Origin of the sequence: Gimesia sp., assembly GCF_048260065.1 — a bacterium.
Lineage (GTDB): Bacteria > Planctomycetota > Planctomycetia > Planctomycetales > Planctomycetaceae > Gimesia.
Window position 1 is genome coordinate 519,042 of the sequence record NZ_JBLXHC010000002.1, and the last position, 230,686, is coordinate 749,727.

The 230,686-nt window shown below is 51.4% G+C and carries 179 protein-coding genes and 2 tRNA genes (2 of these 181 only partly in view); 118 read left to right on the top strand and 63 right to left on the bottom strand.

The genetic code is table 11. From position 1 onward, the window contains the following. The 5 genes from ACN0YN_RS05090 to ACN0YN_RS05110 form a co-directional block, all read left to right on the top strand. On the top strand, positions 1–545 hold the 3' end of the coding sequence (locus ACN0YN_RS05090; RefSeq protein WP_417383907.1) for a sialidase family protein. Its footprint begins 601 nt before the window's first position; the window shows 545 of its 1,146 coding nt (coding positions 602–1,146); the start codon falls outside the window, past its left edge; the stop codon is at positions 543–545. 54 nt (positions 546–599) lie between these two features. Then, positions 600–1,832, top strand: coding sequence for a peptidase T (gene pepT, locus ACN0YN_RS05095; protein WP_417383908.1), 1,233 nt, complete (start codon positions 600–602; stop codon positions 1,830–1,832). 435 nt (positions 1,833–2,267) lie between these two features. Continuing rightward, positions 2,268–3,938: a S41 family peptidase gene (locus ACN0YN_RS05100; RefSeq protein ID WP_417383909.1), complete on the top strand. Its 1,671-nt coding sequence runs from the start codon at positions 2,268–2,270 to the stop codon at positions 3,936–3,938. After that, positions 3,935–4,834 carry a hypothetical protein gene (locus tag ACN0YN_RS05105; protein ID WP_417383910.1) on the top strand — a complete coding sequence of 300 codons (900 nt, stop codon included), beginning with the start codon at positions 3,935–3,937 and terminating at the stop codon, positions 4,832–4,834. Before ACN0YN_RS05100 ends, ACN0YN_RS05105 begins: the two co-directional genes overlap by 4 nt. 331 nt (positions 4,835–5,165) lie before the next feature. Beyond that, complete coding sequence (locus ACN0YN_RS05110) at positions 5,166–9,524, top strand: serine/threonine protein kinase (protein WP_417383911.1); 4,359 nt, start codon at positions 5,166–5,168, stop codon at positions 9,522–9,524. Positions 9,525–9,547: 23 nt separating this feature from the next. Here the strand turns inward: ACN0YN_RS05110 and ACN0YN_RS05115 are convergent, their stop codons facing one another. The 4 genes from ACN0YN_RS05115 to ACN0YN_RS05130 form a co-directional block, all read right to left on the bottom strand. Further along, positions 9,548–11,263, bottom strand: a complete 1,716-nt coding sequence (locus tag ACN0YN_RS05115; protein WP_417383912.1) for an ATP-binding protein — start codon at positions 11,261–11,263, stop codon at positions 9,548–9,550. A 389-nt stretch (positions 11,264–11,652) separates the two neighbouring features. After that, positions 11,653–12,012: a hypothetical protein gene (locus tag ACN0YN_RS05120; RefSeq protein WP_417383913.1), complete on the bottom strand. Its 360-nt coding sequence runs from the start codon at positions 12,010–12,012 to the stop codon at positions 11,653–11,655. Positions 12,013–12,295: 283 nt separating this feature from the next. Then, the gene (locus tag ACN0YN_RS05125; RefSeq protein ID WP_417383914.1) at positions 12,296–12,682 is read right to left on the bottom strand and encodes a hypothetical protein; all 387 of its coding nucleotides are present in this window, start codon (positions 12,680–12,682) and stop codon (positions 12,296–12,298) included. A gap of 116 nt (positions 12,683–12,798) precedes the next feature. Continuing rightward, complete coding sequence (locus ACN0YN_RS05130) at positions 12,799–13,410, bottom strand: superoxide dismutase (protein ID WP_417383915.1); 612 nt, start codon at positions 13,408–13,410, stop codon at positions 12,799–12,801. A 304-nt stretch (positions 13,411–13,714) separates the two neighbouring features. Between ACN0YN_RS05130 and ACN0YN_RS05135 the strand changes: the two genes are divergently transcribed. Next, positions 13,715–14,491: a glycosyltransferase family 2 protein gene (locus tag ACN0YN_RS05135; RefSeq protein WP_417383916.1), complete on the top strand. Its 777-nt coding sequence runs from the start codon at positions 13,715–13,717 to the stop codon at positions 14,489–14,491. A gap of 374 nt (positions 14,492–14,865) precedes the next feature. Continuing rightward, positions 14,866–16,488, top strand: a complete 1,623-nt coding sequence (locus tag ACN0YN_RS05140) for a hypothetical protein (RefSeq protein ID WP_417383917.1) — start codon at positions 14,866–14,868, stop codon at positions 16,486–16,488. A gap of 30 nt (positions 16,489–16,518) precedes the next feature. Here ACN0YN_RS05140 and ACN0YN_RS05145 read toward each other — a convergent pair whose 3' ends face one another. Then, the gene (locus ACN0YN_RS05145) at positions 16,519–17,316 is read right to left on the bottom strand and encodes an ABC transporter permease (RefSeq protein WP_417383918.1); all 798 of its coding nucleotides are present in this window, start codon (positions 17,314–17,316) and stop codon (positions 16,519–16,521) included. A gap of 307 nt (positions 17,317–17,623) precedes the next feature. Between ACN0YN_RS05145 and ACN0YN_RS05150 the strand changes: the two genes are divergently transcribed. The 4 genes from ACN0YN_RS05150 (at position 17,624) to ACN0YN_RS05165 (ending at position 22,223) form a co-directional block, all read left to right on the top strand. Next, positions 17,624–18,526 carry a UDP-2,3-diacylglucosamine diphosphatase gene (locus tag ACN0YN_RS05150; protein WP_417383919.1) on the top strand — a complete coding sequence of 301 codons (903 nt, stop codon included), beginning with the start codon at positions 17,624–17,626 and terminating at the stop codon, positions 18,524–18,526. Positions 18,527–18,559: 33 nt separating this feature from the next. Further along, a complete protein-coding gene (locus ACN0YN_RS05155; RefSeq protein WP_417383920.1) occupies positions 18,560–19,756 on the top strand; it encodes a DUF3419 family protein in 1,197 nt (398 codons plus the stop codon). Between the two features lie 51 nt (positions 19,757–19,807). Further along, positions 19,808–20,551, top strand: a complete 744-nt coding sequence (locus ACN0YN_RS05160) for a class I SAM-dependent methyltransferase (protein WP_417383921.1) — start codon at positions 19,808–19,810, stop codon at positions 20,549–20,551. A gap of 136 nt (positions 20,552–20,687) precedes the next feature. Then, positions 20,688–22,223, top strand: coding sequence for an AAA family ATPase (locus ACN0YN_RS05165; RefSeq protein WP_417383922.1), 1,536 nt, complete (start codon positions 20,688–20,690; stop codon positions 22,221–22,223). Positions 22,224–22,254: 31 nt separating this feature from the next. Here ACN0YN_RS05165 and ACN0YN_RS05170 read toward each other — a convergent pair whose 3' ends face one another. From ACN0YN_RS05170 to ACN0YN_RS05200, 7 genes are all read right to left on the bottom strand, one after another. Then, positions 22,255–22,620 carry an STAS/SEC14 domain-containing protein gene (locus ACN0YN_RS05170; protein WP_417383923.1) on the bottom strand — a complete coding sequence of 122 codons (366 nt, stop codon included), beginning with the start codon at positions 22,618–22,620 and terminating at the stop codon, positions 22,255–22,257. Between the two features lie 190 nt (positions 22,621–22,810). Further along, complete coding sequence (locus ACN0YN_RS05175; RefSeq protein WP_417383924.1) at positions 22,811–23,509, bottom strand: ABC transporter ATP-binding protein; 699 nt, start codon at positions 23,507–23,509, stop codon at positions 22,811–22,813. Further along, the gene (locus ACN0YN_RS05180) at positions 23,509–24,432 is read right to left on the bottom strand and encodes a 1-phosphofructokinase family hexose kinase (protein ID WP_417383925.1); all 924 of its coding nucleotides are present in this window, start codon (positions 24,430–24,432) and stop codon (positions 23,509–23,511) included. Before ACN0YN_RS05180 ends, ACN0YN_RS05175 begins: the two co-directional genes overlap by 1 nt. Positions 24,433–24,484: 52 nt before the next feature. Further along, positions 24,485–25,777 carry an SGNH/GDSL hydrolase family protein gene (locus tag ACN0YN_RS05185; RefSeq protein ID WP_417383926.1) on the bottom strand — a complete coding sequence of 431 codons (1,293 nt, stop codon included), beginning with the start codon at positions 25,775–25,777 and terminating at the stop codon, positions 24,485–24,487. A gap of 104 nt (positions 25,778–25,881) precedes the next feature. After that, positions 25,882–27,051: an iron-containing alcohol dehydrogenase gene (locus ACN0YN_RS05190; protein ID WP_417383927.1), complete on the bottom strand. Its 1,170-nt coding sequence runs from the start codon at positions 27,049–27,051 to the stop codon at positions 25,882–25,884. Positions 27,052–27,124: 73 nt separating this feature from the next. After that, positions 27,125–27,709, bottom strand: a complete 585-nt coding sequence (locus tag ACN0YN_RS05195) for a glutathione peroxidase (RefSeq protein WP_417383928.1) — start codon at positions 27,707–27,709, stop codon at positions 27,125–27,127. A 240-nt stretch (positions 27,710–27,949) separates the two neighbouring features. Beyond that, entirely contained in the window at positions 27,950–28,405 is a 456-nt protein-coding gene (locus ACN0YN_RS05200; protein WP_417383929.1) for a hypothetical protein, read from the bottom strand. A gap of 424 nt (positions 28,406–28,829) precedes the next feature. On the opposite strand from ACN0YN_RS05200, the gene ACN0YN_RS05205 reads away from it, so the two are divergent. Beyond that, positions 28,830–29,174, top strand: a complete 345-nt coding sequence (locus tag ACN0YN_RS05205; RefSeq protein ID WP_417383930.1) for an FHA domain-containing protein — start codon at positions 28,830–28,832, stop codon at positions 29,172–29,174. A gap of 146 nt (positions 29,175–29,320) precedes the next feature. Further along, a complete protein-coding gene (locus ACN0YN_RS05210; RefSeq protein ID WP_417383931.1) occupies positions 29,321–29,827 on the top strand; it encodes an NUDIX hydrolase in 507 nt (168 codons plus the stop codon). 21 nt (positions 29,828–29,848) lie between these two features. On the opposite strand, the gene ACN0YN_RS05215 is transcribed toward ACN0YN_RS05210, so the two are convergent. Continuing rightward, entirely contained in the window at positions 29,849–31,282 is a 1,434-nt protein-coding gene (locus ACN0YN_RS05215; RefSeq protein ID WP_417383932.1) for a hypothetical protein, read from the bottom strand. Continuing rightward, the gene (locus ACN0YN_RS05220) at positions 31,279–32,160 is read right to left on the bottom strand and encodes a hypothetical protein (RefSeq protein WP_417383933.1); all 882 of its coding nucleotides are present in this window, start codon (positions 32,158–32,160) and stop codon (positions 31,279–31,281) included. The genes ACN0YN_RS05215 and ACN0YN_RS05220 overlap by 4 nt, the downstream gene beginning before the upstream one ends. Before the next feature lie 334 nt (positions 32,161–32,494). Between ACN0YN_RS05220 and ACN0YN_RS05225 the strand changes: the two genes are divergently transcribed. The 6 genes from ACN0YN_RS05225 to ACN0YN_RS05250 all read left to right on the top strand — a co-directional run bounded on the left by ACN0YN_RS05225 (position 32,495) and on the right by ACN0YN_RS05250 (position 40,412). Further along, positions 32,495–34,333 carry an ArnT family glycosyltransferase gene (locus ACN0YN_RS05225; protein WP_417383934.1) on the top strand — a complete coding sequence of 613 codons (1,839 nt, stop codon included), beginning with the start codon at positions 32,495–32,497 and terminating at the stop codon, positions 34,331–34,333. Between the two features lie 137 nt (positions 34,334–34,470). Beyond that, positions 34,471–37,665 carry a DUF1553 domain-containing protein gene (locus tag ACN0YN_RS05230; protein WP_417383935.1) on the top strand — a complete coding sequence of 1,065 codons (3,195 nt, stop codon included), beginning with the start codon at positions 34,471–34,473 and terminating at the stop codon, positions 37,663–37,665. Between the two features lie 3 nt (positions 37,666–37,668). Beyond that, positions 37,669–39,105 (top strand): DUF1501 domain-containing protein, encoded by a 1,437-nt coding sequence (locus ACN0YN_RS05235; RefSeq protein ID WP_417383936.1) that lies wholly within the window; start codon positions 37,669–37,671, stop codon positions 39,103–39,105. A 225-nt stretch (positions 39,106–39,330) separates the two neighbouring features. Further along, complete coding sequence (locus ACN0YN_RS05240; RefSeq protein WP_417383937.1) at positions 39,331–39,705, top strand: hypothetical protein; 375 nt, start codon at positions 39,331–39,333, stop codon at positions 39,703–39,705. Between the two features lie 27 nt (positions 39,706–39,732). Then, positions 39,733–39,981, top strand: a complete 249-nt coding sequence (locus ACN0YN_RS05245; protein ID WP_417383938.1) for a hypothetical protein — start codon at positions 39,733–39,735, stop codon at positions 39,979–39,981. 98 nt (positions 39,982–40,079) lie between these two features. Then, entirely contained in the window at positions 40,080–40,412 is a 333-nt protein-coding gene (locus ACN0YN_RS05250) for a gamma-butyrobetaine hydroxylase-like domain-containing protein (protein WP_417383939.1), read from the top strand. A 2-nt stretch (positions 40,413–40,414) separates the two neighbouring features. On the opposite strand, the gene ACN0YN_RS05255 is transcribed toward ACN0YN_RS05250, so the two are convergent. Further along, entirely contained in the window at positions 40,415–41,809 is a 1,395-nt protein-coding gene (locus tag ACN0YN_RS05255; protein WP_417383940.1) for an ankyrin repeat domain-containing protein, read from the bottom strand. 824 nt (positions 41,810–42,633) lie between these two features. Here ACN0YN_RS05255 and ACN0YN_RS05260 point away from each other — a divergent pair. Then, positions 42,634–42,993, top strand: a complete 360-nt coding sequence (locus ACN0YN_RS05260; RefSeq protein ID WP_417383941.1) for a hypothetical protein — start codon at positions 42,634–42,636, stop codon at positions 42,991–42,993. A 43-nt stretch (positions 42,994–43,036) separates the two neighbouring features. On the opposite strand, the gene ACN0YN_RS05265 is transcribed toward ACN0YN_RS05260, so the two are convergent. Next, entirely contained in the window at positions 43,037–43,633 is a 597-nt protein-coding gene (locus ACN0YN_RS05265) for a hypothetical protein (RefSeq protein WP_417383942.1), read from the bottom strand. A gap of 335 nt (positions 43,634–43,968) precedes the next feature. Between ACN0YN_RS05265 and ACN0YN_RS05270 the strand changes: the two genes are divergently transcribed. Continuing rightward, a complete protein-coding gene (locus ACN0YN_RS05270) occupies positions 43,969–44,607 on the top strand; it encodes a hypothetical protein (protein WP_417383943.1) in 639 nt (212 codons plus the stop codon). A gap of 49 nt (positions 44,608–44,656) precedes the next feature. Here ACN0YN_RS05270 and ACN0YN_RS05275 read toward each other — a convergent pair whose 3' ends face one another. Then, the gene (locus ACN0YN_RS05275) at positions 44,657–46,486 is read right to left on the bottom strand and encodes a tetratricopeptide repeat protein (protein WP_417383944.1); all 1,830 of its coding nucleotides are present in this window, start codon (positions 46,484–46,486) and stop codon (positions 44,657–44,659) included. 383 nt (positions 46,487–46,869) lie between these two features. On the opposite strand from ACN0YN_RS05275, the gene ACN0YN_RS05280 reads away from it, so the two are divergent. Then, entirely contained in the window at positions 46,870–47,700 is an 831-nt protein-coding gene (locus tag ACN0YN_RS05280; protein WP_417383945.1) for a hypothetical protein, read from the top strand. Between the two features lie 520 nt (positions 47,701–48,220). Here ACN0YN_RS05280 and ACN0YN_RS05285 read toward each other — a convergent pair. The 3 genes from ACN0YN_RS05285 to ACN0YN_RS05295 form a co-directional block, all read right to left on the bottom strand. After that, a complete protein-coding gene (locus tag ACN0YN_RS05285) occupies positions 48,221–50,119 on the bottom strand; it encodes a pentapeptide repeat-containing protein (protein WP_417383946.1) in 1,899 nt (632 codons plus the stop codon). A gap of 179 nt (positions 50,120–50,298) precedes the next feature. Further along, positions 50,299–51,531 carry a M16 family metallopeptidase gene (locus ACN0YN_RS05290; RefSeq protein WP_417383947.1) on the bottom strand — a complete coding sequence of 411 codons (1,233 nt, stop codon included), beginning with the start codon at positions 51,529–51,531 and terminating at the stop codon, positions 50,299–50,301. Further along, positions 51,518–52,768, bottom strand: a complete 1,251-nt coding sequence (locus ACN0YN_RS05295; protein WP_417383948.1) for a M16 family metallopeptidase — start codon at positions 52,766–52,768, stop codon at positions 51,518–51,520. The genes ACN0YN_RS05290 and ACN0YN_RS05295 overlap by 14 nt, the downstream gene beginning before the upstream one ends. A gap of 466 nt (positions 52,769–53,234) precedes the next feature. On the opposite strand from ACN0YN_RS05295, the gene ACN0YN_RS05300 reads away from it, so the two are divergent. Beyond that, entirely contained in the window at positions 53,235–54,542 is a 1,308-nt protein-coding gene (locus ACN0YN_RS05300) for a mandelate racemase/muconate lactonizing enzyme family protein (protein WP_417383949.1), read from the top strand. Positions 54,543–54,595: 53 nt separating this feature from the next. Here ACN0YN_RS05300 and ACN0YN_RS05305 read toward each other — a convergent pair whose 3' ends face one another. Next, positions 54,596–55,135 carry a GNAT family N-acetyltransferase gene (locus ACN0YN_RS05305; RefSeq protein WP_417383950.1) on the bottom strand — a complete coding sequence of 180 codons (540 nt, stop codon included), beginning with the start codon at positions 55,133–55,135 and terminating at the stop codon, positions 54,596–54,598. Between the two features lie 471 nt (positions 55,136–55,606). Here ACN0YN_RS05305 and ACN0YN_RS05310 point away from each other — a divergent pair, with 471 nt between their 5' ends. Both ACN0YN_RS05310 and ACN0YN_RS05315 read left to right on the top strand, forming a co-directional pair. Next, positions 55,607–56,710, top strand: coding sequence for a hypothetical protein (locus ACN0YN_RS05310; RefSeq protein ID WP_417383951.1), 1,104 nt, complete (start codon positions 55,607–55,609; stop codon positions 56,708–56,710). Between the two features lie 141 nt (positions 56,711–56,851). Next, positions 56,852–58,288 carry an aldehyde dehydrogenase family protein gene (locus ACN0YN_RS05315; protein WP_417383952.1) on the top strand — a complete coding sequence of 479 codons (1,437 nt, stop codon included), beginning with the start codon at positions 56,852–56,854 and terminating at the stop codon, positions 58,286–58,288. A gap of 28 nt (positions 58,289–58,316) precedes the next feature. On the opposite strand, the gene ACN0YN_RS05320 is transcribed toward ACN0YN_RS05315, so the two are convergent. From ACN0YN_RS05320 to ACN0YN_RS05330, 3 genes are all read right to left on the bottom strand, one after another. After that, the gene (locus ACN0YN_RS05320) at positions 58,317–59,372 is read right to left on the bottom strand and encodes a YheT family hydrolase (protein WP_417383953.1); all 1,056 of its coding nucleotides are present in this window, start codon (positions 59,370–59,372) and stop codon (positions 58,317–58,319) included. 35 nt (positions 59,373–59,407) lie between these two features. After that, complete coding sequence (locus ACN0YN_RS05325) at positions 59,408–60,136, bottom strand: SDR family oxidoreductase (protein ID WP_417383954.1); 729 nt, start codon at positions 60,134–60,136, stop codon at positions 59,408–59,410. 137 nt (positions 60,137–60,273) lie between these two features. Further along, positions 60,274–60,708, bottom strand: a complete 435-nt coding sequence (locus tag ACN0YN_RS05330) for a DUF2784 domain-containing protein (protein ID WP_417383955.1) — start codon at positions 60,706–60,708, stop codon at positions 60,274–60,276. A gap of 313 nt (positions 60,709–61,021) precedes the next feature. Between ACN0YN_RS05330 and ACN0YN_RS05335 the strand changes: the two genes are divergently transcribed. The 3 genes from ACN0YN_RS05335 (at position 61,022) to ACN0YN_RS05345 (ending at position 63,987) form a co-directional block, all read left to right on the top strand. Continuing rightward, positions 61,022–62,026, top strand: coding sequence for an ATP-binding protein (locus tag ACN0YN_RS05335; RefSeq protein WP_417383956.1), 1,005 nt, complete (start codon positions 61,022–61,024; stop codon positions 62,024–62,026). Beyond that, complete coding sequence (locus ACN0YN_RS05340) at positions 62,023–62,757, top strand: response regulator transcription factor (protein ID WP_417383957.1); 735 nt, start codon at positions 62,023–62,025, stop codon at positions 62,755–62,757. Before ACN0YN_RS05335 ends, ACN0YN_RS05340 begins: the two co-directional genes overlap by 4 nt. A 222-nt stretch (positions 62,758–62,979) precedes the next feature. After that, positions 62,980–63,987, top strand: a complete 1,008-nt coding sequence (locus ACN0YN_RS05345; protein ID WP_417383958.1) for an acyl-CoA desaturase — start codon at positions 62,980–62,982, stop codon at positions 63,985–63,987. 108 nt (positions 63,988–64,095) lie between these two features. Here the strand turns inward: ACN0YN_RS05345 and ACN0YN_RS05350 are convergent, their stop codons facing one another. Then, the gene (locus ACN0YN_RS05350) at positions 64,096–65,421 is read right to left on the bottom strand and encodes an amidase (protein WP_417383959.1); all 1,326 of its coding nucleotides are present in this window, start codon (positions 65,419–65,421) and stop codon (positions 64,096–64,098) included. 422 nt (positions 65,422–65,843) lie between these two features. Here ACN0YN_RS05350 and dnaX point away from each other — a divergent pair, with 422 nt between their 5' ends. The 4 genes from dnaX to rpoN all read left to right on the top strand — a co-directional run bounded on the left by dnaX (position 65,844) and on the right by rpoN (position 70,310). After that, entirely contained in the window at positions 65,844–67,694 is a 1,851-nt protein-coding gene (dnaX, locus tag ACN0YN_RS05355) for a DNA polymerase III subunit gamma/tau (protein WP_417383960.1), read from the top strand. Positions 67,695–67,696: 2 nt separating this feature from the next. After that, positions 67,697–68,050, top strand: a complete 354-nt coding sequence (locus ACN0YN_RS05360) for a YbaB/EbfC family nucleoid-associated protein (RefSeq protein ID WP_417383961.1) — start codon at positions 67,697–67,699, stop codon at positions 68,048–68,050. A gap of 78 nt (positions 68,051–68,128) precedes the next feature. Continuing rightward, entirely contained in the window at positions 68,129–68,755 is a 627-nt protein-coding gene (gene recR / locus ACN0YN_RS05365; protein WP_417383962.1) for a recombination mediator RecR, read from the top strand. Positions 68,756–68,819: 64 nt separating this feature from the next. Continuing rightward, a complete protein-coding gene (gene rpoN / locus ACN0YN_RS05370; RefSeq protein ID WP_417383963.1) occupies positions 68,820–70,310 on the top strand; it encodes an RNA polymerase factor sigma-54 in 1,491 nt (496 codons plus the stop codon). 22 nt (positions 70,311–70,332) lie between these two features. Here rpoN and thiL read toward each other — a convergent pair whose 3' ends face one another. The 3 genes from thiL to ACN0YN_RS05385 all read right to left on the bottom strand — a co-directional run bounded on the left by thiL (position 70,333) and on the right by ACN0YN_RS05385 (position 74,206). After that, a complete protein-coding gene (thiL, locus tag ACN0YN_RS05375) occupies positions 70,333–71,256 on the bottom strand; it encodes a thiamine-phosphate kinase (protein ID WP_417383964.1) in 924 nt (307 codons plus the stop codon). Between the two features lie 226 nt (positions 71,257–71,482). Continuing rightward, a complete protein-coding gene (locus ACN0YN_RS05380) occupies positions 71,483–72,742 on the bottom strand; it encodes a trypsin-like peptidase domain-containing protein (RefSeq protein ID WP_417383965.1) in 1,260 nt (419 codons plus the stop codon). A 483-nt stretch (positions 72,743–73,225) separates the two neighbouring features. After that, entirely contained in the window at positions 73,226–74,206 is a 981-nt protein-coding gene (locus ACN0YN_RS05385; RefSeq protein ID WP_417383966.1) for a tetratricopeptide repeat protein, read from the bottom strand. A 322-nt stretch (positions 74,207–74,528) separates the two neighbouring features. Between ACN0YN_RS05385 and ACN0YN_RS05390 the strand changes: the two genes are divergently transcribed. Next, positions 74,529–75,851, top strand: coding sequence for a hypothetical protein (locus ACN0YN_RS05390; RefSeq protein WP_417383967.1), 1,323 nt, complete (start codon positions 74,529–74,531; stop codon positions 75,849–75,851). A gap of 128 nt (positions 75,852–75,979) precedes the next feature. Then, the gene (locus ACN0YN_RS05395) at positions 75,980–77,080 is read left to right on the top strand and encodes an acyl-CoA dehydrogenase family protein (RefSeq protein WP_417383968.1); all 1,101 of its coding nucleotides are present in this window, start codon (positions 75,980–75,982) and stop codon (positions 77,078–77,080) included. 32 nt (positions 77,081–77,112) lie between these two features. On the opposite strand, the gene ACN0YN_RS05400 is transcribed toward ACN0YN_RS05395, so the two are convergent. Then, on the bottom strand, positions 77,113–78,768 hold the full coding sequence (locus tag ACN0YN_RS05400; protein WP_417383969.1) for a Na/Pi cotransporter family protein: 1,656 nt from the start codon (positions 78,766–78,768) through the stop codon (positions 77,113–77,115). A gap of 301 nt (positions 78,769–79,069) precedes the next feature. On the opposite strand from ACN0YN_RS05400, the gene ACN0YN_RS05405 reads away from it, so the two are divergent. The 3 genes from ACN0YN_RS05405 to ACN0YN_RS05415 all read left to right on the top strand — a co-directional run bounded on the left by ACN0YN_RS05405 (position 79,070) and on the right by ACN0YN_RS05415 (position 80,457). Next, positions 79,070–79,143: transfer RNA gene (locus tag ACN0YN_RS05405), tRNA-Arg, on the top strand. Positions 79,144–79,402: 259 nt separating this feature from the next. Then, positions 79,403–79,834: a hypothetical protein gene (locus ACN0YN_RS05410; protein WP_417383970.1), complete on the top strand. Its 432-nt coding sequence runs from the start codon at positions 79,403–79,405 to the stop codon at positions 79,832–79,834. A 122-nt stretch (positions 79,835–79,956) separates the two neighbouring features. Then, the gene (locus ACN0YN_RS05415; RefSeq protein WP_417383971.1) at positions 79,957–80,457 is read left to right on the top strand and encodes a hypothetical protein; all 501 of its coding nucleotides are present in this window, start codon (positions 79,957–79,959) and stop codon (positions 80,455–80,457) included. Positions 80,458–80,565: 108 nt separating this feature from the next. Here the strand turns inward: ACN0YN_RS05415 and ACN0YN_RS05420 are convergent, their stop codons facing one another. Continuing rightward, positions 80,566–81,966, bottom strand: coding sequence for a DUF1501 domain-containing protein (locus tag ACN0YN_RS05420; RefSeq protein WP_417383972.1), 1,401 nt, complete (start codon positions 81,964–81,966; stop codon positions 80,566–80,568). A gap of 364 nt (positions 81,967–82,330) precedes the next feature. After that, on the bottom strand, positions 82,331–82,564 hold the full coding sequence (gene csrA, locus ACN0YN_RS05425) for a carbon storage regulator CsrA (protein ID WP_417383973.1): 234 nt from the start codon (positions 82,562–82,564) through the stop codon (positions 82,331–82,333). Between the two features lie 625 nt (positions 82,565–83,189). Between csrA and ACN0YN_RS05430 the strand changes: the two genes are divergently transcribed. From ACN0YN_RS05430 to ACN0YN_RS05450, 5 genes are all read left to right on the top strand, one after another. Continuing rightward, positions 83,190–85,502, top strand: a complete 2,313-nt coding sequence (locus tag ACN0YN_RS05430; RefSeq protein ID WP_417383974.1) for a transglutaminase family protein — start codon at positions 83,190–83,192, stop codon at positions 85,500–85,502. A gap of 52 nt (positions 85,503–85,554) precedes the next feature. Then, positions 85,555–86,562, top strand: coding sequence for a hypothetical protein (locus ACN0YN_RS05435; protein ID WP_417383975.1), 1,008 nt, complete (start codon positions 85,555–85,557; stop codon positions 86,560–86,562). A gap of 79 nt (positions 86,563–86,641) precedes the next feature. Further along, a complete protein-coding gene (locus ACN0YN_RS05440) occupies positions 86,642–87,568 on the top strand; it encodes a rhomboid family intramembrane serine protease (protein ID WP_417383976.1) in 927 nt (308 codons plus the stop codon). A 181-nt stretch (positions 87,569–87,749) separates the two neighbouring features. After that, positions 87,750–90,440, top strand: a complete 2,691-nt coding sequence (locus tag ACN0YN_RS05445) for a M16 family metallopeptidase (RefSeq protein WP_417383977.1) — start codon at positions 87,750–87,752, stop codon at positions 90,438–90,440. Positions 90,441–90,717: 277 nt separating this feature from the next. Next, a complete protein-coding gene (locus tag ACN0YN_RS05450) occupies positions 90,718–92,460 on the top strand; it encodes a divalent metal cation transporter (RefSeq protein WP_417383978.1) in 1,743 nt (580 codons plus the stop codon). 38 nt (positions 92,461–92,498) lie between these two features. Here the strand turns inward: ACN0YN_RS05450 and ACN0YN_RS05455 are convergent, their stop codons facing one another. Next, positions 92,499–93,413 carry a glycosyltransferase family 2 protein gene (locus ACN0YN_RS05455; protein ID WP_417383979.1) on the bottom strand — a complete coding sequence of 305 codons (915 nt, stop codon included), beginning with the start codon at positions 93,411–93,413 and terminating at the stop codon, positions 92,499–92,501. A 308-nt stretch (positions 93,414–93,721) separates the two neighbouring features. On the opposite strand from ACN0YN_RS05455, the gene ACN0YN_RS05460 reads away from it, so the two are divergent. The 6 genes from ACN0YN_RS05460 (at position 93,722) to ACN0YN_RS05485 (ending at position 102,108) form a co-directional block, all read left to right on the top strand. Continuing rightward, positions 93,722–95,179, top strand: coding sequence for a hypothetical protein (locus ACN0YN_RS05460; protein WP_417383980.1), 1,458 nt, complete (start codon positions 93,722–93,724; stop codon positions 95,177–95,179). A 625-nt stretch (positions 95,180–95,804) separates the two neighbouring features. Continuing rightward, positions 95,805–95,978: a Flp family type IVb pilin gene (locus tag ACN0YN_RS05465; protein WP_002649391.1), complete on the top strand. Its 174-nt coding sequence runs from the start codon at positions 95,805–95,807 to the stop codon at positions 95,976–95,978. Between the two features lie 917 nt (positions 95,979–96,895). Then, positions 96,896–97,447 carry an A24 family peptidase gene (locus ACN0YN_RS05470; RefSeq protein WP_417383981.1) on the top strand — a complete coding sequence of 184 codons (552 nt, stop codon included), beginning with the start codon at positions 96,896–96,898 and terminating at the stop codon, positions 97,445–97,447. 302 nt (positions 97,448–97,749) lie between these two features. Next, positions 97,750–98,799 (top strand): Flp pilus assembly protein CpaB, encoded by a 1,050-nt coding sequence (gene cpaB / locus ACN0YN_RS05475; RefSeq protein WP_417383982.1) that lies wholly within the window; start codon positions 97,750–97,752, stop codon positions 98,797–98,799. Positions 98,800–98,950: 151 nt separating this feature from the next. Then, positions 98,951–100,723, top strand: a complete 1,773-nt coding sequence (locus tag ACN0YN_RS05480; RefSeq protein ID WP_417383983.1) for a type II and III secretion system protein family protein — start codon at positions 98,951–98,953, stop codon at positions 100,721–100,723. A gap of 173 nt (positions 100,724–100,896) precedes the next feature. Further along, a complete protein-coding gene (locus ACN0YN_RS05485; protein ID WP_417383984.1) occupies positions 100,897–102,108 on the top strand; it encodes an AAA family ATPase in 1,212 nt (403 codons plus the stop codon). Between the two features lie 19 nt (positions 102,109–102,127). Here the strand turns inward: ACN0YN_RS05485 and ACN0YN_RS05490 are convergent, their stop codons facing one another. Beyond that, the gene (locus tag ACN0YN_RS05490; protein ID WP_417383985.1) at positions 102,128–102,454 is read right to left on the bottom strand and encodes a hypothetical protein; all 327 of its coding nucleotides are present in this window, start codon (positions 102,452–102,454) and stop codon (positions 102,128–102,130) included. A 163-nt stretch (positions 102,455–102,617) separates the two neighbouring features. After that, complete coding sequence (locus ACN0YN_RS05495) at positions 102,618–103,106, bottom strand: DinB family protein (RefSeq protein ID WP_417383986.1); 489 nt, start codon at positions 103,104–103,106, stop codon at positions 102,618–102,620. A 208-nt stretch (positions 103,107–103,314) separates the two neighbouring features. On the opposite strand from ACN0YN_RS05495, the gene ACN0YN_RS05500 reads away from it, so the two are divergent. After that, positions 103,315–104,748: a bifunctional folylpolyglutamate synthase/dihydrofolate synthase gene (locus tag ACN0YN_RS05500; protein WP_417383987.1), complete on the top strand. Its 1,434-nt coding sequence runs from the start codon at positions 103,315–103,317 to the stop codon at positions 104,746–104,748. A 106-nt stretch (positions 104,749–104,854) separates the two neighbouring features. Here ACN0YN_RS05500 and ACN0YN_RS05505 read toward each other — a convergent pair whose 3' ends face one another. The 3 genes from ACN0YN_RS05505 to pilM all read right to left on the bottom strand — a co-directional run bounded on the left by ACN0YN_RS05505 (position 104,855) and on the right by pilM (position 111,043). Then, complete coding sequence (locus ACN0YN_RS05505) at positions 104,855–107,035, bottom strand: hypothetical protein (RefSeq protein WP_417383988.1); 2,181 nt, start codon at positions 107,033–107,035, stop codon at positions 104,855–104,857. A gap of 78 nt (positions 107,036–107,113) precedes the next feature. Then, positions 107,114–108,814: a hypothetical protein gene (locus ACN0YN_RS05510; RefSeq protein WP_417383989.1), complete on the bottom strand. Its 1,701-nt coding sequence runs from the start codon at positions 108,812–108,814 to the stop codon at positions 107,114–107,116. A gap of 96 nt (positions 108,815–108,910) precedes the next feature. Continuing rightward, complete coding sequence (pilM, locus tag ACN0YN_RS05515; RefSeq protein ID WP_417383990.1) at positions 108,911–111,043, bottom strand: type IV pilus assembly protein PilM; 2,133 nt, start codon at positions 111,041–111,043, stop codon at positions 108,911–108,913. Positions 111,044–111,807: 764 nt separating this feature from the next. Here pilM and ACN0YN_RS05520 point away from each other — a divergent pair. Both ACN0YN_RS05520 and cmk read left to right on the top strand, forming a co-directional pair. Then, a complete protein-coding gene (locus ACN0YN_RS05520) occupies positions 111,808–114,714 on the top strand; it encodes a hypothetical protein (protein WP_417383991.1) in 2,907 nt (968 codons plus the stop codon). A gap of 3 nt (positions 114,715–114,717) precedes the next feature. Further along, positions 114,718–115,380, top strand: coding sequence for a (d)CMP kinase (cmk, locus tag ACN0YN_RS05525; protein ID WP_417383992.1), 663 nt, complete (start codon positions 114,718–114,720; stop codon positions 115,378–115,380). A 27-nt stretch (positions 115,381–115,407) separates the two neighbouring features. Here cmk and ACN0YN_RS05530 read toward each other — a convergent pair whose 3' ends face one another. Beyond that, positions 115,408–116,589, bottom strand: a complete 1,182-nt coding sequence (locus ACN0YN_RS05530) for a hypothetical protein (protein WP_417383993.1) — start codon at positions 116,587–116,589, stop codon at positions 115,408–115,410. A gap of 246 nt (positions 116,590–116,835) precedes the next feature. Continuing rightward, positions 116,836–118,230, bottom strand: a complete 1,395-nt coding sequence (locus tag ACN0YN_RS05535; RefSeq protein WP_417383994.1) for a sigma-54-dependent transcriptional regulator — start codon at positions 118,228–118,230, stop codon at positions 116,836–116,838. A 1,073-nt stretch (positions 118,231–119,303) separates the two neighbouring features. Here ACN0YN_RS05535 and ACN0YN_RS05540 point away from each other — a divergent pair. The 3 genes from ACN0YN_RS05540 (at position 119,304) to ACN0YN_RS05550 (ending at position 123,643) form a co-directional block, all read left to right on the top strand. Then, on the top strand, positions 119,304–120,050 hold the full coding sequence (locus ACN0YN_RS05540) for a metallophosphoesterase family protein (protein ID WP_417383995.1): 747 nt from the start codon (positions 119,304–119,306) through the stop codon (positions 120,048–120,050). Between the two features lie 2 nt (positions 120,051–120,052). Beyond that, entirely contained in the window at positions 120,053–122,170 is a 2,118-nt protein-coding gene (yidC, locus tag ACN0YN_RS05545; RefSeq protein ID WP_417383996.1) for a membrane protein insertase YidC, read from the top strand. A 99-nt stretch (positions 122,171–122,269) separates the two neighbouring features. Beyond that, positions 122,270–123,643, top strand: a complete 1,374-nt coding sequence (locus ACN0YN_RS05550; RefSeq protein ID WP_417383997.1) for a tRNA modification GTPase — start codon at positions 122,270–122,272, stop codon at positions 123,641–123,643. On the opposite strand, the gene ACN0YN_RS05555 is transcribed toward ACN0YN_RS05550, so the two are convergent. Then, a complete protein-coding gene (locus ACN0YN_RS05555) occupies positions 123,644–125,269 on the bottom strand; it encodes an SLC13 family permease (RefSeq protein WP_417383998.1) in 1,626 nt (541 codons plus the stop codon). Between the two features lie 82 nt (positions 125,270–125,351). Then, entirely contained in the window at positions 125,352–125,825 is a 474-nt protein-coding gene (locus ACN0YN_RS05560; protein WP_417383999.1) for a universal stress protein, read from the bottom strand. 280 nt (positions 125,826–126,105) lie between these two features. Between ACN0YN_RS05560 and ACN0YN_RS05565 the strand changes: the two genes are divergently transcribed. From ACN0YN_RS05565 to ACN0YN_RS05580, 4 genes are all read left to right on the top strand, one after another. Next, positions 126,106–126,954, top strand: a complete 849-nt coding sequence (locus tag ACN0YN_RS05565; protein WP_417384000.1) for a sugar phosphate isomerase/epimerase family protein — start codon at positions 126,106–126,108, stop codon at positions 126,952–126,954. Positions 126,955–127,008: 54 nt separating this feature from the next. After that, positions 127,009–128,241, top strand: a complete 1,233-nt coding sequence (locus ACN0YN_RS05570; protein ID WP_417384001.1) for a hypothetical protein — start codon at positions 127,009–127,011, stop codon at positions 128,239–128,241. Positions 128,242–128,492: 251 nt separating this feature from the next. Then, positions 128,493–129,854, top strand: coding sequence for an HD-GYP domain-containing protein (locus ACN0YN_RS05575; RefSeq protein WP_417384002.1), 1,362 nt, complete (start codon positions 128,493–128,495; stop codon positions 129,852–129,854). A 223-nt stretch (positions 129,855–130,077) separates the two neighbouring features. Continuing rightward, a tRNA-Phe gene (locus ACN0YN_RS05580) sits at positions 130,078–130,150 on the top strand. A gap of 174 nt (positions 130,151–130,324) precedes the next feature. On the opposite strand, the gene ACN0YN_RS05585 is transcribed toward ACN0YN_RS05580, so the two are convergent. Next, on the bottom strand, positions 130,325–130,606 hold the full coding sequence (locus ACN0YN_RS05585) for a hypothetical protein (RefSeq protein WP_417384003.1): 282 nt from the start codon (positions 130,604–130,606) through the stop codon (positions 130,325–130,327). Positions 130,607–130,856: 250 nt separating this feature from the next. Here ACN0YN_RS05585 and ACN0YN_RS05590 point away from each other — a divergent pair, with 250 nt between their 5' ends. The 3 genes from ACN0YN_RS05590 to ACN0YN_RS05600 are packed head-to-tail and all read left to right on the top strand — an operon-like array spanning position 130,857 to position 132,062. Next, positions 130,857–131,105 (top strand): histidine kinase, encoded by a 249-nt coding sequence (locus ACN0YN_RS05590; RefSeq protein WP_417384004.1) that lies wholly within the window; start codon positions 130,857–130,859, stop codon positions 131,103–131,105. A gap of 17 nt (positions 131,106–131,122) precedes the next feature. Then, positions 131,123–131,650: a hypothetical protein gene (locus ACN0YN_RS05595; RefSeq protein ID WP_417384005.1), complete on the top strand. Its 528-nt coding sequence runs from the start codon at positions 131,123–131,125 to the stop codon at positions 131,648–131,650. 43 nt (positions 131,651–131,693) lie between these two features. After that, entirely contained in the window at positions 131,694–132,062 is a 369-nt protein-coding gene (locus tag ACN0YN_RS05600) for a VOC family protein (RefSeq protein WP_417384006.1), read from the top strand. A 27-nt stretch (positions 132,063–132,089) separates the two neighbouring features. On the opposite strand, the gene ACN0YN_RS05605 is transcribed toward ACN0YN_RS05600, so the two are convergent. Then, positions 132,090–132,734, bottom strand: a complete 645-nt coding sequence (locus ACN0YN_RS05605; RefSeq protein WP_417384123.1) for a DUF4184 family protein — start codon at positions 132,732–132,734, stop codon at positions 132,090–132,092. On the opposite strand from ACN0YN_RS05605, the gene ACN0YN_RS05610 reads away from it, so the two are divergent. The 3 genes from ACN0YN_RS05610 to ACN0YN_RS05620 all read left to right on the top strand — a co-directional run bounded on the left by ACN0YN_RS05610 (position 132,728) and on the right by ACN0YN_RS05620 (position 136,820). Continuing rightward, entirely contained in the window at positions 132,728–132,922 is a 195-nt protein-coding gene (locus ACN0YN_RS05610) for a hypothetical protein (RefSeq protein ID WP_417384007.1), read from the top strand. The two genes, ACN0YN_RS05605 and ACN0YN_RS05610, sit on opposite strands and share 7 nt — an antisense overlap. Positions 132,923–133,050: 128 nt before the next feature. Further along, entirely contained in the window at positions 133,051–134,967 is a 1,917-nt protein-coding gene (locus ACN0YN_RS05615) for a pyruvate kinase (RefSeq protein WP_417384008.1), read from the top strand. 194 nt (positions 134,968–135,161) lie between these two features. Then, the gene (locus ACN0YN_RS05620; RefSeq protein ID WP_417384009.1) at positions 135,162–136,820 is read left to right on the top strand and encodes a hypothetical protein; all 1,659 of its coding nucleotides are present in this window, start codon (positions 135,162–135,164) and stop codon (positions 136,818–136,820) included. Between the two features lie 61 nt (positions 136,821–136,881). Here ACN0YN_RS05620 and ACN0YN_RS05625 read toward each other — a convergent pair whose 3' ends face one another. Both ACN0YN_RS05625 and ACN0YN_RS05630 read right to left on the bottom strand, forming a co-directional pair. After that, positions 136,882–137,571, bottom strand: a complete 690-nt coding sequence (locus tag ACN0YN_RS05625; protein WP_417384010.1) for an HAD family hydrolase — start codon at positions 137,569–137,571, stop codon at positions 136,882–136,884. A gap of 31 nt (positions 137,572–137,602) precedes the next feature. Further along, positions 137,603–138,532, bottom strand: a complete 930-nt coding sequence (locus ACN0YN_RS05630) for a pentapeptide repeat-containing protein (RefSeq protein ID WP_417384011.1) — start codon at positions 138,530–138,532, stop codon at positions 137,603–137,605. 263 nt (positions 138,533–138,795) lie between these two features. Between ACN0YN_RS05630 and ACN0YN_RS05635 the strand changes: the two genes are divergently transcribed. The 3 genes from ACN0YN_RS05635 to ACN0YN_RS05645 all read left to right on the top strand — a co-directional run bounded on the left by ACN0YN_RS05635 (position 138,796) and on the right by ACN0YN_RS05645 (position 141,104). Next, complete coding sequence (locus tag ACN0YN_RS05635) at positions 138,796–139,416, top strand: DUF5673 domain-containing protein (RefSeq protein WP_417384012.1); 621 nt, start codon at positions 138,796–138,798, stop codon at positions 139,414–139,416. Between the two features lie 24 nt (positions 139,417–139,440). Then, complete coding sequence (locus tag ACN0YN_RS05640; protein ID WP_417384013.1) at positions 139,441–139,965, top strand: hypothetical protein; 525 nt, start codon at positions 139,441–139,443, stop codon at positions 139,963–139,965. A gap of 254 nt (positions 139,966–140,219) precedes the next feature. Beyond that, the gene (locus ACN0YN_RS05645; RefSeq protein ID WP_417384014.1) at positions 140,220–141,104 is read left to right on the top strand and encodes a DUF3592 domain-containing protein; all 885 of its coding nucleotides are present in this window, start codon (positions 140,220–140,222) and stop codon (positions 141,102–141,104) included. A gap of 161 nt (positions 141,105–141,265) precedes the next feature. On the opposite strand, the gene ACN0YN_RS05650 is transcribed toward ACN0YN_RS05645, so the two are convergent. Further along, entirely contained in the window at positions 141,266–141,973 is a 708-nt protein-coding gene (locus ACN0YN_RS05650) for an HAD family hydrolase (RefSeq protein WP_417384015.1), read from the bottom strand. A 216-nt stretch (positions 141,974–142,189) separates the two neighbouring features. Between ACN0YN_RS05650 and ACN0YN_RS05655 the strand changes: the two genes are divergently transcribed. Further along, entirely contained in the window at positions 142,190–142,540 is a 351-nt protein-coding gene (locus tag ACN0YN_RS05655) for a DUF6122 family protein (RefSeq protein ID WP_417384016.1), read from the top strand. 145 nt (positions 142,541–142,685) lie between these two features. Beyond that, positions 142,686–144,656: an FAD-dependent oxidoreductase gene (locus tag ACN0YN_RS05660; protein ID WP_417384017.1), complete on the top strand. Its 1,971-nt coding sequence runs from the start codon at positions 142,686–142,688 to the stop codon at positions 144,654–144,656. 31 nt (positions 144,657–144,687) lie between these two features. Here the strand turns inward: ACN0YN_RS05660 and ACN0YN_RS05665 are convergent, their stop codons facing one another. From ACN0YN_RS05665 to ACN0YN_RS05675, 3 genes are read right to left on the bottom strand one after another with little or no spacing between them, the layout of a single operon-like run. Next, a complete protein-coding gene (locus tag ACN0YN_RS05665) occupies positions 144,688–145,935 on the bottom strand; it encodes an exo-alpha-sialidase (protein ID WP_417384018.1) in 1,248 nt (415 codons plus the stop codon). Beyond that, positions 145,932–147,536, bottom strand: coding sequence for an FAD-dependent oxidoreductase (locus ACN0YN_RS05670; protein ID WP_417384019.1), 1,605 nt, complete (start codon positions 147,534–147,536; stop codon positions 145,932–145,934). The genes ACN0YN_RS05665 and ACN0YN_RS05670 overlap by 4 nt, the downstream gene beginning before the upstream one ends. Then, complete coding sequence (locus ACN0YN_RS05675) at positions 147,533–149,077, bottom strand: sodium:solute symporter (protein ID WP_417384020.1); 1,545 nt, start codon at positions 149,075–149,077, stop codon at positions 147,533–147,535. The genes ACN0YN_RS05670 and ACN0YN_RS05675 overlap by 4 nt, the downstream gene beginning before the upstream one ends. An 88-nt stretch (positions 149,078–149,165) precedes the next feature. Here ACN0YN_RS05675 and ACN0YN_RS05680 point away from each other — a divergent pair, with 88 nt between their 5' ends. From ACN0YN_RS05680 to ACN0YN_RS05760, 17 genes are all read left to right on the top strand, one after another. Then, complete coding sequence (locus tag ACN0YN_RS05680; protein WP_417384021.1) at positions 149,166–149,906, top strand: helix-turn-helix domain-containing protein; 741 nt, start codon at positions 149,166–149,168, stop codon at positions 149,904–149,906. A gap of 135 nt (positions 149,907–150,041) precedes the next feature. After that, positions 150,042–150,464 carry a hypothetical protein gene (locus ACN0YN_RS05685; RefSeq protein ID WP_417384022.1) on the top strand — a complete coding sequence of 141 codons (423 nt, stop codon included), beginning with the start codon at positions 150,042–150,044 and terminating at the stop codon, positions 150,462–150,464. 106 nt (positions 150,465–150,570) lie between these two features. Then, entirely contained in the window at positions 150,571–150,951 is a 381-nt protein-coding gene (locus ACN0YN_RS05690; protein WP_417384023.1) for a hypothetical protein, read from the top strand. Positions 150,952–151,107: 156 nt separating this feature from the next. Further along, positions 151,108–151,473 carry a phosphopantetheine-binding protein gene (locus ACN0YN_RS05695; RefSeq protein WP_417384024.1) on the top strand — a complete coding sequence of 122 codons (366 nt, stop codon included), beginning with the start codon at positions 151,108–151,110 and terminating at the stop codon, positions 151,471–151,473. Positions 151,474–151,742: 269 nt separating this feature from the next. Beyond that, positions 151,743–152,105 (top strand): hypothetical protein, encoded by a 363-nt coding sequence (locus ACN0YN_RS05700; protein WP_417384025.1) that lies wholly within the window; start codon positions 151,743–151,745, stop codon positions 152,103–152,105. 55 nt (positions 152,106–152,160) lie between these two features. Then, entirely contained in the window at positions 152,161–153,303 is a 1,143-nt protein-coding gene (locus tag ACN0YN_RS05705) for a hypothetical protein (RefSeq protein ID WP_417384026.1), read from the top strand. 2 nt (positions 153,304–153,305) lie between these two features. Beyond that, complete coding sequence (locus ACN0YN_RS05710) at positions 153,306–154,073, top strand: hypothetical protein (RefSeq protein WP_417384027.1); 768 nt, start codon at positions 153,306–153,308, stop codon at positions 154,071–154,073. A gap of 30 nt (positions 154,074–154,103) precedes the next feature. Then, a complete protein-coding gene (locus tag ACN0YN_RS05715; protein ID WP_417384028.1) occupies positions 154,104–154,883 on the top strand; it encodes a hypothetical protein in 780 nt (259 codons plus the stop codon). A gap of 150 nt (positions 154,884–155,033) precedes the next feature. Then, positions 155,034–155,567, top strand: a complete 534-nt coding sequence (locus ACN0YN_RS05720) for a hypothetical protein (protein ID WP_417384029.1) — start codon at positions 155,034–155,036, stop codon at positions 155,565–155,567. Positions 155,568–155,595: 28 nt separating this feature from the next. Continuing rightward, positions 155,596–156,558 carry a hypothetical protein gene (locus ACN0YN_RS05725; RefSeq protein WP_417384030.1) on the top strand — a complete coding sequence of 321 codons (963 nt, stop codon included), beginning with the start codon at positions 155,596–155,598 and terminating at the stop codon, positions 156,556–156,558. Positions 156,559–156,561: 3 nt separating this feature from the next. Continuing rightward, positions 156,562–157,452 carry a hypothetical protein gene (locus ACN0YN_RS05730; protein WP_417384031.1) on the top strand — a complete coding sequence of 297 codons (891 nt, stop codon included), beginning with the start codon at positions 156,562–156,564 and terminating at the stop codon, positions 157,450–157,452. Between the two features lie 343 nt (positions 157,453–157,795). Continuing rightward, on the top strand, positions 157,796–160,468 hold the full coding sequence (locus tag ACN0YN_RS05735) for a GAF domain-containing protein (RefSeq protein ID WP_417384032.1): 2,673 nt from the start codon (positions 157,796–157,798) through the stop codon (positions 160,466–160,468). A gap of 104 nt (positions 160,469–160,572) precedes the next feature. Next, on the top strand, positions 160,573–161,388 hold the full coding sequence (locus ACN0YN_RS05740; protein ID WP_417384033.1) for a methyltransferase domain-containing protein: 816 nt from the start codon (positions 160,573–160,575) through the stop codon (positions 161,386–161,388). A 50-nt stretch (positions 161,389–161,438) separates the two neighbouring features. Next, a complete protein-coding gene (locus ACN0YN_RS05745) occupies positions 161,439–161,762 on the top strand; it encodes a hypothetical protein (protein ID WP_417384034.1) in 324 nt (107 codons plus the stop codon). Between the two features lie 107 nt (positions 161,763–161,869). Next, on the top strand, positions 161,870–162,562 hold the full coding sequence (locus ACN0YN_RS05750; RefSeq protein ID WP_417384035.1) for a phytanoyl-CoA dioxygenase family protein: 693 nt from the start codon (positions 161,870–161,872) through the stop codon (positions 162,560–162,562). A gap of 155 nt (positions 162,563–162,717) precedes the next feature. Next, positions 162,718–163,647, top strand: a complete 930-nt coding sequence (locus ACN0YN_RS05755; RefSeq protein WP_417384036.1) for a hypothetical protein — start codon at positions 162,718–162,720, stop codon at positions 163,645–163,647. A 141-nt stretch (positions 163,648–163,788) separates the two neighbouring features. Beyond that, positions 163,789–164,487 (top strand): O-methyltransferase, encoded by a 699-nt coding sequence (locus tag ACN0YN_RS05760; protein WP_417384037.1) that lies wholly within the window; start codon positions 163,789–163,791, stop codon positions 164,485–164,487. 68 nt (positions 164,488–164,555) lie between these two features. Here ACN0YN_RS05760 and ACN0YN_RS05765 read toward each other — a convergent pair whose 3' ends face one another. Then, positions 164,556–166,739 (bottom strand): FdhF/YdeP family oxidoreductase, encoded by a 2,184-nt coding sequence (locus tag ACN0YN_RS05765; RefSeq protein WP_417384038.1) that lies wholly within the window; start codon positions 166,737–166,739, stop codon positions 164,556–164,558. A 247-nt stretch (positions 166,740–166,986) separates the two neighbouring features. Between ACN0YN_RS05765 and ACN0YN_RS05770 the strand changes: the two genes are divergently transcribed. The 6 genes from ACN0YN_RS05770 to ACN0YN_RS05795 all read left to right on the top strand — a co-directional run bounded on the left by ACN0YN_RS05770 (position 166,987) and on the right by ACN0YN_RS05795 (position 178,716). Continuing rightward, a complete protein-coding gene (locus tag ACN0YN_RS05770; RefSeq protein ID WP_417384039.1) occupies positions 166,987–168,975 on the top strand; it encodes a redoxin domain-containing protein in 1,989 nt (662 codons plus the stop codon). A gap of 81 nt (positions 168,976–169,056) precedes the next feature. Beyond that, complete coding sequence (locus ACN0YN_RS05775; RefSeq protein ID WP_417384040.1) at positions 169,057–171,402, top strand: efflux RND transporter permease subunit; 2,346 nt, start codon at positions 169,057–169,059, stop codon at positions 171,400–171,402. 236 nt (positions 171,403–171,638) lie between these two features. Further along, positions 171,639–174,284 (top strand): PSD1 and planctomycete cytochrome C domain-containing protein, encoded by a 2,646-nt coding sequence (locus ACN0YN_RS05780; RefSeq protein ID WP_417384041.1) that lies wholly within the window; start codon positions 171,639–171,641, stop codon positions 174,282–174,284. Between the two features lie 66 nt (positions 174,285–174,350). After that, entirely contained in the window at positions 174,351–175,805 is a 1,455-nt protein-coding gene (locus ACN0YN_RS05785; protein ID WP_417384042.1) for a DUF1501 domain-containing protein, read from the top strand. A gap of 18 nt (positions 175,806–175,823) precedes the next feature. Then, positions 175,824–177,083 (top strand): M14-type cytosolic carboxypeptidase, encoded by a 1,260-nt coding sequence (locus ACN0YN_RS05790; protein ID WP_417384043.1) that lies wholly within the window; start codon positions 175,824–175,826, stop codon positions 177,081–177,083. A 262-nt stretch (positions 177,084–177,345) separates the two neighbouring features. Beyond that, on the top strand, positions 177,346–178,716 hold the full coding sequence (locus ACN0YN_RS05795; protein ID WP_417384044.1) for a BPL-N domain-containing protein: 1,371 nt from the start codon (positions 177,346–177,348) through the stop codon (positions 178,714–178,716). Positions 178,717–178,804: 88 nt separating this feature from the next. On the opposite strand, the gene ACN0YN_RS05800 is transcribed toward ACN0YN_RS05795, so the two are convergent. From ACN0YN_RS05800 to ACN0YN_RS05820, 5 genes are all read right to left on the bottom strand, one after another. Beyond that, a complete protein-coding gene (locus tag ACN0YN_RS05800) occupies positions 178,805–179,893 on the bottom strand; it encodes a deoxyhypusine synthase family protein (RefSeq protein WP_417384045.1) in 1,089 nt (362 codons plus the stop codon). A gap of 217 nt (positions 179,894–180,110) precedes the next feature. After that, positions 180,111–180,530 carry an adenosylmethionine decarboxylase gene (speD, locus tag ACN0YN_RS05805; protein WP_417384046.1) on the bottom strand — a complete coding sequence of 140 codons (420 nt, stop codon included), beginning with the start codon at positions 180,528–180,530 and terminating at the stop codon, positions 180,111–180,113. A 478-nt stretch (positions 180,531–181,008) separates the two neighbouring features. After that, positions 181,009–181,977, bottom strand: a complete 969-nt coding sequence (locus ACN0YN_RS05810; protein WP_417384047.1) for a DUF1559 domain-containing protein — start codon at positions 181,975–181,977, stop codon at positions 181,009–181,011. Between the two features lie 149 nt (positions 181,978–182,126). After that, positions 182,127–182,561, bottom strand: a complete 435-nt coding sequence (locus tag ACN0YN_RS05815; RefSeq protein WP_417384048.1) for a hypothetical protein — start codon at positions 182,559–182,561, stop codon at positions 182,127–182,129. A 227-nt stretch (positions 182,562–182,788) separates the two neighbouring features. Continuing rightward, a complete protein-coding gene (locus ACN0YN_RS05820; RefSeq protein WP_417384049.1) occupies positions 182,789–183,682 on the bottom strand; it encodes an alpha/beta fold hydrolase in 894 nt (297 codons plus the stop codon). A gap of 343 nt (positions 183,683–184,025) precedes the next feature. On the opposite strand from ACN0YN_RS05820, the gene ACN0YN_RS05825 reads away from it, so the two are divergent. Both ACN0YN_RS05825 and ACN0YN_RS05830 read left to right on the top strand, forming a co-directional pair. Continuing rightward, the gene (locus ACN0YN_RS05825; RefSeq protein ID WP_417384050.1) at positions 184,026–184,955 is read left to right on the top strand and encodes a response regulator; all 930 of its coding nucleotides are present in this window, start codon (positions 184,026–184,028) and stop codon (positions 184,953–184,955) included. A gap of 40 nt (positions 184,956–184,995) precedes the next feature. Further along, positions 184,996–185,787 (top strand): SDR family oxidoreductase, encoded by a 792-nt coding sequence (locus ACN0YN_RS05830; protein WP_417384051.1) that lies wholly within the window; start codon positions 184,996–184,998, stop codon positions 185,785–185,787. Between the two features lie 21 nt (positions 185,788–185,808). Here ACN0YN_RS05830 and ACN0YN_RS05835 read toward each other — a convergent pair whose 3' ends face one another. Further along, complete coding sequence (locus tag ACN0YN_RS05835; RefSeq protein WP_417384052.1) at positions 185,809–187,122, bottom strand: polysaccharide pyruvyl transferase family protein; 1,314 nt, start codon at positions 187,120–187,122, stop codon at positions 185,809–185,811. A gap of 178 nt (positions 187,123–187,300) precedes the next feature. Here ACN0YN_RS05835 and folB point away from each other — a divergent pair, with 178 nt between their 5' ends. Together folB and folK are read left to right on the top strand one after the other, a co-directional pair. Further along, positions 187,301–187,672 carry a dihydroneopterin aldolase gene (folB, locus tag ACN0YN_RS05840; RefSeq protein WP_417384053.1) on the top strand — a complete coding sequence of 124 codons (372 nt, stop codon included), beginning with the start codon at positions 187,301–187,303 and terminating at the stop codon, positions 187,670–187,672. Between the two features lies 1 nt (position 187,673). Then, positions 187,674–188,177 (top strand): 2-amino-4-hydroxy-6-hydroxymethyldihydropteridine diphosphokinase, encoded by a 504-nt coding sequence (gene folK, locus ACN0YN_RS05845; RefSeq protein ID WP_417384054.1) that lies wholly within the window; start codon positions 187,674–187,676, stop codon positions 188,175–188,177. Here folK and ACN0YN_RS05850 read toward each other — a convergent pair. Continuing rightward, entirely contained in the window at positions 188,174–188,455 is a 282-nt protein-coding gene (locus tag ACN0YN_RS05850) for a hypothetical protein (protein WP_417384055.1), read from the bottom strand. The two genes, folK and ACN0YN_RS05850, sit on opposite strands and share 4 nt — an antisense overlap. A 414-nt stretch (positions 188,456–188,869) precedes the next feature. Here ACN0YN_RS05850 and ACN0YN_RS05855 point away from each other — a divergent pair, with 414 nt between their 5' ends. The 18 genes from ACN0YN_RS05855 to ACN0YN_RS05940 all read left to right on the top strand — a co-directional run bounded on the left by ACN0YN_RS05855 (position 188,870) and on the right by ACN0YN_RS05940 (position 219,141). Then, complete coding sequence (locus ACN0YN_RS05855) at positions 188,870–189,397, top strand: TadE/TadG family type IV pilus assembly protein (RefSeq protein ID WP_417384056.1); 528 nt, start codon at positions 188,870–188,872, stop codon at positions 189,395–189,397. A 57-nt stretch (positions 189,398–189,454) separates the two neighbouring features. After that, on the top strand, positions 189,455–190,027 hold the full coding sequence (locus tag ACN0YN_RS05860) for a TadE/TadG family type IV pilus assembly protein (RefSeq protein WP_417384057.1): 573 nt from the start codon (positions 189,455–189,457) through the stop codon (positions 190,025–190,027). Positions 190,028–190,088: 61 nt separating this feature from the next. Then, entirely contained in the window at positions 190,089–191,885 is a 1,797-nt protein-coding gene (locus ACN0YN_RS05865) for a pilus assembly protein TadG-related protein (RefSeq protein WP_417384058.1), read from the top strand. Positions 191,886–192,307: 422 nt separating this feature from the next. Then, positions 192,308–197,476, top strand: a complete 5,169-nt coding sequence (locus tag ACN0YN_RS05870) for a DUF1549 domain-containing protein (protein WP_417384059.1) — start codon at positions 192,308–192,310, stop codon at positions 197,474–197,476. 75 nt (positions 197,477–197,551) lie between these two features. Continuing rightward, positions 197,552–199,021 carry a DUF1501 domain-containing protein gene (locus ACN0YN_RS05875; RefSeq protein WP_417384060.1) on the top strand — a complete coding sequence of 490 codons (1,470 nt, stop codon included), beginning with the start codon at positions 197,552–197,554 and terminating at the stop codon, positions 199,019–199,021. Positions 199,022–199,181: 160 nt separating this feature from the next. Beyond that, a complete protein-coding gene (locus tag ACN0YN_RS05880; protein WP_417384061.1) occupies positions 199,182–200,267 on the top strand; it encodes a DNA alkylation repair protein in 1,086 nt (361 codons plus the stop codon). Positions 200,268–200,565: 298 nt separating this feature from the next. Then, entirely contained in the window at positions 200,566–202,728 is a 2,163-nt protein-coding gene (locus tag ACN0YN_RS05885; RefSeq protein WP_417384062.1) for a PQQ-binding-like beta-propeller repeat protein, read from the top strand. Between the two features lie 42 nt (positions 202,729–202,770). Then, positions 202,771–203,625, top strand: coding sequence for an SIMPL domain-containing protein (locus ACN0YN_RS05890; protein ID WP_417384063.1), 855 nt, complete (start codon positions 202,771–202,773; stop codon positions 203,623–203,625). Between the two features lie 51 nt (positions 203,626–203,676). Continuing rightward, positions 203,677–204,720: a prenyltransferase/squalene oxidase repeat-containing protein gene (locus tag ACN0YN_RS05895; RefSeq protein ID WP_417384064.1), complete on the top strand. Its 1,044-nt coding sequence runs from the start codon at positions 203,677–203,679 to the stop codon at positions 204,718–204,720. A gap of 61 nt (positions 204,721–204,781) precedes the next feature. After that, complete coding sequence (locus ACN0YN_RS05900; RefSeq protein WP_417384124.1) at positions 204,782–205,807, top strand: AAA family ATPase; 1,026 nt, start codon at positions 204,782–204,784, stop codon at positions 205,805–205,807. Continuing rightward, positions 205,785–206,759: a DUF58 domain-containing protein gene (locus tag ACN0YN_RS05905; RefSeq protein WP_417384065.1), complete on the top strand. Its 975-nt coding sequence runs from the start codon at positions 205,785–205,787 to the stop codon at positions 206,757–206,759. Before ACN0YN_RS05900 ends, ACN0YN_RS05905 begins: the two co-directional genes overlap by 23 nt. A gap of 44 nt (positions 206,760–206,803) precedes the next feature. Beyond that, positions 206,804–208,945: a BatA domain-containing protein gene (locus ACN0YN_RS05910; RefSeq protein WP_417384066.1), complete on the top strand. Its 2,142-nt coding sequence runs from the start codon at positions 206,804–206,806 to the stop codon at positions 208,943–208,945. Positions 208,946–208,961: 16 nt separating this feature from the next. Further along, positions 208,962–211,376, top strand: a complete 2,415-nt coding sequence (locus ACN0YN_RS05915) for a hypothetical protein (RefSeq protein ID WP_417384067.1) — start codon at positions 208,962–208,964, stop codon at positions 211,374–211,376. A gap of 127 nt (positions 211,377–211,503) precedes the next feature. Further along, the gene (locus tag ACN0YN_RS05920; RefSeq protein ID WP_417384068.1) at positions 211,504–213,690 is read left to right on the top strand and encodes a hypothetical protein; all 2,187 of its coding nucleotides are present in this window, start codon (positions 211,504–211,506) and stop codon (positions 213,688–213,690) included. A gap of 45 nt (positions 213,691–213,735) precedes the next feature. After that, positions 213,736–215,196, top strand: coding sequence for a hypothetical protein (locus ACN0YN_RS05925; RefSeq protein WP_417384069.1), 1,461 nt, complete (start codon positions 213,736–213,738; stop codon positions 215,194–215,196). Beyond that, a complete protein-coding gene (locus tag ACN0YN_RS05930) occupies positions 215,196–215,834 on the top strand; it encodes a hypothetical protein (protein WP_417384070.1) in 639 nt (212 codons plus the stop codon). Before ACN0YN_RS05925 ends, ACN0YN_RS05930 begins: the two co-directional genes overlap by 1 nt. Before the next feature lie 26 nt (positions 215,835–215,860). Then, positions 215,861–217,675 carry an NPCBM/NEW2 domain-containing protein gene (locus ACN0YN_RS05935; RefSeq protein ID WP_417384071.1) on the top strand — a complete coding sequence of 605 codons (1,815 nt, stop codon included), beginning with the start codon at positions 215,861–215,863 and terminating at the stop codon, positions 217,673–217,675. 32 nt (positions 217,676–217,707) lie between these two features. Beyond that, positions 217,708–219,141 carry a hypothetical protein gene (locus tag ACN0YN_RS05940; RefSeq protein WP_417384072.1) on the top strand — a complete coding sequence of 478 codons (1,434 nt, stop codon included), beginning with the start codon at positions 217,708–217,710 and terminating at the stop codon, positions 219,139–219,141. Between the two features lie 47 nt (positions 219,142–219,188). Here the strand turns inward: ACN0YN_RS05940 and ACN0YN_RS05945 are convergent, their stop codons facing one another. From ACN0YN_RS05945 to ACN0YN_RS05965, 5 genes are all read right to left on the bottom strand, one after another. Next, entirely contained in the window at positions 219,189–220,193 is a 1,005-nt protein-coding gene (locus ACN0YN_RS05945; protein WP_417384073.1) for a site-2 protease family protein, read from the bottom strand. Between the two features lie 148 nt (positions 220,194–220,341). Beyond that, positions 220,342–220,974 (bottom strand): CDP-diacylglycerol--glycerol-3-phosphate 3-phosphatidyltransferase, encoded by a 633-nt coding sequence (gene pgsA / locus ACN0YN_RS05950; protein ID WP_417384074.1) that lies wholly within the window; start codon positions 220,972–220,974, stop codon positions 220,342–220,344. Positions 220,975–221,140: 166 nt separating this feature from the next. Beyond that, entirely contained in the window at positions 221,141–222,505 is a 1,365-nt protein-coding gene (locus tag ACN0YN_RS05955) for a PQQ-binding-like beta-propeller repeat protein (RefSeq protein WP_417384075.1), read from the bottom strand. A gap of 114 nt (positions 222,506–222,619) precedes the next feature. Then, a complete protein-coding gene (asnB, locus tag ACN0YN_RS05960) occupies positions 222,620–224,632 on the bottom strand; it encodes an asparagine synthase (glutamine-hydrolyzing) (RefSeq protein WP_417384076.1) in 2,013 nt (670 codons plus the stop codon). Between the two features lie 57 nt (positions 224,633–224,689). Then, entirely contained in the window at positions 224,690–225,829 is a 1,140-nt protein-coding gene (locus ACN0YN_RS05965) for a glycosyltransferase (protein WP_417384077.1), read from the bottom strand. A 117-nt stretch (positions 225,830–225,946) separates the two neighbouring features. On the opposite strand from ACN0YN_RS05965, the gene ACN0YN_RS05970 reads away from it, so the two are divergent. The 3 genes from ACN0YN_RS05970 (at position 225,947) to ACN0YN_RS05980 (ending at position 228,409) form a co-directional block, all read left to right on the top strand. Next, a complete protein-coding gene (locus tag ACN0YN_RS05970; RefSeq protein WP_417384078.1) occupies positions 225,947–226,486 on the top strand; it encodes an O-acetyl-ADP-ribose deacetylase in 540 nt (179 codons plus the stop codon). Between the two features lie 4 nt (positions 226,487–226,490). Then, on the top strand, positions 226,491–227,366 hold the full coding sequence (locus ACN0YN_RS05975) for an alpha/beta fold hydrolase (protein ID WP_417384079.1): 876 nt from the start codon (positions 226,491–226,493) through the stop codon (positions 227,364–227,366). A 98-nt stretch (positions 227,367–227,464) separates the two neighbouring features. Beyond that, a complete protein-coding gene (locus ACN0YN_RS05980) occupies positions 227,465–228,409 on the top strand; it encodes a YdjY domain-containing protein (RefSeq protein WP_417384080.1) in 945 nt (314 codons plus the stop codon). Between the two features lie 11 nt (positions 228,410–228,420). Here the strand turns inward: ACN0YN_RS05980 and ACN0YN_RS05985 are convergent, their stop codons facing one another. Next, on the bottom strand, positions 228,421–229,305 hold the full coding sequence (locus ACN0YN_RS05985) for a sugar phosphate isomerase/epimerase family protein (RefSeq protein WP_417384081.1): 885 nt from the start codon (positions 229,303–229,305) through the stop codon (positions 228,421–228,423). A 717-nt stretch (positions 229,306–230,022) separates the two neighbouring features. Between ACN0YN_RS05985 and ACN0YN_RS05990 the strand changes: the two genes are divergently transcribed. Continuing rightward, a protein-coding gene (locus ACN0YN_RS05990) for a DUF1571 domain-containing protein (RefSeq protein WP_417384082.1) crosses the window boundary here: on the top strand, positions 230,023–230,686 show its 5' portion. It continues 326 nt past the right edge of the window; the window shows 664 of its 990 coding nt (coding positions 1–664); the start codon lies at positions 230,023–230,025; its stop codon lies off the right edge, out of view.

Here is a 230,686-nt window from a genome sequence, read left to right on the forward strand (position 1 = left end):
TCATTCCCTGCGATCATAACGTCACGCAACAGGGAAAAGTGATACGCCGAGCGCATGCTATTTTTTCAGACGATCATGGAAAAACCTGGGAGTTTAGTAAGCCGATCGGAGAAAAAACAAATGAATGTGCTGTCGTGGAACTGGCTGATGGCCGGTTACTAATGAATATGCGAAGCTATCACGGTAAAAATCGCCGTGCGATCGCCTTTTCCGATGATGGTGGTATGACATGGTCTGATGTGACACTGGACCAGGCATTGATCGAACCGGTCTGCCAGGCGAGTCTGATTCGCGCCCGGTTCCCCGATTCCGATAAGAAAGGGCAGATTCTATTCAGCAATCCAGCCAGTAAAAAACGTGAGAAGATGGTTGTGCGACTGAGTGAGGATGAAGGAAAATCCTGGACTGCAGCACGACTGGTGACCCCCGGTTCTGCCGCTTATTCGAGCCTGGCTGTTGTCGAGGAGGGAGTCATAGGTCTGCTCTATGAGCGGGATGGCTACAAGTCTATCGAATTTGTCTCCTTTAAACTTGCTGATTTTTAATCATTTATACGGGTGGAGCTTCCCGTTTACTTTAAGAATAGAAAACCAATTCCCATGGATACATTGCTAGACCGTTTTTTACGTTATGTCAGAATCGATACCCAGTCAGATGAGACCAGTCCTACTTTTCCGAGTACAAAAAAACAACTGGTTCTGAGCCGGATGCTGTTTGAAGAGTGCGAGCAACTGGGACTGGAAGATGTCACCATCAGTGAATACGGAATTGTGATGGCCACAATTCCCTCCACCGTGGAAGCAGATGTTCCCGCGATCGGTTGGGTGGCACACGTAGATACCTCCCCTGAATTTTCCGGCACGAACGTCAAACCAATCGTGCATGAAAATTATAACGGCGAAGACCTGGTCCTGCCCGGTGATCCGTCACGAGTGTTGCGGGTCAGCGAAGAACCTCGTCTGAAGCAGATGCAGGGGAAAACGGTGATTACCACCGATGGGACAACGCTCCTGGGTGCAGACGACAAGTCAGGCGTGGCTGTGATGATGTCTGCCGCAGCGCAACTAATGGACGATTCTTCCATCAAACACGGCCCCATTCGACTCTGTTTTACCTGCGATGAAGAAATCGGTCGCGGTATCGAAAAGCTGGATCTGAATGCATTTGGGGTCTGTTGTGCATACACGCTCGACAGTGATGGCAGTGGACGTATTGATTCCGAAACATTTTCCGCAGATCAGGCCGTGATTACCGTCAAAGGCGTGAATACTCATCCTTCTGTCGGGAAAGGGGTGATGGTCAATGCCAATCGCATTTTGTGCGAATTAATCGCCCAGTTACCGACAGAAACGTTAAGTCCCGAGACCACTGAGGGGCGAGAGGGATTTATTCATCCCTATCATATTGAAGGCAGCGTTTCCGAGGCATCAGCCCGATTGATCTTACGTGATTTTGAAACAGAAAAACTGGCGGAATATGCCAGTCTTCTGGAATCACTGGCTGAACCACTTCGTCAGAAATATCCCAGATCAGAGATCAACATAAACATTCATAAACAATATCGAAACATGCGTGATGGACTGCCCAAAGAACCGCGTGCTCTGGAGAAGGCGATTGAAGCAACGCGGGCTGCCGGTCTTGAACCTAATCTGAATGTAATCCGCGGTGGGACGGACGGCAGTCTGCTGACCGAAAAAGGATTGCCTACCCCGAATCTCTCCAGTGGGCAGCATAATCCGCATTCACCGCTGGAGTGGACCACGGTAGAGGAAATGCAGCAGGCCGTGGATGTCCTCGTGCAACTGGCAATTCTCTGGGGGGAAGAGGGTTGAGTTTCCAACTGACGAGTTGAATGAATCCGGGATCCTCTTCACATTTTTCCTGATGTTGCTTCCTCTGGTTCGGGTTATGCTGGTTGTCGGAGTTGGCGAAACTGGATAAACCTTCTGGTTCCAGCTGCGCGTGTTGTAATAACGAGTTAAGACAACGGCTCTTCCTCCTGCCGTATTTTGTCTGATCCTGTTTTCAAACGGTCATTTAAAAATGAATCGGTTGCGCAGGTCGTAGTGCATCTTCACGAAAACGATTGTTTGACCATCGAATTTTTGTGGCTTATGTTAAACATATCGGCAAGATACTTGTTTAAATAAACGCTGTGCATTCTTTGTGCAGCGCGAACCGGCGACTTTTACCTGCCTGCTTTCGATGAGCCCTGCTTGTGGCGGCCTTCAGCAACAGGATAAAACGTCGGTTATAGAGGGGGAACCATGTTTTCTACTACCAAGACGCGACTTCTTAAGAGATTACAATCGAGTCATTTGTGGGTTTATTTACTGGGTTGTCTGCTGGCTGCAGGAGCTGATTTTGCTGCCGCTGATCCTGGTGAACTTCCTATTGTAATTCCCGTCACTCAAACCCAGGCGATTGCCAAAGGGGAAGAGTTTGAACGGAATCGTCAATGGATCAAGGCGATTGAACATTATGAAGAGGCCTTGAAGGAGTGGCCTGAGAACGACAACATCAAATACGGTTTGCGTCGAGCAAAAATTCACTTTGGCATCGACCGTCGTTACGCAGATGACAGCTTTTCAAAAGTGCTGCTGAATCAATCACGAAGAGAAGCATTTATACTGTTCGATGAAATTCTATCTAAAATTCAGTCGCACTTCGTCGACCCGCTGAGTACGACTTCCTTCGTGGCTCATGGTACAGAAAGTCTGTATCTGGCTTTAGCCAATGATCAGTTCATTAAAGCTCATCTGAAGGGAGTGCCGCCAGAGAAGGTTCGCACGGTCCGCCGGATTCTGAGAGAAAATTACTGGAATAAATCTGTTTCCAGTCATCACGGGGCACACCAGTTGATTATTGAAGTCTGCACGATGTCTTATCAGCACCTGGGGCTGCGGGATACTGCTGTGATTTCAGAATACATGTTCGGAGGCTGCAATGCCCTGGATGACTACAGTAGCTTTCTGACCCCGGAACGTCTGGGTGACCTCTACGATAATATTGAAGGTGAATTTGTCGGCATCGGGATCGAAATGAAAGCCGAAGTCGGTGAAGGCATGCTGCTGATCAATGTTTTGCCAGACAGTCCTGCTGAAGCAGCCGGGGTCCTGTCTGGAGATCATATCGTAGCCATCGATCAGAATGACTGTCGAAACATGACAACCGATCAGGCTGCGAATCTGCTGCGGGGAACTTCAGGCAGCCAGGTTATTCTGGAACTGGAAAGCCCCGGCAGTGACCGGACGCGTACCGCACGGGTCACACGTAAAGCAGTCCAGGTGAAAAGCTTTCCGATCGTCAAAATGCTCGATCAGGAAAATGGAATTGCCTACATCAAAATGACCGGTTTTCAGAAGACCTCTGCAGCTGAACTGGATGCTGCCCTGCATAAACTTCACGGCGAAGGGATGCGGGCACTGATCTGGGATGTGCGTGGTAATCCCGGTGGATTACTGTCTGCCGCCGTTGAAGTGCTGGATCGTTTCCTGGAAGAAGGAAAGCTTGTCTCCACGAAAGGTCGTGTATCTGATCAGAACTGGAGTTACACCGCGCATCGTCCCGGTACCTGGAAAATTCCGATGGTATTACTGGTCGATGAAAACAGTGCCAGTGCCAGTGAAATTGTAGCGGGAGCGTTGACCGATCATCGTCGTGCGACCGTTGTGGGACGAAAAACCTATGGAAAATGGTCTGTGCAGAGTATTTTCCCGATCCGTGGTTCGACTGGTTTACGTCTGACAACTGCCAAATTCTATTCGCCTCAAGGTAACACTTATGGTAAGATCGGGATCAAACCGACGATCACGGTTGAAAAAGATGAACTGCAGACAGCCATGTATGGCGCGTCGAGAGAACAGAAGCTCGCTGCAGATTCTGATATCAAACGTGGCTTACAAATCCTGCAAAGGCAATATGCAGTAACACCATGATGGATGAACGTGCCGCCTGGCTCACACAGGGAAAAGGAACAACCCCCGAACTGCGGTGGTCATTCTCAACAGAAGCTCCTTTACTTGCGCTGGATCTGGCACGGGAAACCGGAGAAATACTGGCCGCCGATATTTCGGGCGGCCTTTATTTATTGGATCGGCAGGGACAGTTTCTGCACTTGAACCGTGGTATCAGGGATGTACAACTGGTCCACTGGAGTGATCGTGGCAAACTGGGGGCTGCCATCTACTCAGACAATAATATCTGCTGTTTTGATCGCGATCTGAATGTCTTATGGGCGATCTCTTTTTCAGTGGAATGTCTGGCGATTACCATGGATGCCTACGGAGACTATCTGGCCGTCAGTCTGGCCAGTGGTAAAACCATCCTGATCGACTCTCAGAAAAAGAAAGTCGCCAGTTTTGAAACGATGCGTCCGTTGAGTTATCTCGAGTTTCAGGTGACTGAGCCCAGGTTGATCGGGGCTGCGGAAAATGGCTTCCTCTGTTGTCATGATCTCGAGGGAAATTGTCTCTGGACCGAGAAGCACTGGTCCAATTGTGGGGGGATTTCCATTTCAGGAGATGGACAGCGGCTCTATCTGGCTGGATTCAACTATGGAATCTTAATTTTTGATCATGATGGTGAATCAGCGGGGACGCTGGTTTTTGAAGGGACGCCTAAAGTCCTGGCCTGTGATTTCTCGGGGAATCGGATCGTTGCCGCCACGATTGAACAGGAGCTGTACTGGTTAAATCAGGAGGGAAAGCTGATTTGGGGAGGGCTCATCCCGGATGAGGCGATTGAAGTGGCCTGTGATCCGTTTGGTCAATGGTGTGTTTGTGGTTTGAAATCGGGGCTCGTACAGTGCCTGGACTGGAGTGATTCGATTTAAGCAGATTTCCGCTTCCCGGGCACCTGCTGTTGTGATGTGCAGTCCCCATTTTATTGTAGAGTTCGGTTGAAAAGAACGAGGGTCTATTTTGACTCTCCCCCGCCAGGAGCTTATGATATATGTTCTTCTGTCATTCGGGTTTAGACTGTGTCCAGTTTTACTGTAGCGTCACTTTGTCCATTTGGACCGGGTATCATGTTTTGAGCGACTCTATGGTAAAAAGTGATGTGCTCTAGGTGGTTCCAAATCAATTCTTAACTATTTCTAAAAGCGTTCGACTTACGTAAGGCGTTTTTTGAATCCGTCGATTCAGACATTTCTGGGGCAGGCAATGGCCAAGCAGAATGAAAATACACCTGAGAAAAAAAAACGCCAGTCCGCGCGCGTACCCAAACTGGATTCGCTGGGCAAATACAAAATTGAAAAAGAGATCGGTGCCGGTGGAATGGGAGCTGTCTTTCTGGCCCGAGATACCACGCTGAATCGACTGGCTGCGTTAAAGATTCTCCCCCGTGATAAAGCCGAAAACCCTGTTCTGGTGAAACGGTTCAAAGCCGAAGGTCAGGCAGCCGCCCATCTCCGCCATGAGAATATTGTTTCGGTTTATGATGCCGGCGAAGAAGATGGGTATCTTTATATCGCGCTGGAATATGTTGAGGGAACAGATCTTCATAACCTGATCAACAAACGAAATCGGATCCCCGTCCGCCGCTCGCTGGAGATCATCACTCAGGTAACAGAGGCTCTGTCACATGCGTATCAGCAGGGAATCGTCCATCGTGACATCAAACCTGCCAATATTCTGATTCGCACGGACGGCGTTGTTAAGTTGACAGACCTGGGGTTGGCACGTTCCATCGATGACAACACAGAGACGAGCATCACCCGGGCCGGGACAACCGTTGGAACCGTTGACTATATGGCTCCAGAACAGGCCCGTGACAGTAAAGCTGCTGACATCCGTAGCGATATCTATTCACTTGGTTGCACGTGGTATCATATGCTGACGGGCCGGGCCCCCTTCTCTGAAGGTAGTCTGACCAATAAGCTGGCTGCACATGCCACGTCTCCCCCACCCGACCCGCGGGAACTCAATGAGCGTGTGCCGGAAGGAATGGTCGCCATCATTCATCGCATGATGGCCAAGCCGCAGGCAGATCGCTACCAGACACCGGCTGAACTTCTGGAAGACTTAAAGAACTCGAATCTGAAACGCTCAAATCTAGGCAATGATGTTCTGGAAGCATTGGCAAATGATGAGTCGGATGGAGAGCAGCCTACTCTTGAATCTGATCAACTTCCGGCTGCAGACAGTAGTGATTTCCTGATCAATCAGTTCATACCCGACTACAGCAGTCAGGCTGATGATGAGTATGAGGATGACAGCGAGACGCATAATCGGCTCAGTACCAGTTTTGACCTGCAGCAGCTGGCGGGCGAAGTCGAAGTTGAATTCGAATCAGATGTGACAGTACCGGGGCTGAATCGACCTGCCAAACCGGCCAAACCAGCAAAAAGTAATAAACAGGTCGAACGCAGACGCTCTTCTGCGAAACGTCAGGAGCCACAAGAGGAAGAGGAAGGTTCCGTGATTTCTGATTCTGCGATGAAAACGCGTCAGGCTGCGCGTTCATCGAAGCAGGAATCCCCTTCCTCCTCGACACCACGCAAGGGGACCAGACCTGTTGCTCGAGAAAAACAGATACCGGATAAAACGGGATCGCGCAAAAGTCAGGGATCTGCGACACGTCCCCCGAAAAGATCCTCGAAAACACAAAATGTCACTTCAGTGGATGAGCCTGCCACGGGTGATCAGATTGCCGTCGATTACAAACAGATTATCATGCTGGCGGGGGGAGTGTTGCTGTTGATTCTCCTGATCTGGTGGGGCATCAATGCACTAAGCTCATCAGGGGACGGACTTCAACAGGGGCCTGTCAGTAATCCATTTGTCACTGCGGAACAGAGTCAGCAGGGGAATTCACAAAATGCTGCCGATCAGCCAGGGAATACAGCTGACGGCGAAGAACCGGTTGAAGACTCTTCTCAAGCAGACGTTGCTGTGACGGAAGTAAAATCGGAAACAGATCCATCAAAACAAAAAGCAGGATCGGCAGAGTCCTTCAAAAACATGTCTGTTCGTGGGCAGGAAAAGAAGCATTTGCCTGACTGGGGACCTGGGTTTGCTGCTCTCTCAGGGCCAAATGCAGGGAAACAGGTCCAGCATCTACCTGTTTTGAAAGTGGCACGGGGGAAAAACGAAGCCGGAGTCTGGGATAGTTTGAACAACGCCTTGAAAGAGGTGACGTCCAGAGGCGCCGTAATCCGATTGTATGGTTCTGGTCCGTTTATGCTGAATTCACATCGGTTACGGGATATTTCTCAATTAATCATCATGGCAGATTCTGACCAGAAGCCGACGATTCTGCTCCAGGCGAAAAATGAAAACGAAAAGCAGAGCGAAGTGAACCTGTTTTCGTTTTCATCCGGTTTACTGCGATTTCAGGGGGTCCACCTGCTCTGTGATGTCTCCGGTCTTTCCGGTTCCGGGGTTTGTAATGTCCTGGAACTCAATCAGAGTGATCTCACATTTCAGGACAGTTCTTTTTCGCTGACCGGAACTACAGATCGAACGCTGAGACTGATCAACTCCAAAGGGGTACCACGTACAACGACGAATCGACCTGAAGGTGAATCCCGAATTTTGCTGGAAAACTCTGTGATCATGGGGCAGAAACTCGAAGCGGTTCGCGTGGATCAGATCTACGCGGATGTTTTGATCTCGAACTGCTTTCTCTCATGCAAGGGGGCAGCTTGTCTGGAACTGGAAAGTCTGGATCTGGCGCTGACACCTGGTCTGATATTGCAGGAGCGTAAGGTTCCCCGCACCGCCAGGATTTTTTCCAGTACCCTGCTCTCTGACCAGACTATATTCGCGTTGACTGGTCCACAGGAAAAGAAAAAACAGGTAACGTCTGATCAAGCAGAACCTGCCAGTGGCCAAACTGATATTGTTGTAATCAATTCGGTTTTGATCGGGAGCCGAAGTAATAAACAGGCAACAATGATGACGCTCAATAACTGGCCTCAGGATAAGCTGAGAAGTCAGAGCACAAGTCGATTTGGTGAGATCAAAGTACAGCTGGAAAATGCTTTGCTCTGGGGGTGGCCTTCGTATCTTCGTTCGACCGAACAGGGGAATTCGCAAAATGTATTTCAAATCGATTCTCAGCGTACCTGGCAGCAAAGCTGGGGAAGCCCTGTGGCGGCCGACATGTTTCAGCCTGAGCTACCTGCAGAAATTGATGAATTACTGACACCGTCTTTTGTGAAGCCCTTGCTGGATTTTTCAAAACAGAAAAGTGTCTACGCCATCTCAACGGACGGTGTGATTGCTGGTTGCGATCCTGCCAGGCTTGTCTCACTGACACAAAGCCAGCAGAGGCGGATCAAGGCTGTACTGAGTAAGCCTGACATCGAGCAGGAAATACAGAGTCAGTTCGCCAAAGCAAAAGCCGTGACGTTCGATATGACCAAAGGAAATCTCAGTGATTTTCTCAACAGTTCGGCGATTACCGGACCCACGCGGGTGAATGTCAGTGGTCAGGGAATCTGTTATATGTCACCTGTGACGCTGGAGAATAAACAGATTCATCTGGCATTTCAGCACAGCAAAGCAGAGAGTCCTCAAGTTGTTGAATTGAAATTACTCCCCTCTGCTGCAAAGTCACGGGCGAAATCGGGGATAGAGGCTTTCTTCGATTTAAAAAATACAACCATGGAAATATCGGGAGGGGCGTTTCGTGTTTCCCCGGATCGAAAAGGGGTTGTGCCACGACATTTTGTGGTCTGTCGAAACAGTCGCCTGGGACTGGATCAATGTGCTCTGGCTGCCCTGTTGTTGAATGATAACCGGTTTCAGTCCGCAATTTATGTTGAAAACGATTCCAATGGAAAACCAAGTCAGATTCAGATCGATCACTCATTTCTGACGACTTCAGGCAGGATCATTCAATCCGAAGCCAGTCAGCTGGATCTGGATATCCGTAACAGCCTGTTTCTCAGTCAGCAGGATATCTTTGCTCTTTCGGCTAAACCAGGTGGATCGGATGGAATTCGTGTTTCGTTGAGTCAAAGTACCTTTGCTCCGCAGGGTTCTGTTTTCGCGATTAAATCGGAATCTGCAAGCAGCAACTCGGGGCAATCTGCTATTCAGGTGATCGCTGAAGAATCATTGTTTCTGCCTGCTCCGGCTGGCTCTAATGTACGTTCTGATTTTTCCAACACAGCGTCGCTGATTTCGGCTCCTCAATCCTCGTCTGGGAGTGGGGCAATCGAGTGGTGGGGGAATTCGAACGGTTATATGGTCGAGCGATTCAATGCGATCGATCGGGCAACCGGTAGCTCTTCCGGGGCTGGAAATGATTTCTCTGCAGATATGAAGAATCTTTTCGGTGCAGACGCAGATCAGAATGAGTTGTCAATGCGCGGCGGGGTCATTTTGCAGGATCAGAAACTGCCCCCCATCGTCAAATTGCAGCCTGTTCATTTTCAACTCCTGCCCACATGCAAGGCGGCGACCTGGTCTGAATTGAAGCAGCCAGTGGGCGCTGATCCGACTGTGCTACAGAAGATCATTGAAGGCAAGCAGAGCCAGGATAAATCAGGGCGCCTCAAACGGGCATTCTGAGAGCGATCTGAAATTGTGACTGATCAGTTAGCAGCGGGAGGGTGATCTTCATCCAGTCGTGGAACAGACAGCGTGAAACGCGAACCTTTCCCGGCTTCACTTTCAATGCTGATTTCTCCGCCGTGTTCTCTGATGATCTTCTGGCTGACTGCGAGGCCGATTCCGGTTCCCCGGGCTCCCTTGGTTGATTCGAACAGATTGAATATTTTGTTGATCTGATCCTGGGGAATCCCTGGCCCGTTATCAGAGACCATGATCAGGATCTGATCCGCTTTACGCAGATAGGTGGTTTCAAGCAGGACCATGCCGTTCTCAGAGCCTTCAACCGCGTCGATGGCATTGATGACGATATTTAAAATGGCCCGATGAATTCCTTCGTGATCGTAAACGGATTCCGGCAGATCTTGAGACAGTTCACATTTGAGCTGCACACCACATTCCTCGGCACGTGCCTGCATCAGTTCAAACACGTCATTGACCGGGGTGTTAATAGAACCAGGTTCGAGGGCCGGCTTGCGCTCGGTGCTGAACGTGAGCATGTCCATCACCAGGTGATAGATTTTGTTCTGATTCTTCTCGACAATGTTCCAGCCTTTGCGAACCAGATCTTCCTCGGATTTATTGAGACCCATGTCGATCAGATAGCTGCCGCCGCGAACTCCCTGCAGAATGTTTTTGATATGATGGCTCAAGGTGGCGATCGTCTGTCCCATTGCCGCAAAACGTTCTGCCTTCAACATGGCATTCTGGAAGCGGTAGTTTTCGATAGCCAATGCAGACTGTCTTCCGATAGCCACCAGCAGTCGCAGATGCTCTTCGCTGAATTTTTCGACGGCACCATTTTTCAACAGCATTTCGGGATGTGAAGTCGTCGTATCAACATAGATGACCCCCATCAGTTCATGGCGTCCCTGCATCGGAACGCACATCGCTTCGCGAATACCAGCCTGGAGAATGCTGCGTCCCCCTTCAAACCGCTGATCGCGTTGTGCATCGGAGGTGCGCACACCCTGTTTTTTATTCAGTACATAATCCACAATGCTGTGCGACACAGGCATGCGCGGACCTGATTTTTTTTCTTCACGGCTGCTGTAGATCTGGGGCAGGATTTCACCAGTATGCGGATCGGTAATCAGCATGCAGCCCCGGTCTGCACCGACCGTGTTGATCGTCAGATCGAGAATTCGTTTCAGCAGCTCTTCCTGAGAAATAGTCGGACTGACGGAGGCCTCGGCGACCCGATACAGGGCCTGCAGATCGTTTTGAATTTCGTGTTGTTGTATGACACCGGATACATCGGCCGTGTCGAGAACAACCGAGTCAAACCGGTGGTTGACTTCATGAGTGATACTGGATGGGTTTGAATCCTCGTTACTGATCAGGTCAATTCGCTCGGCCATATAACGGGAATCTTCATCCAGTGACTGACTGGAGAAAAGCAGCAGACTGCGACCAATCTGAATGTGGTCGCCATTATTCAGTTTAGCTGACTGGATCTGGGTTCCATTGACCATCGTCCCGTTCGAACTGTTCTGGTCTGTAATGATATAGGAGCCATTTTTAAATGAGATCAGTGCATGCTGGCGCGAAGCTTCGGTGTCCAGAATGCGGATTTCATTGCGGACTCCCCGCCCTACTCCGGCTGGTTCCGTGCCAAGCTTAAAGCGAGTCCCCAGATCGACACCCTGAATCACCAGTAACGTCGCTTTGGCTACATCATTTCCAGATAACCGTTTCATATCGTTGTTTCCCAGTCAAAGACTGGATCCCCCCTCTAAAAAGAGGGCTTCTCTGTCTGCTGAATTCTCATGCGCCTGCCGAAGCTGATTCCTATTTATACAGATTACCTGACTGTAATGCTTCTGAGTTCATACGAAAAACAACAGTTTAACGTGAATTACGAATTCAGGATCTACAGTTGGGTAACGCCTTCAGAAAGCGATCAGATGTTGTATCTCAAGCAACTGGCGCTCGACTCATAGGGAGAGTCGCGAACCCTGATGCACTGGGGGTAATGCAATCCATCTGTGGAAGCATTAACCTTGCATAGAATCATACCGCAGGCAGGAGTCCTGTTCAAATCCCATCTGAGGATTCAGGGTTGATCACGCTGAAGAAATACACGGGCTCAATCGTTTGCAGGAGATTGCTGCAGCAGGCTTTCGATTGAGTCGATCAGTTCCGCGTACTGAAAAGGCTGCATCAGGAAGCGGGTCGATTGACTGGAACTGGTGCTTTTGGGTTTTCTGACTGAACCTATGACAACTTTCGGAACTTTGTTCCAACCGGGCTGTGATGTGGTGGGCTCGTTCAGGTCGTCATCATGGACAACAACAATGCTGGGGATTTCACAGGTGGAATTCAGGTCATTCGCATTCCGCTGGCGTACCCGGTCAACACTGCATCCCCGGGGTTCCAGAATCGCCTTGAGGACCTCTTCTGTTTCATTTAAGCCGTCAAAAACAACAACACGCTGACCGTTTACCACTGTTTGGGTTCCTTCCCATGTGCACTATATCCTATGAAGATCTGCACGCAGTTCAATCTTCATTCTGGCAGAGGGGGAAGATAGCTCGTTGTAATATTTGTGTCAAAATCAGAAACTGGAGCAGCATTTCAGTTTTTTGAAATATGTAAACTTTACAATGCGATGCTCAGTCTGTGTCCAGATTTACTATCGCGTCTCCAGGTCTATTGGGACCGAGTATCATCGATTGAGGGACGCTCAGGTTAAATGCGATGCGTTCTGGAAAGTGGTCGGCAACTGAGAGTTACCAGTTACCAGGGGCTGGGAAATTCTCGTTAAAGATTGGTTCCTGATTGATGTAATCATCGGCCCGTTTCAGGCTGTCCAGTTGCAGCTGTTTCCGTTCGTTGCTTAGATCCTCATCTGAGATACGTTCTTTGATTTCAGCCAGTGGAGCAACGTATTTCGGTTGTTTAACCTTCACATCGGTAGGGTAAAAGACGCCGGGATCCTTGATTTTCTGCTGAGTGGAAGCATCTGCCAGAGAGGCATAAGCAGTTTCAGGATAAATCCGCTGGTGATAAGTGCTGCTGAAGCCAGCGGGCTGATGATAATCGGGGATGGTCTGACAGCCAGTCTGGGCACAGGCTAGAATAGCCAGCATGACCAATAAACAGCTGCGATTTGACATAAAAGCTTCTCCCGATATAAAAAGCGGCCTTCAAAATATGAAGACCGCTTTTGTTTTATCGGTAGATAAGCCGTTTGATGTCGAATGAAATTTCAGCAAAAACGGCTTTCCGCTGATTAACCTTTTGCTGCTGCATAGCGCTTGGCAACTTCATCCCAGTTGATGACGTTGAAGAATGCAGAGATGTAGTCAGGACGCTTGTTCTGGTAGTTTAGGTAGTATGCGTGTTCCCAGACGTCGAGTCCCAGAATCGGAGTGTGTCCTTCGGACAGCGGGGTGTCCTGATTGGGAGTGCTTTCCACAACCAGTTTTCCGCCATCTACGGATAACCAGGCCCAGCCACTTCCAAATCGGGTGGCAGCGGCGTTGGAAAACTGTTCTTTGAAAGCGTCAAAGCTGCCGAAAGTTGCATCGATATCAGCAGCGAGATCTCCGCTGGGGGCACCGCCACCGCTGGGGGACATGATCGTCCAGAACAGGCTGTGGTTAGCGTGTCCGCCGCCATTGTTGCGGATTGCACCACGAATATCTTCAGGGACGGCACTCAGGTCACTCATCAGGTCTTCGATTGACTTGGCAGCCAGATCGCTATGTCCTTCCAGAGCAGCATTGGCTTTGGAAATATAGGCCTGGTGGTGCTTAGTATGATGAATTTCCATTGTCTTGGCGTCAATGTGTGGTTCCAGCGCGTCATAAGCATAGGGTAGATCGGGAAGCGAATAAGACATTCGGGTACTCCTTTGTGTTTCCGTGGAATGAGTCAAGGTTGTTAGTGACTTTACGTATATTGCCCGGTGTGTCGATCTCAATTTAATCAGGTCAATTTAAACCTGTGCAAATACGTCCTCTCTCTACCTCCATTGTAGAGGATTAAACCATTCTCACAACCAACTGGCTATGAACTTTTGACATAGTTGTCAGCCGGCTCCGGAGTTCAGGCAGGCAGCATAGTTGACCTTAGAGGGCTGTGGTCTACAATAAAACCAAGCTGTTTATTTCGAAATCAACTCCTGATTTTCAAGGATCTCCGCTATGAACCGGAAAGCGCTGATTGCTTTGCCAGTTTTCAATGAAGAACGCCATGTGGTAGAAGTACTGACTGAAGTCAAAAAGTATGCCGAAGTGATTCTGGTCGTCAATGACGGTTCATCGGATGGGACTGCTGAGATTCTGAAAACGGTTTCTGGTATCACCGTAATTACTCATCCGGAAAATCAGGGGTATGGAGCCGCATTGAAGAGCGCCTTCGATTATGCGGTTGAACACCAGAACGAGTACGATATCCTGATCACGATTGACTGTGATGGCCAGCATGAACCCGGCTTGCTGCCCGATCTGGTTCAGCAGATGCGTGATCGTTCTGAATCGGACCCCATTGATATCCTCTCCGGGAGTCGTTACCTGAAGTCTTTCAACGGTGACAGTATTCCCCCGGAAGATCGTCGCCAGATCAATGTCGCCGTAACAAATCGGATTAATGAGCAGCTCGGTTTCGAGATTACGGATGCATTTTGCGGTTTAAAAGCCTATCGCGTGGAGGCCCTGTCTCGATTCAATGTGACGGATCTGGGATATGCGATGCCACTGCAACTCTGGGTGCAGGCAGCAGCACACGCGATGAAGATTGTTGAATTCGCCGTTCCGCTGGTTTACTTGGAAGAAGAACGCAGTTTCGGCGGCTCACTGGATGATGCGATCAAACGGAAAGCCTATTATGATGAAGTGCTCGATCGTGAAATGCAGGCGGCCGGCATGACCTGCTGTGCGTCGGAGAATTGTAACGATCGTGCCGATTCTTATAGTGAGTGAATCAGAAGGCACGGTTTATAAGGTGGCCGGGGGAACGCATCAGCCACTTTCCACTTGAAATCAAATCAAAAGGACTCGACTTTCAGTTAGAGACTGGTCAAACTAAAGCATTATTGCAGACACGTCAGCTGTTCAGGCATTAACCTCAAAACAGCTGATTTCGAGATGATGCCCCAAACGGGTACCGAGCGAGCGCTTCCCTCCTGGAAATCTGGTTGTATGCCAGAAGTAACATACACTTGTTTAATTCAGCACTCCATTAAAGCATTGAAATGTCTTCAGTGACTCCATTCCCCTGTCAGAATCCTGATTCCCGATTTGACTCCGGCACTGAATCTGTGCCGGAACCAGAATGGGTGAAACAGGATCTGCGGGTGCCTAGATACGATGATGTGGTGTTTGCCCGCCCGGATCTGTCTCAGATCATCGGTGATGCAGAGGCAAATCGGGATATGTTTGAAGGCTGCTCCCGGGACCGTAGTGGAAAGATCATTTCCAGCCTGCGATCCTGGGCACGACGAGCCGTTCTGGAAGAGGCAGCCCGGTACACCGCCGAGCTGACAGGAACTCCGGTTGAGCTGCCTGCCGAACTGGATGAGCAGTTACTGTTTATTACAGGACACCAGCCGGCTCTATATCATCCGGGAGTCTGGATTAAAAATCTGTTGATCGGCAAAGCGGCGCAACAGACCGCAGGTCTCAGTTTGAATCTGATCGTCGATAACGACCTGGTCAGTTCGACGTCGATCAAAGTACCTCAAGGGACTCGGGATACCCCGTACTTTTCTGATGTGTCCTTTGATGAATCCGTAAAAAAACAACCGTGGGAAGAGACAACAATTCAAAATGAAGAATTGTTTCGTTCATTTGCCGATCGAGTCGATGCAGCACTCGCGGTCTGGCCTGAACTTTCCCCTCCCCTGCTCCGGAATATCTGGCCGGCAGCAGTAGCCCAGATGCAGAAATCAGAACGACTGGCGGATTGTCTGGCGGCAGCCCGACATGCACAGGAGCAGCAGTGGGGAATCGAAAATCTGGAACTTCCCATCAGCCGCATGTGTCAGACCGGGCCGTTTTTATGGTTTGCCTGTCACCTGTTTAAGAATGCGCACGCATTCCGATCGACGCATAACGAAGTTCTCGGCGAGTACCGCAAAGTGAATCGGGTGCGCAGTAAGACGCACCCTGTACCGGAACTGTCAGAATCCGATGGCTGGATTGAATCGCCGTTCTGGATCTGGAAAACGGGAGAGACACGGCGTCATCAACTGTTCGTCAAACGGGATCAGGAACAGATTCAGCTGTCGAATGGGACTGACATTATTGCCTCACTACCTATGGGTGAAAACTGCGATCTGTCTGCAGCGATCGAAGTGCTCAAGCAACTGCCTGGGCAGGGAATTCGCCTGCGAACCCGTGCCTTGACGACGACCTTATTTGCCCGGCTGTTTCTGGGAGATCTGTTCGTGCATGGCATCGGCGGTGCGAAATATGATGAGATGACAGATCGGATTTTTACCCGTTTCTTTCATCTGACTCCGCCGCGCTACCTGACACTGTCGGCGACCCGTTTCCTGCCTTTCAGCCAGCCGTTTGATGTCCAGCACTGCGACGAGACCTGCCTGCAGAGGATCCTGCGGGATCTGGATTTCAATTCCGATCGGCATCTGACAACAGAACAGCTTGCCGATGCAGCATCATTGGTTGAACGAAAGCAGGCATTGATACAGGCTCAAAAGACAGCAGAAAAACACGATGATTCGCTGGCTCAAGCGGAACGTCGCCGGTTGAACCGTCTGCGATTTCGCGAACTTCGCGAGATTGATGCCCAACTCTCTGTGCTGACCCTGCCACTACGCGAAAAGATCAACGGTGATCTGGAACTGGTTCATCAACAGATGCAGGCCAACGCAGTGATTCAAAGCCGTGAGATCTCATTTGTGCTTTATCCGGAACAGACGCTCCAGCAACTGTTCGAAAAGCTGGACTTCGCTTAAACGCAAAATTTTCTCTGCGTATTTACCTGTTTATTTGGCGACGCGTGTGATCCGTTCGAACAGAAACTGATGTTGGGAATTAAACAGACGCCGATATCCCAGCAGTACAGAGATTACCGTTCCCAGAGCCGTTCCCGATGCGATCAGGAACATAATGACGATCTGATATTTTACCGATTCCAGCGGACTGGCACCGGCGAGGATCTGCCCTGTCATCAAGCCGGGTAATGAGACCAGCCCCACGACCATCATCGAATTAATTATGGGGGTCATCCCCGACCGGACTGCGTTCTGCAGCGCTTCCCGGGCAGCTTCATTTCGAGTCGCTCCCAGTGAAAGACGGAGTTCCACTTCTCCTCTCCGCATCACCAGTTCTTCGCTCAAGCGGTCCAGACCCAGTGAGATTCCATTCAGGGTGTTTCCCAGAATCATTCCCAGGAGGGGAATCAGATATTGTGCCGGGTTTTCTGACCAGCTGTGCGGAGGGATGATGACCGTCAATGCAAAACCACTTACCAGCCAGGAGCTGACGAAGACAGCGATGATGCTGTTCCACCAGATTCCCGGGAAGCGTCTTTGCGAGCGTTGAACCGCAGTCAGACTGGCAATGAGCGTCATGCTGAACATCAGCAATAGAATGACGGGCCACCACGACAGTTCAAAAATCCATTCTAGGATCATGCCAATCAGCAGTAGTTGAACCACGGTGCGGATCGAAGCCAGCAGCAGCCGTTTTTCCAAGTTCAGGCTCAACCAGAAAGAGATGAATCCATTGATCATCACCAGCAGTGTTGCCAGAAAAATATTCAGTGGGGTTAAATCATACATCTGCTCTTCCTGGTCAGTTTATCGGGAGGCTGGATAGAGGGTTCAGTCAATGGTACTCCAGAATTGTAACTGAACCCGCTTCATCTTTTGATGTGGAAACCTTAACACAATCTGCATTTACCAGCAATTTGAGAGAAATGTGAATTCTCAAGACCTTAACTTTGCATTCATCATCAGCGAATAAATTGTTGGTAAGATTCGCCGCAACAATGATAGATGAGCAACGAAGAATAGAACACAGTCAGAGCTGTGACAGCCAGGAAGCGAGCCGCCCAGATCGCGGAATAATGTCATTAAGGAGGATGATATGATCGTGTCCCAGAACCAGCCCGCTGCAACAGTATCTCGAAAGATTCGATCGATTTTTGTCAGCGATGTGCATCTGGGATGTATGCATTCGAGAGCAGATGAATTTCTGGAATTTCTCAATACCCACCATCCTGAATCTCTTTATCTGGTAGGAGATCTGATTGATGGCTGGAAGTTGCGCAAAAAATGGCGCTGGCCGCAAATCTACAACGAAATCTTTGATCGGGTAGAAGAACTCAGCCGCAAAGGGACGGAAATATTTTATACACCAGGAAATCACGATAATTTTTTACGTGATTTCGGGAAGCGGTTTGGTTTCGTTACATTGTCTGATGAATTCGTGCATCTGACCGCAGATGGACGGCGTTTCCTGATCATTCACGGCGACCAGTTCGATAAGTTTGAAACGGGCGCCCAATGGTTATCGGTGCTGGCCTCTTTTGCTTATGACGTATTACTGACCGCCAACACATTGTTTAATCGGCTCACAAAACGTCAGGGACAGACAAAGTTTGCCCTCTCCTCTGCTGTGAAATCTCAGGTGAAGCACCTGATGCGGTTTATCAGTGATTATGAACGAAAGCTGGCTGACCATGCCCGGCTGAAACGGTGTGAGGGGATCATCTGTGGTCATATTCATGCTCCCAACATCCTTGATATAGACGGGATAAACTACTGCAATACAGGTGACTGGGTGGAACACTGCAGTGCCTTGATTGAGTACAGTGACGGTGAGCTGGAGATCGTTTTTTTCGATCAGGAAATCAGTCCTGCTCAGAAACCGGTTCCCCAGGCTCGACCGGAAAGAAGCATTCCCAAAACGTTTGTTGAAGCTGAGATGCCCGGGCTGCTCAGTCGATTCTGGAAAAAATGTCATCCCCTCAAACTGATCCGTCGCTGATCAGTTTTTTTATAGTCTCATTGGAGCAGATTTATGATATCTGAACGAATCAGCCGCAAAAGTTTTCAAATCGTGCATCAGGGCAATCTGGTTTATAATACCTGCTGGGAAGATCCCCGTCTCGATCGCCGAGCTCTCGAACTGGGGCCGGATGATGAAGTTCTGGTGATCACCTCTGCCGGCTGTAACGCCTTGGATTATCTGTTGGACGAACCTCGTCAGGTACATGCAGTGGACGTGAATCCCAAACAGAATGCACTGCTGGAATTGAAGCTGGCTGCGATTCGAAATCTGGATTATGAAGCATTCTTTGATCTGTTTGGCCGAGGCTACTCAAATGATTGGCAGAAGCTGTACTCACAGAATCTGCGTGCAGACTTATCACTGACCGCGCAGAGGTACTGGGACCGACATGGGAAGTTTTTTTCCGGCGAGGGGAAACGATCCAGCTTCTATTTCCGCGGTTCTTCCGGACTGTTTGCCTGGTTTGTGAACTGTTATATCGACCGTGTTGCCAAAATTCGGGATGATATCAATTCGCTGCTGGCAGCGCGCGATGTGACAGAACAGAGCTCTATTTATCAGTCCCGGAATCTGAATGAACTGCTCTGGACCCGGATGATCAAATGGTGGATGCGACGCGACCTGACGTTGTCCATGCTGGGAGTACCTCGCCCGCAACGGACGCAGATCGATCAATGTTATACAGGTGGGATCGTTCAGTTTGTCATCGATCGCATCGAAACGGTATTTACCAGTCGTTCGCTGCAGGATAACTATTTCTGGCGCGTGTATCTGACGGGAAGCTACGACCATGATTGCTGTCCTGAATATTTGAAGCCACATAATTTTGAACGGCTCAAGGCGGGGCTGATTGATCGTCTCACCGTAAATACAAATACGGTGGAAGGTTTTCTGCAGCAGCATCCCGGGACCATCTCCCGCTTTATTCTGTTAGATCACATGGACTGGATGGCCGGCGCGCAGCCTCAATTGTTGCAAAGCGAGTGGCAGGCCATCCTTGATAAAGCGGCACCGCAGTGCAGGATCCTCTGGCGGAGTGCGGGGATGCAGGTCGAATTTGTCGACCCGATCCAGGTTCAGCACCAGGGGCAACAACGGGAAGTCGGGGAGTTTCTGCAGTACCAGAATCAGCTTGCCACAGAACTGCATGAACAGGATCGGGTGAATACTTATGGCAGTTTCTATATTGCGGATTTGCTGGTCTGACATGCTCAAGCTGCAATTAACCAGGACGGTCAAACTGGGAAGGATCGATTCATGAATTACCTGAGCGCGCGGCTGAATGATGTCAAAACAGTGTGGCAATTATTAGCCTCCCGTATTGAAGGCCAGACACATGCCGAGAGGCTGAATTCGTTTTATCAGGGGCAGGCAGCCGGTTACGATCAATTTCGCAAACGTCTGCTGCATGGTCGCTGTGAGCTGTTTGAAAGTCTGCCGGTTACTTCGGGCGATATCTGGGTCGATCTGGGAACAGGGACCGGCGAAAATGCCGAATTATGGGGGCAGCGGCTTCAGCAGTTTCAACGTGCCTATCTCGTCGATCTCTGTCAGCCTCTGCTGGATGTCTGTTCTCAACGGATATCTGATCGGGGCTGGTCGAATGTGACAGCGGTCTGTGATGATGCGACCAGCTATATTCCTCCGGAAACTCAGGTGGATCTCGTTACCTTCTCCTATTCACTAACCATGATTCCCGACTGGTTTCAGGCAGTGAATCATGCCTGGGGTCTGTTGCGCCCCGGTGGCATACTGGGGATCGTCGATTTCTACGTCGCCCGAAAATTTCCTCAGGATAACCTGCAGACGCATGGCTGGTTTCAACGAAATTTCTGGCCCGTCTGGTTCGCAGGTGACAATGTGTTTTTGAATTCCGACCACCTGCCCTATCTGCTGGATCGCTTTGAATTAATTTCTCTCAAGGAATCACAGGGAAGTCTTCCCTTTTTACCCCTGCTCAAAGTCCCCTTTTATTCGCTGATTGCGAAAAAGCCTCTTTAAGTGCTTCCGGCTCTTTCCCGAAATTCAATTCTGCCATTCGCTCTGCTGAAAGACTTCTGGTCCCCTGCACCAATCTGTTATGATTGACCTGTGAGGAAATGGTGCAGAAAGCAATGGGGTATAAGAGAGAAGCAGGATGTTGATCGAAGCACTTCAGAATAAATCGTTATATGATCATCCGGTAGAATCGTTTCAACTGCTGGAGACACACATTTCCTGGGTGCTGCTGACCGGACCCTATGCATATAAGCTGAAGAAACCGGTCGACCTGGGCTTCGTTGATTTTTCCACATTGGAACTGCGTGAAAAGTACTGCCACGAAGAACTTCGTCTGAACCGTCGACTGGCACCTGAGTTGTACCGGAAGGTGATTCCGATTACGGGCTCCGAAGAGAGTCCCCAGTTGAATGGGACCGGAGAGATACTCGATTATGCGGTCCAGATGGTTCAGTTTTCACAAGACCGCCTGTTGAGTGTGGCGATCAGGGAAAACCGCTTAACGTCAGATCATATCAACCAGCTGGCGGAAGAGGTTGCCGAATTTCATGCGAACGTTGCCACTGCAGGTGCAGAACTGGAATGGGGCACGCCCGAAAGAGTGCTCGCCCCGGTGGAAGAAAATTTTCGGCACGTGAATGAGTTGTTTTCAACAGATGAGACAGTTCTGGGGAAACTGGACTTGATCCGAGCTGAAAATGAACGCTGTTTTCAGCAATCAGCATCATTGTTCCAGCAGCGCAAGGCACAGGGGTATATACGTGAATGTCACGGCGATATGCACCTGGGAAACATGATTCTGAGTGAGCGGGGAGTGACCCTTTTTGACTGCCTGGAATTTAATGCAGGACTGCGCTGGGTTGATGTGATGAGTGAAGTCGCCTTTGTTGTCATGGATCTGGAAGATCGCGGCCGGGCTGATTTTGCGATGCAGTTTTTGAATCGGTATCTGGAACTCACGGGGGATTATTCTGGAGTGCCCCTGCTGCGATTTTATCTGTCGTACCGGGCGATGGTTCGGGCGAAAGTTGCAGCGATCCGATTAAACCAGGCGGAACTGTCCGATTCCGAGGTTGCGGCAGTACACGAGGAATTTCAGTCGTATCTGGACCTGGCGAAAAAGTACGTCATCGATACCGAACCCCGTCTGCTGCTGACCCATGGAGTTTCGGGCAGTGGCAAGTCGTATGGCAGTGAGCTGCTGCTGGAAGGAATGTCGGCAATTCGCATTCGTTCTGATGTCGAACGCAAACGACTGCAGAGTGAACGACAGATCTCGGATACCGACCTGTATTCCGCAGAGACAACGCGGCTGGTTTATGAAAGGCTGGTCGATCTGTCACAAACGATTCTGGAGTCAGGCTGGACGGTGATTGTGGACGCCACAACACTCAAAGTCTGGCAACGGACTCTGTTTCACGACCTGTCAGAAAGACTGCAAATGCCGTTTCAGCTGGTGGTCTTTTCAGCGAAACGAGAACAGCTGGAATCCCGAATCAGGCAGCGGGAACTGAAAGGGAACGATCCTTCAGACGCCACAACGGAAGTTCTCCAGTTGCAGCTGGATGAACTGGAAGCGTTGAATGAGAGCGAACTCAAGCAGTCAGTCGCCCTTCCCGTCGATCAGGAATGGACGACTGAATTGCTGGTTCAACTGGTTAACTGCTCAGGGTGAAAATAAATAGTTTCCCCTGAGAAGCCTTGTGTCAGTCCCCTTCTGTGATCCATGTTCTGGCAGCATCCAGGTCTGAGAGTTCAAAGTATTTGATTTTGGCACTGGTAAATGGTTTACAGAATGTCGCCATACCCTCTTCCCATTTGCTGTCTCCGACCATCGCCAGACGTTCGATGTCCTTGAAGTGTTTGACATCAAATTTCACATCTTCCCACATCGCCCCCATTGTCCAGCCGTGAAAATCATCCATGATCACCAGGATGTGGAGTGGTCCATGCTCTTGAATCAGTGTTTCGACACTGGGCGTAAAATTATGATAATCCTCTTTCACCAGTTTACCTGACATCTTCAGTTCCAGGTAGTTCTGGTCAGCGTGGTGTATAAGATCAATCGGCATTGTTAGTCTCCTGAATCATAGTGAGAGAAATTGAGCAGAGGTCTGCAGTATCAGGTCTTTGGGAAACGATTCCGCCAAAGTACCTGAAAGACCCTTGTCTGGAATTAAGCATAATTGATTGTATTCTCGTTTCCAATCTGAAATCAAAATTATTAAGCAGATCTTCACCCGGGTAAAAAGAAACTTTTGATTACGGCTTGAAATTATCGGAAAGCTGGCCGGTCGGAAATGTCATGATCTTGTCTGCCAGCCGTTGGGCCTGACTGCGATCATGAGTAATCCAGACAAAAGCCGGAGCTGGTTCCGAAGTTTCAATCCACTGTAGAATGATAGATTCGAACTGTTGTGTGGTTTCCGGATCGAGCCCGGATGTCGGTTCATCCAGCAGCAGGACCTCGGGTGTCAGAATCAATGCGCGCAGTAATGCGACAATCTGCCCTTCTCCGCCGGACAGCGAGGACGACTTTTTTTTGAGGAACGACTCGGGTCTGCCGAAGGTTTTCAGAAAGTCCTGAATCGATGACGGATTATGGTCTTTCTGCTGATTGACCTGAAACTGAAAGGCAAACTGCAGATTCGATTCCACAGTCCCTTCAATTAAAACCGGTCGTTGCTGAAGATAAACGACTCGACTGCGATATTCGGGCAACTGTTTATCTTTAACGGGCTGATTGTGAAACAGGATACTGCCTTCCTGGATTTCATCCAGCATTGCCAGTGACCGCAGAAAGACGGATTTACCCGATCCGGTCGGACCAGAGATCGCCACACGGTCCCCTGGGAAAATTCGCAGTGACAGATTTCGATTCAACCAGTGACCGTCTGAAGCCTGACGTCCGATCTGACATGCTTCCAGTAAACAATTCTCAGGAGCCGATGCTTCTGCCATCAGACAAGCTGCTCCATTTCGATCTGCTCATAAAAGGTTTGTACGCTGGTTTTTGAGAGTCGGGCGGGCAAGAGTTGTGTCAGATTATCAGCTGCCGACGCCATTCCCCAGCGAATGGCATCGGGTACACTGCGGCCTTCGTGAATTCCGCAGGCGATTCCCGCTGCCAGGCTGTCGCCGCACCCAATCGGGTTGACGACATTCGCTTTCGCCGGTGTGAAGCGATAAACCTGTTGTTCCGAGCTCGCCCATAAGGCGTCTTTCCCTTGAGAGATCACAACCCAGGTTGCTCCCCTCTGGTTAATTTCCTGCATACCTTTGATCATCTGCTCGGTGCTGGAGAGGGAGCGGGCCAGAGTCTGTTCCAGTTCTTCCAGGTTGGGCTTTACCAGAAAAGGACTCTGAGTAAGGGCGGCTTCCAGTTCCGGTCCCCGCGCATCGAGAATGACCGGACAGTCTGTTTCCGACAGGAGATCTTGGTATAGAGTCGCGGGAGCACCCGCCGGTAATGATCCGGTCAGCACGACAACGTCCGCAGCAGAGACATGCTTGCGGTATTCATCAACAAACATGTCAACTTCTGCTGCTGAAACAGAGGTTGCATTTTCCACCAGTTCCGTCGTCTGCCCCGTCGATCGATCCAGTACTGTCGTGCAGATACGGGTCGGATTCTGCTGATTCAGGATACGACAGGGAACCTTAAGTTGTGTCAGATCCGCTTCGATCAGATCGCGAGTGTACCCTCCCGCCGAAAAGATCGTTTCACAGGGAATACCCAGATGGCAGATGGCGATCCCCGTATTGACCACCTTCCCGGAAGCCGACCAGTGCGCCGACTGACAACGGTTGACTTCGCCGACCTGCAGGGAATCTACTTCCAGAATCTGCTGCCAGGCCGGGCTCAAGCCGGCTGCGATGATCATGGTCAGTTACTTTCTACGGAGATAAAGAGACAAACGTTATCAAAAATGTCTGTCAGGGGACCAGTTCGCCTCGCAACATAATCTTACCGACCCGGATTCTGGTTCCCTGATATTTGGGGGATTTCAACTCCTCTGCGGGATTTTTCAGACGAAAAGCTACGGGATTGCGGTCAGGTTGTTCGGCATCGATTTCGACTGTCACCGTATGGACCTGATGGGGGTCCAGTCCTTCTGCCAGTTTCAATGTAGAAATACGATGGTAGGTGCAGTAACTGTCAAATCGTGGAGTCAGTTTCTCGCGCGGTTTGCCGTCCACGGTAATCTGAACCTGACCGCCATCAGGGCCCAGTAAGTCATAGAGGGCAGCCTGCGAACCACGGAATCGAAATGTGAGTTTACTTCCCGGTGCATCTGCTTCCCAGATCTGTCCCATCCGTCCTCCGAAGCGTTTCTGCAGAACATTGTCGGCCGGCAGTTCCTTCCAGTTTCCACTGAGCATGGAAGTCTCCAGAGGGACCATTTTCGCATCAGTCCAGTGCCCCATTACAAATGGTTGTTTCAGTTTGGAGCTGTGATCGACAGGCTGGGACGTGGTTTCCATCTGTTTGAACGCATCAGCGATCACTTCGGTGTAGATCTCATGCCCCTCGTCCAGGGGATGCACTCCATCTTTGGAAAACAGGACAATCCCTTCCGCAACGGGAGTCTCGGAGGTAAATTTGAGTTTGCCCTGCTGTTCGAGTTCTGCTGTTTTTAAAGCGACGTTGATTGAGGGGATTCCGTAATGGTCGGCCAGCAGTTCCATGGCGGAAGCGGCGCGTGGGTTTTCTCCTTTGCGCAGATCGTTTTCATAATTGACTCGAAATGTATAGACAAAACAGATATCCGTTTTCGGGTTTGCTTTCCAGATTTGGCGGACGATGCCATCCATGGATTCCCAGATGGATTCAGGCTCGCGACCGCCATCATTGACCGCGAATTCCACAAACACCAGATCCGGATGATGCTGCAGGACGTCATGTTCCAGGCGAAAGGCACCCAGATCACTACCAGTGCCACCGATGGCAGCATGGATTTCGTGAATTTTCGCCTTGGGAAATGCTGACTGCAGCCATTTGGTCGTTTTCACTCGCCAGCCATTCGCAGCCGTGATTGATCCGCCCAGATAGGCGACGCTGACGTCGTCCCCGGATTTCAGTTTCTTAATGGTGTTGCCGATTCCCTGTCGTGGTTTGACCAGTTCTGCTTTGACCGCGTGATATTCAGGCGGGTCTGCCTGAACTGGGGCCATTGAGAACATTGCCAGCAGGGTAAGTACGGTCAGTTTGATGGTAGTGGTATACATGAAAGATTTCTCCGTGAGTGCGAACAGGAAGAGTCTATTCTAACGAATATCGGGCCAGAATGAAATGAGCCGACGCGTTCAAAGTGAAGTGTCTACTTCTGGTTTTACAGTAGTGACTCCAGGATTTGTGTCAGTTCCTCATCCGGGATTTCGCGTGGGTTTCCGCTCATACTGTTTCCCCGCGAACTGGCTACGAGATCGGGAATCTGCGCTCGTGAGACACCGACATCAGAAAGCCGGCGTGGAATCTGGATCCGGTCATTGAGTTGCTGGATTTCGGTAATCAGAGCTTCTGCAGCCTGTTCTACAGAGAGAGTCTGCTCAGGATGAAGGGACCGGTAGATTTCAGCATATTCCTGCTGTCGAACTGATAAATTCGCTTTCAGTGTCGCGGGTAACATCATTGCACACGCCAGGCCATGCGATATTTTGCAATGGATGCCCAGGGCAGGCGCGACTCCATGAGCCATTCCCAGACCGGAGTTGGCCAAAGCGATTCCCGAGAGTAACGCAGCATGAGCCATGGCTTCGCGACCACTGCGGGAGTTACCGTTCTCGACGGCTTCGGGCAATGCCGGGATCGCCAGTTTGAGCCCCTGCAGACAGAGTGCCTGCGGGATAGGCTGTGCACGACAGGAGATGTTGCTTTCCAGTAACTGGGTAATCGCATCCATTCCCGTACGGGCAGTGATTTCCGGGGGCACCGAACAGGCCAGCTGCGGGTCGCAGAGTACGATATCAGGAATCATCTGCTCGGCACGCAGGCTTTTCTTGAAAGGAGGAGCATAGCTGGAGATGACGGCATTTTTCGTCGCCTCACTCCCGGTTCCCGCGGTCGTGGGGATCGCCAGGAGTGGCATAGGTGATGCAGCTAATTTCAAGCCCTTGCCAACCCCCTCCAGGTAGTCCAGAACCGTATCGCTTTCCTGATTGGTGATCATGGCAGAGGTTGCCTTCGCCAGATCGATGCCTGAACCTCCGCCGATTCCGATCAGAAAATCCCCTGCACCGGCTCCATGGTGCCTGAGAAGATTGGTCGTCTGATCGACATCCGCCACTTCGGGTTCATTGGAAATCGTGCGAATGAATTCACTCTTGATATAGGCACGGGAAAGCAGTTGACGTAATTCTTCGATGGTTCCCGCAGATTCCAGTGAACGGGAACCGCTGATGATAAAAGCCCGTGTTCCCAGCGAAGCCGCCAGATTTCCAACTTCCTGAAAGCGACCCCATCCAAAGCAGATCTGTTGCGGTGCGAAAAAATTGTAATTCATAACTGTCACTTAATAAAAAAAGGATGCACCCCAGCGGATGCATCCCCTTATGTTGAGAGCGGAGTTCGTTCGATTATTTCTTTTTCAGTTCGGTTTCAATCGCTGTTGTCACTTCGTCTGACTGTGGATTGACACGAGTCCGGAAACGGGCTGCGATTTCACCGTCGCGGCTGATCAGGAACTTTTCAAAATTCCATTTCACAGGACCAGCGGTTTTGGGATTTGTCTTTTTCGAGGTCAGGTACTGATAGAGTGCATCGGCATTTTCGCCATTCACATCAATCTTGCTGAACATATCAAAGGTGACGCCGTAGTTCTTGCTGCAGAATTCAGAAATCTGAACGGCGGTACCTGGCTCCTGAGCACCAAACTGATTGCAGGGAAAGCCGAGAACGACCAGACCCTGATCTTTGTATTTTTCATGGAGGGCCTGCAGATCTTTGTACTGTGGAGTCGCCCCACACTTACTGGCAGTATTGACGATCAGCAATACTTTGTCTTTGTATTTACTCAGATCGACCTCTTTCCCTTCCAGTGTCTTGACGGTGTGATTCAACACGGGGGGAACTGATTTTTTATCTGATTGCCCTGCCAGGCTCAGGGAACAGGTCAAAGCCAGCATACCGGCCAGCATCGTCAGCGATTTGAGGTTTCTCATCGATCTCTCCAAGGTTTAAGGATCCGGGCAAAATGCTCGGCCCGAAATAAGTAAAACGAATTGTACTTTACGATCGCATCTTGCGAGAACGGCTCGATCCATCGACTATACGCAGTATTATAGTCAGATCTCAAATAAAAATAATACTATTAGTTCGCAAGAGAATCAATTGTCTGGAAGCGATTTAGGAGGGAGGTTTAAGTGTTGTGCGGGACAGGAGAGGCAGGCAGGCTGGTGGGATCAGGAGAGGCGTCTGGCCAGGTTTGCTTTGTAATAGAGTGTGCGAAACAGATCCGAGATCGGGAAACCATCCATGGTGGAACCCACCTCGATTTCCTGCTCGTTGATCCAGCGGTTTCGCAAATCGTTTTCCAGCAACTTTCGGGCAGCTGAGTTCAGTTCCTGAAAGTCAAATAATTCAACGATATAATGTTCAGATGAATCATCCAGCGTCGATTTTTCACTGAAAGCCAGGTGAGCCAGTGGTTCCTGTGAAAGGATAAAGTCTTCAAACGGAACCAGTTCGAATGTCTTCTCCAGCTCGGAAATCAGGCAATGCTGAAACGTTTCGTAAGGTCGTTTCTTATCACCCGGCAACATGAATTCCTGACGCTCATAATTCCAGTGGGCCAACCAGTGTGTCTTCTGATCGACGGAATTCTGAAGCAGGATAAATGAACCTACAAAGTTCCCCATCGGTGAAAATGACCTTTCTCGATCATGAGTAAATGTCTTGCAGATAAGTGATTTCAGATACAATTGGCCCGTTCAAATTTTACCATTGACGTTGTTCAAATTGGCTCTGAATTCCTTGAAAACAGGTACATCAGGTCAGAAATCGGTTTGAAATCACAGATTCCACGCTATTAGCGGAATCTTCGATTTACCGTATTCTGAGGGAAATTCAGATTTTACTATCTTTTTACTGTTTCCCATTGCATACGAAGAATCTTGTTTGTAGAATTACGCATAAGTACTCACGGATGTAAAATGTTTGCTTGTTAGTACCTTTTAACCCCCATTTGACCCTACCCCCTATTTGACCCGCCCCAACGGCAGAAGTGGATGAATCGTCACAATGGTTCTGATTCTGCCCAAAACCTTAAAGGCTCGCCCCGTTATGAAAGTTCATCTTATCAGCGATCATCCTGATTTGCCGGACATTGAGATTGGTACCGAAGACTTACCGGTCGTACTGGGTAGAAGCAACAGCTGTGAATTACGGATCCTCGATCCGATGCTCAGTCGACAGCAATGCGAATTAACGTTCCTCAATAACGCCGTCCGAGTCCGCGATCTCGAATCTACCAATGGGACCATTGTGAATTCTGCTGTCGTCCATGAAGCGCCCCTTTACCCGGGTGACATCCTGACCATCGGCATGGCCAATTACGTCGTCAGCTATTATGACGGCGAAGGGCAGGAAAGTTTCGAAGAAAGCTATTTCTCCGAGAACTCGATTTAGTTCTGCTGTTTTGCTCTGGCTCGACCGATAGATTATACTCAAATCTGTTGTTGCCTGCGCGCCCGTACTGAATCGTGGGATTCACTAAGATGACTACCTGTTACAGGTGTTGTCGAATCGCACTCTCTTCCAGAAATCAGATTCTTATGCAATCCGAGGAACTGTTTGATGTCGTCGATGAGCAGGATCGCGTTCTGGAACAGCTCCCCCGCTCGGTCGTTCATGCCCGCAAACTGCTGCACCGGGCGGCGAATGTCTTCGTGTTCAATTCCCAGGGAAAATTACTGCTCCAGTTTCGCTCTGCCACCAAAGACGAGTATCCGCACTGCTATACCTCATCTGCCTCCGGGCATCTGAGTGCCGGGGAAGACTATCTCGAATCGGCGCAGCGGGAAATGCAGGAAGAGATCGGCATCGATACACCACTCGAAAGGCTGGAGAAATTCCCGGGCACCCCGGATAACGCCTTTGAGCATACCGTGCTGTTTCGAACTGTTTCTGACGGCCCGTTTACCTTTGATCCTGTGGAAATTGAACGGGGAGAGTTTTTTGAACTCACCCGCATCGATCAGATGCTGACAGAAGACGAAAGTCAGTTCACTCCTCCATTTCGACAGCTCTATCGCTGGTATCGTGAGAACTGTTCCGACTGAGACGACTCAGATCACTTCCAGTTACTCGGAATCGTCCAGCCATTGACCGGCGATAAACAGCATTGCCCCTCCCGAAATCTGCAGCAGAAATCGCAGGCTGGAGCCGCCAATATGTTCCTGAACCGGTGTCGGTGCAATCATGCCGGCGATGATCAAAGCTGTAAGCGCGCCAGCCAGATTGAGCAGCAGAAACAGCTGTTGAGGTCGAAAAGCTCTGGCGGGAAACGCAAACAGGGAAATCAATAATGCCCACCATTGCAGTCCCCATCGCCACGCTTCCAGGAACATGCATTCCAGCAGATGGGTGACCGCCCACTGCAGAGCCGCCACCCCCTCGGTCAGATTCGTGATCTGCATTCTGCTGAAATACGTCATCTCCGTGGTGGCAGGCAGATGTTTCCGATACAGCAGCCAGGGAGTAATCAACAGCAGTGTAGTCAGACCGAATTTGACTGCAGTCAACGCCATCGATAACAGTCTGTCACGGAAATAAAACAGGCTGATCATTGTGAACGCAATCAGATCGATCAGGAAAAACGCAATGCCCTCGTCTTTGGTAAAGACCGTCATCCCGGCCGACATTCCCGCGACCAGAGGCAGTGTTTTAAGTACTGCAGGATCAGGTTCTGTTCTTTTTAATTCAGAAAGAAAACTCCAGAGATAGAGCAGTGTCATCGTATGAAAACAGGAGACAGGGCCATCCCCCTGGCCTGATAAAAAACCGTATTCCCAGGGGACCATCGAAGGGACGGTCGCCAGCATCAGGGTAAACATCCAGGTCCGCGCCGGTTGTCGAGTAGTACGCTGCAGGACTCCTTGAAAACAGAGCACCATGCCCAGGTACAACAGTGGGAACATGATCTTCGACCAGCGGTCATTGACTTCCCCCAGCAGCAGATAAAAGTGGGTTTCATTCAATGGAATCAGTAACGGGTATTTCGGGTGGTACTGCACAAAATCAGGATGCAGCAAAGCCTCGTTCTGCAATGTTCCTTCCTGAAACAGCACGATCGATTTGAGGCCGAAAATGGCACGTTCATCCCAGAACCGCTGAGGAGTCATCAATGACTGGATCACAGTCGTCAGACCCAGGAACAGCACAATTGCCAGACAGAGTGTTTTGAAATCCTTGTCAGCGGCAGAAGTTTCAGTTTCTTCGGCAGTCTTCCGGGAGGCACGGAAGCGGACAAGCAGCGTTCCCGTCCCCAGAATCAGCCCCAGAACCATCCAGAAACTGGCCAGGATCGAGGAGTAGCGGAATCCGATCCAGCCCCACAGGAAATAAAAGAACGCAGTAGTGCCGAAGCCGAACACCAGTCCGAGCCCCAGCAGTTCCGTTAGAGAAGTTTGTGTTTGAGTAGACCGGAAGATCGGGGCGAGCAGGACCTGAGCTACGGTCAGCCCCACGCCCCAGATTCCTGCTACAGACAGCAGTACCAGCATCAGATCAGTCAAGGTTTCGCCCCCTGTTTCTGGGGGGCAGCCTCGGGAGTCGCTGTCGGTTTCTGGTATTTTCTCAAACGGACATTATAGGTTGGCTCATAATCGGGGCCATACAGGCTTTGCATGAACTCGAGCCATCGCGGGTCTTCCCGCAGGCGATCTTTCTCCAGATAGTCTTCCCCTTCAAAATATTCCAGAATGTAATCTGGAGCGATCTGTTCCAGATACTCCGCTTCGAGATCGGGCAGTCGATATGCTTTCAGCTGGCGCTGCTGAAATTCTTTCGGGATGACAAACTCACTTTCCGGGTGGAGCGGATGAAACAGTTTTCGAGGCAGCAGGTAATAAGACAGGAAAAACAGTTTCTGGTCACTCAGTACCAGGATGCGGGCATCGTTTTCAGTTGCCTCTTCCACAAAGCGGATCACATCCCGATTGGAATCACTGATGTTCGGCATGATGTTACTGCCGGAATCAAAATGGTACCACGGCCAGTCTTCAATTCGACGGTTGACCCCTTTTGTAAAATGGACCAGCCCCAGAACGAACCAGCTGATCAGCAGAAATCGAAACAGGCAGGTTCGGCCCGGCTGCTGTAGCGAGGTTAACTGTTTCAAAATTTGCCAGCTGTGAGTGGCAAGCTGCACGACTCGCTGGTAAAAGACGAAGCCAGCGATTGTCACGAGTGCCAGCAGGGGCAGCAGGATGCGTAATAGCACAGTCACCGCCTGCCCCTGTTCATGGGCGGCAAACTGGGAATATTGATCCGGGTTGGCCCGTTCAATCATCCAGATCTGAAAGTATTCTACCGGCATCATCCAGACATAAGCCGTGCCCGGAATCGATATCAAGAGCAGTAGAACCAGGATCAAACGCACCAGACGGGACATTGAGCAGTCTCAAGAGCAGAACTTTACCGGTATTGGCAGGGACGTTGAAATGCAAATCCCGAGTCTATGGCTCAGTTCAACAAATGTCAAGAATCGGAATCATGAGTAATAGACGTCGGTATAAGGCAGGTTCACGATTCGGCCGGATTTCAGTAAGGGACCGAAAAAATTGAGAAGACGAACGGCTGCAGAACTGCTACACTGCTTTGTTGAATATCTTTATCAAATAGTAGGAGTCGATTTGAGCTGAGACAATCTGATACACGGTGGTTTCTTTAACTATTTCTGCTGTGAGATGTTATTTGTGCGCACGCAAATCAACAAAGATAAAAGGTTGAAAACGAAAGGCTGGTATTTCCTGGTCTGGGGGACTCCCTTGCTGTTCGCGGCTGTAATTCTTGCTCAGACGAGGTCTTTTCGAGCTTCCAAAAGCCCGACTTACGATGAAACCTATTTCTTAGGCACCGCTTTAGCAACGGTTCAGCAGGGATTCCTGGATGAACACATCAGTGGTGCTGGAGTGGCTCCCATACCGATCCTGCTCAATTATGTGCCCGTTGCCTGGCGGGGAGGTGGCGAAACACGCAGCGATCTCTGGCAGGGACAAATCACCGATCCTCCGTTGATCAACCAGGCTCGATTCTTGAACGCACGCCTGGTTGGAATTCCGACCATGCTGCTGGTCTACTGCTGGCTCTCTCTGCGTCGAGGTTATGCTGCAGGAGCTTTCGGGGCAGCCCTGGTGACTTTTTCACCCACGATGATTGCTCACTTCTCATTAGCGACGACGGATGCCTGTTTTGCATTAACAGCGTTAATCGCGTTGGGATTCTTAACCCGTTACTGGAAAGATCCCACAAACCGATATCTCTGCTGGCTGTCACTGGGCGTTTCGCTGGCGATTTCCTCCAAGTATTCAGGCATATTCCTGCTCCCCTGTACGCTGGCTGTGATGACATTGACTGGTTTATCAGGTCAGACTGAACTAACCAGGAGAATAATCTGGCCTCTCTTGAAGCAGGTTGTCTGGAAGTTCAGCCTGTTCCTGATCCTGCTGATACCCTTCACCTGGGCTTTGCATTTATTCAGTTTTACCGGGCCGTTGAAAACGGTTTCCTATGAGGAAACTCCCGACGATTCTGCCTGGGTACGTGTGCTGGGGCGAGGTCCTGTTGCACAGCAGATTATGGAAGTTTCGCATGAAACATTGAAACGTCCAGCTCCTTTTGCCGGCGTTCTGTTTCAGTTCCTGCATAATGCGAGCGGCCATGATGCGTATCTGATGGGTGCGGTTTCTGAGCATGGCTGGTGGTATTACTTCCCTGTCGCCTGGAGCCTGAAAAGCACCCCTGTCGAATTGCTGTTCACGCTGCTGGGAATTTGTCTGGCCGGACTTCTGCTGTTTGATTTCTGGAAATCAATCCAATCTCAACCAGCTGCGCTGCTACCTGCAGAGCAGAATCGGATCAGCCCGGAGTGGAAACAGGAGCCGACCAGTCATGCACCGCTGGTCTGGTTGCTGGCAGGTAGCATGTTTCTGGGTATGGCGTTGACGAGCCACCTGAATCTGGGACAACGTTATACGCTCTTTCTGTATCCTCTGTTAATTCTGTTTACGATCGATCAGGTCTGGCGCTGTTTTGAGTTTCGTACCTGGGTGCTCTACGTTTTCGGAGGTCTCTGCAGCTGCATTCAGATCCTCTCGATTACTTCTATACAACCGAATTACCTGTCCTACTTCAATGACAGTATTGGCGGACCCGCTGCCGGACGCTTCTATCTGCTCGATTCCAATCTGGACTGGGGCCAGGATCTGCCTGCTTTGAAGGAGATCCTGAATCAGCTTCCTCCTGAGGATCGCGAGCGGTCACTGCTCTATTATTTCGGAACCGCCAATCCTCATGCTTATGGGATTTCTGCTCTCGACAGCAGACAAAAAATGCCTGAAGATCTGGATCAATGGAAATACCTGGCTTTGTCAACGAATTATCTACAGGGGCTTTACACCGGAAAAAAAGACCCCTTTGCCGGTTTTCGATCCTTGAAACCGAAGGGACAGGCGGGCTATTCGATCTACCTCTTTGATCTTTCCACTCCTCAAGCCCGCAAAGCATTGCAGCATGCGGATAATGTCCTGCGGGAAATGTCGAACCAAAAGCAGATGATTGAGTAAGCCGACTCGGGTATCAGAGCTCTTCCCCCTCTCTCAGGTGTGGCGAGGGCTGAGATTGCGTGATACAATATTCGTTTCAAGCGGCGAGGTGGAGTGTGGGCATCTTTTTCAGAAGTATCGACACGGAGACTGCTGTGATGAAACTGCGAGTGAAGATCCAGATTTTCTGGACTGGCTTACTGCTGATGTTTTCAGCAGGCTCACTGTCGGCCCGGGAAATTGATTTCAACAGGGATGTAAGGCCCATTCTCTCCGATCTCTGTTTTCAGTGTCACGGCCCCGATTCTGCTCAGCGGAAAGCCGACCTGAGGCTCGATCAGCAGCACGGTTTGCTGGGAACGAAACAAGTACCAGGAGTTGTGATTCCCGGCAAAGCAGATGAAAGCGAACTGTTCTCGCGTCTGATTACGAACGACCCCGATCTGCGCATGCCCCCCGCTTCTTCGGAAAAGCAGATTACCTCAGATCAGATTGCCACCATTCAACAGTGGATCGATGAAGGGGCGCGCTGGCAGAAACACTGGGCTTTTATACCGCCAGAAAGACCAGAGATTCCTGCAGTCAAACAGAAAGACTGGGTACAAAACCCGATTGATGCATTCGTTCTGGCGAGGCTGGAACAGGAAGGGCTCTCTCCTGAACCTCCGGCTGATCGTTCGACTTTAATCCGTCGACTGAGTCTCGATTTGACCGGCTTGCCACCCACGCTGGCGGAACAGGACGTGTTTTTTCAGGATCACTCCCCGAAGGCATATCAATCCCTGGTGCAGCGTCTGTTGAGTTCTCCCCATTACGGCGAACGCATGGCGATGGAATGGCTGGACGCCGCCCGCTATGCCGATACCAGTGGATATCAGACGGATGGCGAACGGCATATGTGGCGCTGGCGTGAATGGGTGATCGATGCGTTCAACAGCAACAAACCGTTTGATGAATTCACGATTGAACAACTCGCTGGAGATTTACTTCCCGATCCGACTCTCAGCCAGAAAATTGCCACCGGTTTCAATCGCAATCATCGTTCGAATTCGGAAGGGGGAATCATCTTTGAAGAGTACCTGCTGGAGTACGCGGTCGATCGAGTGGAGACGACGGGCACGGTCTGGCTGGGGCTCACTGTTGGCTGTGCCCGCTGTCATGAACATAAATATGATCCAATCTCTCAGAAAGAGTTTTATCAGCTCATCGCGTTTTTCAATAATATTCCTGAGCGCGGGCGTGCTATCAAATATGGGAATGCAGTCCCGTTTGTCAAAGCACCGACTCAGGCACAGCAACAGAAGCTGGCAGACCTGGACCAGGAAATTCAACAGCTGGAACAGACGTTAAAAGCAGCTGAGCCAAAGCTGAAACAGCTGCAGAAATCATGGGAGCAGCAACAGCCGGCAGCCGATCTCAAGTTATCTTTACTGGAGAAACATCTGGCATATCGCGTCAGCTTTGATGGGGAGATCGGTCTGCAGGTCATTGGTAAACAGGCGCAGGACTTTTATGCTGAGAAGACAAACGCTTCCAGCGATCTGACCAGCGAACCCCAGACAGCCGCTTCAGAACCCCCGCAGTTCAAACCGGGTATCGCGGGACAGGCGCTGTCTTTCAATGGGCACCAGCAGTTTGGAACAGTCCAGAAGCCAGTCTTAAGTGACAAAGATCCCTTCTCACTGGTGTTCTGGGTGAAACCGGACCAGCTTTCAGGAACGCTGCTGGCCTCGCTGACTCCTGCTCAGGATGACAGCGGTTTTCTGGTGGCGCTGGATCAGGGACAGCTGAAAATCAATATGGGGCCGCGCTGGCTGGATGATGCGATTCGACTGCAGTCGACCAGAAAGCTGAATCGGAACAACTGGTCGCAGATCGTGATTACGTATGCCGGCAATTCTCAGGCTGAGGACTTTCAGCTGTATGTCAACGGGGTTCCCTGGGAACTCGATGTGCAATTGAATATCCTCACGGGAGGATTTTCTTTCCCCTCTCCCCTGCACTTTGGTGCAGAACACGATCATGACTATTTCCAGGGACTGCTGGATGATCTGAAAATCTATCGTGCGCGTCTTTCACAGGACTGGGTGACGCTGAGTCTTGTGCTGGAACCCGTGGACCAGCTGCTGCAGATTCCCGCGGCCGATCGTTCTGCCGCTGAACGTCTGAAGATACAGACTTACTTCCTGGCTTATCAGGCACCCGCTGAGTATCGCACCGCTTTTCTGAATCTGCAGACACGTAAAGAAGAACGCGATGCGTATGATCGCAGTCTTCCCACCAGCATGGTCATGCAGGATCGAAAGCAGACTCAACCAACGTTTGTTTTGATGCGGGGGGAATATGACAAGCCGGGCGAACAGGTTTCCGCCAACATCCCCGCCAGTCTGGGAACCTTACCTGACGGTCATTCTCGCAATCGTCTGGAACTGGCCCGCTGGCTTGTCGATCCCCGGAATCCGTTAACCGCCCGGGTCATTGTCAACCGCTACTGGCAGATGTATTTTGGGAACGGCCTGGTGAAAACAACCGAAGATTTCGGTTCACAAGGTTCCTGGCCTTCGCATCCGGAACTGCTCGACTGGCTGGCGACGGAATTCATTAGGTCCGGCTGGGATGTTAAAGCTCTGCAACAGCTGATTGTGACTTCCGCCACCTATCAGCAGTCATCGCATGTGACAGCAGAAAAACAACAGACAGATCCGGAAAACCAGCTGTTGTCGCGTGCTTCCCGACTCCGTCTGCCGGCAGAACTGATTCGAGATCAGGCCTTATTCACATCCGGTCTGCTCAATGCGGAAATCGGAGGGCCTTCCGTCAAACCTTATCAGCCTGCAGGGGTCTGGAAAGAAATCGCCAGTCAGCAATATCAGCCCGATACCGGCAAAGATCTCTACCGCCGCAGCATGTATACATTCTGGAAACGCACCGTTCCTCCACCGGCGATGGCTACTTTTGATGCCCCCTCGCGTGAAACCTGTATCGTCAAGCGTCCGCGAACCAATACTCCATTACAGGCACTCGCTCTGCTGAATGATGTGACCTATGTCGAAGCCGCCCGCAAGCTGGCCGAACGCATGCTCGATCTACGGGATCAGTCTGCTGCGGCGCGAATCCAGTATGCCATGCGAATAGTGCTGGCCCGCGAAGCCAGTGAGCGTGAATTACCAGTTTTGCTGAACGCCCTGCAGCGTAGTCAAAAACGTTTTCAAAATGATCCCAGGGCGGCTCAGCAGCTTCTGTCTGTTGGTGAGTCTCGCCAGAAAAAAGAACATGATGCAGCAGAACTCGCTGCCTGTACCGTCGTCGCCAGTCTGATTCTCAACCTGGATGAATCGATTAACCGGGAATAGCTCATGCAGAACTTCACAAAAGAACTTTCATTGGCTCTCAATCGGCGTGCTTTTCTTCGCAGAAATACAGCCGGTATTGGATTGGCGGCGCTCACATCCTTACTGCAGGAATCGCAAGCCTCAGAAAAATCGGCTGCCCCGACGAGCGGCCTGCATTTCCCGGCTAAAGCCAAACGGGTCATTTATCTCAGTCAGTCAGGTGCGCCTTCACAGCTGGATCTGTTTGATTATAAACCGGGACTCAGGAAGTTTCATAAAACCGAACTCCCCGATTCCATCCGCCGCGGTCAGCGACTGACCGGCATGACCTCTGGCCAGAAGAGTTTTCCCATCGCCGCCTCGATGTATCAGTTCGCCCGGCACGGGGAGAGCGGAACGTGGATGAGTGAGCTCCTGCCTCATACTGCGAAAATTGCTGATGAACTCTGCATCGTAAAATCCCTGTATACCGAGGCCATCAATCACGATCCCGCGATTACCTTTCTGCAGACCGGCAGCATCCAGGCAGGACGCCCCAGTATGGGGTCATGGATCTCATATGGACTCGGTAGTGAAAACAGAGATCTTCCCACATTTGTAGCCCTCACTTCGGGAGCCGGCGGTCAACCGCTCTACGATCGTCTGTGGGGGAGCGGCTTTCTTCCAACGCGGCATCAGGGGGTCAAGTTCCGCCGCTCCAGTGATCCGGTCCTCTTCCTTTCCAATCCGCCCGGCATCGATCAGCAGGCACGTCGGGAAATGCTCGATGATCTGGGGGAACTTAATCGAATTTCATTACAGCAGAAAGGCGATCCAGAGATTGCCACCCGTATCTCTCAGTATGAACTTGCCTTTCGCATGCAGTCATCAGTTCCCGAACTGACCGATCTGTCGGAGGAAACTCCTGCGACATTTGAGCTGTATGGCGAACAGGCGAAGCAGCCGGGCACCTATGCTGCCAACTGTCTGTTGGCACGGCGTCTGGCAGAACGGGGCGTCCGCTTCATTCAGTTGTATCATCGGGGTTGGGACCATCATCTCAACCTGCCCACAAAAATCAGGCAACTCACCGGAGAGACCGATCAGGCGACAGCCGCTCTGATTCTCGATCTGAAACAGCGCGGCATGCTGGATGATACACTCGTCGTCTGGGCTGGCGAGTTTGGTCGCACCGTCTATTGCCAGGGGACTCTGACGGCCACTAATTACGGACGTGATCATCATCCCCGTTGCTTCACTGTCTGGGCGGCCGGAGGCGGAATGAAACCAGGGCTGACATTTGGTCAAACCGATGACTTCAGCTATAACATCACCGAAAACCCCCTTCCCGTACATGATCTGAATGCCACAATCCTGCACTGTCTGGGGATCGACCATAAAAAGCTGACCTATAAATTCCAGGGACGTGACTACCGTTTGACTGACGTGCATGGAAACGTTGTGCAGCAGCTGTTGAGTTAAGTTTCTTTAAGAGAATATCTCATGTTGATTTGGCATCTGTGGGGCTATCGCTCCAAACTCTGCTTTACAGAATTGTCACAGCTGAGGTAATATTCCGGGAGGGCGACCGTTTTCTGGAAACTCCGGGGAACTTTTAAGGAACTCATTTCGTCCTGCATAAGGAACGCCGCCATCCTGCTGAATTGCAGGCGGTTTCAGGGAAATCAGAAACAGGGAGTATCTCAAATGAAACACTGGTCTCTTACACTGATTGTGATTATGTCGCTCGTGTACTTGTCTGAGAGTACCTTGCAAAGTGCCGTGGAAGCGGAGAAACCACTTGCCGATACCAGCTCCGATGTCAAAGAGATGCTGAAACGGATTGAGCAGCTCGAGCAGCGCGTCAAAGAACTGGAGCAAAAGCCAGCGCTCGTACCTGTCCCTGGAACAACGCTGACCTCTCCACCTCGCCTGCTTCTGACTCCGCCTGGTGCCGCGACAATGATCCCGGCGTTGCCGCAGCAACCCGCGCATCCTCAAAACTGGAAACGCCAGCAGATCAATGGAATCGATTTTTATATCGTTCCCCTGAGTCAGTCTGAGCGAACCGCGGTCCGCTGATATCGAAGTTTGTTGAGATACGTCAGAATGATATCACGTTACCCGTTTCTGATTTCAGTTATCTTGCTGATCATTCTGGCTGGTCTGATCATCGGGCCCGGTACTTACGCCTGGGTTTATTTTCAGTTTGATCAGGTTCGCGTACCGGCAGATCTCGCGAATCAGATCGCGTGGGCACACCAGATGAGTACGGTTTCCCTGTGGTTGCTCTCTTTGGGCTTTATCAGCCTGGCGCTGCTGGTCATTGCTGACAAATGTTTGCGAAAAGAGCACTGACATTTGTCAGCAGGCTTGAGCAATGAAGCGTTGCTCATTACAGTCAAGCGACTGTCTGTAGAAGAAATGCGAATTGCTACCCTGAAGAAACCGCAATCATGGCTCCGACTCCGATTGAACTGAAAAAACTGGAAGGCGAGAACGCCCTGCTCATTGGCTGGGATGATGGTCAGCGTCGCCGCTATACTTATGCAGAACTCCGTAAAGCCTGTCCCTGCGTCACCTGTCGGAATGAAAAAAAGCAGGCGGCCGCCGACCCGGTCAAACTCCCGATCCTCACCCCTCTCGAAGCCCGTCCCGTCCTGGTCGACAAGATGAGCCTCGCCGGCAATTACGCCTACCGCATCACCTTCAGCGACGGTCACAATACCGGCCTGTTCACCTTCGAACACCTCCGCGAACTGGGTGAAGTCATCGATTCGAACGAATGAACTTAGTTCAGCTTCCGCCAGACCAATGTTGACAAATCCAGCTCATAATCACTTTGATTGTCTACCAGGTCCAGTTCTTCCTCATTCTTCCTGATGCTCAATTTTCCCGCTTCAACTCGAATCACATTTTTCGTCGGCTCATAACGGGCGCGATGGTTCGATATCCACCCCGGCATCTCTCCTGATGTCTTGACTGCTTCTATTTTCCACGAGTTCGTATTCAACCGGTAAACAGGAGTAAATCCCGGCTTTCGCTGTTCCGGATATCCCAGGCAGCCGATCAGATAAATCAAGTCGTCTGCCAGTGTCGCGGTATGAAAATCAGTTGGCGGAAAAACATCTTTTGGATAACCCAGAATCTGAAAGCTGCCTTTGCCATCGTAGATAATGACATCGTTATAGATATAAAAATCCGGGTCATAATAATCTTCATGTTCGCCGCCAACCTGTACGTAGCGGCCCTCTTTAACTGGTGTCAGCGATGAACCGAAACGCTCAGCACACCACACAGCGCCCGGCTTTGTAAAAGCGGTATCATCCTGGAAATGTTCGCGTGCCTGGTAAGCGTTGCAGCCAATCTGCACCATATCAGACCAGAATGGATTGTCCATCCGCTCTGGATTCGTTGTTCCATACCGTGGAGTTTTATACTTGAGATACTCAGCAGGAGTGGCGTGAAAGACCGCTTCGTCATTCAGTTTCAGCAGCAGGCGTTTCATTTCGGGGTCCGCAAGGCTCAGATCGTCGCCGGCCTTCAGAAACAGCTCTAATACCTCGACACTGTGTACACCCGCAATCGCAGGCTCCACCGTCGGGTTCTGTCCCATTTCCGCCATCAGGGCTTTCGTCTCTTCGAAAGACTCGCGCCACTCTTCCTCCGTCAGCACTCCCTTAAATTCTTCCGGCATTTTAATCTTGCCGAAATCAAATGTATCTTCGCTGTAGTCAATTTTTTTCAATGGATATTTGGGATGATAACCCCGGTCAACCCCCCGCGCCAGCAGCTCCCGCACGCCCGCGACAAAATCCTCTGTCACTGCATAGTCAAGGGCCGTCGCATTATGCTCGTCCGTCAATTCAGGATCCGCCCCGCTTGCCAGCAGTAACTGCATCTTCTCAGGATCTTTCAGTTCCATCGCAATCATTAATGCGTTAATTTCACCTTCACCCGCGGCATTAACGTCAATCCCCGATTTTAATAGCTGCTGCAGATCAGCCAGCGTCCCCTCCTTCACTACCTGGTGAAATCGACTGGTTTCCGGACTCACTGATTGATTTGATTCCTGTACCACAGGTGGCCCCTCATTGCTTTTTTCACATCCCGCCAGACTGAATACCAGGCAGGATACCAGCCAGACAAGTTCCGTTTGTCGCAGAATAGACTGTAAACACATCATAAACCAGATCACCGCTTCAAAACAGGCACTAAGGAAAACAGGAGAAGGATCGTTTCCTGCTGGTTTTCAATCATACCAGAATACTTCAGTTGAGATCGAAATAGAAAATCAATTTCCTGAAAAACCACTACTCAAAGTACCTCTTGACGCCGGCAGGACATCGGAGAAACTGCATCGCTAAGCGTCGCGCGCATAGCACGTTTTTTCGCATACGGCAGATCCGTGCTCCTGTCGAAATCAGCATTATAAAAGTCCCTCGTTTCAAGCAGATTTGCCAGCAGCAGCCAACGCCACTAAGCGGAAAACGGTCTTTTCTGTCCCCGTTTTGTCCCGCTTTGCACCACTTTTGCGACGAAACCCCCGCAGTCCTGCACCTGACCCGGGTCATCCTCGCGCACATCGTCTTGACTCCTCTCTGCCCTCCTCCATAATCCACTTCAATCAGAACGTGAATGAAAAATTGGTCTCCGTTACCAGGTTTTAAACAAACACAGGCCGAACTGATCTTAGTGGATCTCACTCATTTCGGTGGAGATGAATCTCCCGAACGCATGCTCTTTGAGCAGTATCAGCCGTGCCCGTTTTGTGACGATCATATACCCGGCAGTTTTTCGTGCCCTTTCGCATTTTTCGTGGTAGCTGATATTCTGTTGTATCGCACGTCGCAGTACTTGTGTTAAAAAATTGTGAGCCTGTATCACCCGGTATTGAGAAGTAGATCGTTTTGTTGTGTAATAGATACGGTATAAAAAAACGTCGCGGAGTTTTGCCGCACAGGTCAAGCGGGAAGTAATCTTCCCTACGTTGGCGAAAGTGAGATCGCCTTGCTATACGAAATTCGGGAAGAAGAGGGCTGGTTCAAACTGTTTCTCAATAAGAAAAACGGGTTGAAATTCAAAAAGGCGTTTTCCGAACGGCGCTCTGCCGAATGGTTTGTGAAACGATATCTGACACACTGCTGTCTGGTCTGTCTGGAGCAGAACCGCATTTACAAAACCGTTGGTTCAGGCGGCTTGCACGGTGGCGGATCCATGCATGGCCGAGGCTGGAACGGAGTTCCCCACTCTGGCAGACCACCAGCCGGGACCATCGTCGCCTGTCCTGAATGCCGGGCAAAACATCAGGTGTCCTACAATCAGAAGATCTCAATCAGGCCGATGGTGCTGGAACTGATTCCGGAATGATCACGGTCCTTTTTGTCGCCGTCTCTCCAGGTGCCGAGTCGAACTACCGGACTGCTGCAGTAACTGCGGCAGTCGGAACGGGAGGGACATAAAGTCGGATCGAAATGGGAATCAGTCTGCCGTCGATGGTTTCCAGATCTGCCAGTTCAATGCTGTCTGTCGTCTGAACAATATTGGCCGGGGATCTAAGTTTCACCCGCCCGTATGAAATCGGACCTGTTTCGGTAAGGGCTAGATTGTTTGTACCCAAGGTTGTCCCGCCCGTTTTGTCATTTTTCGAAGTCGTTGTAAAAATGAGGCCGTGCCCCGTTTCGCTCCCTTCCAGTTTTAACTTATCCGTAGCTTCCAGACTGACAAGCAATTGATAATCATCACGGCGACTTGCTGTAGAAGGAATTTCAATACCAAAAGTGGAATATTTCTTCTCGCCAACATAGAGCGATACCGCATTGGTTTGACTGTTCAATATCTCGAACTCAATTTTGTTCTCAGAAGCCGTAAGCAACTGGACGACCTGCGTTGTGTCCACGCGGGAATCCTCACTGTAAGAACTGCAGCCGCTGAAACAGAGCAGCAGTAACAGCAGTCTGCCAACAGCAGACAAACGTGGCTCAATCTTCCACATTGCATCTTCCCACATAGAATAAACCCGTTTTAAAAAATAGCACACATCTGTAACCGGCGACCGCGTGCGCCGGTTCTTCATGAAACAGGAGCAGGCGGCTGAACCACTACGATAATCTGCCTCACTATGCGAAGCAAACGATTTCTCTCGAATCAGTACAGTTTCCTCTGCCGGGGAGACGCGTTCACCCCGACTGATTTTCGTGCTCGTTCGTGATTTTCGTGGTAGCAAATAAATTCTCTATTTTTGTTGTGCTATGAAATCAGTGCTTGTAATCCGATTTGCAGATGTGTATTTTTGATGCAGGTGTAAATTTCGTGCATGGGCCTGTAATAGACACGGAGAAGCACATGGCAGCGACAGGCTGGCTTTATTATTGTACGTATACTCATGATGTGGATTTCAGCCTGCAGCAACTGCGTCAAATGGTATTTGACCGCCGCGAGTTCACGCTGCCCGGCGATCTGCTGGAAGGAACTGACGCTGCCACGCTGCAGAAGTCGGCACCGCCGACCAGCGATCTGCAGAAACTGCTCAAAATCAGCCAGGAACTGGATCAGGCACTCAAAGGCATGGGCTTTGATACGACCGAGTCCGAGAAGCAGACCCGCGACGTCGGCAGAATGATCGAACAGATCGACCAGAAAGGTTTCGTCTTCGCCGCTCGGGAAGTGCTCGATACCGACGGCTCCCCTGCCCCCGAATCGATTGAAGCGGCTCTCGAACTCTCCGCGGAGGCGGGCACACATTCCATCCTCGACATCCACTGCATCTCCCCCACCCCGCAACCAGGCGCCGCGACCCCGCTCAGCGAGGACCAGCTGCAAACCCTGTTCGGCACCCTTCAACCCACCCGGGCCATGATCGAGTCCGCCGACCAGACCGGCCTGCTGCATGATCACTGCGAACACTGGCACGCCGTTTATCTGACCATCTACGAAGCCGGCCAGCCGGTGGAATATGTGTTTGTGGGAAAATCAGGAGATTAAAGAGCGGCATTCCGCCGAGTTCTATTTTCCTGCATCTCCCGACGGTCCCTCATCGGGAACCGTTTAACTGTGCGTTGATAAAATCGAGGCCCTGTTTTGCCTGCTTGAGTTTCGGGTCGATGCGAAGTGCTGCTTCAAAATGGTTTTTCGCCTGACCGAAATTCTGCTGATACAGATAAATCACACCCAGATTATTGTGTGCGGAAGCATGTCGTGGATTGATCGACAGGGCCCGCTGAAAAGCAGCAATCGCTTCCGGCTGCCGTCCCTCTTTCAACTGCAGGAGTCCCAGGTTATACCAGGCGCTGTCGAAATTCGGATCCTGGGCCAGCGTGGTTTCATACATCTCGCGGGCTTTGTCCAGACGCCCTCGGCTTTCCCAGATTCTGCCCAGCGTAAAATAAGCGGGGGCATTGCGCGGGTTGAGTTCAATCGAACGCGTCAGTTTCTCGACGGCTTCATCAGGCTGACCCAGCTCGCGCAGCAGCCTTCCCCAGTTCATAAAGACCGTGTGATTTTGAGGCATCAACCGGGCACTCTCTTCAAACTGCTTTAATGCGGCCTGCATCTCTTTCCGCTCCCATAATGCCACGGCCAGCATCTGGTGCATCCTGCCATTCTCTTCCGTCACCGCCAGTCCATGTGAGTAGAGCGCCACATTATCGCCCCAGAGTGCCGTCTGCTGAAATGCAGTGAGTGTCAGCAGCAGGATCGAGAGCGCCGTGATCAACGGCAGCACCAGCTTCCGCAGCGTACTTTCCCGCACCAGGTCATCCACCAGCCAGACGACGAGCAGAAAAATCCCGGTCAGAGGCAGATAGGTATACCGATCGGCCATGCGCTGCATACCGATCTGGACCAGACCGATGACCGGAACCAGCGTTCCCAGAAACCAGAACCAGCCCGTGAAGACATACGGTCTGCGCCGACGCCACACGAACGCCATCACGCTCACCAGCAGCAGGAACCCGGAGGCCAGAATGCCCGCGAGCGGAGAGATCGTGCGGTGCGGATAGAACAGGGTCAGCCCCGTCGGCCAGAACGTCTTCCCCACGTATTCCGTGTAAGCGGTGACCGCGTTCAGCATGCGATAAGGGAGCGAAAACTGCCCCGCGAACTCCATCGGGTTTGTCTGTGAATACAGGGCCAGCCCGCAGAATAGAATCGTCAGTATCAGGAACGGGATTTTCTCGATGATCAGCCGACGCCAGGGAACAGACCCGGCTGGTCCCTCGTCTGCAGCTGCAGCAAGAGGGTTCGCCAGGGCCGAGGTGCGATATAAGGGCCAGTAATCCAGCAGCAGTAACAGGAACGGGAGCGTGACCAGGGTCTGCTTGGAGAGCAGACTGCATAGAAACAAAGCGACGGACGCCAGATAATATTTCTTCTGCGCGCCAGTCGCATACAGCACGTAGGCCCAGATCGCTGCATGCCCGAAGCAGAGGTTCAAGACATCTTTGCGTTCGGTCACCCAGGCGACCGATTCCACATGCAGAGGATGCACGGCAAACAGCGCGGCCACGATCGCAGATTTGGTGGTCGCACCCGTCAGTTGCACGAGAGCCGCATACAACAAGAGGACACTGGCACAATGCAGCAGGACGTTCGTCAGATGAAATCCGCCTCCTCCCATTCCGAAAATCTGGGCATCGACCATCAAAGAGAGAAACGTCAGCGGCATCCAGTTGGAGAGCGCATCGACGGTGTTGAAACTGAACGCCCAGCGCACGTTCGTGGAATTGACGCCTGAATTGACGTATGCATTATTGACAATCCAGGACGGATCATCAATCGTCACGAACCCGAACGAAAAAGTTTGCGCGTACACGATGAGAGTCAATACGCACAGAATCAGGCTGTTTCGCAGATGTGGTCTCATCTGGATTTACGTCCGTCCGTCAGTTTCACGATTTCTCTCCGGTCGTTCGCTGATCAGGTCGGTCGGCGATCGTAGACGTCTTCACGACCCTGCCCGGGTAACGTGACAGGCCAGTTGAGAAAGGGTTGAAGATGGTAATCCGTAATAGTATATCTGTTCACGACAAAGATAATAGGATTACCAAGATGAGTCCAGCATAAAAAGGGACCCACTGAAGAGAGAACCCCTGAAGAGAGAACACTTTCTGAGCATGCCCGCAGAAGGATAGCGGCAGGGATCTCAGTTTGCAGGCGTACGCGGGGATGCTGCTTCCTCTGGACTGTCGTTCAGAGAACTTTTATGATGGATTGCAACAGCTCATTTATGAAATGGAGATCCGAATTATGAAACACTCCTGTGCCCTGCTGCTGGCAGTCTGTCTGCTTTGTGTAACGCAATGCCCGTTCGTTGTAAGCCAGGCGACGGCGGCCCCTCCCGAAGAACGGCAGGCGGTGAGCAGTCAATCGGTTCCGTCGCAATCCGTCCAGCAGCAGGCAGCCACCGTTCGGCAGAAAAAAGCGAAAGCAACGCCGCAGCAGGAAAAACAGATTCGCGCCCTGATCGAGCAACTGGTATTCGATGAGAGTATCGATCCCAAGGATGAGAAGGCGGTAGAAAAACAGTGTGACCGCTGCTACGACGCCTATGCAAAGCTGTTCCGCTACAAAGAGCTGGCTTTCCCGGCGTTAGTGGAGCATCTGGACGACAAACGTCCTTCGATCCATTTTCGCAATCATTACCTCGAACATGCAGTCGGCGATGCCTGCTACTGGAATATGCTGACCCAACTGGAGGACCGTCCCAAAGATTATTCCCGGTACGGCTATTCCCGGATCGGGCGGGACGGAAAGTCGCACCCCAAGCCTTACTGGAAGGGGACAGCCTTTGACGAAGCCGGCGGTCTGAAGAAATGGCTGATCGCGAATCAGAGTCTGTCCTACACGGAGCAGCAGATCAAATGTCTGAAATGGTTGCTCGCGGAAGAAAAGAAGATCGGTGCTGCCGACGCGGAGAGTTACTTCGTGAATATCCTCCCCCTGGAGATTCAGATCCTCAAACGCCGCCAGCAACTGGGCCACGACGTCCAGGCCGAGTTAAAGCGTCTACAGCAGATCAAAGCCCAGAAACTGGTAAATGAGATTCCAGTTGAGTTGCTGCCGGAAAAACGGGAATAGCCAGACACATTTCTTTCGTGTCCTTGGTGCAGTATTAAAGATCGTCTTCAGAGTTGTAGTTTATTCAAGGTTGTGAAGAAGCTACACCATATACCGAAACCTTGATTTCCAGGCATAACTCGGCACACAACTCAAGCAGCATCAGTGGTAACCGGTTATATTGCCCTGTGCTGTCTCGAGGGAAATCCCAGGCAAAGTCGAGTATGGCTTGTTCTACACCACTTCGTGAGCGCAATTCTTTGATGTCATCCCGATGTCTCGTGAGAAAACTAATGGCATCAGAGATCTGAGCAGGAACACATTCACCATTCGCGTTGCTTACTGTGCAATTGAATGTTGATTGATCCAGTTCTGTCGTACGCCCGCTCTCACGATCTTTTCGTGTTGAAATGGCTTCTGTGAACTCGGCGAATGTGTTGACTATTGAAGATGAAAGTTCTTTGTATGGGCCTGATAGTCTTATTACACACATTACTATTTATCTTTTATTCCTTGTCGACGAAAAACTAAAACTAAATTATTATAATTGTTCAATTGGGATTCTCATCTGTAAGAAATAGATTGCATTAATAATAGCAAAGGTTAAATAGATAAATACTCCAATTTTGGCAGCTTTGAGCATCCAAGACCAAAATGGTTCTTCTTCAAACGAAAACATCGCAGGTAAATTTGATACTTCTTGTTTCGTCTCTAGTGTCTTAGTTTTATATAACAAGAATATTCGAATGACGTTGTAAATTAAGAATACGATAAACGGAAAGAAGGAAAAGATATTAAAATCCCAACCAGTTCTCCAATTGACACCGCCGTTGTAGATATATCGACCAAGTGCAGTCAGTAAAGTCATAGAGTTTTCTTGGTCAATCTTAGTGAAACTCGCTTCGATACGATGTTGAATTATAAACCAGATATACGGGGTAAGAAAAAATACTATTGCAATAAAATGTAATAAAGCCCATATCCCGCTAAATTCGGAACGTAATGTTGCGACATCATCGTGTATATCCATGGTCATCAAGTTGCCTTCAGTCAATCCTCCTGTGTCTTTCCCTAAACAGGCAAGAGTATAACGTTTGATTTGGCCATTTATGATATCATTAACATTAGAGAATTTTGTAGATTCATTGACCTTTGTGTTTAGCAAGTTTACTGAATTCATTTCACATAAAGTAAAGTTGGTGGCCCTTAAGTCTGCTGCATAAAGATCGGCATCATTCATTTTTGCTTGTGTAAAATCTGTGTGTTCTAGGTTGGCTCCTATCATACTCGCAGAGTTCAAATCCGCTTGATGGAAAGTGCTTTCAGAAAAATTAGCGTGATTTAAATTACATCTAATTAAGCTGGATTTATTAAGGTTAGATTTTGATATGTTAGAGTCTAATAAGGATGATCCATTCAGAATCGCTTTTTCGAGTTTTGTATTAATTAGATTTGAATGGTTCAATGTGACGCCTATTAATTTGGATTCAGACAAATTCGCATTGTTTAAATTAGAGTTGGTCAAATTAGATTCGTTCAAAATGGAATTTACTAAAATTGTATTTGTCAAAGTGGCATCAGTAAGATTCGCTTGGATGATTTCTGAATTCATTAAGTCAGCATTACTTAAATCAGCTTTAATTAAATCTGATTTATTGAATTTTGTGTTTTTTAGATTGCAGTTAGTTAGTTTTGACTCAGTAAGATCTACTTCAGAAAAATTTGCTTCTTCTAGATTCGCAGCATGAAATTTGGTATTGCGCAAATCTGATCGACTAAAATCTACTGTCTGTAAATTCATTGAACTAAAATTAGCGCTGTTTAAGTTAGCATCTATAAATATTGCTTCGTTTAATATTGTGTGAGTAAGCAGAGTACCTATCAGATTTGCTTTACTTAAGTCAGATTGTTCTAAATTAGTCTTTTCTAGCTTACTTTGACATAAATTTGATCCAACTAACTTGGAATATGAGATATTAGCTGATCTTAAATCAGCTTCTTGCATGTCAGTCAATGAAAGATCTGAATGCTGCAGGTTTGCACTCCTTAAGGAAGCATATCTTAAATCTGAATTTGTTATTTCCGCTTCTATGAGACATGCATTGTTAAGATCAGCTTTACTTAAATTTGACTCATGAATATTGACGCTTGTAAGATTACTTTCTGATAAATCTGACTTACTTAAATCCGCTTGAAATATTTTAGCATTGGCAAAATTAGCACCCCGCATAGAAGCGTTTGTGAGAATTACTTTTCTAATATCGGCGTTGCTAAAATTAACGCGACGAAGTTGAGTTCCACTCAGGTCAATTCCTTCTAATCTGGCATTCTTAAAATCAGCCCCTACAAGATCAAGAGATGATTCGGGGTTAGCTTCTTTCCATTTCTTTAATGAATCAGCACCATCTTTCACTATTTTTACATGTTCAGGATTGGCCACAGTTCGTTCCTTAATATCTTGACAGCTGCCTGTTTTGTATTATGAGTATGTAATTAATTGTCTGGAAAAGAGTGTTGTTGTAAATAAAATAAATACAATTCACATTTCCAAAGTTATTAATAAAAAACGGCAGGCACAAAGGCCTGCCGTTTTTTATAATAGTTGGTTTGTTTACCCCCCTACTCCACCACACTCGTCAGCGGCCCCACCGCCGCTGTCGTACTATGTCCCAGCGGGTATTTTTTCAGTAGTTTCTGGATGTCGGCCAGGGTGATGTTGTTGAGGAGTTTCAGGTCGTCGGCGACCGAAAAGTATTCGCCACGGTAGACCCAGTTGCCGCCGAGGGATGACAGGCGGCCCATCGGGCGTTCGCTTCTTAATACCAGGCGCGAGGCGATTTTGTTGCGGGCGCGGTCCAGCTCTTCCTGGGTGATGCCGTTCTGGTTCACATCGTCGAAGACCTGCTGGATCAGAATCCGGTTGTCTTCAGTCAGCTCCGGGTCGCAGCAGAGGTAGGTCAACCAGGTGCCGCTGCCGTCGTATTCGTTGAAGCCGATCTCGGCGGATTCGGCCAGGCCCGTGTCGACCAGCTTCCAGTACAGGCGGCTGTTGGAATCGTCGCCGATCACCACCGACAGCACTTCTGCCGGCAGACGCAGAGTGTCCTGCGCCGCGGGAGCGGGACCCAGTTCCATGATGTGCTGCTGCTGGATGTTTTTCTCGATGATCGTCTGCGTCCCCTGTTGAGGCTGCGCTTCGTCGATCGGGCGGTTGCTCTTGCCCGCGGGCCAGTGGTCGCAGAACTGGTGGGCCAGCTGCAGGATCTGGTCCCAGTCGGCATTGCCGGCAATCGCCAGCGTCAGGTTGCCCGCCATGTACTGCTTCGCATGGTATTCGCGCATCTGTTCGGCCGTCAGATCGGTGATGGACTGCACCGAACCGAGAATGCTCCGCCCCAGCGGATGCCCCTGGAAGTGGGCCTGCATCACTTTTTCATACGCGGTGAAGCTGTGCAGATCGTCGTACATGCCGATCTCTTCCAGGATCACCTTCTTCTCGATGTCGAAATCTTCCTGACGCAGTGTCGGGTAGATCAGCGTGGAGAGCAGCTCCATCGCGGTCTCCACGTATTCAGGCAGAAACGAGCCGTAATACAGGGTGATCTCTTCACTGGTGGAGGCGTTGTAGTTCGCGCCGATCTCATCGAAGATGCGGTTCACATCGTCAGCGGAGTATTTTTCGTTTCCTTTGAACGCCATGTGTTCGAGGAAGTGGCTCACGCCGGACACCGCGTCGGTCTCATCGCGGGAACCGGTGCGGACGAAGTAGCCGATGGCGACGCTGTGTGCGTTGGGATTCAGCTCGGCGATGATCTGCAGGCCGTTGTCTAATTGTGCTTTATGAAATATCACTGGGAACCTCTAATGGTTGGGGGCCGATCGTTAAGACGGTGAAATTCGCGGCGGGGTGCGCGTGGATGTAATTCAACACACGGTCGGTGGTCAGCTGCTGAATTTCGTCGTTAATCTGGTCGAGTGTGGTAATGCGTTTGAGATAGAACCAGTCGCGGGCAATCGAGCTGGCGCGGGACGACGTTGATTCCTGCGACATGATCAGCGAGCTTTTGGCCCGCGCTTTACAGCGTTCGAGTTCGGATTCTTCAATGCCGTCACCCAGCCGCATGAGTTCGTGCAGCGTGACGTCGAGCGTTTCCTGGGCCCGTTCGGAGGTCGTGCCTGCATAACAGAGGACCCGCCCCAGTCCCGGCATGCCGGTCAGCGAGGCGGAGACGGTGTAGCAGAGCCCGCGTTTCTCGCGGACCTCGGTAAACAGTCGAGCGCTCATGCCCCCGCTCAGGATGCCGACGGCGGCCCAGGCGGCGTAATAGTCGGGATGGCCATACGGGACGGCGTCGTAAGCGATGCCCAGGTGCGTCTGCGTGGTCTCCTGCTCGGTGAAGAACCGGTTCTCTTCAGAGAAGACCATCGCGGGTTCTTCACTGAGGCTGCTGGTCTTCCAGTCGCCGAACAGTTCTTCGATGACCTGCTTGACCTGTTCGAAGTCGACATTGCCGGCGACGCCGATAATGGTTTCGTTGGGATGGAAACAGTTTTCGTAGAGTGTGCGGACATCGTCGATGGTGATGAACTGCAGGTGCTCCAGTTCTCCATCACTGGGCAATCCCCAGGGTGCGGGAAAGGAGTGCCGCTTGAGTTCGACGAGTGCTTTCTGCCGGGCATCGTCTTCAACCGACAGCAGTGCCTGGGCGACGCCGGCACGGGCCGCGTCGAACTGGTTTTCGGGCAGATGCGGCTGCTTGAGGATCTCGCCGTAGATCTTGAGTGTTTCCGCGAGGTTGCCGGCGAGGGTTGCCCCGCTGAAGGTGATGTGGGCACTGGTGATGCCTTCGTGCCTCTGAACGCCCAGATCGTCGAGGGCACACGAGAGCTGCTGGCTGTCATACGGGCCGGCCCCGCGGGTGATCAGTTCAGACAGGATGCTGGCGGTGCCGCGTTTGTCAGGGGGATCGTAAATACTGCCGCTGGGAACCAGAATGGAGAACGCCGCCGACTGGACATCGTCCATGGTTTCAGCGACCAGCGTCAGTCCGTTTGAAAACTGATGGGTTTGAATCAGTTGTTTGCCCATACGGGTTGCAACCTTCCTGATTGGATGAAGACGAAAGAGATTAGATGAGCAGAGGGAGCATCGCCTGGTGTCTCGAGTGAGAAAAGCCGACGGTCGCCGCACTGCGGTCAGATGTTTCCTTAAAATACTTGGGCGATCTTAGCGATTTGGCTACTGAATTCCTAGTGTCTTCTCGGACCTGAAACGGCAGGTAGACGTGGTTTTTGCGATCTTCTGGCCTCTAGAGAAATGCCAGAAAAAAGCGTCAGGCGCTGGACGTATAGGGGGTTGTTGATGTTAAGATGGAGGGAGCTGGTTCTGGAGACGTTCCCGGTGCCGCTTATGAGATCCCTCCCGAATCAATCCTCCCGGCTAAAGGAATCACCAGGTGCGAACGCAGAATCAGACAAGACCGACAAAACATATCTCCCGCAGAAGGTTCCTGGGAGCCAGTTTTGCCGGAGTCGCAGGGACAGGAATACTGGCTATGATTTCCAACTCAGTGCAGGCTGCCGAAAAGAAAGCGTCACCCAAACATTTACAGATCGAACGCATCGAGCGGACCACGGTGAAGGTTCCTTATCGCGAAGTGCCCGCCCGGAACATGGCACGCGAACTACCGCACTGGCAGTATACCGAAATTGTCGAAGTGCAGTTGAAGTCGGGGCATGTCGGCTTTGGAGAGACACTGCTGTATTACACCTGGAATGCGACTTCCGACGAAGCCGTACAGCGGGCGCAGGGGAAGAATGCCGCAGCGCTGATGTGGGATGACGATCTGGGGGCCGGTCTGCAGATGGCGCTGTTCGATGCGGTCGCGAAAGCCGCCGAGGTGCCCGTGCATGCGCTGCTGGGCAAACAGGTTCACGAAAAGACGCCGCTCTCCTGGTGGAACATCGATACGACTGTCGAAGATATGGCGCTGGAATGTGCCGAGGCTTATAAGCAGGGCTACATGTCTTACAAAACGAAAGGTCGCCCCTGGTTTGATGTCTGGGCACAGGTCGAAGAGGCGAGCAAAGTCGTGCCCGAAAATTTCAAAATCGACATGGACTTCAACGATACACTGCTCGACGCCGAGCGTGCGATTCCGATTCTGAAAGACCTGGCGAAGTTCCCCCAGGTCGATATTTTTGAGTCGCCGATCTTTCAGGATGATGTGGAGGGAAATAAAAAACTGATGGCGGCCACCGATGTGAATATCGCCATGCACTATGGGACTCCCGAGCCTCTGATTGCGATTCGCGAAAACATCTGCGATGGCTTCGTGATCGGACACGGTGCGCGTGAGCTGATGGCGTCCGGCGCGGTCGCTGCGATGGCGAATAAGCCGTTCTGGTTGCAACTGGTCGGTACAGGTATTACCGCTGCCTTCTCACTGCACTTTGGCGCGGTGTTGAGTCATGCGACCTGGCCGGCGGTGAATTGTCATCAACTCTATCAGGACAATCTGTTGACCGAACCGATTATCGTGAAAGAAGGATTCGCCAAAATTCCACAGAAGCCGGGGCTGGGTTTTGAACTGAATCGTGATCTGGTGGAAAAGCTTCGCGTCAAAAAACCGGCCTCGCGTCCGGAGCCGCCGCGTCTGATCGAAACGACCTGGAAAGACGGACGGAAGATGTATTTCGGCAATACAGGGGAAGTGAATTTCGTACTCAACCCGGCCCGGGATGGCAATGTGCCCTTCTTCGAACGCGGCGTCGATACACGCCTGGTTCCCAACGATGGTTCCAAAGAATGGAAAGAGCTGTACCAGAAAGCGAACCAGGGGCCGTTTTTGGTCAAAGGGTAAGCTGGAGCAAAAATTCCGCGCTGCGTGAGACTGATCCTGATTGAAGCGTCCTCTTACAGAGAGGGGGCTTCCACGTAGTGACTCGGTTTATAGAGTGTCCGCGTGAGTCTGAAACCGATGGAGCGGTAGAGGTTGATGGCCGGCTCGTTGTCGGCGGTGACTTCGAGGTAAGCCCGTTTGACCTTGGCTTCACGGAAACCGATCAGGCATTTGGTGACCAGTGCCCTGCCCAGTCCTAAGCCACGATGCTCGGGAGTGATGCCGACGTTCTGGATGGCACCCATGATGCGGCTGGGAACGATGGCCTGAATGGTGCCACAGTCGACGGCGTCTTCGTTGCCGGTTCCGTCCCAGGTAATCAGCCAGGTGCCGGAAGGCAGGAAGTTGCGTTGACGCGAGATATCCTGCATCAGCTTGCGGCAGCCCTCGATATCGCCCAGACAGGGAAACACGCGGGCATCCAGTTCAGAGCGGAAGCTGTGGTACTTGGCGACGGCGTGACGATCGGCGGTGGTCAGTTCCCAGGGGCACCAGCGGTAACCTTCGGGAAGTGTCGTGTCTTCCAGTCGTGCGTGGGCCAGCTCGATTTCCATTCGAAATCTACGAAAGTACGTTTCGGTAAAATCCATGAGTGTCTCGCAGAAAACGAGGAGCCGGACAGAAAAGGAGTAATTTATTTTGAATACCTAATTTTACCATTCTCTATACTACTGTCAATCTGGGGACGCTGATTGCCGGCGAAAGCGGCTATTTTCTTCCCGGAACACGTGCATCGTGTCTGATATGACTGATGGATCCGGAATGCCTGATCTGCCCAAAATGCAGATTACGTCTGATTCCTGCGAAAAACTCTCGATTTGGTTTTCATTTGGTCTGATTTCGCTCAAGTTGGCAGGAAAACGCCGGGGCAGAGATTGTCAGGGATCTCAAACTGGCAGCGCGCGCCTTAGTTGAAAAAACATCCGAAACTCCTAGAATGATTCATAAGCGTTTGAGTACATGTTTCCACGCAAACATGCTTTTTCCCCGCCACTATTCCTTCCCTGTTTGGAGTGAGTCTCACAGTGACCGACAACAGTAATCTTGACGAATTGGTAAAACAGAACCAGGAAGCACTCGATGCTCATACCCGTGAGCACGTTCAGTGGCACTTCAACCCGGAAACCGGTTCCCCATACTGGCTGGAAAAAGCCAAAACGCTCGACTTCGATCCGCTGACCGATGTCAACTGCTTCGAAGATCTGAACAAATTCCCGCTGTTCGAAGATGACGAACTGCGCGGCGGTCCCCTGGATCGCTGGATTCCCAAAGCCTTGCTGGGCAAACCGACCTACGTCTTCGAGACCGGCGGAACAACGGGGATTCCCAAGTCGCGCGTTGTGATCGACGACTTCCGTATCGACTACGAAAACTTCAGCGATACCCTGCCCGATGAATCGTTCCCCAAAGGTTCCAACTGGCTGATGCTTGGTCCTTCTGGTCCGCGTCGTCTGCGACTGGCTGTGGAACATATGGCTCAATATCGTGGCGGGATTTCCTTCTGCGTCGACCTCGATCCCCGCTGGGTCGTCAAGCTGATCAAAAAAGGCAAGATCGACGAAGTCAAAGAATACAGTAACCATGTGATCGACCAGGCAATGGCGATCTTGGGGGCCGGTCATGACATCAAATGTATGTTTACCACACCGAAGTTGCTCGAAGCACTGGCCATGCGGCTGATGGATGAAGGTTCGAGCATTGAAGAAGCCGGCATCACCGGGATCTTCTGTGGCGGAACCGAATTCACGCAGCAGTGGTACCGCTTCGCCCGTGAAGAACTGCTGGGCGAGAACGTTTACATCACTCCGACCTACGGTAATACACTGATGGGGCTGGCCTGTGGTAAACCGTTCGATCCGGCTGACGAATATAAAATTACCTACTACGCGCCACAGCCTCGCGCGGCAATTCGTGTTGTTGATTTTGATGACCACACCAAGGTTGTGCCTTACGGCGAAACCGGACGCGTCAAGCTGTTCACAATGACCAAAGAACTGTTCATTCCCGGCTTCCTGGAACGGGATGAAGGCGAACGCGAAAAGCCACACGTCAAATACCCCTGGGATGGTGTGAGTGGCGTGCGTCCGTTCCATAAGATTGCCTCATCGACGACGGTCGGCGTTTATTAAACCACGTATGCTCAGCGAAATTGTCTGTCGGCATGGTTTTCTGACGTTCGATTCGTGTGTGCTTTGACTATAGATCTGATCTCTCTGCCTGGATGTGGAGTCGTTCACTGATTCCCATTCCATTCATAAAGGAATACTGCCGTGTTGGAAATACCTGTACTTCGCTGGGGAAAACCTTACGAAAGTTTCGATCAACAGGAAGTCGTTCATTTTGAAACGGGCGAGCCTTTAGCCAAAGTGCACCAGGCCAATGCGGGCCTCGTGAAAATGGACATGCGGAAAGCACAGCGGGCCCGCGATCTGCTGCGGGAGATTCCCGTCTCCAAACTGCTGGAGATCTGTAAAAAAGCCGCCGAACTCTACATGACGGCTGAACTCCCGCTGGGTAACGGAACACAGACCCCCGAAGAATTCTGCCGGATTCAGTCCGCCAGTACCGGGATGCCTGAGTGGATGTGTGCCAGCAACATGAAGAAGGTTGCTTTCGTACTGGAGCACATGGAAGAAATTCTCGCTGCCCTGACCCGCGGTCTGCCCCTGGATATTCTGACGAAGGGCTACGGCAAAGAAGATCGAGGCGTCATGCTGAGTTACCAGGCCAATTCCCCGGTACTCGGTCTGGTATTGCCTTCGAACTCGCCCGGCGTTCATACGCTGTGGATGCCGATTCTGCCGATGCAGATTGGTCTGGTACTGAAGCCCGGCTCATCTGAACCGTGGACACCCTATCGTATGACCGAAGCATTCTACCAGGCGGGCATTCCGCGAGAATGTATTTCGGTGTATCCAGGGCCGCATGACGTGGGATCGACGGTGACTGAGCTGTGTGACCGGGTGATGGTTTTTGGTGGTCAGCAGACGATTGACAAATACAAAACAAATCCGAACGTGCAGGCGCACGGTCCCGGGTTCAGTAAAATTCTGCTCGGCGATGATGTTGTGGATCAGTGGGAAGATTATCTCGACCTGATCGTCGACAGCATCTACCAGAACGGCGGTCGCAGTTGTGTGAACGCTTCCGGTGTCTGGGCTTCGCGTCATACAGAAGAAATCGCGGATGCGATTGCGAAACGACTGGGACCGGTCGGGCCGACTTCCATGACCGATCCCGAAGCACCACTGGCTGCATTCACCATGACTGGTGCTGCGAAAGCGATGAACGGTCAGATTGAAGAGGGGCTGAAAGAGTCCGGCGTAACGGAAGTCACTGCAAAATACCGTGACGGTGATCGATTGATCGAGATGGAACGCTGTGATTACCTGCGTCCGACGATTGTGCACTGCGACAATCCTGATGCGACACTGGCGAACACCGAGTACATGTTCCCCATGGCTTCCGTGGTGAAGTGCGAGCAGAAAGACATGCTGAAAAAGATTGGCCCGACCCTGGTCTGCTCCGTCTTTACGGAAGACCAGGCATGGACCCAGCAACTGCTCGACGCGACACAAATCGATCGCTTGAACATCGGTCCTGTCAAAACCAATGCTCTGAACTGGCTGCAGCCTCACGAAGGGAACATTGTTGAGTTCCTGTTCCGTGCCCGTGCCTTCCAGAACGAGCCACCAGCGGCGCACTAATGCAGTTGCCGTGATTCAGTGATGTCTGTCAGACAGACTGGGTTATCGGCGGTCGTGACAGACTGCGGACCTGGCTGGCCAGTCCCTCGGGGGACTCGGTCAGCATCCAGTCGATAATCCGCCAGTCGGACCAGCGGGCATCCGGATCATTCGTGGCTCCGCTGATGAAGCCCAGGTGTCCCCCGTGTTCGGTGAGATACAGGGTGACTTTTTCATGATGGGCCAGTTCGTCAATGGCCTGCTGGTACGTGAAAGCAGGCACCAGCGGGTCATCCTGTGAGGTGATAATCAGCGTGGGCACGTTAATGTGTGCCAGAACTTCCGTCGGGCTGCAGCGCGTGTAGTAATCTTCCGCCGACTCAAAGCCTGCCAGCGGTGCTGTAAACTGGTCGTCAAACTCCAGCAGACTTTTGGGATAATTGACCCCGGAGATTTTATGCGTGTGCTCTTTGAACTGATGCGATTTTCGCACGTGTTTGATCAGATTGGTGACGAAGTGCTTCTGGTATCGACCAAACAGAGGCTGGCCGAACACTCTCACGCTTTCTGCCAGTTGCAGCGGCGGATTGAGGACGATCGCACGATCAACCAGATCTGAAGACTGGGCATGCCGCCCCAGGTAGTTGAGCGAGATCGTTCCCCCCAGTGAGAACCCGGCAAGTCCGATGGGGGAACCCGGGCAGATCTGTTCGATGCGTTCCAGCGCGACCTGCAGGTCAAGAAAACTGCCGGCATGGTAGGGAGATTTCGCCAGTCCGGTCCCTGCCCCACAGCCGCGCAGGTCCATCCGAAAGACGCGAACCCCTTTGGAATTCAATTTATGCGCCAGGCGGATCATGTAGGAACTGCGATGACAGCCCGAAAGACCATGCAGCAGAATTACGACCCGGTCTCCCGGTCGCCAGTTGCCGGGACAGTCATCGTGCAGAATCAGCAGATCGTTATCAGGCAGGCGGCAACTGTGCTGCTCTGCCTGATAGGGTGATTTCACGCGCGAATGAAACTGCCCGACAATCGTCTGCAGATGCGCATTGCGGTAAAGTCGATGCGGAACAAACGGCGGAAAAACCAAATCACTCTTCATTTAAGCTCTGTCCTGTCGAACGTTCTCGCGACTGATCAGACAAAGGCCGCTGTGGTTGGCTTAATGGTCAGATCAGAAACATGAGCACGGGGAGGAAGCTGACAAATCATCTGTACTGCAGCGGCAACATCTTCCGGTTGCAGAATTTTCGCACGATGTTCTTTGCTGACAGGAACCGGACGCTCGTCCAGGATGGGAGTTTCGACTTCCCCGGGATAAATCGTGGAAATCCGGACTCCCCGATCTTTTTCTTCCTGAGCGACAGTGGTTCCCAGCGCGGCCATCGCAAACTTCGAGGCATTATAGGCAACTCCGCCCAGCAGGCCAGCCCGAATTCCCGATACGGAGCAGATGTTAACGATCAGCCCGTCCTGCCGTTCGCGCATTTGAGGCAAAACAGCCTGCATACAGTTGAATGCACCGGTGGCATTGACGGCCATCAGTTTGTCCCAGTCTTCCCCTGAAACCACTTCCATCGAGCGTTCTCGACAGTTAATTCCTGCGCAATGAACAAGAATATCGATGTGTCCCAGTTTTTCGTTTGCCCAGTCAAAAAAAGCAGAAACGCTCTGGCGATCCGCGACATCGATGGTGTGGAAACCGATTTTGCCTTCAGCCTGTGCCGAAACCGCTTCGAGTGGTGCCTGTCGTCTGCCGCCCACAACGACGTTGGCACCGGCCTGTGCCAGACTCAACGCACAGGCTTCGCCAATTCCAGTACCTCCGCCGGTCACAACAACATTTTTATTTTCTAATCCTGGCATGTTTGAAGTTCTCTATCTGTTTCTGATGTCTAGGGAAGGATGGTCGAACACAGCGAACCTGATTCGCTTCTGTTCCCGCAATTTTACGGAATCAGGGGGAGAAATGGAATGAAACGCCGCGGGAAAGGATTATGAAATCAGACTTCTTCGGCTGTTTGAACTTTCAGTTTTCGCCGGGGAGGCGCTACGAAGAAGGTGATCAGTACAAACAGTCCAAATAGAGAATAACAGACGGTAAATACCCAGGGATCTGCCTGAAAAAAAAGCATGTCGTGTACCCAGTTGGCGATGAAATCCCCCTGGTAACTGGTTTGCCCGGCCTGTTCGCGTAACCATTTTTCCAGTGTGGTCAGCGGACAGACGATGCCTGCCACCGATTCGAAGACGACGAACAGGATCGAAGCCAGATGGATAATCCGGAACTTGAAATTACGGACCCAGTTCCAGCCGGCAAATGCGCCCACTGTGATCAGAATTTGCCCCAGCAGCACAAACATGACGAAGGCAAAGTGAATCACCACTGTGAAATCAGCTGTGAGACGATACAGAAACTGTGTGTCGTGGAAATCCATAAATGTGCCTGCAACGGGCGAGGACAAAAATATTTATTCGAAGGGAGTCGGGAGCTGTTACTGTTTGAGAGACCCTGAAAGTTACAAATATTCCCCGGAACAGCAGGAAATTTCTAATTTAAATATTCAAAGTGAGAATTTAAGATAGTAGAGGAAAGTGAAAATCTGTTTTCTGTGCTTTCCGGTGAGGAAGAATGAAATATGAGGTTATTATAAACAACGGGTTTGTACATACGCTGCGAATTTGTTATTCGATATACTGCAACAGGAAAACAGCGCGCGTCTGTCAGTCGTTCAACTGAAGGAATCAACGATGTCATCCACCAGGCATCAACAACTTGATGAAGATGAGCCATATCCGGTATCAACCGGAGAGACGCCTGCGCGCACCGGGAACCGCTCCACTCTGCAGCTGATGCGCAAGGTACGCCGCGGTCGTCTGCGACTGCCGATTACTTTGAGTGTGGTATTGATGGTGCTGAACATCGCGTTGATGGTGTTCTGGATCATTCTGGCTGCCCAGATTTACTGGTGGAGTGCTCTGACCATCGGGACGGTTGTCTTTGTGCTGATTCTGGTCGGGTTGTCATTGTATCTGGTTCTGACGATCAAGGAAGTACGCCTCAATCAGCGGCAGTCAGATTTCATCGACAGTGTCACGCATGAACTGAAAACGCCCATCGCTTCACTCCGTCTGTACCTGGAAACGCTGCAGATGCGCGCACTGGCGGAGGAACAACGCAGCGAATTTTATTCTACCATGAAAACAGAACTCGAACGGCTCGATCATCTGATTTCCCAACTGCTGGAAGTCAAACGCCTGGACGCGCTGGGGATGGAGTCTGACCCGGAAGATATTCTGCTGGAACCGTTGATTCGGCATTGTGCGCGACTGGAATGTAACCGGCGCCAGCTGGAAGTCGAACAGATCTTTGAGTTTGACATGGAACCGGCGGTGATTCATACCCGGCGGATTTTGCTCGAAATGATCTTTCGCAATGTCATTGATAATGCCATCAAATACGGAGCCAGCGATCCGCAGATTCTGGTTCAGGTACGCGTGAGTAAGGGGGGGCGTGTCATTACACGTGTGATGGATAACGGCGAAGGAATCGATCCTGAAATCCGTAAAGACATTTTCAAGATATTTTATCGCGGGGAAAGCGAGCTGGAACGACGGAAAACAGGTACCGGACTGGGGCTGTATATCGTACGGACCCTGGTGCATCTGCTGGGAGGAAAGGTCACGGTCCACGATCGACTGGATCAGCCCGGCAGCGTGTTTGCCATCGATTTGCCAGGGAGAGCAGAAACATGAAGTTGCTGGTTGTCGAAGATGAAAAAGCACTCGCGCAGGGATTAAAATTCAACTTTGAACAGGAAGGCTATACCGTCTTCACGGCTGAGGATGGACCGACTGCGCTGAATTACTTTCAGGAGTGCTACGAGTCTGACAAGGAAAGTGTTGATCTCGTTGTACTCGATCTGATGCTGCCCGGGATGAGCGGCTATGAAATTGCGAAAGAGATCCGCCGAACCGATGAAGTGGTGCCGATTCTGGTTCTCAGTGCGCGGGAGTTGAGCGAAGATAAAGCCTACGCGTTTGACTGTGGTACGGATCAATACATGACCAAGCCGTTCGCACTGCCGGAACTGCTCAGTCGCGTCAAAAATCTGCTCAAACGCAAAAGTCTGGTGAGACCAGCCCTGGCACAAACCAGGAAGCTCCCCGCCCTCTACAAATTCGGAAATGTCATCGTCGACTTTGAATCGTTCGAGATTGAAGTCGACGGAGAACGCAAAAGCCTGACCAATCTGGAGTTGCGGCTGCTCAAATATTTCATTGAGCACGAAGGCATGGTACTGACCCGCAGCCAGATTCTGGAAGATGTCTGGGGGGAACAGTCCGCCTTTGTCACCACGCGAACGATCGACAATTTTGTGCTGCGACTTCGCAAACTGGTTGAAGCCAATCCGGCGGAACCTGTACATATTGTGTCAGTGCGTGGTGCCGGCTATCGGTTCATGCCGGAAGAAGCAACAGAGTAGTTTGTGAACAGACGTAGTGTTTTCTGCACTGTTTTTGACCAGAAACGGCTCGATTTTCCATATTTTTGTCACTTTGACACAACTTTGACAATTATATGACGCTTACAAGACACCGAATTCCGACCCCATTGATAGAATTCCGCAGAAGTGAGGAGATCGGTGAAACCTGATTTCCTGCAAGTGTTAAACATCAGGCACCTGTTAAAGTAGATGAGGGCAATCATGTCGAGCGTCATTCTGGATGAACCTGCTGAAGAACAAACAGCTGTGGTAACCCAACCTAAGAAATCAAAAAAACGCGAAGAGCGGGAACAGATCCTCGCCAAATTTCATAAAGAGAATTTGAACTGGGGCAACGTTGACTGGGTCGTCCTGTTGTGGATGGCTGGCATTCACATTGGCGCCGTCGCCGCGTTCTTCTTTATCTCCTGGCAGGCCGTTGTCACCTGTCTGGTTCTGCACTGGGCCACTGCCAGCATCGGGATCTGCCTGGGATACCACCGCTATCTCTCGCACAAATCATTCAAACTCAAAGCACCTGCAGAATTCTTCGTGCTGCTGTGCGGCGTACTGTCTGGAGAAGGTTCTCCCCTGACCTGGGCTGCAACACACCGTCTGCATCATCAGAAATCAGACAAGCACGGCGATCCGCACTCCCCGTTTGAGGGAACCTGGTGGTCGCATCTGCTGTGGCTGTTCGTCTATCGGGATAAAGAGATCAACGAAAAATTTGCCGAACACTACATCCCCGACTTCAAAGATCGCCCGATGATTCAGTTCTTCGAAAAGACCTACCCTCTGTGGCTGGTCGCTTCCGGCTTCGCCATGTTCGGAATTGGTTACGCGATGGGCGGAAACTACATGGGCTGGTCCATGCTGCTCTGGGGGCTGTGTGCCCGGATGGCCTTCGTTTACAACTCCACCTGGTTCGTCAACTCGGCGACTCACCTCTGGGGCTACCGCAACTACGAAACCACCGATCAGTCCAAAAACCTGTGGTGGGTAGCCATCGTCGCTTACGGCGAAGGCTGGCATAACAATCACCATGCCCATCCTTCTGTCGCTCCCGCCGGTCACCGCAAATGGGAATTTGATATTACCTGGTGGTCGATCAAAACACTGCGGGCACTGGGACTGGCTTACGACGTCAACGATCGAATTCCTGAGAAGAATGCCAAGCCGGAAATCGATCCGGAACCCGGCAAAAACGGAATCGTAGTTGCCAAATAAATCAAACAGCCAAATAATCGATACAGATAATAAAACTGAAAGCCCTGACTGGTGAGAACCGGTCGGGGCTTTTTTTATATGCGGAATGACATTCAGCATGGCTGAAGTTTAACTGCATTGTTCCAGAAATCCGGGGCGTAAGACATTTTCGCACCACTGGGAGGCCAGCAGCAGATCATCAAATTTATCAGGGTGACCAGTGATTTGAATCGCCAGCGGCAAGCCGTCCTCTGTGACAGAGACCGGGATCGAAAGCGTGGGAAAGCCGGTCATGCTCCAGGGGGCATTCATACAAGGATTGCCGGTTGTTTCCGGACTGGGGGCCGGTCCCACGGTTGCGGGAGAAATCAGGATTTCACATCGGGCGAAGCACCTGCGAGTCACCTGAGAGATGAGGTTCTGGTAGTCCAGGCAGACTTCGAAACGTTCCTGCGAAAGTTCCCTTCCCGCATCCAGTACCTGGCTGATGGCGGGGCCATAGAATTCCCTGTTCTGATCATAGTCTGCGCCCATATTCTGTACCATTTCAAACTGCATCAGATGCAGATGGTATTCCAGGATCGATGTAAATTCCGCTGGCAGTGGGCAATCTCGGATCGGAGCACCCGCGGTTTCCAGTTGGGTTCTGACGGTTTTGAGTGCCTGTTGCATGGAGGGCTCTGCCCTGCTCTCAAAGAAGTCCGTCAGCCAGCCAATGCGGGGCGCAGCGGTAACCGGTTCAATCAACAGTGGCAGATAAGTGGCCTGGTCGGTCATGCCATCCAGCAGGATAACGAGGTCAGCAACGGTATGGGCCAGAGAACCGATATGGTCCAGATGCTGGGAAAGCAGGATCGATCCCCGACGGTCGACCATGCCAAAGGTCGGTTTCAGACCAGCGACGCCGCAGAACGATGCGGGTCTGATGATGGAGCCTCCTGTCTGGGTTCCCACGGCCGCCAGACACATGCCGGCAGCGACTCCTGCTGCGGAACCGCTGGAAGAACCTCCGGGCGTGTGTGCCTGATTCCAGGGATTGAGAGTGGGCGGCGGATCGAAACAGGCTAATTGCGTGGTGTTAGTTTTGCCGGGGAAGATTGCCCCTTCCAGGCGCAGGTTTTCTACGATAGCAGCATCCTGAGATGCGGGAGAAGGATCTCGGCTCTCCAGTCCCCCTCGGGTAGGCATGCCTTTGACGTCGATAATGTCTTTGATGCCTATCGGAATCCCATGTAAAGGACCGCGCCAGCGTCCCCGCTGCAGTTCCTGATCGAGTAAATCGGCACGTTCGAAAGCCGCCTCACGATCGAGGTAGGCCCAGGCATGAATGGCGGGTTCTTTCTGTTCGATCTGCTGGAAGCATTGTGTCAGCAGTTCGCGGCAGCTGAGCTGACCGGCTTTGATGGCCTGCTGGGCGTCGGCAATGGTTAGCGGAGGTGTCTGGTACAGATTCATGATTCAACTCTGATGTGTAAGTGTCGATTTTCAGGCTATTTTAAGATTTTCGGCGATTCACTGCGGGAAATCAAACGGCAGTGGGTTGACGATCGGGATTTTAGCTCCATAATGCATGGTTCAGGCGTTGAATCGCCATCAATCAGGGGGCGAAAAGCTGTCTCTGAGTATGGTGGGGTAGTCATTGACCGGGTCAGATCTTAACCGAAGCAGCCCACATTGGTTTACTCCAGGTGTACGAGGAGGCAGCTTTTCGCCCCTTTTTCTATTAATGCTCCCAATCGCATTCCGATCCCAAATTGAATACCTCCTCTCACTGGATAAACGGTTCAGAGTCACTTATTGTAAGTGACTGAGCAGATGACTGCTCTCTGGTTCCCCGTTTGTTTGTCTCTTTCTGAATTCGATGTCTGAAAACAGGTATGTCCAGTAAATCGATGCAGTACACAGTGTTAGCCCGCCGCTTCCGGCCTCAGAACTTCTCGGAAGTCGTGGGACAGGGAATGGTGGCCCAGGCGCTGCAGAATGCGATTCGCGGTGATCGCGTGGCACACGCCTATTTGTTTACCGGCGCGCGCGGCGTGGGGAAAACATCGATGGCCCGTATTCTGGCAAAAGCATTGAATTGCCCCCACACCCAGGATGGGATTCCCTGTGGCGAGTGTGAAGTCTGCCAGAATATATCCGTAGGCAGCGATGTTGATGTGCTGGAAATCGACGGTGCCTCGAATCGTGGGATTGATGATATCCGTTCCCTGCGGGCGAATGTGAATGTCCGTTCGATGCGGTCCAAATATAAGATCTACATCATCGACGAAGTTCACATGTTGACCAAGGAAGCGTTTAATGCCTTGCTGAAAACGCTGGAAGAACCGCCACCGAATGTGAAGTTTATCTTCTGCACGACCGAGCCCAACAAGCTGCCCGATACGATTCTTTCCCGCTGTCAGCGGTTTGATTTCGGGTATATCGAAGAGACCAGTATCTGCAATCGACTCAAGCAGATTGCCGAAGCCGAACAGGTCAGCGTGGCCGATGATGCGATTCAGCTGGTTGCCCGCCGTGCAGGCGGCTCAATGCGTGACAGTCAGTCTATCTTTGACCAGCTGCTCTCGTTTGGCGAGTCCCATCTGACGGCAGAAAGTGTGCATCGGATTCTGGGAACAGCCAGTGATGAACGGCTGATTGAACTTATTGATGCTTTGATTGAACAGAAGCGGGATGTGGCTCTGACGCATTTTGATGCCGCGTTGAATGCCGGTGTCCAGTTGAACGAATTTGTCGATCAGCTGCTGAATTACCTGCGGGATTTATCAGTCGTGGCCACAGGCGCAACGCAAGTCACCCTGCTCTCGATTTCAGAGGTGAATCGGGCCAGTCTGCAGCGTCAGGCAGAGGCCTGGGGCATTCAAACCTGCCTGGCTGCATTTCAGATTCTGAATGAAGCCCGGAACCGAATGTTTCGTGCCAGTCATGGTCGGGCTCTGGTAGAACTGGCTTTGATCCGGATGTCACTCCTCGAGGATCTGGACCTGTTAAGCCGATTTCTGTCGTCAGGCGGACAGATTCCCGCTGCCCCGGCAGCGGTGCGGCAAGCGCCCCCTGCTGTTTCTGCTCCTGCACCGGCTCCTTCTCCCGCACCGGTCTCTTCTCCGGCACCAGTCTCTACTCCGGCACCGGTTTCACAGCCCGTTTCCGAGGCTCCGGTTTCCCCTGAAATGAGCTCGGAACCCCCGGACGATCAAAAAAAAATTGAAAAAAAAAATGAAATTCAATCGACTGTAGCGTCAGAATCGATTGAAAGTTCCGCTCCTGCCGTGGAAACCGTCCCTTTTCGGCCTGGGATGGAAAGTTTATTGTTGTCGCAACTTGTTGAAAACACGGAAGATTTGTTAAAAGATTCAGTGAAAGGTGTTGCGTCAATAGCAATTTCTGGGCCGAAACAGCTGGATTTACAATTCTCTAAGAGCTATAATTTCTCAAAGCAATACTGCGAACGGCCTGAAATGCTGGTCCGACTCGAGAATTCGCTGGAAAAGGTGACAGGAGAACGGATCAAAATTCGTTTGATTGTGCTGGAACCAGCGACTCAGGACGAGAAGGCAGATGACAGGCAAAACAGACCATCGGTGGCTCAACAGCGAGCAGAACAGCGTGATCTGGCCCCTGCTGCGGATGATTTCCTGCAGGAAGCCCTTTCCGTGTTTAATGCTCAAAGTGTGAGAGTCGATGTTTTAAAGGTCCAGGCAGAAGAGAAAAAAGAGGATTCGTGACCATGTTCAAAGGACTGGGAAATATCGCCGGCATGATGAAACAGTTTTCAGAAATGCAGGGCAAAATGACAGAGATGCAGGAAAAACTGGGAAGACTTCGCTTTGAAGGCTCTGCCGGTGGTGGAATGGTCAACGTGGAAGCAAACGGGCAGCAGAAGATTCTGGGGATCAAAATTGATCAGACTCTGCTCGAGAGTGGCGACCGGGAAATGCTGGAAGACCTGATCACGGCGGCGACCAACCAGGCATTAGACAAAGCGCGCGAGGGAGCTGCAGAAGAGATGTCAAATATCACGGGAGGCCTGAATATTCCCGGTCTGGATGAAGCGCTTTCAAAATTCAATCCTAATTCCTGACCTGAACTCGTGGAGTTTCAATTCCGTTCTCATTACAGATAGCAGTCTGTCTGTTTCAAGCTTTTTGAAGAGTATTTTATGTCGCTACGTGGAAGAGAGAGCCAGTCTCATCCTTATGGTTCCAGTGTGGGGCAACTGATTGATCAGTTTGCGACATTGCCCGGAATCGGTCGTAAATCGGCTGAACGGCTTGCGCACTACATCTTGTCGATTCCGGAACCGGAAGCCCGACAGCTGGCAGATGCGATCAACGCCGTCAAGCAGTCCGTACGTCCCTGTTCGGTTTGTTACAATCTTACCGAACAGGAGGTCTGTACCATTTGTTCCGATTCGCGACGGGATAAGAAACTGGTCTGCGTAGTCGAGCAGCCCCGGGATGTGGTCTCGCTGGAAGCGACCAGTTCGTTTCAAGGCGTTTATCACGTTTTGCAGGGACGGATATCACCGCTGGAAGGGATTGGACCGGAAAACCTGACGATCAATGCCCTGATTCGACGCGTCAAACGGGATGGTGTCACGGAAATTATCATGGCGACCAACCCGACTCTGGAAGGAGATGGGACCGCGCTCTATATTTCCAACCTGCTGGAACATGAAAATGTGGAAATCACCCGACTTGCCCGGGGTATCGCCTCCGGGAGTGTGCTAGAGTTTGCTAATAAAGAGATGTTATCGGATGCTCTGCAGGGGCGGCAGAGATTTTGAAATCGTTCGTGATTCATTTGTTAAAATTTTGTAAGACAACTACCGGTCTGGATTCGGATATTACATGCATCTGAATATTTCACAACAAATGAAACTGGGCCAGCAGATGAAGCTGGCTCCCAGAATGATCCAGTCAATGGAGATTCTACAGCTCCCATTGCAGGCGCTCGAAGAACGCATTGATCAGGAACTGGCTGAGAACGTCTGCCTGGAGCGGATCAGCGACAACGAGAACACGCCGGATACCGAATCCGAGTTGATGCGGGATCAGGCCAACGCCGATTCCAACAGCTATGAAATCGACGAAAAAGAAATCATTGCCGGCAGTGAACAGAATAACGAGTCTGATTTCGAACGCCTGCTCGAGATGGCCGAACAGTGGCCTGAAGACAATGTGACGTCAGCAACCAAACCTTCATCCAACCGCATCAGCGATGATATTGAACGCAATAACGATGCCGTCGCGAATATCACCGAACGACAGCAGACGATCAACGAATACCTGATCGAGCAGTTTCATTACTTCAGCTGCTCTCCCGAAGTCAAAGCGTTCGGCGAATACCTGATCCAGAACCTGGACCATAACGGTCGACTGCAGAGTTCCCTGCCGGAAATCGTGCAGGTCTATGGTCAGAAAATCACACAGGAAGAAGCGGAAACCGCATTGTCGCTGATTCAGAAATGCGATCCGCCCGGTGTCGGTGCCCGCGACCTGCAGGAATGCCTGCTGCTGCAGTTGAAACCGGATGCCCCGTACCGCGATGTGCTGGTCACTCTGATTACCTCGCATCTGGATGACCTGGGGCAGAACCGCCTGCCTGTCATTCAGCGCAAGACCGGCTATTCGATCGACATGATCAAAAACGCCATGTCATATCTGCGTTACCTGGATCCGTTTCCCGGTCGCGGTTTTGAATCAGAACCCGTGCTCAAAGTAACGCCAGATGTTTTTGTCAAACGGGACGAAAACGGAAAATATGTCGTCGAGTTGGAAAACGAATACACGCCTCCGCTGCGAATCAGCAGACGGTATGCCCAGCTGCTGCGAAATAAAACCGACGATCAGACCAAAGACTATATCAAAAAGAAAATCGATGCTGCCAAGTGGCTGATTGAAGCTATCGAACAGCGGCACAGTACGCTGAAGCGGGTCGCGCAGGCGATTGTCGATTTCCAGACCGAGTTCCTGGATAACGGCCCTGAATTTATCGTCCCGCTCAAAATGCAGCAGATTGCCGATGTGGTCGGCGTGCACGTGACCACGGTCTCGCGTGCTGTCGATGATAAATGGATCCAGACTCCGCGGGGCCTGTATCCTCTCAAACGCTTCTTTGGTGGCGGAACGAAGACCTCTGACGGCGAAGACGTCGCCTGGGGCATCATTCGTCTGAAGCTCAAAGAGATCATTGATGGGGAAGATAAGAATAAACCCCTCAGCGATGATGCACTCGTTGATGCGTTATCCGAGGAAGGTTATAACCTCGCTCGCAGAACGGTTACCAAGTATCGGAAAGCGATGAATATCCCGTCGTCACGTCAACGTCGCGAATATTAATTGCTCCCCCGTTCTGATCTGGTTACAACTGATGCTTCCAGCCCGTGTTCTCCAGCGATGTTGTGGAACCGTCTGCCTGCTGCAGTAACGCCCCCTGCCCGGCTGTGATTTCTCCGATGTGAGTTAAAGGGATGGCAAGCGGATTCTGATCCCGCAGTCTCTGTCCCTCTTCCGGCGAGACAGTAAACAGCAGTTCGAAGTCTTCTCCGTCTGAGAGTGCCTTCTGCAATCGTTTTGCGTCGGTCAGGTCGGGGGAAACATTGTGGCTGATCGGGATCTGCCTTGACTGGATGACAGCACCGACTCCGGATTCGGTCAGAATGTGCTGCAGGTCCGATGCCAGGCCGTCACTCACATCAATCATCGATTTGATCGTCACCGTATCCCTCAGAGTAGCAGCTTCCCTGACGCGAGGCTGAAAGGTCAGGTGATGAGAGTCCAGACTTCCCCCGAGGGTGCCTGTAACGAAGATCCAGTCCCCCGGTTGAGCGCCTGAGCGCTGAATGGCCTGTGACTGGTCCGCGATGCCGATGATGGCGACATTGATGACCAGAGGCCCGTCCCAGCTGTTCGTATCACCGCCTGCGAGCTGGGTCTCGAATTCTGCTGCCAGATCCATGATGCCCTGCATCACTGCTTTGGCAAATTCCGGTCCTTTTGATCGGGGCAGCGCCAGACTCACCAGGGCGGAATGCGGAGTCCCGCCCATCGCTGCGATATCACTCAGGTTGACTGCCAGTGCCTTGCGACCGGCGAGTTCCGGCGTCGCGGGAGGAAACGTGAAATGAGCCCCCTCCATCAGCATGTCCGTCGCCAGCAGCAGTTCTGAGTTGGCAGGCGGTTTCAATATTGCAGTATCATCGCCAATCCCCAGCAGGTTTGAATGCGACACTCCCCCCTGTGAACGAATCCATTGAATGAGTTCAAATTCGTGAAATGCAGTCATTTTGATACGGTCTGGAGGGGCTCAGAGTTTGTTCGAAAGAGGCACAGCGCCTGGTTGTCAGACAGACTATCATAACAGTTTCTGTTAACGGGCTGCGAGTGTGCGTCATTGCGATTTCATATCGCAGGCAGGATTGGAACGCTGCCCAAAAAAAGAACCCGGCACTCGTGGAAAGAGTACCGGGTTTGATGGATCAGTATGAACTGATTGATGGATCTATTATAAACTACGGCGTACTGCTCAGATTGAGGGGCAGATGACCATAGAGAGTTTCGTTCTTACGCAGAATGTAAAACTTCAGCGGGTTGAAGCTGGAGAGCTTCGAGTTGCTTAACACATAGGAAACGTTGCTGAGGTTCACGGTTTCCCAGATATGCAGTCCGACCAGAATGTCGCCGCGACGCATGCCGTTCATGGCGGCCGGGCTCTGGGGGCGAACTTCTTCGATCAGCATCCCACCCTCATAGCGGGGGTTGAGCAGATGCTTTTGAGAATCAGGAACTTTGCTGATGCGGATTCCCAGAACTTCCCATGTCTTTTCCAGTGTGGGATCGTTTGAGATCTCATTATTCTGAGCCCGTACAATCGGAGCACTGACGGGAGTCGTGCGAACAACAGAACCGCTGTCAGCCAGTGTGATCTGGACTGTCTGTGTTTTTTCTTCACGGCGGATCAACAGGTCGATCGTGTCGCCGGGCTTGTGTCCCATAAATGCACGTTCCAGATCCACACGATCCACAACGTTCACGGAACCGGCCTTCATGACAATGTCGTCTTTCTGCAGACCGGATTTTTCAGCAGGGCTGTCCTTGGCAGGCTGGCCGAGAACCAGCATCTGCTTGTCACCCTGCTTAATGTCATTCGCCAGGATTCCGTGGTAGGTATGATCCAATAATTCAGTGCTGATCAGGTCGGCAATGATCTTGCGGGCATCGTCGATGGGAATGGCAAAGCCAATTCTCTGGGCACCGGCACGGATTGCTACGTTAATCCCTACGACTTCGCCGTCCAGGTTCAGCAGCGGGCCGCCACTGTTGCCGGGGTTGATGCTTGCGTCGGTCTGGATCAGGTTTTTGTATGATTGTTTTTCGTTCACTTCCACATCACGCGAGAGCGAGCTGATGATGCCGGAGGTAACTGTGTGTTCGTATCCAAAAGCGTTGCCTACAGCGATCACGGTTTCGCCCAGCATCAGGTCCGATGAGGTTCCGGGGGGCATAACCGTCAGTTTTTTATTCGGGTTGATCTTGATGATCGCGAGGTCTTCGCTCTGGTTGGATGAAATGATCCGCGCATTGTAGGTGCTGCCATCCATCATTGTGACGCGCAGTGAGTCAACTCCATCAATCACATGGTGATTCGTGACGATGTATCCACGGGGATCAACGACAATACCGGTTCCCATCCCGTTGACTTTGCGGTTTTTTCCAGAACCGAAAAGCGAGTCTTCTGAACGCGCCGTTTTTTCACTGTGAATGTTAACCACAGATGTCTTTGCACGTTCAATAGCGCGAACGAGAGGTGTTTTCCGTACGTCGGAGGCAACACTATTCTCACAGAATGCAACTGATCCTGTTACAATCAGAACAGTGCACATAGTGAGTTTATAAAAGCACTTAATCATTCGGTGGCTCAGTTCATCGAGGTGGCGATGCGAATACTCGCGAGTCCTAGTTCCATCTACCGACCGGAGGCGATCCATCAATGCTCCGTAGAACTGCATATCGGAATGATTTCGTGAGCACCTTGATTAGGGGCGAATTCTCTGGAATAGTTTACCTAGTTCACAAGCCGTCATTCTGGGTAAAGCGTACCGATTAAGCGGCCTGTAGTTTCGGTAAAATCATGAGGGTCGGCAAAATTATCTCATGAGCGCAGGCGCTGGTGCCTCAGGATGCTGCGAGATTCACTGAGAGAGACGTAAGTAGAGCAATTACAGTCTTCTGCGTTTTGAATCTTGAGAATGATTTCAATTATTTACGATTTTATCGAGTTTCTTTTTTAACACATTTTTCTGCTCATCAGGGGCCTTCTGAATGGCCTGATTGAGTGTATGGGATGCTTTGTCCAGCTGCTGATTAGCCTGATAAGCTGTTGCCAGTGTGTCCAGTAGATTCCAGTCTTCGAAACTGGTCAGCTCACACGCTTTTACGGCATGTGAGACTGCCAGTTTGGGGTTTTGAAGTTTCACATCAGTGCATGTCGCATAAAGCCAGGCAAGATCGTTATGGGCAACCGCTGAAGAGGGATTCAGCTCCAGTGCTCTCTGGTAGTCTTTGATGGCGGATTCAAACTGCCCCTGATGTTCCCAGATGGCAGCGCGATTGCTGAATACTTCAGATACGAAGTTGTTGGTTTTGATTGCCTGGTTGAAATCCTGTAAAGCGCGATCTAACTGATTCATTTCGCGAAAGGCGATCCCCCGGGCGTTCATCGCGGCCACCATTTGTGGCTGCAGTTGAATCGCTTTCGTCAGATCCTCCACGGCGGACTGGTATTGTTTCTGTTCCAGCCGGATCAGCCCGCGAATGTAATATGCCTTGGCATCTTTGTCATTGAGTTTCAGAGCCTGGTTCAGATCCTCTAACGCCAGATCGTACTCTTTTTGTAAACGACGGATGTTCCCCCGATTGACATAGATATGGGCATTCTCCGGTTTGAGCTTCAGAGACGCGGCAAAGTCAGCCAGAGCCGCCGGATAGTTCTTCAAGACCTGCTGGGCGATTCCACGTAAATGATAGCGTTCCGCCGTTGGTTCATTCTCGATGAACCGATCCAGAATCAGAATCAACTCCTCCGGTGTTTTCAGGTCAGCGGAATTAATCCAGCCCCCCTGTAAGGGAATCCAGAGCCATTCCTGATTTCGCTGAGTCGCGACAAGGACTTCTCCCGGATTCAGTTGGCTTAAGACCCCGCTCCCCGTCTTCAGTTCGGCCCCTTTGGTCGCCACGATCATCGTCTGCGAAAAAATTTCGGGCTGCTCAGAATGCGTATAAGCATGAGCATATGAAATAAACATAAGGGAAAGGGTGAATATGTACAGTTTATGTTTTGCCGTTGTTTTCATAGGTGGTTGCTCAATATTGACTTAGCGACGTAACTCAGAGAATTGTTAGTTTTTTGATATAATTGGTATAATTCGTAGAATTCCTAAATTAACATGTTATTCTATAGTGGTGTTCGACTCTTTCCCAAACTAAAGGGAATTAGAAAACAGAGAATATTCATTTTTTCGCATCATGAATTTCAAAACAACATGAAAGGGGAGGAAAGTGAAACCAACGTTTAAGTTACTTTGTGCTGTGGGAGCCATCATGATGATGTCATCTGCAGCCCAGGCGGGTAAATGTCACTCGCAGCAGTGTTGCGTGAGTGCAGCGCCCTGCGTGAGCGGCTGTAATCCGTGCGCGACGGTCGCATGCAAACCGGCCTGTAAAACTGTGGAACGCACGGTAATGGTTCCGGAAATGGTGACCGAAGTTCGCAAAGTCAACTGCACTGCCTATCGCACCGAAACGCGTCAGCGGGATGTCACGATCTACGAAAAAGTTCCTGAGATCAAAGAGGTGCAACAATCTTACACCGTGATGGTACCCGAAGTACGGACCCGCGAAGAAAAGTATGTCGTCTGCAAGCCAGTCTGGCAGACCTCGCAAAAGACGTTCACCGTCAATGTCCCCTACTGCGAAACAAAAACCGGAGTCCGTCAGGTTGAGCAAACCTTCTGGAAGGATGTTGAGCAGGAATACACGGTCAATGTTCCTTACACCGAAAAACGGACAGCAACCCGCCAGGTTCAAAAAGTGGTCATGAAGGATGTGGTTCAGGAATACACGGTGAATGAACCTTACACAGTCAAACGACAGGGAACGCGGACTGTGATGAAATGCGTCCCCGTGAAACAGTACCGCACGGTCTGTGAAGATCAGGGACACTGGGAAGACCGCCCGATTGAAACCGCCTGCCCTGCTCCGGCCTGTGGCAGTTGTGGAACCTGTGGAGACTGTTGCCAGCCAGCCTGTACCCCCGTCTGCACACAGCGGGTCTGGGTCCCTAAGATCGTACAGAAACAGGTAGAATACACTGCCTATCGTCAGGAATGCGAGCAGGTTCCCTTTACCTATGAAGTTCAACTTTGCAAAGCGGTCAAGAAATCCAGAACGGTCCAGGTCTGCGAAACCGTCTGTGTACCTGAAAAATACACCTACGATGTCCAGCTCTGCCGACAGGAAAAAAAGACACGCATGGTAAAGGTCTGCGAAGTCAAATGTGTTCCTCAGGAATACACCTACCAGGTGCAGAAGTGCCGACAGGAAACACGAACCTGTGACGTGAAGGTCTGCTCTCTGGTCAAAGAGGAAAAAACACGTCTGGTGAATTTCACTGTCTGTGTGCCTCAACAGAAAACCTGCACACGCCAGGTCACCGTTTACAAATGCGTGCCTAAAGTCGTGCAGCAGTCTTATACTGTCTGTGTCCCTTACACGGTACAGAAAGAAGTTCAGGTTCAGGTCTGTCGACAGGTGGCAAAGAAAATCGCCGTCCAGGTCCCTGACTGTGCTCCCTGTGCAACAGGTTGCTCTACCTGCAATTAACTCATGAATCAGGCTTTTGATCCGGATTCATGTAAACGCTGATCAGCCTCATACTTTCGGGTATGAGGCTTTTTTTATAGACTGGATGCTGTGGCGCTTACAGTACTATTTCAGCAATGAGAAGAGTGATGACAGAATCTGCATTGAATGCAAATCGACCCGAACGATTTCAGGACGAGTTCGATAGCCTGCTCCAGACGATTTCGAAGCTGTCGGAAAACAGTGATTCTGAGACAGCCTGGCCGGCGGAAGCCTGGCACGAGATCAGGCAGGCGGGCGTTCTGGGCTGGAATGTTCCCCTGGAATTCGGCGGGACCGATTTGAATTCCGTGGAGATGACCTACGGTTACATCAGGCTCGCTGAGGCCTGTCTGACGACGACTTTTGTTTTGACTCAGTTCAATGCCGCCTGTCAGCGGATTAACTGGTCGCAGGATCAGGAATTGAAATCGAGGGTCTTTCAGGAACTGGCGGCCGGCGAAAAGTTTGCCACGGTCGGAATTTCTCACCTGACCACTTCCAGACAGCACTTAAGCAAGCCGACCGTGACAGCAGAGAAAGTCACTGACGGCTGGAAGCTCGATGGTTTCGTTCCCTGGGTGACGGGAGCAGTCCATGCCGACTACATCGTCACCGGTGGCGTGTGTGAGGACGGGACTCAGATCCTGGCACTGGTTCAGACCGATCGTGAGGGAGTCGCTCCTCAGCCGCCCATTGAAATGCTGTCGATGACGGGTTCGCAAACCGGCGCGGTGAAACTCAATCAGGTTGTTGTTCCCGAGCAGTACCTCATTGCAGGCCCCGTCGAGAATGTGATGAAACGTCCCGATGGCCAGGGAGGCGCCGGCTCTTTGACGACGTCTGCCCTCGCGCTGGGAGTCGCCCGCAGAGCGATTGCAAAACTGGGAGAAGAAGCCGAGAAGCGCCCCGATCTGCTGGAAATCTATCAACCCTTCAACTCCGAATGTGAAGGCATCTGTGCAGAAATGTTCGAGACCCTTAAAGCGGGCACCCTCAATGGCGGATTTTCCGAGAAGATTCGCGGTCAGTCAAACTCGCTGGTCCTGCGTGCTTCCCAGGCATTGCTGGCCGCGGTCAAAGGCGCCGGTTTTGTCAAAGGGCATCCTGCCGAGCGTGCCATTCGCGAAGCCATGTTCTTTCTGGTCTGGTCCTGTCCACAGCCGGTGGTCCATGCCAATATGAAAGAGTTCGCCTGCGTGCTCGATTAGCGGGTGCCCCGACTTTCGGTGACGGAACCGGTTTACTTTTCGCCGGCGAGTGCTTCCGCGAGATTAATCACATGGTCCCGGACGCGGCGTAAGGCATTCAGCGTCGATGTGTATGAGACATTGATATAGGGATCGACCTTTTCAGAAGAGAGGTAGTCCAGGTGCTCCCGTTGCAGTGTCTTGACCTTGTGCTTGATTTCCGTGCCGGAGCGAATCGTCGCGGAAACCACGTCGGTGTGAGACTGTTGATAGGCGGTGGTGACGTGGTTCAACTGTTTTTCAACCATCGTGAGCAGTTCCAGCAGTGAGCTGTTATGGGCGTCATCAAAGGCTCTGCCCTGCTTGTTTAATTTCAGTCTGAATTTGGCAATTCGCTGCAGGTAGTCACTGATGGATTCGTATTCATCTGCCATACGCAACTGGCAGCGTCCTTTGGAAATCACATCCTGCGTCAGATCCATGGCGAGCAGATGGGTGATGTAGCTGGTAATTTCATCCTGCATCTGATCGAGTGCTTCTTCATGCTGAAACAGTTTCTCAACGTCCTGGGGATCAGGCGTTTTTTGAGACAGAATTCGATACAGTATCTGGGCCATTTCATCGCAGATCACACCCATCTTAATCACTTCGGCCCGTGATTGATTAATGGCGAGCGCCGGTGTTTCCAGAATGCGAACATCAAGGCTTTTGAGGTGTGCAATTTCCTGTGGCTTATCTTTCACGACTCGTGTGAGTAGTGTTGCTATTTTACCGGCAAAGGGGAGGAACACGAGAGTATTGACGATATTGAACACGGAGTGTGTCGCTGCAATTGCAAGTGCAGTCGAAGGATAAGTGGGCGTATCTCCTACCATGATGACTTCAGTCACGTCGACATCAATCAGCCACGGAATAAATTTGACATACCAGAAAAAGATCGTCGAAACCCAGAGAACCCCGCCAATATTAAACAGAAAATGGAAGTAGGCAGCGCGGCGGGCATTGGTTGTAGTACCGATTGATGCCAGAAGAGCCGTAACCGTCGTCCCAATATTTTCTCCCAGAACCAGGGCGGCGGCCGTTTCAAAGGGGATCAGCCCGGCACTGGCGGCTGAGAGTGTGATCGCCAGCGTGGCGGAAGAGGACTGTACGATCATCGTCAGGATACAACCGACGAACATACACTGATACAACCCAATGAATGAGTTGGCTTTGAAATGTTGGAACCAAAGCCTGAATTCAGGTACGTCCTCCAGAAATTCACAAGCCTCTTTCATCAGTTCCAGGCCAAAGAAAACCATGCCGACACCCATGGTTGCTAAAGCTGTGTAGCGCAGTTTTTCATTTTTGGAAAACAGATAGACTAAGGAGGAAACCCCTAAAATGGGCAGACCATATTTACCGATCTTCAATACCAGGATCAAACCAGTGGAGGTCGTCCCAATATTCGCACCCATGATCACGCCGATCGCCTGGGTCAGAGACATCAGGCCCCCGTTCACGAACCCGACGGTCATCACGGTTGTCACAGAACTGGACTGAACCAGAACGGTGACCAGGAAGCCGACGAGTGTTGCCAGAATCCGGTTATTGGTGACAGCACCGATGAGCCGCCTTAAACTGGCTCCGGCAATCGATTGAAGCCCCTGAGACATGTATTTCATTCCCAGGAGGAAGATCCCCAGACCTCCAATGAGGGTGGTCGTCATTTCAAACATTGTGTCTTTTAAACCTATCGTGTTGGTATTTACCCCAAAGATTCGGATCGGGGTATCTGGCAGGTGTTCATATGAATTGCTGGTTGTTAAGATTGTGCATATTTATTATGAAGATCTGTTAATATTACAAGGGTCTGAGCGGGCTGTCTTTCAAGACAGAACTAAAATCATGGCGCTGATCCTTGTGTGTTGGCGTCTCTCACGGTAAATCAGTTCATAGACCGGTCTGAGATCGGTTCACACCAAAACAGGTCGAACATAAGAGAAGCCTGTTCAGGTATCAGAAAGATGAGCCCCCGTAGCTCAATTGGATAGAGTGCTGGCTTCCGAAGCCAGAGGTTGCTGGTTCGAGCCCAGCCGGGGGTATTTCGATTCAGGTTGATGCTTGAAACCTGTGCCCTGTTGTCGTTTTCTCTGCGAAGAAACGATAATCTGGGGTAGCACGCCTTCTTCACTTTCACTTCTGAAGAACTTCTGTCCCCAGGTTCTATTCGGGACGTTTGACGAGCTTCTGCTGACTGCTGTGTCGTCCCCTGCTTGTAGTTGTGATGACCCTTGTTTATGTATAGGGTTGAATAAATACAGAACGGGAAAGCAGACCAGTACGCTTAGACTTGAAAACACGATGATCGAATTTCAATGCCCACTATGTGGAAAAAGGATTAAAGTTCCCAATGCTGCTGCAGGCAAACCAGGTTTTTGCCTGGGATGCAATAATGAGATTGATATCCCGTTCGAGGACGGAAGTTTGCCAGAGCCATCACACTCTCGGGATGCCTCACAGAGCGCCAATTTCGATGATGCACAACACTCTGGCATTAGCAATCAGCCAAGGCAGTGGAACGCGCTGCTGGCAATGTTTTTGGCATTCTGTTTCCCGGGACTGGGTCAACTGTATAAAGGGCAATTCTTGCGGGCTGTATTATGGTTTATCTGCATTCTGATCGGCTATTCCGCCTACCTTGTCCCTGGTGTCATTCTTCAGATTTGTTGCGTCCTCGATGCAGGTTTAACCGAACCAAAACGAGATTCCCATAATGCGGGGCAGGTCAAATAATTATTGATCCTGACACTTCTAATGACCTCCAGATTTGAATAGGTGTTTGAAATTCTTCGTGCAACAATTACTCTATTGAGTCAGGCAAAAAATCTTTTCGCGTACTTACCAGGGAGGATTTCATGAATCCTGTAGTAGAGCTTTTGCTAATTATATTTGGATGTTTGGTGAGCTTTATTTTGGGACTTGTGGCATCTCGTCTGATGAAAAAAGAAGATGATGATTTAAAAAGCAATCAACTACGTGAGGGGCTGAAAGCTGCGATAAAACATAACAATGATCTACTCGCAAATTTATCAGAATGGGTGAGTAACCCTGGTGCGACACCCTTCTTTAACTTGGATCTAGCTATTTTGAACTCCACATCATCAATCAAATATGAATATCTGGAAGACTTTTCACTCTGTGAAGAAATTGACAAGTTAAGGTATGAATTAACCCATTTGACTCGAAAGGTAGACGCGCTTTTCAATTTACGCTTTGATCCTATCTTCATAACTCAAATACATGGCGAAAATAGAAAAAGGCTTCTGGATTCGCACACACTCTTGAAAGAGTCGATCAAAGAACAAATTTCAGGAACACAGAAACTGATTGAACCGCTTTTGGGGAGACTCGGTTAGTGAATTGTCATAAGTGCGTAGGTTTTACGTCGCATTTTACGTCGCATTAAAAAACGAAACCGCATTAGCCCAGCCGAGGGTCTTTGAGAAACAAGCAGTGCTGCCGGATCAGATTAGCTCTTTGATCGGGGCGCCGTGGGGCAGGATGGGCATGGGGCGTCCGCTGCGGTCCAGGAATTCGTGGTTCTGGTCGATGCCCAGGAAGTGGTAGACGGTTGCCAGCAGATCGTTGGGATCCAGCTTGTTGTCTTTGGCGTATTCCCCCTTGGCAGTCGTGGAACCGATCACCTGCCCCATGGGAGCACCGCCGCCGGAGACCAGCACCGACATAGCGCCTGGCCAGTGATCGCGGCCGGGCTGCATGACTTTGCTTTTCGTTCCCGGTTGAACGGTGATGCGGGGAGTGCGGCCAAATTCTCCCGAGACGACCAGCATGACTTTTTTATCGAGCCCGCGGTCGTAAATGTCTTCAATCAACGCGGAGACGGCCCGATCGAAGGGGGGCATCCGCACGCCCAGATCGTAATACAGATCGCCGTTGATGGCGTGGATGTCCCAGTTGGAATGGATGCGGTTTTTCTGGGTGCCAGGTACATCCGGGTTATTCATATACATGGTGACGAAACTGGTGCCCGCTTCCACCAGTCGTCGCGCGAGTAACGCGCGCTGGCCCCATTTGTGTCTGCCATAACGATCCCGGGTCGCATCACTCTCCTGCGACAGATCGAAGGCGGCGCGGGCCTTGTCGCTGGTCAGCATGCCCAGGGCCTGCTCGTTGATGTTGTCGAGGGCTGCCATCGAGCCGTGCAGGTCGACGTCTCTGCGGAAACGGTCAAACGACTGCAGCAGCCCCAGCCGGTCGTCAAGGCGGTCTTTGACGCTGTTCGAAACAGACAGGTTGGGGACCGAATAACCTGGTGCACCCAGGTTGCCGCCGACAACGAACGGCATTGCAGATTCACCCAGGTAAGCGCTCCCCCCGCCATAGGCACGGGGAGAACTGGCGACATAATTGGGGACTCCGACACGCCGGTGCTCGCGCATTTTGGCGACGATCGGTCCCACAGTCGGAAATTCCGAAACAGGATCGACGCTCTGTGTTTTACGACCGCTCAGAAAACGAACCGAACCGCGGGCGTGTTGCGAATCTTCGTGCGAGATCGAACGGATAATCGAAAACTTATCTGCGACTCGGGCATGGTGCGGCAGCAGTTCGCAAATTTCGATTCCCGGTGCGTTCGTTGCGATCGGGTTGAGCTGACCGCGGTAATCGCTGGGGGCATTCGGTTTCATGTCATACGTTTCCATATGACTGGGACCGCCCAGCAGCCAGATGAAAATCACAGCAGTCTCTTCGCGGTTCCCTGCCTGGGGATTCAGCGAGTTTGCCAGGACGCGCTGGCGCAGCAGATCCGCCAGTCCCAGTCCTCCCAGCGCCAGGTAACCCGCCTCCAGAAAACTGCGACGTGACATCGGGCCGGGACAGTAGACGGAACGGTCAGAACTCATGGAGTCACCTCTGACTTATGGAAACAGGCGGGAAATTCAAATCACTTGGGGGAGCTCTTAATTTGTGGTAATCCTGTGCAGGAATTACGCAGGGTTGTTAAGTTTTGATTCTACCCGGACTGCGAGAAACATACAAGCGGAAATTGATGTGTCTGCCGATTCCCTGCACCGATCCGGTTCCCTGCCGGCGCGCACGTTGAACCTGGCAGGGAGTACTGATCGTTTTCAAAAGTTGATTCAGAGAAGTCGGCGGGTGAAATCAGTCGTGGGGAGTTCAGGAGGTTTTGGAGTGGGACTCCGTCCGGACAGGAGCAGGAAAGCGCGGGAGCGCTTCCTCTGACTGTCCGATTCGATGGAACTCGATTCAGGAAATCGTGCCACAAAACGCGAGAGAAAACTGTGAGTTTTCCCGGGCTGGTTCCTGGGCGGATACTTCCTGAGTCACGGTCTGTTTGGCCTGCTCGGGACGGGAAATCTGAATCTCCCGGGGAGCGGCGATGCCGATGCGGACGGACCCCTTTTTCGTATCCAGAATGGTGATCTGGATGTTGTCTCCAATTTGAATCGTTTCGTTGATTTTGCGGGATAAGACCAACATTTGTAGACTCCTTCTAATCAATGTGGAAGAGTAGTGTGTAGAACAATCTTAAAGATCGCCTGCAGTGGGGCTCGAAACGGTTCGATTTTGCAATCGTGGGGTCGTTTCGCTTATCACCGAAATTCTTTCAAGTTCGGTGGGTAGAATCAGGCAACCAAAGGCATTATTGAGCTAGTTGTTCAACTCAATTCAGCAGTAATTTGCTGTTGTGTCTCTCAGTGTATTACTATGCGCTCGCACCTCCAGCGGCGAGCATGCGGCCGGCACCTGCCGGGCGAGTAGTTGATTGCTGGCGCGAAATTTAGTTCTTACTCATTTTTTATGCAATACCAGTTTTTACTTTTTTACAAAATTGTTGATTCCGGTACAGGTTTCGCGCGAATCCAGCTTCAATGACAGTACGAAAGTGATTTCCTGAAAGCATTTTAGAATGAATTGAATCCGCCTGTTCTTTTTTGCATTCTCTGCCCCGGGGAAATACAATACTGAGGAGAGTGAGCCTGATTGAGCGCTTCCGGTTTTAAAAACAGAGACTTCAACTGCTCGGATTGATCTGAATTGGCAGTTGTTGTTCGTTGGAGACCGGATCCAGGCTGATGCAATTCCTTTTGAAGGGAAACAAGAAATGATCGGATGCCAGACCGGAACCGTCAGGTTCTATCGCAGACAGGTTAAATTCATCCTGTCTGGTTGGATGATGCTGTTGATGATGCCGCCGGTCTTTTCTGCAGATCCCGATTCGGAAGAACCGATTGCCGCCCGCCGCCCTGAGATCGTTGACCTCTACCCTGGGCAGGCACTCTCTGCAGAGGCACTCGCGGAGCAGGCGAAATCATCCGTGGTGGCGGTCTCCTTTGCAGGCCGCGATGGTCAGCAGGCGGGTCTGGGAACCGGCTTTGTGATCAGCGCTGATGGTCTGATCGCCACGAACCTGCATGTGATTGGCGAGGCACGCCCCATCTCCGTGCAGTTTATGGATGGAAACAAATTTGATGTGAAAGAAGTGCACGCGACCGATCGACAGATGGACCTGGCCGTGCTGAAGATCGACGCGAAAGATCTGACGCCGTTAACTCTGGCGGAACCGGATTCACTCAAGCAGGGCGCAGAAGTCATCGCGCTGGGGAATCCGCAAGGCTTACGTTACAGCGTCGTCAAAGGGGTCAACTCCGGAACACGGGAGATTGACGGCAAGCCGATGATTCAGCTGGCCATCCCGATCGAACCGGGGAACAGTGGAGGACCCGTTCTGGATGCACAGGGACACGTCCAGGGAATTGTGACTTTGAAGTCGGCGGTCACGCGCAATCTCGGTTACGCGGTGAATATCAGCGCGCTCAAAGTGTTGTTGGAAAAACCGAACCCCGTACCCATGAATCGCTGGCTGACCATCGGCACGCTTGACGAGCGGCAGTGGAAACCTCTGTTTGGCTCGCGCTGGCGACAGCGTGCCGGTCGTATTATGGTGGAAGGATTCGGCAGCGGTTTAGGGAGTCGCTCGCTGTGCGTTTCGCAGGAAGACCTGCCCGCGCTGCCTTATGAAATTGCCGTTGAAGTCAAACTGGATGACGAGTCGGGCGCTGCAGGGCTGATTTTTTACTCCGATGAAAATACCAGGCATTATGGATTCTATCCCAGCAACCAGAGTTTGCGGATCAGTCGTTTTGACGGTTCCGATGTCTTTTTGTGGCGGGTGCTGGAAGAGAAGAAGTCCAATTCGTATCGCGAAGGAGAATGGAACCAGCTCAAAGTCCGCCTGGAAACCGACCGGATTCTCTGCTTTGTGAATGATGAGCAGGTTTTCGAAGTGAAAGACCAGCGTTATACACAGGGGAAAGCGGGACTGGCCAAGTTCCGGAACACGGTGGCTGCGTTTCGGGGATTTCAGGTGGCCCGCGAAATTGCTCCCTATCGCCCTTCCAAAGAGACCGCACAGAAAATTCTCGACCTGACCGAAGACCTGCGCGTGGACCGGCCTCCCCACGATGCGCTGGTGGAAGAAGTCATCAAAGAAACCGATGAGAAACGGGCACAGCAGGCATTGCAGGAACGTGCACGGCTACTCACGAAACAGGCGGAGCGACTGCAGCAGCTGGCGCAGTCGATTCATGAACGAGCGGTTCGCGATGATCTGCAGCAACTGTTCAAAAAAGAGAAGGAATCAGAAATCGATCTGCTGGCAGCAGCCCTGCTGATTGCGCGGCTGGATAATTCAGAAGTGGAAGTCAAAACCTATCTCAATCAGGTTGCAGGCATGGTGGGAGAAATCCAGAAAACGCTGCCCGCGGAGGCGACTCCCAGACAGAAGCTCAAGGCACTTAACGATTACCTGTTCCGCGAAACCGGTTTTCATGGCAGTCGCACGAATTATTACAGCCGTTCCAACAGCTATATCAACGAGACAATTGAAGACCGCGAAGGCCTGCCGATTACTCTGGCAATTCTGTATATGGAACTCGGACGCCGCCTGGGGCTCGACATCGAAGGAGTGGGACTGCCCGGTCATTTCGTGGTTCGCGTGAACTCAACGGCTGAAAAGGGAGAGCTGGTCGACGTCTTCGAGGGGGGCGAAATAATAAATGAGGAAGAGGCCAGAGCGATGATCGTCTCCGCAAACAGTGGCCGCTTTGATGAAGAGTTTCTCAAGGCACAGCCCAAAAAAGAAATCATCAAACGGATGCTGCGGAATCTGCTGAATCTGGCGCGGGACGATGAGGACATGCAGTCCATGCTGCGATATGTCGAGACGATGATTGCCATCGACGAAGATCTGATGCAGGAACGCTGGTTGCGGGCCGTCTTACGTTACCAGACAGGCAGGATTGCCGAAGCGAAGACCGATGCCGACTATCTGCTGGAAAAGTCCCCCGAGGGATTTGATCTGCGCCGCATTCATGAGTTTCGTAATTTTCTGGAGACCGTGAAGCCGTCCGAGTAACTGCAGTGGCCCGTTTAAATTCTTTTGAGATCGGAGATTGGAAGTGAGTTGGATGAAACCGGGTTTCTGTCTGCTGATGCTGCTGATCGAGGTTCCCCTGCTCTGTGCCGCGCATCCGCTCGCTGCTCCCCGGCGAACAAGCCTCACCAATCCACAAATCAAATATCAGCTGACAGACCAGCATGCGGTGACCCTTAAGCGGGGAAAAGTGACGGCGATCATCGTTGACAATTCTGCCGTTGATACCAAAGCACTGCCGGGGCATCGCGCAGGTTATAATGGCGTGGCGTCACTTAAATGGACCGGACAGGAAGAGAATCTGTTTGTCCCTGCCCTGGCTGGTTTGAATTTTGAGCACATCCATGATGGCACGACCAGTCTGAAGGAAAAATTCGAGCCACGCAAATTTCCGATGCAGTTGCGGATCATTTCTGCAGATACGGTCGAGTTGTATCAGCCTCCCACTGAGAACTGGAAACTGGAAAGCTGCGGCCGGTATCAATTGCTGGAAGACGGGACTCTGGAATATACGTTTGAGTGTATCCCGCACGCCGCTCTGTTCAAAAACGGGTTTATTGGACTGTTCTGGGCCAGTTATATTCAGGCACCGGAAGATCGCCGTATTCACTTTTACGGCAAACCGAAGGATCAGGTAAATCAACGGGAATCACTTTTGCATGCGCGAACGCCTTCGCATGGAGTTGACAGTACGCATCCGCCGCTGCATGCGACATTTTTTCCGGAACTGGCTGCGGATTTCCCGTTAACTCTGGTGAATCATCCGTCTGCTTACCGTTATTCCCAACCATGGTACTATGGTATTCGTGATAATTATTCCTATACTCAACTCTTCAGAGACCGTGATCAGATCTGGCTGGCACAGTCACCAACCGGAGGTGGCGGTCAGAATCCTGCCTGGGATTTTCAGTGGTTTATCCCCGACTATCGGCCAGGTGAAGCGTATGGATTCGTAATGCGGGCGCATTATGCTCCGTGGTCTGATCATGCAACGTTACAAAAATCGGTTCAAAAACATTTATCTGCTTTAGCACAGGATTAATTGTCCCTGGTTCTTCAGGGGTAATCTGGTCTCAGGATGAATCCAGTCTTGTGCTCATCAGGCATGGATTGAAAATAGAATGAGAAAAATCGGCTCCCTTCCTTCCGGGCAGCAGGCAAAACAGTTCGAAGATTATCTGCTGACGACAGGTGTGGAAATCAAGGTGGAACAGTCTGTCGACCAGTGGTCGATCTGGGTCTATGATGAAGATCAGGTCGAACATGCCAAAGTCGAGTTGAATGACTATATCGCGCATCCTGACGCCGAAAAATTTCAGGGAGCCGCGCGGCAGGCGGAAGCCATTCGCGAATCGAAAATCAAAAAAGCAGCCGACAGCGCCCGCCAGCAGGTGAATGTCCGTGAGACCTGGAATCAGCCCTTCACCAGCCGCTGTCCGGTGACGTCGTTGCTGATTGGCGTGTCAGTGGTCGTGTATCTGTTTATGCAGACCAGTGAGTATGGAGAACAGATCAGGCAGGCTTTGAGTATCAGTTCCTTTCAGACGACAGGTAATATGATCCGTTACAGCCCGTATCTGCTGGATATTCGCGACGGGGAAGTCTGGCGGCTGGTAACACCGATTTTTATTCATTTTCGGAGTTCCTCGGGACTACCTCTGCATTTGTTATTCAACTGTTTTATGACCTATCAATTAAGTGGCGCGATTGAAATGAATCGCGGCAGCACCAAACTGATTTTACTGGTGTTGTTGACGGCGATCCCGTCTAATCTGGCTCAGTTTTACTGGTCGGGACCTGGCTTTGGAGGTCTGTCGGGCGTCGTCTATGGGATGTTCGGGTATATGTGGATGAAAAGTAAATTCGATCCACAGTCTGCTTTTTATGTTCCCCCCAATATGGTTGTGATTCTGATTGGCTGGTTCTTTCTCTGTATGACCGGCGCGATGGGCTCCGTTGCCAACATGGCGCACGCCGGGGGCCTGGGGATGGGCATGCTGATTGGCGTGGGCACCACGTTTTTAAAACAGGCCGGTAAATCGAACTGAAGTCGATGAATTCTCGGAGTCAGTGATTGTTGCCTCTCCGGGAATCGCCTATAATTCGGACAATGAATTGAAGATGCTGTTGAGTTAAGGACTGACAAAATTGCTGACCCTCTCTAGTGGAGCGAGATATCGGATGATGAATCGACAAAAATGGAGTTTAACCGCAGGGGTACTTTTCGTAATGAGCTTTGCTTCCCAATCATTTCTGACAGCCGCTGATGACCCTGCCCCACCTGAAAAAATTCGGACCGTTGAAGGCATAACCGAGTATTCCCTGGCCAACGGCATGAAAGTGCTGCTGTTCCCAGACCCGTCCAGCCCCAAAGTGACCGTGAATCTGACCCTCCTGGTCGGTTCCCGGCATGAAGGTTATGGCGAAACCGGGATGGCGCACCTGCTGGAGCACATGCTGTTCAAGGGGACGCCCACCCATCAGAATATTCCCAAAGAACTGCAGGCCCGTGGTGCCCAGTTCAACGGAACGACCTGGTACGATCGAACGAACTACTACGAAACGCTTCCCGCAACCGAGGACAATCTGGAGTTTGCACTCAAGATGGAAGCCGATCGCATGATGAACAGTTATGTGAAAGCGGAAGACCTGGCCTCGGAAATGACAGTGGTCCGCAACGAATTCGAACGGGGTGAAAACAGCCCATCCCGCATGCTGATGCAGAAAGTCATGGCTTCCGCCTTCGAATGGCATAACTACGGGAAATCCACGATTGGTAACCGGGCCGATATCGAGCGTGTTCCCATAGACCGCCTGAAAAGCTTCTACAAAAAATATTACCAGCCCGATAACGCGGTTTTAATTGTCGCCGGAAAATTTGATACCGACGAAGCATTGAAGCTGATCAACCAGTATTTCGGAACCATTCCCAAACCGGAACGCAAACTCGATAAAACTTATACCGAAGAACCTCCGCAGGAAGGGGAACGCATCGTCACACTGCGGCGGATTGGTGAAGTCCCCGTGGTCGGTGTCGTCTATCACATTCCTGCTGCTGCTCATAAAGACATGGCGGCTCTGGATGTTCTGGAATCCACACTGACCGATGATCCTTCAGGCGTTCTGTATCAGGCACTGGTGAAGACCAAAAAGGCATCCAGTGTTTCTGGATCTCTGTTTGCATTACACGATCCCGGCGTATTGCGACTGATGGTGGAAGTCATCAAAGGCAACGACCCTCAGGTCATTCTGGGCATTATGTTTGATACGCTGCAGACCGTCCGGGAAAAAGGGATTCCCGCTGAAGACGTGGCCCGCGCTAAAGAAAAACTGCTGAAACAGTATGAGCAGGCTGAGAATAACAGCTCTCGACTGGCTGTTGAGCTTTCCGAATGGGTTTCGATGGGGGACTGGCGTCTGCGGTTCCTGTATCGTGATGCTCTGGAAAAAGTGACTCCCGAAGATGTGAAACGTGTCGCGGACGAATATCTGAAAGAGAACAACCGAACCGTGGGGATCTTTGTTCCCGTCGAAGAAAGCCAGAAGGTCACCATTCCGCAGATCGATGACATCGCCAAAATGATTGGTGACTACCAGGGACGCGAAACGGTTGCGATGGGGGAAGACTTCGATGTCTCGCCTGAGAATATCAATAAACGCACGACGCTGAAAACACTCTCCAGTGGCGTGAAAGTCGCATTGCTTTCCAAAAAGACCCGCGGCGAAGAAGTCAATCTGAATATGACGCTCCGTTATGGGGACCTGGAAAGCCTGCAGGGCAAAAAGACCGCCTGCGAATTTCTGCCTGCCGTCATGAAGCGGGGAACAAAAAACAGGACACGTCAGCAGATTGAAGATGAACTCAATAAGCTGCGTGCCCAGTTGAGCATTTCCGGTTCACCCGGCGAAATCAATGTCGCGATCAAAACCCGCAGTGAAAGTCTTTCCAAAGTGTTGAGCATCCTCAAGGAAATCCTCCGCGAGCCAACCCTGCCGGAAACCGAACTGGATGTGCTGAAATCTCAGCAGATTGCGACTCTGGAAAAACAGAAAACCGATCCTCAGTCACGGGCGATTCTCTCGGTACGAAGTCAGCTTCGTCCCTATCCGGAATCCGATCCCCGCTATGTGCCAACGATCGAACAGGAAATTGAGCGGATCAAAGCCTTGTCTCAGAGTGATCTGCAATCACTGTATGAAAACTTCATCGGCGGCTCTGTGGGTGAAATCGCCGTTGTCGGTGACTTCTCTGAAGACGAAGTCTATGCCCAACTGGGATCCATGCTGGATGACTGGAAGTCACCTGCTCCCTACAAGCATATCCCTTCAGAACCCCATGCGCTTCCCGGTAAACTGACGGAAATCATTATTCCCGACAAAGCGAATGCGTTCTATTTTGGCGGTCTGACGTTTCCGATGAACAGCAGCTCTCCCGAGTATCCCGATCTGATCGTGGCTGGCTCGGTGCTGGGGTCGAGTGGTCTTTCCTCACGTCTGGGAGATCGTGTCCGTCAGAAAGAAGGTCTGGCCTATGGTGTTGGCGCATTCATTCATGCGGATAACGTGGATTCCCGCGGTTCGATTTCCCTGTACGCCAGCTGCAATCCGGACAATATGGAAAAGGTGGAAACCGCTATTAAGGAAGAGCTGGCTTTGCTGATCGCAAAAGGGATCACAGCTGAGGAACTGGCCAATGCTCAGAAAGGTTATCTGGAACAGCAGGAGGTTTCACGAACCAGTGATGCGTCTCTGGCATCCATCCTGTCAACCAATCTGTTTGCCGATCGGGATATGACTTACTATTCCGAGCTCGAAACAAAAGTCAACGCGGTCACTGCGGATGCGGCTCAGAAGGCATTCGCAAAATATATTGATCCCGCGAACCTGATCATTACTGTTTCAGGAAGCCTCAAACAGTAATTTCTTGCAGCGATTCAATCCCCCGGACAGTCTCTGTCCGGGGGACGCGCTGGTTTTCCTCCCGGATGTCAACTTCCCCCACTCTCTTCTTCTGCGCTGACGTTATCTGCGTTTGCAGCAATCGTACACCCTTACATTACAGATCGATAATCTCAACCGGCGATCAATCAACGTTGCTTGATTCTCAACAGCCAACTGGTTACCTTGGTCCTTTCCACGTTCTGAACAAAGTATTGTAAAGTAACTTAAATAAACCTAGATATAGCAAGAGTTTGCAATGGCAGATGAAACAGCAAATTCACGGATTGAACAAGACCGTCAACTGATCCTGGACGCGAAGGCAAAAGGGACCGGTGCCAAGATACTGGCCTACACAAAGCTTTCCGGTCCCGGCTGGTTACAGAGTGCGATTACTCTGGGGGGCGGATCTTTGGCCGGTGGTCTCTATCTGGGAATTCTTTCCGGTTATCATCTGATGTGGTTGCAGCCACTGGCAATGATCATGGGTGTGATCATGCTCAGTGCCATTGGTTATGTGGCGTTGTCAACTAAAGAACGTCCGTTTGCTGCGATCAATACTCATATCAACCCGGTGCTGGGGTGGGGCTGGGCAATTGCCACGCTGATGGCGAATCTGGTCTGGATTATGCCTCAGTATGCGTTAGGGACGGCAGCTCTGCAGCAGAATCTGGCGCCCGAACTCTTTGGTGATCCCAAGAATGGTCTGATCTCAGCGGTGGCAGTCCTGTTTGTGATTTCAGCAATTGTCATCTGGTTTTACGATTCCGGCGGATGGGGCATCAAACTGTTTGAAGCGATTCTGAAAATCCTGGTGGGAATCGTTGTGCTCTGTTTCTTCGGCGTCGTTCTTAAAATGAGTATATCCACGAACGATCTGGACTGGGGAAAAATTCTCGCCGGCTATATTCCGAACTTCAGTCTGTTTGTCAATCCTTCCCCTGAGTTTTCCGAAGTGCTGTCACAGGCCGGCGGTTATGCTGAGTACTGGAAGAACATGATTGTCGGAAATCAGCAGAAAGTGATGATTACCGCAGCCGCGACCGCGGTCGGGATTAATATGACCTTCCTGCTGCCTTATTCGATGCGGGCCAAAGGTTGGGATAAAGATTTCCGTGGTCTGGCAATGTTCGATCTGGCGACCGGGTTATTTGTCCCTTTTGTACTGGCCACCAGTTGTGTTGTTATTGCTGCTGCCTCTCAGTTTCATGCGAAACCCGCAGCGGGATTGCTGGGTGAAACCAATGCCGAAGGTCAGGTTGTAAAGGCAGATCCCGGTTTATTGGGACAATACAACAAGCTGCTCGACAACCGTATTAAAACGGAAGTTTCTCCTGAAGAATGGAGCGGATTACAGCAGGCAGACAATGCGGCAGCCCTGCAGGAAAAACGAAATGAGCTGCCTCTGCCCGAACGTAAGCTGGCAGCCATGCTGGTCAACCGGGATGCGTTTCAGTTAGCAGCGGCACTCAAACCGCTGGCGGGGGCTACGGTTTCACAGGTTGTCTTCGGTCTGGGCGTTGTCGCGATGGCCATTTCGACGATCATCATTCTGATGTTAATCAATGGCTTTGTATTCTGTGAAATGCTGGGGGTTGAACCACGGGGAACATTCCATCGCATTGGCTGTTTTATGCCCGCGTTGACTGGAATTGCGGGACCCTTTATCTGGGGCGATTCAGATGCCAAAGCCTGGCTGGCGGTGCCGACTTCCATGTTTGGAATGGTGCTGCTGCCGATTGCTTATGCCACGTTCTTCTTCATGATGAACTCACCGAAAATTCTGGGAGACCGGATTCCCACTGGGGGCAAACGTGTGGCCTGGAACCTGGCGATGGGCATTTCCACCCTGCTGGCAACCTTCGGCTGTGTCTGGAGTATTAAATCCACTCCTTTCGCTACCTATGGATTTACTGCTCTGGGAGGCTTTATTGGTCTTGCCATTATCGTGCATTTCACACGCGGCAGTTCCGATTCAGCTCCTTCGTCATCGGGTGAGTAATTTCAGAGGCAGTTCAGCCGGGTAATTGTAAAAGGAAACTATTGCAGTTGTACCCGGTTGTCTGTGTCGCAGTCGTACTTCTTGCTGAAGAAAATCTTCGAAGGGCGGATCCGCAGTCGTTGCGCCCAGAAGCGTGCGAGAACAGCCAGTGTGCCCATGCCATATTTGACGCAGCGTATAAAATTGATGCTGGATGCTTCGGGAAAGTAACGGACGGGAACAGGAATATCGCCTACCCGGAATTGAAAATAGACTGCCTGTGCAAGTAGCTGGCTGTCAAAGACGAAGTCGTCCGAGTTTCGTTCGAAGGGAATGGTTTCCAGAACTTCTCTGCGGTAGGCGCGGAAGCCACTGTGAAAGTCACCCAGGTTTTGTCCCAATGCCATATTTTCGGTAATCGTCAGCAGGCGGTTGGCCAGATATTTCCAGGCAGGCATACCACCTGCCAGAGCTTCCTGTCTGGTGCGGATCCGAGAACCCATCACGACATCGCAGATGCCCAGACGCAGCAGCTGAATGGCGATTCCCACAACGCGGCTGTCGTACTGATAGTCAGGGTGTAGCATCACTACATATTCTGCACCGTATTCGAGCGCATACTGATAACAGGTCTTCTGGTTCCCGCCGTAGCCTCGATTTTCTTTATGTTTCACAACCGTCAGACCTTGCCGCAACGCCAGATCGACCGTTCCGTCAGTGCTGCCGTCGTCAACAAGAATGATTTCGTCAACCACGTCTGCTGGAATATCAGCTAATGTTTTAACCAGAGTTGTTGCAGCATTATAGGCCGGCATCACCACGATGGTTTTTCCCTGCGGATTACAACGGCGTTCAATTTCTTCCAGCAGTGGTTCCAGGTTCTGGAACTGTGCCATACTCTCTGCACTGTCCGGAGCCATAACTGGATCGGAGGGAGTTTTTTCAAGTTCTGTGTTGGACAGTGATATCAGCAAGTTTCTCTCTCCGGGTTTTATTGAATCGAGTTGCAGCGAAACAGGTGCGCTGTCAGTAGAACATGGTCTGCGGGAAGCTTAGCTTTATTTCCCGAGTGGTGAGGATTCATTCTCCGGGTGGGGTAAGCGTAAGTTTATCTGAAGCAGAAGGAAGTCAGCCTGGACCGGTTGTTCCGGATATCGCGGCTGGGGAAACGATTGATGTTGCCGAGAAACAACATTTTCTGCATTGCGCGTGCACTCTACTGTGGGCAACCTATGTTTAAGAGTAGGTCCTGGATGAATATGATCCTTGCTGGAAAAGTCGAATGTCGCAACAGCTCCAATCAGATCCGCGGGAACTCCCCTGGCAGTTATTCCAGGCAGTTCATAAGCAGTGGCGCGCCTGCGTTCTGCTGGCGCTGCTGGTTTTGATCAGTTTTGGAGCAGCGATCAGTTTTGATTTCGTCAACTGGGACGATCCCTGGTACGTCATCCATAATCCGCTGATTAAGAGCTGGCATCCCGAAAATCTGCAGAAAGTTGCCACCCAGGTGGTGACCAGAAATTACGCACCGCTGACGGTATTCTCGTTTCTGCTGGATCATAGCGTCTATGGACTCTGGGCCGGCGGATATCATCTGACGAATATTTTATTACATCTGGTCAATGTCGTTCTTGTCTTTCTGCTGATCACGCGACTGACTCAGAACCGGTTACTGGGCTGGGCGACGGCAGCCGTGTTTGCCATTCATCCCGTTCAGGTGGAAACCGTGGTCTGGATCTCTTCGCGTAAGGGGCTGCTGTCCGGCGCTTTTATCCTGGCGTCGCTCTGGTACTGGCTCAGAAAAGATCGCACTCTGGAACAGAATACCTGTGGATTCCTGTGTTTCATCTGTGCCCTGCTTTCCAAGGCTCTGGCAGTGGTTGTACCAGCCATTGTGTTCTGTTACGACTTCTGGGTGGCAAAAGTACCATTCCGGGAAGCAGTCAAAAAACAGATCTTTCCCGGTTGCTGTGCCCTGTTGCTGCTCGTGATTACGATGCTGGCCCAGACCAGTGAACTGGGGGGCGTCCGTGATCACTTTGGTATGAGCAAACTGGAGCTGATTTCCGTTGATACTGTCATTATGTCGAAATACGTGCAGATGCTGCTCTGGCCTGGAACCCGATCCGTACTGTACGATCCTCCGACCAGTGGAATTGCCTGGAATGTCGCGATTTCAGCAATGTGCTGGCTGTTGGCGGCGGTGCTGTTTGTCCGCATGGGGAAGCGGCAGCCGTTGATCTTGTTTGCAGGAGCAACATTCATTCTGCTGTTGATTCCCGTGTTGAATTTATTTCCCATAACGACATTGATGAATGACCGGTATCTGTACCTGCCTTCGATCCCCTTCTTTGCCCTGATTTTTGCCGGTACCATGCAGTTACTGGAGCGATTAAGAGACCGCTTTCTGGTACATGTTTTTCCGCTGAAATCCCGATCAGGATATTTCCTGCCGGCGGTATTTGGCGTACTGGTGCTGTCGTTATTGACGCGTTTCAGCTGGCAGACAGAACGCTATCTGACGGTCTGGCGCGATGGATTGACGCTTTGGCAGTACACGTCGAATCAGGTTCCCGAAATCCCGGTGGTACAGATTCAACTGGCGAACAGTTATCACAGCCAGGGGGATTCAGAGCAGGCAGTCGCAATTCTCAAGCAGGCGCTGAATCAGACGAAGCCGGATGAGCTGGACCTTGAACGGATGCAGCAGAAGATCCAGGAATGGTCGTCTGCCCCCTGACGTTGTCGACAGTCTCTGTTTCGAGTTCGTTTTTGTGATGAACCGGCGGCGTTGATGTGAAACTCAGCACGTTTCTGCGTGCAGGGTGACGGTTCCGACTCCCTGAAAAAATTCAGCCAGACTCGCGTTGCTTTTTTTAAGAAAATAACGGCATGTTGTTTTTTTGCATCATGCCTTTGAATGCTCTGGCTGCGTAGAGTTTTTCGAAGCTTGAGTGTTTCTTTTGATAAACCCGGTGTTTTTCTTAAAAAATCTTTTGCATCTCTGCTTGACTGTCTTAACCCGTGACCTACTTTTAAGTGTGATCAGTTTGCAAGACAAGTTCAAAGTTGAAGCAACGAGCACAACAGCAATGACATTATATCGGAAGTGACTTCCGTTGTTATGTGAATTAAATAACTCCAATACCATTTCTGTATTTCAGTTACTAGATACAGAAATTCTGCTCTTCTTAAGAGGGGGCATATTGGGAGCTTCATTTGAGGATGTTACTCAAAGAAGCAAGTGTTTCGGGTGAGCTGTGGGAAAAGCGAACTAATGGAGTCGCGGCTTTCATAGCTTGGTTGTTTAGTGTCGATACATGTGGTTCATGAGTCGACTCCAATTGGAAAGAAAGAGAGCAACAATGAAGAATCTGACAAAGAGCATTAAGAACTTCCTGGTTTCAGAAGATGGTCCAACAGCTGTTGAATACGCTGTGATGCTGGCTCTGATCGTTATCGTTTGTCTGACTGCTATTCAGGCTGTCGGAACAAACGCCAATGCGAAGTTTGAAGCTGTACGTGATGCATTGACCTAATAGAGGCCAGTTGTATTACCGAAATGTTTATAGAAAATCGCTCAGTCGAATCATCGGCTGGGCGTTTTCTTGCGTATGCGATTCTTTAAGCGTTATGGAATCGCCTGCTGAAAAAAATAAAACATAAGTCTGAAGTGTGTAATTTAATTTGAGGAGAAAGTGGAATGTTTCCCTACTGCTTTGATGCACCGCTGGAGGCCATTCTGGAGTTATTCATGATGATGGCTACCGTCATTGTCTGGTTCACATCTCTGATGACCTGCGGCCGCTGTTAAATCTGATACTGCATCGAAAAAACGTCTATCGCTGAATCGAATGACTCTCCCCTCGGGAGGAGAGATTGCAGCGAACCAGGACGCAGAAGAGATATCGATCCTGTCAGTTTCCGACAACTTAAAGCGTGTTGTGAAACGACAGTTTTTATGACTGGTGGAGTGTCATTTTTAAATTTTGGGTTGATAGAAATCACGAGAGTGCGACAACGGAGCACGGAAACAACAGCCCTGACCCTCAATTTCAAGCTTGATAAAGCACGAGAGTTCTTACCTTCCGGAATGCTGTCAAACTCCGGCAGACACATTCACACCTTCCACATCCGGAAAGCGGGCCAGTAGACTGTGCCAGCTTGCATGCAGCGTCTCCAGGGCCATTTGGACTGCGTATCATGGTTTGCGGGACGCTCTGGTTAAATGTGATGCGTTCCAGAAACCAGAGAAAATTTGAAGATATTCACTCCTCTGCTGAACCTGTGACCTAAGCTAATTAATAAGAATCCAAATCATATCAGTGTCGATTCCGTCGATTGTGCTCCGCATGAGCTGACTGTTGATTCGACCTGAGTATCACTAACAAGAAATATCCCCAACGAAATGCTCTGAAACGCATTTCAGTAAGACACGATAAGAAAGGCCATATTGATGGATTGGCAACAGTTACTTCTCGAGAATTGGCATGTAAAGTTTGTTTCCATTGTCTTGATTTATGCCGCATATATTGATGGGAAAGAATTGCGTGTTCCTAACTGGATCACCTACCCCATGGTTCTCTCCGGGTTGATTTACGTGACCTGGACTGGCGGTCTGGCTGGACTGGGTTGGGGACTGCTGGGAATGGTCGTCGGCCTGGCTACTCTGCTTCCACTGTACAGTGTAGGAGGTATGGGAGCGGGAGACGTGAAACTGATGGCTGGCATCGGTGCCTGGCTGGGTGTGAAAATTACCTTCTATGCATTTTGTGTGACAACTGTAGTGGGAGCTGTCATGGCGATTGGCATGGTGCTCTACCGCAAGAACTTCTACAAACATCTGGGACAGGCCATCATGATTCTTGATGAATGGCGTTCCGTGAAGAACCCTCGCGAACTGTCACGCATCGCCAAGGAACGGAAACCGACCATGTTTCTGTTGCCCTATGGTATTCCCATTTGCATCGGATCGATTGCTTATTTCTTCTACGCAGGACTCCTGTAAACCAAAACGCACACCCTGCCCTCTGTGAAAACAGGGGGTGTGGGTTGTATGTGGTTTTCGGGCGGACCGCGAGAAGCTATGTGTTACAACCAGAATAATTATTTCAAACGATAAAATCGTTATAAATTGAAGCGAAAGCTCTTGAAGTGCCGATGTTCTCCATGATGACAGAATTTTCTGTTCTCTATGGAAAAGAGGCATATCGGAACGCCATTTTGGAAAACCGGCAGATCATCCCGTTCGGGACGAGGCGGTTTTCATGAGAGCTTCGCTGCTATGTTTCTCTTTGATGGGTGACAGAAATGAAAGTCAAGTCGTTAATGATGTTGGTGATCGCCGTCGGTTGTGGACTGGTTGCGATGTTGGGCGTGAGGCAGATCCTCAATAAGGATAACAAGCAGGAAGAAGTGAAAACGGCAAATGTCCTGATGACAATTGCTGAAATCCCGCCTGGTACTCCTTTGAATGAGTCCAATGTCAAATTCAAATCATGGCCGATCGATCAGGTACCTGAAGGTGCAGTTACCAAACTGGAACAGTATAAAGACCGCTCCATCAAGACCCGGGCAGTGCCGGGAGAAATCGTGATGAAAGCGAAGCTCAGTGAACAGGGAGTTCGCGGAGCATCAGTCGAAATTCCAGATGGCAAACGGGTCTTCACGACGTCAGTGGATATGACTAAAACACATAGTGGTTTAATACTTCCCGGAGACTTTGTGGATGTGTATGTAACATTCACAGCCCGCAAACCTGGGGGAGGCATGTCAACCATCACAAAAGTAATTCTGGAACGAGTCAAAATCTTCGCGACAGACCATCTGACTGATGTCGGTGGGACAGAAAGTAATCAGGTGAAATCGAAGAATATTTCACTGCTGCTTTCGCCACGTGAAGGAGCCATGTTGAAGCTGGCAGAGAAAAAAGGAGAAGTTCATCTCGCATTAAGAGCACAATCGGATTCAACTGATTCAGAAGACGTGCAATTTGATGATGACGAACTGGCTGAAGTCTTTTCGATTGAAGGCAGTGAGTACCTGAAAGACGGTGAAGAACCTGCTCAGGGAGATGTGAAGAAAGAAAACAAAGAGGAAGTGGTTCAACAGGAAAAAGGGCCTCAGTCGGCAAAGCAGTTTCTGGATGAAGAGCAGGAACCGCAACAGATGACGTCAACGAGTGCTACTGCAGAGCCTCTGGAAGAACCTAAGAAAATGTGGCAGATTGAGATTTTTTCCGGAGAAGAAAAAATCGTACAGGAAGTCGAACTTCTGGAAGAGGAAATCGAAGATCAGAAAGCTGCATTAAAAGATCTCTGGGAAGTATTTACGACTCAGCAGAAACAGAAAATAAACTGAGATAAGAGACTCCCCTGCTCTCTGACACAGAACAGGGGATTGAGTGCGGGCAGAGAGAATACTCTCAACAAGTTATTGAATGATACCTGTTTTAGAGTGATTTCAGCATTTAAACTGAAATCGCTCAGTAGTAAAAAAGTAAGGGGCACGGATGCTGGCCTTAAAAAAACACATTAGAGTGAAATGTCTGCCTGTTTTTGTCGCATTGGTATGCAGCCTCATTGCGTTGAGTGCATACGCTCAGGATGAGCAACCCGCGCCTCCCGGAGCGAGCGAACCAGTCGTTCAGGTTTCATCTGAAAATATGAAACTGGAAGTGACTGAGAAGTTCTCCAAGATTCTCAAGTTCCCGGGTAAGATCAAACGTGTGGACGGATTTGATCCGACCGTATTGAGCGTGTCGGCTCTCACTCCCAACGAACTCCGAATTCAGGCACTGGTTCCTGGTGTCACCACACTGGTGATTACCGACGAAAATGGAAAAGTTTACACACTTGAAACATTCGTGAGCGGTGATGCACGTCACCTGCAGGCTTATCTGCGGGAACTGTTCCCCACTTCTTCTGTAACAGCCATTAAAGTTCAGGACTCAGTCGTTTTACGTGGCTGGGTGACGGCACCGGAAGCCATTACGGAAATGGTCGAAATCGCCGAACAGTTCTTCCCCAATGGTGTATTAAACCAGATGAAGCTGGCAGGTGTGCAGCAGGTGCTGCTCAAAGTCAAAATCATGGAAGTGCAGCGATCAAAAATCAGACAACTGGGCGTGAACTGGCTGTTCCTGAATCAATCTGGCTATGTTCACAGCAATCCCGGTTCACTGGTACCTTTAACTGGAATTTCAGTTCCCTTTGGTGGACCGCCGGCACTGACCGCGTCTCAGAATCTGCTCGGGAATGCCACGATGGGTTTTGGTCTGGTCAACGATAACAGTATTTTTCAGGCATTCATCGAAGCATTAAAACAGGAAGCGTTACTGAAGATTCTGGCAGAACCGGAACTTGTCACCACCAGCGGCCGCCCGGCTAACCTGCTGTCTGGTGGTGAATTTCCGATCCTGGTACCTCAAAGTCTGGGGACGGTTACGATTGAATGGCGTGAATTTGGTGTTCGCATGGAAGCGGTTCCCATCGTTCTGGGGAACGGACGCCTGCGTCTGGAAGTGCAACCTGAAGTCAGTGAACGGGATTTTTCCAATGCCGTTCAGGTTTCCGGAACAACTGTACCTGGTTTGACTGTCCGCCGTGCGAATACGGCTGTTGAAATGAACTTTGGTGAAACCATGGTCATTGCCGGTCTGATCTCAAGCCGGAAAACCGCCGAAACATCCAAGACTCCGATTCTGGGTGAACTCCCCGTCGTGGGTGCTGCCTTCCGTCGGGTCAGATACACTGAGGGAGAAACCGAACTTGTGATCATGGTGACTCCGGAACTGGTCTCCCCGTTGAAGTCTGGCCAGGTTCCACCGGGAGGCCCCGGACTGTTCACAGCAACTCCCACAGATCGCGAGTTGTATCTGGATGGTGTGCTGGAAGTACCCAGCTATGGGGATAACTGTCCTGATTGTCAGTATTCCGTTCCCGGGCCCATCAGTCCTGAATCGATGATGACTCCCGATTATGTTCTGCCACCCGCTTCAGAATCTCAGGTGCCCCCTGTACCGGCGGCTCCTACCTTTAGCTCAGAAGTGATCAGGAAACCATCGCTTTCACCGGAGAGTATGAAAGCGTTAAAGGAGCACGAAAAAATGCAGAAGACGTCTCCTCAGTCGGCTACCGCGGCCCGGGTGCCAGATCTTTCGAGTCCGAAACAGAATGACTGGAAGGCGAAGTCAAAGACACCTGAACCAAGCGTAAAGACCAGTGCACCCCGTATCAGCTCTCCTGCGAGCAATCAACCGGGACTGATTGGACCGGGGAGTTAGGAGGGATATTGATTTATCTGAGTCTCTTTCTGGCAGGAATTCAACGGAGTCGACGGGAATGTCGCTCAATTCAACAGGATCCCCTTTGAAAAACTTCAAAAAATACGCATTTAAGTTCGATACTATTATAAAGACAGTAGAAACACGAAACCCTAAGTAGAAGTGATTGACGAATGAGTGGAGTTGTCCGGCTTTCGATTATCGATCCCAATGAAGCAACTCGCAATGAGCTGAAAAACATGCTGATTGGCGTGGATATGGTCTGGCTCGAAGCTGAGTGCAGCCGTTACGAGTTCTTTACGGAAGTCGTTTCTCAGACACAGCCTGACATTGCGCTGATTTCACTGGATGCGAATCCGGAAATGGCTTTAAATCTGATTGCCCAGGTGACACGTGATCTGCCCAGCTGTAATGTGATTGTTGTCAGCAGTTCCCAGGAAGGCAGTCTGATTTTAAAGGCGATGCGAAATGGCGCCAAAGAATTCCTGGGATTCCCACTGGTTCTGGAAGACTTCCTGTCTGCTTTAAACCGGATTCAGATTACCTCCGGGAAATCAGAAGGGGAACATAGTGCCCCCCGCTCCAGTCAGGTTATTACCGTCGCTGGCGTGAGTGGTGGTGTCGGTTGTACTTCTCTGGCAATCAACCTGGCCTGCTGCCTGGCAAGCCATGAACGCAACAGTGTGGCTGTGATCGATCTGGATCTGGCTTTAGGCGATACGGACGTCTGGCTGGATATCATTCCAGATTACACAATTCAGGACGTCGCCGAAAACATTGCGAGACTGGACTATTCGCTGCTGAAACGATCGTTGACCAAGCATGCGTGCGGGGCGTTCCTGTTGCCTCGTCCCGTGCAGATGGATATGTCGGTGCAGATTACGACGGAAGTGCTCCGTCGTATCATTGCCCTGCTCAGAGCGACGTTTACCCATCTCGTGATTGATGTCAGCAAGTCGTATAACAGTCTCGATCTGGCTGCGATGGAACTGTCGGATACGGTTCTGTTAACTGCCCAGCTGGATTTACCCTGCCTGAGAAATGTCGTTCGTCTTTCTCAGTTTTTTGACACCAACGATCACATCGCAGAAAAAATCAAAGTGGTGATGAATCGTCTGGGACTGGAAGACACTCAGATCAGTGTGAGTAAAGCACTGGAAACCATCGGTCGCGAAATTTTCTGTCAGATTCCGAATGATTATGCGACAATGGTTGAGTCACGGAACAACGGTATTCCATTGATCATGCAGGCTCCCAAAGCAAAACTCACCAGAACCATTATGGGGCTGGCTGCGAATGTGAGTGGAGAATCGGTCGCAGAACAGGACGACTCGGTTGCCCGGAAAAAGAAGAGTCTGTTTGGGTTCTTAAATCATTCCAAATAGCGTTCCGCAGAACGAAACATCAGGCATCCAGATCAAGATGAGTGCCCCGGTTCCCTTCTGCGTCGGGGTGACGAGTGGAGTGTTCTTCCTGTTCTTCAGTTTCGCTGTGAGCCCCCTGCTCGGCTTCTTCTTCATGTCCTAATGGCATCCGGCCATCGGCATCGCGATCGCCAGAGGCATCAGGGTCACCGACATCATGCAGCCGGTGGTCTGTCATCTCTTTTTTATCGATGGACATATTCTGAGCCGCCGCTTCGGCTTTTTGCTTGTCCACATTGGCGTCACTCCGTTGCGCACCGGCAAAAGAGCTGTTAATGTTGAGGCCACCGGGGTTAATCGAACTCATGGGGACAGATCCTTCATCTGAATTGAAACGGTCTCAATATCAGGTAGAACGTCTGGAGCGGCTGACTCAAAATCAATGACAGACGTAATTTGAAAAGATACTGAAAAAATGTCAATAGAAATTCAATGTTCCCCGGTTACCCAGTGATTTAAGCAGAGCTCGGCTATTGTTCTGCTTTCCAGGAGTTCAAGGTCAGGTGAGCCTGTCCCTGGTGGTGTGTTTCGTGCCAGCAGATGATTTTTAACGCCATCTCGTTGGACCAGCCTCGTTCCTGGAGACCTGCTGGGATCAGATCAAGGTCGGCTTCAGAGATGAGTTGAATGGTTTCCAGTAAATTCTCCCGTGACTGGCTTAACGTATTTTTGATGACTTCGAGAGAGGGAATCTCATCGCCTGCCGTACTCCCCTTCTGGTAGAGGGGAAACAGATCTGACAGTTTCGAATCCGTTTTTCGCAGGCGGTCGGTCGCAAATAATTCTTCTGTGATCGCGATATGCATGATTTGCCACGCGATAGTGGCCCTGCCGGGACCCGGACGGAATGCCAGGGCAGATTGAGGATCAGACAGTGCACTGATCTCATCTACTGTTTTGAGTGTCATGATCCGGTTAAAGTTCAGCAGTTCCACGATGGTGGCAATCTGGATGCTCATGATTTCTGTATACCTTTTGAGGCTCGAACGGGGCTGGTGGTTGTAAAAATCTTTTTTAGATCATATACCTCACAGTCTACTTCTGAAAAGTGCGTGACTATAATATCCGACAGATCACTGCTATACTCGGCTGTTTTTCTGTCATGCTGATCACGACAGTTAACAGAATGGATGTTTTTTCAGTTATATCATAAGGAAACTGCCCGGCATGGGAGTCTCGGCAGAGAAGTACCAGCAGAGTCTGGACTTTCTATTCAGTCGTCTCAATTATGAACGGATGGGGAGTGGCAAATACTCCACCAGTGATTTTAAATTGGGAAGAATGCAGGAGTTGCTGGATTGTCTGGGAAATCCACAATCCCAGGTCCGTTCGATCCACATTGCCGGGACCAAAGGGAAAGGCTCCACCTCTGCAATGATCGCGGAGATGCTCTCTGCAGCCGGTTTTCGCACGGGCTTATTTACTTCGCCTCATATCACCTGTTATGAAGAGCGAATTCTGATTGACGGTCGGCAGATTGAACCAGAACACCTGGTCGATCTGGTTTCGGAACTGATTCCGGTCGTCGAGCAGCTCGACCTGCAACCGGGCAATATGAGCCCCACATTTTTTGAATTGACGACAGCGCTGGCCTGGATGCATTTTCAGCAGCAGCGCGTTGATTTCGCAGTGATGGAAGTTGGCCTGGGAGGGCGACTGGATTCTACCAACGTCTGTGAGCCGATGGTATCAGTGGTTACTAATATCAGTTACGACCATACGGCACTGCTGGGAAATACGATTGAACAGATCACAAGAGAAAAAGCGGGCATTATCAAACAGGGAGTCCCTGTATTCAGTGGAGTCACCCAGCCGGAAGCGATTGCAGTCCTGGAAGAAGTCTGTCAGGAAAAACAGGCTCCTTTATATCTGTTGAATCGGGATTTTCATCGAGTGGATGAGCCACATCAGGGTTTGCAACTTGAGCAGACGGATGGCTCTCGCGTGGCTTCCGCCCAAAATCAACAGAACATTCAGGTAAGAACTCCCTGGTCTCTGATTGATCAGATGCCTGTCACACTATTGGGCACACATCAGCTGATTAATGCGACTCTGGCTGTGACTGTGATCGACTCTTTACGCCAAAAAGGAGTAACGCTGGAGGAAAGTCAGATGCGGCAGGGAATGCTGCGTCTGAAGTGGCCGGCCCGGATTGAACTGGTGCAGAAAAATCCTCCGGTGATTATCGACACGGCTCATAACGGTGCCTCTATCGAAGCGCTGGTTGAAACACTGACTGCCAGTTTCCCGCAAAGCAATCGGATTTTGATCTTTGCAGCGACGAAAGATAAAAATGTCGAAGAAATGCTGGAAACGCTACTCCCCTGCTTTCAGACAGTGATTCTGACGCAGTACCTCTCGAATCCGCGGCGTATTCCCGTGGAAGAGTTAGTGAACCTCACCAGGGCAACGCAGCAGTCGACCGGAAATACGTCACAGGTCATGATCACCGAGAGTCCCGAGGCCGCCTGGTTGCGGGCCAAAGAAGCTGTGACTCCCGATTCTCTGATTTGTGTTACCGGCTCGTTTTTCATCGCAGCAGAATTACGTGAGCTGCTGCTGGGGACAACAGATGCTGTTCTGGTGACCGAACCCTGCTGATCTGATGAGAGGTTTCTCTCCTCAGGCACTATTGTTCTTTTGAAATCAAAAAAGGGCGGGACAATGAACTGTCCCGCCCTTTTTCAATAGAGATTAAAAATATCAATCAGGGTCCCAGGCGGATCGGATTCTTTTTCCGCTTGTTTTTCTTGCCGCGTGATTGGGGCCCCAGCATTTCCGCTTCCATGCCTTCAAAGGCACTCGCGCCTTCAAATCCGAGCTCACCAAATCCATCGGCGGGAGCAGCGGTACGTGCTTCTGTGGCTTCCTTGACCCAGGTTAAGCTTTCGCGTTCACGACCGAATTTCTTCTTAACATCGGCATAGGAACTGGAAACAGCAGGCGGAAGGGATTTTTTCAGGTTACCAAAATTATCAACGATGACTGCTTCCGGTTCGATTGGCAGATGCCCGCGTGTTTTGGCAGGCAGGTTTAAATCGGGATGATCTTCCAGTCGAATGGAAGGAGCAGGAATCGCATCGACGAGGTAATTCTGGGTGTCAAACTGCACGGTTGCCTTCTCGTCGTATTCTTCTTTAGCAACATCGTACAGCTCGGCAACCTGTTCGCCACCGATTTCATCACCAATAGAAGTTTTCAAGACAGACTGAATTGTTGTGCCTGTTTTAGGATACCACTGGTAGATTTCGAAGTTTGCCTGCGTTCCGGTAATCCCGCGAGGGGGACGTACGCTCTGCAGGTAAAAGTGCACGTCTTCCTCAGCAGTGACTGCTGCGGTTTCATTACTCCAGGGAGTCATGCGGGTTTCGCCTTCGGCAACGGCCGGCAGAATGACTTCATCAATAGGACGCTGGAAATTGGGGTTACGGACTACCAGTCGCACACGGTATTTGTAAGTTTCACCTGGATTCAGGTCAAAATCAAAGTAGCGGAATAAAAGCAGACGACCAGCGGCTGTTACATTTGCTTTCAGCTTCTGAATCAGTTTCTTCTCATCCATCGGTTCACCTGGACGGCCCTGGTATTCCTGCCTTACAGAATCTGCCATGCCCTGCACGACCATATCCATTTCGCTGGCACCTCCCCCGCCATACATCAACTCACTTCGCATACCCCGCATATCAAGCTGCAAAGTGGAGAACCCTTTCTGTTTTTCTTTGAAGACTTTTTCATTGGAGTGCGTTTTTTTGTACTGATCCAGGATGCGGCGATTGAGCTCAAGTTCCTGTTCGATTTCTTCCTGGCTCAGAGTAAAGTTTTCCACGCGGGGATGTGTGGCGACTTTATACCAGAATCCGGCGATGCGGCTGGGAAGTGGCATCGTAAAGACACGGTCTGTGATCCCGCTGTTGACGACCTCGGGGTCAAAGTCAGCGCTTTCTTTCAAAATTTCGATCGACGTTTCGATGTCAACGTCTTTCCACTCTCCGGCCCATGGATCATCGCCGGGAATGGCTTTTTTGCGTTGTAGTTGAAAATCGAGAAACTCCAGAATCTTACCTGTCTGCATATTCTGGAAAGAGTAGGCATCGCCTAAAGAACGTTCGAGTTTATCCTGCTGGGTTGCCAGGTCGAAGACACCGCGGACTGCAACAAACCTTAACCCACGCCCTTCGCGGACAGGCCCGGTCATGCCCATACCGCCTTCCATTCCCATCGCATCTGGATTTCCAGCAGCAAACGCATCTGGATTGGCAAAGCCAGGATCCATCGCAGCTGGTTCTCCCGCCATCGCCATTTCTGATTCAGCGGGGATCGCGCCGAATGTCAGACCTGCCATGGCACCACCAGGGCCTCCCATCCCACCGCCCATGCCTGTTGTACGGCGTTTGAAGGCATCATATTCCGGTTCATCCGGTTTTGCTTTTTCACCCTCTGCTGTATTCGATTCTTCGCTGCCTTCCAGAGTTGCAGAAACGGGACGGGTCTGCATGATCACACGGCCGTAAGTCGCAACCAGATCTTCGACGGGTAGAAAGTCGACTTCTTTGGCTTTGGCTTTTTTCGCATAGATGGGCCAGGAGAGCTTGGTTGTAAACATATACGGGGTGACTTCCAGCTGCTTATTCATTAACGTAGCCACTTTTTGTCGCAGGTCATCTTCTTTCAGATATTCCTGGCGGGTTTCTTCAGGCCACTGGCTGTTATTCACCTGGGCCTCTGCCGTGTTAACCTTCTGTTCTAATTCGGCAGGAGTCCGTTTTTCAGTTGTCCACTGAGAGGTGAAGATGACGAAAAATACAAACAATGCAATGAAACCCAAAGCGATCTTCTCGCCATGCGTGATTGCAAATTCCTTGTAATTCATTCCTTTAAGGTTGGACATCAGATTTTTCACAGGACTATCTCCGTTAAGTGAAAATGTTACAGGAGCTGTTCAGCTGCAGCGTCGAGTAAAAGTGTATTATGGATTAACCGGTTCCGCTGGCTTTGGCTCAGCCGGAGGGGGTTGTGTTGTTTCATTAGGATTGGAACCTGCCGCTGGTGCCGGGGTTGCCGGTTCCGCTGGTGTCGTCGTATCACCACCTGGCTCTGGTGGAGTGGTTGCCGCCGGTTGTGCTGGATTTTCACCTGCAGCCGCCGGTTCCGGAGTCGAAGCAGCAGGTGTTGAACCATCGGCAGGTTCTGTAGAATCTGCCGGTTCCGTTGTCCCTGTTGCATCTTGAGGTTGTTCTGCAGATTCGGCTACCGCTTCACCTTCTGGTGGAACGTAAGGTTTGTAGAGTGTCATCAGACCTGCGATCGTGACAACAGCCAGTTCAGGATCATTCAGAGCAGCATCAAGCAGTTTCTTGTTTTCCTGTCCCTGAAGATTTCCTGAGCCATCTACGCCCATACCGGAATCAACTCCAAAACCAGTTGCCGCACCGAATCCTCCACCAGCACCGCCTGCGAAATCCGCTTCAGAGCTGAATCCGCCAGCTCCGCCGGCAGAACCTCCGCGACGCCCTGTTCCACCACCAACACTGGCAATCGGATTCATATGGTCATCATACAGGTCAGCACGTTGCACCCGCACGATTTTTGTCGGCCAGGGCATGCTGCTCAATTGGGCCAGCAGGTTAGGGAGTTTTGAAGACTGGATCGTTGCTTTGAGATAAAAGGCTCTTGTTTTATAGGGGAGTTCTTCTGCGTCATCGTAATAACGTTTCAGCTTTTGTGCACCTGCTCCCCCCATGCCGCCACCGAAGCCGCCAGCCAGGGCTGACTCATCCATGGCCATTTCTGATTCGCCGCCGCCACCGCCTGCGGATCCATCAACGTCATTTCCAAAGATTTTCACGAGGTCCATGTCGACGTCGACTGTTAAAGCGCCATTTTTGCCATCAGCCATGCCTCGCATTCCGCCGCCACCGCCGCCGCCAAACAGGCCACCGCCGCCAGCGGCTGCCATTTCGCCATCCATACCCATGCCACCGTCACCGGCAGGAGCACTACCGTCATCGCCGACAGTACCGCCGCGCAGTTCGAGCACGGAAATCTGTCGAATGGGTGATTCGCTGATATTAGTAGCGCCACTTTCGCTGTTCACTTTGGCAATGGCTTCGAGAATGGATGTGACCAGCCAGACATCTTCCTGTGCATCCCACATGTCTTCCGAGGTCGGGGATACTGTTTTCCATTTATCGAATGGAACATGTGGAATGACTAAGGGATTGATTTCGACCAGTCCTTTACCATCAGTCAGGTTGAATGGATTTGCGAGTTTGTAAGCACGCAGAATCTCGAACTGATAGGCCGAACGATACAGGTTACGGGGTTTAATCGAAATCTCACCACGATAGGGTGTGTCTGTCATGAGGGTCGCGATATCGGGAGGCCAGACAAATAATGCCTTCTGCTTCTCCCAGAGATATTTGGTCGACTCCGCATTGTAATTGCGTTTTTGATCGTTGATCTGTTTGAGCGCCGTCGACCAGGTCTGGTTCGGAGGATTGGGAGGAACCGACGCATCGTTAAAGGCCTGGTCGATCGCAGTCTTTCGCTCTTCGATTTCTTTCGCCAGGCTGCCGGTTGCCATACTCCAGCCGATGACAGGCAGAAGTAACGCGATAAACAGGATGATCCAGAATTTATGAGTAATCAGAGGTTTCAATTTGTCCATGGGGTTGTCCTCGTTTCTCCGAAGAGATGATTTTCTCTTTATGATTTGTACTGACTGACTAAATAATCTCTATTTCTACAGAAGCTGTCGTCGGGTTTAACCTGCTTCTGCAGTTGCTTCTTCCCCTTCTGTCGCAGGAGCTTCCGGTGGATTTTCCTGGCGTTCCAGAACGGGAATTGGTTTCCAGACAAATTCGAGTGTGAATTGAGTCCGTTGCAGATCAATAGGCTTAACTTCTTTTTCAGGTCGATTTGCGCCAATACGGGGACGGCCAACACCTCCGCCGAGCCCTCCGGCAAATGCACTTTCATCGCCGGGCAGAGCGCCTGCACCGCCACCAAGTCCGCCAAATCCGCCTGGTCGTCCGCCGGCAAACCGCCCTTCTCCCCCCTGGGACATGCCGCGAGGCCGACCATTGGGGTAGAATTGGAATGGGTCACGGCTGTCTTTCAGAATGACCGGATGAGTGATCCCCATTTTCCGAACATCAACAGCGGGGGAACCCGGGTTTTTGACAGTCCAGGACTGCAGATTTTTCAGTAGGGTCTCGTGGACGTATAAGACACCGACATCGGTGGTGGGTTTGGATTCGTCGTTATGATAATGTACGCCGTTTAAAGTGAAGATATAACCTTCACCTTCCGGAGGAGTATCCTGATCGATTTTAGGAAGCAGTGACTTTGCCTGTGGAGAGAGCCCCTGGAACCAGGTCCCCAGATCTTTCTCAAATCGGACAGTAATCCCGGGAAGTTTGATCCGGTTGCGTTTATCGATCTGTTCGTTATCAATTTCATCGCCGACATCGCGAGGCAGGCATTCGTCAATCGCTTTGTAGACTTCCAGCCAGTCAGTGCGACTGTCCATATTCCAGACGAGTTTATTGCCCTTTTCGATCAGGTTGGTGTATTCGGTTTTTTCACCTTCATAGGCTGTGTTATAGCCGCCCACCTGTTGTTTCAGGTTCTTGACTTTTGTTTCAACGGTACCAAACCGGTCCTGGCTGACGGAGTTGGCGACATTGCTGTAACCGACTGCGGAAATGCACAGGCCGATCATCAAGGCAGCTGCAGCGACCACAGCCCAGGGCTTTTTGCGTCGGATTTTACGTGCTGTGGCAATTTCAGGAGGCAGCAGCGTGGTGCGAATCGTTGTCTGCTTCAATGCCTGCAGCGCGATACCGTAAGGTACGGTAAATGTGAGGATGTTATCCTGGAACAATGGTTCATTCAGAACGGCATCACCGACGAGCCCCTGGAAGTCATCCAGGCGTTCGACTTCATACTGCAGGTTCTGTTGCAGGAATTTCTGCAGACCAGCCAGTTTAAAACCATTACCGGTACCGTACACTTTTGAGATTTTGGCGTCACGGTTGACACTGGAGAAGTAACCGATGGAACGCTGAATTTCTGAGACATACTCGTTGAAGACCGGTCGCAGTGCCTGAAAGACAGCGCGGGGATCTTCAGAACGGGTGGCATTGCATTTGAGGTGTTCGGCTTTCGCGAACGTCAGCTTCATCTCTTTGGTCAAAGCGCGGGTAAAGTGGTTACCGCCGATGGGGACGTTGCGGATCCAGATTTTATTACCGTTGGTCACCATGAGTGTCGTGCTGTCAGCACCCATGTCGACAACAATGGCCGATTCTTCCGGATTGCCTTCAAAGTCCTGATTGACTCGCATGCCCAGAGAATCGTAACAGAGTGTGTTATACAGTCCCAGTGGAGCGATCTGAATCAGTTCGACTTCAATTTTGCGTTGCAGGAACGGCTGCAGTGCATGCAGCACCTGATCGCGTTTCATGGCGAAGATACCGACTTCGGCATCCAGCATGTAACCACTCTCTTCAATCCCGCCGCCGAGAGGCTGGTAATCCCAGATTACGTCTTCCAGAGCGAAGGGAATCTGCTGTTTGGCTTCGTACTTCACAATCTCCGGAACCCGGTTCGACTGAACGGGAGGCAACTGAATGAAGCGCGCCAGTGAAGTCTGGCCGGGAACACTGATGGCGATCAGGTCGCCATTGGTTTCATTGCGGGACAGGAATGTGTCCAGAGCCTGACCGATCAGTTCATCGGGAACAGCATCGGGCTGGCTGAGAATTTTAGGATGGGGAATGTAATCGAAGGCGACCGCAATCACCTGGTCGGCAGCTTCTGCGTACCGCAGGCGAATAGCCTTTAAGCCGGCCTGGCCAATTTCAATACCCCAAACAGCTTGATTTTCTGCCATGTGTCTGGTTACTCCTGCTTTCCGGACCTGAGCAGACTGCTGGTCGTCAGTTTAAACCGGAATGTCATTAGAAAATAATTTTACGAGGTGAAACTCTGCCGGTTGAGAGAGCTTGAACAACAGGCAGAAATGTATCAGATCTATTCAGTTTCAGTCAGGATATGCCTGGGAATAATTTGTGTAGCTATAATTCCCTAACATAAGGCTATCACAGGATTTCCTATAAAGTCAATGAAATAACTGATGTTTGAAAACGACTTCATAAAAATTAATAGAAACCGTTATAATTGATAACGATTACCAGCGAATGCTGTTATGAACGTCTATTTTCATCACTTCAGAAGATTGTTGTTTTCACTTGATTGGACGGAGCGTGATTTAAAGGAGTTCCCGATAACCTGAATATTACTACGATTTTATCAGTTTTTTTGCTGGATCTGAGAAGCCTGTTTTCAAGGGATCTGCCATTTTATCATGAGGACATCGCATTCTTAACTGTCGATTTCAGTATGAGTTAGACAGTCTTTTCACTTTAACTCGCCACTGAGACAGGCAGCGCTATAGATACTTGGCAATCGTTTGCTTATGCTAATCTGTCTCCCGATTTACTGCCGCGTTCCAGAGTTAAAAGGGGCCGAGTAGATCAGATTCAGAGACGTGATCGGTAAAGTGTGATGTGCTCGTGTTATTGTCGCTGGATAAAGACTCGCCTGGAGGCAGAGTCCCGTTGACTTCGAAATAATTATGTAAAGCATTGTGATTCAATGACATACAATGATATTGTTGTTCTGATTCCCTGCCACAGTCTCGATGATTTTCCTACGGAACTGGATGAAAAAGAGGCAGAGAGTCTCCTGAATGCGTTTGCCGTAGCCTGGCACCCGGAACTGCTTGCTTCCTCACGCGTGATTCCCAGCTGGCATCGTTCTGATGAACCTCCCCAGTTTTTGGCAGATCGGCTGCTGCTCGTTCCCAAAACTTCTGAAGACTGGCTCCCTTATGGCTGGATTGAAGAAGCAGAAGCCAATGGGGCGACGGTCGTCAGCGGGAAAATTCACCGGCAGGAAATGACAGAAGCCGCCCTGCTCCCCCTGCATTCTTCTGATAACGACGAAGAGGCAACTCCGAAACCGGCTCTCTCTGAAGATCTGGTTGCCGATTTTCATGCACTTGGATTCTGCTATATCCAGCTTGAACTGCTGACGCGTTGCATGCATCACTTCAGCAGTCTGGATGAAGCGACGATTCAACGGGAAGCGATTGCGGCTGCCGATGCGGTTCTGGCGGATGATCAGGAAGCGGCACGCGCCCATCTCAAAGCCTGTTTTGAAGTACTGCTGGAAAACCGAGAGCGGTTTTATCCGATCGACTGCTATCTGATCGATCTCTGTCTGCTGACTCCGGAATGGGCGAATGATGCGTTAAAGCAGTCGATCGTCGATGAACGACCCTTCAATATTCTGGTCAGTGGAGACGATCTGGAAACGATCGCCAGTGAGAATTCCGAGTTGATCTCGCTGTTGACCAAAAGTTGTCAGGATCGCGAGAGTGAAGTGATCGGCGGTGAGCAGGATCAGATTTCCACGCCGGTCGTTCCCGTTGAATCTGTAATCTGGCAGTTACAATCCGGAACAAAAACCGCGCAGAAATTAATCGGAATGACGCCGACGACCTGGGCGCGGCGCCGCTTCGGTCTGGCATCCCTGCTGCCGATGCTGTTACATCGATTCGGATTTCATTCGGCTCTGCATCTGGTGTTGGATGACGGAATCTATCCTGATTATGAACAGAGTAAAATTCACTGGGAAGGTGCCGACGGAACGATCCTCGATGCGTTTTCCCGGATTCCCATGTCAGCGGAAGGTTCTGCCGGGTATCTGCGGTTTCCTCAGAGAATGGCCGAATCAATGGAGGAAGATCAGGTGGGCGCATTGATGTTCGCGCACTGGCCCGATGTCAAATCCCCATTTTTTGAAGACTTTAAACGCATCCATCATTATGCCCCCGTCCTGGGCAGCTTTGTGCTGCTGAATGATTTTTTTCAGAACACAGAGTCATCAGGACGGCATTCTTCTTACGATGCCCGGGAATATCTATCCCCCTTCCTGAGTCAGCTGGTCGCGATGCGCAAGCCCGACCCTCTCAGTCGATTTATCAATCATTTTAAACGTCACGACGAATTCACCGCGGGACGCTGGTTCCAAACGGTGGCTCAAGCTATCTATGGAAAACCGATTGAAGATGAAACGTTATTGAAAATCGAACAGGATATTGAGAGGGGCCATCCTGATGCCGATGACGATGCAAAACTACAGGCGGTCCAGTCGCTGCAGGGATTTTGTGATGCAGGTGTCGCACAACTGGCAAAGATCATTCTACAGGGCGCAGAACAGCACCAGAGTGGAACGCTGTTACTAAATTCGCTCTCGTTCTCGCGACGCGTTGTCGTGGATCTGCCTGACTTCCCCCATGAACCGATCACACATCCTGCTGTGAAGGCAACGCAATTTGATGAAACAAGAAAACAGGCGGTCGTGGAGCTTCCTGCTGCGGGCTTTGTCTGGCTGCAGCCAGGTCAGATTTCTGCGACACCCCCCAAAAGCAGTGTCCCCATCGCAGAACCACTGCTGTTAAGGAATGAATTCTTCGAGGTGCATATTCACGAAGAGACCGGCGGGATTGCCCAGATCAAAGAATATGGGCGCAAGCCGAATCGACTCAGCCAGCAGCTGGCGTATCGCTTTCCCTATCAACGTAATATCTCCACACCCGGCGCCTTAGGCGACTGGGATACGAAAACTCCCTACTCGGCGACACGCGCCGTTAAGGCGGAACTTACCTGCGCGGGACCGGGGATGGGGGAGATTGTGACAACTGGCGAAATTTACGACCAGGTCAGTGATACAACACTCGCCACGTTTCGACAGACATTTCAACTCTGGCGCGGACGACCGATCCTGGATGTGAAGATCGAACTGGAAGTGCAGACGTTGCCTGACGGGAATCCCTGGGATCATTATTATGCCGCCCGCTTTGCCTGGGGAGACAGTACGGCTTCGCTCACGCGGTCTCTGCTGGAAAGTGCGCATGCGTTTCAGGGAGAACGCTTTGAAGGTCCGCACTACTTTGAAATTGCGGAAGGGGAAGAACGGGTTACGATTTTGAATCATGGTCTCCCCTTTCATCGTAAGACCGGTCCCCGCATGCTCGACAGTATGTTGATTGTGGAAGGGGAAACGAAACGCGAATTTCAGTTCTCAATCGCCGTGAACCAGAATTTCCCGATGCAGCTCGCGCGGAATGTGATGGTGCCAGTTGGAAATTATCCGAGCCAGATCGGTCCTCCCCGTATGGGAGATCAGGGGTGGCTGTTTCATGTCTCTGTGAGTAATGTGCAGATTACCCGCGTGATGGATCTGCTGGAATCGTCACACGAATCCTCCCCTGAATCGTCTGGTAAACCTGCAGGATTTGCCGTGCGTCTGATTGAAACGGAAGGAATCCACCGCTCGGTGAAACTCAGATGTTTCAAATCTCCCGTGAGTGCCCGGCAGCGGGATTTTCATGGTAAAACTGTTGTGGAACTGCCTGTCGAAGAGGATGCCGCACTGGTGGAAATGTCCCCTTATGAAATTGCAGAAATTGAACTTATATTTCAGGAATCCGTTTGAAAAATGATCGTGACGATTGATGGTCCCGCAGGTTCCGGGAAAAGTACAGCTGCAAAAGGACTGGCGGAAAGACTGGGGTTTGAATTTCTGGATACCGGTGCCATGTACCGTTGTGTTGCCTGGGCTGTGATTGGAGAACAGGTTGACCCGACTGATGAAGCTGCCGTCGTGCGCGTCAGTCAGCAGATCCAGATTACATTTTCTGATGCCCAAGTACTGGTGAATAAGGAAGAGGTCACAGGACTGATCAGAACCCCCGAAGTGACTGAGGTGGCTTCCATCGTTGCCCAGTATCCGGGGGTGCGTGAAGAACTGGTCCGACTGCAACGCGATGCTGCTTCAGGTACGAATATTGTCAGTGAAGGTCGCGATCAGGGGACGGTGGTCTTTCCGGACGCCTTCTGCAAATTTTTTCTGATCGCTGATCCCGAGGAGCGGGCGCGGCGCAGGCATGAAGAACTGCAGTCGGAAGGGAAAGACATTACGGTCGATGAAATTCTGCAGCAGATCTATCAGCGCGATCAACGAGATGAACAGCGCGACGTCGCCCCCTTGAAGGCGGCAGACGATGCGCTGGAAATCAATACTTCTGTTCTCACGATTGATGAGGTGTTAGATCAGCTTGAGCAGACCGTTCGTGAACGGATCGGCTCAAGCTCGCAGTGATCTCTCTTGCATTGATTTTTTCTACGATCAGAACTGTAAAGTCAGAGTCGCAGTCGTGCGGCTGTCCATCAGGTCTTTTCTGTTCGAAATCGGAAATTCCCAGACGCCGGCTACCGACAGACACGAATTGAGCCGGTAGTTGGCTCCGATGGCGGTCGTGACTACATTATTTCCCGCCACACTGGATGAACCCAGGTTGATCCAGTCGCCCCCTTCGATGTTTAACGGCAGGGCCTGACCGCTCTTGGTATATACGATCCCGTTCAGTTCCGCGACTGCTGACAGTTTGCTGGTCACGGGATGATCGTAGTGAATGCTGTAATAGATGGACTGAGATTCTTCAGCAGTATCGCCGGGTACATGGTAGCCACTGGAAGCGATCAGGTGACCGCAGCCAATCTGCTTACCGATGGAGACATAGGGAGTCCAGACACCATCGCCATTTCCCTGGAAGACACGAGAACTGCCGTTAGTGGCTTCATAGATCAGTCCACCCGATAAGAGGAACTGATTTTCTACATCCCGGATCAGAACATACTTGAGCCCCAGTCCGATGTCGGACCAGCCTGTTCTGTTGCCGATACCGCGTGTCTGCAGCGTGTTGTAACCGTCTTTAACAGCAATAATCGAAAGTCGTTCATTTAACGCGATGCCCAACTGGAGGGCGTAAACCTGCAGGTCCCCTGCACCGAGTACCGGAGTCTGGGAATCAATCATCTGATTGATAAAGATACCTCTGACATAGGTCAACGATCGCGGGTCGATCGACCAGACCGGATTACTGACGGGCATGACAAAGTCATCAAAGCAACGGTCACTGGGGAATTTATTCAGTAATGGAATCCGATCGCAGAGCGTGCAGGCATTGCATTCACAGGGATTACAGTTGCAGGCCGGAGTTTGACAGGTACAGGTCGGACAGGTGCATCCAGAACCAGAGGGACAGAGAGCCGTCTGTTCCGAGGGCGCGGTAATCAGCAGGTCCCCGGTTTCAGCAGGAGGCGCCAGCTCTGTTGAAGGTTGTACAACAGGCAGCGCGGGAGTCGTCGCAGGATCCACAAGGGGAGGTGCCGGAGCCGGATCCAGTTCGATGACACCCTGAGAGAACACCTGTTCCAGAGTCTGAGGCTCTGCCGTTTCTTCGGCGTAAATTGCCGAAAGGCCGGCGTGTAATGTAAACATGGTCAATAGCAGCAGCCCGAACCTCATGTTTCCCCCCTCCTGGAAATGAGATAGTTTAGCGAAATTCGCCTGTTTTCTTTATGTTTACTATCGTATCACAGACGTTATCGACACTCCTTTATAGGAAGAATAGGTATATAAGATGAAGTTTATTTGTTTTGTCGGATTGCATGGAAATACTGCAGGCAGTGGTTGTTACAGTTAAATAAAAAAGCACGCCATTTCGACGTGCTTTTTCATTCGGGTTTACCATCATTCTGAAAGAGATTCAGCCTAATGCATTAACTGCTTTTCGAAATCAATATCGTATTTTTTCATTTTCTTATACAGCGTGGTCCGGTTGATCCCCAGGGCCTTCGATGTGTTCTGGCGGTTCCAGCCATTCGCTTCCAGCGCTTCAATAATGATCTGTCGTTCCGGGTTAGCCAGCGCGGTTTTCAATGAGCCGTTACTCATACGATTTTCCGGAGAGAGCGAGTAAGACTGTTCCTGTCGAATCTGTTCCGGCAGATCGTGCATGCGGATATAGTCGCCTTTGGTCAGGACGACGCAACGCTCTACAACGTTGATCAGTTCACGCACATTACCCGGCCAGGAGTATTTCAGCATGGCCTGCATGGCGGAAGCGTCAAACCCGTTGATCGATTTTCCGATCTGTTCGTTATAGACCTTAAGGTAGTGTTCGATCAGCAGAGGAATATCACTGATACGTTCCCGCAAAGCAGGCTGCGTCAGCGTGATCACATTGATTCGGTAATAGAGGTCCTGTCGGAATTCCCCTTTCGCCACCATTTCTTCCAGGTTCTGGTTGGTCGCGAGAATCAGTCGAATATCAACAGAATGGGTCACGTTGTCACCGACGGCTTCGAATTCCCGATCCTGCAATACCCGCAGCAGTTTGACCTGCAGGCTGGGTGATGCGGTTGCAATTTCGTCCAGGAACAGTGTGCCGCCATCTGCCTGAAGAAACTTACCGATTTTGTCGTGAGACGCTCCGGTAAATGCACCGGCTTTGTGACCGAACAGTTCACTTTCGAGTAAGGTATCGGGCAGTGCACCACAGGCGACTTCGACGAATGGTTGATTGCAACGATCGCTTAACTGGTGGATCGCCCGGGCAGTCATGGTTTTCCCAGTTCCGTTTTCTCCCAGAACGAGCACGGTGGTACGGGTATCAGCCACGCTTTCGATCAGGTCGAACATTTTCTGCATTTTGTAGTCCTGACCAACAATGTTTGAGAGACCGAATCGTTGATCAAGTTGTGCTTTGAGTGATTTGTTTTCTTCGACTACTTTACGCTGGTCCAGGCAGCGTTCGATCGTCAGGCTGAGTTCTTCATCAATGACAGGCTTGGTCAGATATTCAAAGGCACCCAGGCGGATCGCTTCGACGGCGCTTTCAATGGTTCCGTAACCAGTAAGCATAATGACCGCCGTATCCGGTGCATGGTCTTTGACCCATTCGAGCAGGTGGAATCCATCCTGGTCAGGCAGGTTCACATCACAGACGACGACCTGAAACGGGAATTCTTTCAGTCGCTCAATCGCATCCAGGCAGGTGAGAGAAGTTTCGGTACGATGTCCGAGGCTGCGCAGATAATCAGCCATTGCTTCCAGAATATATTGATCGTCATCGACTACCAGTAAGGAACCAGAGTTTGTCTTCATTGAATTATGTCTCGCCAAAGTGTGCATGTTAGCTGTAATCGTCGTACAACTGTGTCGTGGGTAAAAATCAGCCAGTCTGTGACCGAATTTACAATCTGAATTGAAAATCTGTTTAAGGGCCCGGTGGGAAATCAATCCATGATCTCGGCCGAACGAACTGCTGGATAAATCAGACCTCGTTACAGAGGAGGTGCAGATCCAGACTTTCATGTCAGACATAGTTGTCACCGGACCGGTGAGGAAATCACCTGAGGATGAAACTGGGAGTCAAACATAATGAAGGGATATTCAAACATAGATCACAGGTTTCAATCGGGCAACATGCGCAACGGGTTCTCTGTTGTTTTCCTGAATCAGTCTTGTGGAAAATATCAGACGATGTGCTCCAGGATGTGTGTTTCTGAACACTTTTTGTAGTCTTTAGCGTGTCGTGAAGACAGATTAAGACGAAAAATTCGATTCTACCGGCTTGTGAACGGCACGTCACACTGGCCTTTCCTGCTTAGAATCCCTGTATTTGTCAGGTTGGTTATAACTGATACTTTCGCAGGCAAATTTCCATGTTTGCCAACTTTCACTATTTCAGGTTAAGTCGGGACAGAATCTGTTTTGGGTAGAATGCCATGAAAGGTCGTTTTTTCTCGTTTTTCATGTGAGAATCCGGTATCAGACAATGAAATTCCGCTTAAAACAGGCTGATTCATCGAAGAAATACCGATTGAGAACGAATGATAACTGTAAACACAGCCTTGAGATGGTGCGCTTGTACTGCTACTATTGGGGCTTACGTGGAAAGAATCCAGACTGTCAGAAGGCAGGTCGGGTGGTCCTGCCGTGCACAATTTCCGCATTCGACTGGTTCTATAATCGTTCTAACTGCAGAGAACACGATTAAAGTCAGCAGTTGGTACGGAAATGGTCTTTATTGTCGTGGCGTGTGACCAGTCAGCCTTTCCGATAAACAGGGTATGAATTTCCTGAAGATAGCCTCTCGTATCAGGCTCCTCAAAAGATAACAGCCGAGGAAGGCACCCGGCAGGTGTGGACCCGGTCAAGAAAGTGGGAGTTGTCCGTTGTTAAGAGCGATAATTAGTGATATTCACGGTAATCTCGAAGCGCTGGAAGCGGTTCTGGCAGATATTGACAGCCGTGAGATCAGTGAGATTTATTGCCTGGGCGATATTATCGGCTACGGCCCGAATCCGCGCGAGTGTATTGATCTGGTGAGAAAACGCTGCCAGAAATCATTACTGGGTAACCATGATCAGGCCGCTCTTTTCGATCCGGAAGGCTTCAATGCAGGGGCTGAACGGGCCATCTTCTGGACGCGACGCATGCTGGAGACGGGCGATGCTTCCAAGAATCAGGATCGCTGGGATTTCCTGGGCGAGTTACCCCGCATGATTCGTGAAGACAAACTGCTGTTTGTGCACGGTTCGGCACGGAATCCACTGAATGAATATGTGTTTCCGGAAGACATCTATAATCAGCGCAAGATGGAGCGGATTTTTGGCCTGGTCGATCAGTACTGCTTCCAGGGCCACACACATATTCCTGGAGTTTTCACAGAAAGTATGAATTTTCTTGCTCCAGATGAGATCGATTACGTTTACCCCTTCGGCCCGGAAAAATTCCTGGTGAATGTGGGCTCAGTCGGTCAGCCCCGTGATGCAGACAATCGGTCTTCCTATGTGATCATCGATGATGAGAAAGTCAGTTTCTGCCGCGTCGAATATGATTTTAATACGACCGCTGAAAAGATTTACGAGATTTCTGATTTAGACAACTTCTTAGGCGACCGCCTGCGGGATGGTCGATAACAATGGAACAAAAACGACTCTTACTGTTTGTCACTCTGTCAGTAACAATGTTATTTTTCTGGCAGATTCTCACCCCCAAACCTGCGCCCCAGAAACCCGCAGCACAAAATGCTGCCGAAAATGATGCGCAGGATCCTCAGAATGCCGATGCACCTCTGGTCGCGAAAAAACCGGATCTTCCCGGCGTAAAAGGGGCAGAAGTACAACCGGCTCCCCAGGCCGATTTCCTGAAGAATCCACCTCGCACGATCCTGCTGGGATCACTGGATCCGGAAACGGGCTATTTCCTGCAGACAGAAATTTCAACCCAGGGTGCATCACTGGTGAATGCTCACCTGAATGATCCCCTGTACCGCGATTTAAACAATCCTAACCAACCGCTGCAACTTCTGGGGCAATTTAATGCCGGTAAAGACATCAAACGCAGCCTGGATCTGGATATCGAAAAACTGGATGCCAAACTGGCTGCATTTAATACAGACTCGCACTCAGCCAACTGGAAAGTTCTGGATCTGGTCAAAGATCCGGATGATCCCAATATTATGCAGGCAGTACGCCTGAGCCTGACGGCACCGGATGGCAGCATTGAAGTTCAGAAGAAATTCGAACTCAGGAAGTACCTGGTTCCACAGGGAAAAGATTTTCGCGAATTTCGCGACACCGATCAGGCAGGTTACATGGTCCACTTTGATATCAAAGTGATCAATCACAGCCAGGCCATTCAGAAGTTGGATTACCAACTGCTGGGACCGATCGGAATTCCCCTGGAGAATGCCGAAAACACACGTAAGTTTCGCGATCTGCGCATCGGATTTCTGCAGGATGATAAAAGCGTCGATACCAAAATCTTTACCGCTTCTGAAATCATTGAGAATATCAATGCACAGAATGTCGAGAAGTACAGTCGAGCGTTTCAGTTTGCCGGCGTTGATATTCAATACTTCGCTGCCCTGCTGACGCCCGATGGAAAAAACTACGATCCCCAACTCGTTAATGGCGAGATGGAGTCCAACTACTCTGCCAGTATCGAGCCGGTTTTGATTCAGCGTAATCCGAACGTGGAAACACAAAGCCGGATTACCGTCAAAGTCAATTCGCGAGATCTGGACCTGGCTCCGGGGGCCGACATTACACACAGCTATGCGATGTATACCGGACCAAAACGGGAATCGCTGCTGGGGCCGCCACTCAATGCGACTGAAATTATGGACCTGGGGATTTTCGGACCGGTTGCCAAGCTGATGCTCTGGCTGCTGACCACCCTGCATGGATTTGGTCTGTCCTACGGAATTGCCATCATCTGTCTGACGATTATCGTGCGTGGCAGCCTGTATCCGCTTTCAAGGAAACAGGCGATTGGCGCGCAGAAGATGAAAGAGCTGCAGCCGCAGATTGCTGAGCTCAAAAAGAAATACGGCGACGATCGCGAAAAGCTGGGCCGCGCACAGATGGAGCTGTTCAGCAAGAACAACTACAACCCGCTGGCGGGCTGTCTGCCGATTTTCATGCAGCTGCCAATTTTCTTTGGTCTGTATACCGCGTTGAACAACGCCGTCCAGTTGCGGGGAACACCTTTCCTGTGGGTGGATAACCTGGCTGCTCCGGATGCCCTGTTTACGATGCCGTTTGCCCTGCCTTTCCTGGGGAACCAGTTTAACCTGCTGCCGATCGTGACCGTAGGGTTGTTCGTCATCCAGCAGAAACTGTTCATGCCACCGCCAACCGATAAAGATCAGGAACTGCAGCATAAGATCATGAACTACATGATGATCGGTATGGGATTCATGTTCTATCACGTTCCCGCGGGGCTCTGTGTGTACTTCATCGCCTCCAGCCTGTGGGGGATCTGTGAGCGAAAGCTGCTGGATTATCAGTCAAAGAATCGTCCGTCGACGGTTGTGGGGACTGATCCGAATGTGATCGAAGTCGAAGCCAAATCGAAAAAAACTCAGAAGCGAAACAACCAGACTGAGGATGATGAACCACCGGCTAAAAAAGGCTGGTTCGCCCGGCTCCAGGAAATTGCCGATCAGGCACAGGAGCAGGCTGCGTTGAATGAGCGAAAACAGCAGAATTCTCGTGACCGCGGACCCGGGAAAAAGTCTAAAAAACGCCGATAGCCTGAGTCTGAAATCAGGAAACGGTCCTGTCTGGTTTTCTGTGAACCGAATTGATTTACTGCGTATCTGTGTCCAACAGGTTTCGCTGCGAGATTCAACATGAATCTGCAATTTGATGATACGATTGTCGCATTAGCCTCTGCACCGGGTAGTGGTGCAGCAGGCCTGATTCGCATCAGTGGAACCGAGATTCTTCCTTGTCTTGAACAATGCTTTCACGCAGATGCTCCCTGGCAGGATTCCCGACTGCCGACGCGTCATACCGGCAGCATCAAACTGGCTGGCTCCGATTCCCGGTTGCCTGGGGCTCTCTATTTCTGGCCGACCGCGCGTAGTTTTACCGGACAGCCTCTGGCGGAATTTCATACCATCAGTTCTCCCCCCCTGCTGGAGTCGGCTATCGAAAATCTGGCAGCGCACGGTGCCCGCATGGCGCGACCCGGCGAATTCACGCTGCGTGCGTTTCTGGCAGGACGTGTCGATCTGGTCCAGGCAGAAGCAGTGCTTGGAGTGATTGATGCGTACGATCATGAAGAGTTGAACCTGGCACTCAGTCAGTTGGCAGGAGGGGTCTCTACCAGAATCGGCGCTGCCCGGGTCGAACTGCTGGAACTGCTGTCTGAACTGGAAGCAGGTCTGGATTTTGTGGAAGAAGATATTGAATTTATTGATCGCGAAACGCTGGTCAATCGACTGCAGAAGATCCGTGAGTTCTGCGAACAGCTGTATCTTGACTCCGCGGAACGAATGGAATCAACGGGCAGCCTGTCACTTGTTCTGGCAGGTCTGCCCAATGCCGGCAAGAGCACTTTGTATAACGCGCTGGTTGGAGACAGACAGGCGGCTCTGGTGTCCGATATCGAAGGCACCACCCGTGATTATCTGGTGACCTCTCTCAACTGGAACGGACAGCCGATTCAACTGATCGACACCGCGGGGCTGGAAGCGGGCGTGCATGAAATTTCCGTCTCTGCCCAGCAGTTCCGGCAGCAGCAGATGACACAGGCCGATCTGGTTGTCTGGTGTACTGCAGCAGACCTGCGTCCCGAATTGCGCAGCATTGATCAGTCACAGCGTGCGCAGCTGGCGGAATCACAGAATATGATCACTGTACTGACGAAAAGTGATCTCTCCCCTGTTCCGAATGAAGAACCTGCATACGATGTGGAATTAAGCGTCGCTGCAGAAACGGGACTGGATGATCTCAAGCATGCGGTTCTCTCCCGCTTGAGTGAAACGCGTCGTGGCAGTCGCCAGCTGATCGGATCAACGGCCTCACGCTGTCGCGACAGTCTGCGTCAGGCAGGACTCTCATTGCAGGCAGCGGAAGAAGCGGCGCAGTTACAGGTAGGAGAAGAACTGGTGGCAATCGAGATTCGCGAGGCGCTGCAGCATCTGGGGCAGATTGTCGGGCAGGTTTATACCGACGACATCCTGGATCGCATCTTCAGCAAATTCTGCATCGGCAAATAATCATTTGCTTTCCGGCGTATGCTGATGCACCCATTCGGGGACGGTTCCCAGATCGATTCCCAGTTGTGGCACAAAATAGAACCACATGAACGCGGTCAGCAGGAAGACTCCGATCAGATTGAGGATGATGCCGTATTTGAGCATGTCTGACATTTTGATTTTACCCGAAGCAAACACAATCGCGTTGGGAGGCGTGGCAATCGGCATTGTAAACGCACAACTGGCTGAGATTGCAGCAGGAATCATGATCAGTCTGGGGTCAATGCCGAGACTGACTGCCGTCGCAGCCAGAATTGGCAGTACGGTATTCACAGTGGCGATGTTGGATGTGAATTCCGTCAGAAAGGTCAGCATCAGACAGGCGGCAAAAATGAGTGCCCAGGCAGGCCAGCCAGTAATGAATTGTGAAAAAACCTGTCCGATCCAGTCGGAAAGTTCAGTAGAACGAAACGCACCGGCGATTGCAAATCCGCCGCCAATCAGCAGCAGCACTCCCCAGGGAAGTCGCTCTGCTGTTTCCCAGTCCATCAGGTATTCCGTTTCGCCCTGCTCTGATTTCTGAGCCGGGATCGCAAACATGAGCAGTGCCATCCCCATTGCGACCGTGGAGTCGTGTACCCACGCTGATGCGGAGTCGGCAGAAATCCCCCACTTGGTCAGAAAATAAATCGGCAGTGATTCCCAGCCAGGCAGCAGGACAACATCCTCACCAAACGTGAGTGGTTTCCGGGTGATCCATAACAGTGCGGTGATTGCAAACACCAGCAACATCAGAATTTCTGGCCGAGTGGGCTGCCCCAGTTTCCGGACGTGTTCATTAATGATCGCTCTGGATGACTCTTTTGAATTCGCCAGCCTGGGCATTCCCCAGCAGAGTACCATCCAGGTCAACAGGAGAAAGGTAATGCCAAACGGGACGACCATCACCATCCACTCCCCTGCCGACATTTGAGGTCCGTCAGGAAACTGCGATGTCCAGATGGCCTGAAACGCGATATTCGTCGGCGTGCCGATCAGTGTTGTTACCCCGCCAATACTGGCGGAATAAGCGATGCCCAGCAGCAGAGCGACCGAGAAATGGCGGATGGCTTTTGCAGAATCTTCCTGGGATTCAAACATGGCCAACTCGGAGATCGAACCGATAATTGCCATGCCGATCGGCAGCATCAAGAGTGTCGATGCGGTATTGCTGATCCACATCGAAAGAAAACCGGTCGCGAACAGAAACCCGAGCACAACCCGCCGCGGACTGCTGCCAATGACGCGAATTGTATTCAAGGCGATGCGCCGATGAACGCCCCATTTTTCAATCCCCAGCGCAATGATGAACCCCCCCATATACAGGAAGATATTCTCATTGATATATGCCTGGCTGACGGCTTTAGGATTCTGAATTCCAAAGATGGGGAAGGCAACCAGGGGGATCAGGCTGGTCGCAGCGATGGGAATGGCCTGCGTCATCCACAGAATCGCCATCAGTGCAGTCACCGCTGCCAGACGCTGAGCCGATGCGCTCAAGTCTGCAGGCGCAGGCAGATTCAGAATGATCACAAATGCGATCACACTGAATAGCTTTCCATAGAAGGGAATGCGGCTTTCTACTGAATGTGATGAGTCGCCAATCACGAATAGAGTTACCCCGTATTATCTCAATACATGATTCGTAGAGAGCTGAGTCAGAAATCAGGATCCAGAGGGAATCGTACGACTATTCGTCGTCCGCTACCGGATGGATAAACTGATGACCTTTGGGTCGAACGGTCAGCACAGGGCAGGATGCCTTCCGAACGACTTTCTCGGCGACACTACCCAGCAGCAGATGCGCGGTAAAAGAACGGCCATGTGTACCGACCACGATCAGATCGATCTCTTCCCGTTTGGCATATTTCAGAATATCCACGAACGGATTTCCGTGTACCCAGTGGGTGGAAATTTCCAGCCCTGCTTTATCTTCATCCAGAATCCAGTTGTCTAACCGGGTTTTCGCGAAGTTTTCAAAGTCTTCTTTGGGAGGCAAAGCATAGCTCTCAAACATAGGCATATAAACGACAGGGTCTTCAATGACGTGCAGCAGATGCAACTGGGCACCGAACTTTTTTGCCAGTTCGACTGCGTACTGAGTCGCTGCCTGGGAGGTTTCACTGAAGTCTGTTGGAATCAGGATATTCTTAATGTCGATCATGAGCGTTTCCCTTGTTTATACCGAGCTGGCAATCTTTGCATGCTTTGCGAGAAGAGTCCATTATAAGAGGTGTCTGTCTGGAAACAATAGCCGGGGAAACTGCAATCGGGGATTCAGGTAAGTGTTTCTTTAATTTGTAAAGAAATCGGAGTCCTCGTTTGTGAATCCGCCGGGTTCTCCTTATGATGAAAGTGTCTCTGCCCCACCGGCGCAGGGAGCAATGTCATTGAAAAATGGAACAACTAGAGCATTATAAACGTTCAGATTGTGGAGTCAGAAAATGGAAAAATGGCCGATTGGTGTCTTCGCTTCGGTTGATGCCGGATTAGGAGTGCATTTTGACGTGGTTCAGGAGTTGGGAATTCCCACGATTCAGATTCATGCACCACACAAACAGACGCGAACTCCCGAAGTGGCAAAGGAATTCCTGGAACGCTGCAATGCTGCCGGGATTACGCTGACCTGCGTTTTTGGCGGATTCGATGGCGAAAGCTATGCTGATATCCCGACTACCAAACAGACCGTTGGTCTCGTTCCCGCGGAAACACGGGCAGCCCGTGTTGAAGAAATGAAAGAGATCTCTGACTTTGCGAAATTGCTTGGCTGCGATACAGTCGCGCTGCATATCGGCTTTGTTCCCGAAGATCGTGATTCCGCCGATTACAAAGAGCTGGTTTCAGTCACACAGGGTCTGCTGGACCATGTTAAAGTGAATGGACAGAACCTGAATCTGGAAACGGGACAGGAATCCGCCGACCACCTGCTCGACTTTATCAGTGATGTCGGTCGTGATAATCTGAAAATCAACTTCGACCCCGCTAATATGATTCTGTACGGAACGGGTGACCCGATCGCCGCTCTCAAACGCGTGGGACATCTGGTGGGCAGTGTCCACTGTAAAGATGCGACCTGGGCTGCAGAGGGGAAACGGGGGATCGACTGGGGAGCGGAAGTTCCACTCGGAACGGGCGATGTTGGTATGGGGACCTATCTGCGGACTCTGGACGAGATCGGTTATACCGGTCCTCTGACAATCGAACGCGAAATTCCCGAAGATCGCGAACAGCAGAAGGCGGATATCGGTAATGCTGTTTCTCTGTTAACCGAGCTGAAAACGCAGCTTGGCTAAGAAGAAAAGCCCTGCTCTTCGAAACTGGCAACGTGAATGCTGCGGAGACCGTCTGTGAAAAATCTGATAGAAGACGTGACCTGTGCCGGGTGTTATTGCGCATGCGACGACATTCGAATCGAAACAGACGGTCAGCAGATTCTGGAAGTTCAAACCTCCTGCGCGCAGGGGCAGGACTGGTTTGAACGTGCAGGGACCACAGATCAACTGTCACCGCAGATTCAGGGAAAACCGGTTTCACAAAATGAAGCCATCGCTCGGGCTGTCGAACTGATTCAAAAAGCGCAGTCCCCTCTGGTGGCCGGTTTATCTCAGACTTCAACCGATGCCCAGCGTGCTGCGATCGCTTTGGCAGATCACATCGGTGCGACCATTGACACAACTGCAGCCGCGGTAACGAGAGCCCTGCAACAGGCAGGCGAAGCGACCTGTACTCTCGGCGAAGTGCGCAGTCGCGCTGACCTGATAATTTACTGGGGGGCCGCCGAACTCCTGAACAATGCAAACCATCAACAGAGTCTGGTGGCAAACTCTTCGGAAGTCGCTCGTAAAATCATCGCGATGGGGGGAGAGTGTTCCCAGCAGACTGACTTTATTGATGAGTGTATTCAGGTCGAATCGCAACGGGAACTGGAAGTCATCTGGCAGCTTCGTGCCCTGCTGAAAGGCGTAGACCTGGCGGAAACGGAACCGGTGGGGATTGCCGAGTCGGAACTGCAGTCGCTGGTTTCACAACTGAAACAGTGTAAGTACATCGTCTTTTTTACCGGCCCGGAATTCAAACAGGGCCCCCTGGCGCATCGCAAGCTGGAAGCACTCTCATTACTGATTAAAGAAATTCAGAGTGAGCGTCGTTGTCATTCGATCACAGTACCTGCTTTCGGTGAAACCAAAGGGGCAGAAAATGTACTGGCCTGGCAGACCGGGTATGCAGCTGCGGTCAATTTTGCTCCCGGTTTCCCCCGTTACTCACCAGGCGAGTATCACGCCAGCCGGTTACTGGAACAGTTGGAAGTTGATCTCTGTATTCTGACGGGGGGCAATCCACTGGTTGGATTGACAGAACAGGCAGTCCAGAATTTGAAAAGAGTCCCTGTCATCCAGATTGGCCCTGTCTTGAGTTCGGAGTTTCAGCCTGAAGTATTCCTGCCAGCGGGCATCACCGGGATTCATTTTCCGGGTTCGATGTATCGATATGACGGGACTCCACTCCCTTTGCGTGGCTTTCTTTCCACTGTTCAAAATAGTGAAGCTGAAGTCCTGAAACAGATCAACAATTCTCTATAAGTTCTTTGTCGCACTCATTTGAGCGAGAATCCCCTCCTGCGGATCTTACCCGATCACTATTTTCGGAGTAACTGTCGCATCCCGACTCAAAAATTCCCGTCGCATATCCCTCCTCTCCTCTATTTATCTGTTTTTCAAACTAGGTTTATATTGAAAGTACTCTCTGCTGAAAGTGAGTCAGCGTTCAAGTGAAATCAGCAGTAATAAATCGGAGTATTGTTTGGCTCCGGTTTCTACATCAGGTTGTGTAAATGACGACAGATTTAAAAGAACAGACAGTTCCAGAGATTGAATCCGAGAACGGCTCTCAGGAAACCGTATCGATACGTGTGGAAGATCTGATTGTGGGACGCAGGATTACTCACCCGATTCATGACAGTAATGGATTGTTACTGTTGGCCTCAGGCTCAGTCATCAATTCACGGTTCAAGCAGCTGTTGCGCGATCGGAAAATGCCGCAGGTCGAAGTTCACAGTGAAGATGCTTCTTCAATCAGTCTGCAAAGCCTAGCTTCAGATCCGATGCTGGAGTCCGCAAGTCAGGGAGTCTTTTCCACCGAACTGACCGAGAAACTGGACCGGTTAATTGAATCTGGTTCCATGTTCGTGGCCAATACCGGGCCGGCAGTCCGGGATTCGATGGTCATGCATGGCTGTAAAGCCTACGATCCGGCTCACCGTGAGAAACTGTTTGAACAACAGCAGAAATTTGGTGAATCACTGGATGGGATGATGCGCGGAGCCCTTACCGGTAAAGTTCCCAGTGGTTCAGAAATTACGGGGATGGCAGCCAGTTATCTGACTCAACTGACTTCTGATGCCGACTGTGTGCTCTCCGCCGCCGCTGAAGCCGGCAAAGATGAAACACTCTCACAGCATTGCCTGCAGATGTCATTGCTGGGAATGGCCATTGGTACGGAACTGAATTTAGATGAGAACAATGTTCGCAATATCGGTTTGTGCGGTCTGGTGCACGACTGGGGGATGGTGCGCGTACAGAATAAAATCGGGAAAAGCCGTCGACGCTTGAATGCGCTGGAACGAATCGAAATGCAGAAGCATCCGATTTTCTCCCTGGAAATGCTGGAAAATGTGGCGGGAATCCCCAGTGTTGTGCCTGTGGTCTGCTATCAGGTTCACGAACAACCCAATGGGCTGGGCTACCCCCGTCAGCGAACTCATAAAATGATTCATATGTTTGCCCGTATCCTGAATGTTGCACATTCCTATGTTTCTCTGACGAGTTCGCGGGAAGACCGCCCTGCTCTGATGCCTTATGCAGCGATGGAATACCTGTTACGACTGACAAATGACAAAACCATTGATCAGGCACCCATGCGGGCACTGTTGAATCTTCTCTCACTGTTTCCCATAGGCAGTTATGTGATTTTGAATGACGGAAGTGCCGCACGTGTGATCCGTCGTAATAAAGATCATTACACCAGTCCCATTGTCCAGGTTCTTCAGACACCGGATGGAGTCAAAGTCGATCCTCTGGATCCGGGAACGATCATCGATCTGCATGAGAGTGAACTGGAAATTGATCAGGCCTTGCCCACACCTGGAAAAGAAGAGATCGATTTGACATCAGATCTGTTCGATGGTCAGATTTAAGCTGTTCTGATCGTTAAAATTCACAGATCCAGTACAGCTTAAACGGCGGATACAGCAGTATTTGCAGCAGAACGGTTCAGGATTCAGGAAAACTCATGAAACCTGAGGAGGAAGTGGTAGTTTTGCTTGAAACTCAGAGGGGAATGGCTTATATTTCCACATCGCTTCCATTAAGCAATGATTGCATATGGGGTTAACGCCTTATCTGTCATGCGGAAACGAAGGGCATGTAGCTCAGTTGGTAGAGCACAGGACTGAAAATCCTGGTGTCGGCGGTTCGATCCCGCCCGTGCCCACTTTTAATTCATAAAACCAGTTCGGGCGGGAATGTCAGTCGATATTCCCGCCCGTTTGCGTTTCTGGGACTTCCGTCTTTTTTCTTTGACCAGACTTTCTGAAGAGAGGGATGTCAAAGTCATCAGGAGGGATATCCCCTGTTTCCTGTCCCCTCCACCAGTGGTCATCCTCATTCAGGGCATGAAATCGGGAATCTCATCACCATAGTCCGGATCATCCGGGGCAATTTCAATAAAGTGGGTTCGCCTGGTAAGTGACGCGGACCGGATCCCATTTCGACCGGGAGTGGGAATCAACTTGTAGTCGATGACATTTCCCGTCTCATCGGTATCGGCGTTTGCATAGCCGTAGTGGTAACAATGACGCTTCCAGCGGTTTAGTTCCTGGCTGGATAATGTCGAATGGATCGCCTGAATAATAATCACGGCGATAAATGCAACGGTGGTGACTTTCATAAGAATTTACCCCTATTGCGTGCCCGCTTGAAACAAGGTAACAACTTCAGCGCAATCAATCCAGAGGAATTTTGGGAAGGCACAATTTTCTTTTTTCGATTCTATTCATCTGACCAGTTGCTGCCTGGGGATCTGATTGACAGTCCCACACGGTCTGGTACCATCGAACGTACTTTATGTTTTATCAGTGAATTCCCAGAGTGGTGCCCTGCTCTGCTTTGAGAATTCCATCAACTTAGAAAGGTTTGTCATGGTCAGTACCGCCGAAATCAGCATGTATCCGTTTCAGGAAAATTATAAGGAACTGATCAAAGCCTTCATTGCCAAGTTGAGTTACTTTCCTGATCTGCAGGTGACGCCGGGACCCACTTCGACGGTCGTCATCGGTGAATACGAGCAGCTGATGGCGTGTCTGACAGAAATGTTTCGCTGGAGCCACGAGGAGCATGGCAAAGCGGTTTTCGTTGTCAAAATCATGCCTGGTTACGAGCCGTCCTGATTCGCGAGGGGCAGTCGATGCGAGTCTTATCTCTGATGCTGGTATTACTTCTGATCGGTTGCACTTCAGACCGACCATCGATGGAGCCATCGGGTGACAAAATGCCGGCTGACGCAGCGGCTGCTTTGAAGGAAGCACCTGAGTGGGAACTCTTCTCACTCAATCCCTGTATCGAAGAAGATCCGGATGATGCCAGCAGATTTCATGGCTGGAAAATTCTGGGTTCCACACGGATCACCGATGCGACGACCAGGCAGCAACTCCTGCAGTCTCTGGAAGAGAGCGTCGCCGCCAACCCCGGAATCGTTGCCGCCTGTTTCTCACCCCGTCATGGCATTCGGGTCAAATATAAAGAACAGCAGCACGATTTTGTGATCTGCTTTGAATGCTATCAGGCAAGGTGGTACACGGACGACGAACGACAGGATGGATTCAACCCGACCAATACACCGGCTGACGCATTCAATCGCTTATTGACTGAAGCGAAGGTCCCCTGCCTGAGCCACCTGCTTTTTAAGCTGCAGCTTGATTTCATTTTGAATTAAGATCGTTCAACTTTCAGCTTTATCACGAATTACAGGTACAATCATGGACCAACTGGAAACCATCGAACTGAAAGCCTTTGTACCTGCGAAAGACTTTGCACTTTCCCAGCGTTTCTATCAAGATCTCGGCTTTCAGATTCCCTGGACATCCGAGGAACTGGCCTATCTTCATTGCGGGAACTGCACTTTTCTGTTGCAGAATTTCTATGAAAAAGCACTGGCAGAGAATTTCATGATGCACCTCTCCGTCAAAAGCGTGGATGCCTGGTGGGAACACGTGCAGAAACAAAAGATCGCCGAGAAGTACAATGTAAAAGTGACCGAACCAGAGCAGCGCCCCTGGAAAATGCGGGATTTCGTCCTGATCGACCCCTCAGGTGTCTTATGGCGGATTTCTGAAAATACCGATTGAGTCTGACGCGATACAGGCCATGTCCGCTTACGATTCTCGCAGCAGCAGCCAGAGAAGGAGCGAGAACAGGCCGAGCAGCCCCAGCCCGATATGCAGGGCCGAAACACTGACGATGCCCGCCAGTGTATTGCCGGTAACGAATGGCCAGAACGGATGCATGTCGTCATGCATCAGGCTGTCGAGAAAAACATGCGAGATCCCACCGATCAAACCGGCCAGCAATGACTGAGTGAGCAGCTTTGTTTTTGGTGTCTGGTCTAAACGTGTTTTCCAGCGTGAAGAGGCCGGCATCAGTCGGGCGATGATTAATATAACGCCCCACATGATCAGGCCAGCAATAAGCCCGACTGCGCTGCCGCCGAGATAAGAATGCAGGTGTCGGTGGAGCGGTGTTTCGTCCCTGCTCAGATAATACAGCACCTCCAGATCAATCAGGACGTTGGCAGCCATAAAGGATGTCAGCCAGAAAGCACGGGGGCCAAACACTTTGGTCAGCAGTCCGGGGCTGAAATGAAACGGTGTGAGCGGAATCCGAAATTCTCCCTGGTGGAATGTTGGTGAGTCAGTTTCTTTTGTGGCATACAGGTAGCGGGGCCAGAGACGATTCTGCCATGAGTGAAAGTATCTGGCTTGAAATAAATGGACATCTTTTAAGCGGAGAAGGAATGAAATTTATCTTAACCGGTTCCCTCCTTACCGAGAATACCGAATTCCAGGGCGAACAGGCCTGCGCTGGTTGCTATTTGCGATTCATTTCCCTTTACAGCATGACAGGTGTGGCAGATGTCGATGGGACTCCAGTCGAAATACCGGGAGTTCTTGCCTGTCTCAACGTGTTTTCGCGGCCTGACACGTGTTAAAATTAGATGAAATCATCGCATCATCTGCTGAATTCCGGTTGCGAATCTGGACTAATCCATCACAGTAACAACTGGCCCGGAGCGCTTCCGGAGGTTGAAATCGAGTTGATCGAAAAAGAGGATGTCTCTTGTCTATTGAGCACGGCGATTCCCTGCCCTGTGTCGGCACACAGGAGTATGCACAGGTCTTTGAGGAAGTGGTCAGCATTCGTGATAAGCTGGTGTCGGAAGCAGTCTCCTCGCAGGCTCTGCTGGATCAGATCCATTCGGGGTATCGTGAGAGTGCACGCAATCTGCTGTATTACCTCGCACTCCGGCATCGGGATCTCAGGCCCTTACAGATGCGACTTGCGGCATTGGGGCTTTCCTCTCTCGGGCGCGCAGAATCTCATGTGCTGGCCACCATTGATGCTGTACTGGAACTTCTGCAGCAGTTGACTGGTGCCTCTGTCAAACTGCCTGCACAGGAAGGCAAGGCACTCGAATTTAACACCGGAGAGCGTTTGCTCAGAGAACATACCGAAGCCCTTCTGGGGGTAGCGAACCCCGGACGTGGGGTGCAGATCATGGTGACGATGCCCAGTGAAGCGGCCAGTGACTACGAACTGGTGCATCAACTGCTGCAGCAGGGAATGGATTGCATGCGGATCAACTGCGCACACGACGATCCTGCGGCCTGGTCCCAGATGATCGCCCATCTGAGGCGGGCTGAACTCTCACTGGGAAAAACATGTCGGGTGGTGATGGATCTGGCAGGACCGAAGTTGCGAACCGGTCCACTGGAACCGGGACCAGCCGTAGTCAAAGTCCGGCCCCGCCGTGATGTATTCGGCAAAGTCATTGCCCCGGCCCGGATCTGGCTCTACCCGAGTGATCAGCCTGCGGCACCTCCTGCACCAGCAGATGCCTGTCTGCCTGTTGACGAGTCCTGTTTGAAGCGACTTCAGATTAGAAATAAGGTCAGACTGATCGACGCACGGCATTCCCGAAGGAGTTTCCGGGTGGTGGATCAACTGGAGGAAGGCTGCTGGGCCGAAGCAAAGCAGACGACCTATATTCTACCTGGCACGACGCTGCGGCAACGGAGCAAAACAGGCAAACGCAGGTGGAGTGAGACAAAGGTGGCAGACGTTCCTGCACGGGAAAACAGCCTGTTGTTGCATCAGGGGGATCAATTGATCGTGACCCGCGATCTGGTTGCCGGCCGGGCTGCCGTCCATGACAGTGCCGGACAGATTCTGACACCGGCGCGAATCGGTTGTACGATTCCGACCGTGTTTGACGATGTACAGGCAGGGGAATCGATCTGGTTCGACGATGGCAAGATCGGTGGGGTAATTGAGAAAGTGGAACCGGACCAGGTTCTGGTGCGCATCACCCGGACCCGTCTGCAGGGAACAAAACTCAGGTCGGATAAAGGGATCAATCTGCCTGAAAGTCAACTCAATCTGGCTGCGTTAACAGACAAAGATCTGGAAGATCTGACATTTGTCGCCCGGCATGCGAATGTCGTGGAACTGTCGTTTGCCAACCGCGCGAGTGATGTAGAACAGCTGCAGGAACAGCTAGCTCGGTTGGGGGGACGTTCCCCTGCGATCGTTCTGAAGATCGAAACGCGACAGGGATTCGAGAATCTGCCGGACATGCTGCTGACAGCAATGCGGTCTGCCTGCTGTGGAGTCATGATTGCCCGCGGTGACCTGGCAGTCGAGTGCGGCTTTGAACGCCTGGCAGAAGTGCAGGAGGAAATTCTCTGGATTTGTGAGGCGGCGCATGTTCCCGTGATCTGGGCGACGCAGGTGCTGGAGACGCTCGCCAAGGAGGGAATGCCATCCCGCGCGGAAATTACCGACGCGGCGATGGGACACCGGGCGGAATGCGTGATGCTCAACAAAGGACCTCACGTGCTGCACGCCGTCAAAACACTTGATGATATTTTACGACGCATGCAGGCACATCAGACCAAAAAACGTTCCATGCTCCGCGAACTGCGGCTGTCGACACATACGCGTCAGCCCCCTGTCAAATCAGACCGTGATTCATAAAGATTTGAGAAAATGCAGTCGTCAACAGGTCGTACGAGTGATCGGGAGTAACGACGAGCGACAGTTTTTTGTGTGATTTTTGCAGAAACCGAATTTCGGAAGTGATAAACCGGTTTTGATTACGCCTGAGTCAGAGGATGCATTCGCTCTGGCATTAAAAACAGGTGGTAACAGTTTATTCAGGGGAAATCCGGATGGTTCGCTTTTTGATTCCTGTGATTGCAGTTCTGATCTCGACGACTCCCTGCTCCGCCGCGGAGCAGGATCTGAATCGGGCCAGGCAATTAATCAAAGAGGCGCAAGACGGTTGTGAGCAGGATGGCAAATTCCTGTTGAAGCTGGCAACGGTGCAGGCTAAAGCCGGTGATATACCGGCAGCCGGTCAATCGTTTTCCCGCGCGTGGCGTGCTGTCGAAAAACGGGATGATGAAACTCAACGGCGAGTCATGTTGATTGAGATCGCCCGGCAACAGACAGAAGCTGGACTGTCGGCGGAAGCCGTTAAAAGCGCACGACAGCAGTCTCCTTCCAATGTGGAGCTCCTGCTGAATACCATTGCAGTGACTCTGGCTGAATCAGGCCAGACAAAAGCTGCACTGAAAGTAGTAAAACTGAATCCGGACCTCAACAGCAGTCAGCGGAATTTCACGCTATCCCTGCTGGCTATGCAATTTTCAGAGCACCGCAAATTCGTTGATGCTTATCAGACACTGAATCTGATTCCTGTAAATGAGCAACTGGTGACCGCAATCCTGGCCAGAAAGGTTCCGGCAGAACAGCTGACTCCAGCGGAACAGGCAGAAATCAGTCGTGCTCAATTGAAAGCGACAGGACTGATTGTCATCACTCAGGACCAGGCGAATGCCGGTGACTGGGATGCTGCTTTGCAGACTGCTCAAAAAATACTGCTCCCGTTGCAGCGTGAGATTGCGCTGAGACATATTGTGAACACTGCTGCTGAGTCGGATCAGCTGATGCTGGCTCAGTCGGTATTAAATAGAATTCAAGGTGATGAGCAAAAGCAACTGGCGACGGTGCCCGTCGTCTGTTGTCTGGCAGAGCAGAAGCAGTTCATGGAAGCACGTCAGCTTTCTCAACAGATCGAAGATAAGAGCATACGAGCCGAGGCATTGTATGGAATCGCAGTTGCCTATGCAGCCGGTGGCAACCGTAGGAAGGCACACTCCCTGTTTGCCGACGGGGTTGCGCTTGTGCCTGCTGATCTTGAAGCGAAGCACGCCGCTGCCAGGCAGATCGTATCTGCATTCCTGCAAGCTTCAATTCTGCCTGCTGCTGAGGATTTTACCACTGAAATCCAGGATCCGGAAACGCGCGCAGCAGCTTTGCAGGAAATTGCTGTCGCCGGGGCGCAATTAGAAAAAAACGATGTGCAACGTTTATTTAACAGAAGTCGAGAGGTCGCAGGAACGATCAGAGATCCCTATCAGAGAAGTGTACGCCTGCGTGAAATTGCGAAAGCAGAATTTCTGACGGGTCAGGTAAAACAGGCCCGGATGACGATTCGCGAAGCGATTCAGGCAGCGCAACAGATGGAATTGGGGGGAGGATCTGACGTGATTGCCATTACAGAGGCAGCGCGAGTTCAGACCACGATTGGCGATCTGAAAGGAGCCGCAGACAGCTTCAGGCTTGCAAGGGACACTGCCAGACGTTATCCCGAGCGATCGTACGTTGTCGAATTATTACAGGGGGTTGTATTTGCCCAGGCGCAGTCAGGTGATATTGAAGCAGCAATCGAGTCGGTGCGGCGGGAAGAATCAGTCTGTGATCGCTGTCTGATGCTGCTGGAGATTGCAGATGCCCTTCTCACTCCCTCGCGTCCTGATCCTTAAAACACCGCAGTATCTCTGGCGGCAGTTGTGATTGATGGCAGAAACTCAACAGAGGGAGTAACTAAAGGTCAAAACGCTTGCTCAGTTCGGCTGGAGTGAGTGCTTCAAAATTCGGTAGTATTAATTCAGCGCCGGCAGTCTGGAGCGGTTCTACCTTTTCTCCTTGTGCGATCCCCACGAACCGATAGCCGAGTTCGGCAGCCGCCCGGGCATCCCAGATACCATCTCCAAACGCAATGATTGTTTCGAAATCTGTCACGGAGTATTGCTGTTGAGCCCGTTCGACGGCCAGGGAGCAGATGTTAGTGCGCGTGAAGGCATCGTTGGCAGATGCCAGCGGATACTGCCCATGATCATAGCCGGACAGTTTAAGCTTGAGCCGCGCGGTCTGCTCCCAGCCACCGGTCGCGAATGCAATCGCAGTCTCCGGATCACGGGCCAGTGAATTGAGAAATCGCGGCCCGCCGGCGATCGGCAGACACTGTTCCGGCGAATGCACGAAAGCAGTCTGCAGCAGCGAGTAGAAGTGTTCTCTGATTCGGTCCATTTCTGATTCTGTGGGAGCCTGTCCCCGTTGCAATTCAACCAGTCGAGTGGTTACTGCGGAGTCCGTCACATCCGGGTAGAGGGACCAGTCTGTGTTAACTTCCTGCAGGCCGAACACATCTATTAACGCCTGGACGAAACAGGCCGTGTCGATGTCGCTGGTATCAGTCAGTGTGCCGTCAATGTCAAACAGGCAGAGTCGCATGGTGGTTTTATCGGGAGCTGATGGTGAAGATTTAAGATTCTGAAATCTTTTTCCGGTGTGGTAAAAATCCTAAAATGAATATTCCTGCCAGTGCGGCGGCGATGAAATAGTAGACATCATTCATCAAGATGAATTGTTTGAACGTTTCTCGAAATCCAAGATCAAGTATCATGCCATTCAGGGTTTTGATGATTTTCTGTGAAGCCATTAATCTCAGCAGAAAGTCAAGCCAGAGACCTGCCAGCGGGATGCCGACCAGGATAAAACCGAGTACCCGGAAATAGCCTTTCGCCAATGCGATTCCCATCGCACCTGCGGTCAGTCCCAAACATAAAAACACCAATGACAGCCCCATGAATGCTTCGACGATATAATTCTGGTGTAAAACTTTGACACCATACAGCCCCGCGATGGCTGAGATGAATAACCCGATTCCCAGCAAAAACAGGGACGCGACGATTGAAGACGCGATAATAATATAGCCGGTCGACATTTTCTTTTGCGGTCGGACGGGGGGCTCTATCTGGTTCCCGGGAACCGTTTCAATGGAGATCGTACTCTGGTCGATTCCCTGCGCATGGCTGAGATTGATACTTTTCAAATTGGCGCTGTCCAGGTTGCAGTCGCTTAAGTCGGCCCAGCTGAAGTCCGTTTCAATCAGGTTTGCGTCGCTGAAATCCGCGCCGGTGAGATTGGCTCCCGAAAGATTCGTGCACATCAGGTCGGCATCGCATAAATTGGCCCCAGACAGATCAGCCTCACTCAGATCGGCACAACTCAAATTCGTTCTGAAAAGATTTGCATCACGCAGATTCGCCTTCCTCAGTCTGATTTTGTAGAGATCCAGCCCGCTCAAGTCTGCCTCTTTCAAATTCAATCTGACCTGGGGGTGACTCATCCGCCAGAGCGATAAGGCTTTTGCGCCTTTCCGAACCAGTGCTTCATGCTCAGGATTAGCCATACTTATCTCCACAAAATCAGATATTGATGCGATAGCTCTATTCTGAAGATATGGTAAGCAGGCTGCAATCAGCCTGGAATAAGATTTATGAATGTAGAAAAAACAGTCAGGCCTCTGACGAAAGCATCATCGGCTTTAAACTGCCGTATCTCGTTAACGATCTGATTGACAGCTCGGAGGAGTCTGGTATGATTCCTGTCTGTACAGGTGGTTTGTGATTATATTTTTCACAATCGATTTCAGAGCAGACGGAGCCTGAATTCATGCAAGCAGAAATCAATGAAATCCCCGGGAAGTGGGAAAACGGCAAAGGTGATTCCCTGATTCTGATCGGTCTGGTTGTGCTTCAGGGCATTCTGGCATTGTTCTTTTCATATTTTTTTCAGACCAGCCTGGGTGATGGAATTATCTATGCAGGAATCGTAAGTGGCTACCCGCTTTTTTTCTGGTTTCTGATCTCCTGGATCAAATCACTTCGCAGCTGTGGTTCAACTTTACTTGATTGCAGGGGCAGACGAATCGAGCCTGCACTCATGCTGCTTGCATTAGTGTTATTGCCAGGTGCAGTGTTGAGTTTCTTCGTCAGTGCCGAAAATGGTCAAGGAATCCTCATGGGAGGGCTTCTGCTCTCTACCCCCATCATGATTCTCATCTGTTCTTCGGAGCGGTTACTGATCGTTGAAAACGGAGTCTGGCATCATGGAACCCTGTTCAAATGGGATGAAATTGCCGGTTACAGTTGGACGGGAGATGCGAATTCACAGTTGGTCCTGCAATCCAGCAAAAGGTTTTTCAAAGGGGCGGGCCCTCCGCTGTCTGTTCCACCCGAGTTGAAAGCAGCGGTAAACGAATTGCTGCAAAAAAATATCCAGGCAGGAAGCTGACTTCTTTTATGAAGGATGATAACGATGAGACGAACACGTACTTTCATACTCTCACTTTTCGTGTTGGCTGGAATGAGTCTTCTGCTTTCATCCTCGCCTGTGCTGGCGGAAGCGAAAGCCGCCGGTAAAAAAAGTATTGGTGGCTCGGGTGAAATGATTCAACTGAATCTGCCTGCCGAGCAGCGGGAATTGAGTGGAGTTCGCATCCATGGTTCGCGCTATGGCACAGCCAAACCGCCGCAGGAACGATTTCTGATCTATATTCTGAATCCGGATCTGACCGAAGTCGTCGCGACAGAGATGGCGCCTTATGCTCTGTTTGAACGGGGAGCCGAACAGTGGGTGGAGATCAAATTCCCGAAACCGGTTACCGTGCCCGCAGATGCCTGGATTATCGTCGATTTTCGCGCAGGGCGGACCAAAGGCGTCTATGTCAGCTACGATGACAGTACGGAAGGAAGCCGATCACGAATCGGTCTGCCTGGAATCGAACCCAAACCAACCGGCTTTCCCGGCAACTGGATGATTGAACCAATCCTCGCACCGTAATCTGAAGGCGGTTTCACTGTCATAAATATAATACGGTCAAAGGTCCCCTGCACTTGTGGAAGCGGTTCCGAAGGTGTTCAAGGCAAAGGGACTGGAAGTAACACTAACTTGATCTACCAGTCTGAGAACGAATCATGATCACAGAAATAGTGTTAGATGACCCGGACACATTGATTCGTGTCGGGTGGCTTCCGGGGTTCTGTCTGGATGATCTGACTTCGTGGAAAACTCAAATCACCACATCGGGTAAACTGATGCAGACGATTCGCTGGCATACTGAACCACGGTGGGCAGATTCAGATAATCCCTATTTTCGTAATCGCCCCAAGCGGGATGTGCGATTTGCTCAGCTTACTGAAAAGCAGATGGAGCAGCTACGAAATACGATTGATGCTCTGGATCTGGATGGGTTGCGGCAGCTTCAACAAAAGTATGGTAATTCGATTGATGATGCTGAAGAAGTGTCCCTCGAGCTTCCATTAAGTCAGTTGGATTTGCAACTACCCATTTATTCGCTGGAGTGGATATTAGAGCGAGAGGATGCTGAAAGGGGCGAAAACAGGCAGGCATGTCTGCAATCAATTATACAGCTCGTAAAACTCGTCAATTCATTCGCTCCATTTTCTGCGGAAAAGCATTTCCAGGAATTGCATGCGCAGCGGGAAAAGGATCGGGCGGAGGATGAACGGTGTCAGTCGAACAGCACCTTGGCTGAGAAACTATCGGATTTTGCCTTAAGGGGAGTCTGGAATTTGGGATTTATCCTGATTGTCTGTATGCTCTGCCTGATTCCTCTCATCGGAGTTTATGAACTGGGGAAAACTGTCTGGTATTTGAACCGCTATGAAAGTGAACTGGGTGAGGTGGTGGGCTGCGAACTGCAAGGAACTGAGCAGTCAAGTGGATATGTGATTGTCGTCCAAACTAAAGCTGGGGCTCGACTGACTGGTAATTGGGGCGGCAGCAGGGAAAACTGCCTGCGACAGTTGGGGCACACGGTAGAAGTGCTGGTCAACCCAAAAAACAAGAAGATGGTTGTCCTGAATACATTTGTTGAACGCTGGTTGTCGGCTCTGGTTTTACTCGGACTTGCTGGAGTAATAATATTTCTTGCTCTTAAGAGACGAACATATTTGTAAGAGAGGCATTAGAAAAGGACAATTTTACGGTCCGAAAACCGGTGCTATGCTGTCTTCTTTAGGATGACGGCTTCCGTCCAGACTAATTTCGGTCAAAGGTCCCCTGCTCTCATGGAAGCGGTCTCGGATGTTGTGCGCATTCTCTGTTCCGCATACTTCTCTTACCGGATGAAATCATCTTTTAGCAGTATCTTCAGAGAGGCAACGGTCTGGAATTGTGGATCCAGATTGGATTCCTGCTCTAGCCGGTCCAGGTGGATCGCGTGTATGCCGAGGTTGACAGCCGGGTGAATATCTAATTCAAGGCTGTCACCAATCATGACTGTGTTTTCAGGTCTGCCCTGTAAAACATTCAGAGCATTGGTGAAGGCGGCCGGGCTGGGCTTTTCGTATCCTGTTTCGCCTGAAATGAAAATCTGGTCAAAGAAATGACCAATTCCCAGGGACTCGATTTTGGTGCGCTGCCCGTCTGCCGGTCCGTTAGTCAGTAAAGCCAGTTTCAAGTGTCTGGACCGCAGGTATTCCAGGAAATCAAGCGAGTCCTCGTAAAGCACACAGTTGCGGTTCATGATCTCTGTGAAGCTGGCTGCTTCTGCGGCGAGCGATTGCTGGCTGGTGCTTGTGATTCCGGGGAGTTTCAGTAACTGCTCATATCTTCTCAGTCTGAATTCCGTGATGGAAACATGTCGATTCAGATAGCGGGCGAACAGACTTTCATTAATCTCACGAAATTGTGCTTTGAGTACATCCAGGTCGGTCAGACCATATCGATCGGCAAAGTCGGTTAATGCGGCAGCTGCACCCTCGGCAGTTGAACACAGCGTATGGTCCAGATCGATGAGGACACACTTGATGGTGGTGATGGACATTTACCAGATTCCGCAGGCGCAGTCGTGTTGATTGAATGGTGGATGATCCTGGCTGATGCAGCAGTCTGGACTACAGACCGGTATCGTATCTTTTGAGTCTCTGCTGGCATATACTACCATGAGTGTTGGCTGCCTGACGAGTGTATCCGTCGATTACGTCAGGGGGAAGTCGATTCCGTATTCATGTTTCTACCAGCTGAAAGATCCCCTGCTCTCATGGAAGCGGTTCCGGATGTCGTGCGGCATCTGATTCATTATGCGTGTCACCTGCTCATCCCTTTTCTGATTGCGCGCCTGTTCTGGAAGGAACACTGGGTGCAGGCGGGGCTGATTATGCTGGCGACGATGCTGATTGACGTCGATCATCTGCTGGCCGATCCGATTTTTGATCCGCATCGCTGCAGTCTCGGGTTTCATCCGCTGCATACCTGGTGGGCAGCGGCCGTCTATGCGGCACTACTCTGTCTTCCCTCCTGGCGCTGGCGGGCGGTGGCGGTGGGCTGTCTGTGGCATCTGGCGACGGATGGGATCGACTGTGTTTTGGGCGGGCATTGTCTGTTTTGTTGAGCGGGCTGTGAATCGAGTCGATAGGCACGGGTATCGATTTCTCAAGAACGTTAAGCATCGAGTTGCTTCGTCTGGCGTCCTGCGGTAAACCATAATGATTGTTTATTCCTGCTGAAAACTGATCCTGCAAACCTGGTCTGCCATCATGATTTTATCCTGCCTGCGTCAATGGACTTTTCTGGCGATCCTATGTCTGGTCGCCTTTTCCGGAGCGAATACTGCGGTGGCACAGCCTGAAACCGTGGAAGCGGACGTCTGCATTTACGGTGCGACTCCGTCGGGGATCCTGGCGGCGGTCGCGGTGCAGCGTGCGGGACGGTCAGCGGTGATAGTGGAGCCAAGCCGCTGGGTGGGGGGCATTCTGGGATCGGGGCTCAAGCCGATGCAGGACTGTCCCAACTATGCAGCGACCGGGGGGATGACCCGGGGGCTGTTGAAAAGCCTGGGGCAGCCGAACTGGACCGAAGATCGAACTGAAAACCGCCGGGTGCTGGCGGAGATCAGCCCGAAGACGATTCGCGAAGACTTCCAGAAACTGCTTGCGAATCACAAGATCAGGGTGATCTTCGATCATCGCATTGCCGGTTGTACGCCACAGGCGGGAGACAAAACAGCGATTCAGGCGGCTCTGTTCGATCGGGCCCCCTTTGACGAACTGGGAACGCCGGTCGTGGAACTCGAGGCTCGCGAAGCGTTGCGCGTCGCGGCGAGGGTCTTTATTGATGCCAGTTACGAAGGGGATCTGCTGGCGAAAGCGGGCGTGTCGTATCGCGTGGGGCGGGAATCATCGGAGGAGTTTGGCGAGGAATTCGCAGGTGTGCAGCCTCCCGTGGGGCTGACTCCCGTGGATCCGTTTCAGACGCCCGGTGATCCGAAGAGTGGCCTGCTACGCGGCGTGGAAAAAGATCATGGGAAGCCGCTGGGGGCGGCGGACGATTACACGCAGGCGTACAACTTTCGGTATTACACAACCAGTGATCCCGTACACCGGGCTCCGTTTGGCGTGCCTCAGGGTTACCGGGCGGAAGACTTCGAACTGGTGGGCCGGTATGTAGAGTATCTGAAGCAGCAGCATCCCCGGGAGAAGGACCTGCGGCAGCAGCTGATCGGGATTTTTCCGGGCTGGAAGAACTCAGGCGAGTGGAACTATCAACGGAGTTCGCTGATTTCGATGTCGCCGGTGGGCATCAGCCGGTTTTATGCCGACGGAGATGTCGCCGCGCACGTGAAGATCTGGCAGGCGCATCGAGACTATTTGAGCGGGCTGCATCATTTCATGAGTACTGATGACCGCGTGCCTGAGTTTTATCGTCAGGAAGTGGCTGAACTCGGACTGGATCAACGCCCTCATCCTGAGACAGCCGGCTGGCCGCATCAGTTGTATGTGCGCGTGTCGCGCCGCCTGGCGGGACGTTATACGGTGACGGCTCACGATGTGTATAACAAGACAGAGATCGAGGACCCGATCTGTCTGGCGCAGTACGGGATCGACGTGTATCCGGTTCGGCGAATCTGGTTAAAACAGAAGGGACAGACCCTGTTGGGGCTGGAGGGCAAGATGTTTGTCGGCGGTTCACGGGGGCCGACGAACCAGCCCTACCCGATTGCCTATCGGGCGATCACACCTCAGCAGGAAGAATGCACAAACCTGCTGGTGCCGGTCTGTTTTTCAGCGACGCACCTGGGGTACGCTTCGGCACGGATGGAGCCGGTGTTTATGATCTGTGGTGAGTCGGCGGGGATCGCGGCCTGTCAGGCCCTGGCGGAAAACTGTGCCGTGCAGGAGATTGATGCGAAAGCCTATCGACGGGCCCTGGAGCGGGCCGGGCAGAAACTGGTGTGGGATCCCGCGAAGGATCGGCCCGATTCGGGAATGGGAAAAGATGGTGGTCGCTATTCGATGGCGGGGCTGCTTAAGCAATGTGATTCGAATGGCGACAACATGGTTTCCCAGTCAGAATGGAATGAGAAGAAGTCTCCCTTTGAGTGGCTGTTTGAAATTATTGATGCGAACAGCGACGGACAGATCGTCGCCAGCGAATATGAGGCGTTTCAGAAGTATAAAGCCAAGCACCCGGACTGGCAGAAACGGATTAAAACCGCAGTCCTGAAGTGATTTCACGGGAAGCCTGCGGAACGCGTTCCGTCTAGTTGTGGTCTGATTTCAGCAGGGCATCGATGTCGGTGAGTTTTACGCGGAAGACTTCGGTCTGCAGCTTGTTGCGTGAGAAGGCGATGTAGAGGTAGCCGTCGTGCTCGATGACGTGCGGGTATTGCAGACTGGCGATGCCGGCACTGAATTTCTTTTTCAGCGAGGCGACTGCTGGGGGGAGTTCGGCTGGTGAGGGGATCTCCAGCTTCGCCAGGCGGGTGAAGATTTTGTTGTCGGGGCTGACTGCGAGGTGGAGTTCGCGGCGGTTGACCTGGGGATTCGCATTGAGGACGAGCACCCGGTAACCGTGGCTGGTGGCCAGCGAAAACAGTTTACTTTTCGCATTGGGGAAGTTGGAGAGGACCGGGGTATCCCAGGTGCGTCCTTCGTCTTGGGAGGTCGAAAAGAAGAGCCGCTGCGATTTGCCGTTATCGCGGAAGAGTGCATACAGGCTATTGTCGGGCAGGACCCAGAAGATCGGTTCGTCGGGGCGGAAACCGGAGACCTGTTTGACTCCCACGACGGGGAAGGACTGCCAGTCGTTGAGGGCTTTGACGCCGCCGATCAGTACGCTGACGTTGAACCGCGAATCACGGCGGGTCAGAATCCAGTTGTTAGAGGGGAGCTTCTGTGGGGGGAAGTTGTTGATGGCATTATCGTAGAGTTGGCCTTCATAGACCCACTTATCCTGCTTTGGTTCCCAGCGGTAGGCGACCAGTTCCAGGTGTTTTTTGTCTTGTGGACCAAAGGCGCCGTGTCCCTGGTATTTCGCTGCTAATGCCAACAGTTGACCATCGCGGAGCCAGAGTCCACGGGCGATGAAGGCGTGGGGTTTTGCGGGAGTGCCGGTGACCGATTTTGCCGTGCTCCAGTGGAGACCATCGACGCTGGTGGCATATTTGATTTCCTGGGTCGGTTCGTCTTCGATGCGTGGGCCGTCGCTCCAGATGCACCAGAACTTGCCGTCATGATAGATCAGGTAGTTGTGCAGATTCAGCCGCAGGTCGCGGAGGTCGATTTTATCTGATTTTCGCGGGTAAGGACCGAGGGCCGCCGGGTTGATGATGGCATGTTCGCCTTTGAGCATCGGGAGGCTTTGATAATCGATGGCCGCGGGATCGGTGCCGGAACCGGGGAGGTTCAGAACGGTGACCGGCGTGGTAGTCTTTTCTGCTCCGGTAATGGGAGTGATCGCAGCGGTGATTGAGGCCAGAAGGGTGAGCGTATAAATCAGCTGTTTCATGACTGGGGTTCCCTGGTGGAAGCATGGTTGAGTTCAGGTTGATGTTTGAGGATCTGACCTTCACTGGCCAGTTGCTGTTGCAGTTCGTGAATCGGAATATTACGGGGGGCACACTGTTGCTGGATCGCCAGATGGGCGGCGACGCCGGCGGCCTGCCCGAGGGCCATCCAGGTGGGTTCCATTCGAATCGATGAAAAGGCGACGTGCGTCGTCGAGGCGGCCACCGGGACGAGGAGTCCGTCGATGGTCTGCGGCACCATAATCCGATAGGGGATCTCGTAGGGGCGGGTGATCTGATCCAGCATGCCGAGGTAGCCTTCGAGGACGATGGTGTCGCCCGGTTGTCTGGGCTGGCAGGGGAAGCTGTCGATGGGGAATTCGCCGATTGCGATGGTGTCGGCGAAGGTTTCGATTTCTGCCTGGTCGATCCCCTGCTCCGGCTGATGGGTGATGTGCCGTTCCGTGAGGGTGAATTCTCCCTGGAGGCGACGGCCCTCGCGGATGTAGAGCTGCCAGGGGAAATGCCGGTTGTCGGTGAATTCATCTAGCGGGAGATGATATTGTCGAGCGATCTGGTGATGTTGAGTTGGAATCTGGGTGTCATTTTGCAGGAACCAGACCAGACCGAGGGTGCGATTACGAATGTGAGTGGAGATAGCGGCGCGGGTGGCGGCGTCTCCGGTGATATAGCCGCGGTTCAGTTCCGGAAAGGGGAAGCCGAGCGGACGCGGGTTGATGTTAACGTCGGTTTTGTGGTTGGGGAGCGGCGTCACGCTGAGGGCGCGGACCAGCGTGTTAAAGTGAGCCGGTTCGTAGCCCCGACCCGGTTTGAGCTGCAGCGGACCGGCCAGGCGCCCCGCGGCCAGATCGTCAAAGTAGCCGAGATAGTGGCGGCGTTCATAGTCGGGAGGCGCTTCTGTTAAGGGGGCCGCGTTCGCGGGATCAGTGGTCAGGCAGAGACGGTACGTGTAGGCGGGGAGTCGGTCGTCGCCTGCCCCGGTGCTGCCGGGGAGAAACTGTTGTCGCTGGTAGTCGAAGTAGATTTGGCCGGCGTGGGGTTCGTCGAATTCGTCGCGGGATTCGCGTCCCAGTCGGAAGTCGGCACCTGCAGCGGCCAGGAGGTCGCCTTCATAGGTGGCGTCGAGAAAGACCCGCGCGTGGACGGTGCTGCGTTCTCCACGGGGGCTGAGAATGTCGATTGCCGTCAGTCGTTTTTCTCTGGTGGTCGCGGAGTTCAGAGAGTGACTGGTGAGGACTGTGATCTGCGGCTGTGCCTTGAGCATGTCGTGGAAGACGGTTTCGGCGACCGAGGGTTCGAAGTAGTAGCCGTTCTGGCAGAGAGCGATGTCCTCTGAATCGGGGGCGTAGCGATCAAGATAGTACTGGTGGATCCGCTGTGTGAATTCCTGAAACAGGCCGCCGATCAGGTGGCGGCGTTCGACGTCGCTTTTGCCCAGGCCGCTGGTGGACATGCCGCCGAGGTGGGCCTGGGGATCGATCAACAGGACGCTGCGTCCGAGGCGGGCGGCAGCGATGGCTGCGGCGATGCCGCCGGGTGTGCCCCCGAGGATGGCGATGTCGGTCTGCAGGGGCCCGCTCATGACTGTTGCTCCTGCGTCCAGACGGTCAGGCCCGTGAGATCACGGGTGTTGGGGCTGCGAAAGAGGCTGATCACCAGGGCCAGCGAAATGAAGGCCAGATTGACGAACAGGCCGACCCAGTAGGTGTGAATCTGGAGGGACCAGTCTGCGGGGAGCCAGCCGCCGGTGCTCAGGCCGAGATAGAGGTTGACCAGGATCGCCCCGGCCAGGCCGATGACGGCGGCAGTATTATCAACGCGGCGGGTGAAAAAGCCGAGCATGAACAGGCCGAGCAGACAGCCGCCAAAGACGGAGGCGATGATCCAGCTGAGGTCGTTCATGCTTTCCTTTTCGACGGAGCTGAAGAAGACGGCACCGCCGATCATAATGGCTGAGGCCAGGACGGCGATCAGGCGGGCGAACCGCAGGTAGAAGCGGTCGTCCCTGCCCGGGGCGAGCCAGGGTTTGAGCAGGTCGACCGTGGTGACGGTGGCGATGGAGTTGATCGAGGAGTCGAGGCTGGACATGGCAGCCGCGAGGACTCCCGAAATGACGAGCCCGGCCAGTCCCGCGGGGACCTGGGTGAGGATGAACCAGGGGAAGACTTCATCGGCCTGGAGGTTGGCGACTGTGGATTCCGGAAAGACACGATAGAAGACGAAGACGCAGGTGCCGACCAGGAAGAAGAAGGACCAGGTCAACACGGCCAGGACAGAGTAAATAGCGGTTGCTTTACGGGCCTCGCGGAGACTGCGGGCGGCGATGAACCGCTGGACGACGTTCTGATCGCTGGAGTAAATCGTCAGCCAGTTCAGCAGACCCAGCAGGGAGACAGTCCAGAAGGTGCGTTCGGTCAGGTTGAAGTCAAATGAGCCGATGCCGAACTTGCCCTGGGCCGAACCGACTTCAAAGACCTGCGCCAGCCCGCCGGGGAGTCGCGTGATGATGATTGTGAAACAGAGGATGCCCCCGATCCAGAGGACGATAGTCTGAATGACGTCGGTCCAGATGACGGCTTCGATTCCGCCGGCAATGGTGTAGAAGGAGATGAAGATGCCGACGCCTACGATCACGAGACGGATATCCCAGCCGGTGAGCAGGCTGACCGGAATCGAAACCAGGAAGAGAACTTTTCCGAGGCGGATCAACTGGAGCAGAATGAAACTGAGGGTGCCGTAGAGACGGGGAACGGTGCCGTAACGGTCGCCCAGATATTCGAAGGCACTGGTGGTATTTCCCCGACGAAAGAAAGGAATGAAGACGATGATGGCCAGTACCGCGACGAAAGGTAAGGTGAGGTTAGAGATCAGCTGTCGCCAGTCGAGGGCGAAGGCGGCTGCAGGGAAGGCGAGGAACGTAACCGAGCTGATGGAGGTGCCCAGCATGGAGAGGCCGATGGCCCAGCCGGGGAAATTACGATCGCCGAGGAAGTAGTGTTCGGTCGACTGATTGCGGCGGGAAAACCAGAGTCCCATCCCCGCCATGAGTGTGAGATAGACGAGGATCGCGGCCAGGTCGAGCGGGCGAAAGTGAACCGAATTGGCGAGGAGCATTGATAACATAATCGGCCATACTACTGTTGACGATCCCGCTGAGGAATAGGAGAATCGGTTATTTATTTGTCAAAAACGATCATGGGGTGTGGCTGTGATGGGAAGTCCTTTTCAGTATATTGCGAGCAGCCGGGTGCGGTTTCACCAGGAACTGCATCTGCGGCCCCGACGGATCTCGCGTTACCGGTTTCTGTATGTGGAAGCGGGCAGCGGCGAATATCGAATCGCCGAGGAATCGTTTCAGGTCGCTGCGGGTTGGCTGGGGCTGCTGGCGCCCGGAGTGCGGGAGAACCGGTATTTCGGGCGGGAGCCGGTGTCGTATCTGTTCGTCGAATTTCAGGCGGCGACGCGGCTGACCGAACAGCGTGCGGTCCCCTTCCTGGGCCAGGAACCGAAGCGGTCGGCGCTGATCGGTTTGTTGAAAACGATCCAGGCGGAACAGGCGGATGCGGGGGGCTGTCTGCTGGCGGCGGCGGTGCGGCTGATGTTTCCGGAAGCTGACCAGGGGGAACAGCGACGGCTGGATGATCGACTGCGGAAGGTGGTGCGGCTGATTGAAGCGGCTCCGGATCAGAATCACCGGATCAGCGAATTGGCGGAGACCGCGGGGCTTTCGGAGCCGCACCTGAGGCGGTTGTTTCGCGAGCAGGTGGGCGAGAGTCCCAAGCAGTTTTTGAGACGGACCCGCATGGAATTTGCCCGGCGGCTGATGCAGCAGGAGGGACTGCGCGTGGGAGAAGTCGCGCACCTGTTGGGGTTTGCGAGTGTCTTTCAGTTCTCGGCCCAGTATCGGCAGGTGCTGGGGCATCCGCCTTCGGCGGATCGGGGGCCGGGGTGATGCATCAGCAGGAGGATCTGTTTCGCTTCCTAACGTCGATATTCCGGGTATGTGTGAATGATGAATGTGGTAAGATGATCTGATGGGGGCAGGAGTGTCATTAGTGCAATATATTCAGAGGAAACAGGTGGAGAGGTGATAGACGTATTGATGCGAATCAATGAGATTGTTGAGAAAACGAATATCGATGGTTTCCGCATTGAATCTTATACAGGAGATAATCTCCTGATTACCGGAAGCTTTGATTTCGCGTATTATCACGAAGTCGAAGTTGAGTTTCGCGAGGTTACGTATCTTGCATTGCCTGTTCTGTTTTGGAATCCACACTTTCGGCTGGCCTCCGTTAACGAAATCGAAGTGGTTCGAAAATTCATTGCCGTCTGTGACAGGCATGCGGTTTTTTGTATTGAAGCTGAAAGTGATGCCAGTTTTGAGAAAATTCCTTTTTATGTGGTTGCTGAAAATGTCAGGTTGCGAGAAGGGACCGTTTATTATTACGAACGGGAACATTTAGAAGAGAATGAGCGAATTGCGGACTGGGTGAAACGAAAATCCTGAAGATGGCCTGCTGCTTTGTTATTTCAGCCGGATGGGCGTTTTCTGGTAGTCACTGTCGGACAAGCCGACAGTGGCACCCGGTGAGAGAGGAATCGTCAGAACAAACATGATTAAGAACATCAGAGAAGGCATCATCGTATTGGTTTTTATCCTGCTCTTACCAATTCTTGTGCCTTATTCGCTGTTAAAGGACCGGGTTGAGAAGCGCAGACGCAGACAACTGGCGAGTCGGTTTGTCTGTCTGGAATGCGGTGAGATACTCGGAGTCGAGGCAATTCAACTGGCGGATGAACGCTGGGATGAGATCGTGAAAGCAATCATCGCAAAGAGTGAACCAGGAACCAGGCTGAGGCTGGTCCGCACGGTCGATGCGATCTGTCCGCACTGCGGTTGCCTGTATCTGTATCATCAAGCGGAACGGACGTTTGTGGTACGTAAGGAGTCTCCTGAGTGGGAACGGCTGGAACCGAAACTGGATTCTGAATAATGAGTATGCGTTCTTTCCGTTCAGAATGGTTGTGTTCGGTGTCCCCTGCTCTTTTATTTCAGTAGAATTGGAGCTGTCGGGTCTTCACTTTCGAGCAGACCGACACTGGCAGCCGGTAAAACAGTGGCGTTTAGGCGTTTAATAGAGGTGTTCTAAATGGCCTGGTATCCTGAAAATTGCCCGTTGTGTGCGGCTCCTTTGGCACACAGTATGAATACCGTTCCTGATCAGGTCTGCTGCCCGGAGTGTGGTTGTCGGATTGAGGGGGCAAAGTTCCTGCTGGCGTTCTGGGAACGTGAGCGGACCGCGCTTGAGCTGACTTTGTCCCGACCGGTAACTCTGGAGACCCGGTTACGGGAACTTGACTATGATTCGCTGATTGTGGTGGAACTGGTGATGCTGCTGGAAGGAGAGATTACTCTTCTCGTTCCTGATGTGGACTATGAAGTCTTAAGTCAGTCGCAGACGGTGCGTGAGCTGTTGAGTCGTTTGTCGCATCTGGTCGCTGCCAGGAAAATGTGACTGGTGTGGCCGTTTGATAGATCCTGCAGTTTGACTCTGTTTCAGATTCTTAAAAGGGATGGTTATCTCCGTACCCTGCTGAAACTCTCGGAATTCCTTAGATTAATTGTGATTCGTTCTGAAATTGTTTTTGAACTGGTGATCAGTATGGTATAAGTGTGAGTAACTGTGCTGGTTCCGGCGCAGTTCGAGCAGGAGGACAGCAGCGCGACGAGATCTTCTGCATTACTTTCAGAAAAGCAGACGAATTATATCAGGGGGAATGAGCTATGAGTGACGCAGAAGCAATGTCGCAGGATGAGATCGTACAGGCGTTGTATCAGTTTGCGGCAGAGAAGATGCGGGATGGTGCCTCGAATCAGCAGGTCCAGGCGGCGCTGATGGAGCAAGGTGTCGATCAGGAATCGGCGGAAATGATTGTCTCGCAATTAAGCGAAGCACGGGATGCACAACTGAAAGAAGCCGCCCAGAAAAATATGATGTTCGGTGCATTGTGGTGTATCGGCGGAATTGTGGTGACAGTGCTTACCTATTCGGCTTCCTCGGAAGGGGGCACTTATGTTGTGGCCTGGGGGGCGATTGTTTTTGGAGCCATTCAGTTTTTCCGAGGCATGTTCCAGACTGGAATGTGAATTCCAGCAGTGCGCGGGCACCGTCTGTGGATTCATGCGGAAAGGAACTCGGGTAATGCGAACAGGTTTTGTGCTATTGATGGTCTGTACGCTATTAGTGCCGACTCCCCTGCTCGCCTGCATGTGGGATTACGATACGTTGCAGATGGAACGGCAGCGGTTTCCTTATGCGCAGGAACTGATTGCCGGTCAGTTTCTGAGGCATTCAGACGCCTATTATCAATGGCGGATCAAAGACCGCAGCAGGATTGCGCCTGATGATCGTACGCCGGCGGACTATGATGACCTGGCGGTGGCTTATGAAAAGCTGGGAGAGCATGACCGGGCGATTGAACTCATTCAGGAAAAAATTTCGCGCTGGCCGGAAAAAAACCGTTATGAGTCGGAAGCGAATCTGGGGACATTCCTGATCCATGCCGGTCGCTACGAAGAGGGACTGGAACATATCAGGCGGGCGATTGAAATCAACCCCGAAGCGCATTTTGGTCGCGAAGTATATCAGCAGTTGCTGGTGGAATACATGCTGCAGCAGCGTGCCTCGGGAGAAACTTTGCCTCTGCGTCAATCAGCTGAAGCGGAGGGTGTCGGATTGGTCGGATTTGCGAGGTTTGTACACGACCAGCAGAATACACCTTCCCGGAATGGAATCTCTGAAACTCAGAAAGCGACCAAAGGTGTACTGGGAATGATGCAGTTCGGCAATTATCGCTCGCCGATTTTACTGGAAGCGCTGGGCGATCTGCTGATTGCGAGTGGATATCCCGATGATTCCAAAATGCTGGCGGCGCGGGCGTATCTGAAAGCATCGTACGAAGTCTCGGATGAAACAGCGAAAAAAAAGTATCGGGAAAAGGCAGAGCAGGTTCTTGAGTTACAGGTTCCGCGCAATCTGGAGCAGGTCGAAGCAGAGCTGAAACAGGAGATCGAACAGGGTAATGCATTTTTTGTCCAGATTAAATCCGATGAAAGTGCCTGGGTGGCAGCGGGAGAGAATCTGGACCGTAAGTTCGGTATGAAGTATTACCAGCAACCTGAGTTGACAGTGGATAATAATTACCCGATGTCTCTCGAAACGAGGATTGTGATCTTCCTGCTGGTTCTGGCAGGAGGCTTTGTGCTGTTCATCACTGTCGTCAGTGTGCTGATCTGGAAATGGTTCAGAAAGTCATCCACAGTTCAAATTGAAGTAAAGGGATGAATATGGAATTCGCTTCCCCTGTGATTGAAGTACCGGCAACACCGGAATATGTGCTGGAGGTGTTGCTGGATCAGTCGCGTCAGTACTGGAGTAAAATCTCACTTTTTTCCGAGGAAGAAGAAATCCCGGTGACACTCGATTCTCCCTTGGAAACGCTCTGGGATGCCTGTAGTCTCTATGACTCGTTGGTAGTAAGTATTGATACAAAAGCCTGGCTGGGGTTGAGTGAATCAGACTGGATACAGGCGGTTTCTGGTCCTCAGATGCATACAGTACGCGATTTTTGTGAACCGATCGCTGCGAGAATGACAATGCCGGTGATTTCCCTGGAGACTTTTATCGGTCGAACTTGTCGACCTGCGTCTGCTTTTCTGGCGATTCGTTCGCTGTTGCAGGAGGCTGGTGTTGATGTTGCAGAAGTTGCCCCCTCGACGGCCTTATCGAAAATGACACGGCAGCATCTGAGTCTGTTTCTGGGACCGATCGCCAAACTGGCACCCGGAGTTTTGCCTGCAGTGCAGGTGAAAAGACCGGTGTGGGATACGAACTGGATTGGAACAGCGGCTATATTATTCTATCTCCTCCTCGGCCCTCTGAGTGTAGGGTATGGGACTGCAGCTTATCTGTTATTTATGTTTGTGTTTGCATGCTTGCTGATTACTGCCTATGGTACCAAGGAACGTGACCCGGCCCGGGTACAATTCGGAAACCTGCGAACCTTCAGAGATCTGTCGGAACTGATTGCACAGCGTGCTGCGTTTCAAGCGTGAGTGGTGCGTTTCTCATTTCATGGAGATGACATGATGAAGTCAGCAGAGTCTGTTTTGCGACAGCCGGTAACGGCGGAATATGTGTTGTCGGTCTTTCAGGATCAACATCGGCAGATTTTCCTGCTTGAGCATGATATGCTGCCTCGTGAAGAACTGACAATGGAGACGACTGTCGAAGAATGGCAGTGGCAATGTGATTATCTGGAATGGCGGCCACTGGGACGAGCCTGGAATGATGCCTGGGGGATTGCCCTGACCGATGAAGAGTGGCGCGCGGTGCTCAGGCCGGAGCGCAAGAAAAGACTGGGTGGTGTGTGTGAGTTGATCGCCCGGCATGCTTCTGCCCCTGTACTTCGTGAAGAGACGTTTTTCGGAAAGCCGTGCCGTTCCGCTTCGGTGTTTCTGACAATCCGCGCGTTGCTCCAGGAAGCGGGGGCGGATGTCTCGGAAATTGCTCCTTCTACCCCTCTCATTCCCTATACGAATCAATTCGCAAGTACTTTCCGTTGGAACATTGCAAATCTGGCCCCAGGAGCCATGCCCGGGGCCAAGATAATGAACTGGGATCATTATCGGGGAGCTGACATCAGCCTGCTGTGGATGACCGGTACTTTGCCTTTCGCATTGATGTTTTCTCTTGGGAGTCGCAGTCTCTGGCCGTTGCTGTTTCCCGGTGGCTTTCTACTGCTGTTTCTGTTGTTTCGTGCAGAATTGCATCGTCGGGGAGGACGCCAGTTACAATTCGGGAATCTACGCACGTTTCGTGATCTTTCGGAACTGATCGCTACCCGTGCGATGTTTCAATCATAGACTTCTGCTGGATTGAGCATTGCGGATTCAGATCATTTCGGGATCTGCCAGCCTGATTCGACTCTTAATTGCGGTCTGATTCTGTTAGGGTATCAACAGAATCAACATGGATGGTAGAATGCTGTCTTTCAACTGGCTTAAGAGGATCTGATGAAAAAAGAAGAAGTCGCTTATATTGGCTGTCGGCTGGTCGGGCTGTTTTATGTAATCAAAGCACTGGAAACCGTGGCTTCCTTTGTCATGACGTTTGTGGCATGGAAGACGGCGTCGGCCCAGTTCTCTACTTCGGTTTCCGGAATGTTTTATCTGCAGTTGATGCCTTTGACATTTTATACCATCACCGCCTGTCTGCTCTGGTTTGGTGCCGACACCATCGTGAGATATCTGTTGTCGGACAGTGAGTTTCAATCATCTTCAGTAAGTGTCACTGCGAATCAGATGCAGTCCGTGGCGTTTTCCGCAGTCGGACTGCTGGTGTTGACCTGGGGGATTGTTGATTTGAGCAACGTACTGTTTCAACTGTTTCAGTTAAAGAAATCGAGCAATTTTGCGCAGATTCCTTTGACCCTGCAGGCAGAGTGCGTAGAGGTTACCTGTCGTCTCCTGCTGGGATTTTGTCTGGTGTTTGGAGCCCGTGGCTTGAGCGGCTTTGTTACGCGGTTGCGTCAACCTGAATTGAGGTGACGACGCGTCCTGTAATTTTTGGTGCCGAATGAATCTGAAATGCCTGTTTTTGACGCTGTCTCTTTTCACTGCTGGTGAAACTGCCGCCGTCGCTCAGGCTCCCACGGAATTCAATGACTGGCAGCTGAATTCCGACCAGATGCCCAGTCTGTATGAAATCGAACCGAACACTCCCTATGACTTGACGTTTCGCTTTGGGCATATGATTTTTGCTTATGAGCCAGATGACTGGAAGCGCAGAGGTCTGAAGCAGAAACCCGTGAAGCTGGAGTCTTTGGTACGCGTTGGTAAAGCAGTTACTGCTTCAGAGCCGGATGCCATTTTTCGGGCCCTGGTTGATCAGCAGTTGGGACAGAGACAGACGTTTCAGTTTCAAAAGGCGAATCTGTTGCTGTGGGACGACTCGGGCGAAGAGGATCAGGCAGAATCGTATCTGTGGGAAATTGTCTGGAAAAAGCTTCCGGTTTATGGCGGCCTGGTGGAAGGCCCGGAGCGGATTAAGGTACTGGTCGATGCGCAAGGTTCTCTGATACCACATGATCGTTACCTGATCGATACGGTCACATTATTGTTGCCAGAGCGGGAGATTGACCCCGAACAGAATCCCCAGTATCGGAAAACCGGGCGTCCCCGGATCTGGCCCTGTGCGAAGCTGAAGCTGGAAGCGTCAGACATCCGGCCCGAGAAGCGACTCAGTCCGTCCGAAATCGAGAAACGGGGGCGGCAGGCCTTCGATAAAATGGTCGAAAGGCTGCATGGGATCTACAAGGCCGAGTCGTTTCAGTTCCGGTATGTGGGCCTGCAGACAGCGAAACTACCGTGGAGCCTGAACGCCGAGGGGCAGATTGAGTATTTACATGTCTGGGCGGTAAATTTTCAGGAAGTGCGGACAGAGAAAATGAAAACGCCTCCAGAGCTGTTCACGGTCTGGGTGAAAGAGGACGGCACAGTGGCTGATTTACGGCCGATCGACGAGCGAGACAGGAATTGAACCATGCGAAAGATTGCCTTGCTGATGCTGTTCATCGTGGTTGCGGCACCGTCTGCGTGGGGAGATCCCTACCGGAAAAAAGTTGTTGATCCGATGCTGAGTCGGTGGATGTTCTTTTTGGGTCCTAATTTATCGGTCGCTGAACTGATTCCTGGTGCAGATCTGAAAACATCTCGTACGATCGGGACGCTGATGATCTCGTATCCTGAACGGATCATTGATGAGGAGGATGAGCCGCCTGTCGATTTGAAAGACGTGGTACCGGTGGCGACGGTCATTCGACGTACGAAGCCAGACAAAGCATTGACGGCGCTGATCAATCTGCGCCTGGATCCGGATTGCCATTTTTCCTATCAGGGAGCCAGTCTCGTTTCCCGGAAACACATTGGCTATCGGTGGCACGTGGCATGGGAACTGTCCCCGAATTATGGTGGTTTTTCGGGAGCTCCCATTGAGTACCGGGGCGTGGTGACAGCCCGCGGGAAAGTGATTACTCCGGATTTCTATCAATTCGATACTTTTTTTTCACGTGAGCATAAGCAGTGGCTGTGTTCCATTCTGAAACTCAAGCTGCCCGAGAATCAACAAGAGCAGAAGATACTCAGCCAACAGCAGATTGAGAAACGAGGGCGCGCGGCGTTTCAGGAACTGTTGAAGCAGGTAAAAATCACTCCGGGGACTGATCCGGCTCAGTTTGAGTATCAGGACTGTCGGGCAATTGAATTTCCGCTGCGTGCAGGAGCGAATGGGGAATTCCAGTACATGAAGGCCTGGGGGGTGAATTTTAAAGAGATTCCAGGTTCCGATGAGAAGAAAATAGAAGATTTTTTTACGGTCTGGGTGATGGAAGACGGGACGGTTTCCGAGCTGAAAATCATCTCGTTACATAAGTAGTCCCCACGATTTCCAGGTTTTTCACAAATACTGAGGGCAATACCTGCATTATTAATTACCAGGTACGATTTCGCTCTCTTCGTTATCCAGACATCTAATATATTAGTATCGTAAAACTCAGACTAGAATGGATACTAAGAATACCGTCTAGAGCATATGCAATTTAAACTTTCCAGGCTGTGACCAGAATTACTGTAGCGTCGCCAGCGCTAATTGAAAGAATCTAATAGATTGAACGATTCCATAGCTAAATGTAAATCGCTCTAGACACACGTTACGGTCCGAGAAAAAGAACGTTGAGTTTCATTAGGAATCCTGTTGATAAGCGATAAGGAACAGCCAGATGAAGGATGACGGTATCAAGTCTCTTGCAGGTCAAAAAACCTTAAAGGTATTACCTGATATCAAAATTATCCTGGAACTGATCAGTAAAGGTGTATCACTGCATGATACATTGAATACCCTGGTGGAATATATCGAGACCAACAGCAACGAAATGATCTGTTCTATTTTGTTGCTGGATGACGAGAAGCAACTCCGTCATGGTGCCGCACCAAATTTACCTCAAGATTATATCAGGAATATTGATGGTACCCCAATCGGCCCCAACCAGGGGTCATGTGGTACGGCTGCTTTCAATAATCAACAGATTGTCGTGGCGGATATTGCTAACGATCCATTATGGGTTGATTATAAAGAACTGGCATTACTCTATGACCTGCGCGCTTGCTGGTCGACGCCGATTCGTTCTTCGACCGGAAATGTACTGGGTACTTTTGCCATTTACTATAATCAACCCTGTAAACCAAGTGAATATCATCTGCAACTCATCGAGCAGGCCATTTATCTGGCAGCGATTGCAATTGAACACGCGAGAGTCGAAGAGGACCTGTTGAAAAGTGAAGAGGAATTACGAGCTTCGTTTCACTTGATTGAATCCATTCGAAATCTGCTGGAGAATTACATCGTTGATTCCGATTCCAGTCAGGTTTTTGAAGATCTGTTATTGACGATTCTAAATACTTCGGATAGCGAGTATGGATTCATCACTGAAGTACAATGGATGAAATCGGGCGCCCCCTGTTTTCAAATTCGAGCGAGCAAACGCAGGTTTGCAAAAGCTGGAGTGCATGGGTATCAGAACGGTCCGTTTTCTGAGATCTTGGAATCTGGTGATCTGGAATCCTTTTTTGATCAGATTGTGAATAGTGGAGAAGCTGTGACAATCGGTGGGCCAATTGAGCAACCGCAACTTTGCAGTATGGTTAAATCATTGTTTGGAAAGGAATTGCGGACGTGTATCGGTTTGCCAATCAACTCACAGGGGAATCTGGCAGCAGTCGTAGTCATCGCAAATCGACTTGCAGGATACAGTAAAGAATTTATTGAATTTATAAAACCTCTGCTGATCACCGGCGGGACCTTACTCAAAGCTCATCGAAATGAGATGACACGTGTAATCAATGAACGGGCTTTAAAGGTTTCTGAAGAACGATTTTCTAAGGTATTTCATCTGAATCCACTGGGTAAAGTCATCATCAATTTCAAGACAGAACAATTGATAGATGTGAATGAGTCTTTTTTGATTACGACACAATACGCACGTGAAGAGATCATGGGGCAAACCATTCATGAACTCAACTTATTTGCCGATCAAGTTCACTGGCAGGATATTGTCGGAATTGCGCGTAAAGAAGGGATGGTTTATGATCAAGAGACATTACTGCAAACCAAAAGTGGTGAGATTCGATATATCCAATGCTATGCCTGCTTAATTCAGGCAACCGGAGATCCATTACTATTAGTCATGTTTAAGGATTTTACCGAACAGAAACATGCCAAGGAAATAAACAGGCAGTTGCAGATACAACTGCAACATGGTCAGAAAATGAAAGCCATGGGGCAGCTGGCTGCTGAAGTAGCGCACGAGTTCAATAATATACTCGTGGGAATCAACATGAATTCGGAACTGTTATTGCTGACAGCGGAAAACGAGCTGCCCGAAGAGTATCGCAGCCCATTAGTGGAAATTAAGAATTCTGGTGAGCGGGCTACCGAACTGATAAAGCAGATGTTGACTTTCGGACGAAAGAAAGAACCTAATACATCCTGGATTGCCCTGAACAGGCTGGTCGAATCTCACCAGAAAATGTATCAACGGATTCTGGGGGAAGGCATTAAATTTCAACTTGACCTGGATCTGAATACGAGGCCCGCCTGGGCAGATGAAGCTGAGATTGAACAGGCTTTGATAAATCTGGTAGTCAATGCACGCGATGCGATGCCTGCGGGAGGGACTCTGGCAATCCGCACTCAGAATGTTCTCTTTACAGAAGACCAGCTTGTGCGGGAATATGTCACCCTTCCCGGATCCTATTCTCAGATCTCTGTGATTGATAATGGTTGCGGGATGTCCGCAGAAACAGTAGAGCAGATTTTTGAACCATTTTTCACGACCAAACCAGCAGAAATGGGAACCGGGCTTGGTCTTTCCACTGTCTTCAGAGATATTTCCAATAATGGTGGATTCATCTCAGTGGAGAGTCAGCTGGGAGAAGGGACAGAATTCAGAATCTATCTCCCCCAGGAGCAAGGCAAGACCGTTGAGACTCATACGGACGCTCTTGCTGCTTCGCATAACTCGATCATCGGCGGTACCGAAACTTTACTTGTCTGCGATGATGAAGAATCAGTGCTTACTGTGGTGTCAGCGTTATTGGAAAAAATTGGATACACGGTTATCAAGGCGCTGGGGCCACATCAGGCGATTCAAGCACTCCAATCTCACATCGGGAAAATCTCACTGTTATTAACTGATTTTAACATGCCTGAAATGAATGGACAGCAACTGGCAAAACAGTTAATGGAACTCGATCCAGATCTGAAAGTCATTCTTTTATCAGGTATGACAGGTGATATTCTGGATAATGTCGATGATTTTGAATTAATCCAGAAACCGGCACAAATTGGTCTATTGGCTCAAAAAATACGGAAAGTACTGGGAGATGAACAATGAGTGAAATCGCAAATCTTTCAGATCCATTATTCCGTTTTTAAATTCCGCTATGAGTGAACCTGCTGTGATTTCTGGTTGTCCTGATGTTGTCACAGGAGCAACTGTTGGATCAGTGCGATCCGGGTCTTGTCGGTTTAGAAAGTACATATATGCCTGTCTGGGATGCAGATCAGTATTTGAAATTTCAGCGTGAACGGACGCAGCCTGCCATTGACCTGGCGGCACGCGTGAGGTTGGAATCACCCCGACGGATTGTAGATGTGGGCTGTGGTCCGGGGAACAGTACCGCGGTCTTGGCGCAGCGTTTCCCGGATGCAGAACTCAGCGGACTGGACAGTTCGGCTGAGATGCTGGAAACCGCGCGGGAATCACAACCTGACATACATTGGTTTCAGGCAGACATCAGCAGCTGGGAACCGGAAACGAGGTATGATCTGCTGTTTTCGAATGCGGTGCTGCAATGGGTGCCGGACCATGCAACGATCTTTCCCCGGTTGATGCGTTTTCTGGAACCGGAAGGCGCTTTGGCCGTGCAACTACCGATGCATTACGACTCTCCCCTGCACTACCATGTCAAGGAACTCTCAGCGCTGCCGGAGTGGTATGGGCAGACCGCAGGTGCCCATGAGGCGCTGGGTTCTGAATCGCGGTCGTTTTATTACGATCTACTGGCACCGTTAAGTTCGGAACTGGAGCTCTGGGAAACAGAGTACATCCATGTGATGGAGAACGTCGAAGCGATTCTGGAATGGTTCCGGGGGACGGGGCTCAGACCCTACCTGGAAGCGCTGCCGGATGATGAAGTCCGAGGTCGCTTTGAAGCCGTCCTGCTGGAGCGTTACCGCGTCGCTTATCCGATTCAGAAAAACGGGAAAGTGCTGTTTCCCTTTCGACGGCTGTTTATTGTGGCGTATCGCTGAGTTGCGTTGATCTTGTCTCGTTTATGAATTTCTTTCAGGGAATCTGTGTGGTGAGTGGAATGGTGTATGGAATATTTCTGGTGCTGCTCTGCCTGTGGGGTACGGGCAGCCAATGTCTGTCGAGGCTGGGATTGAAAGTCGGTTCGTGTTGTCTGACGGGAATCGTATTTGGCTGTTTCGGGCTGAGCTATCTTGTGGGCCTGTTTTACAATTTCGGGCTGTATAACACAAATCATTATTCGAGCCAGATCCTGCTGACCTATCTGCTGGTGGCACTGATGGTCAGTTTCTTTCTCATCCCCCTTTCTCTCATTGCGGCCCTGTATCTGCCTGCGACCAGTCTGCGTATTCATGAACATTCAGAACAGTTATGATCCGTGAAATGAACTGGACTTGAATAAACTGCCTCGACTGATAACATTCCTGTTCGAGAAAACTGCTATGAACGCGTCATACTCCAGCCGGAACTGAGGGACTGTCTTTGATCTCTGCCACTGATATTGACCGTGAGGGATACCAGATTCTCACAGCACCACTGTCCCGGGATACGCTGTTGCAGATAGAGGATGTATTGGGTTCTGCCCGTGACGAAAGTTTTCGACAGCGGCGGAATGGTTCCCGTTATGCGATCCGTAATGCCCACCTGTTACTACCTGGCTTGCGGTCGCTGCTTGAAGCGGGGGCAATCAGGGAGTTGGCCTGTGATGTGCTGGAACAACCGGTGACACTGGTAAGTGCAACGCTGTTTGACAAGCAACCCGGCGCAAACTGGTTTGTGCCGCCCCATCAGGATCTGCAGACTCCGATTCAGGGACGAACCGAAGCTCCCGGCTGGATTAACTGGTCGGTCAAAGCGGGACAGCAATATGCAGAACCGCCGTTGGAGGTTTTTCGGCAGATGCTGGCAGTACGGGTGCACCTGGATGAATGCCCTGGTGAGAATGGCGCACTGGAGGTGGTTCCAGGGAGTCATCGCATGAGGCTCTCAGAAGAGGATGTCTCACTAATTCCCGAGCGCGCATTTCGACTCTGCCCGGTCGATGTTGGTGAAGTGATGTTGATGAATCCCCTGCTGGTGCATCGGTCTCGCAGTTCACGATTACCAAAAAGACGACGGGTGCTGCATGTTGTGTATTCTGCAGCAGTTCTGCCTCAGGGTATTGAGTGGACTTAAACGTTAAGGGTTCGCCTGGTTTTTCGTGAAGACTGTTGAAGAACTCGAAATCAACGCTTGTGCTGTTCATATGAATCTATTCAAATGTTGATATCTATTCTAAGGTGTCGAGATTTGCAGCAAATCGATTCATTGAAAACAGTCAGGATAACAGAGTGAACGATCAATACAATCTGGATGATGCTGTTCGTGATGCAAACCAGGCATCCATCGCTGCATTTATCGCAGCCGCTGTCAGTGGATTACTCATCGTCGCTGCAATGGCCTCTTCTGCCGATGGCCCCCTCGGACAGTTTGCTGATCCCGTTAACCTGATCGATGTTGCCCTGGTGGTGGCGTGTGGGGTTGGTCTCCGGTTCTATTCCAGAACTGCTGCTATCACACTCGTGATTTATTATATTCTAGCGAAAATCATCATGATGCTGGAGGAGGGCCGACCTTCAGGGCTTCTGTTTACCTTTATCTGGCTTTACTTTTACTGGAAGGGGATCAGAGGTTCCTTTGCCTATCACCGCTTGAGAAAAGAAGCGGATTCCAATTATCGGTCCACACCAGTCTGGTTTTACTATTTCGTGATTCCGGTCGGGGGAATTATTCTGAGCCTGGTCGTTTTAGGTTTAAGCCTGTTTGGACTCGGACTGATCGCTGAAAGTGGAGCCTTAGTCAATTCAGCGGTGATTACAGGCGACCAGCTATCAGAAAGTGACTTACAACTGCTTCTTGATGAAGGAATCATCAGACCTGATGAAACCGTGCTTTATTTTTATTCGGCGGGCATCACTTCCATTTCAGATGACGGGAATCTGTTGACTGATAAACGTGTCGTTTCTTATGAGAGAATCGAAGGCGTATTAGAGGTCTACGCAGCGAAGTATGAAGATGTGGCAGAGGTCATTATTGTAGAAGAAGGAAACTTCATCGATGATACGATTGTCGAAATCAATACAACGGATGATGATGTGTTTCTCCTGTTACTCTCTCCCCTGGAGGAAGGTGACCAGACCTTTATTAATGAACTCAGAAGTAGAGTACCGTCTAAGCCGGACCAGGTAGAACAGCAAAAAATACGAGAGAATGAAGCATGATTCGCATTGGCGATTCTGGCTTAGAGCTACCGCATCCAGCTGGTCTCGAGTGGATCTGAAAGGTTGTGGTTCTCATGCTGTTTTATGGCTTATGTGATCAGGTTGAGAAACCGACATCGAGTTCTATGAAAGTGAGAATTCATGAATCAGGAGATATGGACGAGTGTCGATGACTATTTTACGGAGTTATTTGCTCAGGAAGATGATGTCCTGAAAACTGTTTTGCGAAATAGTGCAGTCGAAGGCTTGCCCCCCTATCAGGTCTCTCCCTGCCAGGGAAAATTTCTACAATTGTTAATAGAAATACAGAATTCAAAACGCGTGCTGGAAATAGGCACGCTTGGTGGCTACAGCACGATTTGGATGTCGCGTGCATTAGGGGTAAACGGCTTGATTGTGACAATCGAAGCTGTCGAGAAGCATGCTGCTGTTGCTGCTCAGAATTTCGAACTGGCCAGACAGAGTAATAAAATTTCATTGATTCATGATGATGCAAAGAACGCATTACAGCGAATGATCAATGATGGGAATGAGCCGTTTGATCTGATCTTTATTGATGCCGACAAACCCAACAACCTTGTTTATCTTGATCTGGCGCTTCAGCTCTCACGGCCAGGAACAATTATTGTTGGTGATAATGTCGTCAGAGAGGGCGAAGTTACCAATCAGAATTCAAGCGATGATAAAGTTCGAGGCGTGAGAAAATATTGCCAGGGATTATCAGAGAATCCATTACTCAATTCAACGGCCATTCAAACTGTAGGTTCCAAAGGCTATGATGGATTCACACTGACTGTCGTGAAAGAAGGCGAGTCAACAAGCCATCCTGTTCAAGACTGATACGACCAGGGCATGGCATTGAATACTGCTCAATACGACAGCCTGCTTCTCGGAAGAAGCAGAGATACTTAAACCGTCGCTTCCACTTCCAGCGTCACCCGCGTTGATTTGAAACCGGGGGTTTTTGACAACGGATCGACGGTGTGCGGGACAAGAATATTGGCTTCCGGGTAATACATCAGCGCATTGCCGGCACGGATGTCAAATGCGCGCACCAGGATGTAAGGCATCTCCCCTGCTTCGCTCTTCACTTTGACCCGCTGATCCGGTTTGAGACCGAGGCGATCAATGTCGGCTTTGTTCATCAGGATCACGTCGCGGCGTTCCTGGCCGCGGTAGATGTCTTCATCATCGTAGACGACGCTGTTGAACTGGCCTTCGGAACGGATGGTGATCAGTCTTAACTGATCTTCGTCGGTAGAAATATCGGGGAGCGGAATCGCGTGGAACTTTGCTTTGCCACTTTCCGTAGGGAACTTGTATTCTGCCACTGCACGACCGGCGACGTGAAATTCCTTGTTGGATTCAATTGTCTGGTGCATGTTTTCATAGCCGGGAATCAGATCGGCAATCAGTTCGCGGATGGCGGAATGGCTTTCCAGTTTCTTCCAGTCGATCCGGTTATCGCCGGCGAACAGCTTCTGGCCGATGGCAGCGAGGATGGAGACTTCGCTGCGGGGACCGACATAACGGGATTTCCCGCCGTCACTCATGCGGACGTAGCTGAACATCGACTCCTGTGTCGTGGACTGCGGTTCTTCATCGCGCGGCAGCACGGGAAGAATCAGAGTTTCTTCCCCTGTGCCCCAGACGTGACCTGTATTGAGTGTCGTGGAGAGATACATGATGGTTTTAATGCGATTCATCGCTTCGAGCGCGTATTTCGTATCGGGGTTACTGCCATAAAGGTTTCCTCCCAGGCAGAACGCGAAGTCGATTTCACCGCGATGCGAGGCTTCCATGCAGGCCATGGTGTCATAACCGGGAGTGGTGGGGACCTGAATGCCCAGCTGTTTCTCCAGGCGTTCGAGCATGGCCTGTTTCAGACCCGGTGTGACGCCGACCGATCCAAGTCCCTGCACGTTGCTATGTCCGCGGATGGGCATCAGGCCTGCCTTGCGGCGACCGACCATGCCTCGCAGCAACGAAACATTCACGATGGTCTGGACGTTATTGGTTCCGTGCAGGTGATGAGTAATCCCCATGCACCAGCCGATGACGACATTTTTGGCGGAGATGTACTGGTCGGCGATCTGTTTAATGGTTGCCCGGTCAACGCCGCTCTGGGCAATGATCTCGTCCCAACTGGTCTGATTGACCTGTTCCTGGAAGGCTTCAAAGTTCTCGGTGTGTGCAGCGATGAAGCTGCTGTCATGTGCGTTTCGTTCCAGGACCTCCTTGGCGATTCCGGTGAGTAACGCCAGGTCTCCGCCGACGTGCGGCTGCACGTACATGGAGGCGATACTCGAACCGAACAGGAGACTGCGGACATCGCTGGGGACCTTGAAGTTGACCAGCCCCAGTTCTTTGACCGGATTGATGACGATGACCTTACCTCCCCGCCGCCGGATTTCCATGAAGGCTTTCATCAGCCGTGGATGGTTGGACGAAGGGTTGGCACCGATCAGAATGTAGAGGTCGGTATGTTCGAGATCTTCGAGTTTGATCGTGCCTGCGCCGGTGCCGATACTGGAACCTAAACCGACCCCGCTGGCCTGATGACAGTAATAGGAGCAGTTGTTGACATAATTCGTGCCCATTAAACGTGACATCATCTGGAATAGAAAGCCGGCTTCATTAGAGGAACGGCCGCTGGCATAGTAAAAGGTCCGCTCGGGGCCGGCTGCTTTCAAGCGGTCGACAACCAGATCAAAGGCGGCATCCCAGGAAATGGGTTTGTAATGTTTTTCACCGGGAGAGAGCAGCAGCGGTTCGGTCAGACGGCCGCTGTATTCGAGTTTGCGTGAGTTGAAAGACCGTAACTGGTCGATGTTATGTTTCGCGAAGAAGTCAGCAGCGACTGCGGGTTGCATATCGGAGGCCATCGCCTGAAACGATTTCTTACAGACTTCGGGGAACAGCCCTGCTTCGTTGACCATGCCCCCTTTTTGCCCCCCCATGCCGACTGCACAGGTTTTGCAGGCGTTTTTGGAACGCATGGATTTCCAGAGTTTCCACCAGCCCACCCGGTTTGCCAGAGTCAGACTGTATTTAATTGCTTTCCAACCGCCGCCGCTTCGTGGAGCTTTCACTTTACGCCTTCCTTTGTCGTTCAACAGGAGCACACTGCAGCGAACCGTTTCAGATTCAGCTGAACTCAATTTTCATACTTTTGCCAAAATCTGAAACCAGTTCAAGTTAGGTCGAGTATATCTAAATGAATTGATGCAATCAACGAGACGGGCTTCAATTCCGTACAGTGGGTCTTGCGAGGGTTTCCAGCCAGTTGATACAATACAGCTCCTGTCTATTACTAACTGCAGGAGGAAGGATCGCTATATGTTCTGTCGCTGCTTAAGCATTTCTGTGTTATTGATTTTCGTTTGTGCAACTCCACTCCGGGCAGAGAAACCCACTGCTTCGCCCTCCCCCGCTGATTTGACATTTCAGCTCCCCACCACTTCCGGTGAGACTGTCGAGCTGAAAAAACTGCCCGATCAGAAAGTCACGGTGGTCTGCTTTCTGGGAGCAGAGTGTCCACTCGCACGTCTGTATGGACCGAAGTTGAATGAATTGCAGGCAGCGTACCAGCCTCAGGGCGTGCGACTGATTGGTGTGAACAGTAACCAGCAGGATTCGCTGGAAGACGTGCAGGCCTATGTTAAAAAATACAAGATTCAGTTTCCCATGGCGAAGGATTACGGGAACGAAGTCGCCGATCGCTACCAGGCATTGCGAACTCCAGAAGTGTTTGTCCTGGATGAAAACCTGAAGATCCAGTATCGGGGCCGGATCGACAATCAGTATCTTCCTGGTATTTCCCGCGCCGAAACGACGTCGAATGACCTGAAAAACGCACTGGACCAGGTTCTCTCAGGAAAACCAGTCAAGCTGGCGGTGACAGAACCAAACGGCTGTTTCATCGGACGCGTCAAAAAAACGGAAGTCACCACCAGTCTGACGTTCTGTAAAGAAGTCGCACGGGTTTTGAATCAGCATTGTGTAGAATGTCATCGTAAAGGAGAGATCGCCCCCTTCAGCCTGACCGACTATGACGAAGTCCGGGGCTGGGCCGACACGATGCTGGAAACGATTGATGACGGACGGATGCCTCCCTGGCATGCGAGTCCGAAATATGGTCATTATGCCAATGCCCGTTTCATGTCGGATGAGGATAAGAAAGTGCTCCGCGACTGGGTTGCCGGCGGAATGCCTTATGGTGATGTGAAAGACATGCCGAAACTCCCCGAATTCCGCGAAGGCTGGCATCTGCCGGAAATTCCCGAAGCGGTGTTCGAGATGCGAAAACAACCCTATCAGGTTCCCGCTGAAGGGGTGGTTGAATATCAGTACTTCGTAGTTGACCCCGGCTTTAAAAAGGATAAATGGGTGACCGGGGCGCAGGTGCTGCCGGGCAATCGCTCAGTGGTGCACCATGCCATTGTTTTCATCCGTCCACCCGATGGAGCCGACTTCCGGGGGATTGGCTGGCTGACGGCGTATGTCCCGGGACAGCGGATCAAGAAACTGCCGGAAGGACGGGCCCGCCGGGTACCTGCCGGTTCGAAGCTGGTATTTCAGATGCATTACACGCCGAACGGCTCGGTCGCAGAAGATATTTCGAAAGTTGGTCTCCTGTTTGGTAAAGAAGAAGAGATCACGCACGAAGTCTTCACGCTGATTGGCATCGATCAGGAGTTCGAAATTCCACCGCACGCCAAAGATTTCCCGGTGACAGCAAAAGTGCGTCGGATTCCCGCGGAAGCAGAACTGCTGGCAATCGCACCGCACATGCATTTGCGGGGCAAATCGTTTCGACTGTTTATGAAGCAGAAAAAAGAGTCGGAGATTCTGCTGGATGTTCCGAATTACGATTTCAACTGGCAGCACATCTATGAGCTCAGTCAGCCGATGAAACTGGACGATGTGGACTCGCTGGAATTTACCGTGAAATTCGACAATTCCAAAGAGAATCCGTTCAACCCCGATCCCAGCGAGTACGTGACCTGGGGGGATCAGACCTGGGAAGAAATGGCGATTGCATTTTTCGAAGTCGCCGAACCCCGGAAGAAGAAAAAAGCTGTAAAACCAAAGCCTCAGAAGAAAATGAGCGAAGCAGAGCTGAAACAGAGAGAAGAGGAAAGAAAACGCGACTTTGAGAAACAGGCTGCTGAATTCTTCAAGCGGTTTGATAAAAACGGCGACGGGCATGTCATGCTGGAAGAAGTCCCGCTGGCGGTGCAGCGATATGGTCATATTCGAGACCATGATAATGATGGCGAGATTCAAATCGATGAACTGGAATTCCCTGTCAGGAAAAAAAGATGAGTCTTGTCTGAACGTTCGCGTTCGCTCTGTTCTATTTTCTGCGATACTTGATCCCTACAACTGAAAGAAAGAGAATCGAGAGTGTTTCGCGCGTTTAATCGATGTTCTGTCTGGATGGCCGACCATCCTGTCATGGTCACGCTGTTTATTCTGCTGCTGAGTGGAATTGCGATGCTGGGCTACACAATGCCCGAAGAGGTTCGCGACTGGTTTAAACCGGCTCCCGCAGAACAGGTACAGCAGAAAGCGGATAAACCACGCAAGGTACGCGAAGCCCCCCCGGATGTTGACCCGATCAGTCTGACCGACGCCGATACTATTCTGGTGATAGATTCAGAAAACTTCTTCACGACGGATCGAATTAAAGCGCTGCGCGAGATTGTTGAACAGATTGAATCACTGGATTATGTCAGCAGTGTGTTCTGGCTGGAAGATATTCCGAATCTGAATATCTTCGGGTTACGCGAGCCTTTGATTCCCAATGAACGGGCTTCTCAGAAACGACTGGATGCTGCGAAAGAGAAAGCTGTGGCACACCCGCTGGCGGGTGGTCAGATGCTGTCGGTCGATGGGAACACGCTGTTGCTGATGATCAAGTTCGACTGGCTGCATGTGACGGATGATGACGCCTGTACGACCGGCTTGAAAGAAGTGGCACGCGAAGCTGCTGCGAAATATCCGGACGTGGATTTCTCTTTTCTGACGACGGGACGGGTACCAATCTATCTGACTGCCGTGCGGACTCATAATGCGAACAAGGTGAAATACCAGGTCATCGGTTATGGCATGATCCTGTTCATGGCGATCATTTTGTTTCGCGGGATCTCTGCCGTGATCATTGTCGCGCTGGCGCCGATGTTCGGCGTTTTTCTGACGATGGGGTTTATCCAGTTCCTGGATTTTCAGGACAATCCGTTTAATGACGTTGTGCTGCCGGTTTTATTGAGTCTGGTGGGACTGACAGATGGCGTGCATCTGATGGTGCAGATCCGAAAACACCGGGCTGCCGGTTTGAGTGGTCGGGATGCCGCCCGGCGGGGCGTGCAGGAGGTCGGGCTGGCCTGTCTGTTGACTTCCGTCACGACGGCCATCGGCTTTGGCTCGCTTTCACTGGCCCATCATGAAACCGTGCGCGAATTCGGATACAGTTGTGTGGTCGGAGTGCTGCTGACTTTTATCGCGGTGATTACGGTCATTCCCCTGGCCTGCCGCACCTGGCTGGGACGTTCGATTCATGTCGGCTATGGGAAAGGGATCATCGATCGGCATCTGGGTCGCATCAGTGTTATTATTGAGATGGTTCTCAAGCGGACCCGTCTGATCAGTTCGCTGGGGATCGGTGTCACCGTGGTTCTGATTCTGATTTCACTGACTCTGCGCCCCGATGAACGGCGGGCCAATATGCTGCCGGACGGTTCCGAAGCAGCGGTAGCCCTCAGTCATATGGACCGGGCGATGGGCGGGCTGGAACATTCGCGCGTGCATGTAACCTGGGATGATGATGTTCCCTCCGATTCCCCGGAAGTGCTGATTGCCATCAGTGAAGTTGATGATTTACTGCTTAAGGAAGATCTGATCGGCCATCCGATTTCGATCCGCAATATCCTGGGAGCACTGCCGGGTGAAGGCAAACCGGAAGAGCGGATGTCGATGATGGATCTGCTGCCTCCTCCACTGAAGCGTGCTTTCTATACACCGGAACGTAATCAGGCCGAAGTCAGTTTTCATGTGCAGGATCTGGGCATCGCCCGCTATGGTCCGACCTTCACGCGGATCGAAGAAGGACTGAAAACGATTGGCGCAGCGCATCCACACTTTCAATTTGAGTTGACCGGTTCGGCGGTTTGGCGCTGGCGGAACCTGTATCAGATCGTGGTGGACCTGGCGTCCAGCCTGGGAAGTGCCGCGATTATCATTCTGGTTGTGCTGGCATTTGCCTTCCATTCTCTGCGGCTGGGGTTGATTTCCATCATTCCGAACATGTTTCCCCTGGCTGTCACCGGCGCGTTTCTGGTCTTTACCGGGCAGGCGCTGGAGATTGTCAGCGTGTGTGCGTTTACAGTCTGTCTGGGAATTGCCGTCGACGATACGATTCACTTTCTGACCCGATTCCGGGAAGAACAGCTCCTGGTCGACAGCGATGACGAAGCCATCCGTCGCGCTTTTACCGGCGTGGGAACAGCATTGATCATGACGACGGTGATTCTGGTCGCCGGCTTTTCGACGGTGATTTTCAGTGACATGCGCGATCAGCGGATCTTCGCCATCATGAGCGGGCTGACGATTTCGTCTGCCTTGTTTGGGGACCTGGTCTTCCTGCCAGCGTTGCTCGCACGCTACGCCAAACGTTCCCAGGTGCCTGCGATGGAAGAACCGGAGGAAATACCTGATCCCACGGTGGTGGAACAGACGCTGGTCGGCGAGTAATCGTATCCCGTTGCTGTAACTCCAGTGACTGCCTGTGATATCGATTTCAAGCCGTCATTCGCTCGCTTTTCGTCTTTCGGAAATGGTTTCGGAATACTGTAAGTAAAGTTAAATAATTTGACTTTGCAGCCGATAAACGTTATAAAGGATTCCCACCACTGTAGTTATATTCGTTGAGAGTTCAGCGAAATGACTCCCGCCTTAAAAGATGTTCCCCGACATGAAGGAACAGCGCTTTGTTAAATCGCTTGCATGCATTCCTGCTGACCGGCTTGTTCTCACTGTCTGCGTGGACGTTCTCTGCGACCGCCGCTGAAGAACCGGTGACGTTTGAAAAAGACATCCGTCCTATTTTCAAGGCGTACTGCTTTCATTGTCACGGCGAAGAAAAAGAACTTTCCGGCGCACTCGATCTGCGCTTGAAGCGTTTGATTCTGAAAGGAGGCGATTCAGGAGAGTCCCTTGTGCCCGGCAACCATGCCGACAGTCTGCTGTTTCAATACGTGGAATCGGGCGATATGCCTCCCGATGAAAAACTGCGATTGAAACCCGAAGAAGTCGCGTTGATCGCCAGATGGATTGATCAGGGCGCTGCTGCGGGACCGGAGCCAACGGGTGATGTGAAACCGGGTGAGTTTCTGGTCACAGAAGCCGAACGCTCACACTGGGCCTTTCAACCCATTCAAAAAGTCAAACTTCCGGAAGTCGCGCGTCTCTCTAAAGAGGGGAAAGCAGCGAAACTGAATCCCGTAGATGCGTTTGTTGCCCGGAAACTTTCGCAGCATGGGCTCTGGTTTTCTGAGGAAGCGGATCGACTGACGCTGATTCGTCGTGCTGCCTTTGATTTAACCGGCCTCCCTCCTGCTCCCGAAGATGTGAAAACGTATCTGGCAGACAAGTCAGCGGATGCCTATGAGAAAATGATTGATCGTCTGCTGGCCTCTCCCCATTACGGGGAACGCTGGGCACGGCACTGGCTGGATGTCGCCGGGTACGCGGATTCAGAAGGCTACAATGATAAAGATGTGATTCGTGCAGATGCGTGGCATTATCGCGATTATGTGATTCGCTCACTGAATGCTGATAAACCCTGGGATGAGTTTATCAGCGAACAACTGGCAGGTGATGAACTGGTCAAAGCCACGCATGCGACCGCGCAGAAACTGGTCGATCAGGATCCGGCGGTGTGCGACAAGTTGACAGCGACAGGATTTTTACGTCTGGCACCGGACGGAACGGGCTCGAGTCCGATGGACCCTGCTCTGGCCCGGAATCAGGTGATCACGGAAACCGTGAAAATTATGTCCTCGTCGTTACTGGGGATGACCGTCGGTTGTGCCGAGTGTCATCATCACCGGTTCGATCCGATTCCCCAGGAAGACTTTTATCGCCTGCGGGCAGTGATTGCTCCCGTGTACGATGCCGACAAATGGCGGATGCCTGCCAGTCGTCGGGCCGCGCTGATGTCGAAAGAAGAAAAAGCGAAAGCGGCAGAACTGTCGGCGCAAGTCAAAAAGCTGGATGAGCAGCATAATCAGATTAAGGCAGAAGTAACGCAGCTGATCGCAGAACGGGTGCTGAAAGAAGTTCCTGAAGCAGATCGTGAACGGGCTCAGACCGCTTATGAAACGGCCGTCAAGGAACGGACCGCAGAACAGACGGATTTCCTGAAGAAGAAATACCCGATGCTGGACCTGCTGGTTCCCGGACGTCTGCATCTGTTCCTGGCACGCTACAAAGATGGTAAGGAACTGGCCAAGCGCTATGAAGACGTGAAAGCCGAAGCTGATGAACTGAGAAAGCAGATCCCACAGCCGGAATACATCCGTGTGGCGACCGAAGACACTCAGCATCTACCGGAAACGTTTGTCTTTTACCGGGGGGATATGTCGTCTCCCGAATCAGAAAAGATTGCGCCGGGGGGATTGATGGTTGTCGGTTCCAAAACGCAAAACACCTTTCCCGTCAATGATCCCGCGATCCCGACGTCTGGTCGTCGACTGGCTTATGCCCGTTATCTGACGAGTGGCCAGCATCCGCTGGTGGCTCGTGTGTTGATGAACCGCTTCTGGATGCATCATTTCGGGCAGGCCATCGTTGATTCGACGGGAGATTTTGGTTCGCGCTCTGCTACTCCGACGCATCCCGAACTGCTGGACTGGCTGGCTGCCGACTTCATGGAGCATGGCTGGGAATTAAAGCGGATTCACCGGTTGATCATGACTTCGCGGACCTATCGTCAAACCTCTGCTGCGCAATCCGAACAAGCGATGGCAGTGGATGCGGATAACCGGCTGCTCTGGAGAATGAACCTGAGACGACTGGAAGCGGAATCCATCCGCGATGCGATTCTGGCCGTCAGCGGCGAACTGAATCGGGACCAGTTTGGCGCACCGATTCCCGTCTCACTGGCTGACAGTGGAATCATTACGGTAGGTACAGGAAAAGTTTCACCCGATCGGCGGGAACTGAAGCGTTCTATCTATATCCAGGTAAGACGCACTCAGCCGGTTACGATGCTGAACGCCTTTGATGCACCGAGTATGGAGCCAAACTGCGAGCGACGGGTCTCTTCGACTGTGGCGACGCAGTCACTGGCCTTGCTGAACAGCGAGTTCATGCGGGAGCACTCTGTTGCGTTTGCCAAACGGGTGCTGGCGACTGCGGGCAAATCTGCTGATGACGCGAAACTGGTGCAGACCGCCTGGGAACTGGCATTGAGTAGTGAACCGTCGCCGGCAGAAATGCAGGCGCTGCAGAAACATTTTCAATTACAGTTACAGGAATACCAGGCGAAAAAAGTAAAAGACCCTCAACAGGAAGCTTTGGCTTCTCTATGTCATGTGCTGTTTGGTACCAATCAGTTTTTATACGTCGAATAAATCTATTTATGGTCAGGTGTCAGCAGGATGCCTGTCTGATTCATCTCTCTCCGAAGGGAGTGTATTGTGTTACAGAACAGTCACGATTATTCAAACAGTTCCCGTCGCCACTTTCTGGCGCAAAGTGCCTTTGGTATTTCTTCTCTGGCTCTGGCGACATTGTTGAAAGACGATGATCTGCTGGCGGCACCCGAAAAGCCGGCCCTGGAGGAAAAGACATACGATCTGAAACCGAAAAAGACGAGTCACCCGGCGCGGGCGAAATCAATGATTTCGATTTTCTGTGGCGGCGGTCCGAGCCATCTGGATCTGTTTGACAGAAAGCCGATGCTGGATGAATATGCGGGCAAACGGTTTCCTGGTGACGGTATTAAATATGACAACGCCGGTCAGGCGACTTCGATCATCATGCCGGCCCCGGATACTTTTGAGAAGTGTGGCGAATCGGGGATGGAAATCAACACCGCCCTGCTGCCTCATTTCGGCGAAATTGTCGATGATGTGACTCTGATTCGATCCATGCAGTTACCCAACATTCGGAATCATGTGGCCGGGATGCGGGCGATGACCACCGGTCGCGGGCGTGAAGGCTGGCCTTCACTGGGGAGCTGGGTGACTTATGGTCTCGGTGCAGAGACTCAGAACCTGCCGGCGTTTGTCGCAATTACGATTCCCCGCAATCCCGTTGGTTCTCCCTACTGGGACAGCCGCCAGTTGCCTTCGATTTATCAGGGAACCGTGGTCAGTAAATCGGAACCGCGAATCGCGAATCTGAACCCGATTTCACAGCTAAGGGGAAAGCCACAGAGTAATCAGCTGGATCTGTTAAAAGAGTTGAACCAGATTCATCTGGAGCGGCATCCCGGTGAAGACGATCTGGCAGCCCGGATTGCCAGCTATGAACTGGCGGCCCGCATGCAGACGGCGGCCACCGAAGCGCTGGACCTGACCAGAGAGTCGGAAGCAACTCACAAGATGTATGGAGCCGATGATCCGGTGACCAAAGAATTCGCAGATGCCTGTATGCTGGCACGACGGTTTGTCGAACGCGGCGTGCGTTTTGTGCAGATCTGGAATTACGCCTGGGACATGCACGAGAACATTTTTGCGGCACTGGAATCCCGATGTCGCACCTGCGATAAACCATGTGCTGCCCTGGTGACTGACCTGAAACAGCGTGGTTTACTCGATTCCACGATGGTACAATGGGGAGGCGAAATGGGACGTTTGCCCGTCGTACAGGACCGCGGAGCCGGTAAAAAACCAGGCCGCGACCACAATACCGAGGGCTTCAGTATCTGGATGGCCGGAGGCGGTATCAAAGAGGGGCACATTCATGGTGCCACGGATGATTTTGGTCACCGGGCTGTCCAGGATGTTGTCACACAGCATGATTTTCATGCGACACTGCTGCATCAGTTCGGACTGAAGGCGGACGAGTTACATTTCGATCATAATGCACAACCAGTGGCTCTGGTGGAAGCCGGTCAGGGTAAAGTCGCTGAAGGAATCTTAAAATAGACTCACAAGGGAGCAACGATGTCGAGAATGCACTGTCTGATCATGATGTGGGTGTTGTCGATGTTTCTTTCGTTCTCTGCGGCTACAGCTGAGGAACTGGTGGTCTCTGCAGATTTTCCGGGAGGCTCCGCCGAGGTGGTGGAAGTTGATCAGACACAGCGAACGATCGTGGTTCGTCCGGCCGGTGATCCTCAGTTTGGCTGGCCCTGCTGGTGGTATTTTCAGGTAACAGGAGTGACACCTGGGGAAGAACTCACGGTAACTGTCGATGCCAGTCAGCTCAAGCAGGCAAATGGTCAGAAGCTGTCCTCTTTATGGGCGCTGCCCGCGCGGGCGGCATTCAGTACCGATCAGCGGCGCTGGTCACAGACTGCAGCGGGGAAAAAGCAGGGAGAGACCTGCACGTGGAAAGTGAAACCGGATGCGAAAGTGGCCTGGTTTGCCTGGGGGCCTCCCTTTGTTCCCTCTGATGCAGAAGCGCTGGTCAAAACGCTGGATCAGAAGCATACGCATGTGACGGCTTTTGAATTGTGTAAGACCCGCGCTGGTCGGAGTGTGCCGGCCCTGGTTGTCAGCCGGAAGGAAGATGATCGGGAGGACCGGATGGTGATCTGGGTTCAGGCACGCCAGCATGCATGGGAATCGGGAGGGAGCTGGGTAGGACGTGGATTCATTGAATGGGCCGTCGGCGATGATCCCCTGGCTGTGGCATTAAGAGAGAAAGCCGACATTTATTTTGTCCCCATTATGGACGTCGATAATGTAGCAACCGGGAATGGGGGGAAGAATCAGGTTCCTCACGATCATAACCGGGACTGGTCCGAGATGCCCCGCTGGAACGCGGTGCAGGCAGTGATGAAATCACTGAAACAGTTCGACCAGCAGAACCGGCTGGTGATGTTTGTGGATCTGCATAATCCGGGAGCGAATTCAAAACAGCCTTTCTTTTATATTGCGCCGCCGGAACTGAATACGAAGCGTCGTAAAGCGCTGCAGGATACCTTTATCACTGTCTGCCGTGAGGAAATGCGCGAGCCATTGAAACTGGATCAGAGTACCCCTTCGACCGGTCCCAAGTATGACAAACGCTGGAAAGAGATCTCCAGTAACTGGGTGCGGAGTGCGACGCGCGAGCATGTGGTCGGCATTACGCTGGAAACCTGCTGGAATACGCCTCACAGCAACCCGCAGGGATATATGACAGTGGGACAACAGCTGGGCCGGGGAATCGCCCGGTATCTAAAAGAAGATCCGCGCATGTCCCCTGCTCCACAATGATTCTCCTGCTGATTCCCATTTTATTTCTATGAAGAATCAGTAAATAAAGCCGGTCAAAATGAGACAGTGGTTTGTCAGTGATCGTCTGATGTTTCCGCAGACTCTATCTATGCAGGTCCTGCAGCGAATTTTTCCCGAAGTGGCTGCCGCGGGACGGGCCAGGTGATGTGACAGCGGTTGGATTGAATCCATGGGGAATGCCCTGTTACTTTCAGCATCATCGAATTTCATTTTGATAATTGCTGAAGTACGGGAGAGAGCCATGCCGCGATATCTTTTGACTGCTGTGACCTGTTGTGTTTCCCTGGTTCTGCTGACGGATATTTCAGCAGCATCGTCCGTCGAATATCTGCAACAGAGCAATGATCAGCCCGGTCCGGTTGTTGCTGTGGTGGGGATCTCTGCTGATGTGGGAGATGCCGGTGTGCGGGCAGCGCAGCAGATCGCGCACTGGAAGATTACCCGGGGCTCACTGGTCGTAATATTGGACGCGAATGACACGCCCGGGCTGCTTCAGAAACAAACGAAGCGACTGAGAACGCAGAGCCAGCGGGGGGAGAGTGTCGCGCAGGTGCTGCAGCAGGTCAAACCAGACTGGGTGATCGAGCTAACCGAGTCGTTTGATGCGCACTCCCTGATTGATGAGGCGCAGGGGGCACAGGTTCTCGGTGCTGGTGATGCAAACAGAATACCACGACTTCTGTCTGCGATGACGGCAGCGGCTCAAAAAGCGGGAACCAGTGCTGAGCCCCGCTGGGAATCCCGGCTGGTCGGGGATCAGGCAGCCGATGTGCCTGCGAGGCTCGTGGTCGTCACGTCGGCTAAGGATCCAGGGGAGCGGCGGGAATGGTATCGTACCCGGCAGCAGCGGGCGGCGGTGCATGCGTTGCTGACTGAGTTGCAGATGCGTCCTGTTGATGGTTCGCTGGACGAAATGATGCCCGTGGAACGTGAGGAGGGGCGGATTCGGGTGGCCATTTACCAGGGGCCGGGAGCGGTGAGCAGCAGCGGACATGATCCGGCGTGGATCCAACGGACACTGGAAGCGATACCCGATTTTCAGACCGCACTGATGGGCCCTGCCGAGATCCAGTCTGGTGGGCTTTCCCGGTTTGATGTGCTGCTGGTGGGAGGCGGTCTTTCGAATCGTCAGTCGAAGGGGCTGGGCCCGGAAGGCCGTGCAGCGATTGTCCGGTTTGTGGAATCGGGCGGAGGCTATGTCGGGATCTGTGCGGGAATGTTTCTGGCCAGTTCAGACAGCGATTCACGACTGCAACTGTTGCCCATCGCAGTGGCAGGGTCATCTGGGGTTGGTAAAGTCGATCTGGATTTTGAGGCGCGCGATGAAATCCGGGTCAGCGGACTGCATCCGGCCAAGTTTTCTGGAGGCCCGGTCAAAGTGCGCAAACAGAATGAAGCTGATGAGAGCGTCAAGATCCTGGCCTGGTTCCGTTCGGAGCCCAAAGACAAGAAGACGAGCAGCACCCTGACGGACACGCCGGCGATTGTATCGGGCCGGCATGGTCAGGGGCGCGTTTTTCTATTCAGTCCGCATTGCGAGCGTTATCCCGGACCGCGGGCGGCGTTTCACAACGCACTCCGCTGGGCTGCGGGGACGGACATCAGTAACTAGACTGTGTCCAGTTTTACTGTAGCGTCTCCAGGTCGATTTGGACCGAGTATATTAGGTTGATAGACGCTATGGTTAAATGTGATGCGCTCTAAGCGGTTTCGTCCAGTTTTTCGAAGACGGCTTTCATCAGCAGAGGAAGTACGACGGTTGCATCGGCGTAGACTTCTGCGAAGAGGCCGCCATCCTGTGGTGAAACGAATTTACCCCAGCTGACCCCTTCCGAATAGGTGCAGCCTGACAGACCTCCCCAGTGAACCGGTTCGGGACAGATACGAATGCCGTATTTGAAACGGGGTTCTTTCCACTCGGTCCCCAGTCGGAAGTTGGCGATTTCGTAGTAGGGAGCGACCTGTTGTGCCCAGTTACGGGGAACGCCGCCACCGACGGTGAAGATGCCCAGTGTCACCGCGTCCCGCATCAGCCCGGCATATTCCTGCAGGTCGATGAACGGGTTGAAGCTGGGGAGCGCCGTCAAGATTTCGCCCTGATCGAGTTCCTCTGCAGATTTACCGGACTGTGCAATATGCTCGGACATGGCCCAGGTGGCGACGTCGAGACCAATTTCACTGTCGGTAAATGCGGGGATGAAGACGGGCACGTTCTGTTCGTAGGCACTGCGGAGAATGCCGCGACCTTCGTCGATTTCGGAAAGTCGCTTCCCGAGTGCGCGGCACAGACGGGCGGATGACCAGACGCCGTCTTCCGGTTTGGATTCCCTGAGCACGGAACGGACCAGCCGCTCGACGTTATTCAGATTGGATTCCATTTCCAGCGTATCGTAGATACGGTTGTAGCCTTTTTTGTAGAGTGTTTCGTCTGAGTCGTTGGGATTGTACTGGTAGTGAACCAGGCCGATCGATTCTGTCAGACCGTGGGCAATCAGCGCCCCGGTGGCAACAACAGCATGAACCAGGCCGCGATCAATCATGTCGCAGATAATACTCCCCTGCTTGGCGACCGTCATGGCTCCGGAAAGCGTCAGGACGACTTTGCAGTTGGAATCTTTCGACATTTCCAGCAGGATGTCATAGGCGACGCCCAGCTTTCTGCCTGAAAAGGCGGTTTCAGACATTGCCTGTAACAACTCGGCGAAGGAGTTGACACTGGAGAGGTCCAGGCTTTTCAAGGGTTTTAATCCGTCGCCTCGACCGTCGTGGAACTCTCGTTCTCCACTCATGTTCTACTTTCCCTGATAGATCTCAAATAGCGGACGTACCTTCCCTGTCATAACGCATGGCAAGTGCGCTCATCGACTGTAAAAGCCTTCTGAGCACACTTACCTGAATGCGGTAGTTATGACAAGAATTCAACAACAGATTTAATCTACCACGTCACGAACAAGAACTGTAGGCAGTTCTGATGGTTTCCGGGTAGAGTTTGGAAATGTTGAGAACTTATAAAGCGACGACCTGATCAGCTTCGCAAGTATAGCTGGCCGCTTCCTGTAAGGCAGGTTTCCCATTGGGAATGGGGAAGCGGGGCATCTCCAGAATGCTGACATCACCGAGGTCGATCTCTTCCCGAATATAACGTAATACGTCATTGGGGTCGGTATCGCCACAAGTGAAGACGTCCAGAGCGATTAAGCCGAGGTCTGCATAGCAGTGAGCCGAGCAGTGGCTTTCATCAAGGAGGCACATAGCGGTGAAGCCCGGTGCTGAATTATGACCGAAGTGATATCTAACCTGTGAAATCACAGTTGCACCAGCGCGGGTAGCACCACGCGCCATGGCTTCAAGAACCAGTTGGTCGTTTAGACAAATGTCCCGCGAGACATTACGACAATCAATGAGAAGATGTCTTCCTTTATGCAACTCATAAACCCTCCACTAGAGGTGCCTGAAAAAAATGGCATCCGATTTTTACTGAAACTGTTCGAGACGATTTCGAATCGTAATGCCTATATCGGTACGCTTTTTTAAAAGTTCGAGATTATTATGTTATTGCCGAATAAAATACAAGAAATAAATTCGCGATTTTGCGCGGAATTTACAAAAAGTGAAAAACAGTTTCCCGGACCTGAGTCTGAGGCGGCAACTACTGGCAGGCTTTTGGGTTCTGCAGGAGGCGCACGTCCCTGATTTTGAGCTGATTCAGGGGTTCGGAACCGCCTGAAGATGCGCAGGGACTACCCGGCAAAATGTCGTGGCCAGAGGACTGCCTTCCCCCACAGGACCAGAAGCCAGAACATTGATAAGTGGTTAATGCAGGCCCTGTTAAGAAACTGCCCCGCAGCTGAGAAGTCAGTGCGGGGCAGTTTTCAGGTCGTTTTGTCTGGGGTTAGGATCTGTTTTAGAACTCGCCGATGACGTTTCCGTCATTGATCGTTCCCAGATGTCGGAAGGTATCGTAGTTCATGTTTTCACTCAGAAATCGGACCGCGCCATCCCCAAGCAGGAAGTGAGCTCCCCCTTCATGCTTGCTGGAGAAGTTGGCGATATGGTTGGTCGTGTTGGGCGGGTGGTGCATCTGCATCATCCCCCCCTGCCCGACGTGTCCCAGGATGAGTGAGGCAGGTCCTTCGGTCATGGAGGCCATGGACATACCTGCGGGGCGGGTCACATTGGGAACCGCGGCGTACCAGGTTGTGTCGGCCTGGATGACTGAGGCAGCTCCGACGAACTGGTGCTGATGTGACCGCTCGCCGACGACGATGGTGTTCGAGGGGCCATCGGTGATATCGCGGATTTTGATATTGCTGTTCCGATACAGTATCCCTTTGTCTGTTGGGCTTCCTGGCTTGTCGGTCAAGCTGCCGTAGCCATAGATTCCCGCGTAATTGGCGGAAGAGAGGCTATAGTTATTCGAACCGTCCGTGACGGTAAAGACTCCCTGATTTGTATCGCTGGGACAGCGGAAAATGGGGATCGCAGACGTGGCCAGACCGATATTCGGGCTGACGGTACAATCCAGATTGAGGTTGAGCTGGTTGTATAATGGTGCCTGGTCCAGGAAGGGAAGCAGCATGACTCCCCAGGCGAAACCGGTACCGGTCTCCGTGGTGCTGTCCAGACCACTGGTGACATTTCGGGCGATATAACCTGGCGGAAAGGACTGGTGTGAATCGTGGTAGTTATGGAGGGCGACTCCGATTTGTTTCAGGCTGTTTTTGCAGGTTGATCGTCTGGCTGCTTCGCGGGCCTGCTGGACAGCGGGGAGCAGAAGCGCAATCAGGATCGCGATGATGGCAATCACAACCAGAAGTTCGATCAGGGTAAAGCCTTGAGGCGTGCGTCGATAGAGGGACGTTTTTCGTTTCATTTCAGTTTACCTGTTTCATTTTATGAGGCGGTGGCCGCGCATTGCAGGCGACACCGGTGTAAGGAAGGAGACAGAATGCAGGTACGTCGATCCAGGATTGAGGAAAATCGACCTTGAATCTGCAAACATCAAAGAGGCATGGGAGACGCTCAGACGCGCGGCGGAGGGGGATTCGGTGAGAATGCCAGCTTAACAGGCGGTACATCAAACAGCGTCAAAAAAGACTGTGTGTCAGTTGAATTCAACAGGCTTGGGCCAGAATGCAGGTTCCGGGGGAAAGCGATCGCTAACGCATGATCGGATGCATCGCCGCATCCGCAGGCGCGAGACAGTTGCAGGAGAGGCGACTCCTTCCGGTCTTTGAGTGGCTTTTTCTTTTTTACGCCACAGCAGCTTCTCGATTTCTGCCTGCGGGAGGTGCAACAGGAACCTGCTTCCCGGGAGTCACTGGTCGTGATTTTGTTGATGCAGCAGCAGTCGTTGCTGGATTTGAGCTGCTCGGCACAATGACAGCCTTTTCCCGGCTGGAGAGCGGGCAGCATTCCCGTGCTGGTGATCACATACAACAGGCAGAGCATAGTCATGCAGGCAGTGCGACGGAACCTGTCGAACCGTCTGCTCAGCTGGATGCCAGTCTGTCGGGAGGTGTGGTGGGAAGACACGGGGAACACTCAATTCAGTAAGTATCTGGTTTAATTCTGTTTAGAGAGCATCCGTGCCTGCATCTATTGTTTTCGATTTGGGGATCAAATAAAAGCATCGAATTCGGTTTTTTGGATAATCCTGCTAATTTAGTCCGAGGCCAGTTTCTTTATTTTGAGGAGTTGTTCTGGCTTTTCTGCAGCGTATTTTCTCTGATGAAGGTGACAACCTGTTCTGGTTCCGGATGCGTAAAGTGGTGCCCTTTTGATTTTTCGGTCCCTGTTTTGACCGAAATGATTTTGAAATTATTCTTGCGATACTGCTCAGGTACCCGGCTGAACATCAAGCGTGTATTTTCGGCAGGGGGAACGACCTGATCATTTTCTGAAATGATGTGCAGAACCGGGATTCCCGCTTCGGCGATGACCTGGATACGGTCCACCGGATTCAGCTGATAGTCGAGGGCTTCCGCTTCCGTCATGCCGTATGCTTTCAGACAGGCCTGCCAGCGCGCTTCCGAGCCGGGACTGGCTCCTTTACCGCCGGGCCAGCTTTTGAAATCGCAGACCGGAGTATCCGCGTAAATACAACTGACCTTATCGGGATTCGCCAGCGCCCAGTTATAAATGAACAGTCCGCCACGACTCACCCCTTCCAGAGCGACCTTTTTCTGAAAGCCGTGTTGTTTCGTCAGCACATCATAGAATTTGTTTCCGTATGCAATAGCCTGTGGGGAGCCAAACAGGTCGGCGACATCGAGATAGGCGATGTGAAAACCCTGTTTGAGCAGTTCGACATCCATTTCATAGTGGAAGTCAGGAAACCGGGCGCGCCAGACCCAGGGTTTGCCGGGAGCGACCTTCTGCGGGATAACCACGTAACATTTGCGGTCCTCGATCTGAAAGTGGTTTCGCTGAAAGCCATGCCAGGTATCCTGTCTGCCTGACCACTCAGATTTCCCTGCAGGATTTGTGGAGGCAGATACTTCAAAAGCAGGGTGACATAAATGCAGTCCGATAAAGGAGATGAAAAAAATACGAAAAAAAGAAAACCGGGAGATCATATGCTGATTCTTTCGTCGCCTGAGGACAGATTTTGGGGAAGAATGCTTTAGCCGCTAAATAACAGGATGTTAGGTGTGACAGGATGCTGATCCCGTTCCGGTCCGTCGATTCTTGTTACAAACGGGTTGTGCTGATTTTAACAACTTTGAGAGCGGGTGCCTATTGTGTGCCCGGTGCCAGATATAAACGACTCCAGCGTATCGTGAATTCTGACATATAGTTTAAGCACTCAATATCAAATCTGAAAATGTTCTGAAGATCAGAAAACGGATTGTGAATCTGTTCCTGCAATCGCGGAATGAATTCTTCAGAGGCAACAATTTGTTAAAGACGGATTCAGTTATGTCACTTATTCCTGCAACACATACGACAGAAACATTGACCAGACGGTTCTCGGACCCGGTCATTAATTCTGTGATCGATGTTTTCAAATATTTTGTCGGTACGACAGCCGAGCTGGAAAAGATTGTCGATGTCGATGAAGCACCACGCTTTGAAAGAAGCTCTGCGATTGAAGTCAATGGTCCCGGCAAAGGGATCGTGGTGGTGAATGTTCCCCGCCAGCTGGTTTCCCAGGCAGTCTCTCTGCTGATTGATGAGGAACTGGCTACCGATGAACAGGTTCTGACCGATTTTGCCTGTGAATTATCAAATATGATCGCTGGTCAGGCTAAAAAAGCGGTTGATCACATGGGATTCCAACTCGGCCACCCGATTGAGATTGAAACCGAACAGATTGATACACTCTACCCGCCGGAAGCGGGGTCCCGCTGCGGAGTTTTCCAGACGGGGATCGGCCCGATTGCCGTTTATTTTGGCTTCGTGGGACAATTGGGAGAGATCATTGATTTTGAACACGAAATGACAGACAGAAAACGTGTGATTGTCATTGATCAGGACGAAATGAATCGTGCCCTGTTTAAAGGGTTGTTACACGAGCGATATCATGTGGAAACGGCAGCTTCGATTGAAGAGGCGTTTATTGATGCCGCTTTAAATTCTCCCGATCTGATTTTGCTCGATCTGGATGGAGCTGATGGAAATCATGCAGAGTCCGTCAAATATATCAGAGAGTCTCCTCTGACCCGCGGTGTGGAAGTGCTGGTGATGACCTCGAACCGATCTACTACGTCAATTATTCAGGCGTTTAACCATGGAGCCAGCGACTATATTCTGAAGTCTGACTTCACAAAGCAGATTCTGGTTGGCAAAATTGAACGGGCTTTCGGAAGAATCCCGGTTGTCAAAGAAGTCGTTTCCGCTATAAATTGAACGAAATCACTTCGGTGACGCTCTTAACAGCCCTGGTTTGATGACTGGGGCTTTTTTTATTCCTGTTTCCCTGAAGGAGTTTGCGTTGAATCTGGAAGGCAAGGTCGCCGTCATCACGGGGGCAGCGGTACGAATCGGCCGCGCGATGGCGCTGGCGTTAGCAGAAGCAGGAGTTGATCTCTGCATTCATTATCACCATTCAAATGAAGCAGCGGAAGAGACCTGTGAAGAAGTAAAAACACGAGGACGAAATGCGATCAGTGTTTCCGCAGATCTGTCTGACCCTGTGTCAGCAGCTGCTGCGATCTTCGAAGCGGCGGTAGCCCGGTTCGGCAAAGTCGACATTCTGATCAACAGTGCCTCCGTTTTCGAAAATAAGGGACTGGCTGATTCAACCGAGTCAGACTGGGATTCGCATCTGGATATTAATCTGAAAGCACCTTTTTTTCTCTGCCAGCGGTTTGCGGAACAGTTCCAACCGGGACAGACCGGTCAGATTGTGAATATTGTCGACTGGCGGGCGCAACGTGCCGGCAAAGGACATCTGGCCTACCGGATTTCCAAAGCCGGGCTGGTCACACTCACGGAATGCCTGGCTCTGGAGCTGGCACCTGCGATCCAGGTCAATGCTATCGCACCGGGAGCGATTCTTCCTCCCCCCGGTGAAGATCAGTCGTATCTGGATCAGCGGGCGCAGAAGGTGCCTTTGCAACGCGCAGGAAACACCGCTGAAATCTGCAGTGCCCTGCTCTACCTGTTGCGGTCTGATTTTGTGACAGGCGAAGTCCTGACCGTCGCCGGCGGAGAACAGCTCACAGGCGGTCTCGGATAGTTTCACTCTGGTGAAATCAGATCAGGAAGAATGTGCCTTAAGAACGGCCTGTTTCAGAATCTGCATGGTGTTCTGCTGTCGTTGCTGAATAGACTGCATCACTTCCTTCAGCTTCTCATCCGCCTGGGCTTGATTGTTGTAAATCTGAATGACGCGTTCGGCAATCTGCCGTTGATTGACCTCGTCAATTTCAAAAGTCCAGTCTTTCAAGCCGATATCGTACCACATTTGACCTTTGATCGTATCGGTGGGCTGGCGGACATAGAGTCCGGGAGTACCGAATGCACAGGCGATGATCGGCGAATGGCATTCCATACTCACGACAGCTGTCGCATCGCGATACAGTGAGCCAGCTTCATCGGGCAGCCAGTATTCGTCGTGGGCCACGACTTTGGATTTCACATCCGCGGGCAGCGGATCGATGACCAGTGGATGAATGATTTCTGTCTGGTAGGTCATTTCAGGGCAGACGACGGCTTTCTGACCGCTGGTTCGGACCCATTCAATAATGGCAGCCCGGAGTTTGGCATGATCCTGTTCCTGGTACTGCAGATTCACCGCATCTACTTCTGCGATTTTTTCTTTGGTCCAGCGGTTGGATTTATGGATTTTGTAGTATGGTGTATAGCGTAAACGCGGGACGGCACACAGATAACTGCCTGGTTCCAGCTGATGTTTCTGCTGAAAAGCGGTCGCTTTCGCGTCATCGGTCAGGTCTATCGCAAAGGTCGCATCGGGGGCAAAATCCTGATATGCCGAGGTGACTTTGGCTTCTTTGAGATTTTTGAGAGAATGCGTCTCGCGGGTAAAGATGAAATCGGCCCCCGAGAGGAGTTCATGCAGTTCGGGATTGATTTCAGAGACGGTGACGCCGTAAATGCCATACGGTTTACCGGTCTGTTTTTTCCAGAATGCCAGTTCCCGGCGTGAAACCACACTGGGACCTGAGCCGTGCACAAAGAAATCGGCCTGATCGAACGCCTGCTCTAACTCTTTGGAGTCCAGTTTCCCGTTGCGGCCCAGACGGCCTTTGACGATTTTCAGTTTGGGGAAACGTTTCTGCAGCATCGGTTCCACGCCACGATCGACGCTGTTCGGCCAGAGAATGATTTCAAATTCGGGAGCATACACTTCCAGAAGTTTTAAAATACCAGGGGAATGTCCGATATCGCCGATATTAACGGTTTGCCAGCCTGATCTGAGTAAAATCACCGGTGGCTTGGAGGGGGCTGCGAACGTGGAATCGATCTGCAACTGGCTGGCGGCTGCGACGCCTAAGGAATGGATCAGTGTCTGTTTCAGCCATTCACGTCTTGATACGGGAGATTGGTTCATTTCCTGCTCATTCTATTTTGTAACCTCGCTGGCGAGGCAGTTGCTGTGAATCAATATGTTCCTGTCAGAAGTCAGGAATTCTTCGCTGTGCAATCGGATGCATTATGACTATAGTGATTCTGACATTGTAGTCGGTCTTCAACATAAGTCTGCCCTATTTTCAATGACACTTAGTAAAATGCCTGATCAAATTCATATTTCCGACTTACTGTTACGTACAATCATCGGCATCAACGATGAAGAGCGCGAAAAAAAACAGGATGTGCTCATCAACATCAATATGCAGGTCGACCTGAAAGCGGCGGGACAGTCTGATGATATCAACGATGCCGTGAATTATCGAACGATCACAAAAGAGATCATTGATCTGGTTGAGAACTCACATTTTCAATTGGTGGAAAAAATGGCAGAGGAAGTGGCGCGGATTTGTCTGCGGGATCTCCAAGTTCAGTCAGTGCAGGTGCAAATCGAAAAGCCGGGTGCACTGCGTTTTGCCCGTTCGGTGGGTGTGACGGTTGTCAGAACACGTGAGGATGTTTCAGGGGGCTGAAATGAATCAGGTGTATCTGGCATTAGGCAGCAATATTCGCCCGGAACTCCATCTTCCCGAGGCGGTCAGGCTGCTGGCAGGCTGTGGAAAAATCATCCGCAAGTCTTCAGTCTGGCAGAGTCAGCCGGTAGGAGATGAACATCAGGCCGATTTTTTAAATGCGGCTGTGCTATTGGAAACCGACTGTGATGCGCAACGAATCTGGGATGAAGTCATCCCGGGAATTGAGGCCCGACTGCTGCGTGTGCGCGACCCGCTGAATAAAAACGGACCACGTACCATTGATGTTGACCTGGTGCTCTTTAATGCAGCACAGTTACAGATTGCCCATCGGATCGTTCCCGATCCGGATATCGACAGTCGAATTTTTCTGGCGGTGCCTCTGGCGGAACTGGATCCGGGATATTGTGTGCCGGGACTGGGACGCTCTCTTTCAGAGATTGCAGCAGAACTTCAGGCGAACAGTGAGTCTGTCTTCTTTCGACGGGATGATGTGCTGCTTTAATCTTCCAGCGGGATTAGTGCATCGCCGGGCAGACAGGCCATTTTAAAGAACAGGCCCTGTTCTTCGCATTGAGATTTATAGGCTGCCGGCATTTTCTGTTCGGTTTCATCGTCCCATTCGAGAATATAGGTCCGTTCCGAAACCTTCTTTCCCCGCACTTCGACGACCATTCCTGTCCAGCCTTCGCAGCAGATTTCCGGAAATTCCGGGACACAGATCCCTTCTTTCACCTGGATGTTTGAGCCTGCCTTGATCGTTGACGATGCCTTTTTACCCATAATTTATTTCTGCCAAAACATATCTTGTTTTATTGATTTCATGTAACCAGCTGGCACGACTGCAGACAGTGTATCGCTAAAGCAACATGAATTTCAATTGAAGTGACTTCATATCAGTCTCTCAGACACAAGAAATTAACAAATATCAGGAAATTCAGTAAGAAAAACGGTGTTTTTTTTCTACAGGACTTTATTGGACTCTGCTGCATTATGGGGACCTGTTGATATTTTTCAACACCAGAAGTTTTCCGGAAAATTGTAAGAAAAAGACCTGCAGGTGGGAAATTCTGAGCTATTGTTTTATTGGACAATTCCAGCCCCTCTTGAAAGCGTCCTCCCGGCACACTGCACGACAGCAGATTAAGAAAACGATGACCATGGAGGGAACTGATTTACCTTTTCAAGAGAACAAAAATGTTTAAGCGGCATTGCCGAGTGGCATCAAATCAGAAACGGAAAGCAGCACGATCCGGTCTCACCCTGGTGGAACTGGCATTTGTGACTCCCGTATTTCTGGTGTTTGTGTATGCCATTTTTGAATTTGCCTATGCTTACATGGTTTCCAATATTATCCAGGAAGCGACACAGGAAGGCGCTAAGCTGGGGCGTTGTGAGGAAGTAACGACAGCGCAGGTGCAAACCAAAGTCAAAACCCTGCTGAATACCGTCTTCGATGCCGAACTGGCTGACATCATGGTCAAAGATGCCAGTATGTTTGATACCCCGGGAGTGGATGTCTCTCAAATTAATTTCAGTAACTTACCTGATCTCGAATTATCCAACGCGAAAAAAGCCCAGTTATTTGTGGTCCGTGTTGAAGTGCCATACAAAGATGTTCGATTACTGAGTACGTTTTTTGTAGATCCGGCCAAGGCAGCAGCAGCAGCCGCTAAAGAAGCAAGCATGGTTTTATCCGGACATTCCGTCAGACGTCACGAGTAATCAGTCAGAGATCAATTTTACTTAATTCGGCAGGCAACCGCCTGCAGGAGCATTTTAATGCAACTTAGCCGAAAACAGAGAATCCAGTCAGTTATCTCAGAGCAGAACCGCCGCGGTGTCGCAGCGGTTGAATTTGCATTAATTGCGCCTGTCTTTCTGGCGTTGATTCTGGGAATGGTGGCAGTTCGCAAAGCGGTTCACACAACGACTGTGATGGATGCTGCCCTTGCCCAGGCAGGTCGTCTGGCTTCCATGGATGCCGGATTAAAACTGCCCGCTGGCAAGACACTGAATGACAAAATCATTTTGGATGTTCGTAATTTTCTGCGTGCCTCGGGAATTCCGAATGATGAAAACAATCTGGTAATCACAATTACCCATGCGGATGATGAAAACGGGGTTCCATTAGATCCCATGCCTAATCCTCCCAGCTCGGGATCAGAATTTGATTTGAGTGATTCCGACAATCGAAACCGGTTATTTCGAATTGGAATTGAGATTCCTGAAGGCGCTATGAATTCCACATTGTCAGACATTATGAACCTGGAAGGTTCGATGGCCAAACCAATGGCTGGTGATCCTGTCTGGGATCTGATTTTAAATAATGGTACGACTAAGATCGTCAACTAGAAACGCACAATTTACTTAAGTGTCAGTGGCTCTTTTTTTAGAGTACAAGAGGGGGGAAAACATGAGACAACTGCAACAGCTGAAAGATGAGGAGACCAGTTCCCCGCACGACAAGAGTCGTCGCGGTGCGTTTATGGTAATGGCCGCGCCTGTCCTCGTCGCAACGATGGGCTTCATGGCGTTCGGTATTGATATCGCCGTGATCACAATGACCAAAACGAGAATGCGTAACGCCGTCGAGGCGGCAGCGCTGGCCGCAGCTCAACAGATTACAGATGCCGTGCAGACGACGGCTGACGGTATCGGTGGCAGCCAGAATGTCAGCAGCGACGTACAGGATGCGAATTCCATCGCTGTCGAAGCTGCTAAAGCGGTTGCTGAAAAAGTTGCCCGGTTAAACGGGGTGTATATTGATCCTGAAACCGACGTCGAATTCGGCAAGCGATATCAGGACAGCAACGGGACATTTCATATGGTCTGGGGTGAAACTGCCAAGCCTTATAATGTGGTGAAGGTGACTGCCCGGCGTGACAATTCAAAAGCCGGGGAACCCGATTCCCGCCTGAAGCTGTTTTTCGCCGGTTTCATGGATGAAAAAACTGCGGCTGTGACTACCTCTGCCATCGCATTTATTGAAGCCCGTGATATCGTGCTCGTGCTCGACTACTCAGGCTCCATGAGCTACGACAGTGAATTTGATGCGATGTCCTCCTATCGTCTGGGGAAATCAGCCGTGGAAGCCAACCTGGATGATATCTGGGATACCATGGTTGCTTCTGGCGCAACTTATTCAGATACCGGAAATCTGAAGTTCCCCGCAGCGGGTTACGGTAAGATTGATTCCGAAGTCGGAACTTACATCAGTTCCAATGACAATGATTACATTTATCGTGCACTGGATCTGGATGAAGTAGACTCCCATGGTAATTTGAAATACCCCTTCCCTCAGGAAGGCAAGAATTACTATGGCAATCTGAATGGTGAACCCTCAAGCTATAGCAGTAAGAGTCAGTGGAAAAACTATATCAACTGGGTACGTACCAATGGTACCGTCAACAATTACGGGTACCGTAAAAAATACGGGTACCGTACTTTGATGGGATATCTGATCGGGCAACGCAAATTGAACAGTCAGTCTGAAGATCTGTGGCGGGCCCCCATTTATCCGTTCCATGCTATGAAAGAAGGCGTAACGCTGTTCACACAGTTCCTGAGCGGGCTAGAGTTCGGCGACCACATCGGACTGGTGACGTATGATGATACATCCCGTGTGCAGTCTGTTTTAAATGAACAGGGAATTTCTGAATCTGTTGATCTGGGAGATGAGTTGATCACAAATCGATACGCGGATATCGATGCCATCCAGAGACACAAGCAGGCTTCTCACTATGCTCCTTACACCGGTATGGGTTATGGGATTAAAGATGCAAAAGAATTATTGCAGTCCCACGGCCGTGCAGGTGCCCGACCTACGATCCTGGTTATGACCGACGGTAATGCTAACCGTTCGCCTTCGGGCTGGTCACTGCCTGGTAACTGGGACTGGGATAAGGTGACTGATTTTGATGATGATGGTCAAGCAGACTATTCCACCAGCGATCGGCACAAACAGTATGCTTTCTGGCAGGCTGTGGAAGCAGCCAACCTGGGGTATACGGTTCACACCATGACCGTGGGTGAAGGAGCAGATCGCAGCTTAATGCAGGCCATGGCCAAAGCGTGCAATGGTATCTGTATTGATGCTCCCGGTGGTGCAACGATCGAAGACATGAAGTCACAGTTACTGACTGCCTTCGGAAAGATTGCCGCCAATGTTCCTCCAGCGAAATTACTGGCGGATCCGGATAGCGATTATTAAGAGAACGAATTAGTTTCGATTCGTGCCTGCTTGGGTTGATTTTCTACCTGAGTAAGAGGGGTGGCTGACAACGGCCACCTCTTTTTTTGTTGCAGGAAACAGTTCTTTAATTATCTTATGAAATGTCGAGGTAGAGCATTACCTCGAGGGAAATCTTCAAAAATTTTTTTGAAAAACGTGAAATTTTCATCGACGACGTATCAGGATGTATTCATAATAGAATAAATCAATGCAGTCGAATATTAAGTTTCTGACTGAGGAACAGTCAGAGTTAACTTATCCTTCCACTACTCTCACCCTGGTTGATTTGCGCTCTTCTTTTTATGAGCCCTCTGAAAATCAATAAGGGGCAATGAGGAGATTCTCTCTTCTCATCACCAGAGTTATTTTAACTTAGGTTTGCCACAAGGGGGTTGAGGTTCATGTCCTGCGACAAGATCCGTACCGTTGCTTTTCTCACTGCCGCATTCTGCGCCAGTTCTGTATCCAGCCTGTTTACAGCGACTGTTTCTGCTGCTGAGAATCAAATCAGCTTCTATCAACAGATCAGACCGATCCTGCAGGCTCAATGTGCCGGTTGCCATCATCCGCGAAATCCTGAAGGGGATTATGTGGTGACCGAGTTCTCCCATTTACTTAAAGGGGGAGAAAGCGAGACCCGGGCGATCGTGCCCGGTAAGCCGGATGAAAGCTATCTGGTTCAGCTGATCACTCCCAAAGGCAATGAAGCAGAAATGCCGAAAGCCAAAACACCGCTGTCTCAAGATCAGATTAATCTGGTCCGGTTGTGGATTCAGCAGGGAGCTAAAAACGATTCACCGGCAAAGGTAGAGTACCGATTCACTCAGGAGCACCCGCCGACCTACTCTTCTCCGCCAGTCATCACTTCAATGAACTATTCGCCTGACGGAAAAGTTCTGGCAGTCGCTGGATTTCATGAAGTGATTTTGCACGCTGCAGACGGTGATCAGATTCTGGCCCGTTTGATTGGTAAATCGCAACGCATCGAATCGGTCCGGTTCTCACCGGATGGGAAATATCTGGCTGTCACAGGCGGTACCCCCGCGGAACGGGGAGAGATTCAGATCTGGGATCTGGCAACCAAAACGCTGAAGAAGTCGATTCCGCTCACCTACGATACTTTATATGGGGCCAGCTGGTCTCCCGATGGAAAACTTCTCGCTTTTGGCTGCAGTGACAATACTGTCCGCGCCATTGAAGTCGAAACCGGAAAAGAAGTGCTCTACCAGAATGCCCACTATGACTGGGTGCTGGATACTGTATTTTCCACCGATGGCAGCCATCTGATTTCTGTCAGTCGTGATCGTACAACGAAACTGACAGAAGTGAAAACACAGCGGTTCGTCGATAACATCACTTCGATTACTCCCAAGGCGCTGACCGGGGGACTGGCTGCCATTGATCGGCATCCTACCCAGGATACCGTTCTGGTCGGCGGAGCGGACGGTGTACCAAAGCTGTATCATGTATTTCGGCAGTCGAAGCGGGTGATTGGTGACGATGCCAACCTGGTGCGCGAGTTCCCTGCTCTGAAGGGACGCATTTTCGGTGTGGCCATTCATCCGGGCGGCAAGCAACTGGTTGCGGTCAGCAGTCTGAATCATACCGGCGAGCTGAAAGTCTTTGAATTTGATATCCCCGCTAAATTTTCGGATGATCTGGTGAAAATTCTTTCTGAGCGTGTCGCATCACGGTCGGCAGAAGAAAAGAAACGGATCGAGGAGAATCGTACGAAAGGGGTTAAGGTCGTCAGTGAAGTCAAGGTGCCGGAGTCAGGCCTGTATACGGTCTGTTATCATCCGGCTGGTGAAGTCATTGCGACTGCCGGACAGGATGGTCAGGTACGTCTGTACGAAGCGAAAACAGGACAGTTGAAAAAATCCTTTGTGCCTGTTCCGTTGCTGCAGACTGGTCCTCTTGTTGCTGCGAAACCGGGTGAGAAAAAACCGGCTCCAGAGAAGAAAGCTAAAAAGCTGGTTGTTGTTGATATCAATGAGAAGAAACTTCCCGAAGAATCGTTCAGCAATGCTGATCCGCTGGTAAAGCTGGAAGTACAACCTGCCGACGCCACGATCGCTCAGAAGTATGACACCATTCAGTTTCTGGTGACGGGATATACAAAGTCAGGTGCTAAGTCCGATTTAACTCGACTGGCGCAGATGTCCCTCAAAGGGAAAGAGACGATTCATGTTTCACCACGTGGTTTAGTACGGGCGTTGAAACCAGGGACTGCGGAAGTTCAGTTCAGCCTGCACGGTCAGCAGGCAACCGCGAAAATCAGGGTGGCAGATTTTCCTGCCAGTTACAGTCCCGATTACTGGCGGGATGTCGCGCCAGCCTTTACCAAAATGGGCTGTAACTCTGGTTTGTGTCACGGTGCCAACAAGGGGAAGGACGGATTTAAGCTTTCTCTGCGGGGGACTGACGATCTGTTTGACCTGCGTGCTTTCACCGATGATCTGAAATCGCGGCGTGTCAACTTAGCGGCTCCACAGCAGAGTCTGATTCTGCTGAAAGCGATTGCCGAAGTTCCTCACAAGGGGGGACAGCTGGCATTAGCCGGAGATGCCCATTACGAGATTGTATCGTCATGGATTAATGAAGGCACACCGCTCAAACGAGATGCAGCCCGTGTCGCCAGCATCAAGGTTGTTCCTGAAAATCCGGTTGTACCTCGCGCAGGACTGTTGCAGCAGTTTCGGGTGATGGCGACTTACGATAATGGCGAAATTCGTGACGTGACCTCCGATGCGTTCATTGACTGCAGTAATATTGAAATTGCCAAAATGCATCACGGCGGTATTGCGGAAGTGCTCCGTCGCGGGGAAGCCCCCCTGCTCGCCCGTTATCAGGGTAAGTATGCTGCTACGACAATCACCGTCATGGGAGATCGTTCCGAGTTTGCCTGGAAACAGCTGCCCGTTTACAACTACATTGACGAACTGGTTGATCAGAAACTCAAAAAGACAAAGACTCTCCCCTCCGATTTGTGTTCGGACGCTGAGTTTATCCGTCGGGTCTATATCGACCTGACAGGCTTACCACCCACGATTGATGATGTCAAAGCGTTTCTTGCCGACAAACGCGAGTCACGCACGAAACGCAACGAGTTGATTGATCGCTTGCTGGGTAGTCAGGAATATGTGGAACACTGGACGAATAAATGGGCTGACCTGCTGCAGGTCAATCGCAAGTACCTCGGTACGGAAGGTTCGAAACTGTTCCACGACTGGATCCGCAAATCGGTCGATGAGAATGTGCCTTACGACAAATTTGTCTACAGCATTCTGTCCGCTTCCGGTTCCAATAAAGAAGTACCCGCTGCTTCGTATTTCAAAATCCACCGTACTCCCGAAGATACGATGGAAAATACGACCCACCTGTTCCTGTCGATCCGCTTCAACTGCAATAAGTGCCACGATCATCCCTTTGAACGCTGGACTCAGGATCAATATTACGAAACATCCGCTTTCTTCGCTCAGTATGATTTGAAGAATGCTCCGGAAAGCAAAGGCCGCACGATTGGTGGAACCGCCGTCGAAGGTCGTAAGCCTCTGTTTGAAGTGGTTTACGATAAAAAAGAAGGAGAGATGATTCACGAGCGCACCGGAGCGAAAACGCCACCGGAATTCCCCTACCCTGCCGAATTCAAACTGGATGAGAAGGAAAAAGAGGAACTGACGCGTCGTGAAAAACTGGCCCGCTGGATCACCTCCCGCGACAATCAGTACTTTGCGAAAGCTTACGCCAACCGCATCTGGGGTTATCTGACGGGAACCGGTCTGATCGAACCGATTGATGATATCCGTGCGGGTAATCCGCCTTCGAATCCGGAACTGCTGGATCGCATGACGGCTGATTTCCTGAAGCATGATTTTGATATCAGGCACATGATGCGTGTGATTTGTCAGTCGCGTACCTATCAGTTATCGATCGAATCCAACGAGTGGAATCAGGATGACACCATCAATTACTCTCACGCCAAAGCACGACGCCTGCCTGCTGAAGTGTTGTATGATGCCCTGTGTCGTGTCACGGGTTCGCAATCAGATATTCCCGGTGTCCCGGCAGGGACACGTGCCGCTGAACTGCCCGATGTCGGTTTCGAACTGAAGAGCGACTTCCTGGCCAAGTTTGGACGTGCCCAGCGCGAGAGCCCTTGTGAGTGTGAGCGGTCTTCCAGTGTGGAACTGGGGCCGGTCATGGCTTTGATCAGCGGGCCTACCGTGGGAAATGCGATCAGCGATCCTAATAACGCATTAAATAAACTGGTGCAGACCGAAAAAGATGATTCGTCCCTGATCAACTCCATCTTCCTGCGTGTCTTAAATCGACCGGCTTCACCCGAGGAAACGCAAGCCGGAGTCAAGCTGATTCAGCAGCAGATTGAAAGTGAGCATGAATCACTGAAGAAGCGACTGGCTGCATACGAAAAAGGTTTAAAACCGGAGGTGATTCAACAGGAAGATCATCGAGTTCAGGAGATTCAGGCAGCACAACAGAAAGTATCTGAATTTGAGAAAGCGATCGCACCGCGCGAGGCCTTCCTCAACAGAGAACAGCAGGTACGCACGGCGAACCTGCAGAAAGAGTTGACTGCTTATCTGAAATCGGTTCATGAGAAAATTACTGCCTGGGAGAAGCAGGAAGCCAAAGGAACGAACTGGACTCCCATTAAGCCGACAAGCTTTAAGACAACGAACGAAGCGACTCTGGAGCTGCAGAAAGATCTGTCTCTGCTGGCAAAGGGGAAAAACGGCACAGGGGATTATGAAATCGTTACAGAAACCAGTCTGAAAAATCTATCTGCTCTCCGACTGGAAGTGCTGACCGATGATTCGCTTCCCCGAAAAGGTCCCGGTCGTTCTGGAGATGGAAACTTCGTGCTGACAGAATTCGAAGTCTATGCAGCTCCGAAATCGAAGCCGGATCAGAAAACAAAACTCACCCTGGTGAATGCGCAGGCAGATTTCAGTCAGAATGGTTACCCGATTGCTACGGCCATTGATGGAAAAGTTGCTTCACAGGGAAATGGCTGGGCAATTTCGGCAAAAACCGGAAAACGACATGTGGCCAGCTTCGATATCCAGTCGAAGGTTCCTGCAGATCCACAGGGAACGATATTAACTTTTGTCATGAAGCAGGAGTACAACAGTAAAACTCATTCGATTGGTCGTTTCCGTCTGTCTGTCGCGGACAGCATCGGACCAACAACCCTCGATCGGCATCCCAAGGATATTCAGGATATTCTGGCTAAATCGGTTGAGAAACGAAATGCTGCTGAGAAAAAGAAACTGCAGGAATATTACAGCAAAGCCGACAGCCAGCTGCAGTCGATGTTAAAAGCAGTTGCTGAAAGTAAGCAGCCGCGCGCAACCGATCCAGTACTGGTACAGTTCCGTAAGCAACTCCAGGCAAAACTGGAAGTGCGGCCCGTTGATCGGAAGCTGGCTCGTCTGCGGAGTGATGTGCAATTAAGTGCCGAACAGCTTAAGCATCATCGACTGATTGCCGCTCAGGACCTGACCTGGGCTTTGATTAATAGCCCTGCGTTTCTGTTTAATCACTAAGAACTATTCGAAAGACCGTTTAAGATAGAATACAATACTGAAACTGCTCTCTAACCAAAGTGAGGAGAAACTGAAATGCTGATCATTCCCGGTCAACCAGGCAAGGAAGTATGTGAGTCTCGAAATCAAATTTCACGGCGTGATCTGTTACGGGTTGGTGGCTCAGGCATGATGGGTATGGGGCTGGGTTCCATGCTGCAACTGCAGGAAGCAGCTGCCAACAATAACGAAGGGGGCGGACCCGGTTGGGCCAAAGCCAAGAGTGTGATTCTGATCTTTCTACAAGGGGGCCCCAGCCACATCGATTTGTGGGATCCGAAAGAAAACGTTCCCGATAACGTTCGCAGTGTGTTCAAGCCAATCTCGACCAAACTGCCCGGCGTGCAGTTTACTGAGCTGCTTCCCAATCTGGCTCAGAATAACGACAAGTTCACAATGATCCGCTCGATGAGCTACACACCCAAAGGGCTCTTCAATCATACCGCGGCCATCTACCAGATGCTGACTGGTTACACGACCGATAAAGTCAGTCCCTCGGGTCAGCTGGAACCACCGACACCCAAGGACTTCCCGAACTTCGGTTCCAACATTATCCGTCTGCAGCCGCCACAGGTTTCCATGTTACCGTTTGTAATGCTGCCTCGCCCTCTGCAGGAAAGTAACGTAGTCGGCAAAGCGGGGACGGCAGGCTTCCTGGGACGCGCTTATGACCCTTACTATCTGTATCCTCCTGGAGATGATATGGATATGAACAAGATGGATAAGATCAGCGTAGATGATCTGAAGCTGCGTCCCGATGTTTATACATCCCGTCTGCAGCGTCGCGCCAGTCTGCGTGATACGATCAACAAAGGCATGCCGCAGCTCAATAAAGCGGTTGAGGACTATAAGCTCGACAAGTATTACACTCGTGCTCTGGATCTGGTCATTTCCGGCCGTGCCCGTGATGCGTTTTCCCTGGATCAGGAATCGGATGCGGTGCGTGATCAATATGGTCGCAACACATTCGGTCAGAGTCTGTTGCTGGCACGACGTCTGGTCGAAGCAGGAACTCGCGTGGTGGAAGTGGTCTGGCCGAAGGTCGCGAATTCCAATAATCATTCCTGGGACGTTCATACCGGCTTGACCAACCGACTCAAGAACCAGTCTGCCCCGATGTTTGACCAGGGGCTCGCCAGTCTGATCTCCGATTTGTACGACCGGGGTACTCTGGATGAAACTCTGGTTGTCGCTGTCGGCGAATTTGGTCGCAGCCCGCAACGCGGCGTCAGTACTTCCGGAAACTCAAACAGTGATGACGGACGCGATCACTGGCCATACTGTTACACGTCCCTGCTCGCTGGAGCCGGGATCAAACGGGGCTACGTGCATGGCGAATCGGACAAAACCGGTTCCAGCCCGCGCAAAGATCCCGTGCACCCACGCGAACTGCTGGCGACGATATACCATTCGTTCGGAATTAATCCGGAAACGATTGTGTATAACCATCTGAATCAGCCACGCGAACTGGTTAAAGCTCAGGCTGTCACCAAACTGATGGGATAATCAGTCTCTTTCTCTTGTTTTCATCCAGGCCCGCCTGTCCACTCCGACAGGCGGGCCTGTTTTGTTTGTGATGAGACAGACAAAACAGTACGATACGCGGCAGCCTCTGCTGCCTGTCAGCCGGATTGTAAATTGTCACCAGCTATGAAATACGAAATTCATGCCTGAACCACTTAAAGACCGCTATGATGAAGCCTATCTCAATCGACTGACTGAGGAACTGGCCCGCCATTCCCCCCGTTTTCCCCGCAAGCGTATGCTGCAGTTTGTGTTTGACTGCGAATGGGAACAGCGCGAATTGAAGCAGCGGATGCGGCATATTACGCATGCGTTACATGAGTTTCTACCGGATGACTATGGAACCGCACTCACGGTTTTAGAGCAGGCCGCCCCCTCCTTTGGTGGCTTCGAAGCGATGTTCTTCCCCGACTTTGTCGAAGTCTATGGTCTGTCAGACTGGGATCGTTCCCTGCAGGCGTTGGAACATTTTACGAAATATTCCAGCAGCGAGTTCGCCGTCCGCCCGTTTATTGTACAAGATCAGCAGCGCATGGTTCGCCAGTTGAAGCTCTGGGCCGATTGCCCGAATGAGCATGTTCGCAGGCTGGCCTCGGAAGGGAGCCGCCCCCGTCTGCCCTGGGCGATGGCGTTGCCTGCTTTTAAAAAGAATCCTGCGCCTATACTGCCGATCCTGGAGCAATTGAAGGCCGATCCCAGCGAGTATGTCAGGCGGAGCGTTGCCAATCATCTGAACGACATCTCGAAAGATCATCCCGGTGTCGTGCTTGAGCTGGCCGAACAGTGGCTTCCAGGGAAACCTTTCACACGCTGGATCATGCGACATGGCTGCCGGACCCTGTTGAAGCAGGGAGACCCAAAAACATTAACACTGTTTGGTTATCGTGAGCCGAAAGATCTCAGGATCCGGAACTTTCTACTTCAACCGTCCACCATCAAAATGGGAGAGCAGGTGGAGTTTGAGTTTGAGCTGATTTCGCGTGAACCAACACTGGGACAAATCCGTGTGGAGTATGCGGTCGAATTTGTGAGGTTAAAAGGGACTTCCACCCGCAAGGTCTTTAAGATTTCGGAAGGTGTGTACCCGGAGCAATCCAGGTCGTATCGGCGCAGGCATTCCTTCAAACCCATTTCCACTCGGAACTATTATCCCGGCACCCATCGTCTGGCGGTAATTGTCAACGGACAGGAGATGGAACAGGCAGAATTTGAACTGCAGGCTGGCTGAATGGCAGACGCTGTTTAACAGGCAACGTTTGAAGTCGGAATTTCTGCAGATGAAATGTTAATAAAATTACGAAAAGCAACAAATTAGTCCTTGATATTCTGAATGCCCTATGGTGTACAATGATGACATGGTCTTTTGCTCGCTGTCGCAGATGAAAAGATCAAGATACAAGGACTAATAAATCAAAAACCGGGAACTCCAGTCACCCCACAAACATCCTGGTTATGTTCTTAAAGATCGCGCCAACACAATTAATATTCAACGAGGCAACAGGCCATTCGTCGGCTAAGGATGGGTAATGTTAACTATAGGTGCGCACTTGAAACACTTCAATCTGAAAACCTTCTGGAATCAATCGCTGATCTGGTTGGGAATCGTTGCCCTTTTCTATTCGGTCGAACCGGCAGAAGCGCAGGTTTTTGTCGTGAATGGTGCTGCCGTCGCTCAGGAAGCAGTGGCTACAGACGGCACCACTCCCCATAAAATGCCGGGGTTCAGTGTCTCGGTGGATGAGAAAAAGTTAAATCTGCTGGAAGACTACGAACGTTATATCCGGCATCGGATGTGGGAAAAGGCGCTGACGTCTCTGAAGGAAATCTCTGAGACAAAGTCCACATCACGTCTGCTGCCAACGAAGGATGGTTTTCTGATCGATGCCGAAGACCGGGTCTTTCAGGCACTGACCGCATTGCCTGCGGAAGGTCGCGAGGCGTTTCGGCTGTTCTTTGACGGTAAAGCCCGCAAGCAGTTTGAAGATCTCACTGTTTCGGGAAGGCTCGTGACGCCCCAGGCGACAGAGGAAGCACGGAAAATCTTTTCCCAGTATTTTTTAACTTCCATCGGCGATGATGTCGCTGATCTGCTGGGCAATGACGCGTTCGAGCAGGGGCAGTTTCATCAGGCCGCGCGTTACTGGCGGGCGATTCTGGACCATCATCCCGATTCCAATCTTTCCGAAATGGATCTGAATGTCAAATACGCTCTGGCTCTGATACGTAACGGACAGTTAGAACAGGCGGCTGCCACGATTCAACTGATCTCACAGCAGTTTGCAGGTCAGAAGGTGACATTAGGAGGCGCAGAGGTCGACCCTGTGTTGTATCTCAAGTCATTACTTCCCGCCGACTCCGGAAAAAACAGCAACGATTCAGGCACGACCAGTGTGCTTGCCAATCGGCTTCCTCAACCACTCGAACTGTCAGACAAGCAGTTTCAGCCCCGCTGGCAGGTTACGTATCTGGATCAGACGGCAGAACAGGCGATCGTCAATTCGCAATCGGATTATTATGGTCGCAGCAAATCATATCAGACGTTTGTGCCTCCGATGGCCGTGGATGACAAACGGGCGTACTTCAACTTTTACGGGATCTGTTTTGGAGTCGATCTGCAGTCCGGTAAGCTGGTGTGGCGGAATGCGAAGTTCAAAGATCTGGGCACCAATTTCAATAACTACAGCTTTCATCAGTCTTCCAATCTGAACCAGTACCATATTGTTGTGGACGGTGATTATGTTCTGACAACTTTGATTCCACAGAAAGAGATGAACCGCTATCGTGCCTGCTATCGACTGATCGCCTATCAGCGTGATTCGGGAAAACAGCTCTGGCAGAGCAGCCAGACGAATGAAAGCTTCATCTCGAAACCGCTTGTCGACGGAGACCGACTCTATGTCATCTCACATCAGCAGAATAACAAATTACTGAATTTGAACTGTCTGCAGTTGAAAACCGGGAAGAAGGAATGGTCGATTCCCCTGGGAAGTGTGGTGGCAGGAAATTCATCAAACGGTATGCCCATCATGCCCGTTCCGATCCTGCGGAAGACCGGCGACAGTCTGCTGATTTTGACGAATAATGGTGCTCTGTTTGAAATCAGTATCCCTACCAGAACTATCAACTGGGCATTTCGATATCCCTACAAAGTTGATCAGACCAACAACAATTATTATTACGCGGCAATTGATGAGGAAGTTCAGTTGCATTCCGAAGGGCAGATGCTGCGTGATGGGAATCTGGTTTATTTCAAAGAAGCGGGTATGGATGAAATCTATGCCCTGGATCTGTCAGCGAAAAAAATGCTCTGGAAACGTCCGATCAAAACCTCGGCGCAACTGGTGGGCATTGATCAGAAGAATGTTTACCTTCTGTCTCGGGAGCTGGAAGCCATTGACCGTAAAACGCACGATTTAAACTGGGCCGTCAAGTTACCGGTAGCCGCCGGCGGGATGAGTGCCCTGCTCGATCCGGAACAGCTGTGGGTCTTCACCAGCCGGGGGATTTTTGAAATTTCCAAGACAAATGGCGACATTCTGGGCATCTATCGAGGGCATGACCTGACTTCTCTGGGAGGCTCGATCGATTTCAAGCAGGGACTGGTGCTGTGTATCTCGAATCAGGCGGTCACGGCCTACCCGGTCACGGGCTCAACACCCGATTCAAAAGAGAAAAAGTCGAAACCTTAACATCAAAGAATTGCTTTCATACGACTGGATACGGAATTTAATATGAGTGGTCTGTCTCGATTGAAACGACAAATAGCCCTGTTTGCGCTGGCAGCAGTCACCTGCTGGCTCACGATGAACATCCCGGCCGGAGCAGGTGAAAATCAGGGGATAACGGTAATGGGACTGGGCAGCGTCGAAGCAAAGCCTTCCGTTGTCGAACTGACCGGAGTGGTGATCGGTCAGGGACAACTGGCCGGCGATGCGGTTACCAAATTTCACGGAAATCGCAGACGGGCGGAAACAGCCTTCAAAAATCTGAAGATTCCGGGGCTGGAAGTCGTGGAAGAAGGCATGTCCCTGTATTCGTCCTTAAATGCGAGCCAGATGCAGGCCATGATGCGCGGCATGGCGGTAAACAATACGGATTCACAGGAACTCTCCGTGTCCGAAACATTGAAACTGCGTGTGACCGGCATCGATAAGTTAAGTTCCCAGGAACTGCTGGAAATGATCGTACGGATCGTCGATTCCGGCAAAGATGCGGGGGTGATTATCGGCAACGATACCTCGCCCAGTGTGCCGGGTACCTATAATCCTTCGAAAGCCCGCAATACGATGGCCACATTCAAAGTTACGGACGTGGAAAAGCTCAAAGAAGCGGCTTATGAACAGGCAGTCAAAGATGCACGTACCCAGGCGGAGAAACTGGCGAAGCTGACGGGCGTCAAACTGGGGAAAGTGATCTCAATCGATGGCGTCGGTGACAGCCAGAAAAATGCGGCGGCCATTTCTAACCAGATGCTTGCACAGTATTTGGCCTCTGCAGGTGTCAATCAGACTGAAGAGCAGGCATCGACTTTATTGAAAGCCATCCCGATCGCGGTGGCAGTGCGTGTGACGTATTCCATTGAGTAAGAGGCAGTCAAATCTGAGTACAAGACAGTAAAATCAAAAGACGGGCGTCTTATGAAATTGAATCAACTGTTGACAGGCTGCGTGCTGTGTCTGATGTTCATCGTCAGTCCAGTTGAAATGCGTGGGGAAGAAATTCTGCCTAAGCATATGAACGCTGCTGCCGTCAAATCGATTGAACGCGGGCTGGCCTATCTGGCCAAACAGCAGACCGCCGGAGGCAGCTTTCAGACGACCGAAGACGGCAGTACCTATCCGGTCTCCATGACTTCGCTGGCCGGCATCGCTTTTCTGGCTAACGGGAATACACCGAGCCGTGGCCCTTATGCCGATCAGGTTCGCAAAGCGACTGAATATGTCTTGAGCCAGGCACAGGGAAATGGACTGATCGCAGCAGGCGCAGAAAATGGTCGTCCCATGTACGGCCATGGATTCTCACTCCTGTTTCTTTCCAGCGTATACGGGATGGAGACCGATGCCAAAGTCCGTGACCGGATTGCCAAAGTCGTCAAAGACGGGATTCAGTTAACGGCTTCCGGGCAGAGTAATCTGGGAGGCTGGATTTACACTCCCGGTGGCGGCGATGAAGGAAGCGTGACCGTCACGCAGATGCAGGGCTTGCGGGCGGCACACAACGCCGGTTTTACCGTTCCCAAAGGGACCATTCAGAATGCGGTTCGATATCTGGAACTCTGCCAGACACCTGAAGGGGGGATTCGTTATTCGTATCATTCGGGCAATGATACCCGGTTGCCCATCTCGGCGGCTGCAATCACCTGTCTGTATTCCGCGGGGGAATATGAATCTCCCCTGGCAGAAGAATGTATGGAATATGTGTATGGCCAGTTCAAGAACCGGAAAAACGGGTTCCAGTCGGGACATTATTTTTATTTGAACCTTTACGCTGCTCAGGCGTTTTATCAGGCAGGCGATGAATACTGGGATGCCTACTTCCCCGGACAACGGGACAGCCTGATTAAATCTCAAGCCGCGGACGGGAGCTGGAATGGAGACGGGGTGGGCCCGATCTTCGGAACCAGCGTGGCTCTCATAGTCCTGCAGCTGCCTTACAAATACTTACCGATTTATCAACGATGATTTTCTCTTATCAGATATAAACAGGGAGTGAACCTTGTCAGAAATCAAAACAGCACCAGATATGGTGGCACTGGAAAAACTGAAACAGGCCCAGGAACGGATTCGCGAACAGATCCGTTCGGTTGTGATTGGTCAGGACGATGTCGTCGAGCAGTTACTCGTCAGTATTCTGGCGGGCGGACATTGTATTCTGGAAGGTGTTCCCGGCCTGGCAAAGACACTGCTGGTCTCAACCCTTGCCAAAAGTCTGTCACTCGACTTCGGGCGGATTCAGTTTACTCCCGACCTGATGCCCGCGGATATCACCGGGACGGACGTGATCTATGAAGATCGTCAAAGCGGGACCCGGGAATTCAAATTCATTGAAGGGCCGATCTTCACGAATCTGCTGCTGGCCGACGAAATCAACCGCACGCCACCCAAAACGCAGGCAGCGTTGCTGCAGGGGATGCAGGAAAAGAACATTTCTGCAGGGACCAAACATTACCAGCTCCCCCGCCCCTTTTTCGTTCTGGCAACGCAGAACCCGATTGAACAGGAAGGGACGTATCCTCTGCCTGAAGCGCAGCTGGACCGCTTTCTGATGAAGATCATCGTCAAGTATCCGACGCGCGATGAAGAACGCCAGATCTATAAAGCAGTGACCGGCGATGATCAGGTGGAGCCGGAATCAACGTTGACCGGGGAAGAAGTTCTGGAGCTGCAGCATCTGGTACGTCGTGTGCCGATCAGTGATTTTCTGGTTGATTATACAATGGATCTGATCCGGGCCACGCGCCGGGACAGTGACGATGCTCCCGAGTTTATCAATCGCTGGGTGCTGTGGGGCGCCGGTCCGCGTGGCGGACAGTCGCTGATCCTCGCCGCGAAAGCACGGGCGGCCCTCTACGGTCGACCTGAAGTCTCTGTGGAAGACCTGCAGGCCGTTGCGAAAGCCGTCTTAAGGCATCGTATAGTGTTGTCGTACAATGCCGAGTCCGAAGGGCAGACGCCGGATACCGTGATCGAAAAACTGATTGAAGAAACGCCGTTACAACAGACTGCTGCCGGAAAGGATGGACAGTATGAAAGAATACTTAAATCCTGAAGTCATCAGTCGGATCGCGGGAATCGGATTCAAAACAAAACAGCCCGTCGAAGGCTCGATTGCCGGCCTGCATCGCAGTCCCCTGCATGGGTTGTCACCCGAATTTGCCGACTATCGCAGTTACACTCCCGGCGATGATCTCAAAAATCTGGACTGGAAAGCTTACGCGCGCTCGGATCGTTTCTATATTAAACGGTTTGAAGAAGAGTCGAATCTGCGGGCCGTGTTCATTGTCGATTCTTCCTCTTCGATGTCTTACGGCGGACCTGAATTTTCCAAATACGATTTTGCCGCCACGATTGCCGTCTCTCTGTCAGCTGTTTTGTTGAAACAGCGGGATGCGGTCGGCCTGGCGATTTTGAACGATCATGTGCAGGAAGATCTGCGGACTGGAAGTACGCCTTCCCATCTCGCGAAGTTCATCGAAGTACTCAAACAGGTCGAACTGGCGGGGGAAACGGATATTGGTCCTGCGGTTTCGCAGGTTGCAGATCAGATCCACCGTCGCGGTATTGTTTTTGTGCTGTCCGATCTGCTGACACCCCTGGATCGATTTTATGAATCGCTGGGAAAACTCCAGTACGCCGGGCATGAAGTAATTGTGATGCACATCCTGCATCGAGATGAAGTCGAGATGCCATTCAAGGACTCCGTTATTTTTAAAGATATCGAAGGCGAAGAAGAAATATTCGCGGAACCCTGGGCGTTTCATAAAGCTTACCAGGCGGCCATGGAACAGTTCATCCAGGAAACCCGACAGCGCTGCCAGTATTGCGGCATTGATTACCTGCAGGTGTTGACTGATGAGAACCTGGGAGTTGTGTTGAGCAGTTACTTGCACAATCGGCAGTTCGCAGGGGCAAAAACACATCGTGGCAGAATGTCTGCATTAGGGGGATCATCGCGAGATGAAACACCTGATGAATCGGTTTCCAACTCCCCTGCCCCCTGAGGTAATTCAAAGCTCCTGACTGAAAGAATCATTCGAAAGACACTATGCAGTTTCTGGCACCCTTATTATTGACGGGAACGGTTCTGGCAACCGCCCCCATTATTATCCACCTGTTAAACCGGCGACGGTTTATCCGCGTGGACTGGGCGCCGATGGAATATCTCAAACTGACGCTGAAGACCAACAAGCGACGTTTGAAGCTGGAACAGTGGCTGCTGCTGGCAATCCGCACGTTAGCGGTGCTGGCGTTGTTTCTGGCGGTTGCCCGACCGATCAGTTCGGGAACGAACCTGGCGGGTTTTCTGGCGGTTGAAGGCCGGGCCAGTCGTGTGATTGTCGTGGATGACTCGCTGAGTATGGCGTATCAGAAAACGGATCAGAGCGCCTTTGAACGGGCAAAAAATGCCACGCGACAGGTGCTGAATCAACTCGGCCCGCAAGATTCCGTCTCGGTGGTACTCGCATCGAACCCGGCTGCGCCGCTGGTGCGAATGGCACACCTGGATGAAAACGAGCGGAAAAAACTGATCAGTCGTGTGAATGAACTCCCCCACACCCAGATGGGCAGCCACTGGATGGCGACGCTGGAAGACATTGATCGCCAGCTCCAGGAAGCGACTTTCCCGGTCAAGGAAGTGATCATTATCACCGATCTCTGGCAGGCGGGCTGGACGGATGAAGTACGTGATCTGTTCGATCGCTGGTCTCAGGAACAGGTAACGGTCCGGTTTATCGATATTGGTGATGAACCGGCGGGGAATCGCGTGTTACGTTCTCTCGAACTGGACAGTCGGATCGCGCTGGTAGACCAGGAAGTAAAACTGACCGCGGTGATTGAAAATGCAGGCGAGGAACCTTTGAAATCGGGGCAGGCTTTATTGACCGTGGATGGGAACGTCACACCGGTGACGTTGCCTGAGATCCCGGCAGATAAAACTGTGAGCGTGCCCGTCAGCGTCCGTTTTGATCAGGCGGGACAGCATACGATTACACTCAGTATTCCGGCGGACAAACTGCTGGATGACAACGTGCAGCGCAAGATCATCAATGTACGTCAGATGGTGGATGTGGTGCTCGTCGATGGGGAGCCGGGTCTCAATCCGTTCGAAAGTGAAACCGATTTCCTGGCGCTGGCACTCTCTGCCGGGAACTCCAACTGGCAGGTGAACCAGGTGGAAAGTTCGACGTGGAAATCACAGTTGTTGACGGCCCCCGATCTGATTGTGCTGGCGAACGTCGATCAATTATCCAAAGAGCGAATCAAAGAGCTTGAAGAACTGGTCTCTCTGGGGACCGGTCTGATGATTTTTGTCGGCGACCAGTGTGATCTGCAGCTCTATAACGAAGGGTTGTACAAAGGGGGGAATGGTTTACTACCCGCCCGGCTGCAGCAGGTTCGCGATCTGTCTTCGCAGGGGCTGGTGATTGAACCGATTGCGGATTCTCCCATCGAATTACTCAAAGGTTTGACGCCGGAACTGTTGACTCGCATCCGTCCGCAACGTTTCGTCGATGTGACACTGGATGCCGGAGCCGATTCACAGCAGACGCGAGTACTGGCGCGCTGGAACGACGCACAACAGTCCCCGGCGGTTCTGGAAAAACGGTTCGGTGAAGGACGCGTCCTGTTGTGGACCATCACTGCGGATAAGAAGTGGAGCGACTGGCCGGCCGAGGCGAGTTTTGTGCTGGCCATGCGTGTTGCGGCACAACAGATCGCGGCGGAAATACAACGGGGAGAGAATCTGACGGCAGGTGAGCCGATTCATTTTGAACTGGAAACGGTGACCGCACCACAGTCGGGCGAACTGATCTGGCTGGATCAGGAACAGAACCCCCTGGAACTTGTGTTTGCCGGCAATGCCGAGGCTAAAACGACACTCAGTTCTCCCCCGGTTCGCTTTGCGGGTATCGTCGAAGCTGAGTGGCAGGATACGCAACTCGGAAAACAGACACAAAAATTTGCGATCAATCCGGACGTAGACGACTCGTTACAGAAGAAACTGGATGAACCGGCTTTGCAGCAGTTTCTGGGGAAAATGCCTTTAAAACTGATTCGGTACCAGGGGAAAGAAATGGACCTCACAACCGAAGGGACTGAATTGTGGCGGTATCTGGCAGTCGTGTTACTGGGCTGTCTGATCTCGGAAAGTATGCTGGCGACTTTTATCGGTCGTCGGCGGTAAACGGAAAGAAGTGACTTTGAACGGTATTCTGGAATTCCTGTTTGGCATCAAAAATTCGGCCTGGTCCGAAGGGGGCCACTGGTCTGCGCAGTGGGTCGGGCTGCCGGGAGGAGACTGGCGGTTGTTGCTGATTCTGGGAGTTCTCGTTTTGATCGGCGGTGGCTGGTGGCTCTATAAACGGGATGCCCAGCAGGTACCATTCGTCAGACGCTGTCTGCTGTATTCGATCCGGATATCCATCGTGCTGCTGGTGATTGCCATGCTGCTGGAACCGATTCTGGTGTTGAGCAAGGAAGAAAAAATTCCTTCTCATCTGCTGGTGCTGATGGACAATTCCCTTTCCATGTCGTTAAAAGACGCCTGGAAGGATGAAGACAAAGCCACCCAGGTCTCCCGAAATCTGGGAATGTCAGCTGATACGGCGGCGTTGCGACAGATGAACCGCATGCAACTCGCTCAGAAACTGGTGAATGAGTCGTTCCTCAAAAAACTGTCTGCAGACGGCGCACGCACCGTCCATCTCCACAGTTTCTCAGATAAATTTAATCCCGAGGCGCTCTCACTTTCAGAAGAGTGGCAGCCTGGCGGAACGGGAACTGCGATTGCCAGTTCGCTCAGACAGGCCTTACTGTCCTATTCGGGAATGCCTTTGTCGGGCGTTTTATTGATCAGTGATGGTCAATCGACGGCAGGTGAAGCACCGGAAGAAGTGCTGCAGATGCTCTCGGATGAAGGAGTGCCTCTGGTGACCGTGGGTGTGGGCACCACCGATGGACCGCGGAATGTGGCGATCACTCAACTCGAAGCCAGCCCGGTTGTGTTCGTACAGGATCCCAATCAGATCACCGTGCATATTATATCGCGGGGCATGCAGGCCGAGTCGGCAACGCTGGTGATCGAACAGCGTAGAAACGGCGGTCCCTGGCAGGAGTTCGTCCGTGAAGACATCGTGCTCAACCTGGAAGGCGCCCTGCAGCCTAAGACCTACGAATTCAGCGAGACGAAAACCGGCAAACTGGAGTTTCGCGCCAAGATCGTCGATGCGGGCCCGGAGATTTCACAGGATGACAATCTGGCGTCTGCGGAAGTGCGCGTCATTCGACAGCGGTTGAATGTGCTGTTCATCGCCGGTTCGACATTTCCTGAAGTTCAGTTTCTGCGGAATACGTTTTTAAGGGATCGACAGATCAATCTCTCTTCGTGGCTGATGGCGGCTGATAAAACTTACGAACATCCGGGAGACCTGCCGATCCGGCGGCTGCCTGTGACTCAGGAAGAGATGAATGACTATGACTGTGTGATTCTGTATGACCCCGATCCGACGCAGTGGCCGATTAACTTTCCGGAACTGCTGACAAACTTCGTCACGAAAGCGGGGGGCGGACTGGTTTATATCGCCGGTGAAATGCAGACCGCGCAGATGTTTGATCGTCAGTCTGATCCTTCACTCAGCTGGCTGAATCTACTGCCCGTCATCCGGGAACCCGGTCTGTTTCGTTCGCAGGTGCAGATCCGCTTGAGTGCCCGCTCGCCGTGGAAGCTGGATGTGACGGACCCGGGATTTCAGGACCCGATCTTTACCTTTTCGACCGATCGCCAGGCCAATGAGCAGATTCTGGATAATCTGCCCGGGATGTTCTGGCATTTCCCCGTGACCAAAGCTAAACCGGGGGCGACCGTCCTGGCGGTGCACGCCGATCCCCGCATGCGTAATGAATATGGTCAGGAAGTTCTGATTGCTTCGCAGCGCGTGGGGCCCGGCTGGTCCATCTTTATCGGCTTCGACAGCACTTACCGCTGGCGTTACCTGGATGAGCAGTTCTTCGACGGTTTCTGGGCGCGGGTGGTGGATCGCGCGGGACGCAGTAAACAGCTGGGGGGGAATTATCCGTTTCGGCTCTCGACGCCTCAGGCTTCCTACCAGCCCGGCGGTCAGGCAAAAATCATTGCCCGCTTCCTGGATGAAACGCAGATGGAACCTGGCTTGCAGCGACTGTACGGTGATGTCGAACGCGGCGATGATCAGCCGATTCCTCTGACACTGACGCCGGGAAACAAAGCGGGTGAGTTTTCTACGACATTTCCGGTCACACAGCCTGGAACATATTTTGTGAGAGTCTGGCTGGGAGACGAAGCGGCAGGAGCCACTGTCAAAGCAGCGACCCTGCCGATTAAAGTTGAGTTTCCTAACAAGGAACTGGAAAACCCGACATTGGATGAAGCGTTTCTGCAGACGATGGCGGTTTCGACGGGAGGTCGTGTGTATGATCTTGCGGAGTCTGAAGGAATCGTGAATGCCTTTAAAATCAAACAGGTGTCCCGCCTGCTGGAAGAACGCCAGGAGGTCTGGGATGCGCCCCTGTTTTATATTCTGATATTTGGTTTGCTGGTGACGGAATGGATTTTGAGAAAATGGTGTCGACTGATTTAGACTGTGTCCCGTTTTACTGTCGCGTCTCCAGAGCCATTAGAATCGAGTAGTTTAGATTGACAGACGCTATAGATAAATGTGATACGCTCTAGAAACATTTTTAGGAAACAGAAGGAGTCAGTAACTGATGTCCCCCACGCCACGATCTGAAGAATTCGAGGCGCTGCAGCAGACGATTTCCGGGAAACTGGAACGCGTCGGGGTCTCTTTGCGCCGACATACTCTGCTGGAAGCGACGGTGCGAATTCTCGCCGCGCTGCTGGGGCTGGCGGGTTTGTCTCTCCTGTTCGACTGGTGGCTGGAGTTGAGCCTGGTAGCCCGCATGCTGTATCTGCTGGTCTGCGGCGCGGTGGTGGGTTATCTGATCTTTCGGTATGTCTATCTGCCTCTGCGGGTTTCACTGTCACCCATTGAAATCGCGAATCTGATCGATCGTTCCCAAAAAGTGATTCCTCAACAGGCTCTGGCCCCGCGCGTTGCCAGCGTGCTGCAACTGCCCAGTCATCTGAATCAGTCCGAACAGTCACAGCCGATGATTGAACAGGCGGTGCAGTCGAACTATCAGTCCCTCAGTCAGTATCCGTTTCAGGAAGTGATCGATTCGCGGCATACGCGTAACTGTCTGTTGATCCTGCTGGCAGTGATTCTGATCCCCGTTGGTTTCGGCATTGCTGTTCCCGAAGCGAGTCGACTCTGGAGTCAGCGGTGGTTCGCAGGATCAAATGCGCCCTGGCCTCGCAATACGCGGTTAACAGTCGTGGGACTGAAAGATGGCCAGTGGGTCATTCCGCGCGGGGAGTCGGGGGCGTTGCAGATTCTCGTCGAAGATCAGGAAGAGCCGACGGAAAGCGTCTGGCTGTATCTGACGGGAGAAGAGGGAAACAGTGAGACCATCACAATGAACCGTTTTCAGGAGGGGGATTTTCGTTATGAAGTGCCCCCGCTGCAGCTGCCGGTTCAAGCTTATGCCTGGGGAGGCGATGGCGAATCGGAGCCCTTTGAGATCGTTCCCATCGATCGTCCGCGGATTACCGATTTGAAGCTGCAAGCGACGCATCCCCGGCTCTCAGAACCATTTGTGTCACATTTCTCCGCCAGTGAGGGAAATGTGAGATTATTGCCACAGTCGAAAGTGCTGCTGGAATTGACGACAAATGTCAAAGTCCGTGAGATTGACGTTGATTCTGAGGACGTTTCGTTACAATGGAAGAGTACAGATGGTAAGCATTTTCAGGCGGAATGGACGCATGAGAAGCCTGTGAATTTCCGGTTGACGTTACACTCGGCAGAACACGCGATCCATTCACATCCGCGACCTGTCTCGATTGGTGTGCAGCCGGATCGTGGGCCTCGATTGAGTTTCCGTTATTCAGGAGTGCGACAGCGGATTACAGCAGACGCCACAATCCCCTTCTCGATCATTGCCCGCGACGATTTTGGCATCAGGTGGGTCGGCATGGATTCGAATCTGCCACTGGCGGAAACAGAAACGAAAAAAAGTCAGAACGTGACGGAAGCGGCTCTGAATCAGGTGTTTGGAAACCCGGAAGAAGAGAAGAAAAAGCAGGCGGTTACGAAAAAGGAATACCCCATATACGGACCTGCCGATCCTGCGGTGGAAAATGTGGTTGAAGATGAAAAACGGGTGTCGATTGCTGAGTTGAAATTAAGTCCGGGCGCAGTGGTGACATTCCAAAGTCATGCGGAGGATAACTGTTATACCGGGGTGCAGAAAACCAGTTCCCGACAGCTGGTCTTTCGCGTCGTGAAACCGGAAGAGCTGTTTCGGGAGATTCTGCTAAGACAACAGCAGTTGCGTTCGCGGTTAAGAAAAGCCCGGGATCAGGCGGAACAATTAAGAGATCAGCTGAAACTGGCACAGAGTCTGGATCAGTCAGCCGACTGGATGCGACAGCATCAACTGGTCAGACGGGAAGTGGGTCAGATCAGCCATGCGTTGAATGGATCTGTAGAGGAGATGAAGCTGAACAAACTGGGAGGCGAAGAGACCTATCAGTTAATTTCACAGACGGTGCTCAAACCGCTGGGGGATCTGCATAATCGCGACATGGAATTACAGCGACAGTCGCTGGAATCGTTACGGGGAGACTCCCCTGACCCGATGGAACAGATCAATACACGCCAGGATGAGATCTTAACTTCACTGGATCAGATTTTGAAGAATATGGCCCAGTGGGACAGTTTTATAGATGTAGTCAACCAGTTGAACGCAGTCATCAAACTCGAACAGCTGGTCAAAGAAAAGACAGAAGAGCTCAAGAAAAAACAGGTGAATTCCATCTTCGATAATTGAAACCGGAAACATGTTTCAAGGCCCCCTGTAATGGAGGTGAGGGAAATGCTGAAGAGAAAGAAATTAATGACGGCTGGTCTGGTGATGATGTTCGTCGTCTCCCAGATGTTATGTTCCGTGCAGGCAGCAGAGAAAGTGGCTGCGACTGCAGACAAGTCTGCGGAGGACGACAAAAAAATTGCACCGCAGACGCGAATTCAGTTTGAGCAGGATAAAGCCAAAGCGCATATGCAGGAGCTGGAAGAGCGGATGTTCCGGCTTTCCAAGCTGATTCGGGATTCACAGCCTGACGATGCGGCGCGGCTGCTGCTGGGACTACGCAAGGCCCGCGAACAGTTGATTCTGGATCGGATGGGCGAAGCCTCCAAAATGCTGGATGATCTGAAACTCGATAAAGCCAGCCAGGAACAGAAAGAGATTCTGGTTCTGCTGGAAGAACTCAAAAAGCTGTTGCTGACAGCAGACATCGGTCTGGAACTGAAACTGGAACAGTTGCGCAAGCTGATTGACTCACGCGAGACGCTGAATAAGCTGCTGAAAAAAGAAGAGCTGCAGCTCTCCAATACCCTGGATCAGCAGAAAAAAAGTGGGAATAAGAAAGATCTGAAAGCGCTGGAAACCAGCGAACAGCGAAATCAGAAGTCGGCGGAAAACCTGGAGCAGTTACTGCGTGAATACGGGCCGGCTTCACAGAGTATCTGCAAGTCACTCTCCGGTGCGGGAAAATGTATGGGGGGGGCCTGTAAAAAACTGGGAGCCTCTCAGCCCAAACCGGCTTCCGAAGAACAGAAAAAAGCGATTGAACAGTTAAGCTCGGCACAGCAGGATACCAAAAAGCTGGAAGACAAACTGCGGAAAGAGGTCGAGTCGCTGGTGCGGCAGCGGGTGATGGATCAACTGCAGGATATGATCGCACAGCAGAAACAGATTCGCGAAGTCACCACGAAACTGCAGGATCGTGTGGCTCAGAAGCAGAAACAGGCTCTGGCAGCCGTGCGAAGACTGGCGACATCAGAAGAAAAAATTATCAGCGTCTGTTCCGAGTCGATCGAACTGTGTGAGCTGACGCAGTTCAGCCTGGTTCTACCCGTAGCTCTGGGAGCAGTGCGGGAACAGATGGAACTGGTCGATGAAGGCCTGCTACACAGCAAAGCCGACGATGAGATGATTGCAGACCAGAAACGCATCGAGGCCGATCTGCAGGCACTGCTGGATGCGATGATCGATGCTTCCCGCCCCTCCAATAAAAACGGAGGCGGCCAGTGTAAAGGCTGTAAAGGAAACCGGAACAAACTGCTGGCGGAAGTCAAAATGTTACGCTGGATGCAGCAGTCGGTTCATACAAGGACCGAGCAGTTGGAAAAACAGATCGAACAGAAGAAGATAACGGAAACGTCACGTCAGGAACGGATTGATCTGCTTTCGGTCCGCCAGAAAGAAATTGATTTAATCACCGGACGATTACACAGTATGACCTGTCCCCATTGTCTGGCAGGAGATGAATAATGAAACGGATCACATGGAATCAGACTCATTTCACGTTTGGTCTTTCGCTGCTGTTCTGTGCCGCGCTGCTTTACACCGGCAGTCTGCAGAACGCATTTGGTGATGCGGATGCTGTTGAAGCGTCTAAACCAGACAGCAAACAGGCCAAAGTGCCGCTGATTATTCCACCGGAACCGAAAGATAATTTCTCCCAGTTGAAGGATGATGCCTGGTTGAAGGACCCGTTCAAGAATATCCAGACCGATGTGAAGTCCGTCATCACGGATTTTGATCATGGGAAAACGACACAGCCGGCGAAAACAACGCAGCCGCGCATTATCAGTCGACTGGATACCCTGGTGGAGATGCTGGAAAAGTCGTGTAAAAAAGGGGGCGGCGGTGCAGGAGCGAACCCGACACGTCCGGCCAATTCGTCGACGTTAGGAAAAGGTCCCGGCGGTGAGGGAGAACTGAAGGCCCCCGATAAAAGGGGACGGAACTGGGCAGACCTGACCCCGAAACAGCGGGAGAAAATTCTGCAGTCGCGTACGGAAGGCTTTCCCCCTGGCTACGAAGACATTCTGGCTGATTATTTTCGCCGACTTGCGCGAAACCAGGCGGTCGACAAAGCAAAACCGACTCCCGAAAAACAAGATTGAAAATGGTATTGTAGATGGTGCGACTAATGAAGAAGCGGAATTCAAGCAGACTCTTGCTGACCGGGCTGATCTGCCTTACGGGACTGTTGCCCTGCCCCCTTGCGCGTGGCGACGAAGTGTTGCTGTATGACGGCAAAAAAGTGACGGGCCTCATTCGCTCTGTCGATGCCAAAGCATTGAAGATCGAAGTCGGTAAAGAACTGCAGGAAATCAGCCTGTTTGATGTGACGTCTTACAAATTCCTGGAACCGGCGCTGCCTCAAAATGTGAGTCAGTTGCTGATTGACGGAGAAAAGCCGAGTTATGCAGCGGGCCCCCGTACCGCGAAAGTGAAACTCCGCAAGGGGCTGCATCGCTTCACCCTGCCATACTATCACTCGGTTGGTCTGGCAAAACTGGAGATCCAGATGTCGGGGCCGGGGATGAAGAAGGCGGAAGTTCCGAAAGAACAGCTGTTTCGCGTGAACACGGCAGTACGCGATATTCCGGCAACAGCCTATCAGGTCGATAAAGAAGGATTTCGACTCCCTTTGAAGATCGAGAAGCCGGAAAAATATGTTGCCTACCGACTGATGGAATGGAGCCATCCCGTGGAAGTCAAATCGGTAGATGACCTGAAAGCGGTTCCCGTGAAAAAATATGGTGCCAGTCCGCGACTGGCGCTGTTGTCCCGCAGAAGTGCGATCAATTTCGGAATCGTTTACGAAGGACTGATTCAGGTTCCCCAGGACGGCGAATACACGATCGCTGTTGAGACCGATAAAAACAGCAAGGCAAAATTCTACATCGGCGCGTATCCCAGTGAACTCTACAAACAGGCCAAAAGCAATAAAAGTTCTGGCTGGAAAGTCACTTTCTCGCAGTCTGGTTCACTGACGGGTAACCTGGAAGAATGGACCAAAACGGGGATTCGTTTTCAGATTCCTGCCGCTGAAAAAGAGATCGATCTGACCTTAAAACCGGAAGCCGTACATGAGCTCTGGAAAATTCAGGAAGACAAAAAACAGTCGAAGGCAGTCGATCGCAAAGGAGAATCGAAGACAGAAGACTCCGCTTATGTCACCACACAGGACGGGAATGTGCATCGCGTCGAGGGTGAAGTGGTAGGGATCAACGAAGAGAGTCTGTTGTTTCAATATCAGGGCCAGGAACGCGAAGTCAAGCTGGACCGGGTTGTTGGGCTGGTGTTGCAGAAGAACCGGGTGCAGCCCGAGAGCAAGCTGGCATTGCAGAGCCTGATGACGCTGATCGGCAATACGCAGATACCCGGCGTAGTCGAACTGAATCAGGGAAAAACAGCGAACATCACGATGCCTTGGGGGGATCAGTTTTCCATCAATACAGACTATCTGGAATCCGTGAAAACGGTAAATGCCCGTTCGGTTTCACTGGTGGAAATCCAGCCCGACAGTGTGACGCAGGTTCCCTTTTTCAACCAGCAGTATCCGTATCAGGTCAACAAATCTCTGTCGGGAAAACCATTGAAGATCGGGACGCAATCCTTCTCCAAAGGACTGTGTGTGCATGCCCGAACGGTGCTGGTTTACCAGCTGGGCAAGGAATTTGAAAAGTTTCAAACCACTCCGGGACTGCAGGCAGAGACCGGAAAACTGGGGAATGTCGCGGTGAAGGTCTTAGCCGATGGTAAAACCCTGTTTGAGAATCCGGAATTCACGTCAGCGACGAAACTGGAATCGCTCAACCTGGATGTGACCGGCTGCGGGACTTTGACACTGGTGGTCGATTTTGGCAAAGACCAGGATGTGGGGGACCGCTTTGTCTGGGGAGACCCGAAGCTGATACGGGCGACCCCCAAAGAACTGGCGGCGAATCAGAAATAACTAAAAAACGAATTACATTGCAGCGATCTACCATGAAACAGTCTTCAGATTCAATTCAACAGATTCAGTCATCCTTTGGCTTGTTCAACAGGCAGAAGCGATTGTCCGCTTTCACTGGTGCTTTGCTTGGTGTGCTCTTTCTTCTTAGTTCGGGGGAAACCGGTCGGGCCGGCGAAACACAGGCAGCGCCCTCATCAAAACTGATTGTGCGGGATGTCAGCGTGTTTCTGGTCTCGGCGCACGGTAAGAAGCTGAATGACACGACACTGTTTCGATCAACGACCCCCGGTTATGTGCAGTCACGCCGCTTGAGTGCCGATGCCAGCGAGAGTGACAAACCGGCGCCACTGGGGCTGATTACATTCGAAGGGCCAGCGACAAAAGACATCGATGTGCTGCTGGAATTTCCCTCCGGTCGCTTTTTAGCACACTGGCCTACCGCGCGGATTCAGTCGAAACGCATCTACTGGCGATCACAGAACCTGCTCAAAGAGAGCTCGCTCAGTATGCAGCTGCCTGACTCGGACTGGTTGAGTCCGCTGCAGAAGGCCGATCGTCTGTATGTCAAAGGCATCGATAAATGTGATCGCTTTATATTATATGACGTCGAATTGAATCATGTTCCGCGTATCACCATGACGCATGCCGAGAATGGTTTTCAGATACAGAATGCAGACTCCTATCCCCTGAAATCGCTGACGGTCATGCAGCCTGCCGGAGAGAAGGATCACTGGAAAGTCGCGGCCCTCGATCTGGTGCCGGGAATCAAAAAAGAAGAAAAGAAGCCTGAGGCAAAATCGGATCAACCGGCGAAAGCCAAACCCGCCGATCCGTTATCAGAAGACGCGCTGAAGAAAAAAGCGAAAGATGCCAAAGCCAATCAGCTGCAGGCACTGGGGAATCAGCTTCGGGCTGTGGGGGCGCTCCCGCAACTGGCAGATGCTGCAAAGAAACCTGCCGACAAAAAAGCGACGCCGGCGACAGCAAACACGAAAACTCCCGCGGTTTTAGTGCCCTATATTGAGTCTGCCGCGCTGTCACAGACTGATGCTTTGGAAATCTGGAAGAAACAACTGGCAGATCTGGGGCTGGGGACACCTGAAATCGCGCATGTGCTGCGAATTCTGGGAGAACATGCCTTACGCGAAGATCAGGCAACGATTGTGTACTGCATGGATGAGAGTTATCTCGATAAAATATTGCCGCTGGAGATCACTCCGTTTCCCGATGTCGTACGACGAACGGGAATTGTCATCCTGCTGGACGCCGATCCGGCTTTGCTGAAACGCATCGACGCATTAATTGCGCAGCTGGGAAATCAGAGCTGGGAAAAACGGGAAGCTGCCCAAAAGTCGCTGGAGGAATATGGCAAAGCGGCACAGGCACAACTGCAGAAAGCGACGACCAGCAATAAAGATCTGGAAATCGTCTATCGCGCCGAACTGATCCTGAGCAAGATCAAATAGCCGACTTGTCGCCAGCGTGATCCGATTGGTAGATTCCGTTCAGTCTATTAATAAACGATGATCGGCGTCACGGTGAACCCGATGATGAAAAACGCCAGTGTCAACCAGCCAATGATAATCCGGGTTGCTCCCAGCGGAACCGTATCATCGGCAGTCGGCGGATGGTTAATGCCGAAAAAGACGAGCAACAGAATCAGCAGCGAGTAGCCAAACTCACCCGTATAAACCATATAGGCGACGGCCACCGCCATCAGCAGTCGGGAAATCAGATTCGCCTTTTTACCCAGCAGTGTATACAGAATATGCCCCCCATCCAGTTGACCGATGGGAAGCAGGTTCAATGCCGTGATGAAGATCCCGACCCAGCCGGCAAAAAACATTGGGTTTAAAACCGCTTCCTGATTTTCTGCCAGTGGCCCGTGAACCATACGGATCATCCACTGCAAAATCAACGGCTCTCCATAGCTGATGGACCCCGGTTGTTTTAATGTGACGGCGACCGTTGAGTTCAAGACTCCCCAGTATGCGATCGGCAGCGCGAAGACCAGCCCTGCCAGCGGTCCGGAAACGGCAATGTCGAACATCTGTTTGCGGTTCGCGATCCCGCCTCGCTGCAGAATCACGGCGCCCATCGTTCCAAACGGTGTGAGTGGCATGGGGATGAATAGAGGCCGGGTGGCAGGAATATGATAACGCCGCGACTGCAGATAGTGTCCCATTTCATGCGACAGCAAAATGAGCATCACAGGGCCTGCATAAGATATCCCGTCGATGAAGAATTGCGTCCAGCCAACCAGTTGCAGATGCTGATAGACCCTGTCAAAATCTCTGGGGACGGGGACAAAGGGAGTGTTATAAGTGGCGCCCACGATAAACGTGCTGAGGCAGGTCAGAACAAACAGGATCAGAGGTAGTTTACTGCGCGGCGGGCGGATCGTGTTTCTATAGTGGGTCTGCGATGAGGAAAAGTCTTTGACCTCGGTCTGGTAGTCCTGCGGTTGCACAATAATGACAGGATCCGGGGGAGGCAGAGGCTGTTTATCGTCAGGCATGAGTACAAGTCTAATAAAAGGAAGTCAGTTGTCTGGCTGCCGGTATTTTATACGGAGAGATGTTGTCAGAAGAGTCAATAAATGGGAATCTTTTCAGAAAGATGTCCTGCAGCAGGTTCCCTCTTTCCTGTTCAAGGGCCGCTCACGTTTATGACAAAGGTTTATTGCGCAGAATTCGGGAAGCGCGGAATACGTAATCAATTCCACTATACAGCGTAATCAGCGCCGCAGACCAGACAGAGATATCGCGAAGCAGAATGAACGCGGAACTGTCGAAAGGTGCTTCCTTGCTGAGTGACAGCAGACAGAGCACGACTGCGACACATTGCACTCCCATCTTGATTTTCCCGCTCCAGCTGGCGGAAAAATCGCGGCCGTGCATTTCCAGGTATCCCCGCAGGCTGGTGATGAACATTTCCCGGCCGATGATGATCAACACGAACCAGGCGTTGATTCCCGTATCGGGGCCGCGTTCCAACAGAAAAATGAACGCACCACAAATGATGATTTTATCCACAAAGGGATCCAGAATCCGGCCCAGCGTGGTGACCTGGTTGTATTTGCGGGCGAAATAGCCGTCCAGAAAATCGGTGGCTGCAGCCAGAATGAATAAAGCCGCAGAGGTTTTCCACCAGCCTTCCAGGTAAATAATGACGAACAGCACCAGCGAAAGCACCAGTCGACTGACGGTAATCAGATTTGGCAGATTCCAGATTTCCGGGCCTAAAAGTTCAGTCCCGGTTTGCGGGGTCTCGCACTTGTTTTCCGCTGGTGAATTCATACTGTACAATGGTTTTCGTTAGCTAACGGGAGGATTAGAATCTGCACTCAGGATATATGATTGAAGATCAGAGGTGTACATCAGGATCGATCAGGAACATCTCCCGAGGGCCCGGCCTGCATTTTATCGAGTTAGGCAGGAAGTTGACAGGTCAGCCTGTTTGCTTTTATGGGGAATCAGCAATCGATTCATCTACTGGGAGTTCGCAGGCGATCAGCTTTGTATTACTGCGGGCATAAACACGTGTTTCTGCATAAGCCGGATGGGCCCAGGTTTCGCCGATCAGACTGGTGCGGGCCAGTTCCCGATAGCCGGCCGGTGTCAGCTCGGCGAGAATCAAGGCACCGTCCGAATTCAGAATCAAAGCGCGCGAGGAATCGTTGAGCCAGACCAGCGTCGCCTGCGGGTTGCGACTGTTGCCGGGAGTCATCTGGTTATCATCATCCCAGATTTTTTTACCGGTAGCATATTCAAAACAGGTCAGTCCAAACTGTTTGTCCAGCAGGTAGGCATAACCGTCGCGGTACAGCGGTTGTGACATCAGGCCTCTCAACGTCCGGCGGTCTTCCCATTTGAGTTCCGCCTGCTCAGGCTTTTCACCCAGCTGGATCGCCTTGGAGCCTTCCCAGTAACCGGCGACGAAGATCAGCCCTGCCTTTTCAATGGGGCTGGCAATCGCAACGCCGTAGGTCACTTTATAGGGAACCGACCAGAAATGCGCCCCGCTCTGAGGATCAACACTGTGAATGTGATTCGGCGACCAGACAATCAGCTGGTCCTGCTGGTTGTGATGGATCAGCAGCGGCGTAGCATAACCGGCTTCGTCTTTCAGGGAGCGCCAGCGTTCTTTGCCTGTTTTGCGGTCGAGGGCGACAATAGCGGTTCCCGCTTCGGTTCCGCCCGGCATGAGAATGACCAGGTCATTGATGAGATAAGGAGCAGCGGCGTAGCCCCATTGCGGGACTTTTCCGCCGAAGTCGGTGACGAGCTGTTTTTTCCAGATGACATCGCCCGTATTCGCATCGAGGCAGAAGACATCGCCCATCGTTCCAAGGGTATAGACACGACCCTGCACCACTGTGGGGGCACACCGGGGACCGTTGCCGTAATCCAGTTTGTCATAGACGGCGGGGTAAGAATGTGACCAGAGCTGTTTACCGGTGATGGCGTCGAAACAGAGGACACGTTCGATATCCTGACGGTCTGCCCGGTGCCCGTGAATGCCGCGGGCTTTCTCCTGTTCTTCTGGTGAAGTCACCGGTCGATCCATGAGATAGAGTTTGCGGTGAGCGACTGAGATGCCGCCATAACCACCACCAATTTCGTGCTCCCAGAGTTTTTTCAATCCGGTTTCAGGCCAGCTGGTTTTGATCGGCGGTCCCTGCCAGGTGCCATCCCCGCGCGGGCCGCGCCATTGCGGCCATTCTTCGTATTGTTTTTTAGAGCTTTTCTGATTCGAAGCGGGAGTCTCGGCCTGAAGCGGAGGTGTCAGCAGAATCGAACTGAGGAGAAGGAAAAATAAACTGCGCATCAGAATCTCTTGCAGGTGGGAACAGGTTGGCGGGGAAACTGTTTTCGAGCTTCTATTTTCACGGATTTGAGCCGAAAGCTCAAGTGGTTCACCGGAAAATGGGCTGGCTGCCACTCAGATGAGTACCGGATCAGGGAAATGATCGGGAATGGATGCCGGGTCGAGGAACGTCTGAAACCAGAGCTCGAGGACCAGCAGAGACCAGAGTCGCGCGCTGTGGTCCCACTGCAGATTCAGATGTTCGCTGATGAGCTGCTCGACCGCCTGCGGGTTAAATATCTGACGATCGATGGCCCGTTGGTCCAGCAGGACGTCAAACAGCAGTGGTTTGAGTTCGTTACGGAACCAGTGATTGAGGGGGACACCAAAGCCCATTTTTTTACGTGTCTGGATCGATTCAGGCAGCAGGTCAGAAAAGGTATCGGTGAGAATCTGTTTGCCGCGTCCTTTGTGCATTTTATATTTTAAAGGCATGGCCGCCGCCAGTTCCGCCACGTGATGATCCAGGAACGGACTGCGACATTCCAGGCTGTGTGCCATGCTGGCGATATCGACTTTGGTCAGAATATCACAGGGGAGATAAGTCAGCACATCGGTAGCCGTGGTCCGGGTGACAAAGTCGCGATCCGGGCAGAGCTGGTAAGCGTCGAGCAGAAACTGATCGGCGTCGAAGTCGGAGAGTTGTTCTCGAAAACCGGGGGCGTACATTTCGTGACGGCGTTCGGTATCAAAAATGCCAACCCATTTCAGATAACGGCGTTCGGGGGGAACGGACAGACCCGCGAGAAAGCGTTTCACACGGCGGCGAAATGATTTCTGTTCAACGGAAGCGGGTAGTTTCTGCCAGATTGAGGCGGTCATCATGTTGCGGACAAAGCCTGGTAGACGATCAAACCATTGTGAAAGCGCGACCGCCCGGTAACGATCGTAGCCGGCAAACAGTTCATCCCCGCCGTCACCGGACAGGGAAACGGTCACTTCCTGCCGAGTGACCTGTGACAGATACATGGTGGGAATCGCGCTGCTGTCCGCGAATGGTTCATCGTAATGCCACGAGAGACGCGGCAGCATTTCCAGCGCTTCGGGTTCCACCATATATTCATGGTGTTCGGTTCCCAGCATTTTCGCTGCTTCACGGGCGTAGCTGCGTTCGTCAAACTGTTTGACTGGAAAGCCGATCGAAAATGTGTGGACCGGTCGTTCGGACATGCTCTGCATCAGTCCGGCGATGATGGTGGAATCGATGCCTCCCGACAGGAAAGCGCCCAGGGGAACATCGCTGCGCATGCGGATGCGAACGGATTCGGTCAGCGTTTCGCGCAGAGCGGCTGACCACTGTTGTTCGGACTGAAATGAAAACGTTGAGCGGGATTCCGGATGCGCGTAAGGGGGCGTCCAGTAGCGATCGATCTGCAGCTGACTCTGTTCATAAACGGCCCGGTGTGCGGGGGGGAGCTTATGATAGCCTTTGAGAATCGACCAGGGGTGAGGCACATACTGATAAGCGAGGAACAGATCGATGGCGTGGGGATCGACGGTTCGGTCGGCACCGGGAATCTGCAGCAGAGATTTCAATTCGCTGGCAAAACTGAGTCGATCTGCTTCGTGACGATAAAAGAGTGGTTTCTGCCCCAGGCGATCGCGGGCGATGAACAGCCGCTGACGGCGTTCATCCCAGATGGCAAACGCGAACATGCCCCGCAGACGTTCAACGCAGGCGGTCCCCTGCTCTTCATACAGGTGGACGATGACTTCGGTATCGGATTCGGTTTTGAACTGATGCCCCTGCTGAATCAGTTCTTTGCGCAGTTCCTGGTAGTTATAGATTTCGCCGTTGAAGACAATCCACACGGTGCCATCTTCATTGGTGAGCGGCTGGTGCCCGGTTCCCAGGTCGATAATCGAAAGACGTCGATGTCCCAACGCGGCACCAATCTCGGAGTGAGGCTGGAAATCGGCGAATGAATTATCGGCAGCAAACAGGATCGATTTCCCGGGAACGTCGGAATGAAAGCCGCCTGCATCATCGGGGCCACGATGTTCCAGTACATTGGTCATGCGCTGGAGCACAGCAGGCGAGATATTTTTGTCTCGCGAGGTCCACGAGGTACCGGTAATTCCACACATGGTAAACGGGTTCTACTCTTCGACTGAAAAGAAATGTCTGGTTGAGTGAGGCGATTATTATTTCGTGAGTACTTCGCGATAGAGTGCAGCGTACCCTTCTGTCATTTTAGCAATACTGAAGTCCTGCTGCATCTTATTTCGAGCGGCGGTACCAAGATCGGTGGCGAGTTGCGGGTCGGCGAGGATGCGTTCAGCATATTGTGCATATCCCGTGCAGTCTCCCACTGAGGTTAAGAAGCCGGTTTCACCATGCGCAACCAGCTCCCTGTTCGGGGGGATATCGCTGGCGATGACTGGGATTCCATATGACATGGCTTCCATCAGGCTGTTGGACTGACCTTCAAAGTCACTGGCCAGCAGAAACAGATCGAACAGCGGAAACAACTGCTTGGCATCCGCGCGGTGTCCCAGGAAACGCACGTTCGGGGTGACCGTATATTTATGGGCCAGTTGTTCCAGCCTGGCTCGCTCGGGACCTTCGCCGATCAGCAGTAGAATGATTTTATCATTCATTTGACGCAGCAACTGCAGTGTCCAGAGCAGGTCTTCAATCCGTTTCTGTCGCGCCAGGCGTCCGACGAACGCCATCAGACGTGCGTCTGCGGGGAGATCCAGCTGCTGGAAGAGTTCCTGGCGGATGGTTTCACTGGGAGTCATTTCCGGGATAGGAATTCCATTCCGGACGACGCGCAGGATCGACGCGGGAACCCCTTTCTCCTCGTAAAAGTCAACGACACTTTGTGAATTGCCCACCAGCAGCGAGGTCTGTGGCAGCAGTCTGCGATCCACGTTGTGCTGCCAGTTGCTTTTCCAGGAATCGACACACCGCTCGGAGACAATCACTTTGGGAACTTTTTGAGTCGTTGCCAGCCGTTTGACAGCCATTCTGCCATAGGAGTTGGCGGCGAATAACCAGGTGTGCAGGATATCGGGCTGCTGCTTCTGAATAGTTTTCTTCAGTGCGCGATACGCGAGAGGATCGAATCTGAAGCGTTTGTTCAAGATCGTGACCGGGATCTCGTGCTGGCGGAGCAGTGTTTCATAGGGACCGCCGCGCGTGAGCGCGATGACCTGGACTTCGAATTCTTCTCTGGGCAGCGATGTGGCGAGCATCGACAACTGTTTTTCTGCGCCGGACTGATCCAGAGTCGGAATGAGGAGACTGACTTTTATCACGGTGGACTGATTCGCAATCATTGCTGGAATTGTTGACGAGTTAGCTCTTTGATCTGAGAGTATAGTATTTTATACTGGCTGTCAGGATCAATGTCTGATCTTAGCGATTTGTCATTTCGAATCATAGATTGAGAGTCCATGATCGTACAGTTTGGATCTGCCCTGATTGAACTGGTTCTGGGAGATATTACCACACAGGAGGTGGATGCGATTGTGAATGCTGCCAATTCCTTTCTGGCAGGCGGAGGGGGCGTCGATGGAGCGATTCACGATGCTGCCGGGCCTGAAATCATGAAAGAACTGGAACGCCGTTACCCGGATGGCTGCCCCACGGGAAGTGCCGTCGCCACTTCTGCCGGCCTGATGGCTGCGCAATTTATCTTTCATGCCGTCGGTCCCGTCTGGGAGGGGGGCGGAAAAAAGGAGAGTCAGCTGTTGCAGTCCGCCTACGAAACCTGCCTGGATCTGGCGGAGCAGAATCGCTGTCGGTCGGTGGCCTTCCCTTCCATCAGCACAGGCGTTTATCGTTATCCTGTCGATCTGGCGGGAGAGATCGCATTACGGACGGTAGCGACCCGACTGGAGTCAACACAGCAGATCAAACTGGTCCGCTTTGTATTGTTTGATCAGGGGACCTTCGGCTGCTATTCACGTATACTGGAAACCATGCTGGTATGAATGGATGACAGAGTCAGTCAGGGAAGAATTCATTGCCTCGGATGGTTACCCTCTGCAGGGGCGCGTCTGGCATCCGGAAGATCAGGCCGCTCGGGTGACGCTGGTGATCCTGCATGGAATTCAGAGTCACTCCGGCTGGTACGAAGCTTCGTGCCGACAACTTTGTGAAAACGGAGCGCGGATTTACTTTTTTGATCGCCGAGGCTCGGGACTGAATACCCGGGATCGGGGACATGCCACGCACTGGCGGCGGCTGGTTCAGGATGTGGTGCAGTTATTATCCCAGATCCGGTTTTACCAGGAACAACAGGGACAGTCTGAACCACTGGTTCTGCAGGGGATGAGCTGGGGGGCGAAACTGGCGGCGGTGATTGCTGCAGAGCGACCTGAACTGATCGACGGGCTGGCGTTACTGTATCCGGGAATCAAAGCAAAAGTGAAAGCCACTGCGCTGCAGCAGCTCCAGCTGTCACTGGCGGAGCGACTGGGGATCAGAGACAAGCGGGTGCCGATTCCTTTGGATGATCCAACATTGTTTACGGCTGATCCGGACTGGCAGGAATGGATCCGGGATGATCCGCTGGCATTGCATGAAGTGAGTGTCGCGTTCCTGCTGGCGAACCGGGAACTGGACCGCCGGGTCGATGCAGCAGCCGGGCAGATTGGGTGTCCGGCATTCTGTCAACTGGCGGGACAGGATCAGATCATCGATAATCAGGCGACGGAAGCTTATTTCGCCCGCATCAGATCAACACAGAAAACGCTGGTTACCTGCCCCGAGGCGCGACATACGCTGGAATTCGAACCGAACCGCGAAGAGATCACAGCCGATTATATTACCTGGTTGAACGAATTGAATTCTTCTGGAAAGATCTGCTGATTCCGGTCGAATCAGGGCAGACTTTTGAAATGAAGTTCCTAGAATAACAGTATGTTGCAGACGGGCACATTCCGCCTTTTATTCCGATGGATGGATTTATGAAACGACAGACATTGACCGCGTTAACCCTGTTGGTATCCGTACTGCTTTGCAGTCCGACATTGCGAGCCGCTGATCCGGTCAAGGAGAAAGCGGGATCAACTGCAGAAGCGAAATCGAAAGACGCGGACGAACCGGTGGCGTTGAACAGGCAGAAAACGGTTCTGCTGGATCTGCCTCACAAGAAACTGTTGTTGAAAACGCATGTCTGCCTGCAGGAAGGCGTGCTGGAAATGCTGCTGTGTAAAAAGCAGACCAAAGAACATGAATCGATTCTGTCAATTGAATCTCCGGCGACCGCCATTCATGCCGGTCTGCTGGCGATTGGAGCCAAGGTGGGGACGCCCGTCAAATTCACACCCAAGTTTCAGCCTCCCCAGGGACAGGTGTTGAACATCGTGCTGGTGTGGAAAGACAAGGAAGGAAAAGAGCAGCGCGAAGTCGCCCAGCAATGGGTCAGAACGGCGACCAATCGTTATTTCACCGCGAAGCTGGATCGGCTGCCGGAAGGGATTACCATCGATAAAAAAAGTGAGCTGCGATATGACGAGAAATACAAAGAACTGATCTGGTTCGGCCAGATGTCGAAAGAAACCAGGGATGAGTTTCTGAAGAAGTCTGAAGACAAGGCATTTCAGAAAGCGATCGAAAAGTTCTACGATGAGAGCCAGCCACGAGTCATGAAGGCCGAGTGGATCTTTGCCGGCAGCGGTTTTGCCCTGGATGAAATGACGGGGGAAAAATACTACTACGCCGAAAGTGGCGATCTGATCTGCGTCGCGAATTTTCCGACAGCGATCATCGATGTGAATATCGCCAGTTCAGCTTCGGGCGAGGGAAATCTGCTGTTCGAAGCGAACAAGGACAAGATTCCCCCGCGCGGTACGCCGGTAACGATTGAAATCACACTGGCTGATGCGAAATCAAAAGATAAAACGAAATAACCTGATTCCGCTTACTGAATCAGCGCGAACGCCTGTTTCATCGCGGTTGCGGTCGCAGCAACTGCCTGGTCGGCGGGCATTTTTCTTAACGCGGCATTGAACGGTTCGGCTCGCACGGGGCCGTCGTAGTTGAGCTGGTTCAAGGTGTTCAGGAACGTAGCCAGATCGATCACGCCGGTCGCCATGGGGAGTTCGCGTTTCTGATCGATCTGCTGATCGATTTCCAGGCCGGCGGGGGCATCGTTCAGGTCAACGGCTACGATATCGGCATTGGTCAATTTCAGCAGGTCGTCTTTGGTTTCATGGGCGGTGTACCAGTGCCAGCTGTCCAGAATCAGACCGACTCCCTGGACATCAATGGCGGTGATCAGCTCCCGGGCTTCGGGCAGTGAATGAATGAACGGGAACATTTTACTGGACCAGAGGGTTTTCGGGCCGACATATTCCAGGCCGAACCTCAGACCGTGGTCTGCCAGGATCCGGGAGACTTCTTTGAGGCGGCGCGTGTGCTGTTTAAAGTTCTGGTTGTAAGTCAGCTCATCGTGTGTGGGCATGAGCCAGGTACCGGTCCGGGTGACCCCTGCCCTTTGGAGAGCTGCTGAGTTTTCCGGGAGTTTGGCCAGCCCCTGTTTGAAGATGGCATCGGTCTTGCGAAAATCGACGGGCATGCCGGCGGCACTGAAGACCAGGTTTTTCTCTTTCATTTCTGCTTTGAGTTCGGCGAGCTGGCTGTCTGAGAGTTTTCCCAGATAGCCGGCATCCGGTACGACAGCCTCGAATCCGTATTGATGGGCATAGTCAATTGCCTGTCGCTGATCTGCTTTCACACCGATGCGACCGCAGGACAGATCCAGCTTCATTGATGTTTGGGCGGATGCTTTTGAGGGAACTGCCATAAGTGATCTGAGCAAAGTGCCTGTGAACAGAGCGGCAGTAGAAGTTTGAAGAAATGAGCGCCGATTCAGTTTCATGATGCAGACCTTTTTACAAAGGGGAGAAGATATCGGTATCAATGCAGGTGTCAGGTGTCAGCTAAATCATTGTAAATGAATACCTTAGTAAAATAAAACCTCGTATGAATAAATCAGCATCCTTTTGGCGTTCCCTTGTCTTTTGATCGAAATGCAGGCGGTTGTGGGAATGGGCAAAATGCGGTGAGAGTATGGGTTCCATCTAATCTGAACCCCACGCGGATGAAGAGTCAACTGATTAAAAATCGGGCATCAGTTTTACTAATACTCGCCCCGTAAAAATGACGAATTTTTAGTCATAGCCACCCCGAATCAATCAAAATGACGATTTGACAGTGAGGTCGAATCGCAACCTGGAGATGCACAAATCGGGAAATACGCGACGCGCGTATTGTTCTCCGTTTTTGAAGATAGAATCGCCCACGGGTCAGGAGAATTCTGTTTTCAGAGTGATGAGAGCAGAGACTTTATGAAATCAAACATCTGTCAGACGCACTCAGGGATTGCCGTGTGCTGGCCACATCATATCACGACGGGCAAGCCCGGTTTACGTCTTATCACGGATGAATGGATTCCGTTTGGGGAATCCAGTTCAGACAAGACGGTGCCTTGCATTTTCTTACCGAAAAGGAATGGTACCGCATGATGCGCATGCTAAGAATCAGATCAGAACATCATTTTTCAAATGTTATGGCGTCGGCCATCATTTCTGCTGCAATTGGAATTTTATATTTCAGTTTTGACCCCGCTCCCGCTGATGCTGATCCGAATGACGCTGCGATTGTGGCATCCAAACCGGTTCCCGTTCCGGTGATTGCATACAAGCCAACTGATCTGTCTGCACCTCAGCAGTCAGAAAAATCTGGTGAAGCGAAACAGCAGTCTCAACAGGCCAACGGGATGCTCACTGGTCGCATGGCGATTCTGATGAATCAACTGCTGCTGGAAAAAGGCTGCCGCTTGCTGGAATCCATTCCCGATTACACAGCGACCTTTTCCAAACAGGAATTTGTGGGAGGCGAACTGTCTGAGAATCAGGTCATCAACCTGAAATGCCGTCACAAACCCTTCAGTGTTTACATGAAATGGGTTGTCGGCGATAAGGGACAGGAACTGCTGTATGTTGATGGCGAAAACGAAGAAAAAATGCTGGTCAAAATGGGTGGTTTAAAAGGACGGCTGGTCCCTACCTTGAAACTGGATCCTTACGGTTCCCTGGCCATGCAGGAATCACGCTACCCCATTACCAAAGCCGGGATTAAAGCACTGGCGGAAACCATCATCGATTACCGCAAGAAGGATCTCG

Excerpts from the sequence above, each read along its gene's own strand:
- ACN0YN_RS05880 (WP_417384061.1), top strand. The coding sequence starts at position 199,182 with ATGCCTGAACCACTTAAAGACCGCTATGATGAAGCCTATCTCAATCGA.
- ACN0YN_RS05660 (WP_417384017.1), top strand. The coding sequence starts at position 142,686 with ATGATTTTATCCTGCCTGCGTCAATGGACTTTTCTGGCGATCCTATGT.
- ACN0YN_RS05715 (WP_417384028.1), top strand. The coding sequence starts at position 154,104 with ATGATGAAGTCAGCAGAGTCTGTTTTGCGACAGCCGGTAACGGCGGAA.
- ACN0YN_RS05535 (WP_417383994.1), bottom strand. The coding sequence starts at position 118,230 with ATGAAGACAAACTCTGGTTCCTTACTGGTAGTCGATGACGATCAATAT.
- pepT (WP_417383908.1), top strand. The coding sequence starts at position 600 with ATGGATACATTGCTAGACCGTTTTTTACGTTATGTCAGAATCGATACC.
- ACN0YN_RS05415 (WP_417383971.1), top strand. The coding sequence starts at position 79,957 with ATGAATCCTGTAGTAGAGCTTTTGCTAATTATATTTGGATGTTTGGTG.
- ACN0YN_RS05360 (WP_417383961.1), top strand. The coding sequence starts at position 67,697 with ATGTTCAAAGGACTGGGAAATATCGCCGGCATGATGAAACAGTTTTCA.
- ACN0YN_RS05920 (WP_417384068.1), top strand. The coding sequence starts at position 211,504 with ATGTCCCCCACGCCACGATCTGAAGAATTCGAGGCGCTGCAGCAGACG.
- ACN0YN_RS05460 (WP_417383980.1), top strand. The coding sequence starts at position 93,722 with ATGTCGCAACAGCTCCAATCAGATCCGCGGGAACTCCCCTGGCAGTTA.
- ACN0YN_RS05465 (WP_002649391.1), top strand. The coding sequence starts at position 95,805 with ATGAAGAATCTGACAAAGAGCATTAAGAACTTCCTGGTTTCAGAAGAT.
- cmk (WP_417383992.1), top strand. The coding sequence starts at position 114,718 with ATGATCGTGACGATTGATGGTCCCGCAGGTTCCGGGAAAAGTACAGCT.
- ACN0YN_RS05815 (WP_417384048.1), bottom strand. The coding sequence starts at position 182,561 with ATGACTATGCTCTGCCTGTTGTATGTGATCACCAGCACGGGAATGCTG.
- ACN0YN_RS05115 (WP_417383912.1), bottom strand. The coding sequence starts at position 11,263 with ATGAAACGGTTATCTGGAAATGATGTAGCCAAAGCGACGTTACTGGTG.
- ACN0YN_RS05450 (WP_417383978.1), top strand. The coding sequence starts at position 90,718 with ATGGCAGATGAAACAGCAAATTCACGGATTGAACAAGACCGTCAACTG.
- ACN0YN_RS05900 (WP_417384124.1), top strand. The coding sequence starts at position 204,782 with ATGGTGGCACTGGAAAAACTGAAACAGGCCCAGGAACGGATTCGCGAA.
- ACN0YN_RS05760 (WP_417384037.1), top strand. The coding sequence starts at position 163,789 with ATGAATCAGGAGATATGGACGAGTGTCGATGACTATTTTACGGAGTTA.
- ACN0YN_RS05865 (WP_417384058.1), top strand. The coding sequence starts at position 190,089 with ATGAGACAACTGCAACAGCTGAAAGATGAGGAGACCAGTTCCCCGCAC.
- thiL (WP_417383964.1), bottom strand. The coding sequence starts at position 71,256 with ATGACTGCATTTCACGAATTTGAACTCATTCAATGGATTCGTTCACAG.
- ACN0YN_RS05235 (WP_417383936.1), top strand. The coding sequence starts at position 37,669 with ATGCAGAACTTCACAAAAGAACTTTCATTGGCTCTCAATCGGCGTGCT.
- ACN0YN_RS05440 (WP_417383976.1), top strand. The coding sequence starts at position 86,642 with ATGAGAAAAATCGGCTCCCTTCCTTCCGGGCAGCAGGCAAAACAGTTC.
- ACN0YN_RS05560 (WP_417383999.1), bottom strand. The coding sequence starts at position 125,825 with ATGATCGACATTAAGAATATCCTGATTCCAACAGACTTCAGTGAAACC.
- ACN0YN_RS05925 (WP_417384069.1), top strand. The coding sequence starts at position 213,736 with ATGCTGAAGAGAAAGAAATTAATGACGGCTGGTCTGGTGATGATGTTC.
- ACN0YN_RS05345 (WP_417383958.1), top strand. The coding sequence starts at position 62,980 with ATGTCGAGCGTCATTCTGGATGAACCTGCTGAAGAACAAACAGCTGTG.
- ACN0YN_RS05980 (WP_417384080.1), top strand. The coding sequence starts at position 227,465 with ATGAAACGACAGACATTGACCGCGTTAACCCTGTTGGTATCCGTACTG.
- ACN0YN_RS05690 (WP_417384023.1), top strand. The coding sequence starts at position 150,571 with ATGATTAAGAACATCAGAGAAGGCATCATCGTATTGGTTTTTATCCTG.
- ACN0YN_RS05675 (WP_417384020.1), bottom strand. The coding sequence starts at position 149,077 with ATGTTATCAATGCTCCTCGCCAATTCGGTTCACTTTCGCCCGCTCGAC.
- ACN0YN_RS05595 (WP_417384005.1), top strand. The coding sequence starts at position 131,123 with ATGCGAGTCTTATCTCTGATGCTGGTATTACTTCTGATCGGTTGCACT.
- ACN0YN_RS05725 (WP_417384030.1), top strand. The coding sequence starts at position 155,596 with ATGAATCTGAAATGCCTGTTTTTGACGCTGTCTCTTTTCACTGCTGGT.
- ACN0YN_RS05105 (WP_417383910.1), top strand. The coding sequence starts at position 3,935 with ATGATGGATGAACGTGCCGCCTGGCTCACACAGGGAAAAGGAACAACC.
- ACN0YN_RS05940 (WP_417384072.1), top strand. The coding sequence starts at position 217,708 with ATGAAACAGTCTTCAGATTCAATTCAACAGATTCAGTCATCCTTTGGC.
- ACN0YN_RS05665 (WP_417384018.1), bottom strand. The coding sequence starts at position 145,935 with ATGAAACAGCTGATTTATACGCTCACCCTTCTGGCCTCAATCACCGCT.
- ACN0YN_RS05565 (WP_417384000.1), top strand. The coding sequence starts at position 126,106 with ATGGAAAAATGGCCGATTGGTGTCTTCGCTTCGGTTGATGCCGGATTA.
- ACN0YN_RS05330 (WP_417383955.1), bottom strand. The coding sequence starts at position 60,708 with ATGGATTTCCACGACACACAGTTTCTGTATCGTCTCACAGCTGATTTC.
- ACN0YN_RS05935 (WP_417384071.1), top strand. The coding sequence starts at position 215,861 with ATGAAGAAGCGGAATTCAAGCAGACTCTTGCTGACCGGGCTGATCTGC.
- ACN0YN_RS05510 (WP_417383989.1), bottom strand. The coding sequence starts at position 108,814 with ATGGACAAATTGAAACCTCTGATTACTCATAAATTCTGGATCATCCTG.
- ACN0YN_RS05830 (WP_417384051.1), top strand. The coding sequence starts at position 184,996 with ATGACTGGGGCTTTTTTTATTCCTGTTTCCCTGAAGGAGTTTGCGTTG.
- ACN0YN_RS05480 (WP_417383983.1), top strand. The coding sequence starts at position 98,951 with ATGCTGGCCTTAAAAAAACACATTAGAGTGAAATGTCTGCCTGTTTTT.
- ACN0YN_RS05820 (WP_417384049.1), bottom strand. The coding sequence starts at position 183,682 with ATGATCTCCCGGTTTTCTTTTTTTCGTATTTTTTTCATCTCCTTTATC.
- ACN0YN_RS05695 (WP_417384024.1), top strand. The coding sequence starts at position 151,108 with ATGGCCTGGTATCCTGAAAATTGCCCGTTGTGTGCGGCTCCTTTGGCA.
- ACN0YN_RS05620 (WP_417384009.1), top strand. The coding sequence starts at position 135,162 with ATGGTTCGCTTTTTGATTCCTGTGATTGCAGTTCTGATCTCGACGACT.
- ACN0YN_RS05490 (WP_417383985.1), bottom strand. The coding sequence starts at position 102,454 with ATGAGTTCGATTAACCCCGGTGGCCTCAACATTAACAGCTCTTTTGCC.
- ACN0YN_RS05835 (WP_417384052.1), bottom strand. The coding sequence starts at position 187,122 with ATGAACCAATCTCCCGTATCAAGACGTGAATGGCTGAAACAGACACTG.
- ACN0YN_RS05210 (WP_417383931.1), top strand. The coding sequence starts at position 29,321 with ATGCAATCCGAGGAACTGTTTGATGTCGTCGATGAGCAGGATCGCGTT.
- ACN0YN_RS05955 (WP_417384075.1), bottom strand. The coding sequence starts at position 222,505 with ATGCGCAGTTTATTTTTCCTTCTCCTCAGTTCGATTCTGCTGACACCT.
- ACN0YN_RS05200 (WP_417383929.1), bottom strand. The coding sequence starts at position 28,405 with ATGGGGAACTTTGTAGGTTCATTTATCCTGCTTCAGAATTCCGTCGAT.
- ACN0YN_RS05395 (WP_417383968.1), top strand. The coding sequence starts at position 75,980 with ATGACAGAATCTGCATTGAATGCAAATCGACCCGAACGATTTCAGGAC.
- ACN0YN_RS05700 (WP_417384025.1), top strand. The coding sequence starts at position 151,743 with ATGAGTGACGCAGAAGCAATGTCGCAGGATGAGATCGTACAGGCGTTG.
- ACN0YN_RS05590 (WP_417384004.1), top strand. The coding sequence starts at position 130,857 with ATGGTCAGTACCGCCGAAATCAGCATGTATCCGTTTCAGGAAAATTAT.
- ACN0YN_RS05240 (WP_417383937.1), top strand. The coding sequence starts at position 39,331 with ATGAAACACTGGTCTCTTACACTGATTGTGATTATGTCGCTCGTGTAC.
- csrA (WP_417383973.1), bottom strand. The coding sequence starts at position 82,564 with ATGTTGGTCTTATCCCGCAAAATCAACGAAACGATTCAAATTGGAGAC.
- ACN0YN_RS05245 (WP_417383938.1), top strand. The coding sequence starts at position 39,733 with ATGATATCACGTTACCCGTTTCTGATTTCAGTTATCTTGCTGATCATT.
- pgsA (WP_417384074.1), bottom strand. The coding sequence starts at position 220,974 with ATGAATTCACCAGCGGAAAACAAGTGCGAGACCCCGCAAACCGGGACT.
- ACN0YN_RS05350 (WP_417383959.1), bottom strand. The coding sequence starts at position 65,421 with ATGAATCTGTACCAGACACCTCCGCTAACCATTGCCGACGCCCAGCAG.
- ACN0YN_RS05265 (WP_417383942.1), bottom strand. The coding sequence starts at position 43,633 with ATGTGGGAAGATGCAATGTGGAAGATTGAGCCACGTTTGTCTGCTGTT.
- ACN0YN_RS05100 (WP_417383909.1), top strand. The coding sequence starts at position 2,268 with ATGTTTTCTACTACCAAGACGCGACTTCTTAAGAGATTACAATCGAGT.
- ACN0YN_RS05280 (WP_417383945.1), top strand. The coding sequence starts at position 46,870 with ATGAAACACTCCTGTGCCCTGCTGCTGGCAGTCTGTCTGCTTTGTGTA.
- ACN0YN_RS05970 (WP_417384078.1), top strand. The coding sequence starts at position 225,947 with ATGATCGTACAGTTTGGATCTGCCCTGATTGAACTGGTTCTGGGAGAT.
- ACN0YN_RS05160 (WP_417383921.1), top strand. The coding sequence starts at position 19,808 with ATGAATTACCTGAGCGCGCGGCTGAATGATGTCAAAACAGTGTGGCAA.
- ACN0YN_RS05220 (WP_417383933.1), bottom strand. The coding sequence starts at position 32,160 with ATGTCCCGTCTGGTGCGTTTGATCCTGGTTCTACTGCTCTTGATATCG.
- ACN0YN_RS05850 (WP_417384055.1), bottom strand. The coding sequence starts at position 188,455 with ATGGGTAAAAAGGCATCGTCAACGATCAAGGCAGGCTCAAACATCCAG.
- ACN0YN_RS05230 (WP_417383935.1), top strand. The coding sequence starts at position 34,471 with ATGAAACTGCGAGTGAAGATCCAGATTTTCTGGACTGGCTTACTGCTG.
- ACN0YN_RS05975 (WP_417384079.1), top strand. The coding sequence starts at position 226,491 with ATGACAGAGTCAGTCAGGGAAGAATTCATTGCCTCGGATGGTTACCCT.
- ACN0YN_RS05825 (WP_417384050.1), top strand. The coding sequence starts at position 184,026 with ATGTCACTTATTCCTGCAACACATACGACAGAAACATTGACCAGACGG.
- ACN0YN_RS05305 (WP_417383950.1), bottom strand. The coding sequence starts at position 55,135 with ATGGAAATCGAGCTGGCCCACGCACGACTGGAAGACACGACACTTCCC.
- ACN0YN_RS05125 (WP_417383914.1), bottom strand. The coding sequence starts at position 12,682 with ATGTCAAATCGCAGCTGTTTATTGGTCATGCTGGCTATTCTAGCCTGT.
- ACN0YN_RS05790 (WP_417384043.1), top strand. The coding sequence starts at position 175,824 with ATGTCGAGAATGCACTGTCTGATCATGATGTGGGTGTTGTCGATGTTT.
- ACN0YN_RS05640 (WP_417384013.1), top strand. The coding sequence starts at position 139,441 with ATGAGACGAACACGTACTTTCATACTCTCACTTTTCGTGTTGGCTGGA.
- ACN0YN_RS05150 (WP_417383919.1), top strand. The coding sequence starts at position 17,624 with ATGATCGTGTCCCAGAACCAGCCCGCTGCAACAGTATCTCGAAAGATT.
- ACN0YN_RS05895 (WP_417384064.1), top strand. The coding sequence starts at position 203,677 with ATGAAATTGAATCAACTGTTGACAGGCTGCGTGCTGTGTCTGATGTTC.
- ACN0YN_RS05175 (WP_417383924.1), bottom strand. The coding sequence starts at position 23,509 with ATGGCAGAAGCATCGGCTCCTGAGAATTGTTTACTGGAAGCATGTCAG.
- yidC (WP_417383996.1), top strand. The coding sequence starts at position 120,053 with ATGGAACAAAAACGACTCTTACTGTTTGTCACTCTGTCAGTAACAATG.
- ACN0YN_RS05470 (WP_417383981.1), top strand. The coding sequence starts at position 96,896 with ATGGATTGGCAACAGTTACTTCTCGAGAATTGGCATGTAAAGTTTGTT.
- cpaB (WP_417383982.1), top strand. The coding sequence starts at position 97,750 with ATGAAAGTCAAGTCGTTAATGATGTTGGTGATCGCCGTCGGTTGTGGA.
- ACN0YN_RS05300 (WP_417383949.1), top strand. The coding sequence starts at position 53,235 with ATGATTTCCAACTCAGTGCAGGCTGCCGAAAAGAAAGCGTCACCCAAA.
- ACN0YN_RS05670 (WP_417384019.1), bottom strand. The coding sequence starts at position 147,536 with ATGAGCGGGCCCCTGCAGACCGACATCGCCATCCTCGGGGGCACACCC.
- ACN0YN_RS05945 (WP_417384073.1), bottom strand. The coding sequence starts at position 220,193 with ATGCCTGACGATAAACAGCCTCTGCCTCCCCCGGATCCTGTCATTATT.
- ACN0YN_RS05910 (WP_417384066.1), top strand. The coding sequence starts at position 206,804 with ATGCAGTTTCTGGCACCCTTATTATTGACGGGAACGGTTCTGGCAACC.
- ACN0YN_RS05275 (WP_417383944.1), bottom strand. The coding sequence starts at position 46,486 with ATGAGACCACATCTGCGAAACAGCCTGATTCTGTGCGTATTGACTCTC.
- ACN0YN_RS05650 (WP_417384015.1), bottom strand. The coding sequence starts at position 141,973 with ATGTCCATCACCACCATCAAGTGTGTCCTCATCGATCTGGACCATACG.
- ACN0YN_RS05655 (WP_417384016.1), top strand. The coding sequence starts at position 142,190 with ATGGAAGCGGTTCCGGATGTCGTGCGGCATCTGATTCATTATGCGTGT.
- ACN0YN_RS05270 (WP_417383943.1), top strand. The coding sequence starts at position 43,969 with ATGGCAGCGACAGGCTGGCTTTATTATTGTACGTATACTCATGATGTG.
- ACN0YN_RS05155 (WP_417383920.1), top strand. The coding sequence starts at position 18,560 with ATGATATCTGAACGAATCAGCCGCAAAAGTTTTCAAATCGTGCATCAG.
- ACN0YN_RS05165 (WP_417383922.1), top strand. The coding sequence starts at position 20,688 with ATGTTGATCGAAGCACTTCAGAATAAATCGTTATATGATCATCCGGTA.
- ACN0YN_RS05680 (WP_417384021.1), top strand. The coding sequence starts at position 149,166 with ATGGGAAGTCCTTTTCAGTATATTGCGAGCAGCCGGGTGCGGTTTCAC.
- ACN0YN_RS05110 (WP_417383911.1), top strand. The coding sequence starts at position 5,166 with ATGGCCAAGCAGAATGAAAATACACCTGAGAAAAAAAAACGCCAGTCC.
- ACN0YN_RS05885 (WP_417384062.1), top strand. The coding sequence starts at position 200,566 with ATGTTAACTATAGGTGCGCACTTGAAACACTTCAATCTGAAAACCTTC.
- ACN0YN_RS05550 (WP_417383997.1), top strand. The coding sequence starts at position 122,270 with ATGAATCTGCAATTTGATGATACGATTGTCGCATTAGCCTCTGCACCG.
- ACN0YN_RS05735 (WP_417384032.1), top strand. The coding sequence starts at position 157,796 with ATGAAGGATGACGGTATCAAGTCTCTTGCAGGTCAAAAAACCTTAAAG.
- ACN0YN_RS05410 (WP_417383970.1), top strand. The coding sequence starts at position 79,403 with ATGATCGAATTTCAATGCCCACTATGTGGAAAAAGGATTAAAGTTCCC.
- ACN0YN_RS05985 (WP_417384081.1), bottom strand. The coding sequence starts at position 229,305 with ATGGCAGTTCCCTCAAAAGCATCCGCCCAAACATCAATGAAGCTGGAT.
- ACN0YN_RS05295 (WP_417383948.1), bottom strand. The coding sequence starts at position 52,768 with ATGGGCAAACAACTGATTCAAACCCATCAGTTTTCAAACGGACTGACG.
- ACN0YN_RS05585 (WP_417384003.1), bottom strand. The coding sequence starts at position 130,606 with ATGAAAGTCACCACCGTTGCATTTATCGCCGTGATTATTATTCAGGCG.
- ACN0YN_RS05610 (WP_417384007.1), top strand. The coding sequence starts at position 132,728 with ATGAAATTTATCTTAACCGGTTCCCTCCTTACCGAGAATACCGAATTC.
- ACN0YN_RS05720 (WP_417384029.1), top strand. The coding sequence starts at position 155,034 with ATGAAAAAAGAAGAAGTCGCTTATATTGGCTGTCGGCTGGTCGGGCTG.
- ACN0YN_RS05495 (WP_417383986.1), bottom strand. The coding sequence starts at position 103,106 with ATGAGCATCCAGATTGCCACCATCGTGGAACTGCTGAACTTTAACCGG.
- ACN0YN_RS05870 (WP_417384059.1), top strand. The coding sequence starts at position 192,308 with ATGTCCTGCGACAAGATCCGTACCGTTGCTTTTCTCACTGCCGCATTC.
- pilM (WP_417383990.1), bottom strand. The coding sequence starts at position 111,043 with ATGGCAGAAAATCAAGCTGTTTGGGGTATTGAAATTGGCCAGGCCGGC.
- ACN0YN_RS05430 (WP_417383974.1), top strand. The coding sequence starts at position 83,190 with ATGATCGGATGCCAGACCGGAACCGTCAGGTTCTATCGCAGACAGGTT.
- ACN0YN_RS05335 (WP_417383956.1), top strand. The coding sequence starts at position 61,022 with ATGTCATCCACCAGGCATCAACAACTTGATGAAGATGAGCCATATCCG.
- ACN0YN_RS05770 (WP_417384039.1), top strand. The coding sequence starts at position 166,987 with ATGTTCTGTCGCTGCTTAAGCATTTCTGTGTTATTGATTTTCGTTTGT.
- ACN0YN_RS05505 (WP_417383988.1), bottom strand. The coding sequence starts at position 107,035 with ATGTCCAACCTTAAAGGAATGAATTACAAGGAATTTGCAATCACGCAT.
- ACN0YN_RS05195 (WP_417383928.1), bottom strand. The coding sequence starts at position 27,709 with ATGAGAAACCTCAAATCGCTGACGATGCTGGCCGGTATGCTGGCTTTG.
- ACN0YN_RS05645 (WP_417384014.1), top strand. The coding sequence starts at position 140,220 with ATGCAGACGATTCGCTGGCATACTGAACCACGGTGGGCAGATTCAGAT.
- ACN0YN_RS05500 (WP_417383987.1), top strand. The coding sequence starts at position 103,315 with ATGGGAGTCTCGGCAGAGAAGTACCAGCAGAGTCTGGACTTTCTATTC.
- ACN0YN_RS05180 (WP_417383925.1), bottom strand. The coding sequence starts at position 24,432 with ATGATCATCGCAGCCGGCTTGAGCCCGGCCTGGCAGCAGATTCTGGAA.
- ACN0YN_RS05930 (WP_417384070.1), top strand. The coding sequence starts at position 215,196 with ATGAAACGGATCACATGGAATCAGACTCATTTCACGTTTGGTCTTTCG.
- ACN0YN_RS05445 (WP_417383977.1), top strand. The coding sequence starts at position 87,750 with ATGAGCTTTGCTTCCCAATCATTTCTGACAGCCGCTGATGACCCTGCC.
- ACN0YN_RS05520 (WP_417383991.1), top strand. The coding sequence starts at position 111,808 with ATGACATACAATGATATTGTTGTTCTGATTCCCTGCCACAGTCTCGAT.
- recR (WP_417383962.1), top strand. The coding sequence starts at position 68,129 with ATGTCGCTACGTGGAAGAGAGAGCCAGTCTCATCCTTATGGTTCCAGT.
- ACN0YN_RS05810 (WP_417384047.1), bottom strand. The coding sequence starts at position 181,977 with ATGAAACGAAAAACGTCCCTCTATCGACGCACGCCTCAAGGCTTTACC.
- ACN0YN_RS05190 (WP_417383927.1), bottom strand. The coding sequence starts at position 27,051 with ATGAATTACAATTTTTTCGCACCGCAACAGATCTGCTTTGGATGGGGT.
- ACN0YN_RS05875 (WP_417384060.1), top strand. The coding sequence starts at position 197,552 with ATGCTGATCATTCCCGGTCAACCAGGCAAGGAAGTATGTGAGTCTCGA.
- folK (WP_417384054.1), top strand. The coding sequence starts at position 187,674 with ATGAATCAGGTGTATCTGGCATTAGGCAGCAATATTCGCCCGGAACTC.
- ACN0YN_RS05855 (WP_417384056.1), top strand. The coding sequence starts at position 188,870 with ATGTTTAAGCGGCATTGCCGAGTGGCATCAAATCAGAAACGGAAAGCA.
- ACN0YN_RS05340 (WP_417383957.1), top strand. The coding sequence starts at position 62,023 with ATGAAGTTGCTGGTTGTCGAAGATGAAAAAGCACTCGCGCAGGGATTA.
- ACN0YN_RS05800 (WP_417384045.1), bottom strand. The coding sequence starts at position 179,893 with ATGAGTGGAGAACGAGAGTTCCACGACGGTCGAGGCGACGGATTAAAA.
- ACN0YN_RS05130 (WP_417383915.1), bottom strand. The coding sequence starts at position 13,410 with ATGTCTTATTCGCTTCCCGATCTACCCTATGCTTATGACGCGCTGGAA.
- rpoN (WP_417383963.1), top strand. The coding sequence starts at position 68,820 with ATGCATCTGAATATTTCACAACAAATGAAACTGGGCCAGCAGATGAAG.
- dnaX (WP_417383960.1), top strand. The coding sequence starts at position 65,844 with ATGTCCAGTAAATCGATGCAGTACACAGTGTTAGCCCGCCGCTTCCGG.
- ACN0YN_RS05625 (WP_417384010.1), bottom strand. The coding sequence starts at position 137,571 with ATGCGACTCTGCCTGTTTGACATTGACGGCACACTGACTGATACCAGC.
- ACN0YN_RS05730 (WP_417384031.1), top strand. The coding sequence starts at position 156,562 with ATGCGAAAGATTGCCTTGCTGATGCTGTTCATCGTGGTTGCGGCACCG.
- ACN0YN_RS05575 (WP_417384002.1), top strand. The coding sequence starts at position 128,493 with ATGACGACAGATTTAAAAGAACAGACAGTTCCAGAGATTGAATCCGAG.
- folB (WP_417384053.1), top strand. The coding sequence starts at position 187,301 with ATGCCTGATCAAATTCATATTTCCGACTTACTGTTACGTACAATCATC.
- ACN0YN_RS05860 (WP_417384057.1), top strand. The coding sequence starts at position 189,455 with ATGCAACTTAGCCGAAAACAGAGAATCCAGTCAGTTATCTCAGAGCAG.
- ACN0YN_RS05185 (WP_417383926.1), bottom strand. The coding sequence starts at position 25,777 with ATGTATACCACTACCATCAAACTGACCGTACTTACCCTGCTGGCAATG.
- ACN0YN_RS05145 (WP_417383918.1), bottom strand. The coding sequence starts at position 17,316 with ATGTATGATTTAACCCCACTGAATATTTTTCTGGCAACACTGCTGGTG.
- ACN0YN_RS05905 (WP_417384065.1), top strand. The coding sequence starts at position 205,785 with ATGAAAGAATACTTAAATCCTGAAGTCATCAGTCGGATCGCGGGAATC.
- ACN0YN_RS05420 (WP_417383972.1), bottom strand. The coding sequence starts at position 81,966 with ATGAGTTCTGACCGTTCCGTCTACTGTCCCGGCCCGATGTCACGTCGC.
- ACN0YN_RS05795 (WP_417384044.1), top strand. The coding sequence starts at position 177,346 with ATGCCGCGATATCTTTTGACTGCTGTGACCTGTTGTGTTTCCCTGGTT.
- ACN0YN_RS05705 (WP_417384026.1), top strand. The coding sequence starts at position 152,161 with ATGCGAACAGGTTTTGTGCTATTGATGGTCTGTACGCTATTAGTGCCG.
- ACN0YN_RS05630 (WP_417384011.1), bottom strand. The coding sequence starts at position 138,532 with ATGGCTAATCCTGAGCATGAAGCACTGGTTCGGAAAGGCGCAAAAGCC.
- ACN0YN_RS05325 (WP_417383954.1), bottom strand. The coding sequence starts at position 60,136 with ATGCCAGGATTAGAAAATAAAAATGTTGTTGTGACCGGCGGAGGTACT.
- ACN0YN_RS05710 (WP_417384027.1), top strand. The coding sequence starts at position 153,306 with ATGGAATTCGCTTCCCCTGTGATTGAAGTACCGGCAACACCGGAATAT.
- ACN0YN_RS05965 (WP_417384077.1), bottom strand. The coding sequence starts at position 225,829 with ATGATTGCGAATCAGTCCACCGTGATAAAAGTCAGTCTCCTCATTCCG.
- ACN0YN_RS05890 (WP_417384063.1), top strand. The coding sequence starts at position 202,771 with ATGAGTGGTCTGTCTCGATTGAAACGACAAATAGCCCTGTTTGCGCTG.
- ACN0YN_RS05435 (WP_417383975.1), top strand. The coding sequence starts at position 85,555 with ATGAAACCGGGTTTCTGTCTGCTGATGCTGCTGATCGAGGTTCCCCTG.
- ACN0YN_RS05485 (WP_417383984.1), top strand. The coding sequence starts at position 100,897 with ATGAGTGGAGTTGTCCGGCTTTCGATTATCGATCCCAATGAAGCAACT.
- asnB (WP_417384076.1), bottom strand. The coding sequence starts at position 224,632 with ATGTGTGGAATTACCGGTACCTCGTGGACCTCGCGAGACAAAAATATC.
- ACN0YN_RS05250 (WP_417383939.1), top strand. The coding sequence starts at position 40,080 with ATGGCTCCGACTCCGATTGAACTGAAAAAACTGGAAGGCGAGAACGCC.
- ACN0YN_RS05635 (WP_417384012.1), top strand. The coding sequence starts at position 138,796 with ATGCAAGCAGAAATCAATGAAATCCCCGGGAAGTGGGAAAACGGCAAA.
- ACN0YN_RS05600 (WP_417384006.1), top strand. The coding sequence starts at position 131,694 with ATGGACCAACTGGAAACCATCGAACTGAAAGCCTTTGTACCTGCGAAA.
- ACN0YN_RS05205 (WP_417383930.1), top strand. The coding sequence starts at position 28,830 with ATGAAAGTTCATCTTATCAGCGATCATCCTGATTTGCCGGACATTGAG.
- ACN0YN_RS05400 (WP_417383969.1), bottom strand. The coding sequence starts at position 78,768 with ATGACGACCACCCTCATTGGAGGTCTGGGGATCTTCCTCCTGGGAATG.
- ACN0YN_RS05320 (WP_417383953.1), bottom strand. The coding sequence starts at position 59,372 with ATGAAGAGTGATTTGGTTTTTCCGCCGTTTGTTCCGCATCGACTTTAC.
- ACN0YN_RS05170 (WP_417383923.1), bottom strand. The coding sequence starts at position 22,620 with ATGCCGATTGATCTTATACACCACGCTGACCAGAACTACCTGGAACTG.
- ACN0YN_RS05135 (WP_417383916.1), top strand. The coding sequence starts at position 13,715 with ATGAACCGGAAAGCGCTGATTGCTTTGCCAGTTTTCAATGAAGAACGC.
- ACN0YN_RS05530 (WP_417383993.1), bottom strand. The coding sequence starts at position 116,589 with ATGAGGTTCGGGCTGCTGCTATTGACCATGTTTACATTACACGCCGGC.
- ACN0YN_RS05255 (WP_417383940.1), bottom strand. The coding sequence starts at position 41,809 with ATGATGTGTTTACAGTCTATTCTGCGACAAACGGAACTTGTCTGGCTG.